This window comes from Streptomyces varsoviensis, from assembly GCF_000718635.1.
Taxonomy (GTDB): domain Bacteria; phylum Actinomycetota; class Actinomycetes; order Streptomycetales; family Streptomycetaceae; genus Streptomyces; species Streptomyces varsoviensis.
Map to the genome: position 1 here is coordinate 57,672 of NZ_JOBF01000009.1, position 177,370 is coordinate 235,041.

154 protein-coding genes, 1 pseudogene, 2 CRISPR repeat arrays and 2 riboswitches (1 of these 159 running past the window's edge) are annotated in these 177,370 nt (G+C 72.0%); of the genes and pseudogenes, 97 read left to right on the forward strand and 58 right to left on the reverse strand.

The features are described 5' to 3' along the window. From IF55_RS14740 to IF55_RS14750, 3 genes are all read right to left on the reverse strand, one after another. On the reverse strand, nt 1-851 hold the 5' portion of the coding sequence (locus IF55_RS14740) for a cryptochrome/photolyase family protein (protein WP_030885704.1). It extends 538 nt beyond the left edge of the window; 851 of the gene's 1,389 nt are visible here — the first part of the coding sequence; it begins with the start codon at nt 849-851; its stop codon lies off the left edge, out of view. Between the two features lie 172 nt (nt 852-1,023). Continuing rightward, nucleotides 1,024-2,586: an SDR family oxidoreductase gene (locus IF55_RS14745; protein WP_048831979.1), complete on the reverse strand. Its 1,563-nt coding sequence runs from the start codon at nt 2,584-2,586 to the stop codon at nt 1,024-1,026. Nucleotides 2,587-2,884: 298 nt separating this feature from the next. Continuing rightward, nucleotides 2,885-3,232, reverse strand: a complete 348-nt coding sequence (locus tag IF55_RS14750; RefSeq protein WP_030885710.1) for a hypothetical protein — start codon at nt 3,230-3,232, stop codon at nt 2,885-2,887. A gap of 238 nt (nt 3,233-3,470) precedes the next feature. Here IF55_RS14750 and IF55_RS14755 point away from each other — a divergent pair, with 238 nt between their 5' ends. Next, nucleotides 3,471-4,007 (forward strand): nuclear transport factor 2 family protein, encoded by a 537-nt coding sequence (locus IF55_RS14755; protein WP_078644439.1) that lies wholly within the window; start codon nt 3,471-3,473, stop codon nt 4,005-4,007. A gap of 284 nt (nt 4,008-4,291) precedes the next feature. Here the strand turns inward: IF55_RS14755 and IF55_RS14760 are convergent, their stop codons facing one another. Together IF55_RS14760 and IF55_RS14765 are read right to left on the reverse strand one after the other, a co-directional pair. Further along, nucleotides 4,292-4,486, reverse strand: coding sequence for a DUF397 domain-containing protein (locus tag IF55_RS14760; RefSeq protein ID WP_030885714.1), 195 nt, complete (start codon nt 4,484-4,486; stop codon nt 4,292-4,294). Nucleotides 4,487-4,503: 17 nt separating this feature from the next. Next, nucleotides 4,504-5,367: a helix-turn-helix domain-containing protein gene (locus IF55_RS14765; RefSeq protein WP_030885717.1), complete on the reverse strand. Its 864-nt coding sequence runs from the start codon at nt 5,365-5,367 to the stop codon at nt 4,504-4,506. Nucleotides 5,368-5,576: 209 nt separating this feature from the next. On the opposite strand from IF55_RS14765, the gene IF55_RS14770 reads away from it, so the two are divergent. From IF55_RS14770 to IF55_RS40580, 4 genes are all read left to right on the forward strand, one after another. Next, complete coding sequence (locus IF55_RS14770) at nt 5,577-6,053, forward strand: ATP-binding protein (RefSeq protein ID WP_106980393.1); 477 nt, start codon at nt 5,577-5,579, stop codon at nt 6,051-6,053. A 52-nt stretch (nt 6,054-6,105) separates the two neighbouring features. Further along, nucleotides 6,106-6,399: a hypothetical protein gene (locus tag IF55_RS14775; protein WP_157854432.1), complete on the forward strand. Its 294-nt coding sequence runs from the start codon at nt 6,106-6,108 to the stop codon at nt 6,397-6,399. Nucleotides 6,400-6,506: 107 nt separating this feature from the next. Next, entirely contained in the window at nt 6,507-6,914 is a 408-nt protein-coding gene (locus IF55_RS14780) for an alpha/beta fold hydrolase (RefSeq protein WP_051776183.1), read from the forward strand. Nucleotides 6,915-6,948: 34 nt separating this feature from the next. Beyond that, nucleotides 6,949-7,104, forward strand: coding sequence for an alpha/beta fold hydrolase (locus tag IF55_RS40580; protein ID WP_245661200.1), 156 nt, complete (start codon nt 6,949-6,951; stop codon nt 7,102-7,104). 72 nt (nt 7,105-7,176) lie between these two features. Here IF55_RS40580 and IF55_RS14785 read toward each other — a convergent pair whose 3' ends face one another. The 7 genes from IF55_RS14785 to IF55_RS14815 form a co-directional block, all read right to left on the reverse strand. Then, entirely contained in the window at nt 7,177-7,776 is a 600-nt protein-coding gene (locus IF55_RS14785; RefSeq protein WP_030885728.1) for a DUF4291 domain-containing protein, read from the reverse strand. A gap of 91 nt (nt 7,777-7,867) precedes the next feature. Continuing rightward, nucleotides 7,868-8,731, reverse strand: a complete 864-nt coding sequence (locus IF55_RS40060) for a DUF2637 domain-containing protein (RefSeq protein ID WP_245661201.1) — start codon at nt 8,729-8,731, stop codon at nt 7,868-7,870. A gap of 781 nt (nt 8,732-9,512) precedes the next feature. Beyond that, on the reverse strand, nt 9,513-10,214 hold the full coding sequence (locus IF55_RS39355) for a hypothetical protein (RefSeq protein ID WP_030885734.1): 702 nt from the start codon (nt 10,212-10,214) through the stop codon (nt 9,513-9,515). Nucleotides 10,215-10,708: 494 nt separating this feature from the next. After that, complete coding sequence (locus tag IF55_RS14800; protein WP_048831981.1) at nt 10,709-11,329, reverse strand: TetR/AcrR family transcriptional regulator; 621 nt, start codon at nt 11,327-11,329, stop codon at nt 10,709-10,711. A 30-nt stretch (nt 11,330-11,359) separates the two neighbouring features. Further along, the gene (locus IF55_RS14805) at nt 11,360-12,151 is read right to left on the reverse strand and encodes an MBL fold metallo-hydrolase (RefSeq protein WP_157854434.1); all 792 of its coding nucleotides are present in this window, start codon (nt 12,149-12,151) and stop codon (nt 11,360-11,362) included. A gap of 630 nt (nt 12,152-12,781) precedes the next feature. Beyond that, the gene (locus tag IF55_RS14810) at nt 12,782-13,720 is read right to left on the reverse strand and encodes an alpha/beta hydrolase (RefSeq protein ID WP_030885743.1); all 939 of its coding nucleotides are present in this window, start codon (nt 13,718-13,720) and stop codon (nt 12,782-12,784) included. Nucleotides 13,721-15,904: 2,184 nt separating this feature from the next. Further along, the gene (locus IF55_RS14815; protein WP_030885746.1) at nt 15,905-16,495 is read right to left on the reverse strand and encodes a TetR family transcriptional regulator; all 591 of its coding nucleotides are present in this window, start codon (nt 16,493-16,495) and stop codon (nt 15,905-15,907) included. A 212-nt stretch (nt 16,496-16,707) separates the two neighbouring features. Between IF55_RS14815 and IF55_RS14820 the strand changes: the two genes are divergently transcribed. After that, nucleotides 16,708-17,187 carry a Clp protease/crotonase-like domain-containing protein gene (locus tag IF55_RS14820; protein WP_030885749.1) on the forward strand — a complete coding sequence of 160 codons (480 nt, stop codon included), beginning with the start codon at nt 16,708-16,710 and terminating at the stop codon, nt 17,185-17,187. Between the two features lie 99 nt (nt 17,188-17,286). After that, complete coding sequence (locus IF55_RS14825) at nt 17,287-18,198, forward strand: SDR family oxidoreductase (RefSeq protein WP_030885752.1); 912 nt, start codon at nt 17,287-17,289, stop codon at nt 18,196-18,198. A gap of 279 nt (nt 18,199-18,477) precedes the next feature. On the opposite strand, the gene IF55_RS14835 is transcribed toward IF55_RS14825, so the two are convergent. The 3 genes from IF55_RS14835 to IF55_RS14850 form a co-directional block, all read right to left on the reverse strand. Beyond that, a complete protein-coding gene (locus IF55_RS14835; RefSeq protein ID WP_030885759.1) occupies nt 18,478-19,482 on the reverse strand; it encodes a hypothetical protein in 1,005 nt (334 codons plus the stop codon). Between the two features lie 522 nt (nt 19,483-20,004). Then, nucleotides 20,005-20,733, reverse strand: a complete 729-nt coding sequence (locus IF55_RS38540) for a ferredoxin reductase domain-containing protein (RefSeq protein WP_030885766.1) — start codon at nt 20,731-20,733, stop codon at nt 20,005-20,007. A 184-nt stretch (nt 20,734-20,917) separates the two neighbouring features. Continuing rightward, entirely contained in the window at nt 20,918-22,525 is a 1,608-nt protein-coding gene (locus tag IF55_RS14850) for a glycosyltransferase 87 family protein (protein WP_245661202.1), read from the reverse strand. Between the two features lie 220 nt (nt 22,526-22,745). Here IF55_RS14850 and IF55_RS14855 point away from each other — a divergent pair, with 220 nt between their 5' ends. After that, entirely contained in the window at nt 22,746-23,477 is a 732-nt protein-coding gene (locus IF55_RS14855; RefSeq protein WP_048831983.1) for a TetR/AcrR family transcriptional regulator, read from the forward strand. Nucleotides 23,478-23,664: 187 nt separating this feature from the next. After that, nucleotides 23,665-24,603: an alpha/beta fold hydrolase gene (locus tag IF55_RS14860; RefSeq protein WP_048831984.1), complete on the forward strand. Its 939-nt coding sequence runs from the start codon at nt 23,665-23,667 to the stop codon at nt 24,601-24,603. Between the two features lie 180 nt (nt 24,604-24,783). Here IF55_RS14860 and IF55_RS14865 read toward each other — a convergent pair whose 3' ends face one another. Further along, nucleotides 24,784-25,428 (reverse strand): HAD family hydrolase, encoded by a 645-nt coding sequence (locus IF55_RS14865; RefSeq protein WP_030885776.1) that lies wholly within the window; start codon nt 25,426-25,428, stop codon nt 24,784-24,786. A gap of 406 nt (nt 25,429-25,834) precedes the next feature. Here IF55_RS14865 and IF55_RS37170 point away from each other — a divergent pair, with 406 nt between their 5' ends. The 14 genes from IF55_RS37170 (at nt 25,835) to IF55_RS14935 (ending at nt 40,580) form a co-directional block, all read left to right on the forward strand. Beyond that, entirely contained in the window at nt 25,835-27,199 is a 1,365-nt protein-coding gene (locus IF55_RS37170; RefSeq protein ID WP_048831985.1) for an MFS transporter, read from the forward strand. A gap of 414 nt (nt 27,200-27,613) precedes the next feature. Then, nucleotides 27,614-28,789, forward strand: coding sequence for a glycosyltransferase family 2 protein (locus IF55_RS14875; RefSeq protein WP_063763966.1), 1,176 nt, complete (start codon nt 27,614-27,616; stop codon nt 28,787-28,789). A gap of 167 nt (nt 28,790-28,956) precedes the next feature. Beyond that, nucleotides 28,957-29,772: a 6-phosphogluconolactonase gene (gene pgl, locus IF55_RS14880; RefSeq protein ID WP_063763967.1), complete on the forward strand. Its 816-nt coding sequence runs from the start codon at nt 28,957-28,959 to the stop codon at nt 29,770-29,772. Continuing rightward, nucleotides 29,769-30,896 (forward strand): ROK family protein, encoded by a 1,128-nt coding sequence (locus IF55_RS14885; protein ID WP_078644407.1) that lies wholly within the window; start codon nt 29,769-29,771, stop codon nt 30,894-30,896. The genes pgl and IF55_RS14885 overlap by 4 nt, the downstream gene beginning before the upstream one ends. A gap of 9 nt (nt 30,897-30,905) precedes the next feature. Next, complete coding sequence (locus IF55_RS14890; protein ID WP_048831986.1) at nt 30,906-32,084, forward strand: sedoheptulose 7-phosphate cyclase; 1,179 nt, start codon at nt 30,906-30,908, stop codon at nt 32,082-32,084. Further along, nucleotides 32,081-33,277, forward strand: a complete 1,197-nt coding sequence (locus IF55_RS14895) for an MDR/zinc-dependent alcohol dehydrogenase-like family protein (protein WP_245661203.1) — start codon at nt 32,081-32,083, stop codon at nt 33,275-33,277. The genes IF55_RS14890 and IF55_RS14895 overlap by 4 nt, the downstream gene beginning before the upstream one ends. Further along, nucleotides 33,271-34,404, forward strand: coding sequence for an alcohol dehydrogenase catalytic domain-containing protein (locus IF55_RS14900; RefSeq protein WP_245661204.1), 1,134 nt, complete (start codon nt 33,271-33,273; stop codon nt 34,402-34,404). The genes IF55_RS14895 and IF55_RS14900 overlap by 7 nt, the downstream gene beginning before the upstream one ends. Then, nucleotides 34,401-35,705: a DegT/DnrJ/EryC1/StrS family aminotransferase gene (locus IF55_RS14905; RefSeq protein WP_078644410.1), complete on the forward strand. Its 1,305-nt coding sequence runs from the start codon at nt 34,401-34,403 to the stop codon at nt 35,703-35,705. The genes IF55_RS14900 and IF55_RS14905 overlap by 4 nt, the downstream gene beginning before the upstream one ends. Continuing rightward, nucleotides 35,702-36,355 (forward strand): ribulose-phosphate 3-epimerase, encoded by a 654-nt coding sequence (locus tag IF55_RS14910; RefSeq protein ID WP_030885799.1) that lies wholly within the window; start codon nt 35,702-35,704, stop codon nt 36,353-36,355. The genes IF55_RS14905 and IF55_RS14910 overlap by 4 nt, the downstream gene beginning before the upstream one ends. Then, the gene (locus tag IF55_RS14915; protein ID WP_063763968.1) at nt 36,352-37,182 is read left to right on the forward strand and encodes an HAD family hydrolase; all 831 of its coding nucleotides are present in this window, start codon (nt 36,352-36,354) and stop codon (nt 37,180-37,182) included. The genes IF55_RS14910 and IF55_RS14915 overlap by 4 nt, the downstream gene beginning before the upstream one ends. Continuing rightward, nucleotides 37,179-38,609, forward strand: a complete 1,431-nt coding sequence (locus tag IF55_RS14920; RefSeq protein WP_037965856.1) for a GNAT family N-acetyltransferase — start codon at nt 37,179-37,181, stop codon at nt 38,607-38,609. The genes IF55_RS14915 and IF55_RS14920 overlap by 4 nt, the downstream gene beginning before the upstream one ends. Before the next feature lie 69 nt (nt 38,610-38,678). After that, entirely contained in the window at nt 38,679-39,641 is a 963-nt protein-coding gene (locus tag IF55_RS14925) for a GHMP family kinase ATP-binding protein (protein WP_245661205.1), read from the forward strand. A gap of 30 nt (nt 39,642-39,671) precedes the next feature. Beyond that, nucleotides 39,672-40,151 carry an NUDIX hydrolase gene (locus tag IF55_RS14930; protein WP_030885808.1) on the forward strand — a complete coding sequence of 160 codons (480 nt, stop codon included), beginning with the start codon at nt 39,672-39,674 and terminating at the stop codon, nt 40,149-40,151. A gap of 81 nt (nt 40,152-40,232) precedes the next feature. Continuing rightward, nucleotides 40,233-40,580: a hypothetical protein gene (locus tag IF55_RS14935; RefSeq protein WP_048831987.1), complete on the forward strand. Its 348-nt coding sequence runs from the start codon at nt 40,233-40,235 to the stop codon at nt 40,578-40,580. Nucleotides 40,581-41,036: 456 nt separating this feature from the next. After that, nucleotides 41,037-42,041: a CRISPR direct-repeat array (repeat unit 29 nt; unit sequence GGGAACAGCCCCGCGTGCGCGGGGACCAC). Nucleotides 42,042-42,142: 101 nt separating this feature from the next. Here the strand turns inward: IF55_RS14935 and cas2e are convergent. From cas2e to gcvT, 13 genes are all read right to left on the reverse strand, one after another. Beyond that, a complete protein-coding gene (gene cas2e, locus IF55_RS14940) occupies nt 42,143-42,505 on the reverse strand; it encodes a type I-E CRISPR-associated endoribonuclease Cas2e (protein WP_030885815.1) in 363 nt (120 codons plus the stop codon). After that, a complete protein-coding gene (cas1e, locus tag IF55_RS14945; protein WP_030885817.1) occupies nt 42,502-43,455 on the reverse strand; it encodes a type I-E CRISPR-associated endonuclease Cas1e in 954 nt (317 codons plus the stop codon). Before cas1e ends, cas2e begins: the two co-directional genes overlap by 4 nt. Then, on the reverse strand, nt 43,452-44,180 hold the full coding sequence (gene cas6e, locus IF55_RS14950) for a type I-E CRISPR-associated protein Cas6/Cse3/CasE (RefSeq protein ID WP_030885820.1): 729 nt from the start codon (nt 44,178-44,180) through the stop codon (nt 43,452-43,454). The genes cas1e and cas6e overlap by 4 nt, the downstream gene beginning before the upstream one ends. Continuing rightward, a complete protein-coding gene (cas5e, locus tag IF55_RS14955; RefSeq protein WP_030885823.1) occupies nt 44,180-44,932 on the reverse strand; it encodes a type I-E CRISPR-associated protein Cas5/CasD in 753 nt (250 codons plus the stop codon). The genes cas6e and cas5e overlap by 1 nt, the downstream gene beginning before the upstream one ends. Then, entirely contained in the window at nt 44,929-46,137 is a 1,209-nt protein-coding gene (gene cas7e, locus IF55_RS14960; protein WP_030885826.1) for a type I-E CRISPR-associated protein Cas7/Cse4/CasC, read from the reverse strand. Before cas7e ends, cas5e begins: the two co-directional genes overlap by 4 nt. Before the next feature lie 108 nt (nt 46,138-46,245). Then, a complete protein-coding gene (gene casB, locus IF55_RS40585) occupies nt 46,246-47,202 on the reverse strand; it encodes a type I-E CRISPR-associated protein Cse2/CasB (RefSeq protein WP_051776187.1) in 957 nt (318 codons plus the stop codon). Beyond that, on the reverse strand, nt 47,199-51,953 hold the full coding sequence (casA, locus tag IF55_RS14970; protein ID WP_048831988.1) for a type I-E CRISPR-associated protein Cse1/CasA: 4,755 nt from the start codon (nt 51,951-51,953) through the stop codon (nt 47,199-47,201). The genes casB and casA overlap by 4 nt, the downstream gene beginning before the upstream one ends. A gap of 147 nt (nt 51,954-52,100) precedes the next feature. After that, the gene (locus tag IF55_RS39360; RefSeq protein ID WP_157854438.1) at nt 52,101-52,292 is read right to left on the reverse strand and encodes a hypothetical protein; all 192 of its coding nucleotides are present in this window, start codon (nt 52,290-52,292) and stop codon (nt 52,101-52,103) included. A gap of 950 nt (nt 52,293-53,242) precedes the next feature. Further along, a CRISPR array of direct repeats spans nt 53,243-53,882; the repeat unit is 29 nt; unit sequence GTGGTCCCCGCGCACGCGGGGCTGGACCC. Between the two features lie 174 nt (nt 53,883-54,056). Next, nucleotides 54,057-54,695 (reverse strand): hypothetical protein, encoded by a 639-nt coding sequence (locus IF55_RS14975; RefSeq protein ID WP_030885831.1) that lies wholly within the window; start codon nt 54,693-54,695, stop codon nt 54,057-54,059. Nucleotides 54,696-54,845: 150 nt separating this feature from the next. Continuing rightward, nucleotides 54,846-56,228, reverse strand: coding sequence for an L-serine ammonia-lyase (locus IF55_RS14980; RefSeq protein ID WP_030885834.1), 1,383 nt, complete (start codon nt 56,226-56,228; stop codon nt 54,846-54,848). Nucleotides 56,229-56,416: 188 nt separating this feature from the next. Continuing rightward, nucleotides 56,417-57,685 carry a serine hydroxymethyltransferase gene (gene glyA / locus IF55_RS14985; RefSeq protein WP_030885845.1) on the reverse strand — a complete coding sequence of 423 codons (1,269 nt, stop codon included), beginning with the start codon at nt 57,683-57,685 and terminating at the stop codon, nt 56,417-56,419. A 62-nt stretch (nt 57,686-57,747) separates the two neighbouring features. After that, nucleotides 57,748-58,122: a glycine cleavage system protein GcvH gene (gcvH, locus tag IF55_RS14990; RefSeq protein ID WP_030885847.1), complete on the reverse strand. Its 375-nt coding sequence runs from the start codon at nt 58,120-58,122 to the stop codon at nt 57,748-57,750. 87 nt (nt 58,123-58,209) lie between these two features. Next, the gene (gene gcvT, locus IF55_RS14995; protein WP_030885850.1) at nt 58,210-59,349 is read right to left on the reverse strand and encodes a glycine cleavage system aminomethyltransferase GcvT; all 1,140 of its coding nucleotides are present in this window, start codon (nt 59,347-59,349) and stop codon (nt 58,210-58,212) included. A 56-nt stretch (nt 59,350-59,405) separates the two neighbouring features. Next, a riboswitch (glycine riboswitch) is annotated at nt 59,406-59,520 on the reverse strand. Next, nucleotides 59,521-59,620: riboswitch (glycine riboswitch) on the reverse strand. A gap of 155 nt (nt 59,621-59,775) precedes the next feature. Here gcvT and IF55_RS15000 point away from each other — a divergent pair. Then, nucleotides 59,776-60,456, forward strand: a complete 681-nt coding sequence (locus tag IF55_RS15000) for an AAA family ATPase (RefSeq protein WP_398245041.1) — start codon at nt 59,776-59,778, stop codon at nt 60,454-60,456. A 119-nt stretch (nt 60,457-60,575) separates the two neighbouring features. Here the strand turns inward: IF55_RS15000 and IF55_RS39365 are convergent, their stop codons facing one another. Next, complete coding sequence (locus tag IF55_RS39365) at nt 60,576-61,706, reverse strand: hypothetical protein (protein ID WP_157857232.1); 1,131 nt, start codon at nt 61,704-61,706, stop codon at nt 60,576-60,578. A gap of 274 nt (nt 61,707-61,980) precedes the next feature. Here IF55_RS39365 and IF55_RS15010 point away from each other — a divergent pair, with 274 nt between their 5' ends. From IF55_RS15010 to IF55_RS15045, 8 genes are all read left to right on the forward strand, one after another. Continuing rightward, entirely contained in the window at nt 61,981-62,748 is a 768-nt protein-coding gene (locus tag IF55_RS15010) for an enhanced serine sensitivity protein SseB (protein WP_030884503.1), read from the forward strand. Between the two features lie 341 nt (nt 62,749-63,089). After that, nucleotides 63,090-63,881, forward strand: coding sequence for an enhanced serine sensitivity protein SseB C-terminal domain-containing protein (locus IF55_RS15015; protein ID WP_030884506.1), 792 nt, complete (start codon nt 63,090-63,092; stop codon nt 63,879-63,881). A 294-nt stretch (nt 63,882-64,175) separates the two neighbouring features. Next, complete coding sequence (locus tag IF55_RS15020; protein WP_030884510.1) at nt 64,176-65,174, forward strand: ABC transporter permease; 999 nt, start codon at nt 64,176-64,178, stop codon at nt 65,172-65,174. Between the two features lie 248 nt (nt 65,175-65,422). Continuing rightward, nucleotides 65,423-67,192, forward strand: a complete 1,770-nt coding sequence (locus tag IF55_RS15025; protein WP_030884513.1) for an ABC transporter substrate-binding protein — start codon at nt 65,423-65,425, stop codon at nt 67,190-67,192. A gap of 128 nt (nt 67,193-67,320) precedes the next feature. Further along, complete coding sequence (locus IF55_RS15030; RefSeq protein WP_030884515.1) at nt 67,321-68,319, forward strand: ABC transporter permease; 999 nt, start codon at nt 67,321-67,323, stop codon at nt 68,317-68,319. Nucleotides 68,320-68,324: 5 nt separating this feature from the next. Then, nucleotides 68,325-69,416: an ABC transporter ATP-binding protein gene (locus IF55_RS15035; protein ID WP_398245039.1), complete on the forward strand. Its 1,092-nt coding sequence runs from the start codon at nt 68,325-68,327 to the stop codon at nt 69,414-69,416. 11 nt (nt 69,417-69,427) lie between these two features. Further along, nucleotides 69,428-70,543, forward strand: coding sequence for an ABC transporter ATP-binding protein (locus IF55_RS15040; RefSeq protein WP_048832011.1), 1,116 nt, complete (start codon nt 69,428-69,430; stop codon nt 70,541-70,543). 165 nt (nt 70,544-70,708) lie between these two features. Beyond that, nucleotides 70,709-72,118 (forward strand): M1 family metallopeptidase, encoded by a 1,410-nt coding sequence (locus IF55_RS15045; RefSeq protein WP_030884525.1) that lies wholly within the window; start codon nt 70,709-70,711, stop codon nt 72,116-72,118. 131 nt (nt 72,119-72,249) lie between these two features. On the opposite strand, the gene IF55_RS15050 is transcribed toward IF55_RS15045, so the two are convergent. Beyond that, entirely contained in the window at nt 72,250-72,855 is a 606-nt protein-coding gene (locus IF55_RS15050) for a trimeric intracellular cation channel family protein (protein WP_106980395.1), read from the reverse strand. Between the two features lie 131 nt (nt 72,856-72,986). On the opposite strand from IF55_RS15050, the gene IF55_RS15055 reads away from it, so the two are divergent. The 3 genes from IF55_RS15055 to mnmA all read left to right on the forward strand — a co-directional run bounded on the left by IF55_RS15055 (nt 72,987) and on the right by mnmA (nt 76,423). Further along, nucleotides 72,987-73,838: a thioesterase family protein gene (locus IF55_RS15055; protein ID WP_030884530.1), complete on the forward strand. Its 852-nt coding sequence runs from the start codon at nt 72,987-72,989 to the stop codon at nt 73,836-73,838. Nucleotides 73,839-74,052: 214 nt separating this feature from the next. Beyond that, nucleotides 74,053-75,222 carry a cysteine desulfurase family protein gene (locus tag IF55_RS15060; protein WP_030884533.1) on the forward strand — a complete coding sequence of 390 codons (1,170 nt, stop codon included), beginning with the start codon at nt 74,053-74,055 and terminating at the stop codon, nt 75,220-75,222. A gap of 52 nt (nt 75,223-75,274) precedes the next feature. Next, the gene (gene mnmA / locus IF55_RS15065; RefSeq protein ID WP_048831990.1) at nt 75,275-76,423 is read left to right on the forward strand and encodes a tRNA 2-thiouridine(34) synthase MnmA; all 1,149 of its coding nucleotides are present in this window, start codon (nt 75,275-75,277) and stop codon (nt 76,421-76,423) included. 37 nt (nt 76,424-76,460) lie between these two features. Here mnmA and IF55_RS15070 read toward each other — a convergent pair whose 3' ends face one another. Beyond that, nucleotides 76,461-76,853 (reverse strand): VOC family protein, encoded by a 393-nt coding sequence (locus IF55_RS15070; RefSeq protein ID WP_030884537.1) that lies wholly within the window; start codon nt 76,851-76,853, stop codon nt 76,461-76,463. Nucleotides 76,854-77,021: 168 nt separating this feature from the next. On the opposite strand from IF55_RS15070, the gene IF55_RS15075 reads away from it, so the two are divergent. Then, nucleotides 77,022-77,330 carry a type II toxin-antitoxin system prevent-host-death family antitoxin gene (locus IF55_RS15075; RefSeq protein WP_030884539.1) on the forward strand — a complete coding sequence of 103 codons (309 nt, stop codon included), beginning with the start codon at nt 77,022-77,024 and terminating at the stop codon, nt 77,328-77,330. An 88-nt stretch (nt 77,331-77,418) separates the two neighbouring features. On the opposite strand, the gene IF55_RS15080 is transcribed toward IF55_RS15075, so the two are convergent. After that, nucleotides 77,419-78,576: an EstA family serine hydrolase gene (locus tag IF55_RS15080; protein WP_030884542.1), complete on the reverse strand. Its 1,158-nt coding sequence runs from the start codon at nt 78,574-78,576 to the stop codon at nt 77,419-77,421. A gap of 274 nt (nt 78,577-78,850) precedes the next feature. Here IF55_RS15080 and IF55_RS15085 point away from each other — a divergent pair, with 274 nt between their 5' ends. After that, the gene (locus IF55_RS15085; protein ID WP_211269992.1) at nt 78,851-79,549 is read left to right on the forward strand and encodes a GOLPH3/VPS74 family protein; all 699 of its coding nucleotides are present in this window, start codon (nt 78,851-78,853) and stop codon (nt 79,547-79,549) included. 94 nt (nt 79,550-79,643) lie between these two features. Then, nucleotides 79,644-80,252 carry a TetR/AcrR family transcriptional regulator gene (locus IF55_RS15090; protein ID WP_048831991.1) on the forward strand — a complete coding sequence of 203 codons (609 nt, stop codon included), beginning with the start codon at nt 79,644-79,646 and terminating at the stop codon, nt 80,250-80,252. Nucleotides 80,253-80,328: 76 nt separating this feature from the next. Here IF55_RS15090 and IF55_RS15095 read toward each other — a convergent pair whose 3' ends face one another. Further along, nucleotides 80,329-80,535 (reverse strand): hypothetical protein, encoded by a 207-nt coding sequence (locus IF55_RS15095; protein WP_157854408.1) that lies wholly within the window; start codon nt 80,533-80,535, stop codon nt 80,329-80,331. A 583-nt stretch (nt 80,536-81,118) separates the two neighbouring features. On the opposite strand from IF55_RS15095, the gene IF55_RS15100 reads away from it, so the two are divergent. Continuing rightward, a complete protein-coding gene (locus tag IF55_RS15100; protein ID WP_030884551.1) occupies nt 81,119-81,562 on the forward strand; it encodes a hypothetical protein in 444 nt (147 codons plus the stop codon). A 131-nt stretch (nt 81,563-81,693) separates the two neighbouring features. Here IF55_RS15100 and IF55_RS15105 read toward each other — a convergent pair whose 3' ends face one another. After that, nucleotides 81,694-82,545: an NmrA family NAD(P)-binding protein gene (locus IF55_RS15105; protein WP_030884553.1), complete on the reverse strand. Its 852-nt coding sequence runs from the start codon at nt 82,543-82,545 to the stop codon at nt 81,694-81,696. A 181-nt stretch (nt 82,546-82,726) separates the two neighbouring features. On the opposite strand from IF55_RS15105, the gene IF55_RS15110 reads away from it, so the two are divergent. Then, entirely contained in the window at nt 82,727-83,158 is a 432-nt protein-coding gene (locus tag IF55_RS15110; RefSeq protein ID WP_037965635.1) for a winged helix-turn-helix transcriptional regulator, read from the forward strand. 42 nt (nt 83,159-83,200) lie between these two features. On the opposite strand, the gene IF55_RS15115 is transcribed toward IF55_RS15110, so the two are convergent. Beyond that, nucleotides 83,201-83,968, reverse strand: coding sequence for an alpha/beta fold hydrolase (locus IF55_RS15115; protein ID WP_030884557.1), 768 nt, complete (start codon nt 83,966-83,968; stop codon nt 83,201-83,203). Nucleotides 83,969-84,358: 390 nt separating this feature from the next. Continuing rightward, nucleotides 84,359-84,748: an NmrA family NAD(P)-binding protein gene (locus IF55_RS15120; RefSeq protein ID WP_051776175.1), complete on the reverse strand. Its 390-nt coding sequence runs from the start codon at nt 84,746-84,748 to the stop codon at nt 84,359-84,361. 75 nt (nt 84,749-84,823) lie between these two features. Between IF55_RS15120 and IF55_RS15125 the strand changes: the two genes are divergently transcribed. Beyond that, nucleotides 84,824-85,081, forward strand: a complete 258-nt coding sequence (locus tag IF55_RS15125) for a helix-turn-helix domain-containing protein (RefSeq protein ID WP_051776176.1) — start codon at nt 84,824-84,826, stop codon at nt 85,079-85,081. Nucleotides 85,082-85,186: 105 nt separating this feature from the next. Here the strand turns inward: IF55_RS15125 and IF55_RS15130 are convergent, their stop codons facing one another. Further along, entirely contained in the window at nt 85,187-85,711 is a 525-nt protein-coding gene (locus IF55_RS15130) for an Lrp/AsnC family transcriptional regulator (RefSeq protein ID WP_037965637.1), read from the reverse strand. 100 nt (nt 85,712-85,811) lie between these two features. Between IF55_RS15130 and IF55_RS15135 the strand changes: the two genes are divergently transcribed. After that, the gene (locus tag IF55_RS15135; protein WP_211269993.1) at nt 85,812-86,276 is read left to right on the forward strand and encodes a DUF2000 domain-containing protein; all 465 of its coding nucleotides are present in this window, start codon (nt 85,812-85,814) and stop codon (nt 86,274-86,276) included. A gap of 161 nt (nt 86,277-86,437) precedes the next feature. On the opposite strand, the gene IF55_RS15140 is transcribed toward IF55_RS15135, so the two are convergent. Continuing rightward, entirely contained in the window at nt 86,438-87,025 is a 588-nt protein-coding gene (locus tag IF55_RS15140; RefSeq protein WP_030884570.1) for a TetR/AcrR family transcriptional regulator, read from the reverse strand. A gap of 216 nt (nt 87,026-87,241) precedes the next feature. Continuing rightward, nucleotides 87,242-88,888: a cytochrome P450 gene (locus tag IF55_RS40590; protein WP_245661206.1), complete on the reverse strand. Its 1,647-nt coding sequence runs from the start codon at nt 88,886-88,888 to the stop codon at nt 87,242-87,244. 226 nt (nt 88,889-89,114) lie between these two features. Here IF55_RS40590 and IF55_RS15150 point away from each other — a divergent pair, with 226 nt between their 5' ends. Beyond that, a complete protein-coding gene (locus IF55_RS15150) occupies nt 89,115-89,459 on the forward strand; it encodes a hypothetical protein (protein WP_030884577.1) in 345 nt (114 codons plus the stop codon). 75 nt (nt 89,460-89,534) lie between these two features. Here IF55_RS15150 and IF55_RS15155 read toward each other — a convergent pair whose 3' ends face one another. Next, nucleotides 89,535-90,479: a GlxA family transcriptional regulator gene (locus IF55_RS15155; protein ID WP_030884580.1), complete on the reverse strand. Its 945-nt coding sequence runs from the start codon at nt 90,477-90,479 to the stop codon at nt 89,535-89,537. Nucleotides 90,480-90,549: 70 nt separating this feature from the next. On the opposite strand from IF55_RS15155, the gene IF55_RS15160 reads away from it, so the two are divergent. Further along, entirely contained in the window at nt 90,550-91,224 is a 675-nt protein-coding gene (locus IF55_RS15160; protein WP_030884583.1) for an HD domain-containing protein, read from the forward strand. Nucleotides 91,225-91,238: 14 nt separating this feature from the next. Continuing rightward, nucleotides 91,239-91,661, forward strand: coding sequence for a Rid family hydrolase (locus IF55_RS15165; RefSeq protein WP_030884586.1), 423 nt, complete (start codon nt 91,239-91,241; stop codon nt 91,659-91,661). A 92-nt stretch (nt 91,662-91,753) separates the two neighbouring features. Here IF55_RS15165 and IF55_RS37195 read toward each other — a convergent pair whose 3' ends face one another. Beyond that, on the reverse strand, nt 91,754-91,990 hold the full coding sequence (locus IF55_RS37195) for a DUF397 domain-containing protein (protein WP_245661207.1): 237 nt from the start codon (nt 91,988-91,990) through the stop codon (nt 91,754-91,756). 211 nt (nt 91,991-92,201) lie between these two features. On the opposite strand from IF55_RS37195, the gene IF55_RS40595 reads away from it, so the two are divergent. The 5 genes from IF55_RS40595 to IF55_RS15185 all read left to right on the forward strand — a co-directional run bounded on the left by IF55_RS40595 (nt 92,202) and on the right by IF55_RS15185 (nt 96,647). Further along, nucleotides 92,202-92,342 carry a hypothetical protein gene (locus IF55_RS40595; RefSeq protein ID WP_245661208.1) on the forward strand — a complete coding sequence of 47 codons (141 nt, stop codon included), beginning with the start codon at nt 92,202-92,204 and terminating at the stop codon, nt 92,340-92,342. 140 nt (nt 92,343-92,482) lie between these two features. Next, on the forward strand, nt 92,483-93,658 hold the full coding sequence (locus tag IF55_RS15170) for an FAD-dependent oxidoreductase (protein WP_030884590.1): 1,176 nt from the start codon (nt 92,483-92,485) through the stop codon (nt 93,656-93,658). Nucleotides 93,659-93,893: 235 nt separating this feature from the next. Next, on the forward strand, nt 93,894-95,222 hold the full coding sequence (gene gdhA / locus IF55_RS15175; protein WP_030884593.1) for an NADP-specific glutamate dehydrogenase: 1,329 nt from the start codon (nt 93,894-93,896) through the stop codon (nt 95,220-95,222). Nucleotides 95,223-95,393: 171 nt separating this feature from the next. Beyond that, nucleotides 95,394-95,933, forward strand: coding sequence for an LOG family protein (locus tag IF55_RS15180; RefSeq protein WP_030884596.1), 540 nt, complete (start codon nt 95,394-95,396; stop codon nt 95,931-95,933). A 24-nt stretch (nt 95,934-95,957) separates the two neighbouring features. Then, on the forward strand, nt 95,958-96,647 hold the full coding sequence (locus tag IF55_RS15185; protein WP_030884599.1) for an SDR family oxidoreductase: 690 nt from the start codon (nt 95,958-95,960) through the stop codon (nt 96,645-96,647). 49 nt (nt 96,648-96,696) lie between these two features. Here the strand turns inward: IF55_RS15185 and IF55_RS15190 are convergent, their stop codons facing one another. Next, nucleotides 96,697-97,143, reverse strand: coding sequence for a DUF3592 domain-containing protein (locus IF55_RS15190; RefSeq protein WP_051776177.1), 447 nt, complete (start codon nt 97,141-97,143; stop codon nt 96,697-96,699). An 84-nt stretch (nt 97,144-97,227) separates the two neighbouring features. Here IF55_RS15190 and IF55_RS15195 point away from each other — a divergent pair, with 84 nt between their 5' ends. The 7 genes from IF55_RS15195 to gatB all read left to right on the forward strand — a co-directional run bounded on the left by IF55_RS15195 (nt 97,228) and on the right by gatB (nt 106,754). After that, complete coding sequence (locus IF55_RS15195; protein WP_030884606.1) at nt 97,228-98,241, forward strand: methionine synthase; 1,014 nt, start codon at nt 97,228-97,230, stop codon at nt 98,239-98,241. A 32-nt stretch (nt 98,242-98,273) separates the two neighbouring features. Beyond that, entirely contained in the window at nt 98,274-100,463 is a 2,190-nt protein-coding gene (gene ligA, locus IF55_RS15200) for an NAD-dependent DNA ligase LigA (RefSeq protein ID WP_030884608.1), read from the forward strand. A 198-nt stretch (nt 100,464-100,661) separates the two neighbouring features. After that, nucleotides 100,662-102,809: a putative bifunctional diguanylate cyclase/phosphodiesterase gene (locus IF55_RS15205; RefSeq protein ID WP_048831992.1), complete on the forward strand. Its 2,148-nt coding sequence runs from the start codon at nt 100,662-100,664 to the stop codon at nt 102,807-102,809. Between the two features lie 391 nt (nt 102,810-103,200). After that, entirely contained in the window at nt 103,201-103,497 is a 297-nt protein-coding gene (gene gatC / locus IF55_RS15210) for an Asp-tRNA(Asn)/Glu-tRNA(Gln) amidotransferase subunit GatC (protein WP_030884612.1), read from the forward strand. A gap of 1 nt (nt 103,498) precedes the next feature. Next, the gene (gene gatA, locus IF55_RS15215; RefSeq protein ID WP_030884614.1) at nt 103,499-104,992 is read left to right on the forward strand and encodes an Asp-tRNA(Asn)/Glu-tRNA(Gln) amidotransferase subunit GatA; all 1,494 of its coding nucleotides are present in this window, start codon (nt 103,499-103,501) and stop codon (nt 104,990-104,992) included. Continuing rightward, nucleotides 104,989-105,231 (forward strand): hypothetical protein, encoded by a 243-nt coding sequence (locus IF55_RS15220; RefSeq protein WP_030884616.1) that lies wholly within the window; start codon nt 104,989-104,991, stop codon nt 105,229-105,231. Before gatA ends, IF55_RS15220 begins: the two co-directional genes overlap by 4 nt. A 14-nt stretch (nt 105,232-105,245) precedes the next feature. Next, nucleotides 105,246-106,754 (forward strand): Asp-tRNA(Asn)/Glu-tRNA(Gln) amidotransferase subunit GatB, encoded by a 1,509-nt coding sequence (gene gatB / locus IF55_RS15225; RefSeq protein WP_030884620.1) that lies wholly within the window; start codon nt 105,246-105,248, stop codon nt 106,752-106,754. 73 nt (nt 106,755-106,827) lie between these two features. Here the strand turns inward: gatB and IF55_RS15230 are convergent, their stop codons facing one another. Beyond that, nucleotides 106,828-108,078 (reverse strand): alpha/beta hydrolase family protein, encoded by a 1,251-nt coding sequence (locus tag IF55_RS15230; protein ID WP_030884623.1) that lies wholly within the window; start codon nt 108,076-108,078, stop codon nt 106,828-106,830. Nucleotides 108,079-108,228: 150 nt separating this feature from the next. On the opposite strand from IF55_RS15230, the gene IF55_RS15235 reads away from it, so the two are divergent. After that, nucleotides 108,229-109,236 carry an ArsR family transcriptional regulator gene (locus IF55_RS15235; protein ID WP_030884628.1) on the forward strand — a complete coding sequence of 336 codons (1,008 nt, stop codon included), beginning with the start codon at nt 108,229-108,231 and terminating at the stop codon, nt 109,234-109,236. A 37-nt stretch (nt 109,237-109,273) separates the two neighbouring features. Here IF55_RS15235 and IF55_RS15240 read toward each other — a convergent pair whose 3' ends face one another. Together IF55_RS15240 and IF55_RS15245 are read right to left on the reverse strand one after the other, a co-directional pair. Beyond that, nucleotides 109,274-110,779, reverse strand: coding sequence for a M81 family metallopeptidase (locus tag IF55_RS15240; RefSeq protein ID WP_030884630.1), 1,506 nt, complete (start codon nt 110,777-110,779; stop codon nt 109,274-109,276). A 62-nt stretch (nt 110,780-110,841) separates the two neighbouring features. After that, nucleotides 110,842-111,999, reverse strand: coding sequence for an ROK family transcriptional regulator (locus tag IF55_RS15245; protein ID WP_030884634.1), 1,158 nt, complete (start codon nt 111,997-111,999; stop codon nt 110,842-110,844). A 261-nt stretch (nt 112,000-112,260) separates the two neighbouring features. Here IF55_RS15245 and IF55_RS15250 point away from each other — a divergent pair, with 261 nt between their 5' ends. The 8 genes from IF55_RS15250 to IF55_RS15285 all read left to right on the forward strand — a co-directional run bounded on the left by IF55_RS15250 (nt 112,261) and on the right by IF55_RS15285 (nt 124,772). Further along, entirely contained in the window at nt 112,261-114,060 is a 1,800-nt protein-coding gene (locus tag IF55_RS15250; RefSeq protein WP_030884637.1) for a peptide ABC transporter substrate-binding protein, read from the forward strand. Then, the gene (locus tag IF55_RS15255) at nt 114,057-115,007 is read left to right on the forward strand and encodes an ABC transporter permease (protein WP_030884639.1); all 951 of its coding nucleotides are present in this window, start codon (nt 114,057-114,059) and stop codon (nt 115,005-115,007) included. The genes IF55_RS15250 and IF55_RS15255 overlap by 4 nt, the downstream gene beginning before the upstream one ends. Then, entirely contained in the window at nt 115,004-115,903 is a 900-nt protein-coding gene (locus IF55_RS15260) for an ABC transporter permease (RefSeq protein WP_030884642.1), read from the forward strand. Before IF55_RS15255 ends, IF55_RS15260 begins: the two co-directional genes overlap by 4 nt. A gap of 10 nt (nt 115,904-115,913) precedes the next feature. Next, the gene (locus tag IF55_RS15265) at nt 115,914-117,968 is read left to right on the forward strand and encodes an ABC transporter ATP-binding protein (RefSeq protein ID WP_037965644.1); all 2,055 of its coding nucleotides are present in this window, start codon (nt 115,914-115,916) and stop codon (nt 117,966-117,968) included. Nucleotides 117,969-118,253: 285 nt separating this feature from the next. Then, entirely contained in the window at nt 118,254-120,401 is a 2,148-nt protein-coding gene (locus IF55_RS15270) for a phosphocholine-specific phospholipase C (RefSeq protein ID WP_030884647.1), read from the forward strand. A 58-nt stretch (nt 120,402-120,459) separates the two neighbouring features. Then, nucleotides 120,460-121,167, forward strand: a complete 708-nt coding sequence (locus IF55_RS39370; protein WP_051776178.1) for a hypothetical protein — start codon at nt 120,460-120,462, stop codon at nt 121,165-121,167. Nucleotides 121,168-121,385: 218 nt separating this feature from the next. Continuing rightward, the gene (locus IF55_RS15280; RefSeq protein ID WP_030884654.1) at nt 121,386-121,643 is read left to right on the forward strand and encodes a hypothetical protein; all 258 of its coding nucleotides are present in this window, start codon (nt 121,386-121,388) and stop codon (nt 121,641-121,643) included. A 42-nt stretch (nt 121,644-121,685) separates the two neighbouring features. After that, the gene (locus tag IF55_RS15285; RefSeq protein WP_030884656.1) at nt 121,686-124,772 is read left to right on the forward strand and encodes a helix-turn-helix transcriptional regulator; all 3,087 of its coding nucleotides are present in this window, start codon (nt 121,686-121,688) and stop codon (nt 124,770-124,772) included. Between the two features lie 53 nt (nt 124,773-124,825). Here IF55_RS15285 and IF55_RS39745 read toward each other — a convergent pair whose 3' ends face one another. From IF55_RS39745 to IF55_RS15295, 3 genes are all read right to left on the reverse strand, one after another. Further along, on the reverse strand, nt 124,826-124,990 hold the full coding sequence (locus IF55_RS39745) for a DUF6191 domain-containing protein (RefSeq protein ID WP_037965648.1): 165 nt from the start codon (nt 124,988-124,990) through the stop codon (nt 124,826-124,828). 102 nt (nt 124,991-125,092) lie between these two features. After that, entirely contained in the window at nt 125,093-126,253 is a 1,161-nt protein-coding gene (locus IF55_RS15290) for a PQQ-dependent sugar dehydrogenase (protein WP_030884660.1), read from the reverse strand. Between the two features lie 296 nt (nt 126,254-126,549). Next, nucleotides 126,550-127,542: an aldo/keto reductase gene (locus tag IF55_RS15295; RefSeq protein ID WP_078644427.1), complete on the reverse strand. Its 993-nt coding sequence runs from the start codon at nt 127,540-127,542 to the stop codon at nt 126,550-126,552. 75 nt (nt 127,543-127,617) lie between these two features. Between IF55_RS15295 and IF55_RS15300 the strand changes: the two genes are divergently transcribed. The 9 genes from IF55_RS15300 (at nt 127,618) to IF55_RS15340 (ending at nt 140,558) form a co-directional block, all read left to right on the forward strand. After that, nucleotides 127,618-128,580, forward strand: coding sequence for a 2-hydroxyacid dehydrogenase (locus IF55_RS15300; protein ID WP_030884666.1), 963 nt, complete (start codon nt 127,618-127,620; stop codon nt 128,578-128,580). A gap of 187 nt (nt 128,581-128,767) precedes the next feature. Beyond that, complete coding sequence (locus tag IF55_RS15305) at nt 128,768-131,755, forward strand: putative bifunctional diguanylate cyclase/phosphodiesterase (RefSeq protein ID WP_030884670.1); 2,988 nt, start codon at nt 128,768-128,770, stop codon at nt 131,753-131,755. Between the two features lie 210 nt (nt 131,756-131,965). Continuing rightward, a complete protein-coding gene (locus IF55_RS15310) occupies nt 131,966-133,858 on the forward strand; it encodes an acetolactate synthase large subunit (protein ID WP_030884673.1) in 1,893 nt (630 codons plus the stop codon). Nucleotides 133,859-133,908: 50 nt separating this feature from the next. Continuing rightward, a complete protein-coding gene (ilvN, locus tag IF55_RS15315) occupies nt 133,909-134,433 on the forward strand; it encodes an acetolactate synthase small subunit (RefSeq protein ID WP_030884677.1) in 525 nt (174 codons plus the stop codon). A gap of 107 nt (nt 134,434-134,540) precedes the next feature. Continuing rightward, a complete protein-coding gene (gene ilvC, locus IF55_RS15320; RefSeq protein WP_048831993.1) occupies nt 134,541-135,539 on the forward strand; it encodes a ketol-acid reductoisomerase in 999 nt (332 codons plus the stop codon). Between the two features lie 467 nt (nt 135,540-136,006). After that, complete coding sequence (serA, locus tag IF55_RS15325; RefSeq protein WP_030884686.1) at nt 136,007-137,599, forward strand: phosphoglycerate dehydrogenase; 1,593 nt, start codon at nt 136,007-136,009, stop codon at nt 137,597-137,599. Nucleotides 137,600-137,906: 307 nt separating this feature from the next. Beyond that, nucleotides 137,907-138,842: a PRC and DUF2382 domain-containing protein gene (locus tag IF55_RS15330; protein ID WP_030884689.1), complete on the forward strand. Its 936-nt coding sequence runs from the start codon at nt 137,907-137,909 to the stop codon at nt 138,840-138,842. Nucleotides 138,843-139,076: 234 nt separating this feature from the next. Beyond that, the gene (locus tag IF55_RS15335) at nt 139,077-140,294 is read left to right on the forward strand and encodes a cytochrome P450 (protein ID WP_030884692.1); all 1,218 of its coding nucleotides are present in this window, start codon (nt 139,077-139,079) and stop codon (nt 140,292-140,294) included. A gap of 69 nt (nt 140,295-140,363) precedes the next feature. Then, a complete protein-coding gene (locus IF55_RS15340; RefSeq protein ID WP_030884695.1) occupies nt 140,364-140,558 on the forward strand; it encodes a ferredoxin in 195 nt (64 codons plus the stop codon). 95 nt (nt 140,559-140,653) lie between these two features. Here IF55_RS15340 and IF55_RS15345 read toward each other — a convergent pair whose 3' ends face one another. Next, the gene (locus IF55_RS15345; protein WP_030884698.1) at nt 140,654-141,880 is read right to left on the reverse strand and encodes a PucR family transcriptional regulator; all 1,227 of its coding nucleotides are present in this window, start codon (nt 141,878-141,880) and stop codon (nt 140,654-140,656) included. A 277-nt stretch (nt 141,881-142,157) separates the two neighbouring features. On the opposite strand from IF55_RS15345, the gene IF55_RS15350 reads away from it, so the two are divergent. Together IF55_RS15350 and pruA are read left to right on the forward strand one after the other, a co-directional pair. Then, the gene (locus IF55_RS15350) at nt 142,158-143,084 is read left to right on the forward strand and encodes a proline dehydrogenase family protein (protein ID WP_030884702.1); all 927 of its coding nucleotides are present in this window, start codon (nt 142,158-142,160) and stop codon (nt 143,082-143,084) included. A 90-nt stretch (nt 143,085-143,174) separates the two neighbouring features. Beyond that, nucleotides 143,175-144,806, forward strand: a complete 1,632-nt coding sequence (gene pruA, locus IF55_RS15355) for an L-glutamate gamma-semialdehyde dehydrogenase (RefSeq protein WP_030884704.1) — start codon at nt 143,175-143,177, stop codon at nt 144,804-144,806. 77 nt (nt 144,807-144,883) lie between these two features. Here the strand turns inward: pruA and IF55_RS15360 are convergent, their stop codons facing one another. Further along, nucleotides 144,884-145,513: a Uma2 family endonuclease gene (locus IF55_RS15360; RefSeq protein ID WP_030884711.1), complete on the reverse strand. Its 630-nt coding sequence runs from the start codon at nt 145,511-145,513 to the stop codon at nt 144,884-144,886. A gap of 346 nt (nt 145,514-145,859) precedes the next feature. On the opposite strand from IF55_RS15360, the gene IF55_RS41195 reads away from it, so the two are divergent. From IF55_RS41195 to IF55_RS15370, 3 genes are all read left to right on the forward strand, one after another. Next, nucleotides 145,860-145,991: a hypothetical protein gene (locus IF55_RS41195; RefSeq protein ID WP_281180964.1), complete on the forward strand. Its 132-nt coding sequence runs from the start codon at nt 145,860-145,862 to the stop codon at nt 145,989-145,991. A gap of 75 nt (nt 145,992-146,066) precedes the next feature. Beyond that, nucleotides 146,067-146,726, forward strand: coding sequence for a TetR/AcrR family transcriptional regulator (locus IF55_RS15365; protein WP_030884713.1), 660 nt, complete (start codon nt 146,067-146,069; stop codon nt 146,724-146,726). Further along, nucleotides 146,723-147,490: an SDR family NAD(P)-dependent oxidoreductase gene (locus IF55_RS15370; RefSeq protein WP_030884716.1), complete on the forward strand. Its 768-nt coding sequence runs from the start codon at nt 146,723-146,725 to the stop codon at nt 147,488-147,490. The genes IF55_RS15365 and IF55_RS15370 overlap by 4 nt, the downstream gene beginning before the upstream one ends. A gap of 37 nt (nt 147,491-147,527) precedes the next feature. Here the strand turns inward: IF55_RS15370 and IF55_RS15375 are convergent, their stop codons facing one another. Further along, nucleotides 147,528-149,153: a purple acid phosphatase family protein gene (locus tag IF55_RS15375; protein ID WP_048831994.1), complete on the reverse strand. Its 1,626-nt coding sequence runs from the start codon at nt 149,151-149,153 to the stop codon at nt 147,528-147,530. 130 nt (nt 149,154-149,283) lie between these two features. On the opposite strand from IF55_RS15375, the gene IF55_RS15380 reads away from it, so the two are divergent. The 6 genes from IF55_RS15380 (at nt 149,284) to cimA (ending at nt 158,227) form a co-directional block, all read left to right on the forward strand. After that, nucleotides 149,284-150,327: a 3-isopropylmalate dehydrogenase gene (locus tag IF55_RS15380; protein WP_030884720.1), complete on the forward strand. Its 1,044-nt coding sequence runs from the start codon at nt 149,284-149,286 to the stop codon at nt 150,325-150,327. A gap of 236 nt (nt 150,328-150,563) precedes the next feature. Beyond that, a complete protein-coding gene (locus IF55_RS15385) occupies nt 150,564-151,649 on the forward strand; it encodes a branched-chain amino acid aminotransferase (protein WP_030884723.1) in 1,086 nt (361 codons plus the stop codon). A gap of 473 nt (nt 151,650-152,122) precedes the next feature. After that, nucleotides 152,123-153,217 carry a TolB-like translocation protein gene (locus IF55_RS15390; protein WP_030884725.1) on the forward strand — a complete coding sequence of 365 codons (1,095 nt, stop codon included), beginning with the start codon at nt 152,123-152,125 and terminating at the stop codon, nt 153,215-153,217. Nucleotides 153,218-153,305: 88 nt separating this feature from the next. Then, nucleotides 153,306-154,559: a TolB family protein gene (locus tag IF55_RS15395; protein ID WP_051776179.1), complete on the forward strand. Its 1,254-nt coding sequence runs from the start codon at nt 153,306-153,308 to the stop codon at nt 154,557-154,559. A 66-nt stretch (nt 154,560-154,625) separates the two neighbouring features. Continuing rightward, nucleotides 154,626-155,963: an MFS transporter gene (locus IF55_RS15400; RefSeq protein ID WP_030884729.1), complete on the forward strand. Its 1,338-nt coding sequence runs from the start codon at nt 154,626-154,628 to the stop codon at nt 155,961-155,963. A 632-nt stretch (nt 155,964-156,595) separates the two neighbouring features. Continuing rightward, nucleotides 156,596-158,227: a citramalate synthase gene (gene cimA / locus IF55_RS15405; protein WP_030884732.1), complete on the forward strand. Its 1,632-nt coding sequence runs from the start codon at nt 156,596-156,598 to the stop codon at nt 158,225-158,227. Nucleotides 158,228-158,274: 47 nt separating this feature from the next. Here cimA and IF55_RS15410 read toward each other — a convergent pair whose 3' ends face one another. Then, complete coding sequence (locus IF55_RS15410; protein ID WP_030884736.1) at nt 158,275-158,928, reverse strand: TetR/AcrR family transcriptional regulator; 654 nt, start codon at nt 158,926-158,928, stop codon at nt 158,275-158,277. A 106-nt stretch (nt 158,929-159,034) separates the two neighbouring features. Between IF55_RS15410 and IF55_RS15415 the strand changes: the two genes are divergently transcribed. The 5 genes from IF55_RS15415 to IF55_RS15430 all read left to right on the forward strand — a co-directional run bounded on the left by IF55_RS15415 (nt 159,035) and on the right by IF55_RS15430 (nt 165,432). Then, entirely contained in the window at nt 159,035-160,597 is a 1,563-nt protein-coding gene (locus IF55_RS15415; RefSeq protein ID WP_063763969.1) for an FAD-dependent monooxygenase, read from the forward strand. A 141-nt stretch (nt 160,598-160,738) separates the two neighbouring features. Continuing rightward, entirely contained in the window at nt 160,739-163,129 is a 2,391-nt protein-coding gene (locus IF55_RS15420) for a polysaccharide lyase 8 family protein (protein WP_030884745.1), read from the forward strand. Nucleotides 163,130-163,215: 86 nt separating this feature from the next. Further along, the gene (locus IF55_RS39375) at nt 163,216-163,365 is read left to right on the forward strand and encodes a PIN domain-containing protein (RefSeq protein ID WP_157854410.1); all 150 of its coding nucleotides are present in this window, start codon (nt 163,216-163,218) and stop codon (nt 163,363-163,365) included. Nucleotides 163,366-163,565: 200 nt separating this feature from the next. Next, complete coding sequence (locus IF55_RS15425) at nt 163,566-165,149, forward strand: acyl-CoA carboxylase subunit beta (protein ID WP_030884748.1); 1,584 nt, start codon at nt 163,566-163,568, stop codon at nt 165,147-165,149. Nucleotides 165,150-165,225: 76 nt separating this feature from the next. Then, on the forward strand, nt 165,226-165,432 hold the full coding sequence (locus tag IF55_RS15430; RefSeq protein WP_030884751.1) for an acyl-CoA carboxylase subunit epsilon: 207 nt from the start codon (nt 165,226-165,228) through the stop codon (nt 165,430-165,432). Between the two features lie 70 nt (nt 165,433-165,502). Here the strand turns inward: IF55_RS15430 and IF55_RS15435 are convergent, their stop codons facing one another. Next, on the reverse strand, nt 165,503-166,825 hold the full coding sequence (locus tag IF55_RS15435) for an MFS transporter (RefSeq protein ID WP_030884754.1): 1,323 nt from the start codon (nt 166,823-166,825) through the stop codon (nt 165,503-165,505). Nucleotides 166,826-167,126: 301 nt separating this feature from the next. Here IF55_RS15435 and IF55_RS15440 point away from each other — a divergent pair, with 301 nt between their 5' ends. The 5 genes from IF55_RS15440 (at nt 167,127) to IF55_RS15460 (ending at nt 172,495) form a co-directional block, all read left to right on the forward strand. Beyond that, nucleotides 167,127-169,004 (forward strand): dihydroxyacetone kinase family protein, encoded by a 1,878-nt coding sequence (locus IF55_RS15440; protein WP_030884756.1) that lies wholly within the window; start codon nt 167,127-167,129, stop codon nt 169,002-169,004. Beyond that, the gene (locus IF55_RS15445) at nt 169,001-169,885 is read left to right on the forward strand and encodes a triose-phosphate isomerase family protein (RefSeq protein WP_245661209.1); all 885 of its coding nucleotides are present in this window, start codon (nt 169,001-169,003) and stop codon (nt 169,883-169,885) included. Before IF55_RS15440 ends, IF55_RS15445 begins: the two co-directional genes overlap by 4 nt. Before the next feature lie 60 nt (nt 169,886-169,945). Continuing rightward, on the forward strand, nt 169,946-170,404 hold the full coding sequence (locus IF55_RS15450) for an RpiB/LacA/LacB family sugar-phosphate isomerase (protein ID WP_030884761.1): 459 nt from the start codon (nt 169,946-169,948) through the stop codon (nt 170,402-170,404). A gap of 101 nt (nt 170,405-170,505) precedes the next feature. After that, nucleotides 170,506-171,528, forward strand: a complete 1,023-nt coding sequence (locus IF55_RS15455; RefSeq protein ID WP_030884764.1) for a zinc-dependent alcohol dehydrogenase family protein — start codon at nt 170,506-170,508, stop codon at nt 171,526-171,528. Between the two features lie 133 nt (nt 171,529-171,661). Then, nucleotides 171,662-172,495, forward strand: a complete 834-nt coding sequence (locus tag IF55_RS15460) for a DeoR/GlpR family DNA-binding transcription regulator (protein ID WP_030884766.1) — start codon at nt 171,662-171,664, stop codon at nt 172,493-172,495. Between the two features lie 70 nt (nt 172,496-172,565). Here the strand turns inward: IF55_RS15460 and IF55_RS15465 are convergent, their stop codons facing one another. From IF55_RS15465 to IF55_RS15475, 3 genes are all read right to left on the reverse strand, one after another. Next, nucleotides 172,566-173,942 carry a S28 family serine protease gene (locus IF55_RS15465; protein ID WP_245661210.1) on the reverse strand — a complete coding sequence of 459 codons (1,377 nt, stop codon included), beginning with the start codon at nt 173,940-173,942 and terminating at the stop codon, nt 172,566-172,568. 161 nt (nt 173,943-174,103) lie between these two features. Continuing rightward, nucleotides 174,104-175,258, reverse strand: coding sequence for a serine hydrolase domain-containing protein (locus IF55_RS15470; RefSeq protein ID WP_030884772.1), 1,155 nt, complete (start codon nt 175,256-175,258; stop codon nt 174,104-174,106). 228 nt (nt 175,259-175,486) lie between these two features. Beyond that, on the reverse strand, nt 175,487-176,248 hold the full coding sequence (locus IF55_RS15475; RefSeq protein ID WP_030884776.1) for a class I SAM-dependent methyltransferase: 762 nt from the start codon (nt 176,246-176,248) through the stop codon (nt 175,487-175,489). Nucleotides 176,249-176,442: 194 nt separating this feature from the next. Between IF55_RS15475 and IF55_RS15480 the strand changes: the two genes are divergently transcribed. Continuing rightward, nucleotides 176,443-177,060 (forward strand): GNAT family N-acetyltransferase, encoded by a 618-nt coding sequence (locus tag IF55_RS15480; RefSeq protein ID WP_030884779.1) that lies wholly within the window; start codon nt 176,443-176,445, stop codon nt 177,058-177,060. Between the two features lie 128 nt (nt 177,061-177,188). Here IF55_RS15480 and IF55_RS15485 read toward each other — a convergent pair. Then, a pseudogene (locus IF55_RS15485) lies at nt 177,189-177,370 on the reverse strand (ATP-binding protein); the annotation flags it as partial.

Here is a 177,370-nt window from a genome sequence, read left to right on the forward strand (position 1 = left end):
CGGGCGGCGAGCACCTGGTGGTGGAAGTCGCGCCAGGCGATCTGCCGTACGAACGCGTCGGCCCCGGGCCCCGGACGCCGCCGCGCCCGCTGTACGGCCTCGGCCGCCGACACCGCGCCGAAGTGCAGATACGGCGAGAGCCGGGAGGTGGCGTCGCCCGCCAGGTCGTCCTGGCCGGCCTCGTACCGGTCCAGGCCGCCGGAACACCACGCCCGCAGCCGCCGCCGGCCCGCCGTCTCGCCGCCCTCGGCCAGCCCCTCGGACACGCCGGTGATCTTCGCGCGGGACGGCAGCGGCTCGCCGGCGATGCCGGGCGCCTCGGCGGCATCGGGGACCCGTACCGTGCGCGGCGCGCCCACCGCGGCCCGTACGCCCTCCTGGCTCCAGCGGCGGAAGTACGGCGTGAACACGGCGTAGTGGTCGCCGCCGGACGGCGTGAGGCGGCCTGGCGCGATGGCCGTGACCACCGCGTCGTGCACCACCAGCTCGCGGCCGGCCTCCGCCAGCGCGGCCCGCAGCCGTTCCTCCCGGCGCAGCGCGTAGCGGCTCACCCCGGCCGCGACGTGCAGCCGGTACGCCCGTACGGAGGCCGCCACGGAACACGCCCGATCGACCACGTCACCGCGGCGCAGCACCAGGCGGCCGCCGCGCGAGCGGAGCGAGGCGTCCAGGTCGGCGAGGCAGTCGGCGAGGAACGCGCGCCGGTTCGGCGCGTCGAACCCGGCGTCGCGCACCCCGTCGTCCACCACGAACAGCGGGACGATCCGGTCGGACTCGCGCAGCGCGGCGCGCAGCACGGGGTTGTCGTGCACGCGCAGATCGGAGGTGAACAGCACCACGGAAACGCTCACGCGGGGTCCTTCTCGGAAGGGGGCGGCGGGTCGGGGGTACGGCTTACGAACTGATGGGCCGGGGCGGGGGGAGGACGGGGCGGCGGGCTGCCGCGATCAGAGCCGGGGGGCGGTCTCCGCGTCGGCTGCCGCGATCAGGGTCTGGGGGCGGCCTTCGCATCGGCTGCCGCGATCAGGGTCGGGGGGCGGCCTTCGCGCCGGCTGACTCGGAGGATTCGGCGGACTCAGCCGACTCAGCGGACTCGGCACGCTCGGCGGACTCGGCGGCGCGGGCGATGTTGCGGGCCATACCGCCGAAGACCAGGGCGTGGAACGGCGCCACGCTCCACCAGTAGGCGTGGCCGAGCAGGCCGCGCGGGTGGAACAGGGCCCGCTGCCGGTACCGCGACCGTCCCGCGGCGGCGTCGTCCGCGTACATCTCCAGCCACGCCAGCCCCGGCAGCCGCATCTCGGCGCGCAGCCGCAGCAGCCGTCCGCGCTCGATCTCCTCGACCCGCCAGAAGTCCAGCGAGTCCCCGACCCGCAGCCGCTGGGCGTCCCGGCGCCCGCGCCGCAGCCCCACCCCGCCGACCAGCCGGTCGAGCCAGCCCCTTACGGCCCAGGCGGGCGGGTAGGAGTGCCAGCCGTTCTCGCCGCCGATGCTCTCGATGACCCGCCACAACTCCTCCCGGCCGGCGTCGACGGTCCGTTCGCGGCGGTCGGTGTAGAGGCTGCCGCCGGCCCAGCCGGGGTCCGTGGGAAGCGGGTCGCTGGGCGCGCCGGGCACGGACGCCGACGACCAGCGGGTGCTGACCCGCGCGTCCCGGACCCGCTGGAGCGCCAGGGCGAGGGACGCGTCGAAGTCGAGGGGCGCGCCGGGTGGGTCGGGCACGTACCGCGCGATGTCGTGCTCGGCGCACACCACCTCATGGCGCAGGGACTCCGCGAGCGGTCGGGCGATGGACCGGGGCACCGGGGTCACCAGGCCGACCCAGTAGCTGGAGAGACCCGGCGAGAGCAGCGGCACGGGCACGATGAGGCGGTCCGGCAGCCCGGCCACGGCCGCGTACCGGCTCATCATCTGCCGGTAGGTGAGGACGTCCGGGCCGCCGATGTCGAAGGCGCGGCAGACGTCGTCGGGCATGGTCGCGCTGCCGACGAGATAGCGCAGGGCGTCCCGGACGGCGATCGGCTGGATCCGGGTACGCACCCAGCTCGGAGTGACCATCACGGGCAGCCGTTCGGTGAGGTAGCGCAGCATCTCGAAGGAGGCCGAACCCGACCCGATGACGACGGCGGCGCGCAGGACGGTGGCCGGCACGCCGGAGCCGAGGAGGATGCGGCCCACCTCGGCGCGCGAGCGCAGGTGCGGGGAGAGTTCGCGGTCCGGGACGCCCGCCGGAGTGAGGCCGCCCAGGTAGACGATGCGCCGCACGCCCGCCGCGCGGGCCTGCTCGCCGAAGATCCGGGCGGCCCGGCGGTCGGTCTCCTCGAACCCGGAGCCCGTGCCGAGCGCGTGCACCAGGTAGTACGCGACCTCCATGCCGCGCAGCGCGTCGCCGACCGACTCGGCGTCCGTGACATCGCCGCGTACGATCTCGACGTCGCCGGCCCAGGGGTGGTCGCGCAGCTTCTCCGGGGACCGCGCGAGGCAGCGCACCCGGTGCCCGGCGGCCAGCAGTTCGGGTACGAGCCGGCCGCCGAGGTAGCCCGTGGCGCCGGTCACCAGGCAGCGCCGCGATTCACTGTCACTCATGGTCTCTCGTCCCGTCCCGTCCCGATTCCGTTGTCCGGCGCGTCTGTGGGGCTGTGGGCCTGCGGGTCTGTGCATGCCCACCGTCCCCCGGCGCAGGCGTTTCCGCCTCCCGGGCGCCGCCGGAGCGGACCGGTCCGGGCCATGGTTGGTACCCGGACCCGGACCGCGCCCGTACGGACGAGCCGTACGGGCGCGGCGGGAAGGGCTCGGCCGCACACCGGCGGCTGAGCGGTGACCGGCTGAGCGGTGACCGTTCGAGCGTTGCCCGTTCGGGCGTGCTTGTTCGAGCGTTGCTCGTTCAGGAGAAGAGGACGGAACGCACCTTCAACCGCTCGGAGCCGCCGCCGGTGTGCGGCCGCAGGGAGAAGTACTCGTCGCCGACGCAATTGGCGTGCAGGAAGACCGTGGCGGTCCGGTCCGTCCGGTTCTTCGGCGAGTACCCGGGCGGCAGGGCGTCCGATCCGACGCCGCGCAGGTTGATGCACCTCCCGCTCCCCGGGTCGTTCAGGTACCCGGAGGCCTCGTACCCCTCGGCGGTCCGGTACGTGTACCGGAACTGCCCCTCGGCGGCGGAGGCGGAGCCGGGCACGACGGCGAGCAGCGCGAGCCCACTGACGACGGCGGCCGTGAAGGTTCGAAAGCGCACGAGGACAACCCCTTTGATGTGAGCTGGTTCTAGGTGGTGCTACAGCTCCTCGTCGCTGCCCAACTCGGTGGCCGCAAAGCCATCGTCCACTCGAAAGGACGAAGCAGAATCGTCCCTCCACACCCACACGGGGTAATGCCGCGCAGCGCTCGGCCCCGCTTGGCCGCCGAGTCGCCGGGGGCGAACGCTCGCGGAAATGCCGTCGCGGTGCCCCGCCGAGGGCTGCTAGCAATTGATGATGTCGAATGAAGCACTTGGCCCCATGGAACGTCTCTTGGCCGAGCGAGCCTGCGAGCGGCTGATCGTCGAGTTCGTCCGCCGCCTCGACCTGGGAGACCCGAGCAGCGTCGCGGACCTGTTCACGCCCGACGGGGTGTGGGAGTGGCCGTACGGCGACCGCCGGGTGGCGGGGCGCGAGGCGCTCCGGGACTACTTCGGTTCGCGGCCGGGGGACCGGCTGTCCCGCCGCATGTCCACGAACATCCTGATCACGGTGGTGTCCCCGGTGGCCGCTACCGCCACCTCCTACTTCGCCACGTATCGGGTCGACGGCTATACGGAGGGCATGGTGCCGCCGAGGCTCCCCGCGAACGTGGGCCACTACGAGGACACGTTCCGGAAGGTCGAGGACGCCTGGCTGCTGAGCCACCGCGTCACACATCTGCCCTTCGGGGGAGAGACGGCGCGGCTCGGCGAGGGGACGGCGCGGCTCGACGAGGGTACGGCGCGGGCCGGCGGGGAGGCGGCGCGGCTCGGGCGTCCCGCGCAGTTCTGACCGCCGGGCCCGCGGCCTCGGCGCAGTTCTGACCGTCGGGTCCGCGGCCTCGCTCGCCGCCTCGCCCCGGCCACCCGCCACGCCATCGCCTCCGCGCTCCGGGACACGGGCCGCGACGGTGAGTGAGCCCGGGGCGCACGTACGCCCGTACGACCGGCCGCCCCGTACGACCGGCCGCGCGGCGGCCCGGCACCGCCCAGGCCGCCCCACTGCCCTCGGGCGGATGATTACCTGCGTGGTCCGGTACGTCATCGACCCCGCGAAGACCGAGCCCTTCGAAGGCTTCAGCCGTCGCCCTTCAGCCTCGCTATGAACGGCCCCCACGCCGCCGCCCCGAAGACGAGAACTGGCCCGGAGGGGCTCTTGCTGTCTCGTACGGGCACGACCCCTCGCGCGCCCTCGCCGACCTCCACGCACTGGCCGTTGCCGCTGCTGTAGCTGCTCGTGCGCCATGTCACTTCCGACACGTCGTACTTCATGCGAAACACCCGCTTCCTCAGACTCGCGCCTCTGCAACCTTAACCAGCAGGTCAGCACTCTCATTCGGGGCCAAGGCGATGGCCTGAAGATGCTCGAACATCGACTTGTAACGGCGCATCTCCGCCTCGGACTCCAGGAAGAGATCGCCGGCTGGTGTGTCCACGTAGACGAGCTCCGGATCTGTGGCATCCGGAAAGTCCATGTGCACAAAACCACCCGGCATTCCGGCGTGCGCCCCCTTGTCGAAAGGGATCACTTGGAACGTGATGTTCGGCGCGTCCATGAGCTTGAGCAGGTGCTGCGCCTGTTCTCCCATGACGGCACGGCCACCGACCACTCGGCGGATGGCGGCCTCGTCCACGATCGCCCAAAGTTGCAGGGGGAGCCTCTTGGTGAGCAGCACCTGCCGCTCCATGCGTGCCTGGACCCGTTGGTCGACCTCCTTCTGGCTGGCCTTCGGCAGCACACCCTTGATCACCGCCCGGGCGTAAGCCTCGGTCTGTGCCAGGCCAGGAACGAAAAGGGACTCGTAGTTGCGCACTGTGCGCGCTTCGGACTCGAATCCGATATATGCGGTGTACTCCTCGGGCAACTCCGAGTGGTACGGACGTAGCCAGCCCTGATCATTGGCTCCGCGGTGGGCCGCCAGCAGATCTTCTCGTTGCTCTTCGGACGCTTCGTAAAGGTCCAGAAGGGCCAGGAGCGTTCGCTTCTGCGGCCGAGCCCGTGCGTGCTCGACGCGGTAGATCGTCGCCTCGTTGATGCTGGTCCGCGCCGCGACCTCTTCCCGCGTCAGTCCGGCGTCCGCCCGGAGTCGGCTCATGCCCGCGGCCAGGCGACGCAACCGGACCGTGGGCGGGCGCTGTTGCTTGTCCGACATGGTGCGTCCCTTCGCTGTCTCGGTAGTACCCGTGAGTGTGGGTGACCACCACGTCGCCGCTCAACCTACCTCTAATGCATGGTCGTACTTTGCAAGGCTTGCATTCTCCTTACGTGCGAGAGCATGCTGGGCGCGCAAGTCACTCACCGTTGCCAGTCGTCACGGTTGGGTGATCGTGGTGCTCCGTCCTGCGCTCCGAGGGGATAGCTATGTCCGCACGCGCCCGATCAGTAGCAGAGCAAGCAACGCCCAAATGTCCGCGCGAAGTTGAGTACCGACTCGCTCCGGATCGAAGGAGCGCCGGGCTGGCTCGCGCGGCGCTACGGGGGCAACTCGCGGAGTGGAGCATCCACGGAGAAGTCGCCGCAGTGGCCGAACTGTCGCTGTCCGAACTCGTCGCCAACGCCGTGGAGGCAGAGGCGGAGGCGGAGGCAGCGGCAGCGGCAGGGGCGGCGGAGGAAGAGCCGGGCGCAGGCCAGGACGTCGGCGTCCGGTTCGCGCTGGGGCCGGGGCGATTGCTGGTGGCGGCGGTGGACGGCGGTGGCGGGTGGCCGGTGCCGAATCGGGCGCGAGAGGACGACGAGTGCGGGCGTGGCTTGGCGGTGGTGGGCGCGTTGGCCGACGCGTGGGGCGTCACGGTGGACGCCGCCGGAAAGACGGTCTGGGCGGAGCTGGCGGTGCTGTGATCGGGTGGGTGCCGCCCACCCCCGGCCCAGGCGTGAGATTCGCGTGCTGGCGGTGGCGTACAACCCCAACGGCTGGGCCACTTCACTCGGTTGCGCCGTGGTGGACTCGCCGAGGCTGGCGATGCGGTGCGTACTGAAGCGGGTCACGGATGTGGCGGACCAGTGGTACGCGGGGCCGGGGGGCCCGAGCTGGGCGTTGGAGATGGATTCGTTCGAGTACGAGCAGGGGCTCGACCAGTTGGCGGCCGGGCGGGCGTATGTCTTCGAGGTCTCGGACGGCGACGGCACTCAGTACGTCGTCAGCGCGACGCCGACGCCGCAGGCGGTCACGGGGCGGGGCGGATGAGGGGGAGGGCATGGGAGGGTACCCCGGGCCCCGGGCCCCGGGCCCCCCGGGGGCGGGCGCCGCATCCGGGTGGGTGCGGTGCACCCACGCCACGGCGACCGCCGCGATTGGCGCGCCCCTGGGCGGACGTACTCGACACGCTCGACCACCTCGGCGTCGACCGCTTCGTCCTGGCCGGGAACTCCCTCGGCGCCCTGGCCGGGCTCCGGGCCGCTGTGACCGCGCCCGAGCAGGTCGAGGGGGTGGTGCTCGTCGGGTACCGGCCGCACGACCAGGCGACCTCGCCGCGGCTGCTCGCGGCCTGGGACGCGGAGTGGGCGGCGCTCGCCGCCGGGGGCTGGAGGCGGCCGTCGCCGCGGGCGTCGAGGCGTGGACCTCGCCCGGTGCCGCCGACGACGTACGCGCACACGCCGCCCGTACGCTCCGCGGTCAGCTCACCGGCCAACTCGCCCACGGCGAGCCGCCCTTGGCGGCGGACCCGCTCGGCGACGGCTCGGCGGCGCCGCGCACGCTGACCGCCCGGCTCTCGTCGCCGCCGGCGAACACGACATGCCCGACTTCTTCGAGGGCGGCGAGGCGCTGGCCCGCGACCTGGGCGCGGCCGACACCGCCGTCGTCCCCGCCGCCGGGCACCTCGCGCCGCTCGAACAGCCCGCCGCGTTCTGCGATCTGCTCGTGGACTTCGTACGCCGACTCCGGCGGTGATAGCCGACAGCGGGCTATGGCGGCGAAGCGCGCCGGACGGGCGTTGTCCTCGGCACCCCTACGGGCACGGCTTCAGGCGGCGCCGGTCAGGTGTGCCAAGGCTCCGTCCCGTACGGGGTAGGGCCGTTCGCGGGGCAGGAGTTCCCGCGCGGCCTCCAGTTCCCCGGCCCGTACCCGCTCGTGGACCGTACGGGCGAGTGGTGTGACGTCGGTGATGGCGACGGTCCACTCGTCGGCATAGCGGCGGGCGGCTTCTCCGGCGAGGCCGAGTTGGAGCGAGCGGTGGGGGAGGGGCTGAAGGCGCAGGTCGCGTTCGGGGTCCCACTGCACCCGTGCCGGTGCTCGGCGCAACTGGCGCTGCCACGCCGCGCGATCGGCGTGGAGGCCGCGCTCGTAGTGCGACAGGCAGGCGTGTTCCAGCGCCCACTCGAAACCCTCGCGGGTGATCTCGACGGCGACGACCGTCTCCTGGCTTTCCTTGGTGCCCCACCCGCAGCGGTACATCATCCACAGGAACGACGGCTTGATCCACGTCATCCGGTCGCGCTTCCACGCCGCGGGGAAACGGCCCTCCCGCGCCGCCGGGAGGCCGATCTCCGGCGCGTACGCCTGATAGACGGTGACCGTCGAGTCCGTGTGCGCGGCGCGGATCTGGTACTTGGGGGTTGTCACGAGGACCAGGCTGGGCGAGTCGTCCGGCGTACGCCAACGAATTACGCGCCGGCCGGGGAAGGGGCCGGGGCGGGGGCGGGGGCGGGGGCGCTCACCCCGACAGGCGTTGGCGGTGGGCGCCGCGGCTGGTGGAGGCGTGACGGGTGGCGGGGGTGGGGCCGGGGGTGAGGTCGAGTTGGCGGATGAGCTGGTGGAAGCAGAGCAGTACGGTCACGGGTGGGAGCCCGGCCACGATGATGCCGGCCGGGGTGGTGGGGGCGTGGATGATGCACAGGGCCATGGCGATGGCGGCGAAGAGGATGAGGACGCACCAGGAGTGGGTGGTGCGGCGCCGGTAGGCGCGGGCCCGCAGGATCGAGAGGGTGGCGGCGAGCCACGGGCCGTAGACGAGCAGGGGCCACAGCAGCGCGACGCCGCCCGGCGCGACGCCGCTGGCGAGGCCGTGCAGCGCGGGGTACGAGGCCGCGGCGCCGAGGATGCCGACGGCGGCCACGAGCACGGTGGTCAGGGTGACGGACAGGACGCTGAGCAGCCGCCGCCAGGTGCGGCCGCGCTCCCGGTTCCCCTCGCGTCCCCGTTCCCGGCTTCGTTCGCGGCTTCGTTCGCGGCCGCGCTCCCGGCCGCGTTCGCCGTCGCGGAGGAACGGCGGGCGGTGGCTCTTGCGGTGGCTGTGCGGGGCGGCCTGGTGCGGCAGGTCGGCGTCGACGGGGGGATGTTCCGCGGTGCTGAGCAGGTCGGCGAGTTCGGCGTCGAGGTACGTGCCGTTCGTCGCCGCGATCGCGTCGCAGGCGTCCGCCAGGGACTCGTGCGCCGCCGTGCCCGCGAAGAGGCTGTTGAAGAAGGGGCCGTCGCCCAGGCCGAATCTCGGCTCGGAGGCCCGGTGCGGGTCGTCGGGGACCCGGTGCGGATCGGGGGGCGGGGGCTGGAACAAGGGGGAGACGTTGGGGTCGTACACGGTGACTCCGTGCTGTGAGTAAGTAGGGACGCGGACCGGAAACGGCGCGTTCAGACCGTGGCCGTCGCTGGGGCCGCCGCTGGGGCCGTGGCAGTGACCGCGGTTGTGGTCGCGGTCGCGGTGGCGGCCTTGGCCGTAGCGGAAGCCGTAGCCGTAGCCGTAGCCGAATGGGGCGGATATGGCGGTGGCGGTGGCGTGGGCGGACGCTGGTCCGCGGGCGGAGTCCGTTCCCACAGCGTGGTCTCGATGCTGTCCAGTTCGGCGAGCAGCCGCTCCAGAAGGTCGGCGGAATGGTTCAGCCGGATTCTTTCCCTTCCGCATTCCAGGTACGCCGGTGTGGGGCGGCCAGTCGTCGCGGAAGCGGTGCTCAACTTCAGCAGCCACTTGCCCATGCGTCGAAAGGGTCGAACACGCTGGAAGGGTGCGTGAGCGGTGTCGGTCATAACCACTGAAACGACGGCTATCGGGAACTAGATACGGGCCATTCGGAGCAATGGTTCTACTTAATTCACAATATCCCAGTGGCTATCAAACTTCCTGAATGAAAAATTCAGAGACAGTGCTGTACTTCTTTGGGGGACAGGGGGTTGGGGGGCGGCGAGTGATGGCGGAGGGTGTGGCGGGGTGAAGGCGGGTGGCGGTGGAGGGTGCGGCGGGGTGAAGGCGGGTGGTGGCCGCGCCCGCTCCACGGCGGTCACGGGGCGCTCGTTCGCGGCCTTCACGTGGCGCTCGCCCGCGGCCGTCATGCCGTCCCGGCTCGCGGCCGGCGCTCGGCGCCCGTTCACGTCTGTGTGCGCATTTTGATGACCCGCTCGATCGGCTGCGGCACCGCGGCGCCCTTGTCGGCGACGGACGCCGTGCCCGGGCCGGCGGGGCGCGCCGTGATCGCGAAGGACGCCGCCTCCTCGACCTGCTCGGCCTTCCCGCGCCGCGCGTCGCTGAGCACGGTGATGGCCAACTGCCGCAAGGCGTCCGCGTGTACGGCGAGCGTCTGGCGGGTCCGGGCGTCGTCGGGGTCGGCCAGCAGGATGCGGGCGGCCGTGTTGGCGGCGCGCAGGCGCGGCTTCTGCGCGGCGCGGTGCGCACGGGGCAGGGAGCGCCAGGCGGTGTTGGCGACGGTGATCATCCGCCAGAGGTCGTTGGAGGCCGGGTCGGTGTCGTAGAACCGCAGCCCGTACCGGCCCACGAGCCAGTACGAGAAGGAGAGCGCGATCGCGGCGGCGGCGTCGAAGGCCGGCCAGGAGCGGGGCAGGTAGTGGCGGCCGAGGGCCGCGTCGACGAGGAGGGCCGCGCCTCCGCCGCCCGCGCCGAAGACCAGCGCCGCGACCGCGCCGAAGAACACGGCGGCCGGGACCAGACCGATCCCGTTCTCGCTGTCGATGCGGAGCAGCCCCTGCCAATGGGGCGCGAGGTACCGGGCGTAGCGGACGATCTTCGGCGCGGGCTCGGTGACTGCGATGCGTTTCGCCCAGCTCACGGCCACGGGAACTCACTCCTCAATCGGAGCTTCGTGCGAATGGTCATACCTGCGTCAACGAATCAGCGCAAACGCGGGCACGCTTGCTTCGGCGCGGCGAGGCCGTCGGATGGGTAATTCCGCCGAATAGCCGGGCGCGTCGGCGGGCGTATTCATGATTATGGCCGCACCGCGAGGATCATGTGACGGGTGGGCGGGGCGGCCGTTCGGCTCCCCGTCGACAGGTTTCCGTACGGGTTTGCGTACGGGTGCGCGTACAGGCTTCCGGGCGGTTTCCGTACGGGTTTCTGGGCGGAGTTCCGTACGTCTTCCGGGGGAATTTCCCTCAGTGAATGGGACGTTTTCGGACACATAATAGGCCGGCGGCCGCCGAAGACGGGGGTGCGACCGCCGGCCTGTTCTCATGCCTTGCGTCTCACCCCTCAGGGGGTGGTCCCGCCCGAGCGGTTCACGCCTTACGCCTCACGCGTTCAGACCTCGCGTGTTCAGACCTCGCGTGTTCAGACCTCACCGCGTTCAGACGTGACGCTTCCCGCCCCGTCGGCCGCGGCGAGTACGGCCGCCACGGCGTCGCGGGTCTGGTCGGCGGCGCGGGGGCCGAGGAGGGCGGACGTCACCATGGCCCCTTCCATCAGTACGTGCACGCGTTCGGCTACGGCGCGCGGGTCGTCGTAGTCCTCGGCGAGCCCGACCAGGTACTCGCGGAACAGCGCCTTGTGCTCGCGCACGGCGTCGGCCACGAGGGGGTCGGCTCCGGGCCCGCCGAGTTCCGCCCACGCGTTGACGAAGGCGCAGCCCCGGAACCCCGGTTCGTCGATGGTTTCCCGGAGGCTGTCGAACGCCGCGAGCAGGCGGACCCGCGAACCCGCCGTAGGCACTGCGGCCGCCGCGGCCCGTTCGACGGACGCGGCGAGCCGCTTACGGAGCCGCAGGCCGTGGGACTGCAGATAGGCGGCGGCGAGGTGGTGTTTGGACGGATAGAGCTTGTAGAGCCGCGCCAGCGACACCTCGGCGCCGTCCCGTACCTCGGCCATGCCCACCGCGTGGATTCCGCGCTCGTAGAAGAGCCCTTCGGCGGTCTCCAGCACGCGCGTGCGCGCCTCGTCGTCGTCCACCTTCACCTCGGGCCCTCCTGTACTAGAACGCTGGTTCTAGTGTACCGGCGCGGGCTGCGGCGCGAACCACTCGCCCGGGGTCCTGACCAGCGGGGTCATGCCGAGTTCCGTCGCGCGCTCCTCGAAGCGTTCGACGGCCCGCGGGGTCTCGATGTAGATCGGGGGCTTGTGCAGCGTGCCGTAGTGGATGGGGACCGCGGTGTGGGCGCCCAGGATGTGCGCCGCGACCGCCGCCTCCTCCGGGAGCATCGCGGCGTTGAAGGGGCTCGGCGGCTGGAGGTGGGGGAGTTCGACGATCGCGCCGTTGATGGGCACGAACGCGATGTCCACCGGTCCGAACCGGTGGGCGATCGCCCACCAGAAGCCGTGGAAGATGGTGTCCCCGCCGTGGAACACGCGGACGCCGTCGCACTCGACGATCCAGCAGATCTGCGGGTCGCCCAGCCCGTCGATGGCGGGGCCGGCGGCGACGCGGAACGGGCCCACGGTCCGTTCCTCCCACGGCCGCACGATCTCCGTCGCGATGCCGTGCTCGCGGAACAGGTCCTCGGCCTCGCAGGTCCACGCCAGGTCGTCCCCCGTGCCGGGGAACGGCTCGGGCCGGTATATGGGCGCTCCGGGAGCCAGCGCCTTCTGGATCGCCACCGGGTCGGCGTGGTCCGTGTGCAGGTGCGTCACCAGCGCCGCCACCGCCTCGCCCGGACGGGACGCCGCGGGGAACTTCTCCTTCGAGAACAGCGGGGACGCGTCCTCGATGAGGTCGATGATCAGTGTCTGGCCGTCGTGTTCGAGCTCGACGCCGGCCCATCCCATACGTCGCAGTCGCACAGTCAACTCCTTCGCTTGTGCCCGAGGCGGGCTTGGGGCCTTGCGGCCTTGGGCCCTTGCGGCCTTGCGGGCATGCCGGAAGCCGGGGGGCTTCTAGAATGGCCGTTCTTAGAACGGTCATTCTGACCCTAGCAGAACGGTGGTTCTGGGTCAGGGTGGAGGCCCGGCGTGGGGGGCGGCGGAGGCTCGACTGAGGCGGTGGTCCGGGGACGGGGGCGGCGGAGGCTCGACTGAGGCGGTGGCCCGGGGACGGGGGCAGCCTGGAGGCGGCGGAGGTCCGGCGGCGGGGGCCCCGTAGCGGCGGAGGCCCGGCCTCGGGGTCCGGCGGCGGAGGTCCGGCTGAGGCGGCTGCCCGGGGCCGGGGGGGCCTGGAGGCGGCGGAGGTCCGGCGGCGGGGGCTCCGTAGCGGCAGAGGCCCGGCCTCGGGGTCCGGCGGCGGAGGTCCGTGGTGGAGGCCCGGCTGAGGCGGTGGACCGGGGACGGGGGTGGCCTGGAGGCGGCGGAGGTCCGGCGGCGGGGCCCCGTAGCGGCGGAGGCCCGGCTGAGGCGGTGGCCCGGGGCCGGGGCGTACCCGTCAGGGCGTGCCCCGGCCTACTCGGCCGCTCGATCGCTCGGCCGCTCGGCCGCTCGTCAGGCGTGGAGGGCGTCGCGCAGGGCCCGCACCTGGTCGGCGAGGCTGCGCTCGCTGACCTTGGCCTGCGGGAACAGCAGGTCGTAGCCGTGTACGGCGCCGGGGACCTGGACCAGTTCAGTGGTGACGCCGGCGGCGCTCAGGCGCTCGGCGTAGGCGCGGCCCTCGTCGCGCAGCGGGTCGACCTCCGCCACGGCGACGTAGGCCGGGGGCAGTCCGGCGAAGTCGTCGGCGTGCAGCGGGGAGGCGTACGGGGTGGAGGGGGTCTCGGGCGCGTAGTACGTCCAGCCGATCTCCATCGCGGCCCGGTTGAGGACCGGGGTGGCGGTGAACTCCCGCGCGGAGTCGCTGGCCAGGTTGGCGTCCAGGCCCGGGTAGGTCAGCGCCTGGAAGACCACCTTCGGGCCGGCCAGATCGCGGGCGCGCAGCGCGGTGGTGGCCGCGATGTTCCCGCCCGCGCTGCCGCCCGCGACGGCGATGCGCTCGGGGTCGCCGCCGATCTCGGCCGCGTGCTCGGCGACCCAGACCAGGGCCGCGTACGCGTCGTCGGCCGCGGCGGGGAAGGGGTGCTCGGGGGCCATGCGGTAGTCGACGGAGACCACGACGGCCTCGGCCTCGGCCGCGTACCGCAGCGAACGGCCCTCCTCGGCCTCGGGGGAGCCGTACGTGAACGCGCCGCCGTGCGTGTAGAGGATCACCGGCAGGGTCGCCTCCGTGACCGGCCGGTAGACCCGCAGCCGCAGCTTCCCGCCGGGACCCGGGATGAACAGGTCCTCGACCTTCACACGATCATCGGCTGGCGTCGCGGGCAGCTCCCGCAGCGCCGCGTACCGCTGCGGGTCGGCGATGACCTCGTCCAGGCCGTAGACGGGGAAGACGCCGGTGTCGGCGGTGGCGAGGAGGGTCTGGATCTCGGCGTCGACGGGGGGAACGGACATGGCTGATTTGCCACCTTTCGGGGGGAGTTCCGGTGAAGTGACTCCAGTTTCTCCCCGCCGCGACAGACGCAGAAGTGGCCCAAGGGCCATGATGTACAACTTTCGGGCCAGGGGGCGCCGGGCCCGCGGCCGGGCGGTGTCGTCGGGGTGCGCGCGGGGCGGTGCGGCCGCGCCGCGTGGCTTGTGCCGCGTCGCCGCGCTTCCTCGCATGGCGGCTTCCGCCCTCGGGCGGGGCTGAGGCTGGAGGTTCCGGCCCCGACTTGGGGCCGCTGCCACCAGGCTGGGCCTTGCCCTTCCCCCGGAATCTCGACCGCCTCCGCTGGCCCCACGGCCCGTCGGTGCGCCCAGCCCCTCGGCCTGGGGCTTCCTCCCGGCCGGGGCCCGGCGCCTTGGTGCGGGGCTTCATCTCGGCCGGGTCCTTGGTGCCCCGGTCGGGGCCCAGCCCTTTGGCGCGGAGCTTCACCTACCGCCGGGCCTCGGCACCTGCTTCGGGCTCGCGGCCCCTCTGTCCGGGCTCGGCTACTCGGCCGGTATCGGCTATTGGGCGCCCTGGCCGCTCCTTCGCCCCCTTGCCCGGAGCCTTGACTCCCGGCTCGGGCTCTTGGCTCTTGCCCTGGGATCCAAAGCTCGGCTTCTCGGCCGGCCGTCGGCCTCCCTCGGTCGGGGTTCCGGTGCCTTGGTCTGGTGCTTCCCCCGTCTGGACCCTCGGCGCCCCGGCCGGGGCCCGGCGCCTTGGTGCGGGGCTTCACCTCGGCCGGGTCCTGGGCGCCCCGGTCGGAGCCCAGCCCCTTGGCGTGGGGCTCCCCCGGGGCCGGACCGGCGCCCCGGCCGGGGCCCGCTCCCTGGGCGCGGGACTTCATCTACCGCTGGGCCTCGGTGCCTGCTTCGGGTTTGCGCCCGCTCGGCCCGGGCGTTGGGCTGCTCGGTCGGTATTCGGCTATTGGGTGCCCTGGCCGCTCCTTCGTCCCCTTGCCTGGAGCCTTGACTCCCGGCTCGGGCTCTTGGCTCTTGCCCTGGGATCCAAAGTTCGGCTTCTCGGCCGGCCGCCGGCCTCCCTCGGCCGGGGCTCTGGTGCCTTGGTCTGGTGCTTCCCCCGGGGGCCGGACCTCGGCGCCCCGGCCGGGGCCCGGTCCCTGGGTGCGGGGCTTCACCTACCGCTGGGCCTCGGCGCCTGCTTTGGGCTCGCGGCCCCTCTGTCCGGGCTCGGCTACTCGGTCGGTGTCGGCTATTGGGTGCCCTGGCCGGTTCTTCGTCTGCTGGTCCGGAGCTTTGGCTCCCGGCTCGGGCTCTTGGCCCTTTCCCTGGGGGCCGAAGTTCGGCTTCTCGGCCGGCTGTCGGTCCCTGGCCGGGGACCGGCGCCTTGGTGTGGTGGCGCTTCACCTCTGCCGGGTCCTTGGTGCTCCGGTCGGAGCCCACCCCCTTGGCGCGGGGCTCCCCCGGGGGGCGGGCCTCGGTTCCCCGGCCGGGGTCGGGCGCCTTGGTGTGGTGGCGCTTCACCTCCCGCTGGGCCTCGGCGCTTGCTTCGGGGTCGCGGTCCTTCGGCCGTCCGGCGGGCGCTCTCCCCGGCCGGGGCCCGGCACCACCTTGCTCTGGTGCTTCCCCTGGCTGGGGCCTCGGTGCCCCGCTTCGGGTGCACGACCCCTCGGCCGCCCGGTCGGCCTCATCCCCGGCTCGGAGTCTCAGCTCTCGACTCGGCTCTACGGCCCCCGGTGCGAGTTCTCAACTCTTCCGTGGACGGGGGCATGGGCCTCTTGCCCTGCGGTCCCAAGCTCAACTCCTCGGTCGGCCCTCCCCGGTCCCCGCCGGGGGCTCGGCGCCTTGGTCCGGCGCTTTCGCCGGGTCGGACCTCGGGGCCCCGCTTCGGGTTCGCCGTCCCTCGGCCGCCGCCCGACCGGTGCTCGGCCGCCCGGCCGCCCCCCCCGGCTGGGCCTCGGCGCCTCGCTTCGGGTTCGCGGTCCCTCGGGCGCCAGGCCGGCACTGCTGGCGGAAGGCAATATTCAGGAGTGCCGAATGCCTTGGAGATTCGTCACGGCCTGTGATGGACCCCAAGAGCCTGTTTTTGCTCCCTGGCTGATGACGCGGCGACGTTCAGCGCGCGGCGGACGTTCGCGCAGGCTCCGGCGGCCTTGGAGAGTGTCCCTGTCGCGGTTCGTTCGCGATGACAGTGGTTGCGGGTTCGGTGTGTCAGCTTTCAGGTCGTACCTGTGCCGGTGGGGCGTTCGCGGAGAGCGCGCGCAGATCGTCGAAGGCTTGGAGGAGATGCGCGTCCAAGCTCTGTGAGGGGTCGTCGATCCAGGCTTGGGCCGCGTGGTGAAAGGCGGCCCAACCGGTTTGAGCAGCCAGGCCGGCCAGTCGGTCGGGCACGTCGCGCCGGCGTAGTGCCTCCGCGACGGCTTCGGTGAGGAACGCGGCTTTGGCCAGGTCGCGTTCTCGGAGTGCGGGCGTCTTGCCGATGAGTTCCAGTCGCGGTTCGGAGAAGGGCCGGTTCTCCTCAAGCACTCGTCCGGCCTTGCGGAAGGCGTGCAGCAGTACGTCGAGGGGTTGCAGACCATCGGGTGCGTCGGCGACCTCTTGCATCAGGGCGGCGCGCAGGTCGGCTTCGCCACCGAAGAGCACCTCCCGCTTGTCGGGGAAGTGCCGGAAGAACGTGCGCTCGTTGACGCCGGCCCGAGCCGCGATCTCGGCAGTGGTGGTCTGGTCGAACCCGCGCTCCCGGTACAGCTCCAACGCCGCCTGCTGCAAGCGGCGACGCGCTTCTGCTCCGCTTCTCGGCATTCCTGAAGGATACCGCATCTGTCAGTGACTGGCATCACTTGACGCCAGTCACTGGCGCTACTTAGTGTCAGTGACTGGCGCTAAGTAGCGCCAGAAGCTGGCGCAACGGGAAGGTTTTGTCGTTGGTGTCAGCTACCTCGACCAGCAGCCAATGACGACGAGAGGCAACCCATGGCCGACGACGATGTGCGTCCGGTGCTCGCCTGGGCCAAGTGCCAGGCACTCACGCCGGAGCGGCGCGACGACGGCATCCCGCTCATCGCGATCGCCGCGCCCGAGGGCGCCCCGCTCCAAGCCTCCGCCGACGCCACACCGAGATCAGTCGGATCCGGCGCGACTTCGGAGATGACCCCGACCTGCGCGTCGCGGTTATCGCCGGCACGGGAGAACGGTTCTGGACGGTCGAAGGCGGCGACGCGCTAGACATCGCGTTCGACATCGCGTTCGACATCGCGCTCGGCACCGCGCTCGACATCGCGTTCGACATCGCGCACCGCGTGGCAGTCGGGCTCCAGCGCGCCCTCCGCTGGATCAAGCGTTCACTCAACCACTGGCTGCGGACCGCGACGCCCGCGTTCGAGGCGTCGATCGCCTTCGAGGCGATGAGCTTCCTCGGCCCGGACGCCGCCGAGGCGATCACCGCAGCTATCGAGCACCGGTCACCGGACTTCGCTGGATCGCTGTCCTGGTAGCGGAGGCGCGGCCCCATCGAATCCACAACGCACGCCACCCCCGCCGCCGTCCTCGTCCTTGAAGCGGCCGGTGTACGTCACGTACAGAAAGTCCCTTTCATGCATATTTTTGTCACTGGTGGTTCCGGCCAGACCGGCCCCGCCGTGGTCACCGAACTCATCACGGCAGGCCACACCGTCACCGGTCTGGCACGCTCGGACGCCTCCGCCGCCCGGCTGAAGTCACTGGGAGCCACACCCCACCGCGGCTCCCTGGACGACCTCGACAGTCTGCGCACCGGTGCCGAAGCCGCCGACGCGGTTCTGCACATGGCCTACGGCGGCGACTTCTCCGACCCCGACGACATGATGAGGCGCGACACCAACGCCATCGAGGCCCTCGGCCGACCGTTGGAACACTCGGGCAAGCCGCTGGTCATCACCTCGGGCACCCTGGTCATGCCCGCCGGCCGGGAAACCACCGAGCACGACGAGCCCGACCCGGCCGGGCTCGCCGCCTACCGCATCGCGGGCGAACGGATCTGTCTGGACTTCGCCGACCGGGGAGTACGCGCGAGCGTGGTCCGCCTCGCTCCTACCGTCCACGGCCCCCAGGACCACGGCTTCATGCCCATGCTCATCGCCACCGCGCGAAAGACCGGCGTCTCGGCCTACGTCGGCGACGGCGGCAACCGTTGGCCCGCGGTCCACCGGCTCGACGCGGCAGCCCTGTTCCGCCTGGCCCTGGAGAAGGCCCCTGCGGGCAGCGTGCTCCATGGTGTAGCCGAAAGCGGCGTCACTATGAAGAGCATCGCGGAGACGATCGGTCGAGGCCTCGATCTCCCCACGGCCTCGCTGACTCCCGACCAGGCCGCCAGCCACTACGTCAGCCCCTTCATGGCCATCGCCTACGCCTACGACGCACCCGTCACCAGCACTCACACACAACAACTGCTTGGCTGGTCGCCCACCCACCAGACACTGCTCGACGACCTGGAGCACGGCGACTACCTGGCCACGCCGGCCTCCTGACCACCCTCACCGCTGGTGGACCGCCCGACCGCGAGCCCCGCCCACCGGCCCGCTCGGACTCCGCCGCCAGACGCTCCTCCACTCGGCCTCCAACTCGGCCTCCAACTCGGCCTCAACTCGGCCTCCAGCGCAGCCTGCATCAGATGCTGCGTGATCGCGGGCAGCGGCCCGCCCTCACCCACCAGCTTCAGCCCGCCGGCGCGGACCTGGTCCTGCGCCAGCACCGTCAGCGCGTCCAGCAGAGCCAGCTCAGCCCGTCCACGGTCTCCGGCATCCTCTTCACATCTGCACCGTCCGCAGCCGTCCCACCGGACGCAGGCGACACGCCGCCCACCGTCTCGAATCGGTCGATGGTCCTGGTCGCTGAGGCGATGGCCACGTCTCCGGGATGAGATGGCTGGTGGCGGCCCAGAGCAGGAACGAGCGAGCGTGGTTCTGGCAGCTCGTGTTGGCGATCAGCCACCGGTCGACGAGAGTCTGAGTGTCGTTGTCCAGAGCGCGGCTGCGGCGGCGGATGTAGTCGAGCAACGGCTGTGCCCGCAGGTGGTGGACGGACGCTGTGTGCCGCAGAGCGGCCAGGGCCTCGTGTGAGCATTCCAGGTCACCGCTGGGCATCGCGCGGATCAGCTGACCGCCGGGCCGTCGCAGGTCGAGGACCCGGGAGTACGGCTGCTCGTACTGCTCCAGGACCTCGGCCAGCGGAGCGAGCTGGGCGGATCGACGGCCGTCCGGGCCGGCGAGAGTCCCCGCGAGTTCCTGCATGGCCCGGCAGTGAGGGCGCTGACCGTGCGGCAGTCTTCCCATCGCGCTGCAGGTGGGGCATCGGTAGGCGAAGTTGGCTCCTGCGCACTCGGGGCAGAGCGGGCCTGCTTCCTCCTGGCGGAAGACGGCTGCCGGGTGGCCGCATCGGTGGCAGGCCGCGTGGGTGAAGGGGACCGCGTCGACGCAGGGCAGGCGGACCAGGCCCTCCGGCCACCGGCGCTCGGCCCTGGCGAGCGTCGCGCCCCGCAGCGGCTGCGGGGAACACTCGCGATGCTGTAGCGCGAGACGCGGCGCGGTGTGCCGTCCCGGCTCGGCATTGGCATGGACGGGTTCTGTCGGCAGTCGCCGCAGGTGGGGCCGGGACGAGCGTGTTGCCGGCAGGCCGAGCACCAGGCCCGCGGGCATCAGGATGGCGGTGACCACCTTCGTGATGCCGCAGCCGCAGCACGGTTGCGCCTCGTCACGGCGGCGGCAGTCATCGCACCAGGGCTGGCCCGGGTCATCGCGGAAGGCGACCGGCATGCTCCGGAGACAGATGTGACACGGTTCGCGAGTCCGCATCTGTTGAGTGCAGGCCTGGCAGATTCCGGTGCTCAGGACGCCGATCTCGCGTCGCTGGCCGCAGCGCGGGCAGAGCACTACCGGTGCCCGTCGGTTGTTGCACTTCCCGCAGAGCGGTCCGTCTTCCGCGATCCGGTCGGCGGCCCGCATCTCGCCGCAGCCGACGCACTTGTGCCGGGGCCGGAGGCTGCGAGTCCTCCGCTGGCAGCAGGCGTTGCAGACCGGACTCCCGTCCTCCTCCCGGGCACTGATCTTGCGGGTGATGCCGCAGAGGGAACACGGCTCGGCGCGTGCCTTCTTGCGGCAGTTTTCGCACCAGGCGCTCTCGTCGGTGTGAGCCGAGGCCACGGTCACGCGGCCGCAGACCCAGCACGTCTGGGCCCCCGAGGGGAGCGGTGCGCAGCGGGAGGTGATCGGCTTCGTTCCTGGTCGCCGCGTCGGCGGCGGGTCGGGCGGCGGTACGGGTGGGGTGGGGCGGCGGGGTCAGAGGCCCGTTTTGCCGGTGGACCAGTAGGGCTTGGTGGTGATGGCTCGGCGGGAGAGGGCTTGGCTGTCGGTGAGGGCGCGGCGTTGGCGCTGGATGGACTGGGCGTGGCCCAGCAGTAGGGCGCCGTCGAGCCCCGAGCCCTTGAACTCGCCCTCGCGCAACGCTCGTTCGAGCCAGGACTGGAGCGCGACTCCCGGGGCCTCCCCGGCGGGCAGGAAGCGGTACTCGGGCCAGCGCTCGGCGAGTGGCGCGACTGCCGGCGCCGGCACCTCGACGGCGACGGCGACGGTGACGGCGCCGACGGAAGCGGCGCCGCGCTGGGCGTAGGCGTCGAGGGTGCCGAGGGAGCAGCCGTCCCCGAGGTAGAGGCGGCGGGTCCCGTGTTCGCGGAGCGGCCAGTACCGTGCGGCCAGCGCCGTTATCCGGTCGCCGACGCGCAGGCTCCGCAGCCAGGCGGTCCCGGGCCCGGCGGCCTCGGTGGCGGCGAGGATGCTGATGTGCTCGCTCTCCGGGCCGCCCACCGTCCGCACCGTGTAGCGGCGCGTGAGGGAGGGGGTGATGCGGAACTGGACCTCGTGGCCGCGCTGCCAGCCCCCGGAGGGGGCCTCGGCGCGCAGCTCCAACTCCAGGAAGCCGGGGGCGGGTTCGCGTACGTCGAGTACGTCGGTCCGACGCCCCAGGAGGGAGGTGGCGAGGTCGCCCACGAAGGCGGGTGCTTGAGGCACGGCGGTTCCTCTCCTCACGACGGGGGCGGTGGCGCGGGCGCTCTGTCCGGGACCGCTCCCGCGATCACGAAGTAGAAACTACACCGTGCAGTACAGGTTGGGAAACTGCTCGGTGTAGTGTGACGACGGTGCCGATGCCGACGCCCGCCGGGCAGGATGACGCCTGGAAGGCGGGCGAGCCCGCCTACGTAGCGGTGCCGTAAGCGGTCTCGGGAGGCCGCGCGGGGCGGTCGCGACCGGGGTCGGCGACCGGCGCCGGGCTGGTGCTGACGGCCACGAGACTCAGCAGGGCGCAGACGGCGTACGCGGCGCCGGGCCAGGCCATCGCCCCCGGGTAAGGACGCGCGTGCAGCCCGTCCTCCCAGCGGATCAGCAGCGGTACGAGGCGCGTGGCCGACGCGAGGAGCCACGCCGCGAGCACGACGCGACTGAACGGCCGGTGCCGCCCGGCACCGTGGACGAGCCAGATCATGGCGGGCAGGCACCAGATCCAGTGGTGGCTCCAGGAGATGGGGGACAGGAGAAGCCCGTACAGCTCTGCCGTGATCAGAATGCCGAGGAAGTCGCGGCGCCTGGCCGCCCGCAGCAGGGCGTACGCGGCGAGGGCGGTCACCAGGGCGAGTACGGGCCACCAGACGAGGGAGCCGGCGGCATCGTGGCCGAGGAACCTGCTGAGGGCGCCGCGCAGGGACTGGTTGCGTACGGACCACAGGGGGCCGATGCGGCGGGTGTCGGACACCAGGGTGGTCCAGTACTCCGCCGACTCGCGCGGCGCGATCCGCCAGGCCGCCGCGGTGGCCGCCACCGCGGCGGCCATGGCCCACACCGCCGCCCGCCACTGCCGGGTCGCCAGGAAGTACAGCCCGCCGAAGGCCGGGGTGAGTTTGACCGCGGCGGCCAGCCCGACCGCCGCGCCTCGGCCCGCCGCCGTACGCAGGGCCGCCAGCGCCCCCAGGACCACCGCGCCCAGCAGCAGGTTGACCTGGCCCTGGTCGAGCGTGTGCCGGACCGGTTCGAGCCATAGACCGGCGGCGGTCCAGAGCATGGCGCGGGACAAGGTGGGGGACGGGGCGCGGGACAGGGCGGGGGCGGAGGACGCGCTGCGGGAGGTTCCGCGCGGCACGGCGCCGCCGGGAGCGTCGGGGGTGACGGGGACGCCGAAAGTGGTGTAAGTGCCGGGAGGGTCGGGAGCGCGGGGAGCGTCGGGAGTACTGGCGGAGGAGGAAGCAGCGGAGGAAGCAGCGGAGGTACCGGAAGCGGCGGGGCCCAGGAGGCGCAGCGCGCAGAGGCAGATGGCGAACAACGCGGCCACCGAGACCGCCTGCCACAGCCAGACCGCCGCCGGCCAGGGCAGACGCGACAGCGGCAGGAACGCGAGGGCGGCGAACGGCGGGTAGGTGAACGGCAGGACGGGAATGGGCGGGCCGATATGCAGCCGGTAGTCGTACAGCCCGCCCGAGAGGACCCGCGGCGAGGCGTCGAAGTAGACCCGCAGGTCGGCGGGTGCGGCGGACGAGACGCTGACGGCCAGGGCGTGCAGGCCGATCGAGGCGGCCAGGCACCAGCCCGGACGCTTGGCCGCCCACGCCGCGGTCTTACGGCCCGCGGTTACGAGCCCGTTCGCGGCCAGTGCGAACCGGGCCCGGCTTCGACCTCGGATTCGACCGTCACCCCGACCGCCACCCCGCCCGTCACCTCGACCGCCACCCCGACCTCCGGCCTGGCCCACGCTTCGGTGGTCCGGGACCCGTAGGCGAAACCGCTCGAACAGCCACTCACGCGCTCGGTTCACCTACGGGTCTCCTGACACCACCGTGATCAACGCGATCAGAGTGACGGGACAAAGGGTCCAGGTCGCCTATTTACGCCATCGGTGGCATGTCACACACCGTCAGCCGAGAGCGATAGGACGGGGGCGTCCCCGGGCAGGGGGAGGGGCCCCTGACCGGCCGGACCGGCGTGGCGGGGCCCGCTATTGGGGCGCATGTCGCCTCGCGAACGTGCTCGCTACGATGAACGCCGTGAGTGTGCGAAAAGAGCCGATCAGCCGCCGGGAGCGCCCGGCCAAGCCCGCCCTGTCCCGGAGCGGCATCGTGGCCACGGCCGTACGGATCATGCGGGCCGAGGGGCTGGAGAAGGTCACGATGCGCCGCCTGGCGCAGGAGCTGGACACCGGCCCGGCCTCGCTCTATGTGTACGTCGCCAACACCGCCGAGCTGCACGCGGCCGTCCTGGAGTCCCTGCTCGGGGAGGTCGACCTGACCGGCCGGGACGCCGGCGAGGACTGGCGCGGCCAGCTCCGCGCCGTCATGGCCTCCTACATCCTGGTGCTGTTCGAGCACCCGCAGCTCGCCCGGTCGGCGCTCGTCGCCCGGCCGAGCGGTGAGAACTACCTGCGGCTGGTGGAGCGCATCCTCGACCTCCTCTCGCGCGGCGGCGCCGATCGCGCTCAGGCCGCCTGGGGGGTGGACAAGCTCCTCCAGGACGCGACGGCCACCGCCGCCGAGCACGCGACGCAGCAGCACGACCCCGACTTCCCGGCCGACTGGAACGCCAGCGTCAGCGCCCTGCACCGTACGGACGAGGCCACGCATCCGGCGATCACCGCGCACCGTCAGCATCTGACCAGCGGCACGCCCGAGCAGCGGATGCGCTGGAGCTTCGACGTGCTCGTCAACGGCATCACGAGCACCCCCGTGCCGGACTCGGCCTCGGAGTCGGGGTCGGGCGCGCGAGCCGACTGATCCGGTACAGCCGGCCCATCCGGTGAGTCGGCCCGCCCGGTGAGTCGACCGGTACGGCCCCCGAACCCGTAAGCGGCGCCCACCGGCCCGTACGAGGCACCCTCCCCGCGAACTTGTTTGCTACGAACGCGTTCGTTAGGCTCCAGTGGCACCGCCTCGGTGCCAGCCGCCATGCAGGAGGAAAGCCATGTCCTCGCCGAACTCGTCCCTGCCCCCGTACCGTCGGCGCACCGTCCCGCTCGGGCCCGGCCTGGGCGTCGAACTGCGCGAGGCGGGTGAGGTGGGTGAGGCGGGAGAGGGCGGCGCGGTCCTCGTACTGCACGGCGGTCCCGGTCCCGGCGGCGTCGCCCCTCTGGTCGATCACCTCGCACGGGATCATCGGGTGCTGGCCCCCACCCACCCGGGCTGGGACGGCACCGTACGCCCTGACAGCCTGGACTCCGTACGGGCTCTCGCCGCGGCCTATCTGGACCTGCTCGCCCGGCTGGAGGTACGGGACGCGACCGTGATCGGCACGTCCTTCGGCGGCTGGGTCGCCGCCCAGGCGGCCGTGGACGACCGTGAAGGCCGCATATCGCGGCTCGTCCTCGTGGACGCCGTCGGCCCGGTGGTGCCGGGGCAACAGGTCACCGTGCCCGGCGGGCCACCGGCCCCGGGCTCCGAGGCACCCGCCGGTGGGCCCGAGCGCGATGGTCCGGAGAGCGGTGGGTCGGAGAGCGGTGGGTCGGAGCGCGGCGGTCCGGAGCGCGGCGGTCCGGAGCGCGGCGGTCCGGAGAGCGGCGGTCCGGAGACCGGCGGTCCGGAGGGCGGTGGACCGCCCGTCGGGGCGATGGGCGGGGCGATGGCCGCCATGTGGGTCTACGCCGGCCCGGACATGGGGGACCCCGACCTGCTGCCCCGCCTTTCCGCCGTCACCTGTCCGGTGCTGGTGGTGTGGGGCGGCGACGACACGGTGGTCACCCCCGAGTTCGGCCGCGCCTACGCGGCGGGGTTCCCGCACGCGCGGTTCGAACTCATCCCGGGCGTCGGGCACGCGCCCGTCCGCGAGGCGCCCGAGGCCCTCTCCGCCCTCCTCGACCCCTTTCTCGCGCACTCGGACTCCGACTCCGGCTCCGGCGCGCTGTGAGGCCGAAGCCGGCCTCGTGCCGCCAGGTGGGGGCTCGGCGGCGCCGCCGCTGAGGCGCGAACAGCGACATCCCTCGGCGTACGTCCGGGAGTGCGCGGCCCCGCTCGCAGGCGGCTCGACTGGTGGAATTCTCGTCCTTCCGAGCCGGCCGCGCCCGCCCCGCCCGGCTTGCGCGACGCTTCACGGGGTGGAGGTACGCGGGGTGCGCGTCGCCAGGAGTTCCAGCACGTCATCCGGCGTATGGAGGATCGAATCCGCTGGTTCGGCAGGGTCGTACATGTGGCCCCAGGCGGCTGAGGCGCTGTGGCTGCCCGCGGCCTTGGCGGCCTGGAGGTCGAGCGGGGAGTCGCCGACGAGCGCCAGGTGTTCCGCGGGCGTACCCAGTCGTCGGGCCGCCAGCAGCATGCCGTCGGCGGCGGGTTTGGGGCGGTCCACGCTGTCGCCGCCGATGACGAGGTCGGCAGTGAGCCCCGCCGAGCGGAGCAGCAGTTCGGCCGCGCGCGTGCTGGCGCCGGTGAACACCGTGATGGGCAGGTTCCGGCGGCGCAGGGCGGCCAGGGTCTCCGCCACGCCCGGGTACGGGGCCACCTCCGCCCCGTCGAGGGCGCGGTAATACGACTCGCTTTCCAGCGGCTCTAGTTGACGCTGCATCAGGAAAGCCAGGATGACTTCGGGAGTGCCCCGCCAGTACGCGTTCACGACGTCCTCGGCGGCCACGGGCGGCCCGGCGAGTTCGGCCACGGCCCGTACGAATGCCTCCGGCACCACCCGGCTGGAATTCAGCAGGGTGCCGTCCATGTCCCATACGACATTGCGCAGATTCATGGCGCTCATTCTCGCGCGCACGCGCTCATGCTTCCGATGCACTCTTCCGCCCGCTCGCCCGCTTGCTCAGCCCTCCCGCTCATCCCTTCGCCCACGCCTCCACCCCTGAGCGTTTCTTGCTCGTTCGCGCTCTTGCGTTCGGCGCGTTCGGCTGTCCGGCGGGGGCTCCGTCCTCCGGGCGGCGGGCATACGCGATCGTTGGGCGGGTTTGCCCCGTGTGCGTCGCGCCCGAAGATGCGTCTAGTTTCGGCCAGCCTCCGGAGAGTCATTGCGACTGTTACTGGTCTGGACCTATGGTTTGACGACGGTTCATTCCAAGTTCGCTCCACATTCACCTTCAATTCACCCAATTTGAAGCGTGCAATGCGGGGCACACGGGGGCATTGGAGGAGTCATCGACGTGCGTGTGGGGGAATCCTTTCGGCGTACGGCAGCGGGGCGAAGCGGGCTCCGGACGGATCCGAAACAGCGGACTCTGCTGTACTCCGTCGCACTCGACACCGTCGGTACCGGCGTGTTCCTGCCGCTTTCCCTGCTGTTCTTCCTGAATGTGCAGCACATGTCGGCGGCGGCCGCCGGCACCGCCGTGACGGTGGGTTCGCTGCTGTCCTTCCTCGTTATTCCGCCGGCCGGCCGACTCGTCCAACTGATCGGGCCCAAGCGGTGCCTGATGCTGAGCAACGCGCTGAGCGTCATCGGTTACGGTTCCTATTTCTTCGCCTCCACCGGTTTACGCGTAATCGGCGCGGCATTCATCGTCATGGCGGCCGACCGCCTGTACGGGGCGGCCTGGCCGAGCGCGGTGGCCCGCGTCGCGTCGAAGGACCGACTGCCGCAATGGTTCTCCTTCATCAATTTCCTCAAGACCACGTGCCTGGGCCTGGGGGCCGTGGCCTCGACCGGCCTGCTGGCGGCCCTCGGGCCGGGCGGCCTCAAGCTGGCGCTCGGCGCGAACTGTCTCAGCTCGCTCGCGGCGGGCGCCCTGGTCCTGCGCACCCGCGTCCCTGACGGGTACGAGGGGCGCGTCGGGCGCGACAGCCATGACGAGCGGCGCGACGCGCGTGACAGCCCTGACGGGCGGCGCGTCGGGCGCGACGGGCCCGAAGGGTCGGAAGGGTCCGACCGGTCCGACGGGCAGGAGAAACCACGGCCGGCGCGGTCGCGGTCGAGGTCGACCTTCGGCTCCGCCCTGCGCGACATGCCGTTCATGGCGCTGGTGACCTCCCAGACCATGCTGTCGGTGGCCTGGCTGATCCCCACCGTCGCCTTCCCCGTCTACCTGGTCCACGAGCTGGGGCTGCCGGCCTACTGGCCCGCGGCGGTCGTCGCGACGCGGTACGCGGTGATCGCGTGCGTACAACTGCCGCTCGGCGCGCGGCTGGCGGGCTGGACGCGCGGCCGGGTGCTGCTCGTCGCCATCGCCGTGGTCGAGGCCGCCGTACTGGTCACGCTGGCCATCCCGCTCGTACCCGGCGCGGCCCAGGGGTTCGTGGCCGCCGCCGCCACCGCGCTCCTGGCGGTCGCCGAGGCGGCCTCCAAACCCACGGCCGCGGCGGCCGCCGTCGCCCTGGCGCCGGACCGGGACGAGGGCCCGTACATGGCCGTCTTCCAACTGACGTGGACCGTCTCGTACGCCGTGGGGCCGGCCGTCATCGGCTGGGGGCTCGGCAACGCCGTCGGCATGTGGTGTGCCCTGGGCGCCTGCGTCCTGGTGTCGGGCGCCGTGCAGGCGCTCGTCACCCGCAGGGCCCCGGCCCCGGCCCCGGCATAGGCGCACAGCCGACTGTCGAGTTCCGACCGCCGACCGCCGAGTGCTGACCGCTGACCGCTGACCGCTGACCGCTGATCGTGGCCTCCGACTGCCGATCGCCGAGTGCTGACCGCCAACTGCCGTCGCCGAGTGCCGACCGCCGATAGCCGACCGCCCCAGTCCCGACACATCTCCCCTCACCCGCACAGGGTCTCCCACCAAAAACCTGCCCGCATAGGGCCTTCCCGTAAAAGAACCTGTCCGCATAGGGCCTCGATCCCGCGAAGGACCTTCCGCCGCCATCTGACCCAATGGGCCTTCCCGCAAGCGGCCTTCCCACAAAGGACCCCTACAAGGCCCCCTACAAGGACCTAGGACCGGACCTCCCACAAGGACCTCCCACAAAGGTCGTTTTCCGCAAAGGACTTATTCATCATGCACTTGGGCTTTTCCGGCCTGCTCGCAGGCGCCGCGGTCGCCGGTCTCGACAAAGACGCGAGGGAATACTGTCCGCCCTACTGGAACAGCAGCCTGCCGTATTACGACAGCGCGGCCAGGGCGGTCGGGGAACTGGCCGCCGCCGATCCGCGGCTGGCCGGCCTCGGCGACGCGCTCGCCGCCTTCACCTCGCCCCGCGCCGCGTATCACCACGTGAGCGAGGGGCTCGAACAGGCCGTCCGCTGGGGCGCGGTCCCCGACGACCTCGTCCGGCGCGCCGCCGCCATGGAGGAGAAAATCCGGCAGGTGTACTTCTCGACGCCGGCCGACCGGCTCCTGCCGCAGCGGCCCGCGGGGCCGGAATCCGCGCACCCGACCGGAAAGCTGCATGTGGTCATTCCCTTCCGGGCCCGGGAGGACGATCTGCGCCTGCGGAATGTCCTGGCGTGTCTGCGCGCCTTGCGGACGCAGTCGGGGGCGCGGTCCGATTTCTTCGTCACACTCGTCGAGAGCGATGAAATCCCGCGGCATGCGGAATGTTTGAGCCCGTGGGTGGATGAGTATGTATTCCAGCGGCAGTCCGGGCCGTTCAACAAGTCCGCTTCGCTGAACCTCGGCGCCCGCCAGACGCGCCATTCGGCCGCCACCCTGTGTCTGCTGGACGCGGACATGGTCGTGGACCGGGACTTCGTACGCCGCATCCGGCAGAAGGCCCGGCGGGTGAGCGCCTTCCTGCCTTTCCACGATTCGTTCAGCCTCGACGCACAGTCCTCGGACCGCATCACCCAGAACATATCCGAGGGGCGCGACCCCTATGGCGAAACCCTGTCGGGCTATCTGCTGCGTCGCCCGCCGGGCGGTTGCGTGGTGGTTTCCGCCGAACGCTTCCGGGCGGTAGGGGGATTCGACTCCTCCTACGTCGGATGGGGCGGCGAAGACCGCGACTTCATCACCCGGCTGGAGAGCCGCGGCCCCGTCCTGCGAACCGACGACACCCTGCTCCACCTCATGCACGAACGGCCTCCGATGGCCAATGCCGCCGCCCGCGCGACGCACGACACCGACAAGCCGACCCAGGAGAAGGGCGACACCGACAAGCCGACCCAGGAGAAGGGCGACACCGACATGCCGACCCAGGTGAAGGACGAAGAAATCCGTCGAATAGCCGGATAGGGGCCTATGGAACGGCCGACGAGTAGCCGGGCGGGAGTTGACACAGGGGACGACCAGTAGCCGGAGAGGAGCCGACGGAGAAACCGACGAACAGCCGGACAACGGCAGCCGGAGAAGCCGACCAAAGGGAACTCATAGTGTTTGCAGAAGCGACAAGTGACCCTCGGATGACCGTGGCCGAAACCCCCGCACACCTCGCCGAGGGCGCGGCGCGGACCATCACCGACCACATACGCCGAACCCTCGCCCGGCGCCAGCGCTGCGTCCTCGCGCTGACCGGTGGCAGCACCCCCGCCGCGACCTACCGGAACCTCGCCCGGATGCCGGTGCCCTGGGAGCGGGTGCACATCGTCCAGACCGACGACCACCTCACCGAGGCCGGCGACGGCCCCTCGTGGCGCACGGTCGAGGAACACCTGCTGGAGCCCGCGGCCGTACCGGCGGAGAACCGCCACCCCATGCCCGTAGGCACCCGGCTCGACCCCCGGGAGGCGGCCCAGGCGTACGGGCATCTGCTCGGGACCCTCCTGACCGACGGCGCGCCCGACGTGGTCGTGGCGGGACTGGGGGAGGACGGGCACACCGCCTCCCTCTTCCACGGCGACCCCGCCCTCGACACCGCCCGGTGGGTCGCCGTCACCCGCCCCTACCAGAACACCACCCGCATGACGCTCACCCTGCCCGTACTGAGCGGCGCCGGGCTGCGCCTGGTCCTGGCCACGGGCTCCGGCAAGGCCGCCGCCGTCGCCCGGCTGCTCGGCGACGACCCGAGCCTCACCGCCGTACGCACCGTGCTCGGCGACGACGGCCACCTGCTGGTCGACGGGATCGCCGCCGCGGGGCCGTACGGGGCGGGCGATGAGACCGCCGCCGCGCGGCCGTACGGGGCGGCCGACGGGATCGCCGTCGCGGGGCCGTATGCGGCAGGCGGCGAGACCACCGCCGCCGGACCGCATGGGACCGCTCGTCCGGCTCCCCGATGACCCACCGGCCCCCCGGGAGCCCGATTCTCTGTCTGGATCTCGGAGGGACCTGGTTCCGCTCCGGGCTGCTGGACGAGAACGACGAGCTCCACCCCCTCACCAAAACCCCCGCCCTCTCCGTCCGTACCCACCCCCAACCCCCCGCCGTCCTCCAGGCGATGCTCGTCGAGCACATCGTCGCCACCGCCACCCGGGCCCGCGACGCCCACGGCTGCACCGCCCTGGCGATATCGCTCGGCGCGGCGATCAACGGCCGTACGGGACTCGTGATCGGCAGCGCCCCCCTGTGGGGGCCGGGCCGGCACCCTCTGCCACTCGGCCAGATCCTGGCGGACCGGCTGCCCCGCCTGCCGGTCCATGTGATCAACGACGTCTCGGCCCTCGCCCACACCCTCCGCGCCCGGCACGACCACCCGCCCGGCACCCGCAAGGCCGCGGCCGTGACGGTCAGCAGCGGCATCGCCTACCGGACCATCGACCTCGACACCGCCCACATCCCCCTCGACCAACGGCACGGCCTCCAAGGGGAGATCGGCCACCTGCCCGCCCCCGTCCGCTGGCGCGACCGGCCGCTCACGGCCGTCTGCGACTGCGGCGGGACCGACCACGTGAGCGCCTTCTCCTCAGGGCGCGGCATCACCGAACTGCTCCGTACGCTCCCCGAAGCCGCCCCCTTCCGTACTGCCGCCGACCCCCGCGCGACCCTCGCCGCCTTCGCCCGCGGCGTGGCGCGCGGCGACCCGCGGGCCATGGCACTGCTCGACCTCTTCACCCTGCCCCTGGCCCGGGTCCTGCTCCACCAGGCCACCCTCGACCCCGAAGTCTCCGCCACCTACCTCTTCGGCGGCGTGGTCGACGGGCTGGGCGACCCCTACCTGCACAGCCTCCTCAGAAACCTCAACGACCTGGGCCTCTACGAGATCTCGGCTACGGACGAGACGTACTTCGCCCGCCGCGTCCTGCGCGGCGCGGCCGACGGCCTGGCAGGTCTCAAAGGCGCCGGCCTCCACCTCCGCCACACGCAGACCGGCCTCCACCTCCGCGACACGCGGGCCGATCTCCACCGCCGCGACACGCAGGCCGGTCTCCACCTCCGCCACCCCCAGGCGGGCCGACAACCATAAGGAGTCACCATGGCGTGGACCGTACGCTCCACACAGGACGTCACCTACCGCGTACAGCAGAGCGAATCCGTCTTCGACCCCGCCAACGACGCCCTCGCCTCCGTCGCCGGGCTCGGCCGCGGCAGCCGCCGCCTCGTCATCGTCGACCGCAACGTGGACCGGCTCTACGGCGAGGCGATACGCGCCTACTTCGCGGCGTGGACCGACACCCGGCCGACCTTCCTCGTCCTGGAACCGGACGAGGCGGCCAAGACCAGCGACGCCCTGCTGCTGATCACCCGCGCCGCCGTCCGCGCCGGCATCAACCGCCGCTCGGACCCCATCGTCGCGATCGGCGGCGGCGTCGTCACCGACCTCGCCGGCCTCGCCGCCAGCCTCTACCGGCGCGGCACCCCCTTCGTACGCATCCCCACCACCCTCATCGGCCTCGTCGACGCGTCCGTCGGCGCCAAGACCGCGATCAACTTCGACGGCCACAAGAACCGGCTGGGCACCTACTTCCCAGCCGCCCACACCCTGCTGGACCGCACCCTGCTCACCACGCTCCCCGCCCGGCACATCCGCAACGGCCTCGCCGAGATCATCAAGATGGCCGTCATGAAGGACGCCGCTCTCTTCTCCCTCGTGGAGGACGAGGCCGACGCCCTGGTCACCCGCCGCTTCGACACCCCCCACGCGCCGGAGATCATCGAACGGAGCGTCACCGGCATGCTGGAGGAGCTCGAACCCAACCTCTGGGAACACGAACTCAAGCGGCTCGTCGACTTCGGCCACACCTTCAGCCCCGTCATCGAGATGCACGCCGCCCCCGAACTGCTCCACGGCGAGGCCGTCTCCATCGACATGGCCTTCTCCTGCGCGCTCGCGCACGAGAACGGACTGCTCGGCCACGAGGAGACCCTGCGCGTCCTGCGGCTCCTGCACCGCACCGGCCTGCCCATCCGGCACGCCGTATGCGACCTGGACCTCCTGCGCCGCGGCCTGGACGACGCCACCGGGCACCGCGACGGCCACCAGCACGTACCGCTGCCCACCGGCATCGGCGAGGCCACCTTCGTGGAGGACATCACGACCGAGGACCTCAAGCGCGCCATGGCCTTCCTGGACGCCTACGCCCCCGCTACGGGGGGCCGTACTCCCGCCTTGGAACGTGACGCTTCCGCCGCTCTCGAAACGGTCGCCCCGTGAACCACATAGACAACATGAGACGTACGGACCACATAAGCCACACGCGGCCCGCCCCCACCGGACGCGCCCCGCACACCCCGCACACCCCGCACACCCCGCACACCCTCCGCGTCCTGCGCGCCGGGATCTGCGGCACCGACCTCCAGATCCGGCGCAAGGTCCGCCCCGACACGGCACGGACGCTGGGCCACGAGGGCGTCGCGGAGTTCCCCTCGGAGCCGGAACCGGAGCCGGACCCGGACCCCCGCCGGCGCTTCACCCTCTTCAACCCGGTCGACCCGGAGGACCAGGAACGCATCCTGGGCCACAGCTACGACGGGGTGTTCCAGCCCTGCTACGACCCCGGCACCGCCCCCGGCGGCGGCCCGCCGCTCGTACCCGCCGACCCCGCGCTCGTCGCCGACCTCGCGATCCTGGCCGAACCCGTCGCCACCGTGCTCTACGCCTGGGACCTGCTCACCTCCGCCGGCCCCGTCGAGTCGGTGGGCGTCTGGGGCGCGGGCACCACGGGGCTCCTGGCCGCCCTCATCGGCGAACTGCGCGGCTACGACGTGGAGTTGATGCACCACCGTCCGGCGCGCCTCGACTACGTCGAGCACCGGCACGTACTGCACCACAGCCGGCTGCGCGGCTACCACGACGGAGAGCCGCCCGAGGAGCGGTACGACGCCGCCTTCCTGTGCCTGCCCCGCGAGGCGGCCCCGCGCGGTCTGGACGAAGCCGTCCGCTTCGTACGCCCCGGCGGCGTCATCGACCTGTTCGGCGGCTTCGGACCGGGCGACCAGCACGAGCGGCTGCCCGGCCACGACCTCGGAGCCGTCCGCCGGAGCAACGTCTGCGGACGCGTTGCGGGCGGGCCGCCCGCCGGCCCCCTCCACCCCGCCGCGACCGACCACGGCAAGCCCCTGCACCTGACCGGGCACCGCGGCACCTCCCGGGCCCACCTCGAACGCGCGCAGGACCTGCTGCTACGGGCCCCGGAACGCTTCGCCCCCCTGGTCACCCACGTCGTGTCCCTCGCCCACCTGGAGGACTGCCTCGACTCGATGGCGGCCGGCAGCGGCCCGTCAACGCTCCTCGGGGAGTACATCAAGGTCGCCGTCGACCCCACCCTCGGCGCCGCCACCCCGTCCCGTACGCCCGACACGGCCACCCCCTTGGGCGCCCTCAGCGCGGCGGGGGCCCCATGCTGACCTCGACGTACCAGCGCCTGGAGCACCACAACGGCACCGTGCGCCTCACCAGCGCCACCATCGAGCCCCGGCCGACGGGACCGACGGGACCGACGGGGTCGGTGGGGTCGGCGGGGCCGGCGGGGTCGGCGGGGGAGTGCAGCGTGCTCCTCGCCCCCGCCGCCATCGGCGTATGCCGCTCCGACCTGCGCGAGATCAACGGCACCAGACACCTGCGCCGGGACTTCGGCCACGAGATCGTGGGCACCGTCGTGGCCTGCCGGCCCGAAGGGCTCGTGCCCGTAGGACAGCGGGTCGTGCTCGACCCCCACCCGCGGGTGCGGCGCACCTCGGGCTTCGCCGAACTCGTGGAGATCCAGGGCGAACGCGCCGAGGTCGCGGCGGCGCTCGTCCCCCTCCCCGACGACAGCCCCGCCGTCCGGTCGGTCTTCGTTGAACCCCTGGCGTGCGTCTGCCACTGCCTGAGCCGACTCGACGAGGCGACCCGCGCGGCCGGCGCCGACCCGGCCGGACCCGTGGCCGTCATCGGCGCCGGAACCGCCGGCGCCTTGATGGCCGCGGTCCTCAGCGCCCGTTCCGTCCCCGTCACCCTCGTCAACCGGGGCCGTCCGCGCCTCGACTTCCTCCAGGAGCGCGGGGTCCTCCCGCGGACGGTGCTGCGCACCGCGGACGAGACGGCCGGTCTGACCGTGCCGCGCGCCATCGTGGCCACGGCCGCCGCCGACACCGCGACCCTGGGCCTCGCCGCCCGCGTCGTCGCCCCCGACGGCCTGGTCCTCCTCTACGCCGGCACCCAGCCCGGCCAAGCCTTCGCGGACGTGGACCTGGACACCCTGCGCAGGGAGCAACTGACCGCCCGGGCCGCCACCGACAGCAAGACCTTCCAGCTCGTCGGCTCGCACGGAGCGACGCGGGAGGACTTCACCGCGGCCATGGACCTGCTCGACCCCCGCACTCCGCAGCGGCGGGAACTCGGCCGGCGCCTCGACCGCATGGTCACCTCCGTGCTCCCCCTCGCCCAGGGCGCCGACCTGCTCAACCGGCTGGCCCGAGGGCCGTTCATCGGCAAGCCCGTCCTCGTGCCCGGCCGCCCGTACTCCGACGCCCCACAAGGAGCCGCCTCGTGATCGTCCGCAAGTACCACCACCGCCGGCAGTTCCCCGACCTGCCCGCGCTCGTCCGGCAGGTCGAAGAGCTGCTCGGCTCGGGCGAGTACATCCTCAGCGCGCCCGTCGCCGACTTCGAGGAGCGGTTCGCCGCCCACACCGGCACCCGCTACGCCGTCGGGCTCAACTCCGGCACCGACGCGCTCGTCCTCGCGCTGCGCGCCCTGGGCATCGGCCCCGGCGACGAGGTCGTCACCGTCGCCAACACCTTCCACGCCAGCGTCCTGGCCATCACCACCGTCGGCGCCCGCCCCGTCCTCGTCGACTGCACCGCCGACGACTTCCTCATGGACCTCGACTTCGTCGAGGCGGCCATCACCCCCGCCACCAAGGCCCTGCTCGCCGTGCACCTCTTCGGCAAGGCCCTCGACATGCACCGCGTCCGCGAGATCGCCGACCGGCACGGCCTCGCCGTGGTCGAGGACTGCGCGCAGGCGGTCGGGGCGCGCTGGGCGGGGCAGCGCGTCGGCTCCTTCGGCGACGTGGGCTGCTTCAGCTTCCACCCCTCGAAGAACCTCGCCGCGGCGGGCGACGCCGGGGCCCTGACCACCGACCGTACGGACATCGCCGACACCGTACGAGTACTGCGCGGGCTCGGCCAGCGCGCCCAGAACGACCATGTGGCACGCGGCTGCAACTCCAAACTCGACGCCCTCCAGGCCCTGGTCCTCAGCCACAAACTCGACAGCCTCGACGGCTGGAACGAGCGCCGCCGCGAGCTGGCCGCCCACTACTCCCGCGCCCTCGCGCCGATCGCGGCCGTCCCCGCGCCGGCCGGCGAGGAACACGTCTTCCACCTGTACCAGGCGGCCGTGGCCGGGCGCGACGCCGTGTTCGAGAAGCTGACGGCGGCCGGCATCGAGGCCGTCGTCCGCTACCCCGTGCCCGTCCACCGCCAGCCGGCCTTCGCCGACCTCGGCCTCGGGCCCGGCCCCGGGTCCACCGGGCGCTTCCCCAACGCCGAGTACCAGGCCGCCAACACCCTCTGCCTGCCGATCCGCCCGGACCTCACGCGGGCCGAACTCGACTACGTCGTACGGAACTTCACCGAGGCGGCGAGCGGGGGAGAGGCCGGGGCCGCCTCTGTCGGGTCCGTGGTCGGCTCCCCGGCCGGGGTCGCTGCCTCTGCTGCCGGCTCCCCGGCCGGGGTTGCTGCCTCTGCCGCAGGCGCCCCACCCGGGGTTGCCGCCCCCGCCACCACTGCCGCCACGCCCACCACCTCCGCAACCCCCGTCACCCCCGCCACAGGAGCCCGCCCGTGACCCAGATCCTTCCCGCCCTCCTCGGTGCCGACCCGCTCGCCCTCGGCGAGGCCGTCGACGCCCTGCGCGGCGCCCCCGTCGACTACCTCCACCTGGACGTCATGGACGGCTCGTTCGTACCCGATATCAGCTACGGCACCCGCACCGTGGCGGCCGTACGCCGCCGCACCGACCTCCCCCTCGACGTACACCTCCAAGTCGCCCGGCCCGAGGACCACATCGGCCCGCTCATCGAGGCCGGCGCCGATCTCGTCACCGTCCATGTGGAGACCACGCCGCACGTCTCCCGGCTGCTGCGCACCCTCGACCAGGCCGGGCGGCGCGGCGGCGCCGCCCTCAACCCGGGCACCCCGCTCGCCCAGGTGGAGGAGGTGCTCGAACAGGTCGTCCAGGTGACGGTCATGACGAGCAGCCCCGGCACCAGCGACTTCATGCCGCACGTCCTCGACAAGATCACGCGGCTGCGGGCCCTGCTCGACCGCCGCGGCCTGCACGACGTGGCGATCGCCGCCGACGGCGGCGTCACCGCGGCCCGGGCCGAGGCGCTGCGGGAAGCCGGCGCCGACCGGCTGATCGCCGGCTCGGCCGTCTTCCAGGCCGACGGCGGCCCCCGCGCCGGCGTCGAAGCGCTCCAGCGGGCGGCCCGATGATCCGCGTCGCCGCCCGCGCCGTACTCTTCGACCTCGACGGCGTCCTCGTCGACAGCGCGGCTGGCAACGAACGGGCCTGGCAGACCTGGGCCGCCGGCCACGGCATCGACGGAGCGGCCACCTTCGCCGTCGGCCACGGGCTGCGGACCGCCGACCACATCCGCCGGGTCGCCCCCGAACTGGCCACGCCCGCCGAGGTCCAGCGCCTCGACGCCCTCGAAGCACACCACGTCGGCTCGGTCACCGCCCAGCCCGGCGTCCGGGACCTGCCCGCCCGGCTGGCCGGCCTCCCCTGGGGCGTCGTCACCTCGTGCTCGCCGGAGGCCGCCGCGCAACGCCTCGCCGTCACCGGCCTGCGCCCGCCCGTCCTGGTGACCTCCGAGGACGTCGCCCACGGCAAGCCGTCGCCCGACGGCTACCTCCTCGGCGCCCGCCGCCTGGGGCTGCCGCCCGCCGCCATCGTGGTCGTCGAGGACGCCCCTACGGGCGTGGCGGCGGCCAAGGCGGCCGGGATGCGGGTGGTGGCGCTGTGCACGACACACGCCCGTACGCAACTGCCCACCGCCGACTGGTACGCGGCCGACCTGGCCGGGGTGATCTTCTCCGAGGCGGGCGCTGCCGAGGAGCCGAGCCGGCCCGGAGGGGCGGGCGGTGCCGAGGAGACGAGCTGGTCGTCCGACACGAGCCGGTCGTTCGACACGAGCCGGTCGTCCGAGCCGAGCCGGTCGTCTGACACGAGCCGGTCGTCTGACACGAGCCGGTCGTCCGACACACACCCGTCGGCCGAGACGGGCCGGTCGGCCGATACGCGCCGGGGCCCGGCATGATCGAGAGAACCGCGCTGAGCGAGGAGTTCGTCCACTTCAACCAGTCGACGCTCTTCCTCCACTACGGCATCCACCAGAGCGAACCCGTAATCCGCGCCAAGCTCGCCCTCGCCGAACCGGACGGCTTCCTGGCCGTACGCGACCGGGGCATCGTCGCCGGAGCCGTTTCCCGGCGCCTGACGATGACCGTGCGCCCCGGCCGTACGCTCCCCGCGACCGGACTCGGCGAGATCGCCGTCCTACCCTCCCACCGGCGGCGCGGGCTGCTGCGCGAGTTGATGCGGGCCCACCAGCGGACGTCCGCCGAGGCCGGCCACGCCTTCACCGTGCTCAACGCCAGTGAAGGCGGCATCTACGGCCGGTTCGGCTACGCGCCCGTCACCACCGACAGCGTCTGGACCCTGGACCCCCGCACCGCCGCCATACCCCGCACCGCGCCGTGCGAGGTGGAACTGCTGGACGCCGCGGCGGCCCGTACGGCCCTGCCGCCGGCCTTCGACGCCTACCAGCGCGCCACCCCCGCCGAACTGGCGCGGGAACCCGCGTGGTGGCGGACCCGGTTCGACTGCCCGGAGGCCGTCGGCGCCCCCGCGGACCAGCACTGCGTACTGGCACGCGGCAAGCAGGCGGACGGCGCGGCCACCGGCTACGCCCTCTGGCGGCGGCCAGCGCCCTGGAGCCAGGAGACGGGCCCCGCGCCCGTGATCGTCGACGAGTTCATCGCCCCGGACCACACGACCACCCAGGCACTGCTGGCCTTCTTCACGGGGCTGGACCTGTGCGACCGCGTCGAGTTCCGCCGCCGGCCGCTCACCGCCCCCCTCCACTGGCGGTTCGCCGACCCCCGCAGCATGCGCCTGACGGGCGCGACCGACCGGCTGTGGGTCCGCCTCCTCGACGTCCCCGCCGTCTCGATGGCCTGCCTCACCGGCCTCGACGCCCCCCTCACCCTCCGCGTCCACGACGCCAACGGCCCGGCGGACGGGGCGTGGGACATCGAGCCCGGACCGTACGGACCGGCGCGCACCGCCGCCGACCTGGGGCCGGAGGTCGTCGACCTGGGGGCTCCGTACGGACCGGGGTGCGCCAAGTCCCGGCGCGGTGCCGCCGATCTGGAACTGGAGGCCGGCGATCTGGGGGCTGCGTACGGACCGGGGTGCGCCAAGTCCCGGCGCGGTGCCGCCGATCTGGAACTGGAGGCCGGCGATCTGGGGGCTGCGTACGGACCGAGCTGCGCCAAGTCCCGGCGCGGCACCGCCGATCTGGAACTGGAGGCCGGCGATCTCGCGGCCGTCCTGCTCGCGGGTACGGACGTACCCCGCCTCATGGCCGCGGGCCGCCTGGTGGAACACACCTCCGGCAGCGCCCTCCGGCTGGCCCGGGCCCTGGCCGGGACCGGAGCCCCGCACTGCTCCACGGTCTTCTGACACATCCCCCCTCACCCCGCCCTTGAGAGAGGCAGCCCAACCATGTCCCTGCACCCCCACCCCCATCCCGTGACCACCCGGACGAACACCCGGGCCTGCCTGGCCGGGGAAGACCTCGACTGGCTGGGTTACCGCTCCGTCTGCGTGGCGGCCGACCTCCCCACCCGCGTCCGCGTGCTGCCGGCCGGCGCAGGCGAACCGGGCGAGGAGGCCGAGGCCGAGGCCACGGCCGTATGGAATGCCATCCGCCGGCGGCTGCCGCACGTCGACGCGGAACGCCCCGCCGTGGCGATCGACGCCTCGGCACCGCTGGCCAGCGGGCTCTCCTCGTCCTCCTCGCTGATCATCGGCCTCTTCCGGACCTTCGCCCGGCACTTGGACCTCGAACTGGACGGCGCCACGCTGCTCCAGTGGGCGTACGACCACGAGTACGCGATCTACCACGGCGGCGGCATGGACCAGACGTCCATCATCGCGGGCGGCGCCACCCTCACCGAGGGGCGGGACGGCTCCGTACCCGTACTGACCGGGTGCGTCCCGTTTCCCGAGGACTGGACGATAGTCGTCATCGACTCGGCGACCCCCAAGTGCACGTCGCGCCACCTCGCGGACGTCCGCCGCCAGCACGCCCAGGGCGACCCGACCCTGCGCCGTTACATCGCCGCAGCCGACGGCTGCGCGGAGAAGGCATGGTCAGCGGTTGTAAGCGCGGACCTGACCCTCCTGGGCGAGGCGATGACCGAGGCCCATACGGCGATGCGGGACATCCAGCACATGTCCTCGGAGGTCCTGGAGGACATGCGACGGACGGCCCGCCGGACCGTCGGCCTCCCCGTGAAGATCACCGGAGCCGGGGGCGGCGGCTCCATGATCGGCGTCTGCCGGTCGGGGGACGCGGCCGAGATCAGGCATCTCCTCTCCCGCCACCTCCACGAGGAATACCCGCACGCCCGCGTCCTCCTGGCGGACGCCGCGCCCCTCACCGGCGACCTGCGCGCGGCCCGGCCCCAGCCGCAGGAACTCTCCGCGTAGCCCGTACCTCCCACCACAGAGGCGAAGCCCATGACCACTCCGGAATTCATCCTCCACCTCCGCAAGTTCATCGGCCACGACCCGCTATGGCTGTCCGGCGTCACGGCGGTCGTGTGCCACGAAGGGAAAGTCCTGCTCAACCGCCGTACGGACACGGGGAGATGGTCTCTCCTGCACGGCATCATCGAACCGGGGGAGCAGCCCGCGACCGCGGTGGCCCGCGAAGTCCACGAGGAGACGGGCATCGTCGTCGCCCCCGAACGCATCACCAGCGTCCACACGCTTCCCCCGCTGGTCTGCGACAACGGCGACCAGGTCCAGTACCTCGACATCACCTTCCTCTGCCGCCCGGTCGCAGGCGAGGCCCGCGTCAACGACGACGAGTCACTGGAAGTGGCCTGGTTCCCTTTGGACGCCCTCCCCGAACTCCCGGAAACCGACACCTTCCTGCTCTCAAGGGCCCTCGACGCCACCCCGACCCCGTGGTTCGCGCCTCCTTCGGCCACCTGACCTCATGGCCAAGAACGAGCTTGTAGGCGAATCACGGCCTGCCTAGCGTGTCGTGAACACGACGAAGGGATTCGGACACCAATGGCACGAATCAGCAGAAAGACCATCGCAAGCACCGGCGCGGCCCTCACCCTCGCCGCCACCGCCATACTCACCGGCGCCGGCCCCGCCGCCGCCGACGGCATGTACGACACCTGCCTCCCCGGCCGAGCCTGCATCACCTTCGCCCAAGGCGTCTACGCCGGCAAAGTCTGGGTCTTCGAAGGCTGCGGCTACCACCCCGTCAACGACAAGTTCAAATGGGCCGAAGCCCACGGCAACCCCTTCAAAATCTTCTACAACAACGGCTCCTGGGACCAGGTAGACCGCTGGCAAGCTCGCAGCCTCGACGGCATCAACGTAGCCAACCACGTAGAAATCTACTGCTGACCCCGCCGGCCCCCCGCAGGCCGGCGTCAGCGCTCAATAGCGTGGCCCGCCAGCCCGCCCCGCGCAGTCTCCTGGAACTTCACCTTCATGGATGCGGCAGACGGTAGACCCAGTGGTCAGCCGACCTGGGAAACACCGAGAACGCCGCACCCACAGCGCCCCGGCCCGTCCCGCGCTGACGCCCCCTCAAAACCCCCTGCGCCGCGCTCAAACTCCCTGGAAACCCCCTGACGGGAGGGCGTGTGCAGGGGGCTTCCAGGGCTTTGCCCTGCCTCGACGGTGATGACTTTCGGTAACGGGCGTGGGCCTTGGGTGCATTGATCGGGGATGACCGTCGAGCGAAGAGAAGTCGGTGATGGGGGCATCGTGAGGACGTCGGCTCCCGATTGCGTTCCCGCGGGGAAAACATGTTGGCGAGGAGAACACCAAGTCGGTCAAGAAGTTCCACCCGGGCGGCGAAACAACCCCGCGTGCGCGGGGACTACCCATGCGCGACGAGTAGGCCACCCAGCAAAAAGGGAACAGCCCCGCATGCGCGGGGACCACCGAGACGGAATAGCACCGTGGACCAGCCGACCGGGAACAGCCCCGCGTGCGCGGGGACCACGAATCCAGCTCCAACGTTTTGATTTCTTCGGTGGGAACAGCCCCGCGTGCGCGGGGACCACACGATCAGCTCATCGGTCACACGGGCATCAGACGGAACAGCCCCGCGTGCGCGGGGACCACGGCGAGCGCAAGCCCGTAGCCGGTGTCGGTGTGGGAACAGCCCCGCGTGCGCGGGGACCACCTCGGTCGAAGACGGTCGTATATGGCCGGTCAGGGAACAGCCCCGCGTGCGCGGGGACCACCCCATAGAGGCCACGCCCGCCATCGCGTCGCGGGGAACAGCCCCGCGTGCGCGGGGACCACGGATTGCGGCCTCCCTTCCACCACGGCCTCAAGGGAACAGCCCCGCGTGCGCGGGGACCACCGTACGACGGCGCCGATCCACTCACCGCCGTTGGGAACAGCCCCGCGTGCGCGGGGACCACGACGCCGCCAGCATCCGCCACACCTGGAACCTGGGAACAGCCCCGCGTGCGCGGGGACCACGCCCTGGGCAGACCGGTAATTCCACTGCCGGAGGGAACAGCCCCGCGTGCGCGGGGACCACCTGTGCCCCGTGGACCGGGGACCAGAGCAGCGGGGAACAGCCCCGCGTGCGCGGGGACCACACCACCGGGATGGGTGTCCACGACCACGGGTCGGGAACAGCCCCGCGTGCGCGGGGACCACTCCGCCTCCATCTGACACACCATCGGGGCCGCGGGAACAGCCCCGCGTGCGCGGGGACCACCCGCTGATGGCGTACGACCAGGCGACGCACCTGGGAACAGCCCCGCGTGCGCGGGGACCACACCGGCTCGCGGTTCGGCAGGTGCAGCGTCCCGGGAACAGCCCCGCGTGCGCGGGGACCACAGGGCGCGACCTGGGGTTTTATGGCGCTGGACAGCGGATTTTACCCACTATCGCAGATTCCGGCATAGCTTCAATGCAGGTATTAAATAGCCCAATTGATTTCAACCTCGTCCGAATCGGCGGCGCTTGGCCGCCTTGCTCCAGCCCTGTTTCGGGGGGTCGGTCGGGCTGGTGGTCTTGTGCGGTTGGGTGGGGTTGGGGCGGCGGAGGAGGGTGAGTCCTTCGTGGTCGGTGGGGTGCCAGGCGTGGTCGTGGGTTTCGAAGGTGAAGCCTTGTTCGTTGTTGGTCTGGTAGGCGAGCAGGGCGCGGCCCTTGCCGGAGTATTGGCGTACCTCGGCCCACAGGACGTCCCGTACGCGAGCGGAGGGGGAGCCGAGGAAGACGCCGGGGGAGAGTTCGAGGAGCCAGCGGGTGAGGAAGCCTCGGAGTCCTGCGGGGCAGTTGGCGAGGATGATGACGGTCACCAGATGGGCTCTTCCCCGTAGTTGCGGCCGCCTTCGAGGTGGAGGCCGCCGTCGGTCTGGAGGGTGACGCGGTCTTGGGCTTCCGCCGCTTCGCCGGTCTGGGGCTCGTCGTGGCGTAGGAGTTGCTTGATGTCGCGTACGCAACGGTCGAGCAGGGCGGTTTCGTTGATGCGGTCGCGCAGGGCTCGTCGGGTGCGGGTGGCGACGTCGTCGGGGCCGTGTGCAGCCGCGTCGAACGCGGCGGGAATGGCGATGTCGGTCTTGTAGAGGTCGGCGATGTCCAGGACGAAGGAGCGTTCGTGGCCGGAGTGGACGAAGCCGAGCGCCGGTGAGCAGCCGAGGGCTGTGACCACCGCGTGCGCGATGCCGTACATGCACTGTGCGGCCGCGGTCACGCCCTGGTTGGGTGCGTCGCCTGCGGAGAAGTCGCCGTGGTGGTATTCGCGGCGTCGCCAGGGGACTCCGGTGCGGGCGGATTCGCGGCGATAGCACTCCTTGAGGCGGCGGCCCTCCATGCGCAGCAGTTCGTCGCGGCTATGCCCGCCCGGGTCCTCGTCGGGGAACCGCAGGCGGTACATGTCGCGGGCGACCTCCAGCCGCGTGCGGCGGTTCGCCCAGGCGGTGGCGTGTGCTTCGGCGAGGGCGGAGGAGCGGGTGAGCGCCCGGCCGCCGGCGTAGTAGCGCACGCCGTGCTCGCCCACCCACACCACTCCGGCTCCGCACTCGCCGAGTACGGACATGGCCTGGTGGGTGACCCGGGTGCCGGGGCCCAGCAGGAGCGTTCCGATGGTGGCGGCGGGGATGTGGGTGATGCCCTCGGTGTCCGTGGCGGTGATGGCGTTGTCGTCGCGGTGGACGGTGCACCGCTCCAGGTAGACGAAGGAGAGCCGGTCGCCGACCCGGTGGAGCTCGCGGGGTGTGGAGGCGGCCCGGCGGCTGACGGTGCTCATCGGGCCGGGGCCAGGGTCATCAGGCCGCAGCCGTAGGCCTTGGCTTTGCCCAGTCCGTGGGTGAGCGTGCGGCGGAGGGCGTCGGGGTCGGTGATGCGCAGCCTGCCGTCGAAGGTGACGCGCACGAACCGGACGTCGCCGCGGGAGCCGGGCTCGCGTTTGCGGAACTGATGGGGCACCCGGTTGTGCACGATCACCTCGTGCTCGTCGCCGGGGTCGTCGTCGGTGCCGGGCAGCAGACGTCGCGCGTCGGGCGTACGGGTGATCTCGAAGCCGGCGGCCTTCTGACGTTCGAGGAGCCACCGCACCTGGTGTTTGGGGGTCAGGTGCGCGGTCCGCTTGGTGGGGGTGCCCTCGGCGCTGCCTGGTTTACGGATGTGGTGGACGGGGTTGGCGGTGAGGCGGAAGCCCCAGGTGTCTCCCTGTTTGAGGGTGTCAAGGAATTCCGCGTAGGCGAACGTCGTCCACCCCGGCTCTTCGGCCTTGGGCCAGCCCACCTGCTCGACGAGGTGCGTCAGGTCCGGCTTGCCGGGGCTGACGATGAACAGGTCGGGGCGGCCGGAGGGGCTGTGGTCGAGCCGCCAGAGCACACGGGGGCCCTGCTCCTGGAGGGGCGGGGGCGTGGGGAAGGCCATGTTGACCGCGCCGTGCATGAAGTGCGGTGAACCCAGCAACCGCCTGGCTTCGGTGCGGGCGGTGTTGATGCGGAAGCGCGTCAGGTACATCAGTCGGTCCTCGGGAAGCTCTCCGTGGTGCTCACGTCACCAGGGCCCACCGGCCGTAGACCGGCGGTCGGGTCGTGGGACGCGGGCGCGGCCCGGTCGGTGATCAGGCCGCGCAGTTCGTAGCGTCGGTGGCGGGGGTCGAAGCGGACCGGGGTATCGCGCTGCGACAGGTGCGGCGTCTCGCCCGGCGGGCAGTCGAGCAGCAGCTCCAGCGGTTCCGCTCCGGAAGACCCGCCACCGTACTCGGCAGCGCGCTCCAGTTGCCGTACATACCAGCGGGACGCCTGCCATGGAACGCCACGCAGCGCGTCCTCCAGGGAGATGTCCGCGGGCGGGCCCATCAGCACCGGCCTGGACGGCGGGCAGGAGCGGCGCCCGAGATACGGAAGGTAGTACGGAGCCCGGAGCGCTTGATGCAGATGTTGGAGCAGCGCGGCGTCGCCCTCCACACCGGCGACGAACACCGCGTCGGCGAGGTAATAACGCTCCGAGAGCGGCATCGCCTTGCCGGAGTCGGCGTGGTGCGCGGTATGGAAGTCCCGCATGCGGGAACCGGGTTGGTCGATCCGCACGCCGAAGCGCAGCGCGGCCAGGTCGGACAGGTCAGCGTCCCGGGGCCGGCCCTGCGCGGCGGCGAGCAGACCGAGCACCCCGCTCTTGGTGGGGGCGTTCTCCGTACTGCGGCGGGCGAAGCGCGCGGCAGAACCCCAGGACTGCATCGGGCCCGCCAGCCGGAGCAGCAGCGTGGTCATGCGCCACGCCCCAGCCGCCGGCCCACCGCCTCCGAGACCTCATTCACGAGCGTGGCCAGGGAGACTTCCGTGCCGAGTTCGCCGAGGGCACTGGTCTCTTCGCCTACCCGGAACACCCAGCTCTGTTCCGGGTCGGTGATCCCGTACTGGCGCTCCAGCTCGGGTACGAACTCGGCCAACCTGCGGCAGCTCTGGCGCAGGTAACCGCCGGCCGAGGTCTTGGGCACCGGCTCCTCGAAGGCGCCTACGAAGCTGACGGGCCAGCGGTCGCGCACCTTGACGAGCACGGCCGAGGGGAGAGTGTGGTTGCCGAAGGTGTTGATCTTCCCGGTCGGCAGAGAGGTGATGAACGCTTCCAGAAAGGCCCCGACCGCCTTCTCCACCGGCGTGGTGGGCGACTCGTTGTCGCGCAGCCCGTCCCCGAGGTTGCGCCGCAGCCGGTCGACGTCCACGGCGGCGTAGCGGTAGAGCGTGGCGGAGTTGAAGTCGATGGTGCCGATCATTCCCGCGCCGCTCTCGTCCTCCCGGCTGCGGTCGTCGACCGCCGTGTAGTAGTCGGACTCGATATCCGACTTGTGCACGCTGAGGGCGTGGGCCACCTGCGTGGCCGCGTCCACGTTCAGATCGGCGGAGTCGGCGACCATCCTGCCGAACAGCGCGATGTCGACCGAGTGCTGGGAGTCGACGGCCTGCCTGGCGCGGGCTTTGTTCTCCTTGTCCTTGAGGTACTTGGCAAGTGCCTCCGGGGTCGGGTCCTCGGCGTCGTCTTCCATCATGGCCAGCTCGGCGAGAGCGTCCAACTGCCGACTGCTCAGGAACATCAGGTAAGACGACTCGGGAGCCTCGGGGCTCTCCTCGCCGCTGGCGGCCTTGGACTTGCGGAGGGGGTCCTTGATGGCCGAGCCGGTCGCGGCCGTGAGTACCTGGGTGGCGAGCTGCACGGCTACCGGCTCCAATGCCGTGTCCCGCGCGACGATCCGTTCGGCCAGCGCGGCGGCCACCTTCTTGGTCCGCACGCCCAGTTCCGTCGGCGGCAGGAGGTCCTGGAACGCCCGCCGGGTAGCGCGCTTCCATGCCTGGCTGGACACACGAGCACGCCGTACCCCGCCGAAAACGGCCGATTTGGGGGTACCTGTGTCGTCCCTATTGAGATTGCTCGGAGGGACGGTCTGGAGGATATGGATGTCGAGGATGGTTCGGGTCACCGTGGATCCATTCTGCTCGCGGCCCTGCTCGTCGGGCCCGTCGGATGACGTGTGGAGGGGCGGGGTGTCCCCGGAGTCGTGGCCGGTGGTGCGCGCTCTGAGGGGGCGTCACACTGCGTCGGCGTCGGCCCCGTCGGCCGGGGACTGCGCGGCGTACGTGAGGTGGAACTCGCGTCCCCAGGCGCGGCGTACGCCGTCCTGGAGCGGTTCGTTCTGCCAGAGCCAGAGCTGGCCCGCGAGGTAGCCATAGTCCAGGGGGATGCGTGCGGTTCGCAGCAGGAGCACGATCTGGCGCAGGCGTCCGCTGAGGGTGTCGAAGTCCGTCGACGTGCCGAGCCGGACGAAACGTTTGCGGATTGCCTCGTTGGCGTCCTCGACGGGCTGCCGCTCGGACCGGGACCCACCGCCCTCGGAACCGCCTTCTCCGGGGCCGCTGGCTCCGGGGCTGCGGTCTTCGGAACCGCCCTTCCCGGGGTTGCGGTCTTCGGAACCGCCCTCCCCGGGGCTGCGGTCTTCGGAACCGCCTTCCCCAGCGTCGGGCGTCTCGCCCTGGCGCGGGTCCTGGGTGCCGGTCCTGCCGTGGGCGAGCCGCCGCACCGAGCGCCCGAGGTACCAGCCGCTCTGGTGCATCGAGGCGTCGCGGATGGACTGCTGGTGCAGGGCCCAGAGGGTCACCGCCAGGTGGACGGCCTGTTCCTCCTGCTCCTGACGGGCCTCGGTCCGTCGCCGCGCGCGGGCCGAGAGGTGCTCCGGTGCGGCCCGGCCCTCTTCGCGTTCCTGCGCCCCCTGCTTCGCCTTGTCCCGCAGGTAGGAGAGGTCTTCCAGGTCGTCGAGCCCCCACGCGGTGGGGGAGGCGTGCGGATCGCGGCCCGCCTCGCGCCGCAGCCGCGCGACGGCGGCCACCGCGAAGGCGACGTCCTGGCGGTAGCCGCTCTGCAGACGGCCGATGGTATGGCGGGCGGCGCGCTGCACCAGGGCGACGCTGCGCTCGGTCGCATGCGCATCCGCATCCGCATCCGCACTCGCCTCCGGCACGTACGAGGTGTGGCCCGTGCTGCTGGTCATGAGTCGCCTTTCCGGGGGCCGTCGGGGAAGCGGTCGGTGCGGGGCTTGTCGGCGGCCGGGCCCAGCACCTTGTTCAGGCGCCCGGCGAACCACACGTTGGCCCGGCCGGCGTCCACCCATCGGGGGCCGAGGCCGGGGAGTTCGGCCATGCGTCCCTCGTCCGCCGCCGGTCCGGCGGAAGCGAGCAACTCGCGGCCCAGGCGCGCGATGTGCCTGCGCACGATGGCCTTCCACGCCTGGCGCGCCGTCTCCAGGTCGGGATAGGACAGCAGGTCCCTCAGCCACGTCCGGTAAGGGCCGTCGAGCGCGCCGAACCCTGCGTCCCGCGCGGCGCCGGAGGGCGGGGCGGGGTCGCTCCCGGCGGCCCGCGCGAGGTTTGCGGCGAGTTGCCCCAGGGCGATGACGGCGCCCTCGGCCCACTGGACGCCGTCCAGGGCCGCGGCGCCGTACACCGGGTTCTTCTCGTGCAGGGTGATTACCGGGAGGACGACGGAGTCGTCCACGATCTCGTCCACCACCGACTGCTGTGTGCCGTAGACGGCCCCGACGAGGCGCAGCCGCACCAGCTTGCCGGGGGCCACGTCCCCCTCTGTGATCACTTGGGTGAACCACCGGCTGATGCCCGAGCGCAGTTCAAGGGGTGCTTCCCCCTTCTTTCCCCTCTCATCTGTGCCTTGGCGTGCGGGGAGGAGGGCGGCCAGGCCGCGCCAGGCGGCCTTGTCGGGGTCGTGCCTCTTGGGCATGTACACCAGCCCGCGCTGCTGCTTCTTCTCCTGGGTGGGGCTGCGGCGCCAGGCCGTCATGGGTTCCAGCTTCCAGGGGGACGCGAGAGCGAGCGGGTCCCCGTAGCCGAGAACGACGCCGGTCACCTCGCCGTTCTCCGGGTGCAGCCGCAGCCGCCGGGACTGCCACGTATACAGGTCGCGCAGCCCCAGCGGACGTCCGGAGTCACGCGGCGCGGCTCCGGACGGCGGGCCGCGCCACACGGGACGGTCGTCCTCGGCGTTGTCCTGTACGAGGTCGAGTTCATCGGGAGCGAGGAGGTTCAGCAGCAGCGTCTCGCGCAGCGAGTCGCCCTCGGCGAAGATGCCGCCCAGATTTCCCAGGGAACCTACTCCCAGTGGATAGACCTTTCCCGCCTTCGCGCGCTTCTCGTCGCCGGCCAGGGCCGACTTGATGCCGGAGGTGTCGAAGGCGTGGGCGTGCACCAGCCAGCGGGCCGCTTCCGCGTACGGGATGCTGTCGACGCCGGGTCGCCGCATGCTGAAGAACACCGAGCCGACGGGGACGTCCGTGACGATGCGGCTGAGCGGAGCCAGCTCGTCCTTGCCGGTCCGCAGCCCGGCCACCTGGTAGAAGGGCTGCTCCGGATGGAAAAGGTCGAAGCGGTCACGGTGACGTTCGAGATAGGCGGGCACCTCGGCGAACGGATCGCCGGACAGCCACAGCTCCTCCCAGTCCTCCAGCGTGCCCGGGAACGCGGCGCCGTGGACGTCCGCCAACGCGTCGTAGGCGATAGCCAGCAGCAGCCGCAGCAGAGCGATCTCCTGGGTCGGCAGATCCCCCACCATGCGACGAATCTCGCCGGCCTCGGCGAACAGCCCGGTAAGAGAGACCTCTCCCACCGACCCGTCCTGCCGCTGTACGGGCAGCCACGGCTCGGAGACCAGATTGAAGGAGGCGGGGCCATCCTCCGCCGACCGCTCCCTGGTCACCACACCGCCCTGCCATCCCCGCGGCGCCGTAACGTACTCGGCACCACGACCCTCGTTCTCCGCCTGCTCACTCCGACCGTCCCCTCCATCGCCCCCGCCGCCCGCCAGCGAGACCCACCCGCCGTCCGCCGGCGGGTCGGTATCGGATGGTGCGGCTGGCTCGCACCGCAGTCCTTCGGCGGGGCTGTACTGGAGAGTGAAGCCTGACAGGTGGGTCTGACATTTCTCGTCCAGAACGAGAAGCAACTCCCCGTCCAGCCACGGGCATTCCTTCACCTGCCAGGCCGGAATCAGCACGGTCTCCAGCTCAGCGATGGTGGGGTCGATCATCCAGAGCTTGCTGAAGATTGGGGGCAGGGTAAGAGAACTCGCCGCCACCGCTTCTGCCGCACGCCGCCCGGGCGGGAAATCAGTTGGCAGAACGAGACCACCACGCGGGCCTTCCGTATCGTCGGGCAACCACGGCACGGTGGCCAGGTGCCCGTCCGTGCGGCGTTGGACGACGAGGACCTCCAGGGACTCCTCGGTATCGCGCACCTGCGCCCGGCCCTCACCGGTGTCGTCGGTGTCCCCGGCCTGCGCTTCCAGCCACCCGTACACCGGCCGTCCAGCCCGCCGTACCGGCCCCAGGAGAAAGCCCTCCGCCGCCTCCCGCTTTCTGTCCAGCATCTTCGTGTGCACTGCCCGCGCCTCCTCCAGCGCCTGTGCCCACGGCTGCGGTACCGCGAGATCGGCGCCGTACGCCCGCTGCACCAGCGGGCTGATGTCCGTCGGCAGGCACAGGGGCGCGCCGTCCAGGTACGGACCGAGCACGGCCAGCGAGGCCAACAGCGTGAAATCGCCCTCGTAGACCGCCTGCGAGCCCTTGACGGGGAGGGGAGGCGTGGCCTGCCAGTCCTCCACTCCGGTGATCAGGCACCGTGCCTGGCGCAGCCGGGCTGGGCGAGACCTCGGGTGCCGGTGCAGCCGTCCCATGCGTTGCAGGACCAGGTCGACCGGTGCCAAGTCGGTGACCAGCAGGTCGAAGTCGACATCCAGCGACTGCTCGACCACCTGGCTGGCCACCACCACATGCCGGCGGGGGCGTTCGTCGCTGCCCGGTCCGAACCGCCGCACCAGGTCCGCGTCCTTCGCCGCCCGGTCAGCAGCCAGGAAACGGGAGTGCGCGACCGTCACCGCCTCGTTCCCGAACCTCTCGCGCAGCCCCTCCGCCGCTTCCAGCACCCGGGCCACCGTGTTGCGGACGACCAGCGCACAGCCCCCGTCGGCCAGTTCCTCCGCCAACCGGTCGGCCAACTTCCTCACGTCGTCGTCGAACCGCTCCACCACCACCTCGGTGCGGCGCTCCGAGGCCGCCTGCGGACGTACGCTCACGGTCTGGCAGCCCGGCGACGCCGCAGTCACCAAGGGGTAGGCGTCGGCGTCGGTCTCGATCCGCGCGGCCCCGGACTTCCCCGCGTACGCGGCGGCCAGTGCGCGTCGGCGCTCTGCCGGGAGCGTCGCGGACAGCAGGACCACGGGTACGCGGTAGGCCGCCAGCCACTCCAGTACCCGCTCCAGATACCGGCTCATGTACGCGTCGTAGGCGTGCACCTCGTCAATGATCACGACCTTGCCGGCCACCGCCAGGTGCCGCAGCGCCAGGTGCCGACTCTTCAGCCCGGCGAACAGCACCTGATCGATCGTCCCCACCGCGAACGACGCCAGGAGCTGCTTCTTCCGCCCCCGCAACCACGCGTGCGCGTGCAGTCCCGCCGGCCGGCCACCGATGGCCGCGCCCTCGGCCTCCCCGTCCGGATCGACCGCGGTGATGGCCCGCCGTCCTTCGCGCAGCATGCCGCTCCACGTGCCGTTCAAGGCAGCCTTGGCGTGCGCGAGTACGACCGACAGCGAAGCGTCCTCCTCGCACGGAAGCGCATCCAGCCACCCCGTCAAGCGGCCGAACATCGCATCGCTGGTCGCCCGCGTCGGCAGCGCCACCAGCACCCCGCCCGCCCCCGACCGCGCGGCGAGCACCTCCGAAGCGGCCAGCGCGGCCTCCGTCTTGCCCTCTCCCATGGGCGCTTCGATCACCAACAGGCCCGGCTCGGGCATCGCGCGCGCCGCCCGTACGGCCTCGACCTGCACCGGGCGCACTTCGAAGCCCCGCAACTTCGGGAAACGCACCGCGAACAGCTCCGACACTGGCTCCTGCGGCACCTCCGGCTTCCACGGTCCCGGTAGATCCAGTCCCACCCAGGCGGCCCGCAACCGCCGCTGTTCTCCGACCGCACCGGCCGGTTGCCACGACTCCGGGTCGTACGGGAAGAGCTCCGGCGCACTCGCGATCCAGTCGGAGACGATCACCACCGAGGACAGCAGCACCTGCGCCGTCTGCGGCAGCCGCACCCCCGCCCACCGCTCGAACCGGTCCGTCACCCCGGCGGCCTGCGCGCACGCGTCCATCAGCGAGAACTGCACCTCGCGCCAACGTTGTTCAGCCGTGCCGGGATGCCGCAGAAGATGAGGACGGAGCTGGAGATCGTGAATGTGCTGATGCTCCGGTGGTACCCCATGATGCCCACCCACAACAACCGCGAACTGCCCGGACACCCGGCCCGCGAGCCCGAACCGTTCCTCCAGCCACTCCTGCAACAGCAACTGCCCGGCCAGCCCATGCGGCGCCAGACGACGGTCCGTCCCGTACTCCTTCATGGTCAGCATGTCGAGCCCGGCATCCCGCATGCCCACAGCAAGAGATTCGACCTGGCAGGCAAAGGCGGGCGTGGCTTTTCCTACGTCGTGCACCCCTGCGAGGAACCGCGCCAGCCGAAGGGCATCTTCCTCCCCGCCCGGCAAGGCCTCAGCCACCAGCCCCCTGACCGACCGGGGCACCCACCGCTCCCACAACTCCCCAGCCACAGCCGCACTGTCAGCCATGTGCCGCCACAACGGAAGCCAGCCCTCCGTCTTACGGTCATGCTTCGCCCACACCACCCGCGCCGCCGAGGGCAACCCCTGAAACGCCGAGGAATGGGCCTCAGCCGCCACACTCATAGAAGCATCAGACATCCCGAACCCTCCTCCGGAACCGATACGCCAAAAGCCCTCTCGCGGTGCCCGGAACCGGTGTAAGGGGGCGCGGTTCCAGCCGTGCCGGCCGACACCGGATGACTCCGGTGTCGGCCAGCCCTGCCGCTCGGGTCAAGCTCGGCGCGTCGAGGGCCTGGAGTCGACCAGTACGAGCACTACGACCACGACCACGACCGCTCCCCACAGCCATGGCGCTTGCGGCGGCGTAGCCGGGGCGGCGGTAAGGGCGGCGACGATCAGCCTGACGGTGCTGGCGTGCGGGGGCGGTTCGGGGGTGTGGCCACTCACGTCTTGATGGCGCATTGGTAAAATCCTTCTCGTTCCTGCTGTTCAGGCGTTAGGAACTGACTGGGGCCCGCCTTTCCTCGCTGGCACGAGGGGGAGCGGGCCCCACGCGTATCAACGTGAGGACCGCTCTGGCGACCCGAGTGGGGAGCGTAGCGCACATGAAGTCCCGTGCGTGCCGCGCTTGTTGAGTCTCTGGGATCCACGCCACCTAGGTCCGCTGCCCTCCCCAGTTCACCTTCGTGCTGCAACTCGACGCGCAGCTCCATTGGGGTCGCCGTGGTGCTTTCGCGGTCCGTCCGGATAGGGGTGCCTGCCGACGAGTCTCCTGTGAACCACTTCCGAACGCACAGGCGTCATCAGCCCAATCACCGAAGGTGTGTCAGGCGCCGCGAGACCCATCTCTCCCGGATGTGAGAAGGGCTTTGCCACAGCCTCGAACCTGATGGGATCTTCGTACGCGCTTCCGGTGTGGTGGAAGTTCAGCCGCACGAGGCGGAAGCCACCCTGCGCGGACGGGCAAGACGTAAGGTCTGCGCGCGTCGGCCGGGGTGAGCAGACGGCCCCGCATGCGCGGGGATCACTGTGAACGTCACCTGGGGCCGCTGCCTCCCCATGGGACAGCCCCGCGGGGGCGGGGGCAATCCATACTCTCCTGTTTGCGGCTGACTGCAGAAGATGACAGTAACCACTTCTGGCAAGCCGCTCACGAGGGGACTCGCTCGTTCGTGGGAATGGGAGCAGTTTGGGGCTTGCTTGAACCCCTCCAGGGTGTCGTGGAGGAGTCGGCACTGATTCCCCGGGTGGTGCATGGCACTACCCTTCCACTCGTCACCGCATCGGCCTGACCGCCAAGATCTGCGAACCGGCGCAAGGTGCAATCTAGGAGTGGAATGCGGCAAATGCCGGAGTCTGTCTTAGTGGGTAAAATCTGGTCTCTCATGGAATGAAACTGCAGGTCGGCGCCTGTGGTCCCCGCGCACGCGGGGCTGGACCCCGCCGGTACACGGCCGGTCCGACGACCCTGTCGTGGTCCCCGCGCACGCGGGGCTGGACCCTGCTCCGGTCCAGGAAAATGGCGCAAACTGCAGTGGTCCCCGCGCACGCGGGGCTGGACCCCGCATAACAATCGGCTTTTGTGATCATGGGTCGTGGTCCCCGCGCACGCGGGGCTGGACCCGGCCTGGAAGACCTCGTCAGCCTGGGAGGCGTGTGGTCCCCGCGCACGCGGGGCTGGACCCACCGCTACGAAGATCCGCCGCCTCCACCGCAAGTGGTCCCCGCGCACGCGGGGCTGGACCCCCGCCCGCAGATAACCCGCCTGTCGGCCCGGCGTGGTCCCCGCGCACGCGGGGCTGGACCCAAGTGCGTTGCCTGGTTGAAGGCCATGAGCGGGTGGTCCCCGCGCACGCGGGGCTGTTACCACGCCCCCGACCAAGGGCGACGATTGGTGACCGTGGTCCCCGCACACGCGGGGCTGTTCCCGCCATCAGGCCACCGCCTTGAGCGCCTTGCTCGTGGTCCCCGCGCACGCGGGGCTGTTCCCCCCGGAGGCTCGGAGTACGAAGAGCAGACGTGCGTGGTCCCCGTACACGCGGGGCTGTTCCCGCGACCTGGACGCACCGCGGCACCCGAACGGAGTGGTCCCCGCGCACGCGAAACCTTCGTCCTTCCGTGCCCGGAGCCCTGCGGGTTCGTGAAGGGAGTGCGCCCAGTGCGGACGACGGAATCCCGAACCTCGCCGACAGGCGAACAACGGCCTGCCGGAGGAGTTCTGGCCCTTCATCTTTTTTCCCTGGCCAGTTCTTCGAAGGCGGTGGCGTATTCCTCGGCAGTGGGCGTGGCGAAGGCCTTGCTCAGCGTCTCCCCGTATGCCTTGAAATCTTCTGCCGATGGGCACTGAGGATTTGCGGGTTCTACTCTCCCGCGGGCTGTGAGGCGGCCCGTGGCGGCCTCGCGGAGCTCCAGGAGGTACCTGCCGGTTCGGAGGGGGACGGTGCGATCGGCGTACGTGCACCGCTTTCCGCTGTCGCGGTGGTCGTCCTTGTCGATGCCCGTACAGCCGACCAACTGCACCCGGCGGACGTCGTGTTCCCGCCAGGTGAGGTGAGGGCTGTCGGGGAGGGCGTCCAGGACGATCCGCGCGCGGCCGGGGTTTCCGCCGTTCTGCTGGTGATACAGCCAGATCGGAGCCGGGCCGGTTTCCGTCCGCGGGGCGCTCTCGGTGAAATACCTGGGCGGGAGTTCGCACAGCCCGATCAGACTGCTGTGGCTGGTGAGCGTCTGGTCGGCCTCTTTCGGCGTCGTCTCAGCGCACACCACCGCGATCATGATGCCGGCCGGGATGCCCACGGTCAGTGCGGCAAGCCCGACGCAGCCCAGTGGCGTCTCCCAGATTCCCTTCGCCCTGACGCGCCACACCAGCCAGTTACGCCTCCACCAAAGCACCCCGCCCCCAACCCCCACCCAACGTGAACTGCGAGATCGTATCCGCCGCCGAGCTACGGCAGACGTGGCGGTCGGAGACGGCCGTTCGGCATGCAGAGGCAGGCAGGTCAGTCGGCTCGCCAGTCAGCACTCAATAACGTTGACCGCCAGCCCGCCCCGCGCCGTCTCCTTGTACTTCACCTTCATGTCGGCGCCCGTCTCCTTCATGGTTTTTATGACCTTGTCGAGGGAGACGTGGTGGCGGCCGTCGCCGCGGAGGGCCATGCGGGCGGCGGTGACGGCTTTGACGGCGGCCATGCCGTTGCGTTCGATGCAGGGGATCTGGACGAGGCCGCCGACGGGGTCGCAGGTGAGGCCGAGGTTGTGTTCCATGCCGATCTCGGCGGCGTTCTCGACCTGTTCGGGGGAGCCGCCGAGGACCTCGGCGAGACCGCCGGCGGCCATGGAGCAGGCGGAGCCGACCTCGCCCTGGCAGCCGACCTCGGCGCCGGAGATGGAGGCGTTCTCCTTGAAGAGCATGCCGATGGCGCTGGCGGCGAGGAGGAAGCGGACGACGCCGTCCTCGTCGGCGCCGGGCACGAAGTTCACGTAGTAGTGCAGGACGGCGGGGATGATGCCGGCGGCGCCGTTGGTGGGGGCGGTGACGACGCGGCCACCGGCGGCGTTCTCCTCGTTCACGGCCATGGCGTAGAGGGTGGTCCACTCCATGGCGCGAGCGGCGGGTTCGCCCTCGGCGCGCAGTTGGCGGGCGGAGTGGGCGGCGCGGCGGCGGACCTTGAGGCCGCCGGGGAGGATGCCCTCGCGGGACATGCCGCGCGAGACGCACGCCTGCATGACGCCCCAGATCTCCAGCAGACCGGCGCGGATCTCTTCCTCGGTGCGCCACGCCTTCTCGTTCTCCAGCATCAGGGCCGAGATCGACAGGCCCGTCTCCCGGGAGCGGCGCAGCAGCTCGTCACCAGTGCGGAAAGGATACTTCAGCACCGTGTCGTCCAGCTTGATGCGGTCCTCGCCGACCGCGTCCTCGTCCACGACGAAGCCGCCGCCCACCGAGTAGTAGGTCTTCTCCAGGAGCGGCAGACCGTCCTCGTCGTACGCGAAGAGGGTCATGCCGTTGGCGTGGTACGGCAGGGAGCGGCGGCGGTGCAGGATGAGCTGGTTGGGCTCGTCGAAGTCGATCTCGTGGGCGTCGCCGATCTCCGCGCCGAGCAGCCGCAGCCGCTTGGTCCGCCGGATGCGGTCGACCTCGTCGTCCGCGGTCTCGACGTTCACGCTGCGCGGGGAGTGGCCCTCCAGCCCGAGGAGTACGGCCTTGGGGGTGCCGTGGCCGTGTCCGGTCGCGCCGAGGGAGCCGAAGAGCTCCGCCCGCACTGACGTGGTGTGGGCGAGCACGCCTTCGTTCTTGAGCCTGCGCGCGAACATCCGGGCCGCGCGCATGGGGCCGACCGTGTGCGAACTGGAGGGGCCGATGCCGATGGAGAAGAGATCGAAGACGGAGATGGCCACGGTGGCGGACCCCTTGTCTGCTCGTGGTGGGTGGTGCGGGCACTGCTGTGCCGCGAGCGGTGTCCTGGTGAGGGACGCCGCCGCGGCGCGGGCGCTGCGCCGTGACGGGGCGCATGGCACGGGGCACCGGTGCACTGTTCTGTCTCCAGTGTGCGCGGTGCCCCGTACTCGCGGATGAATCAGCTACTTCACTCGGACTTCAGGCCCGGGTACAGCGGGTGCTTCGCGGCGAGGGCGGTGACCCGGCCGCGCAGCGCCGCCGCGTCGTAGGACGGCTTGAGCGCCTCGGCGATGATGTCCGCGACCTCGGTGAAGTCCGCGGCGCCGAAGCCGCGGGTGGCCAGCGCCGGGGTGCCGATCCGCAGGCCGGAGGTGACCATCGGGGGGCGCGGGTCGTTCGGGACGGCGTTGCGGTTGACCGTGATGCCGACCTCGTGGAGCCGGTCCTCGGCCTGCTGGCCGTCCAGCTCGCTGTGGCGCAGGTCCACCAGGACCAGGTGCACGTCCGTGCCGCCGGAGAGCACGGACACGCCGTGCCCGGTGACGTCCGGCTGGGTCAGCCGCTCGGCGAGGATACGGGCACCCTCCAGGGTGCGCTGCTGGCGCTCCTTGAACTCGTCCGTCGCCGCGACCTTGAAGGACACCGCCTTCGCCGCGACCACGTGCTCCAGCGGGCCGCCCTGCTGGCCGGGGAAGACCGCCGAGTTGATCTTCTTGGCCAGCTCCTGCGTGGACAGGATCACACCGCCGCGCGGGCCGCCGAGGGTCTTGTGCGTGGTGGTGGTCACCACATGCGCGTGCGGTACGGGGTTGGGGTGCAGCCCCGCCGCCACCAGGCCCGCGAAGTGGGCCATGTCCACCATCAGGTACGCGCCGATCTCGTCGGCGATCTTGCGGAACGCCGCGAAGTCGAGCTGCCGCGGGTACGCGGACCAGCCGGCCACGATCAGCTTCGGCTTGGTCTCCTTGGCGAGCCGCTCCACCTCGGCCATGTCGACCTGGCCGGTCTCGTCGTCCACGTGGTACGCGACCACGTTGTAGAGCTTGCCGGAGAAGTTGATCTTCATCCCGTGGGTCAGGTGCCCGCCGTGCGCGAGGTTCAGCCCCATGATCGTGTCGCCCGGCTTGAGCAGCGCGAACATCGCGGCGGCGTTGGCCTGCGCGCCGGAGTGCGGCTGCACATTGGCGTGCTCGGCGCCGAAGAGCGCCTTGATCCGGTCGATCGCGATCTGCTCGACCACGTCGACGTGCTCGCAGCCGCCGTAGTAGCGGCGGCCGGGATACCCCTCGGCGTACTTGTTGGTGAGGACCGAGCCCTGCGCCTCCATGACGGCGACCGGAGCGAAGTTCTCCGACGCGATCATTTCGAGGGTGGACTGCTGGCGGTCGAGTTCGGCGTCGACCGCGGCGGCGACGTCGGGGTCGAGCTCATGGAGGGAGCTGTTCAGCAGAGACATGAGATCTTCCTGGGAGGCTGGGGCGGAGGGCGGAGGGGGTACGCGGTCCCGTACGCGGCGTACTAGCCCGCGAAAGCGGTGTACTCGTCGGCGGTCAGCAGCTCCGCCGGCTCGTCCGTGACCTTCACCTTGAACAGCCAGCCGCCCTCGAAGGGGGCCGAGTTCACCAGCGACGGGTCGTCCATCACGTCCTGGTTGGCCTCGGTGACCTCGCCCGTCACGGGGGCGTACAGATCGCTGACCGACTTCGTCGACTCCAGCTCACCGCAGGTCTCGCCCGCCGTGACGGTGTCGCCGACCGCGGGGAGCTGCGCGTAGACCACATCGCCGAGCGCGTTGGCGGCGAACTCGGTGATGCCGACCGTCGCTACGCCGTCCTCGGCGGTCGACAGCCACTCGTGCTCCTTGGTGTAGCGGAGCTCCTGGGGGTTGTTCATGACTCGATTCTCCTGGATACGTGTGAATGTTTGTGCAACGGGTCTTGACAGGTGAGACGCGAGGGGCGCGGCCCCGGTACGGTCCGGTCAGCGCTCACGCTTGTAGAAGGGCAGCGCGACCACCTCGTACGGCTCATGGCTGCCGCGGATGTCCACGCTCACCCCGGCCGTGCCGGGCTCGGCGTGAGCCGCGTCCACGTACGCCATGGCGATCGGCTTGCCGAGGGTGGGGGAGGGGGCACCCGAGGTGACCTCGCCGATCACCGAGCCGTCGCTCGCCACCACCGAGAAGCCGGCGCGCGGCACCCGCCGCCCCTTCGCGACCAGTCCGACCAGCTTGCGCGGCGGCGCGCTCTCGGCCTTCTCGGCCGCCGCGGCCAGCGCCGCGCGGCCCACGAAGTCGCCCGCCTTCTCGAACTTCACGACCCGGCCCAGCCCCGCGTCGAACGGCGTCGTCGCCTTCGTCAGCTCGTGCCCGTACAGCGGCATGCCCGCCTCCAGGCGCAGCGTGTCCCGGCAGGACAGCCCCGCCGGCACGAGCCCGAGGCCCGCGCCCGCCTCGGTCAGCGCCTGCCACAGCCGCTCGGCGTCGGACGGGCCGACGAACAGCTCGAAGCCGTCCTCGCCCGTGTAGCCGGTACGGGCGATCAGCGCGGACACCCCCGCGACCGTGCCCGGCAGCCCCGCGTAGTACTTCAGCCCGGCCAGGTCCGCGTCGGTGAGCGACGTCAGGATCTCGGCCGCCTTCGGGCCCTGCACGGCCAGCAGCGCGTAGGCGTCGCGGTCGTCCCGTACGGACACGTCGAAGCCGGCGGCGCGCTCGGTCAGCGCGTCCAGCACCACCTGGGCGTTGGAGGCGTTCGCGACGACCATGAACTCCTGCCCGCCGAGGCGGTAGACGATCAGGTCGTCGAGGATGCCGCCCTCGGCGTCGCAGATCATGGTGTAGCGGGCGCGACCCACGGCGACCTTGCCGATGTTGCCGACCAGCGCGTAGTCGAGGGCGTCGGCGGCCTGCGGGCCGGTCAGCGTGATCTCGCCCATGTGCGAGAGGTCGAAGAGCCCGGCCCGGCCGCGGACGGCGAGGTGCTCATCGCGCTCGCTCGCGTAGCGCAGCGGCATGTCCCAGCCCGCGAAGTCGGTCATGGTCGCGCCGAGCGCGCGGTGCGTGGCGTCGAGCGCGGTACGACGGGGCGAAGCAGGTGAAGAAGAAGAGGAATCGGTCATGGTCCAGGCTCCCGGCTGACGGTGGCGAGTTCTTGGAAGAAGCACACGAAGAACGCGCCTCCCCATCTGTCATCGGAACCTGAGAGGTTCACCAGGAGGCCCGGCCGGGCCCCTCGGCTTGCACCTTGGGTGGGGCCGCCGACACGTCGGAGGCCCGCTTTTCAGATCTGCCTCGCCCGCGCGGTACGGGGCCTGAGAGATTCAAGGGAGGAACTTGCTCCTTCGGCGCCCAGCGCACGGAGCGTGACTGGGACTCTCCCGCGCGGACTACGAGCGGCCGATATGCAGTTTGCGCGCACATCATCGCATGCGACGCCCCGCTGTAAACCCCCGGACGGCCGGGTAACGGTTTTGGCCTGCTCTTGAAGCGCATTACCTTTTCTTGACACTCTTCGGGTACCCGCAGTGACCGGACCGGGGAGGACGATCACCGTGCACGCGCAGCGTACGTATCCGAGGCCGGCGTTTCCCGGCCCGCCGCAGCCCTTGCCCCCGGCCGCGGTAGCGGACCTGCGCGGGTCGGCGACCACACGGGAACTGAGATTCCCGGCCGGCGACCTCCTCGTCGTCTCCGGCCTGCCGGGCAGCGGCAAATCCACCCTCATCCGGCGGGCGGTGCCGGGGCTCGACGCCCGCGGCGGCATCGTCTGGTGCGTCGACTCGCAGGACGCCCGCGACCGCTGGGCGCGCCGCATCCCCCCGTACGTGCCGTACGGGCTCTACCGCCCGCTCGTCCGCCTCTCCCACTACACGGGGCTGCGGCGCGCGCTCCGCTCGGGCACCAGCGTGGTCGTCCACGACTGCGGCACCCTCGCCTGGGTCCGCCACTGGCTGGCCCGCGACGCCAGGCGGCGGGGCGTCGCCCTGCGCCTCCTCCTTCTGGACGTTCCCGCCGCCGACGCGCTCGCCGGTCAGGCCCGGCGGGGCCGGCGCGTCTCCGCGTACGCCTTCGCCCGCCACCGCCGCGCGGTGGCGCGGCTCGTCGCGGCGGTGGAGACCGGCCCCCTGCCGGCCGGCGTGTCCGCCGCCGTCCTCCTGGACCGGCCGGCGGCCGACGCGTTACGCACGATCCGCTTCGGCCCCCTGCCGCCCGCCGCGCGCCCCTGAGGCGGAGGCGGTGACGGTCCGTCGGAGCGCCAGCAGCCGTGGCACCCGGCGTCGGCCGTACGGTGCCGCCGGGGCACCCAGCGCTACGGGCCGGGGTGCCCGTCGCCCGTAAAAGCGGCTCATCCGGTGCCACCACCGGCCCGCGGACCGCCGTCCGGGGTCCGCGCCGGGTCGGCGGGCCGGGCGTCTTCGGTGCCGCCGGGGCTCTTGGCGAGGCCGGGCAGGTCGGGGGCGGGGAGGCCGCCGCTCACCAGCGTGCTGGTCACGACGTTGACGGTGGCGGTCAGGGTGGCCTTCACGGCGGCCGCGATCTCGGCCGGGTGCCCCGCGGTGGTCACCTTCAAGAGCGCGTTGACCTTCGCCTGGAGGTCCGTCACGGCCTTGGCCACCAGCTCCGGCGCCGCGGCGCCCTTCACCGGCGCCGGCGCCCCACTCAGCGGCCCGCTTTTCAGCGGCACACTCTTCCGCCCGGCCTGCGGCCCTCCGGCGGGCGGCTTGGCGTTGGTCGGATCGACGGGCGGGGCGGCGGGGGTTTCGGGTGCGGCGGGGGTCTTGTCGGATGTGGCGGGGGTCTTGTCGGTTACGGCGGGGGTCTTGGGGGTGGTCGAGATCTTGTGAGGTGCGGCGGGGGTCTTGGGGGTGGCCGGGGTCTTGTGAGGTACGGCCGGGGTCTTGGGGAGGGTCGAGGGCTTGTCAGGTGCGGCGGGGGTCTGGGGGGTGGCGGGGGTTTTGTCGGGTGTGACAGGCGGCTTGGGCGTGGCAGGGCCGACGGGAACGGCTGACGCCTTGTCAGGCGCGGCGGCGGGCCGCTCGGGGGCGGCCGGGGAGGCGGGTGTGGCGGACCCCTCCGCCGCCTCCGCCTGGCCCCCCTGAGTCGCCGCCCTGGTCACCCCCGCCAGGGCCTCCCGCACCGCCTCCGCGTGTTCCGCCGCCTCCGGGGTCGGGAGTCTGCCGCCGGGGGCCTTCAGTACGGCGTCGACGAGCGCGGTCACCGGGGTGAGCACACCGCCCACGCCGTTCAGCAGCGCGGACTGGCCCGCCAGGGCATCCGCTCCCGGCAGCGCGGCGGGCGTCGAGGCCGAGACCGAGGTCGAGGCAGGGGCCTCGGCCGCCGCCCCCGCCGGACGCGGGGCGGTGTCGCCGCTCGCGGTGGCGAGGGCCGCTCCGGAGGTGCCGAAGGCCAGCGCGCCGCAGACGACGGACGAGACGACGGACGAGATGACCGCGCCGGTCTTCAGGGACATACGCATAGAAAGCTCCCCTTTCGTGATGCGTACGAGTCCGTGTGCGTGGTGCTGCCCGCGGACTCGTGGTGCGTACGAGATGTCCGACCACCCTGCGGACGCCGGGTACGGTCCGCAACTCGCCGACTACGCTCGGTGTGCCTCGGTCCAACTCCCGCCACCCCCGCCTGACCTGGGGGTTCGTCAAGTAATTCGGCGGTCCCCGAGGAACGTGGGGCATGCAGCCGTTAGGGTTCGGGGGCGGCTTTGTCGAGACGGCGGTTGAACGGAATGGGACGGAATGAGCATCCCGGAGAGCTACGGACACACCCAGGCCCATGGCTGGCCCGCCAATGAGCTCGAAGAGGTGCTGGCCGCCTCCCTCGGTGTGCCGGACGCTGGCGCGCGCATCGTCGAGGTGCTGGGCCGCAGCCACCTGTGGGTCCCGCTGCCGAACGGCGGCACCCCGGACAGCCGCGAGCTGGACCTGCCCACACTGGAGATCGGCGGCGGCGCGTACGTCCCCGTCTTCAGCTCCGAGCAGCAGTTCCGTCTGATCACCGGCGACCGGATGGCCTGCACCGTCGCGCCGGCCGTCGAGTTCGCCCGCGGCCTCCCGCCGCAGCTCGGCATCGCCGTGAACCCGGACGGCGCGGTCGGCGTGCCGCTGCCGCCGCCCGCCGTCGCGGAGCTGTGCCGCGCCGGGCGCGGCCCGCTGGACGGGCCCGCCACCGGCGGCCGGGTGCGGCTCTACGAGCCGGACTGGCAGGAGGAGCCGGTGGACTTCCTCGCCGCCGCCGGGCTGGAGTTCGCCGCCGTCGGGCGGGTGCGCACCGCCCGCCGCGCCCTGGCCCGCGTGGAGACCGAGGCCCCGGCGCTGTTCGTCGGCGTCGAGCTCGACCTGCCCGACGACGAGGCCCGTACCGCCGTCCTCGACGCCCTCGGGCGCGCGCTGCACCGGGTCCCGGTCCCCTGGCCCGTACAGATGGTCTTCCTCGACCTGGCCCAGGACCCGGTGGGGGAGTGGCTGGGCGCCCGCGTCCGCCCGTTCTACGACCGTGACCTGTGACGCCGAGCGCGCACGAGGCGCGACGACCGGCCCCGCACCCGCCCCCGACCCCGGTGCGCGGCGCCCGGGCGTGGGCAGGACGTACGGTGGCCCCCGACTGGCCCCGGCGATCCCGGTGCGCGGCGCCCCGCCCGCCGTGGGCAGGACGCCCGACGACCCCCGACCGGCCCCACCCCCGTCCCCGCCTCCGGCCCGGTGCGCGGCGCCCCGCCATAGGTATGACACGGGCGCTGGCACCCGGCCTGTCGGTACGGGCTCGTAAGCTGGTGGGATGACCGGACGGGGCGCGGTGGCGCGCCCCGGGGCGGTGCCGAGACGGCCGAGGGAAAGGGCGGACCCAGGTGAGCGCGGGCGCGGAGAGCGGCGTGGAGCAGATGCTGCGCCAAGTGGCGCCCGGCCGGTACGACGCCTACGAGGCGCTGCTGCACGCCATCGCCGACGGCCAGGTGTGGATGCTGCTCTGGCACGGCCAGGCCGGGGCGCCCGACGCCCAGTACGGGAACATGGAGGTCGACGGTCTCGGCTACGCGCCGTGCGTGACCTCCGCGCCCGAGCTGGCCGCCAGCGGGTGGAACCGCGCCCATGAGGTGGTCGGCGGGCGCGCCGTCGCCGCCTCGCTCTTCCCCGACCGCTGGGGCCTGTGGCTCAATCCGCACGCGCCGGGCGGCGGCGTCGGCGTGCCCTGGCTGGATCTGCGGCGTATCGCGGGCGGCCTGGAGCGGCTGCCCGCCGGGCCGCTGCGGCTGAGCGAGCCGGCCGTCGACGTGGACCGGTTCTACGCCCTGCTCGGGCAGAACGCGCACCGTACGCCCGTGGTGCGGGCGCTGCGCCGGGCCTGGGTGCAGCCGGCGCTGGGCGCCCCGTATCTGGCGATCGGGCTGGATCTGTACGACACCTCCCAGCCGGCCGTCGACTCGGTACGGCTGATGATGCAGCAGTCGGTGGGCGTGGTGCCGGCGGGGCTGCCGGTTTCCACGGTGTCGATGGCGGACGAGCACGACCCGGTCGCGATGTGGATGCGGGCCAACGCGCGGCCGTTCTTCGACCGCGACGCGTACGGCGCCGGAGCGCCCGCGCCCACAGCGGGTTACGGCTATCCGCCGCAGCAGGGCCGCCAGGCCGGAGCGTACTAGCACCAACTGGACAAACTGTCCTTCCAGTTACTGATCCGCTCACGGATCACGACTGTCCGTATAACGGAACCTCTCCTTACACATCACGGTTGCGCATCCTTTGCCGGTCAGGTCTGGCGGGTGATCGCGAGCCCGTTGAAGACTCCCCGAAACAAGCAGAGTCGGTCCTGTGTACGACCTGCCCCGCGTGAACTTCCCACGCCTTCAGCACCATTCGCAGCACCTGATGTGAACCAAGCCGCCATGGCGGCAGCGTGGGCCGGCCATGGCCGGTCGAGAGGGGTCCCCCAGACGATGACGGCACCAATGCACGACACGAGCGCGGCCGAGACCGCCGCCGTCGATGTCGCGGCCGGCGTCCCGGCGAAAGCCATCGAGGGCCGTTCCCCGTGGCGAATCGCCTGGGTGCGGCTCAAGCGCGACAAGCTGGCCCTGGCCGGCGGGATAGTCGTGCTGCTGCTCATCCTGGTCGCGATATTCGCGCCGTTGATCGTGGACCTCCTGGGGCACCCGCCGAACGAGTTCCACGAGGACCAGATCGACCCGCTCTTCGGCACGCCCAAGGGCTCCTGGGGCGGCATCAATTCGGACTTCGTATTCGGCGTGGAGCCGGTCAACGGCCGCGACGTGTTCAGCCGGGTCGTCTACGGCGCCCGCGTCTCGCTGCTGGTGGCGTTCTTCGCGGCCGTGGTCGCCGTCGCCGTCGGCACGGTCTTCGGCATCATCGCCGGCTACTTCGGCGGCTGGATCGACGCCATCATCAGCCGCGTCATGGACATCCTGCTCGCCTTCCCGCAGCTCCTGTTCATCATCGCGCTGGTCTCGGTGGTGCCGAACTCCATCTGGGGGTTCACCGGTTCGGGTGTGCGCATGGGCGTGCTGATCGTGGTGATCGGCTTCTTCGGCTGGCCGTACGTGGGCCGGATCGTGCGCGGCCAGACCCTCTCGCTCAGAGAGCGCGAGTACGTGGAGGCGGCCCGCAGCCTGGGCGCCGGGCGCGGGTACATCCTCTTCCGCGAGCTGCTGCCCAACCTGGTCGCGCCGATCACCGTGTACGCCACGCTGATGATCCCCACCAACGTGCTCACCGAGGCCGCCCTGAGCTTCCTCGGCGCGGGCGTCAAGCAGCCGACCTCGTCCTGGGGGCAGATGCTCTCCGCGGCCGTGAACACCTACGAGTCCGACCCGATGTTCATGATCATTCCGGGCGTGGCCATCTTCCTCACCGTGCTGGCCTTCAACCTCTTCGGCGACGGCGTGCGAGACGCCCTCGACCCGAAGGGCTCGCGCTGACCCGCGCACCGCGCCGGCGGGCCGCGGGCCCCCGGCCCCACAACCCCACAGCAGTACCCCTGAGCACCACCCGAAGCAGTACCCACCGCACCACCCCTGAGCACCACCCCGTAGCAGTACCCGCAGCAGCACCCCGCAGCAGTGCCCATGACGACTCCGGCGAACAGCTCACCCGAGGTTCCGCCAGGAGATCACCCCCGAACCGCCGGTCCGCTTGGGGCCGAGAATCTCACGGAGGTCGCGACAACGTGACAACTCATCGCATTCCGAGGCGCAGACTGGCCGCCGGATCGGCCTTCGTGGTCGCGGCGCTGGTCTCCACCACCGCCTGCGGCGGGGGCGGCGGCAGCTCCAGCAACAGCTCCAAGGCGCCCGGCTTCAACGCGGCCGTCGGCAAGGTCGCCAGCACGTCCGACAAGAAGGGCGGCGAGCTGAAGTTCATCGGGACCCAGGACGCCGACTCCTGGGACCCGCAGCGCGGCTACTACGGCTTCATGTGGGACTTCGCGCGCTACTACACGCGCACCCTGGTGACGCCCAAGCCCGCCCCGGGCGCCGCCAGTTCCGAGCTGGTCCCGGACATGGCCACCGACACCGGCCAGATCTCGGCCGACAAGAAGACCTACACCTTCAAGCTCCGCCCCGACCTGACCTGGGAGGACGGCAAGCCCGTCACCAGCCAGGACATCAAGTACGGCATCGAGCGCACCTGGGCCAAGGAGAAGATCACCGGCGGCCCGACCTGGATCCAGCAGGTCCTCGACCCGGAGCTCGACTACAAGGGCCCGTACAAGGACACCAGCAAGGACAAGCTGGGCCTGAAGCAGATCGAGACGCCGGACGCGAACACCATCGTCTTCAAGCTGCCGCAGCCCAACGGCGACTTCCTCCAGATGCTGGCGCTGCCCGCCGCGGCCCCGGTCCGCCAGGACAAGGACACCGGCGAGAAGTACGGCCTCAAGCCGTTCTCCAACGGCCCGTACAAGTTCCAGTCCTACACGCCCAACAAGGGCCTGGAGCTCGTCCGCAACGACAAGTGGAAGCAGTCCTCGGACACCGTCCGCAAGGCGCTGCCGGACAAGGTCTCGGTCAAGCTCACCACCAACGCCGATGACATGGACAACAAGCTCATCTCCGGCGAGTACGACATCGACATCAACGCGACCGGCATGGGCTCGGCGGGCCGCCAGAAGGCGCTCCAGGCCCACAAGGGCAACGTCGACAACCCGCAGACCGGCTTCATCCGCTACGCGGCGTTCCCCAAGACGGTCAAGCCGTTCGACAACATCCACTGCCGCAAGGCGGTCATCTACGCCGCCGACCACACCTCGCTGCAGACCGCGCGCGGCGGCCCGATGGCCGGTGGCGACCTCGGCACCAGCATGCTCCCGCCGGCCGTCAAGGGCTACGACGCCAACTTCGACCCGTACAACATCAAGGCGGGCAAGCCGGACCTGGCCAAGGCCAAGGAAGAGCTGAAGCAGTGCGATCAGCCGAACGGCTTCACCACCACGATCGCGGTGCGCAACAACAAGCCGCCGGAGGTCGCGACCGCCACGTCGCTCCAGGCCTCGCTCGCCAAGGTCGGCATCAAGGCCCAGATCGACGAGTACGACGGCGCCCAGTACGCGGGCATCATCGGCTCCCCCGAGAACGTCAAGCGCAAGAACTACGGCATCATCATCCAGGGCTGGGGCTCCGACTTCCCCAGCGGCCAGGGCTTCCTGCAGCCCATCTCGGACGGCAAGTTCATCCAGCCGACCGGTAACCAGAACTACCCGCTGCTGGACGACCCCGAGGTCAACAAGCTCTTCGACCAGGGCAACGCCGAGACCGACCCGAACAAGGCCGCCGAGTTCTACGGCAAGGCCAACGAGAAGGTCATGAACGACGCCTGGTACCTGCCGTTCACCTACGAGAAGAACGTCATCTGGCGCTCTTCGCGACTGACCAACATCTACACGGCGGACGCCTACAACGGCCGCTACGACTACGCCTCGCTGGGCGTTACCAAGTGATCGTCCGTCCGCTCCACCGGCACACCCGCCGCTAGGCCCGAAGGGCAGGTGAGGGCCGCGCGTGGTGGTCCGGGAGCCCCTCCGACTGACGGGAGGAGGGGCCCCCGGGCCACCGCCGGCCGACCGCAGTGTTCGCTTATATCGTCCGGCGGCTGATCGCCGTCATCGTGATGTTGCTGGTGGTCATCCTGGTGACCTTCGGCATTTTCTTCGCGGTTCCGAAGCTCACCGGAACCGACCCCGCCACGCTCTTCGTGGGCAAGCAGGCGGACCCCGCGGCCATCGAGGGAATCCGGCAGAAGCTCGGCCTCAGCGACCCGATCCTCGTCCAGTTCTGGCACTTCGTCAGCGGAATCTTCGCGGGCCGCGACTACAGCAGCGACGGTGACGTCGTGCACTGCGCCGCGCCCTGCTTCGGCTACTCCTTCCGCACCGAACAGGCCGTCTGGCCGGTGCTCCAGGACCGGCTGCCCGTCACCATGCAGCTCGCCGCCGGCGCCTGCGTGCTCTGGCTGCTCGGCGGCGTCGCCACCGGCATCCTCTCCGCGCTCAAGCGCGGCACCGCCGTGGACCGCTCCGCCATGACCGTCGCCCTCGCCGGCGTCTCGCTGCCCATCTACTTCACCGGCCTGGTGTCGCTGGCGATCTTCTCGTACGGGCTGGGCTGGGTGAAGGGCGACTACACGCCGATCGCCGACGACCCGCTGGTGTGGTTCCGCGAGATGATCCTGCCCTGGGTCACCCTCGCCTTCCTCTACGCCGCCATGTACGCCCGGCTCACCAGAGCCACCATGCTGGAAATCCTCGGCGAGGACTACATCCGCACCGCCCGCGCCAAGGGCCTGCGGGAACCCGTGGTCATCGGCAAGCACGCGCTCCGCTCCACGATGACGCCCATCCTCACCATCCTCGGTCTGGACCTCGGCGCCGTCCTCGGCGGCGCGGTCCTCACCGAGACCACCTTCAACCTGCCCGGCCTCGGCCAGGCCGCGGTGAAGGCGATCAGCGACAAGGACCTGCCGCTGATCCTCGGCGTGACGCTCATCGCGGCCTCCGCCGTGGTCATCGCCAACCTCCTCGTGGACCTGCTGTACGCCGTGATCGACCCGCGAGTGAGGCTCACGTGAGCGACCTGACCAGGAGCGGCGCCGTCGGCGAGCCCGTATCCACCGGCTCCGCCGGCGCGCCCAGCGCCTTCCTCGAAGTGCGCGACCTGCGCATCCACTTCCCCACCGAGGACGGCATCGTCAAGTCCGTCGACGGGCTCTCCTTCCAACTGGAGCGGGGCAAGACGCTCGGCATCGTCGGCGAGTCCGGCTCCGGCAAGTCGGTGACCTCGCTGGGCATCATGGGGCTGCACACCGTCGGCCAGTACGGGCGCGGTAAGGCCCGGATCTCCGGCGAGCTGTGGCTCGACGGCAAGGAGCTGCTGACCGCCGACCCCGACGAGGTCCGGCGGCTGCGCGGCCGCGAGATGGCGATGATCTTCCAGGACCCGCTGTCCGCGATGCACCCCTACTACACCGTCGGCCACCAGATCGTCGAGGCGTACCGGGTCCACAACGACGTCGACAAGAAGACCGCCCGCAAGCGCGCTGTCGAACTGCTCGACCGGGTCGGCATCCCGCAGCCCGACAAGCGCGTCGACGACTACCCGCACCAGTTCTCCGGCGGCATGCGGCAGCGCGCGATGATCGCGATGGCGCTCGTCAACAACCCCGAACTGCTCATCGCCGACGAGCCGACGACCGCCCTCGACGTCACCGTCCAGGCGCAGATCCTCGACCTCATCCGCGACCTCCAGAAGGAGTTCGGCTCCGCGGTCATCATCATCACCCACGACCTCGGCGTCGTCGCCGAGCTGGCCGACGACATCCTCGTGATGTACGGCGGCCGGTGCGTCGAGCGCGGCCCCGCCGAGAAGGTCTTCTACGAGCCGCAGCACCCCTACACCTGGGGGCTGCTGGGCTCGATGCCGCGCATCGACCGCGACCAGACCGACCGGCTGATCCCGGTGAAGGGCTCCCCGCCCAGCCTCATCAACGTGCCCTCCGGCTGCGCCTTCAACCCGCGCTGCCCGTACGCGGACGTCCCCAAGGACGGCATCACCCGCACCGAGCGGCCGGAGCTGCGGCAGGTCGCCGAGGGCCACCTCTCCGCCTGCCACATGTCGCAGGAGGAGCGGACGCGGATCTGGACCGAAGAGATTGCGCCCAAGCTGTGAAGGACGACGCCGTGCCCGAAAAAGAGCTGACGACCCCGAAGCGGAAGGCGGACCCCTCGGCCGAGCCGCTGCTCAAGGTCGAGGGCCTGGTCAAGCACTTCCCGATCACCAAGGGGCTGCTGCGCCGCCAGGTCGGCGCGGTGCAGGCCGTGGACGGCCTCACCTTCGACGTGCTGCCGGGGGAGACCCTGGGCGTGGTGGGCGAGTCGGGCTGCGGCAAGTCGACCATGGGCCGGCTGATCACCCGGCTGCTCGAACCCACCGGCGGCAAGGTGGAGTTCGAGGGCAAGGACATCACGCACCTCGGCGTCGGCGGCATGCGCCCGATGCGCCGCGACGTGCAGATGATCTTCCAGGACCCGTACTCCTCGCTGAACCCGCGCCACACCGTCGGCACGATCGTCAGCGCGCCGTACAAGCTCCAGGGCATCACCCCGGAGGGCGGCGTGAAGCAGGCGGTCCAGGCGACCCTGGAGCGCGTCGGCCTCAACCCGGAGCACTACAACCGCTATCCGCACGAGTTCTCCGGCGGCCAGCGCCAGCGCATCGGCATCGCCCGAGCCCTCGCGCTCCGCCCCAAGCTGGTCGTCGCCGACGAGCCGGTCTCCGCGCTGGACGTCTCCATCCAGGCGCAGGTCGTCAACCTCCTCGACGACCTCCAGCAGGAGCTGGGCCTCACCTACGTGATCATCGCCCACGACCTCTCGGTGATCCGGCACGTCTCGGACCGGATCGCGGTCATGTACCTCGGCAAGATCGTGGAGCTGACGGACCGCAAATCGCTGTACGAGTCGCCGATGCACCCCTATACGACCGCGCTGCTCTCCGCGGTGCCGGTGCCGGACCCGCGGCGCAAGGCGGAGAAGAGCGGCCGCATCCTGCTCAAGGGCGACGTGCCCTCGCCGATCAACCCGCCGTCCGGCTGCCGGTTCCGCACCCGCTGCTGGAAGGCCACGGACATCTGCGCCACCGAGGAGCCGCCGCTGCTGGCGCTCAAGACGGGCCACCGGGTGGCCTGCCACCACCCGGAGAACGCCCCGGACCAGGCGCCGGGCAGCACCGAGAAGCTGTCGTCGGCGCCGGACGCGGTCTCTTCGACGACGCCGAAGAAGGGGGAGGCGAAGTAGCGGTCCCGTACGGTCGACGGCCCGGGACCAACTGCCCCACTCAGCCGCCCCGCTCAACTGCCCGCTCATCATGACGAGTTGGCAAAGCCGTGCGCGGGGCGGTGCGGGAGAGTGCAGAGTCGGCTCGTCTGCTCCATTGGGCTCACGCGTTCGAAGGGACGGCTCATGGCACTCTCCCGTTCGACCAGGCTCCTCGCCCTCGCCACCGCGGCGGCCTCCGCCTGGGTGATCTCAGCGGCCCCCGCCCCCTCGCCCGGCGCGCCGGGCGTCGGGGACCCGTACTTCCCCCAGCTCGGCAACGGCGGCTACGACGTCCGGCACTACGCCCTCGACGTCGCGTACGACCCCGACGCCGACCGGCTCGACGGCCGTACGACCGTCACCGCCAGAGCGACCAGGAACCTCTCGTCCTTCGATCTCGACCTCCAGAAGCTGGAGGTCGCCTCCGTCGAAGTGAACGGCAGACCCGCCGACTTCACCAGGTCCGGCGACGAAATCAAGATCACGCCCAAGAGCCATCTGCGCAAGGGGCGCACCTTCGACGTCACCGTCGTCTACGGCGGCGTGCCCGAGGCGCTGAGCGGCCCCATCGTCTTCGGCTCCGACTACGGCTGGATGAAGACCAAGGACGGCGTCTTCGTCGCGTGCGAGCCGAACGCGGCCTCCACCTGGTTCCCCTCCAGCGACCACCCCTCCGACAAGGCCGCCTTCGACATCCGCATCAAGGCCCCCAAGGGGCTGACGGGGGTCTCCAACGGGCGGCTGGTCTCGACGCGGGACGAGGGCTCCGACACCGTCAGCCACTGGCGCGAGACCAAGCCGATGGCCACGTACCTGGCCACCGCCACCATCGGCAAGTTCGACGTGCGGACCGGGAAGACGCCCGGCGGCATCCCCGTCTACGTGGCGATCGACCCGACGCTCCAGAACACCGGGCAGGTCGACGTCTACGGCCTGACCTCCGAGATCACCGACTACTGGGCGACGGTCTTCGGCCCGTACCCGTTCGAGGAGACCGGCGCGATCGTCGACGACATGCCGCAGGCGGGCTTCTCGCTGGAGACCCAGACCAAGCCGATCTACTCGGCCGTCCGCAGCGAGAACACCATCGCCCACGAACTGGCGCACCAGTGGTTCGGCGACTCGGTCTCCGTGGCCGAGTGGAAGGACATCTGGCTGAACGAGGGCTTCGCGACGTACGCGTCGTGGCTGTGGAACGAGCACAAGGGCCGGGGCTCGGCGCACGACGCCTTCCTCGCCGCGTACAACCGCTACCCGGCCGGCGACACATTCTGGACCACCGTCGTCGCCGACCCGCAGCGCGACACGATGTTCGCCAACGCCGTCTACCAGCGCGGCGCGATGGCGCTCCAGGCGCTGCGCGAGCGGATCGGCGACAAGGCGTTCTTCGAGCTGCTGCCCGCGTGGACGAAGCAGAACCGGTACGGCAACGCGGAGATCGACGACTTCGTGGACCTCGCGGAGGAGATCTCGGGGAAGTCGCTCGACGGCCTCTTCGAGACGTGGATCTACGAGCCGAGCAAGCCTGGTTCGCCTTCGGCGGGCGTGCGGTAGCGGGGCGGTGGGCGGGCTGGGGCCCGCCACTCGGATATGGCGCGGCCGGGGCGTTCTTCCCAGCGCGGGGGGTGCGTTCCTTCAGATCCGGCGCGGCCGGGGCGTTCGTCTCAGGGCGGGGGTGCGTTCCTTCAGGTCCGGCGCGGCCGGGGGAGGTGCAGCCCGAAGTACATCGCTCCTACGCGCAGTGCGAAGACCACCCCCGCGGAGACCACCGCCGCCGCCCCGGCCGCGACCCCGGCGCGGTCGAGCAGGAGGTAGCACACCGCCCCGGCCAGCGCCGCCGTCGCGTAGACATCCTCGCGCAGGAGCAGCGGCGGGAACTCGCCGCACAGCACGTCGCGGATGACCTCGCCCGCCACCCCGGTCAGCACGGAGAGGATGAGCACCGCGAGGGGGGTCGCGCCCGCGCCGATGGCGGCGCGGGCGCCGATCACGGTGACGACGGAGAGGCCCACGGCGTCCACGAGCAGCAGGGTGCGCTGCGGCAGTTGGCGGTAGCGGAGGAAGGCCATGGTGGCGACGCCCACGCCGGCGATGATCGTGAGCAGCACCCAGTCGTGGGTCCAGTAGAGCGGGTGCCGGTCGAGGATGAGGTCGCGGAGGGTGCCGCCGGAGATCGCGGCGGCGAAGGCGAGGACGAGCCCGCCGAAGGGGTCCATATTGGCCCGGTGGGCCGCCAGTACCCCGCTCGCGGCGAAAGCGGAGACACCCACCAGGTAGAGCACGTGAAGCATGGGCGTCATCATCTCAGGCGCGGGGAGCAATCCGGCGCGAGGAATAATCCGGACTTCTGTGGTCTGGAGCCTCAAGGGCACCGCCCGATGGCCCTTACCAGTCGGTAACCCCTCGGTGTAGCGTGCAGCGCATGGCACAGGCAACCATCGGTGACACGGGTGACAGCACGTCCGTGAGCGAATTCGACCGCGATACGGCGCTCACGCCGCGCGGGGACGGCGTGTACGAGGCGAACCTCTCGTCGGGCTGGACGATCTTCGGCGCCGTCAACGGAGGCTTCCTCGCCGCCCTGCTCGGCCGCGCCCTCGGCGACGCGCTCCCGCACCCCGATCCGTACTCCCTCACCGCGCACTACCTCTCCGCCTCCCGCCCCGGCCCCGCCGTCATCCGCACCCAGACCATCCGCACCGGCCGTACGCTCTCCGTCGGTCAGGCGTCCCTCTACCAGTTCGACGAGGACGGCAACGAGGTCGAGCGGCTGCGCGCCCTCGCCACGTACGGCGACCTCGGCACGCTCCCCGACGACGTCCGCACCACGGCCAAGCCGCCGAACCTGCCCCCGTACGAGCGCTGCCTGAGCCGGCGCGACGGCGACGCGCCGCTCGGCACCGAGTTCGAGGGCCGGCTCGACCTCCGGCTCGACCCCGCCACCTGCGGCTGGGCCGTCGGCTCGCCCAGCGGCCTGGGCGAGATGCGCGGCTGGTTCGGCCTCGCCGACGGCCGCGACGCCGATCCGCTGTCGCTGCTGCTGGCGGTCGACGCGCTGCCGCCGACCGCCCTGGAGCTGGGCCTCAAGGGCTGGGTCCCCACCATCGAACTGACCACCCACATCCGCTGCCGCCCCGCCCCCGGCCCGCTGCGCGTCGCCATGACCACCCGCAACCTCGCGGGCGGCCTCATGGAGGTGGACGCCGAGATCTGGGACAGCGCCGACCGCCTGGCCGCCCAGGCCCGCCAGCTCGCACGGCCGAAGATGGGGTGACGGACGGCGGCCCCTCCGCGCGGGGAGGAGGTGGGTTGCCCCTGGGCCCTCCGCGCGGGGAGGGGGAGGGTTGCCCCTGGGCCTTCCCCGGGCCGGTTCCGGGCCTTCCCCGGGCCCGTTCCGGGCGTTCGCCCGGCCTGTTTCGGCCTGCCGGGCCCGGTGTGCCGATGCGCCCGGCACGCGCCCCCGCCCCGGCTCGTAGAATCGTCGCACCATGGCCTACCTCGACCACGCCGCCACCACCCCGATGCTCCCCGAGGCGGTGCGGGCGATGACCGCCCAGCTCGCCGTCGTCGGCAACGCCTCCTCGCTGCACGCCGCCGGGCGGCGGGCGCGCCGCGCCGTCGAGGAGTCCCGCGAATCGCTCGCCGCGTGCCTCGGCGCGCGCCCCAGCGAGGTGGTCTTCACCGCCGGCGGCACCGAATCCGACAACCTCGCCGTCAAGGGGCTGTACTGGGCCCGGCGCGCCGCCGACCCGGCCCGTACGCGCGTACTCGCCAGCCCCGTCGAGCACCACGCCGTGCTCGACGCCGTCGACTGGCTCGCCGAGCACGAGGGCGCGCGGGTGGAGTACCTGCCCGTCGACGCGTACGGGCGGGTCGGCCCGGAAGCGCTGCGCGCGGCCATCGAGCGCGACCCGGACGATGTGGCGCTGGCCACCGTCATGTGGGCCAACAACGAGATCGGCACGGTCATGCCGGTGCGCGAACTGGCCGATGTGGCGGCGGAGTTCGGTATCCCGCTGCACGCCGACGCGGTCCAGGCGTTCGGCCAGCTCGACGTCGACTTCGCGGCGTCCGGCCTCGCCGCCATGACGGTGACCGGCCACAAGATCGGCGGCCCGTACGGCATCGGCGCGCTGCTCCTCGGCCGCCAGTACGCCCCCGTGCCGCTGCTGCACGGCGGCGGGCAGGAGCGCCATGTGCGCTCCGGAACCCTCGACACCCCGGCCATCGCGGCCTTCGCGGCCGCCGCGCGGTACGCGACCGAGCACCGCGAGAGCTTCGCCCGCGAGGTCGGGGCGCTGCGGGACGCGCTGATCACGGCCGTACGCGCCGCCGTGCCCGACGCGGTACTCGGCGGCGACCCCGACCCGGCCGGCCGGCTCCCCGCCAACGCCCACTTCTCCTTCCCCGGCTGCGAGGGCGACTCCCTGCTGCTGCTCCTCGACGCGCAGGGCATCGAGTGCTCCACGGGCTCCGCCTGCACGGCCGGCGTCGCCCAGCCCAGCCACGTGGTCCTCGCCACCGGCACCGACCGCGAGCTGGCCCGCGGCACGCTGCGCTTCTCGCTCGGCCACACGTCCACGGAGGCGGACGTCGCGGCGGTGGCGGCGGCGATCGGCCCGGTGGTGGAGCGGGCCCGCTCGGCGGGGCTCTCGTAGCCGGGCTCTCGCAGCGCCCCGGGGCGCGGGGGCCCGTTACCCTGGACGGGCTATGACTGACTTCCCTGGTGCGCCCACTGGTCCCCGCGACGGCTCCCGGCTGCGCGTACTCGCCGCGATGTCCGGCGGCGTCGACTCCGCCGTCGCCGCCGCCCGCGCCGCCGAGGCCGGCCACGACGTGACCGGCGTCCACCTGGCGCTGTCCGCGAACCCGCAGTCCTTCCGCACCGGCGCGCGCGGCTGCTGCACGATCGAGGACTCGCGGGACGCGCGCCGCGCGGCGGACGTCATCGGCATCCCGTTCTACGTCTGGGACCTGGCGGAACGCTTCCGCGAGGACGTGGTGGAGGACTTCATCGCGGAGTACGAGGCCGGGCGGACGCCCAACCCGTGCCTGCGCTGCAACGAGAAGATCAAGTTCGCGGCGCTGCTGGACAAGGCCCTGGCGCTGGGCTTCGACGCGGTGTGCACCGGGCACTACGCCACGGTCGTACGGACCGAGTCCGGCGCCCGCGAGCTGCACCGCGCCTCCGACATGGCCAAGGACCAGTCGTACGTGCTCGGCGTGCTGGACGAGAAGCAGCTCGCCCACGCCATGTTCCCGCTGGGGGACACCCTCACGACGAAGGACGAGATCCGCGCGGAGGCCGAGCGGCGCGGGCTCGCGGTCGCCAAGAAGCCCGACAGCCACGACATCTGCTTCATCGCCGACGGCGACACGCAGGGGTTCCTCGCCCGCCACCTCGGCTCGGCGGAGGGCGACATCGTGGACGAGTCCGGCACCAAGGTCGGCACCCACGAGGGCGCCTTCGGCTTCACCATCGGCCAGCGCAAGGGGCTGCGCATCGGGACCCCGGCCCCGGACGGCAAGCCGCGCTACGTCCTGGACATCTCGCCCGTCGACAACAGGGTGACGGTCGGCCCCGCCGAATCCCTCGACGTGACCGCCCTCACCGCCATCAACCCCCGCTGGTGCGGCACCCCGCCCACCGCCCCTGGCACGTACACGGCCCAGCTCCGCGCCCACGGCGGCGAGACCGAAGTCCACGCCGAGCCGCTGAACGGCGCCGAACTGGCCGTCACCTTCACGGAACCGGTCCGCGGCGTGGCCCCCGGCCAGGCGATCGTCCTCTACGACGGGACGCGGGTAGTGGGGTCGGCGACGATCGCGACGACGCGGAGGGTCTCGGCGGCGGCTTGAGGGCGGCGACCCGTACGGGCCGTCGGCCGGGCGCACCTCAGGCCGGGCGCGGCTGGAGCAGATCCCAGCGGTTCCCGTACAGGTCCCGGAAGACGGCCACCGTGCCGTACGGCTCCCGCCGGGGAGCCTCCTCGAAGAGCACCCCGGCCGCCCGCATGCGGTCGTAATCCCGCGCGAAGTCATCGGTGGCGAGGAACATCCCCACTCGCCCGCCCGTCTGATCCCCGACCCGAGCCTCCTGCGCGGGTCCGACGGCCCGAGCGAGCAGCACCGCCGTCCCCCGCGCTCCGGGAGGCGCGACCACCACCCAGCGTTTCCGCTCGTCGACGCGGGTGTCTTCGAGGAGTTCGAAGCCGAGGGCGTCCGTGTAGAAGGCGATGGCCTCGTCGTAGTCACGCACGACGAGGGTCACGAGTCCTATGTGAGTCATCCGGGGATGATGCCTGATCCTGGTGTCGGACGCCTCGGACGCCTCGGACGCCTCGGACGCCTCGGACGCCTCGGACGCCCCGGACGCCCCGGACGGTGTTTCGGTGGTCGGTCGGCCTCGCTCTCTCGTGAGCTTGCGCCGTGAGACTCCGGTTCCTACCGTCAGCGCGTGGACATCCTCGACCGGCTCTCCGAGCTGCCGACCGAGAGCACGGCCGCCGCGGCCACCTCTCTGGAAACCATCGTCAGCCGGGCCCGGACGTCCGGGATTCCGACGGTGCTGACCGAGCACGGCGAACCGGTGGCGGCCGTGTTGTCCCGGGAGTCGTTCGAAGAGCTGGAGGCCGCCGTCGTGGCGCTGCGCCACGACGAGCATCGGCGGCAGGGGTGCCGGTTCGGCCCGGTCGAGCCGCCGCCGGGGACCGACTGCGGCTGCCGTACGACCGTAGAGCTGGACGCTGAGCAGGGGACCGTGTGACCGGGGGCCCAATGAGGCGAGGGCAGGGGCAGGGGCGGGGCCGGTGGCACTGCCCCGCCTCTGACGCGCACGGCTTCGCTCGCTGCTCTCAGCGAAGCGCCTCGGACGAGGCGACCACGGCCCGGATCAGGCGGTCGTTCTCCGGGGCGGGGCCGTTGGGGAAGGGGAAGCGGCGGCGGGTGAAGCCGTAGGCGAGGCCGTGTCGCGGGTCGGCGAAGGCCTGCTGGCCCCCGGCGCCGCTGTGGCCGAAGGCGCCCTGCCCCAGCACCGGGTAGACCTCGGACGTGGCGTGGAAGCCGACCGCGAACGCCTTGTGCACGCGGTTGACCAGGTCGTAGCCGACGGATTGGAGCTGCGCGAACGCGGCGGCGGTGGCCGGCTCCAGGAGCGGCGCGCGGCCGTCGACCTCGCTGATCGCGGCCGCGTACATCCGGGCCAGGCCGCGCGCCGAGGCCACGCCGCCCAGGGATGCGGGACCCAGGGCCCGTACCACCGGGAAGTTCGGCAGCTTCCACAGCTCCGGGTTGTCCGGGTGGTGCCGGTTGAAGGCGATGCCGGACAGGCTGTGCGCGTTCGTCGCCTCCGCCGCCCGCGCGGCCAGCCGCTCGGGGGTCGCCACCGGCGGCTCCGCGCTCAGATAGCGCGGCTCCTGGTCGGCCGGCAGCCCGAGGTGGAAGTCCACCTCGTACGCGTCGCGGACGCGCTCGGCGAAGTGCTCCTGGACGGTCCGTCCGGTGGCGCGGCGCACCACTTCGCCGCTCAGCGCCCCGATGACCAGGGCGTGGTAGCCGAACGTGCTGCCCGGCCGCCAGTACGGCCGCTGCCCCGACAGGCGCTCGGCGATTATCCGGTCGTCGGCCAGCTCGTGGAGCGTGAACCCGGCGTCCGCGCCGACCAGTCCGGCCCGGTGTGCCAGCAGTTCGCGCAGGAGAAGGTCCCCTTTGCCCACCGCCGCGAACTCCGGCCAGTACGAGCCGACTTCGCGATCCAGATCGAGTACTCCGTCCTGCACGAGGAGGGCGACGACCAGGTGTGCGGCGCCCTTGCTCGCCGAGTACGCGCCGAACAGTGAGTCGGCGGTGACATCCGGGCCGGTCCACAGATCCACGACCCGCTCGCCGTTCCGGTACGCCACCACCTGCGCGGCGTACTCGCCGCCCTCCTCGGCCGCGGCCGAGCCGAACTCGGCCCGTACGGACTCGAAGCCCTCGGCCACGGTGCCGTGTATCGCTGTGTCGTCAGTCATCGCTGTGCCGTCAGTCCTTGCTACGTCGTCAGTCATCGCTTCGCTTCCCGTCAATCCGAGCGCCGTGGTGGTCCAGACGCCGCTGTGTCCGATCTCCGTTGTGGTCCGGGCGCCGCTGTGCCCGATCTCCGTTTCTTCGGCCTCCGGTCCGGGTGTCCTAGGTCGGCCGGGGGCGTGAGGCGAGCGTAACGCAGTTAATGACCAGTGGTTACAAACTGCGCTGTGCGACGCGTCACCACGTCTCACCGTTCAGGACCCGCCGCTGGTCAGCGGCGTGCGGGGGCTCATAATCGAGGGCGAGACCCCTGCGGAAGCGAGCGATGTGGACCCGACCCTGCCCCAGCGGATGTATCTGCTCAGCCTCTACGCGGACGACGGCGAACCCGGTCTCGGCCGGTACCGCGGGCTGCTGATGCGCGCCGCGGCGCTGACCGAGCTGACCCTCGACGAACGGCTCGCGGAGGAGAGCGGCAAGGCCCTCTTAAAGCCCGTCGACGAGCCGCCGAGCGACCCCTTCCTCGCCGAAGTGCTGCGCGATGTATCGCCGGACGAACCGCGCCACTGGATGACGCTGCTCCAGAACGACGCGCACACGGCCGAGGCGGCCGTACGCGAGCACCTCGCCGAGGCCGGAGTGATCACGGTCCGCCAGGGCACGGCGCTCGGCGTCCTCCCGACGCGCAAGATCACGGTCAACACCCCTGAGGAGATACGCGGTCTGCGGGAGCGCGTGCGCAACGCGGTCATGCTCGGCCTCGACCCGGCGACGCTTCCCTTGACCGAGACGGCCACGGCCGTGCTCGCCGCCGAAGGCGAGGTCGAGAGCGTGTTCACGCTGCGCGAGCGCTGGAGGCACAGGAAGGCACTGGCCGCGCTCGGCGACCACTTCGACGGCGCCGTACCCGGGCTGCGTCAGGCGTTCCGCGCGGCGGTCGCGTCGAGCAGGGCGGCCGGGGGCGGCTGGAGTCAGTGAGGGGCGGGGTCCGGAGGGGCCCCTACAGCCGTACGGTCCGGCCGTAGGGGCCCGGCCGTACGGGACGCGGCGACCCGACCGTATAGTCGAGGCCATGGCTGACGCCGCACCCATCCGCCAGCGCCCCGCCCGCCCCGCCCGGCAGCGCCCCGGACGCCCCGCGCAGATCAGCCGGGAACGGATCGTCGACGCCGCCGTCTCGGGCGGCAACCTCGACGCGCTGACCATGCGGGAGCTCGCCGCGCGCCTGGGTGTCACCCACGGCGCCCTCTACCGCTGGGTCAAGAACCGGGACGAACTCTTCGACCTCGTCAACGAGGTCATGGTCGAACGCGTCCTCCCCGCCGAGGGCCCGCGCGGCGACGACTGGCGGCCGTGGCTGGCGCGGGTCGCCTGGGCCATGCACGACCAGTTCCTCGCCGTACCTGGCTACGCCACCCGGACCGCGCGTCCGCACCGCCACTCGGCCGCCTTCGAACGGCTCCGGGGGGAGGTCACCGCCGCGTTCACGAGCGCGGGCGTGGCGGCCGAGCAGGCCGAACAGAGCTGGTACATCTTCATCACGACCGTCGTCAGTTGGCTGGCCGTCCAGGAGAACCCCCTCGGCCTCGGCCAGGCCGCCCCCCGCTTCAACCTCTTCCTCGGCACCCTCCTGCGGGGGCTGCCGGCCCAGGAACCGGGGGTGGCCAGGGAGCCGGAGTGACGGCCGTACGTACGGGAGGGCCGCGCACACCCGCACGCGGCTACGCCCATTGGTACGCGACGCCCGGCCGTACGCGTTATACGCCCCCGTCCTCGTCCCGCCGCCCCACACCCCCTGCCGGCCTCGCCAGTTCCACCAACTCCTCGATGTTCAGCGCCGGGAGCCGCGCCAGTTCGGCGTCGGCGGCTGTCATCGCGTGCTGGTAGCCGGGATGGTCCAGGACGGCCGCCATGGCGGCGGCGATCTCGTGGCGCTCGGCGGTGATGGCTATCCGCAAACTCACGGAGACTCCAGGGGGTTCGGCCACAGCGACGGGGTTTATCGCGATCTGATCACGGTCCGTGAGGGCTGGTTTCCCTCCGTCGTCACTTGTCGGCCTCGCCCGCCCCGCGCGGATGCACATTTGCGTAATCGGCGGGACGGTTCTCGGTGACCTGCCGCGACCGCCATGATCTGCCGTGCCCTATCGCCGCGATGTTCCGCAGGGATTTCGTTCGCATTTGTGCGCCGGTTCCGGCAAAGGCCCGCCAAATCCCTGGTGTTGGCGCTCGCCCGCGATCTTGGCTGGAATTTCCCCCACCGCGCGGCGATCGGGTCACACCGTGGCGCGGCCTCATACCCGTGCGTGACGAAGGTGCCTATTCAGGCCGTAACGGCCTGTATCGGCTGTATCGGCTGTATCAGCCTGTGCTCGGTTCTTGCCTGGTCATTGCCCATGATCAACTACCTCTGGGTAGCCTGTTTCCGGGCCACGACCGCGAGCGCGCGCGACCGCCGCCGGTACCGGCTGGTGGGGTACGGGCCGGCATGGCGCGTGGCGCCGACCACAATTCGCGGAAGGGCGAGGGAACGACGATGGGGGAGCGATGACGGGGGAGAACACCAAGAAGAGCCGGCTGCGGTTTCTCCCGTACGTCATTTTCGCCGCCCTGGCGATTTGGGTGGCGGCCGAGTCCTTCCTCATAAACCATGCCCCGGACCCGGGGGCCGAGTCCCGAACCGCCCTTCAGGAGCAAGTGCTCAAGGCGGCCCGGAGCAAAGACTCCGACAGCCTGAACCAGCTCTTCCCGAAGGACGGCGTCTCGGACGATTACGCGAAGGACTATCTGGACCGGCTGGACGAGGCCGGGCCCAGTGACCTCGCGGTCTCCATTCGCGGACATGGCGACATCGAATTCCTGACACTGACCGGTAAGTCCGCCGCCGGCGACGCCATTTGCACGGCATGGCAGATCGATTCCGACGACGGCCACTGGCTCCTGGACGCGTCGCCGTCCATCAAGCCGACGCCGTGCGGGGACGGACGGTAGGGGCGTCAGGGGGCAGGCGCCGGGGCCGGTCGGCCGTACCGGGGATGGTTGGCCCGGCCGTACCGCACGACGACTGCCGTTGAAGAGACCACCGCGAACGGCGGCCAGGCCCCGCCCGCCAGTGATGCGCTCTAGGCGAAGGCGCTGACGTGGTCGGCGACGAAGGTGCCGAGGCTGCGCGGCGGCGCGCCGGTGACGGCGGCCACGTCATCGGAGAGCCACGCCGCGTCGCCGTCGGCGATCAGGCCGAACACCTGGGCGTTGGAGGTCGCGGCCGGCTCGGGAACCCCGGCCTCGATCATGGCCTCCCGGTGTTCGGCGGGGGAGAGCCGGCGGTACTCGATCTCATGGCCCAACGCGTCGGTCAGCGCCTCCGCGACGTCGTCGTACGTGATCAGCTCGGGCCCCGTCAGCAAGTAGGTGTGCCCCGCGTGCTCGGCCGGCGCGGCGGCGACGGCGGCAGCGGTGGCGGAGACGTCGCGGGAGTCGACCATCCCGAACCGCCCGTCGCCGGCCGACATCACGAACCCCCGCGTCTGCTTGATCATCGGCGCGAAGGCGAAGAGGTTCTGCATGAGGAGGTTCGGGGCGAGCAGCGTGAACGCGAGCCCGCTCGCCCTCAGATGCGCCTCGATCCGCGCGTGGTCCCGCCGCCGGTCGACCGGGGAGGACTCCGACGCCTTGTGGTTGGTGATCTTGACGACGTGCCGCACGCCCTGCCGGACGGCGCTGTCGATGGCCGCGATCTCATGCGCCGGGACGGACGTGCTGATGAGTACGACCGTGTCGGCGCCGCGCATGGCCGCGTCGAGCGTGTCCGGGCGCTCGAAGTCGCCGACGGCGATGTCGACGCCGTCCGGGAACGATCCGCCCGGCGCGCGGGACGGGTCCCGTACCAGCGCCTTGGTGGCCGCGCCGCGCTGGGCGAGCAGCCGAACGGTCTCCGAGCCGATCTTGCCGGTAGCTCCGGTGACCACGATCACGACGTTCTCCTTCGATGGTGCGGGGTGCGGAGTGCGGGGTGCGGTGTGCGATGTGGGGGTGGGGGCGCATGGGTGCGTGGATGCACGTGGGCGCGCAGTGTTGCGTGCGGTTGCGGATACAAGCCTGCACGTGGGAGGTATCGATTGTGAAGTAGGCACCGTTTGGATATATAGGTACCTGATGGATACCGAAACTGGCACCGGCCCCGGCCCCGACACGGCCCACGTCACCTATGCGAAGGACTGCCCGTCGCGCACCGTGGTCAGCGTGCTCGCGAACAAGTGGTCGCTGTACGTGCTCGGCGTGCTGGGTCGGCAGCGGCGCCCGCTGCGCTTCACCGAGCTGCGCCGGCACATCGAGGGCGTGACACAGAAGTCCCTGACCCAGGTGCTCCGCAACCTTGAGCGCGACGGGCTGGTCAGCCGTACGGTCTACCCGACCATTCCGCCCCGCGTGGAGTACGCCCTGACGGACCTGGGGGTCGAGGCCGGCGCTCTGACGACGGCGATCGCGGACTGGTCCAAGGACAACGCCGCGCGCGTCGAGGCGGCCCGCAGGACCTACGACGACAAGGACGACAAGAGGGCGGCCGCAGGCCAGGCCCCCTTCTAGCCGTCTCGGGCCCTTCCCGAATCCCGGCTTCCGGGCTCCCGGCTACTCGGCGGCCTCGGCGACCGCGCGTACGAACGCCTCCGGGTTGTCGAGCATGATGTTGTGCCCGCAGTCGGGGACGGCGACGACGGAGACGCCCGAGGCGGCCAGTTCGTCCGCGCCGGGCAGCGGCGCGTCGTCGGCCGGCAGCAGAAAGGTCCGGGGGAGCTCCAGTTTGAGCAACTGCTCCCGCATGGTGGGTTCGGACCCGGCGGCGAGGTGCACGGCGCTGCGGTGCAGCGCCACCCGCCCCGCGAGACGCATGGTGGCCCACCAGTGGCCCCCGGCCCGTTTCCGTGTCTCCTCCCAGCCGCCGCCTCTCAGGAACTCCCCTTCCGAGTACGCGGCGATGCCCCGGCTGCCGTCGGCGCCGCGCTCCGGCGTGAGGGGGTCCAGGTTGGCGTCCACGAGCACCAACCGCGAGACGAGTTCCGGGTACCGGCCCGCCAGCACGATGGCCACGGACCCGCCCATGCTGTGCGCGACCACCTCCGCGCCCGTGACACCCGCCGCGTCCAGCGCGGCGGCCAACGCGTCGGCGTGCGCCTCCAGGGTGTACCCGAACCCGTCCGGTCGATCGCTGATCCCGTGCCCGAGCAGATCCACCAGCATCGCCCGCCGGCCGGCCAGCAGCGAGTGCGCGGCGACCCCGGTGAAGTAGGGCCCGGACGAAGCCCCCAGCCCGTGCACGTAAACCCGCGCGGGGCTCTCCCCCGGCAGTTCCACCCACCGGATCCGGTCCCCTTCGGGCGTCACAACGGCACTGTGCATGAGCTGTTCCCCTCGGGCCCGGCCCGGTCCAGGGCCAAGATCGCTGAAGTGCCCGAGGCTAGTGGATGGGTCTGACAATCCCGCGGGAATCCGCGCCGGGGGCGAGGGCGAAATGTACGACCGAAATGTGAGCCCTGACGCAGGAGGCGGGGCGGGTATGTCGGGCGGGCGCGTGGACTGGGCGTGTCCCGCGCCGGTACGGACCGGCTTCCACTGGACCGCGCGGCGTGGAACCGCCTGGGGCGAAACCGGCCCTCTCGGGGGCGCCCACAGCGAAACCGGCCCCCCGGGTGTGGCCCACCGCGGAACCGGCCCTCCCGGAGGCGCCTCTCCCGGGACCGCCTCTCCCGGGACCGCCCCTCCCGGGACCGGCCCTCCCGGGAGCGGCCATTACTGATGCGTGGCGGCGGCTGGCGACAAGAGCGTGGACCATGGCCGGCCGCCGGCCCAGTCGGCGAAGCTGTGCCAGCCGACTTCGGGGTAGTCGCGCCGTAGCCCGGCGACGTCGACGTCGACGTCGAGGCCGATGCCGTTGAAGTACGCGAACATCGCGGCCAAGTCGGCGGACCGGGTACGGGCATGGGCCAGCGGAACCTCCTGGTGAGCGATCGGGCGGCCTGTCGCCGCCGTGAGGAGTTCGGCGATCCGGCGCGGCGTGCACTCGTCGGAGGCGAGGTCGATACGGCAGCCGGCGAACTCGTTGCGACGCTGCATCACCAGCGCCGCGAGCGCCCCGATATCGGTGACGGGAATGAGCGCGAGCGGCCGGTCGGCGGGCATGGGCCAGGCGAGCCTGCCGTCCCGCAGCCCGTGCAGGGCCTCGGCGGCGGGCGAGCCGGGGCGTCGGGTGCGCTCGTGGACCGGCTGGAGCGCGGCGGCTATGTGACCCGCACCCCCGACCAGCAGGACCGCCGCCGTGTACTCGTCGCCCCCGTCGCGGACCGCGTCGCCCGCGTCACCGCCGTATGGGACGACCTCGGCCAGTCCTGGCAAGCGCTCCTCGACGGCCACACCGACAGCGAACTCAAGGTGATCGCCCACCACATGCGCCGGGCCTACGAACTCGGCCACGCCCAAATGGAACGCCTCCGTTCCCTCCCGAAGCCGGACTGAGGGCCGGCGGAGGCGGGAGGCGTCGGGAGAGGCGATGGTTCGGTCAAGGCCCGGCCTACGGGAAGGGGGTTGGCCCCGCGCTCCGTGGTGGCGGCCGTGGCGCCGTCAGCGGTGGCGGCGGGTGTGCGGGGGCCGGGCCGGCCCGTCGGAGGGGGCGGGTTCGATGACGCGGGGGCGGACGTGTTCGTAGGCCATGGTCGTCTGCACGTCGGCGACCTCCCGCCGCTCGGTGAGGCGATCGATGACGAAGGCGTAGACGCCGTTGACGTCCGGGACCGCGATGTGCAGGAGGAAGTCGTAGGGGCCGGAGGTGACGAACATGGCGACGACCTCCGGCAGCCGCTGCGCCCATTCGCGGAAACCCTCGATGACCGGCCGGGCGGGGGGACGGATGCGTACCGAGATCAGCGCCTGTACGGGCCGTCCGACGGCCTCCAGGTCGAGCGCGGCGTGGTAGCCGGTGATCAGGCCCCGCTCCCGGAGCAGCCGTACCCGCTCAAGGGAAGTCGACGGGGAGACGCCCGTCTTCGCGGCCAGGTCCCGGTTCGTCTGCCGTGCATCGTTCTGGAGCTCCCGCAAAAGAGCCCTGTCCACCGAATCAAGTTCCACGATTTCACCTTTACGGCACATGATGTGCGCTGTGCAGCCGATCTGATCGCATCAATACCTAGCCTATGGCGTCATGACGCAACAAAAGCACGGGCATTTCTCGTGCCCAGGAGGAGCAGCCGTGTCCGTACCCGAACTGACCGCCGACGACATGCGGACCGACCTGTCCACCCGGCAGGCGAAGCTCAAATGGGTGATCGTGATGGACGCCGACCTGCCTGCCGGGCGGCAGGCCAACGCCGCCGCCTGCATCGCGGCCGGCGTAGGCCGGCACCGCCCCCAACTCTTGGGCGCTGATGCCGAGGACGCCGACGGGTACCGCCACCCGGGGCTGCCTTGGGCCGGTTGCTCCATCCTGGCCGCCGACACCGCGACGCTGAGCGCCCTGCGCGCCAAGGCGGCCGAGAAGGCGGACGTACTCGTCGTCGACATGCCGGAGAACGCGCAGAACGTCAGGGTTTACGACCAGTACCTGGAGCAGATCGCGGGGACCAAGGCCGCGGATCTCACCTACTGCGCCGTCAGCCTCCTCGGCCCCCGCAACCGCGTCGACAAACTCGTGGGGAAGCTCCCGCTGCTCCGCTGATCACCGACCGCAGGAGGCCGGCCTGCCTGCGCCTATGTCTATGCCTATGCCTATGCCGATGCCTGCGCCTACGGCAAGCGGGGCCGTGTGCCTGCGCCTACGGCAAGTGGGAGGCTGCGCCTCCGCCTACGCCCACGGCAAGCGGGGGACTGTGCTCCCGCCTACGGCAGGCGCAGGCCGGTCAGGAGGAGTTCGACCATGCGGCGGGCGTCGTACCGCGGCTCGTCGGCGCCGATGCAGAGGTTGCCGACGCCGAACATCAGCTCCAGGGCCGCGATGTCGGAGCGGATCTCGCCCGCCTCGGCGGCGGCCTTGAGCAGGCCTGCGCAGACCGGTACGAGGCGGTCGAGGAAGTAGGCGTGCAGAGTCGAGAAGGTGGGGTCGTCGGAGCGCAGCGCCTCGGCCAGGCCGTGCTTGGTGACGAGGAAGTCGACGAAGAGGTCCACCCACCGCGTCAGGGCGGTGTACGGCGACGGGCTGTTCGCCAGCAGGTGGGGGCCCGCCTCGGCGCATGCCTCCACCTGGTGCCGGTACACGGCGACGACCAGGTCCGCCCGGGTGGGGAAGTGGCGGTAGATCGTGCCGACCCCGACGCCCGCCTTGCTCGCGATGTCGCGCACCGGCGCGTCGACGCCGGAGGCGACGAAGGCCGCCGCGGCCGCTTCCAGCAGGGTCTTCTCGTTACGCCGGGCGTCGGCGCGCTTCCGAGGCGCCGGTGATCCTGATGCGTTGCCGCTGCTGCCGGTCACTGCGCTGAAACTCCCATTCGCTCACCCCTTGCCAATCGGAACCAGGTTCCGTATATTTCAAATCGGAACGCGGTTCCGTCTGGCCATGATGGCAGATGGCGGGCCGGCTGTCCCGTGCCCAGTTTCGTACGTCGCTCAGGCTTCTTTCGAGGAGGGGTGGCCTTGTTTCTTTCACGGAGTGCGCTGCTTCTCGCGAGCAGGCTCCCGCTCCCGTTCCTACTCTGCTGGGGACTGGGACTGGGACTGGTGGGGCTCGGGTTCAGTGCCGACATCGGCATCGTCATCGGACTTGGCATCGTCATCGGATTCGGCATCGGACTCGGGCTCGGTCTGAGGCCCGGCGTCGGCGGCGCTGGGCGCCGATGGCAGATCCCGTGGCCGCACGGTCATCCGGATGCCGTCCTTCGCCCACAGTACGAACCGCTCCACTGGCGTCACCTCGTGCCCGGGCGCGGGCCGAAAGCGCAGGCGCTTAAGGAGGACGGCCAGGACGAGCTGGGCCTCGACCGTGGCGAGGGCCGCGCCCTCGCAGCCGCGCGGACCGATGCCGAAGGGCACGTACGCGAGCCGCGGGCGCTTGGCCACCTCCTGCGGCGTGAACCGCTCAGGGTCGAACCGCTCCGGCTCGGGCCAGTAGCGGGGGTTCAGGTGCACCGCCCAGAAGGGGTAGAACACCGTGGTCCCGGCGGCGAGTTGGTACGGGCCGAGGGCCATGTCCTCGGTCGTCTCACGCGCGCCGTACGGGCCCGGTGGGAACAGTCGCATCGACTCCTTGAGCACCATGTCCAGGTACGTGAGCAGGCGCAGGTCGCCGTAGTCGGGCGCGGCGCGCCCGCCGAGCACGTCGTCCAGTTCAGCGGCCACGCGGTCCGCCGCCTCGGGGTGGCGGCCCAGCAGATGCAGCGTCCACGACACGGCGACCCCGGTGGTGTGATGCGCGGCGAGCAGCGTCACCATCACCGTGTCCCGGATGCGCGCCGGGCTCTCTCCGGCCTCCACCATCGCGCCGATCAGGTCGCTGCGGTCCGTACGCCCGCTGGTGCGGTGCGCAGCCACTACACGGTCGACCGTGTCCCGCAGAAACGCGAGCGCCTCCTCGGCCCGCTCCGCCGAGCGCGGGTCCTCGCGGGGCACCTGGTAGAGGCGTCCAAGGTGCTCGGTGAGCACTGCCTCGAACGCCGCGACGAGGCGATCGGCGTCCGGGCCGCCGCTCGCGTCAGCGCCGGCACCCCCGACCGTAGGGGCACCCCTGTCGGTACGGGCGACCCTGACCGTACGAGCGCCGGTGTCCATACGGGCGCCCGGGCCCGTACCGTCGCCCGGGCCTGTACCGCCGTCCGGGCCCGTACCGCCGTCCGGGCCCATACCGTCGTCCGAGTCCGTACGGCCGTCCGCGCCGCCGAACGCGAATCCGCAGATCATGCGGAGCGACAGCGCGGTCAACTCCTTCTGCAACTCGATGGGTTCACCGCCGCCCCGCTCGGCCCAGCGATCCGCGACCTCCTGGGCCAGCTCCGTGAAGCGGGCGAAGTGTCGCTCGTGGGAGGGGCGTCCGGCCAGTACGGAGAGGAGGAGCCGGCGCCACGGGGTGTGCTCGTCGGCGGGGAGTACCTGGAGGTTGCCCGCTTCGCACAGCGGGTCCAGGAAAGCGAAGAGTTCTTCGGGGCGCTTGTCGATGTGCGCCGTGGCTTCGAGGAGTACGGGATCGGCGACCGATACGGCCGTGTCCGCGCCCGGAAGCTGGAAGCGTACGACGGGGCCGTACGTGTTGTGCAGGAGCAACTGGTACCGGTGGAGCCCACCCGCCGCGGCGACGGCGCCCCGTCCGCCGTCCTCCTGACGCTCGGGTCCGGGAATGCGCATGCCGGTGCCTCCTGTCCGGGGCCCGCCCGTGTCTGTGCCGACGGGCCTCGCAGCCCGGCCCGTACCCGCCAGTCTGCCCCGGTGCGCGCCTTCCGTCCCGCGGCGTGCCGCCCCGCCGCCCGTACGTGCCAGACTCGGCCTGAAGGGTCCGGCCGGGCGGCGGGAGCGCCGGCGGGCTGTCCGACGGCCCGCCTGGTCTGTCCGGCGGCCGGAACGGGGAGGTCCCATGGGCGGGGGCGATCCGCACATCCATGTCGAGACGAACGTGGTCCGCGCCGAGGCCGCTACCCGCGATGTGCTGGCTGCCACCTTCGGCCTGGTCGGCGATCTGCCGAGCGTCGTCACCACCGGTTGCGGGCTGCGCGTGCCGTACGCCATGACCTCGTCGCGCCCCGACCGCGTCACCTGTCTCGCCTGTCGGGAATACGCGCACCACACGCACCTGCGCTTCGCGGGGGAGGTCGAACGACTGAGCCGTATGCCTGGGTCGATCTTCAGCCCAGCTCAGGGAAGGCTGGCCGCAGAGCGGCACCGCGCCCTCGCGCGGGAGTTCTCCGACGGGGAGGGATAAGCGGCGACCGGCGTCAACTCCTAGTAAGAAAGGGGTGTTTCACCACACCAGTCAGTGGGAGGAACCGGCAGCGACTCAGCGAGCCGCGGAGCGGTCGAAGGCGCGGCGGTAGGCGGTGGGGGTGGTGTCGAGGGCGCGCCGGAAGTGCAGGCGCAGATTGGCGGCGGTGCCGAGCCCGCAGTCGCGTGCCACCCGGTCGATCGGGTGGTCCGTGGTCTCCAAGAGTTCGCGCGCCTTGCCGAGACGGGCGTTGAGGAGCCACTGCAAGGGGGTCGTGCCCGTCTCCTCGGTGAAGCGGCGCATGAAGGTGCGCTGCGAGAGGCCGGCGTGCCGGGCGAGTACGGGCAGGGTGAGCGGTTCGTCGAGCCGGTGCAGGGCCCAGCCGCGGGTGTCGGAGAGCGAGGTCTTGCCGGCGACCGGGACTGGGGCCGGCACGTACTGGGCCTGCCCGCCGTCGCGGTGCGGAGCGGCCACCAGCCCGCGGGCGATCTCGTTGGCCGCACCCGCGCCCAGGTCGCGGCGGACGATGTGCAGGCACAGGTCGATGCCGCAGCAGACGCCGGCCGAGGTGAGCACGTCGCCCTCGTCGACGTAGAGCACGTCGCGGTCGACCGTGACGGCCGGGAAGTCCCGTTCCAGGTCGTCGATGTGCTTCCAGTGGGTCGTGGCGTGCAGCCCGTCCAGTACGCCCGCCGCGGCCAGCACGAAGGCTCCCGTGCAGATCGACACCACGCGCCGGCCTCGGTCGCGGGCCTCGGCCAGGATGTCGAGCACGGCGTCCGGCGCCCGGACGAGCGGATCGTAGCCCGGCACGATCACGGTGTCGGCGGCGCGTACCTGCTCCATGTCCCCGTCGGCGACCAGGGTGAAGCCCGCGGTGGTGGCCGCCTTCTTGCCGGGCGCGCACACGGTCATCTCGTAGGGGGTCTCGGGGCGGGAGTTGAAGATCTGCGTCGGGATTCCCAGGTCGAGCGGGGTGACCCCGTCCAGCGCCAGGACCGCGACTCGATGAGTTGCCATGGCAATATCCTAACGAAGAGAGGTATTTTTGCCTCTCGCCAGGTCAGCGGCGTGCGGCCAGGCTGAAGGCATGACCGAATCCCCCTATGCGGCGCCCGCCGACATGATCGCGCTGCCGAGCACGCCGCTCGCCGGCGCCATCGTGAACCTCGTCCGGCCGGTGGCAACGCCGTCCGTGTTCAACCACAGCATCCGCACCTATCTGTTCGCGCGGTTCGTGGCGCCCCGCCTCGGCCTGGTCGCCGGCGACGACTACGACGACGACCTGCTGTTCGCCGCGTGCGCGATGCACGACCTCGGCGTGGCGTCGGACAGTCCGCACCGGGAGCGGTTCGAGGTCGAGGGGGCCGACCGGGCCGCCGCGTTCCTCACCGAACGCGGAGTGTCCGCGGCCGACGCCGACCAGGTCTGGCAGGCCATCGCCCTGCACACCTCGCCCGGCATCGCCGAACGCCGCGGCACGCTGTGCGTGCTCGTCCGCGAAGGGCTTGCCCTCGACTTCGGCGGCCCCATGGGCCCCGGCCACATCGCCGCCGTCACCGACGAGCAGGCCGACGCCGTGCACGGCGCGTACCCGCGGCTGGACATGGCCCGCTCACTCATCGACGCGATCACCGCGCAGGCCGCGAAAGACCCGAAGAACGCGCCCCGTTACACCATCCCCGGCGAATTCCTCCGCGAACGCGAGACGTACGGCCGTACCCGGATGGAACAGGCCTGCCGCTCGTCCCGCTGGGGCAACTGAAAGGACATACCGCAATGACCACCCACACCGTCGAGGTCCCCGAGGGCAACGCCGTCTTCGGGACCACCACCAGTGCCTTTGCGAGCTTCGGCTATTCCGCGGCCGTTCGCGCGCACGGCCTCCTGTTCATCGCGGGAACAATCGGCCGCCGCGCCGACGGCACCATTCCCGAAACCATCGAGGAGCAGACCGAGATCGCCATCCGAAAGATCGAGGAGATCCTCCGGCTGGAAAACCTCGACCTATCCGCCCTCGTCGACATCACCAGCTACCACGTCGACATCCACCAGCACCTGTCCGGCTTCTCCGAGGCCAAGGGGCGCCTGATCAAGGCGCCATTTCCCACCTGGACGATCATCGGAGTCACCGGCCTGGCCAGCCCGGGCCTCCTTGTAGAAATCCGCGCCACCGCCGCCTACCCCGACGCCAGTCGGTAGCCCACCCCTGGGCCCGGCCCGGCCGGGCCCAGGGCCCGTCACGTCGGCCGCCGTGTCGGCGCTTTCGCCCGCCCCCTGGGTCAGGACCCCTGTCAGGGGCGCGGCACCCGGACGTTCCCGGCCTTGATGCCGAGCACGAGCGTGCTGAGCGCCGCGCGGTTGGTCGAGACCACGTTCGCGGGGGTTTCACTTTCTCGAAGGGCTGCGGTGCTTCCCGTTGCCGCGATCTCGATGCAGTTGTTGCCTCCCTCAAGTCCAGCCGTGCGCGGAAGTTGGCGAGTTGGGCGGGGGAGTCGAAGAACTCGCCCGCTCGTCAAAGCGCGCCCCACTCAAGGAGGCGCCTCGGGAGGACTGAAGATGTTCCGGATTCCCCGCACGCCGCCGATCACCCTGTCCCCATCCCGTTCACCGAACCCTGGCAGTACGAGCTGGGGTTTCCGTGTGATCCGCGGGGGCCGCGCATTGCCAGGGACGCGCTGCGGGCGATCTTGGACGCGCATGAGCTGGCTGAACTCCGTTACCGTGCGGAGCTGTTGACGTGTGGTGGCCGACCGGTGGGGCGCGTGTGCCATAGGGGGCGGGGCGGATGGGCCCGGCGGCAAGACCGTCTGGTTCGAACTCGCCCTCGCCGGCGGCCCGGTTCCTCCCGGCCCTGCCCTCTCCTCCGCCCTCGCCGCCTGAGGGGCTTGGCCCTGTCGGTCGTACATCGGTGGGTATCGGGGCGGCGTCGGTCGGCTGTCGGGATGGAGTCCGAACCTTGCCGGAGAGCCTGCCGGGCGACCGCCCGGCCGGTGTGCGACAGGCAAGGGAGCACGCATCACATGACCACTCACGTCACGATCATCGGCGCCGGGCTCGGCGGGCTCGTGCTGGCCCGGGTGCTGCACCTGCACGGTTTTCCCGTCACGGTGTACGAGGGGGAGGCGTCGCCCACCGCTCGTACGCAGGGCGGGATGCTCGACATCCATGACTACAACGGCCAACTCGCCCTCCAGGACGCCGACCTGATGGAGGAGTTCCGCGGCATCATCCTGGAGGGCCGCCAGGCGCTGCGGTTCGTCGACCGGGACGGGAACGTCCTGCTGGAGAAGGCGGACGACGGTACGGGCGGCCGGCCCGAGGTGCAGCGGGCCGAACTGCGGCGGATTCTGCTCGAATCGCTGCCGGACGGCACCGTTCGCTGGGGGCACAAGGTAAGCGGCGTCCGCTCCCTCGGCGCGGGCGCCCATGAGGTGACCTTCGCCGACGGCTCCACCGTCACCACGGATCTGCTGGTCGGCGCGGACGGCGCCTGGTCCAAGGTCCGGCGGCTGCTCTCCGATGCCACGCCCGCGTACTCCGGCCGGTCCTTTGTCGAGACCTACCTGTTCGATGTCGACGCCCGCCACCCCGCCGCCGCGAAGATGGTCGGCGGCGGAACGTTCGGGGCGATCGACTCGGGCGAGAACAGCGGCGACGGCGATAGCGGCGGCAACGGCGGGAACAGCGGGAACGGTGCCGGGATCGTGGCGCACCGGGAGAGCGGCGCGACCATCCACACGTATATAACGCTGGCGAAGCCGCTGGACTGGTTCGCCGCCATCGATTTCACCGACCCCGACGCGGCCCGCGCACGCGTCGCGGCCGAGTTCGACGGCTGCGCCCCAGAGCTGACCGCGCTGATCACCGACGCCGACACCGCGCCCGTACTCCGCCCGCTCCACGCCCTGCCGGTCGGCCACCGCTGGGACCGGGTGCCGGGAGTGACGCTGGTCGGCGACGCCGCCCACCTCTCGGTCCCCGACGGCGAAGGCGCCAACCTCGCCATGCTGGACGGCGCCGCCCTCGGCCGGGCCCTCGCCGCGCACCCGGGCGACGTCGAGGCCGCGCTCGCCGCGTACGAGCGGGAGCTGTTCCCCCGCAGCGCCGCCGCCTCGGCCGCCGCCGTCGCGCTCAACAGCGCCACCTCCCAGGAACTGTTGGCCGCCCTCACCCACGGAGACGGCGAGTCCCGGTGAACCGCCGGCGGGGGAGGCCGCGGCGGGCCGCCCGACGCCCCCCGCGGCCGGTGTTCCGCGGCCCGCGCCCGGTGTTCCGCGGCACGTGGCCGGCGTCGCGTCGCCCGTGATCGGTGTTCCGTAGCCGCCCCGGAGGTTTCATTGGTGCGTCCGGCGCTTAAAGTCGCATGGCCATACCAGAAACGGCATGGACATTTCGCTGTCCTGAAAGGGGACCGATGTGAGTACTGATGTGATGTCGTCCTTTCACCACGAGCTGATACGCCGCAACCCGGGCGAGCCCGAGTTCCACCAGGCCACGCTGGAGGTCCTGGAGACGCTGGCGCCGGTCCTCGCCGCGCGGCCCGAGATCGCCGCGGCCAAGCTGGTGGAGCGGATCTGCGAGCCGGAGCGGCAGATCATGTTCCGGGTGCCGTGGCAGGACGACGCCGGGGAGATCCACATCAACCGGGGCTTCCGCGTGGAGTTCAACAGCGCCCTCGGCCCGTACAAGGGCGGACTGCGCTTCCACCCCTCGGTCAACCTCGGCATCGTGAAGTTCCTCGGCTTCGAGCAGATCTTCAAGAACGCGCTCACCGGGCTCAACATCGGCGGCGGCAAGGGCGGCAGCGACTTCGACCCGCACGGTCGCTCCGACGCCGAGGTGATGCGGTTCTGTCAGTCGTTCATGACGGAGCTCCACCGCCACCTCGGCGAGCACACGGACGTACCGGCCGGCGACATCGGCGTGGGCGGCCGGGAGATCGGCTTCATGTTCGGCCAGTACCGCCGCATCACCAACCGCTGGGAGGCCGGCATCCTCACCGGCAAGGGGCTCCAGTGGGGCGGCTCCCACGCCCGTACGGAGGCCACCGGGTACGGGAACGTGCTCTTCACCGCCGAGATGCTCAAGCAGCGCGGCGAGGACCTCGACGGGCAGCAGGTCACGGTCTCCGGCTCCGGCAACGTGGCCATCTACACCATCGAGAAGGCCCAGGCGCTCGGCGCCAACGTGCTGACCTGCTCGGACTCCGGCGGCTACATCGTGGACGAGAAGGGCATCGACCTCGCCCTGCTCAAGGAGATCAAGGAGGTCGAGCGCGGCCGCATCAGCGAGTACGCCGAGCGGCGCGGCGCCTCGGCCACGTACGTGCCGGGCGGCTCCGTCTGGGACGTCCCCGCCGATGTCGCGCTCCCCTCGGCCACCCAGAACGAACTCGACGGCGACGCCGCCCGGACGCTCGTACGCGCCGGGGTGAAGGCCGTCTCCGAGGGCGCCAACATGCCGGCGACGCCCGAGGCGGTCACCGTGCTGCGGGAGGCCGGCGTCGCGTTCGGGCCGGGCAAGGCCGCCAACGCCGGCGGCGTCGCGACCAGCGCGCTGGAGATGCGGCAGAACTCCGGGCGCGAGTCCTGGACGTTCGAACGGGCGGAGGGCGAGCTCGCGGAGATCATGCGCGGCATCCACGCCACCTGCTTCGAGACCGCCGAGCGGTACGGCGCGCCGGGCGACTATGTCGTGGGCGCCAACATCGCCGGGTTCGAGCGGGTCGCCGACGCGATGCTGGAGCAGGGCCTCATCTGATCAGCGAGCGGTACAGCGGTACCGCGATACCGCGATTCAGCTAGAACGTGCAGATCTGTACAGAGCCGTGCAGAGCCGCACAGACAGGAATGAACCAAGCCAGGGGCCGCAGCCCTTGTCGCCCGCAAAGGCGGGGGCGGCAAGGCACGAGCCGCGCGTACCGTGGCAGCCATGAATATCTGCGTCTTCTGTTCCGCCGCCGACCTCGACGACCGCTACACCGCCCCCGCCCGTGAATTCGCCGAGCTGATCGGCAAAGGGGGCCACACCATGGTGTGGGGCGGGTCCGAGTCCGGCCTGATGAAGGTCATGGCGGACGGGGTGCAGGACAACGGCGGGAAGCTGGTCGGCGTCTCGGTGGAGTTCCTGGCCGCCAAGGCGCGCACCAACGCGGACGAGATGATCGTCACCAAGGACCTCGCGGAGCGCAAGGCGCTGCTGCTGGCGCGCGCGGACGCGATCGTGATCATGGTGGGCGGCACCGGCACGCTCGACGAGGCGACCGAGATCCTGGAGCTGAAGAAGCACGGGATGCACAGCAAGCCGGTGGTGCTGCTGAACGCCGCGGGCTTCTACGACGGGCTCAAGCAGCAGTTCCAGCGGATGGAGGAAGAGGGCTTCCTGCCGATCCCGCTGACGGAGCTGGTCTTCTTCGCGGAGGACGGCGTGGGGACCATGGCGTATCTCGAAGAGTCGGCCGGAGTCCAGTAGGACCCGTAAGGCAAAGTGGGCCCCATGAGTACGCACATGATCACTGGGGCCGGCTCGGGCATCGGGGCGGCCGTCGTCGAGAGGCTGCTGGCACGCGGCGACGAGCTGTACCTGTTCGCACGCGACGCGGGGCGGGCCAAGGAGCTCGCGGAGCGCTTCCCCGGCGCCCGTACCCTCGTCGCCGACCTGGGCAACCCCGACCGGCTCTCCTGGGCCCTCAGCCAGCAGACGCTCCCCGACCGCGTCGACACGCTGCTGCACGTCGCGGGCGTCGTGGACCTCGGCGGCATCGGCGAGCTGAGCACGAAGGCCTGGAACCGCCAGCTCGCCGCGAACCTCGTCTCCCCGGCCGAACTGACCCGCCTCTTCCTCCCCCAGCTCCGCATCGCCCAGGGCCACGTCCTCTTCGTCAACTCCGGTGCCGGCCTCAGCGCGGGCCCCCAGTGGGGCGCGTACGCCGCCAGCAAGCACGGCCTCAAGGCGCTCGCCGACTCGCTCCGCGCCGAGGAGCACGGCAACGGCGTGCGCGTCACCTCCGTCTACCCGGGGCGCACCGCCACCGCGATGCAGGAGAAGGTGCACCAGCAGGAGGGCAAGGAGTACCACGCCGAGCGCTGGATCGACCCGGAGTCGATCGCCAAGACGATCCTGCTCTCCATCGACCTGCCCCGGGACGCGGAGATCAACGACATCACGGTGCGGCCGGGGCGCTGAGGGCCGCGTCCTCGAACGGGCGGGTACGCGCCACATGAACGCGTACGCGCTACATGAACACCGCCACGTACACCGCCAGGAAGCACACGATGACCGCCAGGAGCGCGGTGAGGACCGCCATGGACGCGGCCGCCGCGCGGAGCATTCCGGAGTTGTCCGGCTGGAGGGCGGTGGCCTGCTCGGGCTGGTCCGGTAAGTAGCGGACGGTGAGGGTGTCGCCGGCCATCACCGAGGCCGGGCTGCCCGTCTCCTCGAAGCGCACCGGGCGGCCGTCGTGGGTGCGGTACTCGTACACGTGGTGGAGGACCGCCGGGCCGCCGTCGCCGCCGCGGCCGGTGGCGTACGCGCGCAGGCAGCGGCCCTGGGCGGTGAGCCCCGTGCGCCAGAGCGTGGTGAGGCGGCGGCGCCGTTCGGCGACCCTGCCGATGCCGTAGAGCGCGAGGCAGGCCATCAGCGCGGGGATGGCGAGCACGAGTGCGCTGGACAGGAAGGACATGGCACACACCTCCGGTTTCTGGGACGGAGACTCCGCCCGGGCCGTCGCGGTTCCCGCGTGCTCGTACTCTCGTACCCTTCCGGGGTGAGTGAGAAGAGCGAGAAGAGCTGGGCCGCGGGCGTGGCGACGGGCGTCGGATCGATGCCCGGCGACGACGCGCGGGAGGCCGCGAAGACCGTCACGGGGTCGCTGGAGGCGTTCCCCTTTCTGCCGGAGCTGCCCGCGCGGGGGCCGGGCGCGGACATGATCGGGCGGACCGCGGGGCTGCTCGTGGAGGTGTACGCGCACGTCGAGCCCAGCGGGTGGCGGATCAGCGACCGGCCGGGGCGGGACACCCGGCGGGCGGTGTCGTGGCGGGGCGAGGACCTCGACGCGCTGGAGGAGTTCACGCAGGGGTACGAGGGGCCGCTGAAGGTGTCGGCCGTCGGCCCGTGGACGCTGGCCGCGGCCCTGGAGACGCGCGGCGGCGAGGCGGCGCTGCGCGATCCGGGGGCGTGCCGGGACCTGACGGCGTCGCTCGCCGAGGGGCTGCGGGCCCACCTCGCGGAGGTGCGGCGCAGGGTGCCCGGCGCGCGCGTCGTGCTCCAGCTCGACGAGCCGTCGCTCACGGCGGTGCTGACCGGCCAGGTCCGTACGGCCAGCGGCTACCGCACCCACCGGGCCGTGGACCGGAGCGTGGTGGAGGGCGCGCTGCGGGACGTGGTGGCCGCCGCCGGGGGCGCGCCGGTCGTCGTCCACTCGTGCGCGCCGGGCGTGCCGTTCGGCCTGCTGCGGCGGGCCGGGGCGGCGGGCGTGTCGTTCGATTTCTCGCTGCTCACCGAGCGTGAGGAGGAGGCGATCGGGGAGGCTGTGGAGGGCGGCACGGCGCTCTTCGCGGGTGTGGTGCCGGGCACTGACGGCCCATTGTCGGACCCTGCCGGTAGCGTCATGGGTGTCAGGACGCTGTGGCGCAGGCTGGGGCTGGCACCGGGGACTCTCGCGGAGTCCGTCGTGGTCACCCCGGCGTGCGGGCTCGCGGGCGCTTCGCCCGCATATGCCCGTACGGCCCTCGCACACTGCGTCAAGGCGGCGAGATCGCTCGCGGACAACCCTGAGTGACGGCGCTCTTGGAGCAACGGGAGGACGAGACGGTGGCAGGCGAACAGGACGCAGCGGTACCCGCGGAAGCGCGGGAGAAGCACGCGCGACTCGCTGAGCAGATCGAGGATCACCGCTTCCGGTACTACGTGCGGGACGCCCCGGTCGTCAGCGACGCCGAGTTCGACAAGCTGCTGCGCTCCCTGGAGGCGCTGGAGGAGGAGCATCCGCAGCTTCGGACCCCGGACTCGCCCACGCAGAAGGTCGCGGGCGCCTACGAGACCGACTTCGCCACCGTCGAGCACCGTGAGCGGATGCTCTCCCTGGACAACGCCTTCGACGACGAGGAGCTGGCGGCCTGGGCCGAGCGCGTCGCCAAGGAGGTGGGGGAGGGGACGCCGTACCACTTCCTGTGCGAGCTGAAGGTCGACGGCCTCGCCGTCAACCTCACCTACGAGCACGGCCGGCTCACCCGCGCCGCCACCCGCGGCGACGGCCGTACGGGCGAGGACATCACGCCCAACGTCCGGACGATCGACGAGATCCCGCACCGGCTGACGGGGGACCGCGTCCCGGAGCTGGTCGAGGTGCGCGGCGAGGTCTTCTTCCCGATGGAGAAGTTCGAGGAGCTCAACGCCCGGCTGGTGGAGGCCGGCAAGCCGCCCTTCGCCAACCCGCGCAACGCGGCGGCCGGCTCGCTGCGCCAGAAGGACCCGAAGATCACCGCGACCCGCCCGCTGCACATGGTGGTGCACGGCATCGGCGCCCGCGAGGGCTTCGACATCGACTGCCAGTCGCACGCGTACGACCTGCTGCGCGAGTGGGGGCTGCCGACCGCCAAGCACAACCAGGTGGTCGACTCGCTGGCGGGCGTGCGGAAGTTCATCGCGCGGTTCGGCGACACCGAGACCCGGCACTCCATGGAGCACGAGATCGACGGCGTGGTCGTCAAGCTCGACGAGATCCCCCTCCAGGGGCGGCTGGGCTCCACCTCGCGCGCCCCGCGCTGGGCCATCGCCTGGAAGTACGCGCCGGAGGAGGTCAACACCAAGCTGGTCGACATCCGCGTCGGCGTCGGCCGCACGGGCCGTGTCACGCCGTACGCGGTGGTGGAGCCGGTCACGGTCGCCGGCTCCGAGGTCGAGTTCGCGACCCTGCACAACCAGGACGTGGTCAAGGCCAAGGGCGTCCTGATCGGCGACACGGTGGTGCTGCGCAAGGCGGGCGACGTCATCCCCGAGATCCTGGGGCCCGTCGTGGACCTGCGGGACGGCAGCGAGCGGGAGTTCGCGATGCCCGCCGAGTGCCCGGACTGCGGCACGGCGCTGCGCCCCGCCAAGGAGGGCGACATCGACCTCCGCTGCCCCAACGCCCGTTCCTGCCCCGCCCAGTTGCGGGAGCGCGTCTTCTACCTGGCGGGCCGCAAGAGCCTGGACATCGAGAACTTCGGCTATGTGGCGGCCACCGCCCTGACCCAGCCGCTGGAGCCCTCGGAGCCGCCGCTGAAGGACGAGGGCGACCTCTTCGACCTCACCGTCGAGGAACTGCTGCCCATCAAGTCGTACGTGCTCGACCCGGACAGCGGGCTGCCCAAGCGCGACCCGGAGACGGGCGAGGAGAAGATCGTCACGTTCTTCGCCAACCAGAAGGGCGAGCCGAAGAAGAACACCCTCTCGATGCTGGAGAACATCCAGGCCGCCAAGGAGCGGCCGCTGGCCCGGATCATCACGGGGCTGTCGATCCGGCACGTGGGGCCGGTCGCCGCGGAGGCGCTGGCCCGCGAGTTCCGGTCGCTGGACCGGATCGCGGAGGCGAGCGAGGAGGAGCTGGCGGCCACCGAGGGCGTGGGCCCGACCATCGCCGCGTCCGTGAAGCAGTGGTTCGCGGAGGACTGGCATGGCGCGATTGTGGAGAAGTGGCGCGCCGCGGGGGTACGCATGGAGGAAGAGGCAGGGGACGATGAGGGTCCGCGGCCGCTGGAGGGCCTGACCGTCGTCGTCACCGGAACGCTCCAGTCGTACACGCGGGACGGCGCTAAGGAGGCGCTTCAGAGCCGGGGGGCGAAGGTGACCGGTTCGGTCTCGAAGAAGACCGATTTCGTGGTCGTCGGCGATAACCCTGGATCAAAATATGACAAGGCGATGCAGGTGAAGGTGCCGGTACTGGAGGAGGACGGCTTCGCCGTACTCCTCGAACAGGGGCCGGACGCCGCGCGCGAAGCGGCCGTGACCCCGCCCGAATAGACCGACCGAATAGTCCGATCAGGAGTCCCGGCATAGTCAGCGGGCATCACCTTTAGAGCGCATACCAGAGGGTTGCGGATGGCCAGGCCGCAATCGGGAAACCGTCGCCGATCGCGGCCCGCCGCAACCCTCTGCGGCCTACTGTTGAGATGTGCGCCTGCCGTGGCGCGGGCATCGACGGCTGTGAGAGGGACGGGCATGAAACCCACCGACAGCGCCGAACCGGCGTCACGGCTGCGCCGGCTGGCCCTGCCGGCGCTGCCGACGTCAGCGGTCGCCCTGGCCGTGACCGCACTCGTCATCGCCGCCTACCGGACACTCGACGCCGGACGGGCGCTCTTCCCCGGCGCCGCCGTCGGCTGGGGGCTCGCCGCCCTCACCGGCCTCATCGTCGGCCACCTCGTCGCGTTAGGCCGCGACCGCTGGTGGGGCGGGACCGGCTCCGGGTCCGCCCTCACCCTCGCGGTCCTGCTGCTCTACGGCTGGCTGCCCGCCGTCCTCATCAGCCTCGCCGTCGTCGCGCTGGTCGCCGCCGCCCGCAGACACCGCTGGCGACAGGCGACGCTGCACAGCGCCGTCGACATCCTGGGCACCGGAGCCGCGGCCCTCACCCTCGCCGCGTTCTCCACCGTGCCCACCGTCGAGACGCCCTGGCGGCCCGAGGAGTGGAACATCGCCACCGCCCCGGAGATCGCCCTCGCCGCCTTCGTCTACCTCGCCGTCACCCGCCTCCTGCTCTGGTACTGCATGGCGCCGCGCCGCGCCGGACTGCCCACCGTCGGCCGCGCCGCCCTCGTCCGCCAGACCCTCATCGGCATCGCGCTCCTCGGCCTCGCCCCGCTCATCGCGGTCGTCGCCGTCAGCGAACCGGTCGTGCTCCCGCTCTTCGCCGTCCCGCTCATCGCCCTCGACTCCACCCTGTGGATCGCCCGCGCCCGCGCCGAGGAGCAGCTCCGCGACCCGCTCACCGGGCTGCCCAACCGCCAGCGCCTCCTCCAGCGCACCTGGTCCGCGCTGGACGAGGCGCAGCGCGACGGCGCCCGCACCGCCCTCGTCCTCATCGACCTCGACCGCTTCCGCTCCGTCAACGACACCCTCGGCCACCTCGCCGGAGACCGGCTGCTCCTCCAGATCGCCGACCGGCTCCGGCTCGCCCTGCCGCGCGGCGCGGAGGCCGCGCGGCTCGGCGGCGACGAGTTCGCCGTGCTGCTCCCCGCCGTCGACTCGCTCACCAGCGCCCAGCGCGCGGCCCGTTCGCTCGTCGCGGGGCTCGGCTCGCCCCTCGACCTCGACGGCCTCACCCTCGTCCTCGAAGCCAGCGCCGGCGTCGCCGTCTACCCCGACCACGCCCTCGACGCCGAAGGGCTGCTGCGCCGCGCCGACGTCGCGATGTACCAGGCCAAACGGGACCGCAGCGGCGTCGAGGTCTACGAGGCCCGCCGGGACGGCAACACCCCCGACCGGCTGGGCCTGCTGGGCGACCTGCGGCGCGCCCTCGACGCCGGCGAGGTCGAACTGCACTACCAGCCGAAGGTCGGCTTCGACGGCCACGTCGCCGGGCTCGAAGCGCTCGTGCGATGGGTGCACCCCGACCGCGGCCGGGTGCCCCCGGACGAGTTCATCGCCATCGCCGAGTCCTCCGGCCTGATGCCCCGCCTCACCGAGTACGTCCTGGAGACCGCGCTCGGACAGGTCGCCAAATGGCGGGCCATGGGGCTGGAGGTGCCGGTCGCCGTCAACGTCTCCCCGCGCGACGTCCACTCGCCCGGCTTCGCCGGCGCCGTCGCCGCCCGCCTCGCCCGGCACGGCGTGCCGCCCGGCTCGCTGCAACTGGAGATAACGGAACACGTCCTGCTGGAAGACCCGCAGCGGGCCGCCGACACCCTCGCCGGGCTCACGGGGCACGGCGTGAAGATGTCCCTCGACGACTTCGGCACCGGCTACTCCTCGCTCGTGCACCTGCGCAGGCTGCCGGTGAGCGAGCTGAAGATCGACCGGTCCTTCGTGGCCCGGCTCGTCGTCGACACCGAGGACGCCGAGATCGTCCGCTGCACCCTCGACCTCGCCCACTCCCTCGGCCTCCTCGTGGTCGCCGAGGGCGTCGAGGACGACGAGACCTGGGAGCGCCTGCGCGACCTGGGCTGCGACGCGGTGCAGGGCTGGCTGGTCGCCGCCGCGATGCCGCCGGACGAGACCACGGCCTGGCTGCGGCTGCGCAGCAAGAGCGGCTGGCACCGCGAGGGCGAGCCGAGCGCCGACCCCGCGCCGCGCGCCGACCCCGAGATGCCGCCGGCTCCGGCGCCGGCCGAGGGAGCGGGGACGGCGTCGCGCCGCCCGATGCTCTAGCCCTGCGGGCGGCCCGATGCTGTTGGACCCGCGGGGGCGGGCGGGGTTCCGGCCCGGTGGGTGGTACGGACGTACGGCGGGCCTCCGTTCCGGGGGGCGGTACGGGGCGTACGGGCGCGGTGGTACGGGGCGTACGGGCGGGGCGGTACGGGCGTACGGGCGCGGTGGTACGGGGCGTACGGGCGGGGGCGGTACGGGCGTAGGGGGGCGAGCGGGGGCCCGTACGCGCGTAGGGGTCGGGCGCAACGGGGGCGTACCGCGGGCACTGGCCCCCTACCACGACCTGCGTCGGCGGTCTCCGGCCGGGGGTGGGGAAAGGGTTTCGCGGGCATGGCGTCGGGAGCCATAGGATTGGGGCCGAAACCTACACACTCACCCTGAGGATCGCTGCATGCCTGGCATCACGCGCGAGGAGGTCGCCCACCTCGCCCGGCTGGCGCGTCTGGAGCTCAAGGACGAAGAGCTCGACCACTTCGCCGGACAGCTCGACGACATCATCGGCGCGGTCGCCCGCGTCTCCGATGTGGCCGACGAGGACGTACCGCCGACGTCCCACCCGCTGCCGCTGACCAACGTCATGCGACCGGACGAGGTCCGTCCGTCGCTGACCCCGCAGGAGGCGCTCTCCGGCGCCCCGGCCCAGGAGCAGCAGCGTTTCAAGGTGCCGCAGATCCTGGGGGAGGACTGACATGACCGATCTCACCAGGCTCACCGCCGCCGAGACCGCAGAGAAGATCGCCTCGGGCGAGGTGACCGCCGTCGCCGTCACCGAGGCCCACCTGGCCCGCATCGAGGCCGTGGACGAGAAGGTGCACGCCTTCCTGCACGTGGACCGGGAGGGCGCGCTCGCGCAGGCCCGCCGCGTGGACGAGAAGCGCGCGAGCGGCGAGAAGCTCGGCCCGCTGGCCGGCGTGCCGCTCGCGCTCAAGGACATCTTCACCACCAAGGGGATCCCGACGACCGTCGGCTCCAAGATCCTCGAAGGGTGGATCCCGCCGTACGACGCGACGGTCACCCGGCGCCTGAAGGAAGCCGACATCGTCATCCTCGGCAAGACCAACATGGACGAGTTCGCCATGGGGTCCTCCACCGAGAACAGCGCGTACGGCCCGACCGGCAACCCCTGGGACCTCACCCGCATCCCCGGCGGCTCCGGCGGCGGCTCCTCCGCGGCCATCGCCTCGTACGAGGCCCCGCTGGCCATCGGCACGGACACCGGCGGATCGATCCGCCAGCCGGCCGCCGTCACCGGCACCGTCGGCGTCAAGCCCACCTACGGCGGCGTCTCCCGGTACGGCATGGTCGCCTTCTCCTCCTCCCTCGACCAGGGCGGGCCCTGCGCCCGTACGGTCCTGGACGCGGCCCTGCTGCACGAGGCCATCGCCGGGCACGACCCGCTCGACTCGACGTCCATCGACGCCCCCGTCCCGTCCGTGGTCGAGGCGGCCCGCAACGGCGACGTGAAGGGCATGCGCGTCGGCGTCGTCAAGGAGTTCGCGGGCGAGGGCTACCAGGCCGGGGTCATGCAGCGGTTCGACGAGTCCGTGGAGCTGCTGCGCGAGCTGGGCGCGGAGGTCGTGGAGATCTCCTGCCCGTCCTTCGACAAGGCCCTCGCCGCGTACTACCTGATCGCGCCGTCCGAGTGCTCGTCCAACCTGGCCCGCTTCGACGCCATGCGCTACGGCCTGCGGGTCGGCGACGACGGCACGAAGTCGGCGGAGGACGTCACCGCGCTGACCCGCGAGGCCGGGTTCGGCGACGAGGTCAAGCGCCGCGTCATCCTCGGCACGTACGCGCTCAGCTCCGGCTACTACGACGCGTACTACGGCTCCGCGCAGAAGGTCCGTACGCTCATCAAGCGCGACTTCGAGCGGGCCTTCGAATCCGTGGACGTGCTGATCTCGCCGACGACGCCGACCACCGCCTTCCCGATCGGGGAGCGGTCGGACGACCCCATGGCGATGTACCTCGCGGACCTGTGCACCATCCCGACCAACATGGCGGGCAACGCGGCCATGTCGCTGCCCTGCGGACTGGCGCCCGAGGACGGGCTCCCGGTCGGCCTACAGATCATCGCCCCCGCCATGGCCGATGACCGGCTCTACCGTGTCGGAGCGGCCGTGGAGGCCGCCTTCGAGGCACGTTGGGGACACCCGCTGCTTGAGGAGGCACCGTCGCTATGAGTGGAAAGCTCGAAAAGGCCAAGGGCTTCAAGAAGTCCAAGCCCGGCACGTACCTGTCCATCGGCACCACGCTCTTCGGCGCGATCAGCGTCGCGAAGCAGGCCAAGAAGGCGCGTCACGAGCAGGACACGCTCCAGCTCATCGACGCGGTGGTCTCGGCCGCCGCCATCGCCACCGGCGTCGCCCTGCTCGTCCGCGAGCTGCGCCGCATGGGCGACGACGACGTTCTGCAGGGCTGAGAGGTTAGTTTTCCGTGACTGTCACCGACCTGGTGTCGTACGACGACGCGCTGGCCACCTACGACCCCGTGATGGGGCTGGAGGTGCACGTCGAGCTCGGCACCAAGACCAAGATGTTCTGCGGCTGCTCCACCGAGCTGAAGCAGGACGCCAACAGCCAGACCTGCCCGACCTGCCTCGGCCTGCCCGGCGCGCTGCCGGTCGTCAACGAGATCGGCGTCGAGTCCGCCATCAAGATCGGACTCGCGCTGCACTGCGAGATCGCCGAGTGGTGCCGCTTCGCCCGGAAGAACTACTTCTATCCGGACATGCCGAAGAACTTCCAGACCTCCCAGTACGACGAGCCGATCGCCTACAACGGCTACCTGGACGTCCAACTGGAGGACGGCGAGGTCTTCCGCGTGGAGATCGAGCGCGCCCACATGGAGGAGGACACCGGCAAGTCCACCCACGTGGGGGGCGCCACCGGCCGCATCCACGGCGCGTCCCACTCGCTCCTCGACTACAACCGGGCCGGCATCCCCCTCATCGAGATCGTCACCAAGCCGATCGAGGGCGCCGGCGAGCGGGCCCCCGAGGTCGCCAAGGCGTACGTGGCCGAGCTGCGCGAGCTCATCAAGGCGCTCGGCGTCTCCGAGGCCCGCATGGAGCAGGGCCAGATGCGCTGCGACGTGAACCTGTCGCTGCGGCCCAAGGGCGCGGAGAAGTTCGGCACGCGCAGCGAGACGAAGAACGTCAACTCGCTGCGCTCCGTCGAGCGCGCCGCGCGCTTCGAGATCCAGCGGCACGCGGCGGTGCTGTCCTCCGGCGGCACCATCGTCCAGGAGACCCGGCACTTCCACGAGGAGGACGGCTCCACCACGGCCGGCCGCATCAAGGACAACGCCGAGGACTACCGGTACTTCCCGGAGCCCGACCTGGTGCCGGTGGCCCCCGCCCGTGAGTGGGTCGAGAAGCTGCGGGCCGAACTGCCCGAGCTGCCGCGCGTACGCCGCAACCGGCTCCGCGAGGAGTGGGGCGTCACCGAGCACGACATGCAGTCGATCCTCAACGCGGGCGCGGTCGACCCGATCGTCCAGACGATCGACGCGGGCGCCCCCGCCGACCAGGCCCGCAAGTGGTGGATGGGCGAACTGGCCCGCCGCGCCAACGAGGGCGGCGTCGACCTCGCCGCCCTGCCCATCACCCCGGCCCAGGTCGCCCGCGTCTGCGCGCTCGTCGCCGAGGGCTCCCTCAACGACAAGCTGGCCCGCCAGACCATCGAGGGCGTCCTCGCGGGCGAGGGCTCCCCGGACGAGGTCGTCGCCGCACGCGGCCTCGCGGTCGTCTCCGACGAGGGCGCGCTCGGCACGGCCGTCGACGAGGCCATCGCCGCCAACGCCGCCATCGCCGACAAGATCCGCGCCGGCAAGATCGCCGCCGCCGGCGCCCTCGTCGGCGCCGTCATGAAGGCCACCCGCGGCCAAGCGGACGCCGCCCGCGTCCGCGAGCTGATCCTGGAACGGCTGGGCGCCGAGGGCTGACGCCGGTCGAGAGCCGTACGAGCGGGCCGTCCCTTCCGAGGAGGAAGGGGCGGCCCGCTGCGCTGTCGCCGGGTCAGTGTGGGCGTATGGGTACGTGCCGGGTGAAGAAGGCGCGTATGTGGTTGCGGATCAGGGGGATTGATTGGGGTGGGGGCAGTGTGCCGATCAAGGCGGTGCGGGCGGGTGGGGGGATCAGGGCTGCTGATTGCAACTGGGGGGCTATGGCGGCGTAGTCGGTGAAGATCCAGTGTGCGGTGTTGTCGAGGCGGGCGTGGTGGGTGTGGTTGTGGGGGTGGGTGAGCAGGGGGGACCAGGAGCGGGAGAGTTCTTTTTGGTGGGGGAAGTCCGGGGTGCCCAGGAGGAGCAGGGGGCGGCGCGTGCCGTGGCGGGCTATGGGGTAGAGGGGGCCCGGGTGGCCGGAGGGGCGGGGGGCTTGGTCGAGGTAGCCCTCCAGGTTGATCGCCGCGGCGATGCGGCGGTCCTCGTACATCGCCTCCGACACGGCCGTACCGCCCGCCGAGTGGCCGTAGGCCCCTACCCGGCTCAGGTCCAGCGCGTCTGCCAGGCCCTCTGGTAGACGGCCGGCCGTCAGGATTCTCAGGTGGTCCAGGACGAAGGCCAGGTCCGCCACTCGGGTGTTGATCATCGTGCGGAATAGTTTCGGCTGCTCGCGCGGGTCGCCCCGGAACACGGTCGTGCGGAACGTGCCGCTCCGGCCCTTCCGCTCGGTCGGGAAGGACACCACGGCCGCGTCGCCGGGGTGGTCGACGGTCACCACCGCGTAGCCGTGGCTCGCCAGTTCCTCGGCCACGCTCGTGCCCAGCGTGCGCGGGTCGCCGCCGCCGGGGCTGTAGAGCAGTACGGGGCTCGGTACGGGCCGGGCGGGCGCGTTCGTGTGGGAATGGGTGCTGGTGGCCGCCCAGTTCACGCCGGACTTCGGGAGCTGCGGGTGCGCCAAGGGGGCGACCTGGGCGAAGACGGCCGCGGCCTCTTCGGTCATCTGGCGCGCCACCGGGAAGCCGTCGACGGTACGGGCCGGGTAGAAGACCGTGACCATCACCTCCCGTACCGCGATCCCGGGGTCCCACGGGTCGCGCCTGCTCCGGTCGACCAGGTAGAGCGTGGTGACGCCCGTACGGTACGGGCCGGCGGGCGCCGGCAGGTTCAGGGTGATGTCGGCCGCGCGGTCTCTTGGGTTTGGTCGTGCCTGTGCTCTCCCGACGCCGCTCGTGAGCAGGGCCCCGGTAGCCGCCAACGCCCCCGCCGACCTCAGTACCGTCCGTCGGGTCGTTCCGGTGGGCTGCTCCGTCCGTTCCTCTGACATCGTGCGTCCGCCTTTCCCTACGTGTCCCTCCACGCCGCCGGTCCTCGTGCGGGACCGTCGGAGGGCGTGCAAGTCGCATAGTGGGGTCCGGCGGGGGCAGTGGGCGAAGGTTCAGGGCCTCGCCGAAACGTCGGCGGGCGAGGGGGAGCAGTGGTACGGATTCGGTTCACGGTCGGGGACTTCGCGCGGGTGCGGTTCGCGCCCCGCCCGGCCCCGTTGCAGGAGCTGAACGCGGCGCTGGCCATGATGGTCCGCCGCGACGGCCACCTCCTCTTCGGCCACTGGCGGCAGCGGACGATGCGGAACCTGCCCTCCACCGCCCTGCCGCTCCGGGACCTCGTGCCGGGGTCGGCGGCACCGCGGTTCCTCGATGTGTTCAGCGACTCGCTCGCCGAAGGGCTGGAGACCGTACGGGCCGCGCGGCCGGAGCTCGTACGCGCCGAGATGGAGCGGGTGTACGCCGGGCAAGCCACCCCACCGCCGCTATGGGTTCGCGATCTGCATCGGGGTGACGCCCACGCCTGGCGGCTCCTGCGCCGCGCCCAGCGCTCGGCCTTCGACGCGGTGCTGCGGCCGGCCTGGGACCTGGTGCGGGACCTGCACCGGGAGGAGTTCGCCCGGCACGCGCTGACCGTCGCCGAGCACGGCATCGGCGCCGCGCTCGCCGCCGTCGTGCCCGGCGGACGGCTGGGCGGCGACGGCGTCTGGGAGTTCGCGAGCGGGCCCCCGGAGCGGGACATCGCGCTGGACGGGCGGGGGCTGGTGCTCGTACCCACCTTCCACTGGGCCGGCCATCCGCTGATCGCCGACCTGCCCGGGAGCCCGCTGTACGTGACGTATCCGGCGGGCGGCGGCGGGCTGCCGCCCGCGCTGTCCGGGGCGGCCGATCCGTCCGGGGCGGCCGATCCGTCCGACGCGGAGGGAGCGCTGGCGGGCGTGCTGGGGCGTACCCGGCTCGACGCCCTGCTCGTGCTCGCCGAGGAGCACACCACCACGGGCCTGGCCCGGCGGCTCGATGTCAGCAACGCCACCGCGTCCGCCCACGCCGCGGCCCTGCGCGGCGCGGGGCTGGTCACCACGGTCCGCGCCGGGCGCGCGGTCCTGCACCGGCGGACCGCGCTGGGGAGCCTGCTGGTACGGGGCCGGGGAAGGGGATGAACCCCGGCCCCGTACCGGTCTGGAGGGGACGCAGGGGCTACAGGAGCGTGACCGTCAGGTCCGGGTCCTCGAAGCCCTCGTCGTCGAAGGGGTACAGCGGGCGCTCCACGCGGTGGTGGCCCAGGCGCAGCAGGTCCTGGTCGACGCCGCCGGGGGTGAGGGCCAGGAGCCAGTCGGCCGCCATGTCGTACAGCTCCGGCTCCAGGTAGCCGATCTTGACGACCACCAGGTCGTACGTGCGCGGGTCCAGCTCTCCGAAGTCGGCGCGGGTGTGGAAGGGCTTGCGCCGCTCGGTGAGCACGGTGGTGACGCCGCCGCAGGTGACGGCGGCGGTCCGGCCGCCCTCGTCGTAGGCCGGGTTGCCGCGCGGGCCGTCGCCGTCGGCCGAGGTCGCACCCTGGAGGGCGGTGACCGTGCCGGTGAGCCGGTAGGGCTCGCACTTGCTGATGTGGCCGCCCACCGACAGGGTCACCGTCGCGCCGACGCCCGCCTCGAAGCACGCAGCCACCGCGGCCGGGTCCATGATGCCGGGGTGGATCGCCGTGCTGCGGCCGGAGGCCAGCTCGTCGTCGGCGAGGAGGCGTTCGAGCATGTACGGCAGGTCGCCGGCGCCGCCCGCGGTGGGGTTGTCGCCGGAGTCGCTGATCAGGAACGGGCGGGCGTCGGAGGCGACGGCCTGGGCGATGGCGGTGTCCGCGTCGGCGGTCGGGCCGACGAAGACGAACTCGCGCCGCACCCGCCAGTACTCCTCGGCCAGCGAGCGGGCCTGGGCCGCGGCCAGTTCGGCGTCGTCGCCCGTGACGACCACGGCCGCCTTGCAGCGCGGCTCGTCCGCCCAGGCGTAGCCCACCCAGATCGCGGCGTCCACGATGCCGTCCATCGCCTCGATGCCGGCCAGCCGCCCGTAGAGGGACTTGGCGGGCTCCAGCCGCGTGCTGGTCTTCTCGCCGGGGAGCAGCACGGGGATCTGCACCCAGGCGACGCTCGGGCGGCCCTTGCCGGAGGTCAGGCGCTCCACGAGCTTGCGGGCCGCGCGCTCGCGGGTGTCCCAGGCGTCCTCGTGCGGGGCGAGGCGGTGCGCGGTGATGAGGTCGAGCTGCTCGGCGAACCGGCGGGAGACATTGCCGTGCAGGTCCATGGCGGCGGAGATCAGCGCGTCCGGGCCGATCGCGGACCGTACGGCGTCGGTGAGGTCGCCCTCGGCGTCCTCCAGGCCGACCACGCTCATCGCGCCGTGGATGTCGTAGACGAGGCCGTCGAGGGGGCCCGCCGCGCGGACGCGGTCGGCCAGCTCGACCTTGATCCGGTCGTATGTCTCGCGCTCCACCGCGCCGCCGGGCAGGGACACGGCGTGCACGAGCGGAACCCACTCCACCAGGTCGTCGAGGTCGCTGCCGGGGCCGGTCCACGTGTACCGGGCGAGCAGGTCCGCGTCGCGCGTGACGCGGAAGTCGTCGTACGTGGAGCGGTGCGGGCAGAAGGTGCTGGACTCGATGGACATGCCGCCGATGCCTATGCGGAGGCGGCGGGTGGGGGTGGTCATGGTTGCTCACTTTCCGTGGGGTGGCGGACCGTCTGAGGTGTTCGGGGAGGCCGCGGAGGTCATCAGGGGCCCGGCACGGCCGCCGCGCACTCGCGCAGCGCCGCGTGGCCCGCGCCCAGCAGCCCCGCGTCCGGGCCGCAGCTCGCCGCAGCTATCGTCAGCGCGCTCGTGGCCATCGGCAGGCACCGCTCGTACAGGACGCCCCGGACGGCGGCGACCAGCGGTTCGGCCTGGGCGAGGGCGCCGCCGAGGACGACCGCCTCCGGGTTGAAGAAGTTGACGACCACGGAGAGCACGCCGCCTATGTGCCGCCCCGCCTGGCGCACCAGCGTCGTGGCGAGGGGTTCGCCGTCGGCGACCAGGCGCAGGATGTCGGCGGCGCCGTCCGCGTCGATGCCGCCCTCGCGCAGCGCCGCCGCTATGGCCGCGCCGCTGGCGACGGTCTCCAGGCAGCCGATGTTCCCGCAGGAGCAGGGGCGCTCCGCCGCCGCGTCCACCCGGACGTGGCTGATGTCGCCCGCGCTGCCGCCGGCGCCGCGGTAGAGCCGGCCGCCGCTGATCACGCCGGAGCCGATGCCGCGGCCGGCCTTGACGACCACGAGGTGGCGCAGCGCGGGGTGGGCGGCGCGGTGTTCGCCGGCGGCCATGAGGTTGGCGTCGTTGTCGACGAGTACGGGCAGGCCGAGCCGGTCCCGGAGCCGGTCGCCCAGCTCGTACAGATGCCAGCCGGGCATCCGGGAGGGCGCGATGACCCGTCCCGTGGCGGTGTCGACGGGGCCGGGGAAGCCGACGCCCACGGCCCGCACCGCCCGGCCCGCGGCGCGCTGCGCCTCGGCCAGCTCGCCGAGGCGCGCGGCGAGCAGGTCGAGGGCGGGGCCGGGCCCGGCGGTGAGGTCGAAGCCGTGCTCGGAGGTGTCGAAGACGGCGTCGGTGAGGCCGACCGCGCCGATTCTGGCGTGGTGGCTGCCGAGGTCGGCGGCGAGGGCGACGGCACCGCTCTCCGGTATGCGCAGCAGCCGGGGGCGTCTCCCGCCGCGCGAGGCGCCCTCGCCGTGCTCGGTGAGCAGCCCCGCGTCGACCAGTTCCTGGACGCGGGCGGAGACGGTGGAGGCGGCGAGCCCCAGCTCCCGTACGAGATCGGCGCGCGAGGTGGCGGCGCCGCTCGCGACGAGATCGAGGATGTGCGCGGCGGAGCCGGACTGCTCGTCCGCTGCCGTCATGTTGGCGGCCCTTCTGTCGGCGGCTTCTGCTGATGGGTCTGCTGGCGGTCGTGCTGCGGGGCGTCTGCGGTTGTGTGTCTGCTGCTGTGAGGTGCCGTGGGGCTTCTGCTGAGCGACTTCATTCGGTGAACGAAGCAAGTCCGAGATTTGGTTCGCTGACAGTAGACATCAATCGAAGGCTTGTGCGCTAGACCCTTGACTTCTTTTCGAGTTCGTCCGTACTTTGCTCGCAATCTTCGATCGGTTGACTATGGAGGCGGCATGGGGCTGCGCAAGAACCGAATACGCGGGCCCGTCGCCGCTCTTCTCGCGGCGGTGCTGGGGGTGGGCCTGCTCAGCGGCTGCGGCCCCAAGAGCTCCGCCGTCACCGAACTCGGCGCCACTGGCGGCACGAAGGTCGAGGGCGGCACGGCCACCATGGCGCTGCCGCCCGCCGCCACCCCCAACTGGATCTTCCCGATCGGCGCGCCCGGCTACCTGGCCACGTACAACAGCTCCATCCAGAACCTGCTGTACCCGCTGCTCTTCAACCCGGAGCAGAAGGGCGACAAGCTGTCGATGGAGAGCCCGGGCAACCTCGCCGACGGCATGCCGGTCTACAGCGACGGCAACAAAGAGGTGACCGTCAAGCTCAAGAAGGGCTACGACTGGTCCGACGGCAAGCCCGTCACCGCCTCCGACGTCGAGTTCTGGTTCGACCTGATCCGGGCCAACAAGAAGGACTGGGGCGGCTATTCGCCCGGCCTGCTGCCCGACAACGTCAAGAGCTTCGACGTCCTGGACGCGCACACCTTCCGGCTGCGGCTCGACCGCTCGTACAACCCGGACTGGTTCACCAACAACACGCTCCAGTACTTCAAGCCGCTGCCCGAACACGCCTGGAACCCGGACCACGAGGACCCCAAGAAGGTCTTCGCCCGGCTGACCGCGCACGGCAAGCAGCTCTCCAAGTTCGCCACCGACCCGCTGTGGAAGACCATCGCCGGCCCCTGGCGGATCGAGCGGTGGACCACCAACGGCGAGGTCTCGCTCGTACCCAACAAGAAGTACAGCGGCCCCGACAAGCCGCATCTGGACCGCGTCGTCTTCAAGCCCTTCACCACCGCCGACTCCGAGTTCAACGTGTTGCGCGCGGGCGGCGTCGACTACGGCTACATCCCGCCCTCGGTGATGGCCCAGTCGAAGAAGTTCAAGGAGATGGGCTACCGCATCGACCCGTGGGAAGGCTGGGCGATCACCTACATCGTCCTGAACTTCAACAGCCCCACGGCGGGCCCCATGCTGCGCCAGCTCTACATCCGCCAGGCGCTCCAGCACCTCATCGACCAGAAGGAGATCTCCAAGGTCGTCTGGCAGGGCTCCGCCGCACCCACCCGCGGCCCCGTCCCCGCCAGCCTGCTCCCCAAGGACCCCTACCCGTTCGATCCGGCGGCCGCGAAGCAACTGCTCACGGACCACGGCTGGGTCATGCGGGACGGCGTCATGCGGTGCGCGCAGCCCGGCGAGGGCGACGGGCAGTGCGGCAAGGGGATCAAGAAGGGGCAGCGGCTCAAGCTGGAACTCCTCTCCCAGTCCGGCTCGACCGAGACCTCCAACACCATGCAGGTGATGAAGTCCGCGATGAGCAAGGTCGGCATCGACTTCGAGATCCGCCAGCAGCCGCTCAACACCGTGCTCGGCACCACCGTCCCCTGCAAGGAGACCGACGCCGCCTGCAAGAGCTGGCAGATGGGGTTCTTCGGCTCCCAGGGAAGCTGGTACTTCCCGCCCGCCCCCAGCGGCGAGACGCTCTTCGCGACCAACGCGCCCTCCAACATGGGCAACTGGTCCGACCCGAAGACCGACCAGCTCGTCAAGGCCACCGAGTACTCCGGCGACCCGGCCGCCATGCGCGAGTACGCCCAGTACGTGGCCGACCAGGTGCCCGTCCTGTGGACGCCCAACCCCGCGTACCAGGTCTCCGTCATCCGCAACGACCTGCGCGGCGTCGGCCAGAACCCGACGCTCTCCCTCGCGCCCCAGGACTGGTACTTCGTGAAGAAGGGCGGCGAGGGCAAGTGACCCGCTTCCTCATCAAACGCGTCGGACAGGCCGTCATCGTCCTGTTCCTCGTCTCCATCATCGTCTTCGTCCTCCTGCACCTGCTGCCCGGCGGCCCGGCCCGCGCGATCCTCGGCCCGACCGCCACCCCCGATTCCATCGCGCACTTCAACCACCAGCAGGGCTACGACCGTTCGCTGCCCGTCCAGTACGTGCAGTACCTCGGCCGGCTGCTCACCGGCGACCTCGGCGAGTCGTACAAACTCAACCAGTCCGTCACCTCGCTGATCGGCGAGCGGCTGCCCAAGACGCTCGTCCTGACCGGCCTGGCCATCGTGCTCGCCGCGATACTCGCCATCCCGCTCGGCATCATCCAGGCCGTCCGCCGCGGCAAGGCCGCCGACTACGTGCTGACCGGCGCCGCCTTCCTCGCCTATGCCACGCCCGTCTTCTTCCTCGGCCTCATCCTCATCCTGGTCTTCAGCCAGCAGCTCCAGATCTTCCCCGCCGAGGCGCCACAAGCCGACACGATCGGCGGCATCCTCTCCGAGCTGCCCGCGCTGGTGCTGCCGGTGGTCACGATGGCGCTCGGCATCATCGCCGCCTTCAGCCGCTATATGCGCTCGGCCGTGCTGGACAACCTCAGCGAGGAGTACGTGCGCACCGCCCGCGCCAAGGGGCAGTCCGAGGCCCGCATCATGGCCCGGCACGTGCTGCGCAACGCGCTCATCCCGCTCGCCACCCTCCTCGGCCTCTACCTCCCCACCCTCATCAGCGGCGCCCTCGTCGTCGAGTCGATGTTCAACTACCCGGGGATGGGGCTGCTCTTCTGGAACTCGGCGCAGGGCTCCGACTTCCCCGTACTGCTCGGCGTCACCCTCGTCGTCGGCGTCGCCACCGTCATCGGCTCGCTGATCACCGACATCGCGTACGCCGTCCTCGACCCCCGGATCAGGAGCGTCTCGTGACCGCCGCAGCCGTCGAGGCGACGCAGCCGGAAGCCGCCGTCGCCACCCCCAGCCTCGCCCGCCGCACGCTGAGCGTGTTCGCCCGCAACAAGCTCGCGCTGCTCGGCGCCGTGCTGCTCGTCGGACTCATCGCGTTCTGCTTCCTCGGGCCGCTGATCCACCACACCGACCAGGTGCACACCGACCTGAGCCAGGCCAACCTGGCCCCCGGCAGCGCCGGCCACCCCCTGGGCACCACCGACCTCGGCTACGACATGCTCGGCCGGCTGATGTACGGCGGCCAGACCTCCCTGGAGGTCGGCCTCGCCGCCGGCCTGCTCGCCACCCTCTTCGGCACCGTCTACGGGGCCGTCGCCGGATACTTCGGCGGCTGGGTCGACGCCGCGATGATGCGCATCACCGACGCCGCCCTCGCCATCCCCGCGCTCTTCCTGCTCGTGGTCGTCGCCGCGATCATCACGCCCAGCAAGCCCGTCCTCATCCTGATCATCGCCTCGGTGGCCTGGCTCTCCCCGGCCCGCCTCATCCGCGGCGAGGCCCTCGCCCTGCGCAGCCGCGACTACATCCACGCCATGCGGCTGATGGGCGGCGGCGGCAGCCGGGCCGTCTTCCAGCACATCGTCCCGAACGCCATCGGCACGGTCATCGTCAACGCCACCTTCCAGATCGCCGACGCCATCCTCTACGTCGCCTACCTCTCCTTCCTCGGCCTGTCGATCCCGCCGCCCGCCGCCGACTGGGGCTCCATGCTCTCCTCCGGCATCACCTACACGCAGGTCGGCTACTGGTGGCTGATCTTCCCGCCCGGCATCGCGATCGTCCTCGTCGTCGCCGCCTTCAACTTCATCGGCGACGGCCTGCGCGACGCCTTCGACGTGCGGCTCCAGAAGAACTGAGGCAACCACCATGACCGACAAGCTCCTGACCATCGAAGACCTGCACGTCGAGATCGCCTCCCGCGCCCGCACCGTGCACGCCCTCGACGGCGTCGACCTCGACCTCGCGCCGGGCGAAGCCCTCGGCATCGTCGGGGAGTCCGGCTGCGGCAAGACCATGACCGCCCTGTCCGTGCTCGGGCTCCTCCCCAACGGGGGGCGCATCACCGGCGGGCGCGTCCTCTTCGACGGCACCGACCTGGCCGCCGCCGCCCAGCCCGTCCTGCGCGACGTACGCGGCAACACCATCGGCATGGTCTTCCAGGACCCGCTCACCTCCCTCAACCCCACCATGACCATCGGCGCCCAGGTCGCCGAGCCGCTGGTGCTGCACACCGGCGCCACCAAGGCCGAGGCGTGGCGGAAGGCGGAGGAGACCCTGCGGTTGGTCGGCATGCCGCAGCCCGGCGAGCGGATGAAGAACTACCCGCACCAGCTCAGTGGCGGCATGCGGCAGCGCGTCGCCATCGCCATGGCCCTGGTCTGCGAACCCAAGCTGCTCATCGCCGACGAGCCCACCACCGCCCTGGACGTCACCACCCAGCACCAGATCCTCGAACTCATCGACGAGCTGCGCGACCGCCTCGGCATGGCGATGATCCTGGTCACCCATGACCTCGGCGTGATCGCCAAGCGCGTCGACAAGGTCGCCGTCATGTACGCGGGCAAGGTCGCCGAACGGGCGGGCGTACGCCCCCTCTTCGCGGCTCCTCGGCACCGCTACACCCAGGCGCTCTTCGCCGCCCTGCCCGAGCGCGCCGCCGACGAGTCGCAGCCGCTCGCCACCATCCCGGGCCTCCCGCCGTCCCTGGTCGTACGGCCCACCGGGTGCCGCTTCGCGCCGCGCTGCGCCTTCGCCACGGACGAGTGCCGGGCGGCGGAGCCGGAGCTCACGGACGCCCTCGACCCGGGGGAGGGCGGCGGGGAGCACGCCTTCGCCTGCTTCCACCCCGTCGACCCGGAGACCGACCCCGTCGCCGAGGTCGTGCCGCCGGCGCCCGAGGCCGCGCCCGTACGCACCGACGAGTCGCTGCTCACGCTGCGCGAGGTCGCCAAGGAGTACCCGCTGAACAGCGGGCCGTTCGCGCGTCGCAAGGGCGCCGCCGCCGTCAGCGCGGTGGCCGGGGTCTCGCTGACCGTCAAGCGCGGCGAGACGTTCGGCATCGTCGGCGAGTCCGGCTGCGGCAAGTCCACCCTCGGCCGGATGGTCGTCGGCCTGGAGGCGCCCACCGGCGGCGAGATCCGCTTCGAGGGCCAGGACATCACCGCCCTCGGCCGCAAGGAACTGCGCGCGCACCGCAGGGAGGTGCAGCTCATGTTCCAGGACTCGTACGCCTCCATGGACCCGCGCTCGCGCGTCGGCGCCATCCTGCGCGAACCGCTCGTCATCCAGGGCATCGGCGACCGGGCCGCCCAGGACGCGCGCATCGCCGAACTCCTCGACGAGGTCGGGCTGCCGCGCGGGGCCGTGGACCGCTACCCGCACGAGTTCTCCGGCGGCCAGCGCCAGCGCCTCGGCCTCGCACGGGCGCTGGCGCTGAGCCCCGCCCTCGTCGTCGCCGACGAACCCGTCTCCGCCCTCGACGTGTCCGTGCAGGCGCAGATCCTCAACCTGATGCGCGACCTGCAACGCGACAAGGGCCTGACCTACCTGTTCATCTCCCACGACCTCGCCGTGGTGCGGTACCTGGCCGACACGGTCGGCGTGATGTACCTCGGCAAGCTCGTGGAGACCGGCCCCGCCGAGGCGGTCTTCGGCACCCCGCTGCACCCCTATACGCGCGGGCTGCTCGACACGGTCAACGAGCCCGACCCGACGGCCGAGCCCACCGGCACCCCGCTCGGCGGCGAGACTCCCTCGGCCGCCGCGCCGCCCTCCGGCTGCCGCTTCCGCACCCGCTGCCCCATCGCCCAGGACATCTGCGCCACCACGGAACCCCCGCCCGCGGAACCGACGGCGGCGGGCCACCGGGTGGCCTGCCACTTCCCGCTGGTGCCGGCGGGGCCCGGCGCTGCCGGGGCGTAGGAAGTCCGGCGGGGCGTGGGACGTCCGGCGGGGCGTAGGAAGCCCGGCGGGGCGTGGGAAGTAAGGGGCGACCTCCCATGGAGGCCACCCCTTACTCGTACGGCCGCTGTTCGCACGTTCCGCGCACCTCGGCACTGCCGCCCGGAGGGCTGGCGTCCAGTTCCGGCCGTTCGTCACCGCCGCGTCGTCGTGCGGTCTTCCCCCGTCCACCTGCCGTCGCTACGTTCCCCCCGAGTCTCCAATGGCACAGCACCGGACCATTGGCCATCGACTGGGAGGTCGAGCTTGTCTTCCGAGATAACGCGTAGACGCGCACTGACACTCGGCGCGGGCGCCGCCGCCGTGGGGGCGGCGGGGTCCCTACTGCCGCCGTCGCTCCAGCAGGCGCTGGCGGCCGAGCCGGCGGCGCTGGGGGCCGGGCCGGAAGCGCTGGCGGCCGGGCGGGGCGGCCGGCGCGGCGGGCTGGGCGACATCCGGCATGTGGTCGTGCTGATGCAGGAGAATCGTTCCTTCGATCACTACTTCGGCGCGCTCCGGGGCGTACGCGGCTACGCCGACCGCAACGCCATCAAGCTCCCGAACGGCCGCAGCGTCTTCGAGCAGCCCGGACGGCTCGGCAACGGCACCGTCCTGCCCTTCGCCGTCCGCGACGCCGCCGCCGCGCAGAAGAAGGACCTCCAGTACATCGGGGCGCTCGACCACAGTTGGGACGGCGGCGGCAAGGCGTGGCGCGGCGGCTGGATGGACGGCTGGGTCACCGCCAAGACCGCCGCCACCATGGCCCACTACGACCGCGCCGACGTGCCGCTGCACTACGAACTCGCCGACACCTTCACGGTCTGCGACGCCTACCACTCCGCCATCCACTCGTCCACCAGCCCCAACCGCAACCACCTGGTCAGCGGCTGGACCGGCTTCGAGCCGGGCGGCGGCGGGCGGGCCGTCGGCAACGACGCGTACAACGAGGACACCCACCCCGGCTACACGTGGACCACCTACGCCGAGCGGCTCCAGCGGGCCGGCCACAGTTGGCAGGTCTACCAGGAGTGGGACAACTTCACCGACAACAACCTGGAGTTCTACGCGAGCTTCAAGGCGATCGCCCGCAAGGCCCTCGCCAAGGTCGACGGCGTGCACAACATGACCGCCTACTACGGCAAGCTGGCCGCCGCCGACACCGCCGGACGGGCGAAGCTGGAGCAACTGCTCGCCGAGGGCGTGGCCGCCCTGACCGCCGACGAACGCAGCCTCTACCGGCGCGCCCTGCACCGCGGCGAACCCGGCTCCACCGCCACCGCCTTCGCCGCCGACGTCGCCTCCGGCAACCTCCCCAAGGTCTCCTACATCGTCCCGTCGGCCGTCGATTCCGAGCACCCCGGCTCGTCCTCGCCGATCGCCAGCGCCACCATCGTCTACAAGGTCCTCGACGCGCTCGGCAAGAACCCGGACGTCTGGCGGCACACCGCCCTCTTCCTCACGTACGACGAGAACGACGGCTTCTTCGACCACGTGCCGCCGCCCGTGCCGCCGGACGGCACCAAGGACGAGTTCTGGAAGAACCACCCCGTGGGCCTCGGCATCCGCGTCCCCATGATCGTCATCTCGCCCTGGACGGTGGGCGGCTACGCCTGCTCCCAGGTGTTCGACCACACCTCCATCACCCGCTTCCTGGAGCGCTGGCTGGGCGTGCGCGAACCCAACATCAGCGCGTGGCGGCGCACCGTGTGCGGCGACCTGACCAGCGCCTTCGACTTCTCGCGCGGCCGGCCCCGACCGGCCGTCGACCGCCCCGGCCCGATCCCCCCGTTCACCGGCCGCTGGAACCCCAAGCCGCCGGCCGACCAGAGGATGCCGCGCCAGGAGGAGGGCGTCCGGCCCGCCCGGCCGCTGCCCTACCAGCCCGACGCCCACGGCGCGTACGACCGCGCGGCGGGCACGTTCCGCCTCGCGCTGCGCAACACGGGTGCGGCGAGCGCGCACTTCGCGCTCTACCCGTACGCGGGCGAGTACGCGACCCCGCGCCACCGCGACGTGCTGGGGACGGACACCTGGGACGTACCGGTCGCCAAGGGCGCGTACGACTTCACCCTCACCGGCCCCAACGGCTTCCGCCGCGAATTCGCCGGAACCGACCGCGGCGCCGCCGCCGGACTGCACCTGCGCACCACCGTCGACACCCGGCGGCGCGAACTGCACCTGACCCTGGACAACCGGGGCAGCGCGCCGCTGACGCTCACGCTGAGCGTCGACGCGTACGGCTACGCCGGCCCCCGGACCGTCACCCTCGCACCCGGCCGCAGCCGCACCCTGCCCTACTCGGCGGCGCGGGCGCACGGCTGGTACGACCTGCGGCTGACCGTCAAGGAGGACGCGACGTTCCGGCGGCGGCTGATGGGCCACATCGAGAACGGGAAGGAATCGGTCACGGGCTGAGCCCCGTCTCCGGCGACGCTCAGACGGCTCTCAGAAAGTACCCCTACGGTGTGCGGCCATGGACACCGACAGCACCAAGACCAAGACAGCCAAGACCGACGCCGAGGCGGAGGGCCCGGCCGATGAGACGCCCCTGGTCTCGAAGGAGGATGCCGCGAAGAAGGAGGGTGCTGCCGGGGGAAGCGTCTCCGAGGTCACCGAGACGGCCTTCGACGCCGACCGGGACTCCGAGACCGGCGGTTCCGCCGAGGAGCGGGACGGGTCCGGCGAGGAGCGGGACGGGTCCGGCGAGGCGGACGCTCGGGAGGACGCTCGCGAGGACGAGGAGACACCCGAGGAGACCGCCGTACGGCCGGCCCCCTCCGGCGTGGTCGCCGGGGCCGCGGCCGTCGTCTCCGCGGCCCTCGGCTTCGCCTCCCTGAGCGGCACCTGGCTCGGCACCCTGCTCGCCGAACGCAAGACCCTCACCGGGCAGATCAAGGTCCAGTCGGGCGGCTCGGCCGACCAGATCGGCATGGTCTACGGCGCCCCCTGGCACACCACCGCCCTCGTCAACGGCGTCTTCGCGCTCATCGCCGTGATCATCGCCGCCGCCACCCTCGCCTCCCGCCCCCGCACCTCCCCGGCCGGCCCACTGGCCCTCTGGATCCGGGCCGTCGCCTGGGGCGGAGTGGCGCTCGGCGTCATCGGCGTACTGATCTCGGCGGGCATGTACTTCGACCTCTTCGGCGCCCTCCCGAAGCTCCCCGCCACCGGCGGCCGCTGACCCCGTGCGCCCCGGCCCTTCATGAGGGGGAGGCCCCGAGGCCCCGAGGCCCCGAGGCCCCGAAAAGGGGGTCTTCTAAGGCCACTTCGGCTCTTCCAAGGCCCCTCGGCTAAGGCCCCCTCGGCGCCGGAGATGCGGCACTTTCCCGATGCGCCGGGCCTCCCTGGGGGACGAGGCTTCTCGTACCGCGAGAAACCGTCCCACCAGGGAGACGCACGATGTTCCACTACGAACTGCACGAGCGCCGCGCCGCCGAACTCCGCCACGAGGCCGCCCGGCAGCGCCTCCTCAAGGAGGCCCGCCGGTTGCGTGCCGCCGTCCGCCGCGCCGCCCGGCCCGACGCGGGCCGCGGGCGCGACGGCGGCCGGGCGAGGCGGGTGAGGCGGACGGGACGGACGCGGCGGACGAGGTGGGTGAGCCTGAGCCGTACGGTCCGAGGGCCCGGCGGCGCCCGCGTGCGCCGGGCGACCGCGTGAGCGCCGGGCGTTCGGCCGGCCGGGATGTCAGTGGGCTGTGCGATGCTCGGCGATGTGCGGACCACCTCTGTCAGCCCGGTGTTCGTCGGCCGCGCCGCGGAACTCGCGGCGCTCGCCGACGCGCTCGACCGCGCCGCCGCGGGCGAGCCGCAGGCGCTGCTCGTCGGCGGTGAGGCAGGCGTCGGGAAGACCCGCCTCATCGAGGAGTTCCTGGCCGCCGCCCGCGCGGCCGACGCCGTCACCGCGGTCGGCGGCTGCGTGGAGCTCGGCGCCGACGGCCTGCCGTTCGCCCCCGTCTCCACCGCCCTGCGCGCCCTGCGCCGACAGCTCGGGGACGCCCTCGCCGAGGCCGCCGCGGGCCAGGAGGGCGAACTGGCCCGGCTGCTGCCCGAGCTGGGCGAGACCTCCCCCGAGTCGCGCGGCGAGGACGGCCGCGCCCGGCTCTTCGAGCTGACCGCCCGGCTGCTGGAGCGGCTCGCCGCCGACCGCACCCTCGTCGTCGCCCTCGAAGACCTGCACTGGGCCGACCGCTCCACCCGCGAACTGCTCGGCTACCTCCTCCGCTCCCTCGCCCACGCCCGCCTCGTCATCGTCGCCACCTACCGCTCCGACGACCTCCACCGCCGCCACCCGCTGCGGCCCTTCCTCGCCGAGCTGGACCGGATGCGCACGGTCCGCCGCGTCGAGCTGCCGCGCTTCACCCGCGCCGAGGTGGGCGACCAGCTCACCGGGATCACGGGGCGCCGGCCCGGCCGCCCGCTGCTCGACCGCGTCTTCGAGCGCTCCGACGGCAACGCCTTCTTCGTGGAGGAGCTGGCCCGCTCCCTCGCCGACGAGGACGGCCCCGGCCCCGGCGGACCGCGCGGCGAATCACTCAGCGAATCACTGCGCGAGCTGCTGCTCGTCCGCGTCGAAGCGCTGCCGGGGGACGCCCAGGCCGTGGTGCGCGCCGCCGCCGAGGGCGGCTCCGCCGTCGAGTACGACCTGCTCCGCGCGGTCGCCGGCCTCGACGAGGACGCCCTCATCGAGGCCCTGCGGGCCGCCGTCGGCGCCGGCATCCTGCTCCCCACCCCCGACGGCGACGGCTACCGCTTCCGGCACTCCCTGGTCCGCGAGGCCGTCGGCGACGACCTGCTGCCCGGCGAGCGCTCCCGCCTCCACCGGCGCTACGCGCACGCCCTGGAGGCCGACCCCGCGCTCGTACGGGCGGAGGAGCGCCCCGCCCGCCTCGCCAGCTACTGGTACCACGCGCACGACCCGGCGAAGGCGCTGCCCGCCACCCTCGAAGCGGCCGTGCACTCCCGGCGCCGCTACGCCTACGCCGAACAACTGCGACTGCTGGACCGGGCGTTGGAGCTGTGGGAGATCGCCCCGGTCGCCGTCCGCGAGGCCCAGCGGCCCTTCGACCACGCCGACGGCTACCCCGCCCGCCGCGCCGGCGAGCCGCCGCGCCACCTCGACCTGCTGGCCGAGATCGTCGTCGCCGCCCACCTCTCGGGCGAGCAGGAGCGCGCGCTGACCGTCAGCAAGCAGGCGCTGCGCGACCTGGACGAGGACCGCGCCCCGCTGCGGGCCGCCTGGTTCTGGAACCAGCGCGCCAAACAGATGGAAGGGCTGGCCCGCGGCGACGGCCGGGCCGAGCTGGACCGGGCCCAGGAACTGGTGCGCGGACTGCCGCCGTCCCCCGTGCACGCCGAGGTGCTGGCGCTGGCCGCGGCCCTGGCCGCGACCCACACCCCCGGGCCGGAGACCTTCGCCAAGGCGGAGCGCGCCGTCGAGTTCGCCCGGCTCGTCGGAGCGGAGGGCATCGAGCTGAACGCGCGCCTCACGCTGGGCGGGCTCACGGCCGAGGCCGGGGACGTGACGGGCGGACTCGCCGAGATGCGCGCGGTCCGCGACCGCGTCGTCGAGCTCGGCCGCGCCGGCGTGCTGAGCCACATCGGCGTCCTGGGGCGCTGCTACACCAACCTGGCCTCCGCGCTGGAGAGCGTCGGCCGGTCGGCGGAGGCCGTCGAGGCGACGGTCGAGGGCATCGAGGTACTGACCGGCTTCGGCCTGCCCGACGCACAGGCATGGGTGGTCGCGAACCAGGCCAACGCACTCTTCTCGCTGGGGCGTTGGGACGAGGCGGAGCGGGCGGCGCTGGAGACCCGCCGGCTCGCCCGGACCGCCAAGCCGCGCGGCACCGCCGCCGGCCGGCTCACCAAGATCGCGCTGGCCCGGGGCGACTGGGCGACGGCCGAGCGCGAGCTGGCCACCGCCCGCGAGCACTACGGCCGGCACGACCCGCAGCCGCAGCACACCCTCGCCCTCGCGCGCTACACCCTCGAACTCGCCGCCGCGCGCGGCCGGATCGAGGAGGTCCGCGCGGTACTGGACGAGGCGTCCGAGATCGGGCTCCCGCCCACCGCCGCGCCCTACGTCTGGCCGCTGCTCCTCGCCGCCGCCACCGCCGAGGCCGACGCGCGGGGGCTGCCGCGCGCCGACGCGGGCCGGGCGGAGACCCTGCGCCGGATCAGACGGGCGGCGAAGGCGACGGCCCAGCCGGTGCCGCTCTGGCAGGCCCATGCCCTGCTGCTGGAGGCCGAGGTCCGGCGGGCGGAGGGCATCGGCGACCCCGCGCGCTGGATGGCGGCGGCCGACGCCCTGGAGCCGCTGGAGCGGCCCTACGAGCTGGCGCGGGCCCGCCACCGGTGGGCGGAGGCGCTGCTCGCCGAGGGCGGCGGCGCGGCCCGGGAACAGGCGGCCGGGCTGCTGGCGCGGGCCCATTTTGTCGCCGCCGCGCTCGGCGCCCGGCCACTGCGCGAGGATCTGGAGCAGTTGGCCGCCCGCGCCCGGCTGCCGTTGGAGGGGCCGCCGGCCGCGGAGCCCGCCGCCCCGGCGCCTCCCGCTGGTCCTGTCGATGATCCGGCCGAGTCGTTCGGCCTGACGCCCCGCGAGCGCGATGTCCTGCGGCTCGTCGCGGCGGGCCGCAGCAACCGGCGGATAGCCGAGGAACTGTTCATCTCGCCGAAGACGGCGAGCGTGCACGTCTCCAACATCCTGGCGAAGCTGGGCGTGTCGGGGCGCGGCGAGGCGGGCGCGCTGGCGCACCGGCTGCGCCTGTTCGGCGCTCCGGAGAACGCTTGAGCGGACGGGCGGGGACGTCCGGCACCCGCCCGGGCGCTCGTCCCGGGCCCGGGTCAGTGTTCCTGTGGCCGTATGACGACGTGGCCCGAGTCGAGGTCTATGGGGCCGTGGCCGGAGGAGCCGTCGCCGACGTCCTCGCGGGTCAGCTCCAGGCGGTTGCGCTCTTCCTCGGTGTGCTTGCGGCCAGGAGCGAAGATCGCTTCGAAGATGTTGAACATCTGAACCCCCGTTGGAGTGGTGGTCCCCTCGTACATTGTACGGCGGTGGCCGGGAAACGCGCCGGGACGACGAAAGCCCTGGTCAGGTAGTGGCCCTCCGGGTCAGGTGACCGACAGGCGGAGGAGGCGGTCGTCGTCGCCCGTCGGGTCGCCGCGGCCGTCGGTGTCGCTCGTGGTCAGCCACAGGCCGCCGTCGTCCGTGGGGACGACCGTGCGCAGCCGCCCGTACTTCTTCTCCAGGAAGGACTGCGGCTCGGCCACCGGCCGCGCGCCGTTGAGGGGCACGCGCCACAGCCGCTCGCCGCGCAGCCCCGCCATCCACAGCGAGCCCTTGGCGTAGGCCAGGCCGCTGGGGGACGCCTCCGACGTCTTCCACTGCTCGACCGGTGCCACGTAGCCGCTCCTGTCGCCCTTGCCCTCGACGAGCGGCCAGCCGTAGTTCTTGCCCGGTTCGACGAGGTTCAGCTCGTCCCAGGTGTCCTGGCCGAACTCGCTGGCCCACAGCCGTTTGTCCGCGTCCCAGGCGAGGCCCTGCACATTGCGGTGGCCGAGCGTGTAGATCACCGAGTCCGGGCGGGGGTTGCCCTCGGCGGGCCGGCCGTCGGGCGTCATCCGCAGGATCTTCCCGCCGAAGGACTTCTCGTCCTGCGCGAGGTCGCGCTGCCCGCTCTCGCCCGTACCCACGTACAGCATCTTGTCCGGGCCGAACGCGATCCGCCCGCCGTTGTGGTTCGAACCCTTCGGGATACCGCGGAAGACCGTGTCCGGCGCCCCGAGCCGGCTGCCGGCCGGCTTCTTCTCGTCGTAGGACATGCGGGCGACGCGGTTGTCGGAGTCGGTGGTGAAGTAGGCGTACACCATGTGGTCCGAGCCGTAGTCCGGGGAGAGCGCGATGCCCAGGAGGCCCCCCTCGCCCGCCGCCGCGACGCCCGGCACGGTGCCCAGCTCCGTCTGGCCGCCGTCCTTGGCGCTCACCCGGAGGATCTTCCCGGTGTCGCGGGAGGAGACCAGCAGATCTCCGCCGGGCAGCGGCGCGAGCCCCCAAGGGGACTTGAGCTTGGTGGCGACCGTACGCTCCACCCGGACCGAGCCCTTGGCGGGCGCGACGGCCGCCGCCGAAGCGCCGTCCCCGGAAGGGGAGCCGCTGCCCGCGGGACCGGTGGCCCTGCGCTCGCCGGGGAAGCCGTCGCCCCCCGAGGAGCAGCCTCCTACGAGCAGCAGGGAGGCGGTGGCCAGCGCGGCGGTGACGGTGATGCGTCGCACGGTGAATCCTCTCGCCGGGGCGGAACGCGGTCCTGTTCCTTATACACCGGGGTCGCGGCGGGGTCCCGGCACGCGCCCCGGCCGCCGGTGCCGCACGGGCCGCCTGGGCCGTACGGGCCGCCGGTGCCGACCGCCCCGTGCCGTACGGGCCGCCTGGGCCGTACTGGCCGACTTCACGCGGCCGTACGCGCCACACTCCGGCGTACGCCCCCAGGAGCCGCCCACAGAAGCCCCCCACAGGAGACCTCCCAGGGTGTGCCCCTCCCCGGCCGCCCCGTCAGCCACAAAAGCCGGTCTCAGGCCCAGGAGTCCCGTACCGGCGGCAGGGCCGAGATCTCCGCGAAGTCCTCATGCGTCAGCCGCAGTCCGGCGGCGCCCGCGTTCTGCACCGCCCACCGCTCCTTCTTCGTCCCCGGCACCGGCACCACGTGCGGGCCCTGCGCCAGCACCCACGCCAGCGCCACCTGCGCCGCCGTCGCCCCATGCCGCTCGGCGACCCGCCGCAGCCCCGCCACGATCGGCTGGTTCGCGGCCATCATCTCGGCCGTGAAGCGCGGATGCCGGGCCCGTACGTCGTCCGGTTCGAACCCCTGCCCCGGCGTCAGCGTCCCGCTGAGGAAGCCGTTGCCCAGCGGCATCGCCGCCAGCACGCCGACGCCCCGCGCCGCGCACCACGGCACCAGCGCGTCCAGCGCCTCCGGCGACCACACCGACAGCTCGGCCTGCACACAGCTCACCGGGAAGACCTGCTGGAGGCGCGCCAACTGACGGATCGTGGTGTCGTACAGGCCGCCGCCCGCCCGCCGGTGCGCCCGCGCACCCACGGCGCACAGCCCCAGCGAGCGGACCTTGCCGGCCGCGACCAGTTCCGCCATCGCCCCCCAGGTCTCCTCGATCGGCACCTCGGGGTCGGGCCGGTGCAACTGGTACAGGTCGATGGCGTCGGTCTGGAGCCGCCGCAGCGACGCGTCGCAGGCGCGTTTCACATAGCCGGGGCGGCCGTTGGCCACGATGTGCTGCTCGCCGACGAGCAGCCCGCACTTGGTGGAGACGAAGACGTCCGGGCGCCGCTGCCGCAGCACCCGCCCCAACAGCAGCTCATTGGTGAACGGCCCGTACATGTCGGCGGTGTCCAGCAGGTTCACGCCCGCGTCCAGCGCGGCGTGCACGGCCCGCAGCGCGCCCTCGCCGCTCTGCTGCGAGGCGGTGTACGCCCAGTGCATGGGCATGCAGCCGAGGCCGATCGCGCCCACTTCGAGCGCCGACGCGCCGATTCTCCTGCGCTCCACCTGGCCTTACCCCTCCCGTTCCCGGCCACCCAAACTAACCTCTGCCGACCGGGGCGTTTCGCATAGCCTCATGTCATGAGCGCAGATGACGACGGCTTCGCCCGCCCGCTGGCCTGGCTCCCCGTGCCGGCCGAGGAGATCGACGGACTCCCCGAGGAACTGGACTACGCGCGGTGGGACGGCGAGGCGGAGTTCCCCACCGACCCGGCCCGCTGCGCGTTCTACGCCGTCCCGTACCTCAAGAAGCCCGAGGTGTGCCTGCGGCCGCTGCCGCGGATGACGGGCGTACGGGTGGTGCAGACGCTCACCGCGGGCGTCGAGCACATGCTGCCCGCCGTCCCGGACCTCCCGGCGGGCGCGCGGCTGTGCAACGCCCGCGGCCTGCACGACACGAGCACGGCGGAGCTCGCGCTGACCCTCATCCTGGCCTCCCTGCGCGGTGTGCCCGACTTCGTGCGCGCCCAGGACGCGGGGGAGTGGCGGCAGGGGTTCCGGCCGGCGCTCGCCGACAAGCGCGTGCTCATCGTCGGCTACGGCGCGATCGGCGCCGCGATCGAGGACCGGCTCGCGCCGTTCGAGTGCGAGCGGGTGACGCGCGTCGCGCGCTCCGCCCGTACCACCGCGCGCGGGCCGGTGCACGCCTTCACCGACCTGCCCGAACTCCTGCCCGACGCCGATGTCGTGATCCTCGCGACGCCCCTCACCGACGAGACCCGCCACCTCGCCGGCGCGGCCTTCCTCGCGCGGATGAAGGACGGCGCGCTCCTGGTGAACATCGCGCGCGGCCGGATCGTCGACACCGAGGCGCTGCTGGCCGAGACGGGCAGCGGCCGGCTGCGGGCCGCCCTCGATGTCACCGACCCGGAGCCGCTGCCCGCCGGGCACCCGCTGTGGAGCTCGCCCGGCGTGCTCATCACGCCGCACGTGGGCGGCCCGTCGTCGGCCTTCGCGCCGCGGGCCAAGAAGATCCTGCGCGAGCAGTTGCGGCGGTTCGCCGACGGAGATCCGGTGCTGAACGTCGTGGCTACCGCTACCTGAGGCCACGCACAGGTACCGTCCGCATGCGCCCGGTGTCCGCAACCCCGCTGGTAGTCACGCTGTGTAGATAAGCTATGTCCCTGAGTGACGAGTCTGGTGTATCGTCCCGAGCGGGGGCTGCGCCGGGCACCGTACGGCGGCAGCGAAGGACCGGAACTCAAGGGGGGCGACGGGCGATGCACGGCCTATGGACGAACCACCCGACGCACAGCGTTCACTCATCACGACACTGCCGCGCGGCGGACCGGATTCCGTGGCGCGGGACGGCCGCGCGGTGAGCGCCGCCTCGGGCGTGGCACTGCCCCGGCAGCCGGCGCGCGGCGCCGCCGGGCTGCTGCCGCAGCTCCTCCTCGCCCTGGTATGCGGCGGATACGCCACAGGGGCGGCATTCGGCTGGGGTTCGCCCGAAGCAGCCCTGTTCATGGGCGACTTCGGGCTCAGCGGCGCCGCCGTCCTCGCCTGCGCCTCCTGCTTCTGGTACTGGCGCAGGCGCAGCAGCCGCTTTCGACCCGCCTGGCTCCTGTTCGCGGCCTCCTCCGGCATGGCCGGCTTCGGCAACGCCGTCTGGGGCTGGTACGAGGTCGTGCTCAAGGCGCCCGTGCCGAGCCCGTCCCTCGCCGACTTCTGCTTCCTGCTCTTCGCGCCGCCCGCGATCGTCGGGCTGCTGGTGCTCGCCAAGCGGCCGGTCACCCGCGCGGGCTGGGTCTGCCTGGCCCTGGACGCCTGGCTCATCGGCGGCTCGCTGCTCACCCTCTCCTGGAGCCTCGCGCTCGCCCACACCGCGCACTTCCGGGGCGAGAGCGTGGCCCAGGCGGCGCTCTCGCTCGCCTACCCGCTGCTGGACATCGTGCTGGTCTCCATGGTGCTGGCGCTGCACTTCCGGCGCACGTCCGCCAACCGCTCCGCCGTCAACACGGCCATCGCCGCGCTCGCCCTCACCGTGCTGTGCGACGCGCTGTTCACCTCGCCCCTGCTGCGCGAGCACTACCGCTCCGGGCAGATCCTCGACGCCGGCTGGTTCGCCGGCTCCATGCTGATGGCGTACGCGCCGTGGGTGGCCCGCGACGAGGCCGCGCGGGCCCCGTCGCCGGGCCGGGTGACCCACCACTCCGGACGCCCCATCTCGGGCTCCCTGGCGGCCCTCACGCCGTATCTCGCGGCCGCCGTCTGCACGCTGGGCATCCTCTACAACGTCCTCGACGGCCGCCGCATCGACCGCGTCGTGCTCTTCACGGGCTGTACGGTCGTGCTGGCCCTCGTGGTCCGGCAGGGCATCATGCTGCTGGACAACATCTCCCTCACCCAGGAGCTGGCCCACAAGGAGAACCACTTCCGCTCCCTGGTGCAGGGGTCCAGCGACGTCATCATGATCGCCGCGCCCACGGGGATACTGCGCTACGTCAGCCCCGCCGCCGCGGGCGTCTACGGGCGCGACGCGGACGAGCTGATCGGCTCCGAGCTGGCCGCGCTCATACATCCCGAGGACCTCGGCCGGGTGGTCCATGAAGTGCGCCGGTTCCTCGCCGCGCCGCCGGCCGAGGAGCCCAACACCCGTATCGAGTGCCGCTTCCGCTCCGGCACGGGCGACTGGCTCAATGTCGAGTCGACGGTCAACCGGCACCACGGCGGCCTCATCTTCAACAGCCGGGACGTCACCGAACGGGTGCGTCTCCAGGCCCAGTTACAGCACAACGCCGAGCACGACCCGCTGACCGACCTGCCCAACCGGGCGCTGTTCACCAGAAAGGTCAAGCAGGCGCTGAGCGGCCGCCGCGCCACCGACGCGGGCACCGCCGTGCTCTTCATCGACCTCGACGGCTTCAAGGCGGTGAACGACACCGTCGGGCACCAGGCAGGCGACGAACTGCTGGTCAGCGCGGCCCGCCGGCTCCAGGAGTCCGTACGGGCCGGGGACAGCACGGCCCGGTTCGGGGGCGACGAGTTCGCCGCGCTCATCCTGGGCGACGGCACCCGCGACCACGCGGCCCGCGAGTACCGCATGTACGAGATCGCCGACCGGCTCCGGCTGAGACTCTCCCAGCCCTACAAGGTCGAGGGGGGCACGGAGGTCCGCGTCGCCGCCAGCATCGGCGTCGCCTTCGCGGAGCCGGGCATCACCCCCGGCGAACTGATGCGCAACGCCGACCTCGCGATGTACCGCGCCAAACAGGCCGGCAAGGGCCGCGTCGAGATGTACGCGCCGCAGATGCAGGCCGAGGTGGTGCGCCGCGCCGAGCTGGCCACGCGGCTGCGCACGGCGCTGCACGAGGGCGAGTTCGCCCTGCTGCACCAGCCCGTCGTGGAGCTGGGCAGCGGGCGGGTCACGGCGGTGGGCGCCCAGGCCCGCTGGCGCTCGTCCCAGGGCATCCTCTTCACCCCGGCCGAGTTCATGCGGGCGGCGGACGACGGCCGCGGCGGGGGCGGCGGCGCGCGCGTCGCGGAGCTGGGCCGCTGGATGCTGGAAGAGGCGGTGGAGCAGGCCGCGCAGCGGTACCGGGCCGGACACAGCGTGCCCGTGTTCGTACGGCTGTCCGCGAGCCGGCTGATGGACAAGGCGCTGCCGCCCAAGAGCGTCGAGGCGCTGCTGACCCGGCACCGGCTGCCGTCCGGGGCGCTGATCCTGGAGCTGTCCGGCGGCGACCCGCGGGTGCCCCTGGACGAGCTGGAGCACCGCCTGGTGGCGCTGCGCCGGCTCGGCATGCGGATCGCCCTCGACGGCTTCGGCAGCGGGTACGCGGCCATCAGCGCGCTGCGCCGGCTCCCCATCGACGTGGTGAAGCTGGACCGCGGGCTGGTCGACGGCGTCGTCGAGTCCGCCCGGCTGCACAAGATCACCTCGGGGCTGCTGCGGATCGCCGCCGACCTCGGCCTCCAGACGGTGGCGGACGGCGTCGACCGGCCCGAACAGGTCTGCGCGCTGCGCGCCATGGGGTGCACGCACGGCCTGGGCATGGCCTTCTCCGGGCCGCTCGACGAGCACCGGCTGCGGCGCGCCCTGGAGCGCGGCGACTATCCGGTGCCGGGCGGGCTGTGGACGGAGCTGCCCGAGGACCGCGATCACGCGCTGGTGGGCGCCCCGCTGCCGGTCCGGGCCGGTGCCGCGCGGGGCGGGGCGGGTTCGCTCGCACATCCGCCCTTGCGCTCACATAGTGAGACCTCCGTCCCACCCGCTTGACACCTTCGGTGCGCGAGGGAGAGGGTCGGTCCCATGCGCACCCGAATTCTCGTACTTGGACAGCGCGTCGGCTGAGCAGGGCCACCACGAAGGCCCCGCGGATTCCTCCCGACGCGCTCCCCTCGCTTGCCACCTGGCACGAGGGGTTTTTTGTTGCACCGACACCCGCAGATCCCCCCAAAATCCCTCATCTTTCGAGAAGAGAAATCGATGACCGAGCAGGCCACCGGGGCCCACCATCCGCAGCCGCGAGCCCGTTCCGGCGGGGCGCAGGCCGCCACCGTCGAGCACGTCACGGGCGCGCAGGCCCTCATTCGCTCGCTGGAGGAGGTAGGGGCGGACACCGTGTTCGGCATCCCCGGGGGCGCGATCCTCCCCGCGTACGACCCGATGATGGACTCCGCCAAGGTCCGCCACGTCCTCGTCCGCCACGAGCAGGGCGCGGGCCACGCCGCCACCGGATACGCGCAGGCCACCGGCAAGGTCGGGGTCTGCATGGCCACCTCGGGCCCCGGCGCCACCAACCTCGTCACCCCGATCGCCGACGCCCACATGGACTCGGTGCCGCTCGTCGCCATCACCGGCCAGGTCGCCTCCGCCTCGATCGGCACGGACGCCTTCCAGGAGGCGGACATCTGCGGCATCACAATGCCGATCACCAAGCACAACTGGCTGGTCACGGACCCCGCCGAGATCCCCCGGACCATCGCGGAGGCGTTCCACGTCGCGTCCACCGGCCGCCCCGGCCCGGTCCTCGTCGACATCGCCAAGGACGCGCTCCAGGCCCGTACGACCTTCGTCTGGCCGCCCCAGGCCGACCTGCCGGGCTACCGGCCCGTCACCAAGCCGCACGCCAAGCAGATCCGCGAGGCCGCCCGGCTGATCAGCGAGGCCCGGCGCCCGGTGCTCTACGTCGGCGGCGGCGTCCTGAAGGCGGGGGCCACCGCCGAGCTGAAAGTGCTGGCCGAGCTGACCGGCGCGCCCGTCACCACCACCCTCATGGCGCTGGGCGCGTTTCCCGACAGCCACCCGCAGCATGTCGGGATGCCCGGGATGCACGGTTCGGTCACCGCCGTCACCGCGCTCCAGAAGTCCGACCTGATCGTGGCGCTCGGCGCGCGCTTCGACGACCGGGTCACCGGCAAGCTCGACTCGTTCGCCCCGCACGCCAAGATCGTGCACGCGGACATCGACCCCGCCGAGATCGGCAAGAACCGCGCCGCCGACGTGCCGATCGTCGGGGACGCCCGCGAGGTCATCGCCGACCTGGTCGTCGCCGTCCAGGCCGAGCACGAGGAGGGCCACCTCGGGGCGGCCGCCGAGGAGCGCTACGGCGCCTGGTGGAGCGACCTGAACCGGTGGCGCGAGACCTACCCGCTCGGCTACGACCTGCCGGAAGACGGCAGCCTCTCCCCGCAGCAGGTCATCCAGCGCGTCGGCGAGCTGGCCCCCGAGGGCACCATCTACGCGGCCGGCGTCGGCCAGCACCAGATGTGGGCCTCCCACTTCATCGACTACGAGCAGCCCGCCACCTGGCTCAACTCCGGCGGCGCCGGGACCATGGGGTACGCGGTGCCGGCCGCCATGGGCGCCAAGGCCGGCCGGCCGGACCGCACGGTCTGGGCGATCGACGGCGACGGCTGCTTCCAGATGACCAACCAGGAGCTGGTCACCTGCGCGCTGAACAACATCCCGATCAAGGTCGCGATCATCAACAACGGCGCGCTCGGGATGGTCCGCCAGTGGCAGACCCTCTTCTACAACCAGCGCTACTCCAACACCGTCCTGCACAACGGCAAGACCAACGCCGGCCTGAGCAGCAACGTGGGCAGCAGCTCCGCCGAGACCCACGGCACCCGCGTCCCGGACTTCGTGAAGCTCGCCGAGGCCATGGGGTGCGTGGGGCTGCGCTGCGAGAGCCCCGGCCAGCTCGACGCGGTCATCGAGAAGGCCAACGCCATCAACGACCGCCCGGTCGTCGTGGACTTCATCGTCCACGAGGACGCCATGGTCTGGCCGATGGTCGCCGCCGGCACCTCCAACGACGAGGTCATGGCCGCCCGGGGCATCCGCCCGGACTTCGGCGACAACGAAGACGACTGAACCGCCGGGACAGCGCCGAAGCAGGCCGAAGAAGAAGAGAGACCGAGCCCATGACCAAGCACACCCTCTCCGTCCTGGTGGAGAACACCCCCGGCATCCTCGCCCGGATCGCCGCCCTGTTCTCCCGCCGCGGCTTCAACATCGACTCGCTCGCCGTGGGCGTCACGGAGCACCCCGACATCTCCCGCATCACCATCGTGGTCAATGTCGAGACGCTGCCGCTGGAGCAGGTCACCAAGCAGCTCAACAAGCTCGTCAACGTGCTCAAGATCGTCGAGCTGGAGGACCACGCCGCCATCCAGCGCGAGCTCGTGCTGGTGAAGGTGCGCGCCGACAACGAGACCCGCTCGCAGATCGTCGAGATCGTCCAGCTCTTCCGCGCCAAGACCGTGGACGTCTCCCCGGAGGCCGTCACCATCGAGGCCACCGGAGGCGCCGAGAAGCTGTCCGCCATGCTCAAGATGCTGGAGCCGTTCGGCATCAAGGAGTTGGTGCAGTCCGGCACCATCGCCATAGGGCGCGGCGCCCGTTCCATCACCGACCGGAGCCTGCGCTCCCTGGACCGCAGCGCCTGACGGCGCCGTCGCGCGGCGCGCCGACCGCATCGCGAGACCCCCGAACCTTCCTCCCCTCGCCCGACGTACTGTGTGGGCAACCAGCTAGTTCCAAGGAGATACCCGAAGTGGCCGAGCTGTTCTACGACGACGACGCCGACCTGTCCATCATCCAGAACCGGAAGGTCGCGGTTCTGGGCTTCGGCAGCCAGGGCCACGCCCACGCGCTGTCGCTGCGCGACTCGGGCGTCGACGTCCGCGTCGGGCTGCACGAGGGCTCCAAGTCCAAGGTGAAGGCCGAGGAGCAGGGGCTGCGCGTGGTCCCCGTCGCCGAGGCGGCCGCCGAGGCCGACGTCATCATGATCCTGGTGCCGGACCCCATCCAGGCCAAGATCTACGAGGAGTCCGTCAAGGACAACCTCAAGGCGGGCGACGCCCTCTTCTTCGGCCACGGCCTCAACATCCGCTACGGCTTCATCAAGCCGCCGGCCGATGTCACCGTCGCCATGGTCGCCCCGAAGGGCCCGGGCCACCTGGTCCGCCGCCAGTACGAGGAGGGCCGCGGCGTGCCGTGCATCGTGGCCGTCGAGCAGGACCCGGCCGGCGACGGCCTGGCGCTGGCCCTCTCGTACGCGAAGGGCATCGGCGGCACCCGCGCCGGCGTCATCAAGACGACCTTCACCGAGGAGGCCGAGACCGACCTCTTCGGCGAGCAGGCCGTGCTGTGCGGCGGCGCGTCGGCGCTGGTCAAGGCCGGCTTCGAGACCCTGGTCGAGGCGGGCTACCAGCCCGAGATCGCGTACTTCGAGTGCCTCCACGAGCTGAAGCTGATCGTGGACCTCATGTACGAGGGCGGCCTGGAGAAGATGCGCTGGTCGATCTCCGAGACCGCCGAGTGGGGCGACTACATCAGCGGCCCGCGGATCGTGAACGACCAGACCAAGGCCGAGATGAAGAAGATCCTCGGCGAGATCCAGGACGGCACCTTCGCCAAGAACTGGATGGCCGAGTACAACGCCGGTCTGCCGAAGTACAACGAGTACAAGAAGGCCGACGAGGACCACCTGCTGGAGACCACCGGCAAGAAGCTCCGCAAGCTCATGAGCTGGGTCGACGACGAGGCATGAGTCCGCTCGGCGCGGGCCCCGCGGGCCCGCGCCGCCATGTCGCGCCGTCACGGCGGGGGTTTCCCCGCCGCGACGGCGCGCACCCGTATGCCGAGGGGGCGGCGGCGACGGAGCGGGCTCCTCGCCCGGTCCGTACGCCGGGGCGTTCCGGTCCCGTCCGTACGGCACGCCGCCGCGAACCCGGCGCGTACGCGCGCTGTCCCGGACCGGGTGCGTACGGCGCCGACGCGCCGGGCCCGAACGTAGGCGCGCGCTCCGAGGCGCACGCGCGTTTCGCACGGTGCTCGGGTCCGTCCAAGTGATTTGGGCGGGTAGGCCAAACGCACCCCGGAGCGCCGATACACTGCTCTGCAACAAGCGCGTCAGGCTCACAGCGTCGTGCGTCTTCCACGCGGCAGCGCCCCCCTTCACCGCCTTCGGCCGTCGGGACGGCCGTCCGCAAAGGACCAGTGAGGACTGATGACCACGTGAGCACGAAACCCGTCGTACTGATCGCCGAAGAGCTGTCGCCCGCCACCGTGGACGCCCTCGGCCCGGACTTCGAGATCCGGCACTGCAACGGCGCGGACCGCGCCGAACTCCTCCCCGCCATCGCCGACGTCGACGCGATCCTGGTGCGCAGCGCGACCAAGGTCGACGCCGAGGCCATCGCCGCCGCCCGCAAGCTGCGGGTCGTCGCCCGGGCGGGCGTCGGGCTGGACAATGTCGATGTGTCCGCCGCCACCAAGGCCGGCGTGATGGTCGTGAACGCCCCGACCTCCAACATCGTCACCGCCGCGGAGCTGGCCTGCGGCCTGCTCGTGGCGACTGCCCGCAACATCCCGCAGGCCAACGCGGCGCTGAAGAACGGCGAGTGGAAGCGGAGCAAGTACACGGGCGTCGAGCTGTCCGAGAAGACGCTGGGCGTCGTCGGGCTCGGCCGGATCGGGGTGCTCGTCGCGCAGCGGATGTCCGCGTTCGGCATGAAGATCGTCGCGTACGACCCGTATGTGCAGCCCGCGCGCGCCGCGCAGATGGGCGTCAAGCTGCTGACCCTGGACGAACTGCTGGAGGTCGCGGACTTCATCACCGTGCACCTGCCCAAGACGCCCGAGACGATCGGCCTGATCGGCGACGACGCGCTGCACAAGGTCCAGCCGCACGTGCGGATCGTCAACGCCGCGCGCGGCGGGATCGTCGACGAGGCGGCGCTGGCGACGGCGCTCAAGGAGGGCCGGGTCGCCGGCGCGGGCCTGGACGTCTACGCCTCCGAGCCGTGCACCGACTCGCCGCTCTTCGACTTCGACCAGGTCGTGGCCACCCCGCACCTGGGCGCCTCGACCGGTGAGGCGCAGGAGAAGGCGGGCATCGCGGTCGCCAAGTCCGTGCGGCTCGCGCTCGCGGGCGAGCTGGTGCCGGACGCGGTCAACGTCCAGGGCGGGGTCATCGCCGAGGATGTGAAGCCGGGGCTGCCGCTGGCCGAGAAGCTCGGCCGGATCTTCACCGCGCTCGCGGGCGAGGTCGCGGTCCGCCTCGACGTCGAGGTGTACGGCGAGATCACCCAGCACGATGTGAAGGTGCTCGAACTCTCCGCGCTCAAGGGCGTGTTCGTGGACGTCGTGGACGAGACCGTCTCGTACGTCAACGCGCCGCTCTTCGCGCAGGAGCGCGGCGTCGAGGTCCGCCTGACGACCAGCAGCGAGTCCACCGAGCACCGCAATGTGGTGATCGTGCGCGGCACGCTCGCGGACGGCGACGAGGTCTCCATCTCCGGCACGCTGGCCGGCCCCAAGAACCTCCAGAAGATCGTCGCGGTCGGCGAGCACGACGTGGACCTGGCCCTCGCCGACCACATGGCGTTCCTGCGGTACGGGGACCGGCCGGGCGTGGTCGGCACCGTCGGCCGCATCCTCGGCGAGGCCGGCATCAACATCGCGGGCATGCAGGTCTCGCGGTCGGGCGAGGGCGGCGAGGCGCTGGTCGCCCTCACCGTCGACGAGTCGATCCCGGCGCCCGTGCTCGCCGAGATCGCCGTGGAGATCGGCGCGACATCGGCTCGTACGGTCAATCTGAACGACTGAGCAGCACCGAGCAGCGCGTACCGGCAGCGGTACGGAGAACCGGGCCCGGCCCCGCCTTTTCGGCGGGGGCCGGGCCCGTCTGTGTGACCGGGTGCGCGACCGGTGGGGTGAGCTGTTTGGGTGACCGGTCAACCATTCGCCCGAATGGGGGAACGAGGCCGTTTTCGGGTCTCCCCCTCAAGGGAGCCGCTGTGCGGCCGGCGGACGGCGTGGTAGGGGGCGCAGCAGTCGCCGCCCGGGTGGCGGCGGCGCGCAATGGGAGAGCGCGCCCATAACTGTCGGAGCGTGCGGAAGGAGAAGAGTCGCCATGACCGCACCCCACGGCGAAACGCAACGAGACCTGTCCGGCATGAGCGTGGTCGACACCGACGGCCACCGAGTGGGATCGGTGCAGCAGGTCTACCGAGACGACAGGACCGGCGACCCGGAGTGGATCACCGTGCGCACCGGTCTGTTCGGGATGAAGGAGACGTTCGTGCCCCTCGCCGGGGCCAAGAAGGTGGACGGCGATCTGCGCGTCCCCCACAGCAAGGACACGATCAAGGACGCGCCGCGGATCGACGCCGACGGGCACCTCGATCCCGGCGAGGAGGACCGTCTCTACGAGCACTACGGACTGACGCCGGGCGGCCGGACCATGGGTCGGGCCGGAGAGTCGGGCCAGGGCAGAAACACCGCCGCGGCCGCCGGGACCGCGGGCGCCGCGGGGATGGCCGGGGCAGCGGGCCGCGGCACGGGCGAGGGCGCCCGGGGCCGTACGGACACCGCGCAACTGGCCGGCGCCGGGGCGCCGTCGCGGGGCCGGGACGCCGGAGATGCCACGGCCGCCAAGGGCCAGGGCGAGGAGATGATCCTCTCCGAGGAACGCGTGTCCTGGGGCACCGAGGAACGCGAGAGCGGCCGCGCCCACCTGCGCAAGCACGTGGTCACCGAGGACGTCTCGCAGACCGTGCCGGTGAGCCACGAGGAGGTCACCGTCCACCGCGAGGCCATCAGCCCCGACGACCGCCGCGCCGCCGGCCGCACGGCGAACCTCTCCGACGGCGAGACGGAGGTCGTCCTCCACGAGGAGGTCCCCGTCGTCCGCAAGGAGACCGTGCCCGTGGAGCGGGTGCGGATGGACACCAAGAAGGTCAGCGGGCAGCAGGAGGTGCGCGCCCAGGTCCGCAAGGAGGAGGTCGAGTACGACGACGGCCTGAAGTCCAAGCACCAGGAGCCGGGCGACACCGGACGCCACCGCTGAGCCGCCGCTACGGGCGACCGGATCGGTGACGGGTTCCGGAGCCGGGGCAGCGGGCCCCGGCTCCGGAACCCGTGCGTATCACACGCCACTTTCGGCCGCACCTCCTCTGCCGGCACTCCCGCGCCCGTAGAACGTCCCAGGCAGCGCGCAACATGGCTGATCTACGCATAGCCGATCTCGGCCGAGAGGCATCGACTGGAGACGGACACCATGTCACACCGCCTGGGAGGTCCCATGACCGAGGCCGCTATCCGACCGCTGACGCCGCAGACGCCCCCTTTCCCCGCCGACCGTACGTGTCCCTACCACCCGCCCGTCGACTACGAACCGTTGAAGAATGCCGGAACCATGCACCGCGCCACGCTCTACGACGGGCGCGAGGTATGGATGGTCACCGGCCACGCCGAGGCCCGGGCCCTGCTCACCGACAAGCGCCTCTCCACCGACCGGCGCAGCCCGGGATTTCCCGTGATCGCCCCCCGGGCCGAGAACCAGGCGGAGGTCGTCATCCCGCTGCTGGGCGTCGACGACCCCCTGCACGCCGCGCAGCGCCGGATGCTCATACCGAGCTTCACCCTCAAGCGCGTCGCCGCCATGCGGCCGCAGATCCAGCGCATCGTGGACGGACTCCTGGACACGATGGCCGAGCAGGGCGGCCCCACCGACCTGGTCGCGTCGTTCGCGCTGCCCGTACCGTCCATGGTCATCTGCTCGCTGCTCGGCGTCCCCTACGACGACCACGAGTTCTTCGAGCAGTGCTCCCGCAAGCTGCTCACCGCCGAGACGGCCGGCGAATCCAAGGCGGCCCGCCTCGACCTGGAGGACTACCTCCTCGACCTGGTGGTGAAGAAGGAGGCCGAACCGGGCGAGGGGCTCCTCGACGAACTGATCGCCGACCGGCTCGCCGCCGGCGAACTCGACCGCCACGAACTGGTCCTGATGGCCCTGCTCCTGCTCGTCGCGGGCCACGAGACCACCTCCAACATGATCGCCCTCGGCATGTACACGCTCCTCGAACACCCCGAGGAGCTCGAAGCGCTGCGCGCCGACCCGTCCCTGATCCCCGGCGCCGTGGAAGAGCTGCTGCGCTTCCTGTCCATCGCCGACGGCATGGTGCGCGTCGCCCTGGAGGACATCGAGCTGGACGGCGGCGGCGTCATCAAGACCGGCGAGGGCGTCATCCTCAGCACCTCGATGATCAACCGCGACGCCGGTACGTACGAGGACCCCGACGGGCTCGACGTGCGCCGCTCCGCGCGCCACCATGTGGCCTTCGGCTTCGGCGTCCACCAGTGCCTCGGGCAGAACCTGGCCCGCGCCGAACTGGAGATCGCGCTCACCGCCCTGCTCACCCGCTTCCCGACCCTGCGGCTCGCCGTCCCCGCCGACCAGGTGCCCCTCAAGCCCGGCGACACCCTGCAGGGCCTCTTCGCCATGCCCGTGACCTGGTGAGCGGGAAGACCAAGGAGGCCCGGCGGCATGACCGAGAAGGCCGAGGAGGCCGAGAAGACACCTCCTGCCTTGCGCATCACCATTGATACCGACATCTGCATCGGCTCCGGCCAGTGCGCCCTCACCGCACCCGGCGTCTTCACCCAGGACGACGACGGCCTCAGCGCCCTGCTCCCCGGAAAGGAGGACGGAACGGACGACCCGCTGGCGAGGGAAGCGGCGCGCGCCTGCCCGGTTCAAGCCATTTCTCTGACGGAAGTGTGAACGGCGCGGGTTCAGGGCAACGGACGCCGTGCCGACGGGCACAGCGGCCCGCCCTGAATCCGCCGCACCTACAGTCTCGCCGCGGCTCCGCCGCCCTATAGCCTCGCCGCCTTGAGCGACATGTGGAGCAGCAGCCGGTCCTCGCCCTCGTCCAGGTCGAGGCCGGTGAGCTGCTCCACCTTCGACAGCCGGTAGTAGAGCGTCTGCCGGTGGATGCCCAACTGGGCCGCCGTACGCCCCGCCTGCCCCGCGCAGTCCAGGAACACCTCGGCCGTCCGCGCGAGTTCCGTGTGCGAGCGCTCCAGCAGCGGCCGTACGACCCGGTCCGCCGCCCCGCCGGCCGGAAGGCCCGCGAGCACCCGGTACGGGCCCACGCCGCCCCACTCCGCGACCGGGCCGAACCGCGCCTCCGCGCGCGCCGCGCGCGCCGCGGCGAGCGCCTCGCGCCAGGCGGCGGGGGCGTCGGCCAGCCCCCGGCGCGGATCGCTGACGCCCGCGCCCGAACCGTGCGCGCGCGGGGAGCGCAGCAGTTGTTCGGCCACCGCGCGGGCCGGGTCCAGGGCGGCGGGCGAGCGCAGCCGCACCAGCGCCGCGAGCCCCGCGGCCGCGTCCTGCTCCGCGCCGCCGCGCCCCGCCCCGCCGTCCGGCCGGTCGGCGGCCTCCGGGACGGCGCACGCGGCCAGGAGCCCCGGCAGGCTGGGCAGGGGAGCGGCGTCCAGATCCTCCCGGTCCCAGGGGGTGACGGCGACGAGCGCGAGCGGCCCCCCGGCCGCCTCCGGCAGCGCGCCCCGCAAGGCGTCGCGCGCCGCGTCCCGGCCGGCCGGCGCGCTGGTGAGCAACTCCCGCAGCAGTTCGCCGAGTTCGCGCCCGGCCCGCGCCTCCGCCGCGAGCAGCGCGCCGATGCGGGCGGCCGTCTCCATCGCCTGGGCGAGCCGCGGGTCCGGCGGGGTGCCGGGCCCGCCGAGTTCGAGGTCGGCGAGGTGGCCGTCGTCCAGCAGCCAGGCGTAGCCGTGTACGACGCCCCGGTGGCGTACGGGCAGGCAGATGCGGCCGTGGAACACCCCGGCCGCCGGGTCCGGCGGAATCCGCAGCGGGGCCTGCGCGCGCGAGATGCCGAACGCCTCGAACCAGGCCCGTACCGCCGCCGTCGAGCGGCGCTGGAGGATCGAGCGGGTACGGACCGGGTCCATGACCAGATCGAGGTCGCCGTCGCTGTCGTGGGCGCCGAAGGCGATCAGCGCGAAGTCCCGGTCCTCCAGCGTCGCGGGCGCGCCCAGCGCCGCTGAGATCTCGTCCACGAGCTGCTGATAGTCCCCGCGCATCGCGCTGTGACTCCTCTCCGGTGACCCTCTGTGCCCGAGTGTGGCGTGCCGTCCCATCCGCCCCACACGGCCGCCTCCCCATTCTCATACATCTGTCTGAGATCCCGGACACGAAGGCGTGACAGGTGTCGATAGTCGTGGGCCCGTATGAAACTTAAATTTCACGGTGGCTCACCTTGCCGTCGCGACGCGTTGCCGCGGCATTCGTCAACACCTGTCTTCCTGCGGAAACGGCCCTTCGGCCGGACCCCGGAAGCGCACAAACGTGGAGGTGCCCGTGCTGGGTCCTGTGCTCCTTGCCGCCGCACGCAGCGACAGCATCCGACGTCTCGTCTCGGCCGCGCCGGTCACCCGCCCCGTGGTGGACCGCTTCGTCGCCGGCGAGCGACTGGACGAATCGATGGCCGTGGTCCGCTCGCTCGGCGAGCGCGGGATGGAGGTCACCCTCGACCACCTCGGTGAGGACATCACCGACCCGGCCGAGGCGCTCCGCAACCGCGACGCCTACCTGGCGCTGACGGAGGCGCTGGCCGGGCAGGGGCTCGGCGCGCGCGCCGAGATGTCCGTCAAGCTCTCCGCCTTCGGCCAGGCGCTGGCCGGCGGCCACGACCTCGCGCTCGCCAACGTCACCCCGGTCGTGGAGGCCGCCGCCGAGGCCGGCACCACGGTCACCCTGGACATGGAGGACCACACCACGGTCGACTCCACCCTCGCGATCCTCGCCGAGCTGCGCAAGCGCTTCCCCCGGACCGGCGCCGTCGTCCAGTCGTACCTCTTCCGCACCGAGGAGGACTGCCACGCGCTCGCCGGGGAAGGCTCGCGGGTGCGCCTGGTCAAGGGCGCGTACAAGGAGCCCGCTTCCGTCGCCTTCCAGGACAAGCGGGAGGTGGACCGCTCGTACGTCCGCTGCCTGAAGATCCTGATGGCGGGCAAGGGCTACCCGATGGTCGGCTCGCACGACCCGCGGATGGTCGCCATCGCCCAGGACCTGGGCCGCCGCTACGGGCGCAAACTGGACGAGTACGAGTTCCAGATGCTCTTCGGCATCCGGGCGGCGGAACAGGAGCGGCTGGTATCAGAGGGCCACCGGATGCGGGTCTACATCCCGTACGGCACCGACTGGTACGGATACTTCATGCGGCGGCTCGCCGAGCGCCCGGCCAACCTGACGTTCTTCCTGCGCTCGCTGGCCACCCGAGGCTGAGCCCCCGGAACCCGATACGCCCCCGGGCCCGAGACGCCCGCCAGACCCGATAGACCCGCCTCACACCCCCGATCGAAGGAGACGGCCACCATGGACGCCGTGACCCAGGTCCCCGCCCCGTACAACGAGCCGGTGCACGGCTACGCCCCGGGCTCCCCGGAGCGCGCCCGCCTGGAGGCCAAGCTCAAGGAGCTGGCCGAGAACCCCATCGACCTGCCGATGACGATCAACGGCGAGCGGCGGATGGGCGGCGGCGAGCGGTTCGACGTCGTACAGCCGCACAACCACAAGGCCGTGCTCGGCTCGTACCGCAACGCCACCCGGCAGGACGCCCAGGACGCCATCGACGCGGCGCTGGCCGCCGCCCCGGCCTGGCGCGCCATGTCCTTCGACGACCGCGCCGCGATCATCCTCAAGGCCGCCGAGCTGCTCTCCGGCCCCTGGCGCGAGACGATCGCCGCCTCCACGATGCTGGGCCAGTCCAAGACGGCGCAGCAGGCCGAGATCGACGCGCCCTGCGAGCTCGTCGACTTCTGGCGCTTCAACGTGCACTTCGCGCGGGAACTCCTCAACGAGCAGCCGCTGATCCAGCCGAACGGCGTGTGGAACCGGATGGACCACCGGCCGCTGGAGGGCTTCGTCTACGCGATCACGCCCTTCAACTTCACCGCCATCGCGGGCAACCTGCCGACCGCGCCCGCGCTCATGGGCAACGTGGTCGTCTGGAAGCCGTCACCGACCCAGACGCACTCCGCGATCCTGCTGATGCGCCTCCTGGAGGAGGCCGGCCTGCCCAAGGGCGTCATCAACCTCGTCACGGGCGACGGCAAGGAGGTCTCCGAGGTCGCGCTGGTCCACCCGGACCTGGCGGGCGTCCACTTCACCGGCTCGACCGCGACCTTCCAGCACCTGTGGAAGTCCGTCGGCGAGAACATCGCCGGCTACAAGTCCTACCCGCGCCTCGTCGGCGAGACCGGCGGCAAGGACTTCATCGTCGCCCACCCGAGCGCGGACCCGAAGATCCTCAAGACCGCCATCACCCGTGGCGCCTTCGAGTACCAGGGCCAGAAGTGCTCGGCCGCCTCGCGGGCGTACATCCCGCGCTCCATCTGGGAGAACGGCTTCAAGGACGAGCTGGCGGCCGAGGTCGAGGGCCTCACGATGGGCGACGTCACGGACCTGTCCAACTTCATCGGCGCCGTCATCGACGACCGCGCCTTCGCCAAGAACAAGGCCGCCATCGACCGCGCCAAGTCCGACGCCGCCTGCGAGATCGTGGCCGGCGGCACGTATGACGACTCGGTCGGCTACTTCGTCCGCCCGACCGTGATCGCCTGCTCCGACCCGGAGAACGAGGTCTTCAAGACCGAGTACTTCGGCCCGATCATCGGGGTCCATGTCTACGAGGACGCCGACTTCGACGCCATGCTCGACCAGATGGAGTCGGCCTCGGCCTACGCCCTGACCGGCGCCGTCCTCGCCAAGGACCGGCAGGTCGTGGCCGCCGTCTCCGAGAAGCTGCGCTTCGCGGCCGGCAACTTCTACATCAACGACCGCCCCACCGGCTCGATCGTCGGCCAGCAGCCCTTCGGCGGCGCCCGCGCCTCCGGCACCAACGACAAGGCAGGCTCCAAGTTCAACCTGCTCCGCTGGTCCTCCCCCCGCGCCATCAAGGAAACCCAGGTAGCCCCCACGGACTACCGCTACCCGCACATGGGCTGACACTTCCCGCTGCCGTATGACGACGGCCCGGCACCCCCGCTGTGGGGGCGCCGGGCCGTCGGCGTGCGTACTGCGGGCTATCGCTTGCGCGGCGGCCCGGTGATCTCTTCGCCGATGACGAGGCCCTTGGCGGGGCCTTCGGGGATGGTCACTTCGGTGCCGTAGGGGACGCGGGTCTCGGCGGCGTAGACCGCTTCGGCGGGGGAGGGGGACGAGAGAATGGTGACGGTGCCGTGACCGTCGTAATCGTCGAAGAGGACGTAGACGGGGATGCCGGCACGGGCGTAGGCCCGGCGCTTGCGCACCCGGTCGCGCTGGACACTGTCGTGACCGGGTGAGACGACTTCGACGACCAGTTGTACGGCGGACGCTTTGACCCCGATGCCGTCGTCCGTGACGTGCTCCTCGGATTCCTTGTGTGTGATGAAGCCGTCAGGAATCAGGATCTTGCGGCCGTGGATGATGTTCATGTCCTGGCGCGAGACGTACTGGCTGTTCATCAAGAACATCACCAATTGGTCCCGCAGTTCGTTGGCGATCTGACCGTGCGAATGACGGCCTGTGGGCGACACCTCGATGAACCCCTCGACAATCTCGGCGCGGAAGCCCTCGGGGAGTTCCATGGTTTTCCACGCCTGCCACAGGGCCTCGTCCAGATCAGGTCCGGGCATCGCGGCCTCGGGCGTCTCGTATGCGAGAGCGGACATGGTGCAGCACCTCCTCCTCAAGTGTGGGCGTCGGCGGCCTGGCGGCACAAGCGACACCGCCACAGTGGTGGTCGCGTTGGTATGCCGATCGGAGATCAGGGCGGATCATCAGATCGAGTGACCGCGCCGTCTCAGATAGTAGGAAGCCCAAGTAATTGTGCAGACAGCACGGGGATGGTGGCCTAACTTTGTAGGAGCCGACGTCTCGCCCCATCGGGCGATGGCGGTCGCGGCCCGGTGCGCGTGTGCAGGTGATCCCTGTGGCACCCAGGCCCCCGCCCCTCCGGCGTTCATCCGATCTTCGACCGACCTTTTCCCTCGGGTTCAGTAAGAGGAGACGTGAATCATGGCCGACACCGCTGTCCGCAGGACCCGTCGTATCGCCCGTGCCGCCGATGACGCCGACCGCAGGAACGCCGCCGCGGCTCTTCAGCGGGCGCTCGACCGCCGTGACAACGGCGGGGTGACCGGCCACTGAGCCGGCCGCCTTCGGGTCTTCGATGTCCCACCGGGACAAGTGTCCCGATGGGACAGCTCGGTGTACTCTCGCCCCATGAGTGTCGAGCGGCCACGCCCGGACCGCCGCAGGCGGGACGCCCGCCGCACCCGCGACGCCCTCTCCCGGGCGGCCGTCCAACTCGTCCTGGAACGCGGGCTGCACGACGTGAGCGTCGAGGACATCGCCGAGCGCGCCGACGTGGCCCGCCGCACCTTCAGCCGGCACTTCGCCGGCAAGGAGGACGCGGTCCTGGACGGCATCCGCGCCGACATGGACCGCATCAACGCGGCACTGCGCGCGCGCCCGCTTCATGAACCGCCGCTCGTCGCCTTCCGCGCGGCCGTGTTCGACTGGCTCGCCGACGACGAGCCCGCCTGGCACCGCAGGCCCGAGATGCTCGGCCTGATGAGCCTCGCCGAGCGGGAACCCACCCTCTACGCCGCCGCCCAGCACATCCAGGTCGAGGCCCAGGAGGGCGCGGTGCGGATCATCGCCGAGCGCTTAGGCGTCGACCCGGACGACCTGAACCACGACCTGCGGCCCGCCATCGTGGTCGCCGTCGGGGCCGGGGCGCTGGTGGCCGCGGAGACGGCGTGGGCGCGTGGCGGGGGAGCGGAGAGCCTTCCCGACCTCGTGGGCCGGGCCTTCGACACTCTCACGAGGGAGCTGCCCATCGTGGCTCCCGGTACCACAGAGAGGACCGAGCACCCATGAGCAACGCCCCTGACGCCGAGGAGTTCAGCGGCCGGACCGCCCTGGTCACCGGCGCCGCGTCCGGCATCGGCAAGGCGGTGGCGCACCGGCTGGCCGCCGGCGGCGCGGCCGTCGTCGTCGCCGACCGCGCCGAGGAGGCGGCGCGTGAGACCGCCGCCAAGCTGACGGCCGACGGCGCCCGCGCCGTCGCCGTCACCGTGGACGTCAGCGACGCGGCCTCCGTCGAGGCCGCCGTGGGCTTCGCCGTCGACACCTACGGCGCGCTCCACCTCGCCGTCAACAACGCGGGCTTCACCGGCGCGAACAGCCCCATAGGGGAGTACGCGCCCGAGGACTGGCGGAGCGTCATCGACACCAACCTCAACGGCGTCTTCTACTCGATGCGCTACGAGATACCGGCGATGCTCGCCGCCGGCGGTGGCGCCGTCGTCAACATGTCCTCCGCCTTCGGCGTCAACGGCTTCGCCAACGCCTCCGCCTACGTCGCCACCAAGCACGGCATCATCGGCCTCACCAAGACCGCGGCCCTTGAGTACGCCTCGCGGAACATCCGGGTCAACGCCGTGGGTCCCGGCTTCATCGACACGCCGGTGCTCAGCGTCGCCGATGCCGCCCTGCGCGCCCACCTGGCCTCGCTCCACCCGGCGGGCCGGTTCGGCACCCCCGAGGAGGTCGCCGAGCTGGTCGCGTTCCTGCTCGGCGACCGGGCGTCGTTCATCCACGGCAGCTTCCACCCCGTGGACGGCGGCTACTCCGCACCCTGACGGGTGGCCGGACCAGTGCCGTAAGGACGGCCGGGCGTCAGTGGCTCCGGCCGTGGCCGTGGCCGTGGTCGGGGCCGCGCACCACGTCGAAGTGGTCGAGCCGTCCGCCCGCCTCGGCCAGCGTCGTCACCCGCATCCGGGGGCGGTGGCCCGGTTCGACCTCGACGGCGATGAAGGAGTAGCCGGTGTAGCGGACGCGCGACCACTCCACCGTCTCCTTGTCCTTGCCGCCGCCCTTGGCCCAGTGGTAGGTGGGCACGCTGTCGAGGTCGGCGACGTGGCCCTCGTAGCTGTCGGCCACCGGGAAGTCGTAGAGCGACTTGCCCGCGCCGCCCGCCGTCACGTACACGATGCCGTCGCGCGTCGAGTCGACCGTCTCGCCGATCGGCACCTTCTTGGAGACCTTGCCGCGGCGGATGGCGTCGGTGCGCTCGTACACGTGGTTGTGCCCGTTGATGACCAGGTCCACCTGGTGCTTCTCGAACAGCGGGACCCACGCGTCGCGCACCCCGCCGTCGGAGGCGTGCGCGTTGGTCGTCGAGAAGGCGCAGTGGTGGAAGAAGACGACGATGAAGTCGATGCCGCGCCGCGCCCGCAACTGCCCGAGGCGCCGGTCGAGCCACTTGGTCTGGCGGCCCGCCGTGTAGCCGGTGTTGGCGGTGATCTCGTACGAGACGTCGTTGGCGTCCAGGGCGACGAAGGCGACGTTGCCGTAGGAGAAGGAGTACACCCCGGGGGCGTCCACCGGGTCGATGCCGTTGTCCGGCAGCGTCCAGCGGGCGTTCTGGCCGCCGTAGCCGTGCGGGGAGTACCAGGCCTCCATGTCGTGGTTGCCGGTGGTCACCATCCACGGGACGCGCGCCGCCACCGACTCGGTCTGGGCCAGGAACTGGTCCCACACCCGGGCGTCGTACACGTCGCTGGTACGGCCCGAGCCCGACGGGTCGGCGTAGCAGATGTCGCCCGCGTGCAGGTGGAACGCCGGGTTCTGGCCGAGGATGAGCTGGTCGTTGGCGAGCGCGTCGTAGGTGACGCCCTGGTCGCCGAAGGCGGTGAAGGTGAACTTCTCGGCGCGCGCCGGGGCGGTGGTGAAGGTGTTGATGGAGGAGAGGTTCCGCGGGTCGGCGGGGTCGAAGCCGTCGTGGCCCACGCCGTAGTAATAGGTGCGGCCGGGGCGCAGGTTGTCGAGGGCGGCGTGCAGATAGACCTGGTCCACGGCGGGCTGCTTCTTCGAGAGCGCCGGCGTGTGCAGGTCCCGCACCTCGGCGTGGATCTTGTGGCTCAGGTCCCAGGGCTTGAGCCCGATCCGTACGAACGGCCGCTTGACGGCGAACGGCACCTGCCAGGAGACGCGCATCTGCGTCCTGGGGTCGGCCCCGAAGGCGAGGTGCCGGCCGAACGGCGCGACGAGGTGGCCGCTCACCTTGGTGGTGGCGTGCGAGGTGAGCAGGGTGGGGCCGGCGGCCGGGGCGGTGGCCGGCTGCGCGGCGTACGCGTTGGTGCCGCCCGTGAGCAGGCCCGCGCCCGCGACGGCCCCGGCGCTCGCGGCCCCCGCGCGCAGCATGCCGCGCCGGGTGAGCTTCGTCCGCAGGTACTCGTGCTGTTCGGGCATCGTCATACGCGCCGCGAGATGGTCGGGTATGCCGAACCGTGGTGTCTCCATGCATCACAACGTGTCAGGGCGGCCCAACGGTCATGCGTACTACGGGTGAACGCCAGCCGACCGGCCGACGGCTTGTCCGGATAGTGGACGACCGATGTCAATCGGCGGGACACGGGGGTAGGGTCCCGGTATGTCTCGCAGCATTCGCCTCGCAGTGATCCCCGGTGACGGTATCGGCCAGGAAGTCGTGGCCCAGGGCCTCAAGGTGCTCACCGCCGCCCTCCCCTCGGACGTGAAGCTGGAGACCGAGGAGTACGACCTCGGCGCGAAGCGGTGGCACGCCACCGGCGAGACCCTCCCCGACGCCGACCTGGAGTCACTGAAGAACCACGACGCGATCCTGCTCGGCGCGATCGGCGACCCGTCCGTCCCCTCCGGCGTGCTGGAGCGCGGGCTCCTCCTCAAGCTCCGCTTCGCCTTCGACCACTACGTCAACCTGCGTCCGTCGAAGCTGCTGCCCAACACGGCCACCCCGCTGGCCGGCCGCCCCGAGATCGACTTCGTCGTGGTCCGGGAGGGCACGGAAGGCCCGTACACGGGCAACGGCGGCTCCCTGCGCACGGGAACCCCCGCCGAGGTGGCCACCGAGGTCAGCGTCAATACGGCCTACGGCGTGGAGCGCGTCGTGCGCGACGCGTACGAGCGGGCCAAGGCCCGTCCGCGCAAGAAGCTGACGCTGGTCCACAAGAACAACGTCCTCGTGCACGCCGGCCACATGTGGAAGAAGATCTTCGACGCGGTCGGCGCCGAGTACCCCGAGGTCACCACCGACTACCTGCACGTCGACGCCGCGACGATCTTCTTCGTCACCCAGCCCGAGCGGTTCGACGTCATCGTCACCGACAACCTCTTCGGCGACATCCTCACCGACCTCGCGGCCGCCGTGACCGGCGGCATCGGCCTCGCCGCCTCCGGGAACATCAACCCGAGCGGCGACTTCCCGTCCATGTTCGAGCCGGTGCACGGCTCCGCGCCGGACATCGCGGGCACCGGCAAGGCCGACCCCACGGCCACCGTCCTGTCCACCGCCCTGCTCCTGCGCCACCTCGGCTTCGAGGCCGAGGCCGACCGCATCGAGGCCGCCGTCGCGGACGACCTCGCCGCCCGGGACGGCGCCGCGGCCCGTACGACGGAGGAGATCGGCGACGCGCTCAGCGCGCGAGTAGCGGGCTGACGTCCGCCGCACACCACACAGCGACGGGCCAGTCCTCAGGCGCCCGCCGCTGTGCTACCACGCGGTTGGGTGCGACCATCGACCCCAGGCCGCGCACACGTTTCCGTCCACGGCCCCACCCGAGCGATAATCGGACGTGGGGCCGCGGTATTGAGGGGAAGCTCGGACGTCCTAGCAGTGCCGGGACGGAGTGAGCGCGGTCCACCACACCTTGAAACCGTGAAGGACTACCACTCATGACGACGCCCACGATCGAGCTCAAGCCCTCCGCGCACCCGCTGTCCGACGCCGAGCGGGAGCGCGTCCTGGCGGCGCCCGGATTCGGCCGCTTCTTCACCGACCACATGGTGACGGTCCGCTGGACCGAGGGCCGGGGATGGCACGACGGCCAGCTCGTGCCGTACGCGCCGCTGTCCATGGACCCCGCCAACATGACGCTGCACTACGCGCAGACGATCTTCGAGGGGCTCAAGGCGTACCGTCAGCCCGACGGCTCCGTGGCGACGTTCCGTCCGCACGCCAACGCCGAGCGGTTCCAGTCCTCCGCCCGCCGCCTCGGCATGCCGGAGCTTCCCGTCGAGACCTTCATCGAGGCGTGCGACGCGCTCGTCAAGCAGGACAAGGACTGGGTCCCCGGCAGCGGCGAGGCCTCGCTCTACCTGCGCCCCTTCATGATCGCCACCGAGGTCGGGCTGGGCGTGCGGCCCGCCAACGAATACCTCTTCATCGTCATCGCCTCCCCGGCCGGGGCCTACTTCTCCGGCGGCGTGAAGCCGGTCTCGGTGTGGCTCTCCGAGGAGTACGTCCGCGCCACCCCCGGCGGCACCGGCGCCGCGAAGACCGGCGGCAACTACGCCGCCTCGCTCGTCGCGCAGGCGCAGGCCGCCGAGCAGGGCTGCGACCAGGTCGTCTGGCTGGACGCGATCGAGCGCCGCTGGGTCGAGGAGATGGGCGGCATGAACCTGTACTTCGTGTACGGGAACAAGATCGTCACGCCCGAGCTGACCGGCTCGCTGCTCCCCGGCATCACCCGCGACTCGCTGCTCAAGATCGCCACCGACCTCGGGTACGAGGCCGTCGAGGGCCGCGTCTCCACCGACGACTGGAAGGCCGGCAACGCGGACGGCACCCTCACCGAGGTCTTCGCCTGCGGCACCGCCGCCGTCATCACCCCCGTCGGCTCCGTCAAGTCCGCGCGGGCCAACTGGACCGTCGGCGACGGCACCCCCGGCGAGGTCACCATGAAGCTCCGCGAGGCGCTGCTGAACATCCAGACCGGCGCCGCCGAGGACACGCACGGCTGGATGCACCCCCTGGGCTGACGGTCGGCTCGCGCCGAGCGATGGGTCCATCGGGCGGACGACCGGGGCCAGGAGCCCGGTACGCGGGCTCCGAGCGCCGCCGCGCGGGCGCGCGTCCAAGGGCCGTCTCCCGACACCGCGGTGTCGGGAGACGGCCCTTTCGCGGTCGCCGCGAGTCGTGATGGGGGCGCCGCGTCCAGCGGGCCCGGCGAACGCCTACGCGGCGTGCGGCGGCTAGGGCGTTTCTGATGGATCTCCGTGGGTGAAGGAGCGGCGTCCGGTGCGTGCTCTCGGCGTGCCGGCCGGAGGCCCGCGTACTGGACGTACTTGGGCGGGGCGCGGCCGGCGCTGTGGGCGTCGGTCCGCGCGGACGTGTGATCACGAGGCGGGGTTGTACGCATTCGGTCGCATTGACCGGGTCGCTCGTGGTGCGGTTGCATCCTCGCGGGCCTTCGGCGAAGGGCCGGGGGGAAACGGGTGTTCCGGGGGGAACCATGCCCATCGCTGTACGAGCGGCGTTCGGTACGGCACTGACGGCGGTGGTCGCGGTGGCCGCCCTGCCCACCGCGACGGCGGCGGATACCGGCGCCACGCACCGGCCGCGCACGGTGAGAGCCAGCGTGGCCGCGGACGGCACCCAGGGGGACGCCGCCTCGACCGCGGGCGTGATCAGCGCGGACGGGCGGTACGTCGCCTTCACCTCGCGCGCCACCAACCTGACCCCGGACGCCAACTCCCGGTTCCCCGACACCTTCGTCAAAGACCTGCGCACCGGCGCGCTCACCTTCGTCCGGGACGGCCTGTACGGGCTGCGGATGAGCGCCGACGGCAGTTGCGTGGGCTTCAACGACTTCGGCTCCCACGACATCCAGGGCATGGTCCACGACCTGAAGACCGGCAAGCGCGACGTGTTCGGGCAGGCCCGCGGCGGCTCCACGCTCAACTCGATCAGCGCCGACTGCCGCTACGCCGCCTACACCGACAAGCCGCACCACCCCGCCGACCCCAGAGCCGTCTACATCCGCGACCGGAAGACCGGCGAGAACATCAAGGCCAGCCATGAGCCGACGCCCGAGCAGTTCGACATGACGGAGGGCTCGATCAGCGGCGACGGCGAGACGATCGCCTACCAGACCCACCGCCGCCTCGGCGAGGGCCCCGACACCGACGACATCGTCGTCAAGAACCTCCGCACGGGACGGCTCCAGCAGATCGACGGCTCCCACGACGCCGCCCCCGCGAGCCTCGTGCAGCTCAGCGGCAACGCCCGGACCGTCGCGTACAACCTGGGCCCGGACGCGTACGTACGCGACCTGCGCACCGGCCGTACGAGCCGGCTCCCCGGCGTCCAGGCCCGCGCCCTCAGCCCCGACGGGCGCCGGCTCCTGTACGCGGACGGGGCGTCAGCGCTCCGCCTGCGCGACCTGCGCACCGGCCGCGACCGGACCGTGGCCACCGGGCCCGCCACGGTCGGACCCGGGTCGCTCACGCGGCACGGCGGGAGCGTCGCCTTCGGCTCCGGCGCCGACGACCTCGTGCCCGGGGACACCAACGGTTTCGCGGACGTCTTCGTCCGCCGCGTCCGCTGACCACTGCCACCACATCAACCAGCCGGACCGGGCGGGTCGACGCCACCAGGGGGCGGCCCGCCCGAACGGCTTCATCGGGGGAGAGAACGTGTCCACAGCCGTACGCGCCACCGCCACCGTCCTCGCGCTGGGCGCCGCGCTCGCCGTCGGCGCCCTGCCCGCCACCGCCACCGCCGCCGACGAGCCGCCCGCCCGCCCGTACACCGAGCGGATCAGCCACGCGCCGGACGGCGCGCAGTGGGACGCCGTGTCCTTCGGCCCGTCGTTCGGCGACGGGACGAACGTCTCGTTCACCTCGGACGCCGGCGGCCGGTCCAACGCCTATCACGCGGGCCGGTCCGTCAGTTGGGGCTACAACGGGCAGACGCCCGACGGCCGTTCGTACGCCCCGTCGAGCTGCCACATCTTCACGGCCTTCGTCTCGGAGGCCACCAACATGACGAGCAACTCGCCCGCGGACGGCCGCCCCACCGTCTATCTGCGGTTCCGGCCGGTCGGGAAGATCGGACGCACCAGCAACACGTTCGAGGGCGTCGAGTTCATCTCGGCGGGCGATCCGAAGATCAGCTCCGACTGCGCGTACGTCACCTTCACCGCCACCCTGCCCTCGACGCCGGACCGCGTCGAGCAGCCGCGCGTCTACCGCTACAAGACCCAGAACGGCGCCATCGAGCAGGTCAGCCCCACCTCCGCGGACGGCACCCGGGCCGCCGGGCGGCCGTCCATCAGCGCCGACGGCCGCTACATCGCCTACCAGTACGCGATACCGAACCGCGGCGGCCCCGCCAACTACAGCGACATCTACGTCCGCGACATGCACAGCGGCACCGTGGAGAAGGTGAGCACGGCCCACGGCGGCGGCGACGCCGACCGCGAGTCCACCGGCCCCGTCATCAGCGCCGACGGCCGCCGCGTCGCCTTCGACTCGTACGCCGCCAACCTCGTACCGGGGGACACCAACCGCAGCGTCAACGTCTTCGTCCGCGACCTCGACCAGGGCCGCACGACGATCGTCAAGGGCGCCGGCAGCAAGGTCTACACGAGGAGCGCGGCGCTGAGCGCGGACGGCGGACACGTCGCGTACGTCCAGCGGAGGCTGAGCGACACGGACGGGCCGGAGAGCGTGTACCTGCGCGACCTGGCCACCGGGGCGACGCGGCTGATCAGCGTCGATGTCGACGGCGGGCGCAACGACCACTCGGCGGGCAACCCCGCCGTCAACGAGGACGGCAGCGCCGTCGCCTTCGACTCCGCCTCCGCCGACCTCGTGCCCGGCGACACCAACGGGGAGAGCGACGTGTTCGTACGGTGGCTGCGGCAGCCGGGGACAACGCGCTCATAAAGAAGTGTGATCGTTGCCGGCCGGGCCCTTGTCGTGGACAGGCCCGCTCCGCCACCGTGATCGACCATGGGACAGCACTGGAAGAAGATCTGGGTCGGCTCGGCCGGCAACATGGTCGAATGGTTCGACTGGTTCGTGTACGCGACGTTCGCCGTGTACTTCGCGGACGCGTTCTTCCCCAAGGGCAATGACACCGCCAACCTCATGAACACCATGGGGATCTTCGCCGTCGGCTTCTTCATGCGGCCGGTCGGCGGCTGGCTGCTCGGCCGGATCGGTGACCGCAAGGGACGCAAGGCCGCCCTCACCCTGACCGTCACGCTGATGTCCGCCTCCGCGATCCTCATCGCGGTCGCCCCGACCTACGCGGTCGCGGGCTACGGCGGCGTCGCCGTCCTCATGGTCGCCCGGCTCCTCCAGGGGCTGTCGGTCGGCGGCGAGTACGCGGCCAGCGCGACCTACCTCACCGAGGCGTCCGCGCCCGGCAAGCGCGGCTTCGCCTCCAGCTTCCAGTACGTGTCCATGACCGCCGGCCAGCTCGTCGGCCTCGGCCTCCAGATCGTGATGCAGCGGACGATGTCCGAGAGCGCGCTGCACAGTTGGGGCTGGCGCGTCCCGTTCATCGTCGGCGCCGTCGGCGCCGCCATCGTCTTCTACCTGCGCCGCAACCTGCTGGAGACGGAGGTGTACGAGGCGGACGAGAACGACGCGGCCGACGCGGCCGAGATCGCGCGGCGCGGCACGCTCAAGGCGCTGCTGCGGCACAAGCGCGAGGCGTTCCTGGTCATCGCGCTGACGATGGGGGGCACGGTCGCGTACTACACGTACACGACGTACCTCACCAAGTTCCTCTCCAAGAGCGCGGGCATGGCCAAGCCGACGGCGTCCCTGGTCAGTTTTGTCGCGCTGTTCCTCTTCATGTGCCTCCAGCCGCTCGCCGGAGCCCTCTCGGACCGCATCGGGCGGCGCCCGCTGCTGATCACCTTCGCGGTGGGCTCGACCTTCCTGACCGTGCCGATCATGACGCTGCTCAAGCACGCCGGGTCCTTCTGGCCCGCGCTCGGCCTCGCGCTCCTCGCGCTCATCATCGTCACCGGCTACACATCGATCAACGCCTGCGTGAAGGCCGAACTCTTCCCCACGGGCGTACGGGCCCTCGGCGTCGCCCTCCCCTACGCCATTGCCAATGCGCTTTTCGGCGGGACCGCCGAGTATGTGGCCCTGTGGTTCAAGAAGGGCGGCATCGAATCGGGGTTCTACTGGTATGTGGCCGGGTGTGCCGCGATTTCGCTCATCGTCTACCTCACCATGCGCGAGACCAGGGATATCGACCTGAAACGAGTCGGCCGGCAGCCGGCGAATCCGTCGCAGCCATCGACTCCGACGGTCCCTGAACGCGCCTGACAATGCCCTCAAACGCCGGGCGGGCTTGTCCGGGCACGTGATCCGCCGCGCCTCCGCGCCATGCCCTCAAACGCCGGGCGGGCTTGATCGGGTACGTGATCCGCCGCGCCCCCGCGCCAATGCCCTCAATCGCCGGGCGGGCTTGATCGGGTGCGGTCCGTTGCGAGTGTCGGTCACCAATGGCCTCAAACGCCGGCCGGGCTTGATTGGGTGCGGCTCGGCGTCGCTGATGGCCTCAATCGCCGGCCGGGCTGGAATGTGGCCGGGCGGGGTGATTGGGATCGGCTGGGTGGGTTGAAATCAAGCCCGCCCGGCGTTTGAGGGCGAATCTCTGACCGGATGGTGAGACGGCCCGGCGCGGCGCCGGAAAGCTGTGCCACCATCCCACCGTGCTCTCGTTCGCCATGATTATTGGCAGCAGGCGCGCCGGTCCGCAGTGACCGCCCCGTACCACCCCAGTACGGCGCGGAAACCGTGTCTCGAAGACCCGCGCGCAGACCTCTCGCACCCGCGAGAGGTTTTTTCGTTTCCCGGCACCCAACCCCGCCGGAGGCGATCGGCGCGGAGGGCGTAGGGAGACGGTGGAGCCGGTCATTCCGGTAGACCGAGATCCCGACAGGAGTCACATCAGCATGCAGGACGCACACGACGCCCCCGGCGACGCGCCCGACGACGCGTTCCACGTCTTCGACACCACGCTGCGCGACGGCGCGCAGCGTGAGGGCATCAACCTCTCCGTCGCGGACAAGCTGACCATCGCCCGCCACCTGGACGACTTCGGCGTCGGCTTCATCGAGGGGGGCTGGCCGGGGGCCAATCCGCGGGACACGGAGTTCTTCCGGCGGGCGCGCGAGGAGATCGACTTCAAGCACGCGCGGCTCGTCGCGTTCGGCGCGACCCGCAAGGCGGGCGTACGGGCCGAGGACGACCCGCAGGTGGCGGCGCTGCTGGCGGCCGAGACCCCGGTCGTCTGCCTGGTCGCCAAGTCGCACGACCGGCACGTGGAGCTGGCCCTGCGCACCACCTTGGACGAGAACCTGGCGATGGTCCGCGACACCGTCTCGTACCTGCGCGGGCAGGGCCGCCGCGTCTTCGTCGACTGCGAGCACTTCTTCGACGGCTACTACGCCAACCCGGCGTACGCGAAGCAGGTCGTCGGCGCGGCCCACGAGGCGGGCGCGGAGGTCGTCGTCCTCTGCGACACCAACGGCGGCATGCTCCCGGCCCATGTCCAGGCGGTCGTACGGACCGTGCTCGCGGACACCGGCGCGCGGCTCGGCATCCACGCTCAGGACGACACGGGCTGCGCGGTCGCCAACACGCTGGCCGCCGTGGACGCGGGCGCGACCCATGTGCAGTGCACGGCCAACGGCTACGGCGAGCGGGTCGGCAACTCCAACCTGTTCCCCGTCGTCGCGGCGCTGGAGATCAAGTACGGGAAGCGGGTGCTGCCGGCCGGCGGGCTGGAGGAGATGACGCGGATCTCGCACGCCATCGCCGAGGTCGTCAACCTCACCCCCTCCACCCACCAGCCCTACGTCGGCGTCTCCGCCTTCGCCCACAAGGCGGGGCTGCACGCCTCCGCCATCAAGGTCGACCCGGATCTCTACCAGCACATCGACCCGGCGCGGGTCGGCAACACCATGCGGATGCTGGTCTCCGACATGGCCGGCCGCGCCTCCATCGAGCTCAAGGGCAGGGAACTGGGCATCGACCTGGGCGACGACCGCGAGCTGGTCGGCCGCGTCGTGGAGCGCGTCAAGGAACGGGAGCTGGCGGGCTATACGTACGAGGCCGCCGACGCCTCCTTCGAGCTGCTGCTCCGCGAGGAGTTGCAGAAGGGGGAGGAGGGGCGCGCGCCGCGCTACTACCGGGTCGAGTCCTGGCGCGCGATCGTCGAGGACCGCCCGGACGGTACGCACGCCAACGAGGCGACCGTGAAGCTGTGGGCCAAGGGCGAGCGGCTGGTGGCGACGGCCGAGGGGAACGGCCCGGTGAACGCGCTGGACCGGGCGTTGCGCGTGGGGCTGGAGCGGATCTATCCGCAGCTCGCGGAGTTCGAGCTGGTGGACTACAAGGTCCGCATCCTGGAGGGCCACCAGGGCACCGGCTCGATCACGCGGGTGCTGGTCTCCACGAGCGACGGACGCGGCGAGTGGTCGACGGTCGGCGTCGCCGAGAACGTGATCGCGGCGTCGTGGCAGGCGCTGGACGACGCGTACGCGTACGGGCTGCGGCGCGCGGGGGTCGAGCCGCGGGAGTGAGTCCCGCACGAGTTCCGCGCGGTGAGGGGGAGGGGGCACGCTCCTCCTCACCCGTAGCCGGCCCCCAGCCCCCGCGTGAGCATGTCGTACGCGCGGTCGGCGGCGGCGTGGGCGTCGGCCAGGGCGGCTTCGGGGGTGAGGCCGTCGGACAGCTTCCGCCAGTTCTCCCGGGCGAGGTGCCGGTGGGCCAGCAGGATCAGGCCGGCCGACAGCCGCGCCGTCGACGCGTCCAGCCCCGACGCGTCCAGCCCCGGCGCGGCCGCCAGCAGCGCGGACGTCAGTTCGTCCGCGTCCCGGTCCGTGTAGCTCAGCAGGCGGGCCAGCAGGCTCGGGGTCGTGAAGAGCAGGTCGGTGTAGGCGCGCGCCGCCGGGTTGTCGCTCAGGCCCGTGATCGGGTCGTGGGCGTCCAGCCGCGCGTGGAAGTGGGCGCGCAGCGCCGCCAGGGGCGACTGGCCGGGTGCGCGGTCGCGGACCACGCGCGCCGATTCGCCCTGGTGGTCCGCGATGCGCTCCAGGACGAGGTCCTCCTTGGCGGGGAAGTAGCGGAACAGCGTCGGCTTGGATACCTCCGCCGCCGCTGCCACGTCCGCCACCGACACCTGGTCGAAGCCGTGCTCCAGGAAGAGGCCGATGGCCGTGTCGGACAGCGCCCGCCGCGTGCGCTGCTTCTTGCGTTCCCGCAGTCCGGTCTCCTCGCTCACGCCGCCACCCTAACAGGTCTTTCTTAACCAAGATAAATTCGTTACTCGGTTGCATTTTTCGTCCCGTGGGCGTTCCATGGACGCCACGACGACGGAAGGAAGCCGTGTGAACACCACCGTGCTGATCGTGGGAGGCGGCCCCGCCGGCCTGACGCTGGGCTGCTCGCTCGCCCGGTCCGGAGTGGCCGTACGGATCATCGAGAAGTCCCCCGAGTTCCCCCGGGGCTCCCGCGGCAAGGGCCTCAACCAGCGCAGCCGCGAACTCCTCGCCGGCCTCGGACTGGACGAGGAACTGGCGGCGGTGGGGACCGAGCACATCGTGCTGCGCAAGTACGTCGGCGGCGTGCCCGTCGAGGACAGCCGCTCCGGGGACCCCGAGGCGGCGCGGCCCGGCGTCCCGTACTCCAGCGGGCTGCTGCTGCCGCAGTGGCGCGTCGAGGACGCGCTGCGCGGCAAGCTCGCCGAGTACGGGGTGCGGGTCGAACTCGGCTGCGAGCTGACCGGCTTCACGCAGGACGAGCACGGCGTGCGGGCCACGCTCGCCGACGGACGGACCATCGAGGCGGACTACCTGGCCGGGTGCGACGGCGGCAAGAGCGTCGTGCGCAAGGCGCTGGGCGCGCGCTTCGAGGGGGAGACGGCGGCCGAGGAGATGATGATCATCGGCGATGTCGAGGCGGACGGCCTCGACCGGGGCTACTGGCACCAGTGGTTCGGCGAGGGCGCCGGGGTCCTGCTCTGCCCGTTCCGCGGCACCTCGCACTGGCAGTTCCAAGGGGCGGCCGGCACGGACGAGCGGGGCAGGCTCCCCGAGCCGACGCTGGAGGTCTTCCAGGACCTCTTCGACCGCGTCGCCGGCGTTCCGGGCGTACGGCTCGCCAATCCGACGTGGCGGTCCACGTACCGCGTCAACGTCCGCATGGCCGACCGCTTCCGCGAGGGCCGGGTCTTCATCGTCGGGGACGCGGCGCACGTGCACTCCATAGCGGGCGGCCTCGGCATGAACACCGGCATCCAGGACGCCTTCAACCTCGGCTGGAAGCTCGCGCTGGTCACCGGCGGCCACGCGGGGCCCGGCCTGCTCGACACGTACGAGGAGGAGCGGCTGCCCATCGCCGCGTGGACGCTGAAGACCAGCAACGAGGGCCTGCGCCGGATCATGGAGGGGGCAGGGGAGGGCCGTTTCGGCACGGACGTGGGCGCGAGCGCCGAGACCAGCACTCTGGGGGTCGGCTACCGCTGGAGCTCCCTGTCCGGCGGCGCGGGGGAGCGGGCGGCGGCGGGCGGCGGGCTCGCGGCGGGCGACCGGGCCCCGGACGCGCCCTGCCGGGACGCGGCGACCGGCCGGCCGGTGCGGCTCTTCGAGCGGTTCGCGGGCCCCTGGCACACGCTCCTCGGCTTCGGCCCCGACAGCGCCGAAGCGCTGGCCAGGGCGGGGGAGGAGTACGCGGGACCGCTGCGCACGTGCCTGATCGACGGCGGCCTGGACGGGCTCGACGACCACGAGGGGCACGCCCGCGCCGCGTACGGAATGGAGAGCGGCGGAGTCGTGCTCGTACGACCCGACGACTACGTCGCGTTGCGGCTGCCGGGGGACACGGGGGAGGCGGGGAACGCCGGGGAGCAGGGGGCTGTGGTGGCGGACTACCTGCGGCGCCTCGGTCGCTGACTGCCGGTTCCGGGGAGGCGCGTCCGTGCGGGAGGAGGTGCTTCCGCTTCCAGGGAGGCGCATCCGCGTGCGAGGGGGCGCTTCCGGTTCGTGGGGAGCGCGGGGGGTTTCGTGGGGGCGCGGGCGGGGGATGGGAGACCCGTGGCGCCACCGCGCACCCCCTGGTCCCGGCGCGGCCTGCTGGCCGCGCTGAGCGCCACCGCCCTCATCCTCCCCGTGGCCCAACGGGCCCACGCCGCCGACGAGTTCGGCGAGTTGCGCGACCGCTGGCGCGCCCTCCTCCTCGGCACCGGCTTCGACCCCGCCGCCGAGCCGTACGCCGGCCGGCTGCGCCGCCTCGGCGACCAGGCCCGTACGTACCGCGCGACAATGCGGCCCGCCGCCGCGTCCCTGTGGGCCGACGCCCCGTACGACCCGCCCGCCGGCATCACCCTCAGCTACAGCCGCCTGCGCGCCATGGCCGAGGCGTACGCCCAGCCCGGCACCGGGCTCACCGGCGACCCCGCGCTCGCCGCCGACATCGCGACCGGACTCGGCCATCTCTACACGACGGTCTACAACCCGGGCACCACCCGGTACGGCAACTGGTGGGAATGGCAGATCGGCAGCCCCCGCCTCCTCCTCGACACCCTCACCCTCGTGTACGGGCAGGTCGCGGAAGAGCGGCGGGCCGAACAGCTCGCCGCCGTCGACCACTTCGTCCCCGACGCCATGCTCGGCGACTACACCGGCACGAGCACCGGCGCCAACCGCGTCGACCTCTGCCGCGTCGTCGCGCTGCGCGGCATGCTCGGCGCGGCCCCCGCGAAGCTCGCGCTCGCCCGCGACGCGCTCTCCCCCGTCTTCCCGTATGTGACCAGGGGCGACGGCCTCTATGCCGACGGCTCCTTCGTGCAGCACACCTGGGTCGCGTACTCCGGCACGTACGGCTATGTCCTCCTCGACGGCCTCGGCCGGCTCTTCACGCTGCTGCGCGGCTCCCGCTGGGAGGTGACCGACCCCCGGCGGCAGATCATCCACGACAGCGTGGAGCGCGCGTACGCCCCGCTCCTCCACAACGGGCTGATGATGGACAGCGTCTCCGGGCGCGCCGTCAGCCGGGGCGTGCAGAGCGCCGACGCCGACCGGCTCGCGCAGAGCGACCACCAGCGCGGACATCTCCTGCTGGCGGCCATCGCGCTGCTCGCCGGGGGCGCGAGCGCGGCGGAGCGGGACCGCTGGCACGCCATGATCAGGGGCTGGATCGCCCGCGACACCAGCGATCCGGTCCGCGACGACCCGCAGTTCGGCGTCGCCGACCTGGCCCGGCTCGCGGCCGTCGCCGACGGGGCGGGCGGGGCCGCGCCCGAGCCCGTCGGACACCGGCTCTTCGCCGCCATGGACCGCGCCGTGCACCGCCGCCCCGGCTGGGCCGCGAACATCGCCATGGCCTCCCACCGGATCGCGTACTACGAGAACGGCAACGGCGAGCACCCGCGCGGCTGGCACACCGGCGCCGGAATGCTCTACTGGTGGGGCGCGACCCACGGCGGCGACCAGTACACGGACGCCTTCTGGCCGACCGTCGACCCCTACCGGCTGCCCGGCACCACCGTCTCCGCCAAGCGGCTCGCCGACAACGAGGGCGGCGGCTGGGGCGCGCCCAAACCCGCCGTGACGTGGGTGGGCGGGGCCACGGACGGCGAGTTCGCGGCCATCGGACAGCATCTGAAGGGGCTCTCCAGCACGCTGGAGGCGCGGAAGTCCTGGTTCTGCCTCGCGGACGCCGTGCTCTGCCTCGGCGCGGGCATCACCAGCCGCGACGGCGTGCCCGCCGAGACCATCGTCGACAACCGCGGTCTGGGCGCGGACGGCGGCGCCCAGCTCACCGTCGACGGCGTGGCCCAGCCGTCCGCGCCGGGCTGGAGCAAGACGTTCCACCACGCCCGCTGGGCGCACCTGGACGGACACGGCGGCTATGTCTTCCCCGGTGACTTCACCGGGGGCGGGCGGCTGCGCGCGCTGCGCGAGGACCGTACGGGCTCCTGGCGCGACATCAATGCCGGCGGCGTCCCCGACCCCCTCACCCGCCGCTACCTCACCCTGTGGTTCGACCACGGCACGGACCCCGCCGACGCCGCGTACGCCTACCTGCTGATGCCCGGCGCGAGCCCCCGCACCGTCGCGGCCCGCGCCGCCGACCCCGCCTGGCTGACGCTCCTCGCCAACACCCCCGACCGGCAGGGCGTCTCGGTCCCCTCGCTCGGCGTCACCGCCGTCAACTTCTGGCGCGCCGCCACCGCCGGCCCCCTCACCACCACGGCCCCCGCCAGCATCCTGGCCCGCCGCCACGCCCGCACCACCACCCTCCACCTGGCCGCCCCGACCCGCGACGGCGCGCCCTTCGAGATCACCTGGACCCGGCCCGTACGGCGGGTGACCGCCCACGACCCCACGGTCGAGGTCCTCGCCACCGGCCGCGCACTGCGCCTGCGCGTCACCCCGGGCACGGCCTGCGCCACGCACTCCTGCACGGTCGAGGCGGGCTGGTAGCCGACCGGACGTGGCGTGCCGATACGGTTCCGCGGCAGCGGTGTCACCCGCCGCAGCCACCCCGCGTACGCGAGCTGTACGCGAACGTGTCAGCCTATGACGCGACCTACGTCGCCCTCGCCGAGGGATACGACGTCCCGTTGGTGACCACCGACGGGCGGCTTGCCCGGTCAGGGCGGGGGAAGTGCGCGTTCGAGGTGTTCGACGAGGCGGCGGTGGGTGCGGGGCGGGGCTGACCGGGAGTGGGGGTCAAGTCCGGCATCCTACGGCTCGGCGGGCCGAGCTTTGTGGGGTAGCGACAGATCACGGCCCCCGATCCGGAGTGGTGGGAGGTGCTCCGCTGTGTACTTCTGTGCTGCCTGCCCACGAAACGGGGCGCGACGTTGTACGAAAGCAACATGTAGTTCCATGGCCCCGGCCACGTACCGTCGATGTCATGAGCAATCTCGAAGGGGCGCCCGTAGAGGCGAGTGACGTCCGTGGGCGCGTCGCCGAGCTGCACGCGATCCGTGAGCAGGTCCGTCGCGGGCCCAGCGACCGGGCGACGGAGGCCCAGAAGGCCAAGGGGAAGCTGACCGCTCGCGAGCGCATCGACCTGCTGCTGGACCCCGGCTCCTTCAACGAGGTCGAGCCGCTGCGCCGGCACCGCGCCACCGGGTTCGGCCTGGAGGCGAAGAAGCCGTACACCGACGGCGTGATCACGGGCTGGGGCACCGTCGAGGGCCGTACCGTCTTCGTCTACGCACACGACTTCCGGATCTTCGGCGGCGCCCTGGGCGAGGCCCACGCCACGAAGATCCACAAGATCATGGACAAGGCGATCGCCGCGGGCGCGCCCCTGGTGTCGCTGAACGACGGCGCGGGCGCCCGCATCCAGGAGGGCGTCTCGGCGCTCGCCGGCTACGGCGGCATCTTCCAGCGCAACACCCGCGCCTCCGGCGTCATCCCGCAGATCTCCGTGATGCTCGGCCCGTGCGCCGGCGGCGCCGCCTACAGCCCGGCCCTGACCGACTTCGTCTTCATGGTCCGCGAGACCTCGCAGATGTTCATCACCGGCCCGGACGTGGTGCAGGCCGTCACCGGCGAGAAGGTCACGCAGAACGGGCTGGGCGGCGCGGACGTGCACGCCGAGACGTCGGGCGTGGCGCACTTCGCCTACGACGACGAGGAGACCTGCCTCGAAGAGGTGCGCTTCCTCCTGTCGATGCTGCCGCAGAACAACCGCGAGAACCCGCCGGTCGCCGAGTCCCAGGACCCCGCCGACCGGCTCGGCGAGGCGCTGCTGGACCTGGTGCCGGCCGACGGCAACCGCCCGTACGACATGCGCAAGGTCATCGAGGAACTGGTCGACGACGGCGAGTTCCTGGAGGTCCACGAGCGCTGGGCCACCAACATCCTGTGCACTCTGGCCCGCCTCGACGGCCAGGTCGTCGGCATCGTCGCCAACCAGCCGCAGTCGCTGGCCGGCGTGCTGGACATCGAGGCGTCCGAGAAGGCCGCCCGGTTCATCCAGATGTGCGATGCTTTCAATATCCCGATCGTCACGCTGCTGGACGTACCCGGCTTCCTGCCCGGCGTCGACCAGGAGCACGGCGGGATCATCCGGCACGGCGCCAAGCTGCTGTACGCGTACTGCAACGCCACCGTGCCGCGGATCTCGGTGATCCTGCGCAAGGCCTACGGCGGCGCGTACATCGTCATGGACTCCCAGTCCATCGGCGCGGACCTGACCTACGCCTGGCCGACCAACGAGATCGCGGTCATGGGCGCCGAGGGCGCGGCCAACGTGATCTTCCGCAAGCAGATCGCCGAGGCGGACGACCCCGAGGCCATGCGGGCGCGCATGGTCAAGGAGTACAAGTCCGAGCTGATGCACCCCTACTACGCCGCCGAGCGCGGCCTGGTCGACGACGTCATCGACCCGGTCGAGACCCGCCAGGTCCTCATCAGGTCCCTGGCGATGCTCGCCGCCAAACACGCCGACCTGCCGTCCCGCAAGCACGGCAACCCGCCGCAGTAAGCCGCGGCCGGCCGCACACAGCCGCAGCCCGTCGCACTCAGTCGCAGCCAGCCGCAGTAATGGAGACGAACCGGACATGAGCACTCCCACAGACGCCGTCGTACGCGTGGAGAAGGGCGAGGCCGACGCCGAGGAGCTGGCCGCCGTCACCGCGGTCCTCCTCGCCCGTGCCGCCGCCGACCGGGGCCGCGCGAACCTGCCCCGCCCGCGCCGCACCACCGCGGGCTGGCGCCGCCTGGAGCGCACGCCCGGCTTCCGGGCGCCGCACAGTTGGCAGGGCTGACTTCTTCGCTACGGGCAGGAGCCCCGCACACATCGCGTGTGCGGGGCTCCTGCCCGTAGCGAGGGGCTGTTCAGGCGCTCGCCGGCGCCGGCTCGGCCTCCTGAGGCGGCGTCTCGGGAGCGACGCGGGCCGTGCTGCCCTCCGGCAGCTTGAGGAACACCATCGTGAGCACCGAGGCGAGCACGTACAGCGCGGCGAAGATGATGACCACCCCGGCGGGGCCCACCGGCCCGAGGAAGAGGCTGACGATCGCGGGGCCGACGAAGGCCGCGCCGCCCGCGCCCAGGTTGAGCAGGGCCATCGCGCCCGCCTTGTTCTCGGGGGCCAGGTTGGGGACCAGCGCCGAGATGGGCACGAACCCGGCGAGCGCGACGCCGTAGAGCATCCCGACCACGATGGCCACCCAGTAGCGGTCGCCGACGGCCAGCGGCACGAAGTACAGCATCAGGGTGGTGACCGCGCAGCCCAGGCCGCCGAACGTGGCGATCGTGCGCTGCCAGCCGATCCGGTCGCCGATCGCGCCGAAGACGAGGTTGAAGATCACGTTGGTGCCGTAGATGACGGCGAGCAGCGTCAGCCAGCCGCCCTCGCCGAAGCCGATCCGGTCCCCGAAGAACGTCGGCAGGAAGACCAGGAAGCCGAACTCCGGCGCGGTGTTGATGATGCGCACCACGCAGGCGACGGCGACGCGGGGGTTCTGCCAGATGATGGCGAGGCTCGACGTCAGCCGCTGCACGGGCTGCGCGTCGGGCGGGGCGAGCCGCGTGAAGCCCGTGCGCTCCCGGACGCCGACCATGCAGATCACACCGCCCAGCGCGATGATGCCGAGCGCGATCCACAAGGTGCCGAACTGGCCGAAGAGCGGGTTGGTGGTCCCGGCGACCAGGGAGCCGAGGGTCGGCAGGCCGCCCGTGAAGGCGACGTAGAACCAGCCGACGGCGGTGCCCAGCCGGGCCGGCGGGGTGGTGGCGGTGATCCACACCAGGAAGCCGAACGCGAAGAGCGGATAGCCGAAGCCGCGCAGCCCGTAGAAGACCAGCATCAGCGGGTAGTTCTCGCCGCCCAGGGCGAAGGCCAGGTAGAGGACGTCGAAGACGACCCAGACCACGAGGCCCAACTGCATCACCCGGCGCGGCCCCCAGAGGTCGGCCAGGGCGCCCGAGAGCCAGGACGCCACCATCACCGTGACGCCGTACGCGGTGATCACATACGAGGCGCGCACCTCGGTCCCGGCCCCGTGATCGGCCATGAACGGCGCGATGAAGCCCGACTCGACGCCGTCTCCGACCATGAAGAGCAGAACCCCGAGGAAGCCGAAGGCCAGGGGTTTGGGGATGCCCATGCGGTCGAGGAGCGACCGGTTGGCACCGGCCGGGGGGTGGGTGCTGACCATGTTGTGCCTCCGACGGAGCGGGGAGTTGGGAGCGGGGAACAGAGAGAGCGGTGAGGGGATCGAGGCTGAAAGCATCATCGACCCTGTTAATTTCACACGCAAGATGTGAAGCAGAGATTTCTTTCGGCGGGGTTGCGGAGAGGTTCGGTCGCGGCTTCTGTGCAGGTGAAGCCGGTATCTGGCGGAATTTTCAGGGGGTTTCGGGTGGTTCGCTCCGACTGGAGCGAGGGTGAGAGGGGGGTGACAGGCGTGCGAGATCGGTGTTAAATCAAACAGCAGCGACGCGTAGGAGTGTGAAGTCATGAGCAGTGCATCCCCCGGTCCCGGCGGCGACGCCGCCACCTTCCGCGAGGACTGGATCGAGGGCCTGGCCGACGCCTACGCCCGTACGGTCCGCCGCGTCCCCGGCACCTACGGCGTCGTCGGCCGGCACGCGCCCCGCCCCGGCAAGGTGGCCGTCGTCATCGGCGGCGGCTCCGGCCACTACCCGGCCTTCGCCGGCCTGGTCGGCCCCGGCTTCGCCGACGCCGCCGCGATCGGCGACGTCTTCGCCAGCCCCAGCGCCGAGCAGGTCTACCGCACCGCCCGCGCGGCCGACGGCGGCGCCGGCGTGCTCTTCACATACGGCAACTACGCGGGCGACGTCATGCACTTCGGGCTCGCCGCCCGCCGCCTCGCCGCCGAGGGCGTCGACACCCGTACGGTCCTGGTCACCGACGACGTGGCCAGCGGCCCGGCCCCGGTCGAGGGCGCCCCCGTCGACCCCTCAAAGGACCGCCGCGGCGTCGCCGGCGACTTCTTCGTCTTCAAGACCGCCGGGGCGGCCGCCGACCGCGGCGACGACCTGGACTCCGTCGCCCGCGTCGCGCGCCGGGCCAACGCCATGACCCGCACCTTCGGCGCCGCCTTCGCGGGCTGCACGCTGCCCGGCGCGAGCGAGCCGCTGTTCACGGTCAACGAGGGCACCATGGAGCTGGGCATGGGCATCCACGGCGAGCCCGGCCTGCGCAGCACCAAGCGGCTCGACGCCGAGGAACTGGCCGAAGCCCTCGTCGAGAATCTCCTCCCGGACCTCCCCGGCGTCGGCGACGGCCGTGTCGCGGTGCTCCTCAACGGCCTCGGACGCACCAAGTACGAGGAGATGTTCGCCTGTTACCGCCATGTGCACCGGCGGCTGGCGGCGGCCGGGCTGCGCCCCTTCCGGCCCGAGGTCGGCGAGTTCGTGACCTCCTTCGACATGGCGGGCGTCTCCCTGTCGCTGATGGTCCTCGACGACGAACTGGCCGAGCTGTACGACGCCCCGTGCGACACCCCCGCCTTCCGCCGCGCTCCCGGCCGGCGGGACACACAGGACAGAGAGGATGTACGGGAGGACGCCGACCGGCGGCCGGAGCCCGAGGCGGCGGTCGCGGCCACGCCCCGGCCCACCCCCACCGAAGCCGACGGCCCCGTCACGGCCGCCCTCCAGGCCGGGTACGAACTCGTCGCCGAGCACGAGGACGAGCTGGGCCGCCTCGACGCGGTCGCCGGCGACGGCGACCACGGCATCGGCATCGTCCGCGGCCTGCGCGCGGCGGTCGCGGCGGCGCGGGCGGCGGAGCCCGCGAAGTCGATGACAGCGGCGGACTCGGTCGATGCGGCCGCCGGGGGTGCGGAGGGCGCGGAGGCCGACGAGGGTGCCGGGGGTGCCGCCGCGGCGGGTGCGACGCTGCTCGCCGCCGGACTCGCGCTCGCCGACGCCTCCGGCGGGGCCTCCGGGGCGCTGTACGGCGCGCTGCTCGCCGAGACCGGCGCGGGCCTCACGCGCGCCGCCCGCGCCGGAAAGCCGCGGATCGATACGGAGACGCTGGCCGACGCGGTGGACGCCGCGTTCGACGCCGTCGTCGAACTGGGCGGGGCCCAGGTGGGGGAGAAGACCCTGCTCGACGCGCTCGACCCGTTCCGGACGCGGCTCCGCGCCGAGGCGGCGGCGGGCGCCGAGCCCGCCGCCGCGTGGCCGGCCGCCGCCCTGGACGCCACCCGGGCCGCCGAGGCCACCGCCACGCTGACCCCCGCCCGAGGGCGCGCCGCACGGATGGGCAGCCTCGGCTACGGCCACGCGGACGCCGGAGCCACCTCCCTCGCCCTCCTGCTCACGGCCGTCGGCCGCTCGCTGGCACCGTCATTGGACCCGGCGTGAGCGCCGGGACGGCGGTTGGGGCGGCGGCCGAGACGGGCGTCGGTACGTACGGCCGTACCAGCGTGGAGCCCCGCGCCGACGCGCGCGCGACCCCCGGCGCGGGCCCCCGCCCTGTCGTCGGCGTTTCCCTCAAGCTCTATATGGGGGTCGCCGAGACGCGGCGCTGGCTCGCCGAAGTCGCCGAGCTGGCCCGCGAGGCGAGCGGCGGGCCGGGCGCAGAGCTGTTCGTGCTGCCCTCCTTCACCTCGCTCGCCGACGCCCGCGAGCTGCTGGCGGACACCGGTGTCGCCTACGGCGCGCAGGACCTGCACTGGGCCGACAGCGGCCCCTGGACCGGCGAGGTGTCCGGCGGGCAACTCGCCGAGCTGGGCGCCTCCTACGTGGAGGTCGGCCACGCCGAGCGCCGCCGGCACTTCGGCGAGGACGACGGGATCGTGGCGGCCAAGACCGCCGCCGCCGTCCGGCGCGGCCTGACGCCCGTGATCTGCGCGGGCGACGCCACCGAGGGCGCGCTGGAGTCCGCCGTCGCCGAGACGCTGGGCCAGGTCGACGCGGCGCTCTCCGGAGCCGCCGGCGGCGAGGTGGTCATCGCCTACGAGCCGGTGTGGGCCATCGGCGCGGACCGCCCCGCCCCCGCCGCGCACGTACGGGCCGTCACCGCCGCCATCCGGGACCGCCTGGCCGAACGGGGCGTCCGCGGCCGGGTCATCTACGGCGGCACGGCCGGACCCGGCACGTTCACCGAGCTGACCGCGCCGGACGCGGCCGGCGTACGGGCGCCGCTCGACGGCCTGTTCCTGGGGCGGCTCGCCCACGACACCGCCAACCTCCGCAAGGTGCTGGCGGAAGTGGCGTCCCGCCCGCCGTCCGGAGCCCCCTGACCCGCCCCCGCCTCACGCCCCACACCCGCACCCCCGCCCCCGAACCACCAAGGACGGACGATGACCGAGAAGACCATCGCCATCGGAGCCGACGACGCCGGCGTCCCGATGAAGGACGAACTGAAGAACTACCTCGTCGAGCACGGCTACACGGTCGAGGACCTGTCCGCCGCCGCCGACGAGGACTACCCGGACGTGGCCCAGCGGGTGGCCGAGGGCGTCGCCGAGGGCACGTACGACCGTGCCGTGCTGGTCTGCGGCACCGGCATCGGCATGGCGATCACCGCCAACAAGGTGCCGGGCGTGCGCGCCGCGCAGATCCCCGACACCTACAGCGCGGAGCGCGCCCGCAAGTCCAACGACGCCCAGATCGCGTGCTTCGGCGTGCGCACGCTGGGCATAGAGAGCGCCAAGCTGTGCCTGGAGCACTGGCTCGGCTCGGAGTTCGCGGGCGGCGGCTCCGCGCCCAAGGTGGAGAAGATCAAGCAGGTCGAGTCCCGCTACCACAACGTCGCCTGAGCCCACCCCGCACCTCGGGCCCGGCACATCACGCCCCACGGGCCCGTAGCACCACTGGTATCACCGCATACCCGGTACCACCCCGAACATCAGGAGCCGTCATGCGAGCCGTAGTCATCGAGGCACCCAACAAGCTCAACATCACCACCATCCCCGACCCCACGCCGGGCCCGGACGACGTCATCGTCAAGGTCGCCGCCGTGGGTCTGTGCGGCACCGATGTGCACATGCTGGCGGGGGAGTTCGGGCCGACCCGCTACCCGGTGGTACCCGGCCACGAGTTCTCCGGCGAGATCGTCGAGGTGGGCTCGCAGGTCACCGGCATGGCGGCCGGCGACCTGGTCGCGGCGGACCCGGCGATCTACTGCGGCGCGTGCTACTGGTGCGCCAAGGGCCGGGGCAACCTCTGCGCCGACTGGCGCACCATCGGCATCACCCAGGACGGCGCCTGCGCCGAGTACGTCAAGGCCCCGGCCCGTAACATCCACCACCTGCCCACCGGGCTGGAGCCGCGCCACGCCACGCTGATCGAGCCGCTGTCCACCATCGTGCACGGCCTCGACACGGTGAAGCCGGACTTCGGCGACAACTTCCTGATCTACGGCGCGGGCACCATGGGGCTGCTCTACCTCCAGAGCGCGAAGCGCGCCGGCGCCGCCACCGTCGAGGTCGTCGACCTCAACGAGGAGCGGCTGGCCGTCGCCCGCAAGCTCGGCGCGGACTCCGTCGCCACCAGCGCCGACGCCCTGCCGCGCGCGAGCAGCGGCGGCTGGGAGGTCGTCGTCGACTGCACCGGCGCGGTGCCCGCCATCGAGGACGGGTTCGGCCGGGTGCGCCGGGGCGGCACGTTCCAGCAGTTCGGCTGCGCCCCCGACCAGGAGCTGGCGCGGTTCTCGCCGTTCCGGATCTACAACGACGAGATCCGCATCGTCGGCAGCATGGCGATCCTGCACAGCTACGGCCGCGCCCTCGACCTGCTCGCGCAGGGGCTGATCGACTCCGACACCATGATCACCCACGGTTTCCCGCTGGACGGTTACGCGGAGGCGCTGGAGACCTTCGGCAAGGGCACCGGCCGCAAGATCCAGATCATCCCGGGCCTGGCCGCGGGCGCCACGGCCTGACCCCTGGGCACCGGACCGGGCCGGGCAGGGGCGCCGCGGCCCGCCCGGGGGCCGCGTCCGATCGCGGGTCCGCCGCGCCGCCGTAAACTCTTCGGGATACCCGTACGCCTGTCCTGCCAGGGAAGGAAAGCTGTTGAGCGACAGCGACAGCTACCGAACGTCCGACCGGAGCGCGGAGGCCGAGCGGATCATCAAGCTGAGCCCCAAGGAGCGCCGCAAGATGATCGCGGACCGGGTGCTCCAGCGGGGCCAGGTCTCCATCGAGGACCTGGTGCGCGTTCTCGGCGTCAGCCAGATGACCGTGCACCGGGACCTCGACTCCCTGGAGCACCAGGGCTGGCTGCGGAAGGTGCGGGGCGGGGCGACGGCCGCGCCCAGCGCGCTCTTCGAGAGCAACGCGCGCTGGCGCGGCAGCACCAGGCTTGAGGAGAAGCGGGCCATCTGCGCCACGGCCCTGGAAGGCGCCGAGCCCGGCCAGGCCGTCATCGTGGACGACTCCAGCACCGTGCTGTCCTTCGCCACCGGACTGTCCGCGCGCGGCGCCTTCACCGTGATCACCAACTCGCTCCAGGTCATCAACGAGCTGTCCGACGAGCCGGAGATCCAGGTGATCGCCCTGGGCGGCGTCTACCACGCCTCGTTCAACGCCTTCGTCGGCATGTTCACCGCCGACATGGCCCGCTCCCTGCGCGCCGATGTCGCCTACATCTCCGCCTCCGCCGTCGACAACGGCCACTGCTACCACCAGTCACAGGAGGAAGTGCTGGTCAAGCGGGCCCTGCTGGAGGCGGCGAGGCGCCGGGTGCTCCTGGTCGACCACTCGAAGTTCGGCCGCCAAGCCCTCTACCAACTGGCCCCGCTCACCGATTTCGACGCCGTGATCAGCGACGACCAGCTCCCGCCCGAACACCAGGAGTCCCTGCGCGCCCAGGGCGTACGCCTGGAACTGGCCGCCCTGCCGGGGTGACACACTCCGCGCGGCGGCGTGGCGAGCTTCACGCGGGGACGGCCCCGGCGCGGCGGCGGGACCCGGTCGCTCACTTCCCGCCGCGTGCCCATGAGCGGACCGCGGCGGTGGCCTGCCCCGCGTCGGCCGGGTCGAGCATCGCGATGCGCGCGCGGTGAGCCCCGCCGGGTGCCACGTAGACATGGGCGTCCCGCCCCGCTCCGCCACCCTCGCCCACCCGGAACGGCTCGGAGCGGCCGGGGTCCTCCGCCCCGTACACGAACAGCATCCGGCTGCCGCGCTGCCGCACCCAGCGGTCGATGTCGGGCATCGCGGCGGGCCGGAACCGCAGCGGGATGTCGCGGGGGACGTACGTACGCATCTCCTGGACACCCGGGTAGCGCAGCAGCCCCTTCAGGTGCGGGGCGGCGAAGTGCGGATAACCCAGCTCGGTGCCGAGCTGGTAGAAGTACGGCGTGAGGGAGGCGACGGTGCGGTCGGTGTAGACGGGCAGTTGCGTGACCTTCTCAAGCCACCCGTACAGCGCGTCGTCCGAGGCATCCGGCCGCGGCACGGACTCGCAGCCCGCGCTGCCCTGGTACATCCAGAACATCATCGGGAGCCGCAGGACCGCGAGTTCGTACGCCTTGTCGGCGCTCCCGATGATGTCGAAGCCGCGCCCTTCCTCCCGCGCCCAGCGCGCGTACCGGGCGACCAGCTCCGTCCGCCGTTCGAGCGCCGCCCGCTGCGCGCCGCTCAGCGCGGCCCGGCAGGACGCGGGCCCCACGCGCCCCAGGAAGGCGTCCCAGGCGCTGTCATCGCGGTCGTCCGTGTTGTTCGTGGCGGAGTAGGCGACGGTGCCGGCCACGTCGTCCGGGTAGAAGCGCCGGTGGTAGACGGCGGCCATGCCGCCCTTGCTGCCGCCCGTGGAGATCCATGGCGCGCGGTAGACGGATTTGAGGGCCCGCACGAGCCGGTGGTGGTCGCTCGCCGCCTGCCAGATGTCGAGCTTCGACCAGTCGAGGGCACGGGGGCGGGACGTGCCGAAGTACCGCTGTTCGGTGGAGATCTGGTTGCCGTCGACGAGCTGCGTCGGCTCGGAGCGGAAGGCCGGGTCGTCGCCGAGTTCGTAACCGGTGGTGTACAGGACCATGGGGCGCTGCACGGACTTGTGCAGCAGGGTGAGCCGCTGGTCGAAGGTGCCCTGTTCGGGGTGGCGGTGGTCGATGGGCTGCCGGTAGCTCAGCCGGAAGTAGCGGTATCCGGCCGCGGCGGGAACCTCCGCCAGGACGCGCATGCCGGGGATGCCCGCGAGCCGGTCGCGAATCCCCTCGTCTGCGTCCCTGTGCGCCTCGTCGGCCGCCCTGTTCGCCTCGCCGGCGCTTGCCGTGGCTCTCTGGGCCGCCGCGGCCGACGGCGCTCCCGCCGCCACGCCGCCCGCCCCCGCCCCCGCCAACAGGACGGGCATGAGCAGCCATGTGAGAAGGGGACGCCGCGCACGGCGGCGCCCGGGTCGGTTCGTAACGCTCGTCATGCCCCCAGCCAAGCGCCCCCGCCCCCGCCCCACGCCCCCCGGCAGTGGGCCCCGTCTCCCCCACGCGGGGGAGGCGCTTCCGCCCCTCAGTCCCCTCAACCGTCCAAGCATTCGCGTACGGCCTCGATCAGCCGGTTGGCGCGGGCGTCGCCGTGGCCGATCATGCGGTTGGCGACGTACGCGAAGCCCACCCCGAACTCGTCGTCGCCGAAGGCGAACTGGCCGCCGGCCCCGTCATTGCCGAAGCTGCGCGCGCCGAGCATGGGGCGGAAGGCGGCCGAGTCGAGGAGGAAGCCCGAGCCCCAGCGCGCGCCGGCGTCGAAGCCCAGCCACGAGGGGCCGGCCGAGACCTCGCGGACGGCGTCGGTCACGGTGTCCGGCGCGAGCAGCCGCTCGCGGCCGTCGACGCCGGTGGCGGCCGCCGCGTACAGCGTGGCCAGGCCGTGGGCGGAGGCCACCGCGCCCGCGCCGGGCAGCTCCATGGCGTGCAGCGCCGGGTCGTTCCAGCCGTGCGGCTCGTCGAGGCCGGGGAAGGCCAGCGCGCCGTTCATCGTGACGACGCGGGTGAGCAGGTGCTCGGGCCCGGGCAGCGGAGGCCGCCCCTCGGCCTCCACGAGCCGGGCGACATGGCCGCGCTCGGCGGCGGGCAGGCCGATCCAGGCCCGTAGGCCCAGGGGCTCGCCGATGGCCTGCCGGACGTACGCGCCGGGGGTGAGCCCGGTGAGGCGCCGGATGACCTCGCCGACGAGGAAGCCGAAGACGTGGCCGTGGTACTCGTACGCGGTGCCCGGCTCCCACAGCGGCCGCTGCTCCTCGATGGCGTGGATGACCGGCGTCCAGTCGGCGATCTCCTCGAAGGGAACCGTCCGGTCGAGGGCGGCGAGCCCGGCCCGGTGGCCGAGGACCATGCGGCAGGTGATGGCCTCCTTGCCGTGCCGCGCGAACTCGGGCCAGTACCGGCCGACCGGCGCGTCGAGGTCGAGGCGCCCCTCCTGCGCGAGGAGATGGGCGGCCACGGCGACGAGACCCTTGGCGCAGGAGAAGACCGGGACGGTCGTCTCCGCGTCCCACGGCCGGCCCGTGCGCTCGTCCGCGACGCCGCCCCACAGGTTCACCACCTGGCGCCCGTCCACGAACACCGTGACCGCCGCCCCCAGCTCGGGAAACTCGGCGAAGTTCCGCGCGAACGCGTCGGCGACGGCCCCCAACCCCTCGTCGGCCCACCCGCTGTACTCGCTGTGCCGCCCCATCGTCTCCCCGTCCTCCGCGTCGTCGCGCCACAGTACGCGCCATGGTCCCCGGCCAGGCCACGCTACGATCGCGCCCGCCGCTGTGACCAGCGATTTTCTACGGGCGTGAGATACCCGGCAGCGCGGCGCACCCGGCATCCGGCGCGCCGCGAACCACCCCGAAGCGCCACACGCGGGCGTCGAGTCCCGTGCTCGTCGCGGACCGGCGGTCGGGTGCGGGGCCGAAGCTCACGGCACCCGCGCCACCAGCAGGTCCACCACGTACGTCTCCTCCACCAGCCCCGCCGGGAAGAGTGCGCCGAGCGTGGCCCGCTCCTCGGCGAGGAAGCGGGCCGTGCGGGCCTCGTCCAGGATGAGGAAGGCCGAGTGGCTGGTGACGTTGGCGAGGTGGGTGTCGAGGGGGACGGTGCGGCTCCAGCGCAGCAGTCTGCGGGTGTGGGGGAGTTCGGCCAGACCGGACAGGCGGCCGGCGCGGATGTCGTCGGGGCGGCGGCGCTCCTTCGGCTCCACCCCGCACGCCCGCGCGATCCGTTCGTCCTGGGCGATCGCCCAGGGAATGTCGGCGGAGTCCGTGTTCCACCACAGCGCGAGCGCGCCGCCCGGCCGCAGCACCCGCAGCGCCTCGGGCACGGAACGGGCGGTGTCGGTCCAGTGCCAGGACTGCGCGTACGTCAGCAGGTCGCGCGAGGCCGTCGCCAGCGGCAGCGCGTTGCCGTCGCCCCGTACGAGAGGTACGTCCGGCAGCGCGCGGCGGAACTCCGCGGCCATGCCGGCGCCCGGCTCCACGGCGACCACCTCCGCGCCGCGCTCCCGCAGCAGGGCGGTGGCTATGCCGGTGCCCGCGCCGACGTCCGCCACGCGGGCCCCCGCCAGGGACAGTTCGCCCAGCTCGGCCACCGCGTCCAGCACGGCGGGCGGGTAGGAGGGCCGGTTCGCGGCGTACTGGGCGGCGGCCGCGTTGAAGGAGTGCGCGCGTGAGGGGGAGGACATGCCCTCATCCTCGCGCGCCGGGCCGCACAACGCGATGGAAAATGGACGGCGGCCTTCCTGGGCCCGGGCCCGGGCTCGACCCCCGGCTTCGGCCCTCGCCCTCGGCCCCCCGCCCTCGGACACCCCCGGCCCCGGAACGCCCCCGCTCGCGCGGGCTCGGCCCACCCGCCGGCGTAGATCATCCGCCGTGCAGAATGGCTTATGTGCCGATGACGAACACCCCGCAGAGGGCGACGATCGACGACGCCCGACTGGTGAGCCGCGCCCTGACCGCCGCCTTCGACGACGACCCGATGATGCGCTGGTTCTTTCCCGACGACGCCGCGCGCGAGGAGGGGCTGGGCCGCTACTTCTCCACCATCTTCACCCGGCAGTACGCGCTGCACGGCGTGTGCGAGCGCACCGACGCGGCGGCGGCCTTCTGGGTGCCGCCGGAGGGGCAGGAGAAGGCCGTGCCCGACGCGGAGACCGTCCAGGAGCTGGAGACCATCCTCGGGGAACGCGCCCCGCTCTTCCGCGACGCCGTCAAGGCCGCGGCCGGCCACTCCCCGGCGGAGCCGCACTGGTACCTCGCGGTGATCGGCGCCGACCCGGCCGCCCAGGGCCAGGGCCACGGCTCCGCCCTGCTCCGCTCGGGCCTCGCCCAGGCCGACGCGGCCGGCCTGCCCGCCTACCTGGAGTCCTCCAAGCCCGACAACCTCCCCGTCTACGAGCACTTCGGCTTCGAGGTGCGCGAGGAGGTCCGGCTGCCGGGCGGCGGCCCGCAACTGTGGATCATGCGCCGCGCGCCCCGCACCCCGTCCGAGGGCTGACCGGACGGGCGGCCTGACGGACGGCCGGACGCACGCACGACCCGGGCCTCCCGGCTCGCCTGCCTTACGGCGGCGAGCGGGAGGCCCGAGTCGTGGAATGAGAGCGATCGGTCCGTACGGGCGGCGTCCTACCGCAGCCGGGCCATCAGCGCGTGCTCCACCAGCGTGATCAACGCGCTCTTGGCCTCGCTGCGATGCCGGGCGTCCGTGATGATGATGGGGGCGTCCGGGCCGATCTGGAGTGCTTCGCGGACTTCTTCGGGGGTGTAGGGCTGGTGTCCGTCGAAGCCGTTGAGGGCGATGACGAAGG

Excerpts from the sequence above, each read along its gene's own strand:
- IF55_RS15050 (WP_106980395.1), bottom strand. The coding sequence starts at position 72,855 with ATGCTTCACGTGCTCTACCTGGTGGGTGTCTCCGCTTTCGCCGCGAGC.
- IF55_RS15280 (WP_030884654.1), top strand. The coding sequence starts at position 121,386 with ATGTTCCACTACGAACTGCACGAGCGCCGCGCCGCCGAACTCCGCCAC.
- IF55_RS15185 (WP_030884599.1), top strand. The coding sequence starts at position 95,958 with ATGAGTACGCACATGATCACTGGGGCCGGCTCGGGCATCGGGGCGGCC.
- IF55_RS15335 (WP_030884692.1), top strand. The coding sequence starts at position 139,077 with ATGACCGAGGCCGCTATCCGACCGCTGACGCCGCAGACGCCCCCTTTC.
- IF55_RS15155 (WP_030884580.1), bottom strand. The coding sequence starts at position 90,479 with ATGGCAACTCATCGAGTCGCGGTCCTGGCGCTGGACGGGGTCACCCCG.
- IF55_RS40580 (WP_245661200.1), top strand. The coding sequence starts at position 6,949 with ATGCCCGACTTCTTCGAGGGCGGCGAGGCGCTGGCCCGCGACCTGGGC.
- IF55_RS15110 (WP_037965635.1), top strand. The coding sequence starts at position 82,727 with ATGGATACCGAAACTGGCACCGGCCCCGGCCCCGACACGGCCCACGTC.
- IF55_RS15055 (WP_030884530.1), top strand. The coding sequence starts at position 72,987 with ATGGCACAGGCAACCATCGGTGACACGGGTGACAGCACGTCCGTGAGC.
- IF55_RS39365 (WP_157857232.1), bottom strand. The coding sequence starts at position 61,706 with ATGCGTATGTCCCTGAAGACCGGCGCGGTCATCTCGTCCGTCGTCTCG.
- IF55_RS15170 (WP_030884590.1), top strand. The coding sequence starts at position 92,483 with ATGACCACTCACGTCACGATCATCGGCGCCGGGCTCGGCGGGCTCGTG.
- IF55_RS15435 (WP_030884754.1), bottom strand. The coding sequence starts at position 166,825 with ATGGTCAGCACCCACCCCCCGGCCGGTGCCAACCGGTCGCTCCTCGAC.
- IF55_RS14915 (WP_063763968.1), top strand. The coding sequence starts at position 36,352 with ATGATCCGCGTCGCCGCCCGCGCCGTACTCTTCGACCTCGACGGCGTC.
- IF55_RS15375 (WP_048831994.1), bottom strand. The coding sequence starts at position 149,153 with ATGGAGACACCACGGTTCGGCATACCCGACCATCTCGCGGCGCGTATG.
- pgl (WP_063763967.1), top strand. The coding sequence starts at position 28,957 with ATGACCGTGGCCGAAACCCCCGCACACCTCGCCGAGGGCGCGGCGCGG.
- IF55_RS15425 (WP_030884748.1), top strand. The coding sequence starts at position 163,566 with ATGAGCAATCTCGAAGGGGCGCCCGTAGAGGCGAGTGACGTCCGTGGG.
- IF55_RS15220 (WP_030884616.1), top strand. The coding sequence starts at position 104,989 with ATGAGTGGAAAGCTCGAAAAGGCCAAGGGCTTCAAGAAGTCCAAGCCC.
- casB (WP_051776187.1), bottom strand. The coding sequence starts at position 47,202 with ATGACCAGCAGCACGGGCCACACCTCGTACGTGCCGGAGGCGAGTGCG.
- IF55_RS15250 (WP_030884637.1), top strand. The coding sequence starts at position 112,261 with ATGGGGCTGCGCAAGAACCGAATACGCGGGCCCGTCGCCGCTCTTCTC.
- IF55_RS15245 (WP_030884634.1), bottom strand. The coding sequence starts at position 111,999 with ATGACGGCAGCGGACGAGCAGTCCGGCTCCGCCGCGCACATCCTCGAT.
- IF55_RS15115 (WP_030884557.1), bottom strand. The coding sequence starts at position 83,968 with ATGCACAGTGCCGTTGTGACGCCCGAAGGGGACCGGATCCGGTGGGTG.
- IF55_RS14815 (WP_030885746.1), bottom strand. The coding sequence starts at position 16,495 with ATGCCGAGAAGCGGAGCAGAAGCGCGTCGCCGCTTGCAGCAGGCGGCG.
- IF55_RS14875 (WP_063763966.1), top strand. The coding sequence starts at position 27,614 with ATGCACTTGGGCTTTTCCGGCCTGCTCGCAGGCGCCGCGGTCGCCGGT.
- IF55_RS15160 (WP_030884583.1), top strand. The coding sequence starts at position 90,550 with ATGACCGAATCCCCCTATGCGGCGCCCGCCGACATGATCGCGCTGCCG.
- IF55_RS14900 (WP_245661204.1), top strand. The coding sequence starts at position 33,271 with ATGCTGACCTCGACGTACCAGCGCCTGGAGCACCACAACGGCACCGTG.
- cas6e (WP_030885820.1), bottom strand. The coding sequence starts at position 44,180 with ATGTACCTGACGCGCTTCCGCATCAACACCGCCCGCACCGAAGCCAGG.
- IF55_RS15380 (WP_030884720.1), top strand. The coding sequence starts at position 149,284 with ATGTCTCGCAGCATTCGCCTCGCAGTGATCCCCGGTGACGGTATCGGC.
- IF55_RS14855 (WP_048831983.1), top strand. The coding sequence starts at position 22,746 with ATGAACGCCGTGAGTGTGCGAAAAGAGCCGATCAGCCGCCGGGAGCGC.
- IF55_RS15430 (WP_030884751.1), top strand. The coding sequence starts at position 165,226 with ATGAGCACTCCCACAGACGCCGTCGTACGCGTGGAGAAGGGCGAGGCC.
- IF55_RS40590 (WP_245661206.1), bottom strand. The coding sequence starts at position 88,888 with ATGCGCATTCCCGGACCCGAGCGTCAGGAGGACGGCGGACGGGGCGCC.
- IF55_RS15330 (WP_030884689.1), top strand. The coding sequence starts at position 137,907 with ATGACCGCACCCCACGGCGAAACGCAACGAGACCTGTCCGGCATGAGC.
- IF55_RS15180 (WP_030884596.1), top strand. The coding sequence starts at position 95,394 with ATGAATATCTGCGTCTTCTGTTCCGCCGCCGACCTCGACGACCGCTAC.
- IF55_RS15345 (WP_030884698.1), bottom strand. The coding sequence starts at position 141,880 with ATGCGCGGGGACTATCAGCAGCTCGTGGACGAGATCTCAGCGGCGCTG.
- casA (WP_048831988.1), bottom strand. The coding sequence starts at position 51,953 with ATGAGTGTGGCGGCTGAGGCCCATTCCTCGGCGTTTCAGGGGTTGCCC.
- IF55_RS15480 (WP_030884779.1), top strand. The coding sequence starts at position 176,443 with ATGGCTTATGTGCCGATGACGAACACCCCGCAGAGGGCGACGATCGAC.
- cas5e (WP_030885823.1), bottom strand. The coding sequence starts at position 44,932 with ATGACCACGCTGCTGCTCCGGCTGGCGGGCCCGATGCAGTCCTGGGGT.
- IF55_RS15090 (WP_048831991.1), top strand. The coding sequence starts at position 79,644 with ATGGCTGACGCCGCACCCATCCGCCAGCGCCCCGCCCGCCCCGCCCGG.
- glyA (WP_030885845.1), bottom strand. The coding sequence starts at position 57,685 with ATGTCTCTGCTGAACAGCTCCCTCCATGAGCTCGACCCCGACGTCGCC.
- pruA (WP_030884704.1), top strand. The coding sequence starts at position 143,175 with ATGGACGCCGTGACCCAGGTCCCCGCCCCGTACAACGAGCCGGTGCAC.
- IF55_RS15300 (WP_030884666.1), top strand. The coding sequence starts at position 127,618 with ATGAGCGCAGATGACGACGGCTTCGCCCGCCCGCTGGCCTGGCTCCCC.
- IF55_RS15130 (WP_037965637.1), bottom strand. The coding sequence starts at position 85,711 with ATGTGCCGTAAAGGTGAAATCGTGGAACTTGATTCGGTGGACAGGGCT.
- IF55_RS15045 (WP_030884525.1), top strand. The coding sequence starts at position 70,709 with ATGGCACTCTCCCGTTCGACCAGGCTCCTCGCCCTCGCCACCGCGGCG.
- IF55_RS15455 (WP_030884764.1), top strand. The coding sequence starts at position 170,506 with ATGCGAGCCGTAGTCATCGAGGCACCCAACAAGCTCAACATCACCACC.
- IF55_RS15150 (WP_030884577.1), top strand. The coding sequence starts at position 89,115 with ATGGGCGGGGGCGATCCGCACATCCATGTCGAGACGAACGTGGTCCGC.
- IF55_RS14825 (WP_030885752.1), top strand. The coding sequence starts at position 17,287 with ATGCATATTTTTGTCACTGGTGGTTCCGGCCAGACCGGCCCCGCCGTG.
- IF55_RS14810 (WP_030885743.1), bottom strand. The coding sequence starts at position 13,720 with ATGTCCGTTCCCCCCGTCGACGCCGAGATCCAGACCCTCCTCGCCACC.
- IF55_RS15205 (WP_048831992.1), top strand. The coding sequence starts at position 100,662 with ATGAAACCCACCGACAGCGCCGAACCGGCGTCACGGCTGCGCCGGCTG.
- gatA (WP_030884614.1), top strand. The coding sequence starts at position 103,499 with ATGACCGATCTCACCAGGCTCACCGCCGCCGAGACCGCAGAGAAGATC.
- IF55_RS15365 (WP_030884713.1), top strand. The coding sequence starts at position 146,067 with ATGAGTGTCGAGCGGCCACGCCCGGACCGCCGCAGGCGGGACGCCCGC.
- IF55_RS15305 (WP_030884670.1), top strand. The coding sequence starts at position 128,768 with ATGGACGAACCACCCGACGCACAGCGTTCACTCATCACGACACTGCCG.
- IF55_RS15390 (WP_030884725.1), top strand. The coding sequence starts at position 152,123 with ATGCCCATCGCTGTACGAGCGGCGTTCGGTACGGCACTGACGGCGGTG.
- mnmA (WP_048831990.1), top strand. The coding sequence starts at position 75,275 with ATGACTGACTTCCCTGGTGCGCCCACTGGTCCCCGCGACGGCTCCCGG.
- IF55_RS15165 (WP_030884586.1), top strand. The coding sequence starts at position 91,239 with ATGACCACCCACACCGTCGAGGTCCCCGAGGGCAACGCCGTCTTCGGG.
- IF55_RS14745 (WP_048831979.1), bottom strand. The coding sequence starts at position 2,586 with ATGAGTGACAGTGAATCGCGGCGCTGCCTGGTGACCGGCGCCACGGGC.
- IF55_RS15385 (WP_030884723.1), top strand. The coding sequence starts at position 150,564 with ATGACGACGCCCACGATCGAGCTCAAGCCCTCCGCGCACCCGCTGTCC.
- IF55_RS15285 (WP_030884656.1), top strand. The coding sequence starts at position 121,686 with ATGCTCGGCGATGTGCGGACCACCTCTGTCAGCCCGGTGTTCGTCGGC.
- IF55_RS14930 (WP_030885808.1), top strand. The coding sequence starts at position 39,672 with ATGACCACTCCGGAATTCATCCTCCACCTCCGCAAGTTCATCGGCCAC.
- IF55_RS39745 (WP_037965648.1), bottom strand. The coding sequence starts at position 124,990 with ATGTTCAACATCTTCGAAGCGATCTTCGCTCCTGGCCGCAAGCACACC.
- IF55_RS14760 (WP_030885714.1), bottom strand. The coding sequence starts at position 4,486 with ATGAAGTACGACGTGTCGGAAGTGACATGGCGCACGAGCAGCTACAGC.
- gcvT (WP_030885850.1), bottom strand. The coding sequence starts at position 59,349 with ATGACCGATTCCTCTTCTTCTTCACCTGCTTCGCCCCGTCGTACCGCG.
- IF55_RS14765 (WP_030885717.1), bottom strand. The coding sequence starts at position 5,367 with ATGTCGGACAAGCAACAGCGCCCGCCCACGGTCCGGTTGCGTCGCCTG.
- IF55_RS14890 (WP_048831986.1), top strand. The coding sequence starts at position 30,906 with ATGGCGTGGACCGTACGCTCCACACAGGACGTCACCTACCGCGTACAG.
- IF55_RS15360 (WP_030884711.1), bottom strand. The coding sequence starts at position 145,513 with ATGTCCGCTCTCGCATACGAGACGCCCGAGGCCGCGATGCCCGGACCT.
- gcvH (WP_030885847.1), bottom strand. The coding sequence starts at position 58,122 with ATGAACAACCCCCAGGAGCTCCGCTACACCAAGGAGCACGAGTGGCTG.
- cas1e (WP_030885817.1), bottom strand. The coding sequence starts at position 43,455 with ATGAGCACCGTCAGCCGCCGGGCCGCCTCCACACCCCGCGAGCTCCAC.
- IF55_RS14935 (WP_048831987.1), top strand. The coding sequence starts at position 40,233 with ATGGCACGAATCAGCAGAAAGACCATCGCAAGCACCGGCGCGGCCCTC.
- IF55_RS15190 (WP_051776177.1), bottom strand. The coding sequence starts at position 97,143 with ATGTCCTTCCTGTCCAGCGCACTCGTGCTCGCCATCCCCGCGCTGATG.
- IF55_RS15450 (WP_030884761.1), top strand. The coding sequence starts at position 169,946 with ATGACCGAGAAGACCATCGCCATCGGAGCCGACGACGCCGGCGTCCCG.
- IF55_RS15475 (WP_030884776.1), bottom strand. The coding sequence starts at position 176,248 with ATGTCCTCCCCCTCACGCGCGCACTCCTTCAACGCGGCCGCCGCCCAG.
- IF55_RS14885 (WP_078644407.1), top strand. The coding sequence starts at position 29,769 with ATGACCCACCGGCCCCCCGGGAGCCCGATTCTCTGTCTGGATCTCGGA.
- cimA (WP_030884732.1), top strand. The coding sequence starts at position 156,596 with ATGCAGGACGCACACGACGCCCCCGGCGACGCGCCCGACGACGCGTTC.
- IF55_RS14835 (WP_030885759.1), bottom strand. The coding sequence starts at position 19,482 with ATGCCGGTCGCCTTCCGCGATGACCCGGGCCAGCCCTGGTGCGATGAC.
- IF55_RS15080 (WP_030884542.1), bottom strand. The coding sequence starts at position 78,576 with ATGACTGACGACACAGCGATACACGGCACCGTGGCCGAGGGCTTCGAG.
- IF55_RS14920 (WP_037965856.1), top strand. The coding sequence starts at position 37,179 with ATGATCGAGAGAACCGCGCTGAGCGAGGAGTTCGTCCACTTCAACCAG.
- IF55_RS15060 (WP_030884533.1), top strand. The coding sequence starts at position 74,053 with ATGGCCTACCTCGACCACGCCGCCACCACCCCGATGCTCCCCGAGGCG.
- ilvN (WP_030884677.1), top strand. The coding sequence starts at position 133,909 with ATGACCAAGCACACCCTCTCCGTCCTGGTGGAGAACACCCCCGGCATC.
- IF55_RS15370 (WP_030884716.1), top strand. The coding sequence starts at position 146,723 with ATGAGCAACGCCCCTGACGCCGAGGAGTTCAGCGGCCGGACCGCCCTG.
- IF55_RS15070 (WP_030884537.1), bottom strand. The coding sequence starts at position 76,853 with ATGACTCACATAGGACTCGTGACCCTCGTCGTGCGTGACTACGACGAG.
- IF55_RS15465 (WP_245661210.1), bottom strand. The coding sequence starts at position 173,942 with ATGCCCGTCCTGTTGGCGGGGGCGGGGGCGGGCGGCGTGGCGGCGGGA.
- IF55_RS14860 (WP_048831984.1), top strand. The coding sequence starts at position 23,665 with ATGTCCTCGCCGAACTCGTCCCTGCCCCCGTACCGTCGGCGCACCGTC.
- IF55_RS15400 (WP_030884729.1), top strand. The coding sequence starts at position 154,626 with ATGGGACAGCACTGGAAGAAGATCTGGGTCGGCTCGGCCGGCAACATG.
- IF55_RS15310 (WP_030884673.1), top strand. The coding sequence starts at position 131,966 with ATGACCGAGCAGGCCACCGGGGCCCACCATCCGCAGCCGCGAGCCCGT.
- IF55_RS39370 (WP_051776178.1), top strand. The coding sequence starts at position 120,460 with ATGGACACCGACAGCACCAAGACCAAGACAGCCAAGACCGACGCCGAG.
- IF55_RS15120 (WP_051776175.1), bottom strand. The coding sequence starts at position 84,748 with ATGCCCGCCGACCGGCCGCTCGCGCTCATTCCCGTCACCGATATCGGG.
- IF55_RS15470 (WP_030884772.1), bottom strand. The coding sequence starts at position 175,258 with ATGGGGCGGCACAGCGAGTACAGCGGGTGGGCCGACGAGGGGTTGGGG.
- gatC (WP_030884612.1), top strand. The coding sequence starts at position 103,201 with ATGCCTGGCATCACGCGCGAGGAGGTCGCCCACCTCGCCCGGCTGGCG.
- IF55_RS15240 (WP_030884630.1), bottom strand. The coding sequence starts at position 110,779 with ATGACCACCCCCACCCGCCGCCTCCGCATAGGCATCGGCGGCATGTCC.
- IF55_RS39360 (WP_157854438.1), bottom strand. The coding sequence starts at position 52,292 with ATGCGCCATCAAGACGTGAGTGGCCACACCCCCGAACCGCCCCCGCAC.
- IF55_RS14770 (WP_106980393.1), top strand. The coding sequence starts at position 5,577 with ATGTCCGCACGCGCCCGATCAGTAGCAGAGCAAGCAACGCCCAAATGT.
- IF55_RS41195 (WP_281180964.1), top strand. The coding sequence starts at position 145,860 with ATGGCCGACACCGCTGTCCGCAGGACCCGTCGTATCGCCCGTGCCGCC.
- IF55_RS15230 (WP_030884623.1), bottom strand. The coding sequence starts at position 108,078 with ATGTCAGAGGAACGGACGGAGCAGCCCACCGGAACGACCCGACGGACG.
- IF55_RS15020 (WP_030884510.1), top strand. The coding sequence starts at position 64,176 with ATGACGGCACCAATGCACGACACGAGCGCGGCCGAGACCGCCGCCGTC.
- IF55_RS15440 (WP_030884756.1), top strand. The coding sequence starts at position 167,127 with ATGAGCAGTGCATCCCCCGGTCCCGGCGGCGACGCCGCCACCTTCCGC.
- gdhA (WP_030884593.1), top strand. The coding sequence starts at position 93,894 with ATGTCGTCCTTTCACCACGAGCTGATACGCCGCAACCCGGGCGAGCCC.
- IF55_RS15010 (WP_030884503.1), top strand. The coding sequence starts at position 61,981 with ATGAGCATCCCGGAGAGCTACGGACACACCCAGGCCCATGGCTGGCCC.
- IF55_RS15265 (WP_037965644.1), top strand. The coding sequence starts at position 115,914 with ATGACCGACAAGCTCCTGACCATCGAAGACCTGCACGTCGAGATCGCC.
- IF55_RS15100 (WP_030884551.1), top strand. The coding sequence starts at position 81,119 with ATGACGGGGGAGAACACCAAGAAGAGCCGGCTGCGGTTTCTCCCGTAC.
- IF55_RS14865 (WP_030885776.1), bottom strand. The coding sequence starts at position 25,428 with ATGAATCTGCGCAATGTCGTATGGGACATGGACGGCACCCTGCTGAAT.
- IF55_RS14755 (WP_078644439.1), top strand. The coding sequence starts at position 3,471 with ATGTCGAATGAAGCACTTGGCCCCATGGAACGTCTCTTGGCCGAGCGA.